Raw genomic sequence first — 230,686 nt, forward strand, 5'->3', positions numbered from 1 at the left:
GGCTTCGCCGGTGCCACCGCCGACGCATTCACCCTGTTCGAGCGCTTTGAAGGGCAGCTGGAGAAACACCAGGGCCACCTGATCCGTGCCGCCGTCGAGCTGGCCAAGGAATGGCGTACCGACCGTTCCCTGAGCCGCCTGGAAGCCATGCTGGCCGTGGCCAACAAGGATGCCTCGCTGATCATCACCGGCAACGGCGACGTGGTCGAACCCGAAGATGGCCTGATCGCCATGGGTTCCGGTGGTGCCTACGCCCAGGCTGCCGCCCGCGCACTGCTGAACAAGACCGACCTCTCGGCCCGTGAAATCGCCGAGACCGCCCTGAACATCGCCGGCGACATCTGCGTGTTCACCAACCATAACCTGACCATCGAGGAGCAGGACCTGGCCGACTGACTCAGCTGTTCTGGCGCCCCATCCCGGTGATGGGGCTTTTCCACGCTGACTCATCTGCCCAAGGACCCAATTGATCATGTCCATGACCCCCCGCGAGATCGTCCACGAACTCAACCGCCACATCATCGGCCAGGACGACGCCAAGCGCGCCGTGGCCATTGCCCTGCGCAACCGCTGGCGGCGGATGCAGCTGCCGGCTGAGCTGCGCGCCGAAGTGACGCCGAAGAACATCCTGATGATCGGCCCGACCGGTGTCGGCAAGACCGAAATCGCCCGCCGCCTGGCCAAGCTGGCCAACGCCCCGTTCCTCAAGGTCGAAGCCACCAAGTTCACCGAAGTCGGCTACGTCGGCCGTGACGTCGAGTCGATCATCCGCGACCTGGCCGATGCCGCACTGAAGATGCTGCGCGAGCAGGAGATCATCCGCGTGCGCCACCGCGCCGAAGACGCCGCCGAAGACCGTATCCTCGATGCCCTGCTGCCGCAGGCGAGGGTGACCAGCTTCAACGAGGAAGCCGCGCAGACCAGTAGCGACTCCAACACCCGCCAGCTTTTCCGCAAGCGCCTGCGCGAAGGCCAGCTGGATGACAAGGAAATCGAGATCGAAGTCGCCGATGCCGTAGGTGTCGAAATTGCCGCGCCGCCCGGCATGGAAGAAATGACCAACCAGCTGCAAAGTCTGTTCGCCAACATGGGCAAGGGCAAGCGCAAGGCGCGCAAGCTGAAGGTCAAAGAAGCGCTGAAGATGGTCCGCGATGAAGAAGCGGGCCGCCTGGTCAACGAGGAAGAGCTCAAGGCCAAGGCCCTGGAGGCGGTCGAGCAGCACGGTATCGTGTTCATCGACGAAATCGACAAGGTCGCCAAGCGCGGTAATGTCGGCGGTGCCGATGTGTCCCGTGAAGGCGTGCAGCGCGACCTGCTGCCGCTGATCGAAGGCTGCACCGTCAACACCAAGCTGGGTATGGTCAAGACCGACCACATCCTGTTCATTGCCTCGGGCGCGTTCCACCTGAGCAAGCCCAGCGACCTGGTACCCGAGCTGCAAGGCCGCCTGCCGATCCGTGTAGAGCTCAAGGCACTGACCCCGGAAGACTTCGAGCGTATTTTGCGCGAGCCGCACGCTTCGCTGACCGAGCAGTACCAGGCGCTGCTGAAAACCGAAGGCCTGAACATCGAGTTCGTCGCCGACGGCATCAAGCGCCTGGCCGAAATTGCCTATCAGGTCAACGAGAAAACCGAGAACATCGGTGCCCGTCGCCTGCATACCCTGCTGGAGCGCCTGCTTGAAGAGGTGTCGTTCAGTGCCGGTGACCTGGCCAGCGCCCATGACGAAACGCCGATCCAGATCGACGCGGCCTATGTGAACAGCCACCTGGGTGAGCTGGCGCAGAACGAAGACCTGTCGCGTTACATCCTGTAAGCGGCAAGCTGCAAGCGACGAGCTGTTCGACGTCGCTTGCAGCACCGCAAAACATGGCCGTTACATGTCTTGGCCATCTCCTCTTGCAGCTTGAGGCTCGAAGCTTGAAGCTTGAGTCTTGTCGCCAAGAAGAGATTCAGCCCATGGCCCGCATGCCCACCGCCATCAACCTGCACAAAGCCTCGAAAACCCTCAGCCTTACCTATGCGCCCGGTGAGGTCTACACCCTGCCCGCCGAGTTCCTGCGCGTGCACTCCCCCTCCGCCGAGGTCCAGGGCCACGGCAACCCCATTCTGCAAGTCGGCAAGCTCAACGTCGGCCTCAGCGGCATCGAGCCAGCCGGCCAATATGCACTGAAACTGACCTTCGACGACGGCCATGACAGCGGCCTGTTCACCTGGGAATACCTGGAACAGCTGTGCCTGCGCCAAAACGAGCTGTGGGCCGAATACCTCGACGAGCTGCACAAGGCCGGCAAGTCCCGCGACCCGGCTGAGTCGGTCGTCAAATTCATGCTCTAGCGCAAGGGCTGCAAGGTTTAGAGCGCATTTTCTAGATCCATCTGTTTGAATGGCTGACAGACGGCCCAGTGACGGGCTGTCTTGCGCATTACATGAAAGTCGGGTAACCAATGTGAGTGGCAAGTTCCCTGCATCACGCTGCAGGTATACAGAACCCCGCAGCACCGCTGTTCCTTATCACTGGTCACCCGAGTAGCAGTACCGGGCTCAGGGCTGTGCCCCCGTCACAGCAACCGGTACTCGTCTCAGGACAACGGAGCGTCGTAGATGAGTAACAAGAACAACGATGAGCTGCAGCGGCAGGCCTCGGAAAACACCCTGGGGCTGAACCCGATCATCGGCATTCGCCGCAAAGACCTGTTGAGTTCGGCACGCACCGTATTGCGCCAGGCCGTGCGCCAACCGCTGCACAGCGCAAAGCATGTGGCCCATTTTGGCCTGGAACTGAAAAACGTCCTGCTGGGCAAATCCAGCCTGGCCCCGGGTAGCGACGACCGACGCTTCAACGACCCGGCCTGGAGCAGCAACCCGCTGTACCGCCGCTAACTGCAGACGTATCTGGCCTGGCGCAACGAACTGCAGGACTGGATCGGCAGCAGTGACCTGTCACCTCAGGACATCAGCCGCGGCCAGTTCGTCATCAACCTGATGACCGAAGCCATGGCGCCGACCAACACCTTGTCCAACCCGGCGGCGGTCAAGCGCTTCTTCGAGACCGGTGGCAAGAGCCTGCTCGACGGCTTGTCCAACCTGGCCAAGGACATGGTCAACAACGGCGGCATGCCTAGCCAGGTGAACATGGACGCCTTCGAGGTGGGCAAGAACCTGGGCACCAGCGAAGGCGCGGTGGTGTACCGCAATGATGTGCTGGAACTGATCCAGTACAGCCCGATCACCGAACAGGTGCACGCCCGGCCACTGCTGGTGGTGCCGCCGCAGATCAACAAGTTCTACGTATTCGACCTGAGCCCGGAAAAGAGCCTGGCTCGTTTTTGCCTGCGCTCGCAGCAGCAAACCTTCATCATCAGCTGGCGCAACCCGACCAAGGCCCAGCGTGAATGGGGCTTGTCCACCTACATCGACGCACTCAAGGAAGCCGTCGACGCCGTATTGGCGATTACCGGCAGCAAGGACCTGAACATGCTCGGTGCCTGCTCTGGCGGCATCACCTGCACGGCACTGGTAGGGCACTACGCAGCCCTCGGCGAGCACAAGATCAATGCCCTGACCCTGCTGGTCAGCGTGCTGGACACTACGATAGATACCCAGGTGGCGCTGTTCGTCGACGAGCAGACCCTGGAAGCCGCCAAGCGCCACTCCTACCAGGCCGGTGTGCTGGAAGGCAGCGAGATGGCCAAGGTGTTCGCCTGGATGCGCCCCAACGACCTGATCTGGAACTACTGGGTGAACAACTACCTGCTCGGCAACGAGCCGCCGGTGTTCGACATCCTGTTCTGGAACAACGACACCACGCGCCTGCCCGCCGCCTTCCATGGCGACCTGATCGAAATGTTCAAGACCAACCCGCTGACGCGCCCCAACGCCCTGGAAGTGTGCGGCACCCCCATCGATCTGAAAAACGTGCAGTGCGACATTTTCAGCGTGGCGGGTACCGCTGACCACATTACCCCGTGGCAGTCGTGCTACCGCTCGGCCCACCTGTTCGGGGGCAAGATCGAGTTCGTGCTGTCCAACAGCGGGCATATCCAGAGCATTCTCAACCCGCCGGGCAACCCCAAGGCACGCTTCATGACCGGTGACGACCGCCCGGGTGATCCGCTGGCCTGGCAGGAAAATGCCACCAAGCATGCCGACTCCTGGTGGCTGCACTGGCAAGGCTGGCTGGCCGAGCGCGCAGGCGAACTGAAAAAAGCGCCGACCCGCCTGGGCAACCGTGCCTATGCTGCGGGCGAGGCGGCCCCAGGCACCTACGTTCACGAGCGTTGAGTGGCAGCGCCGTGGCGGCCCTCAGGGCGCCACGGTGTTCATTTCACCCAAGAGTCACGCGCATGACGCAACCGTATATCTTCCGGACCGTCGAGCTGGACAACCAGTCCATCCGCACCGCCGTCCGCCCCGGCAAGCCGCACTTGACGCCGCTGCTGATCTTCAATGGCATCGGCGCCAACCTGGAGCTGGTATTCCCGTTCATCGAAGCACTGGACCCGGACCTGGAAGTGATCGCTTTCGACGTACCCGGTGTCGGCGGCTCGTCCACCCCGCGCCACCCGTATCGCTTCCCCGGGCTGGCCAAGCTGACGGCACGGATGCTCGATTACCTCGATTACGGCCAGGTCAATGTGATTGGGGTGTCCTGGGGCGGCGCCCTGGCCCAGCAGTTCGCCCACGACTACCCCGAACGCTGCAGGAAGCTGATACTCGCCGCCACTGCCGCCGGTGCCGTGATGGTACCCGGCAAGCCCAAGGTGCTGTGGATGATGGCCAGCCCCAGGCGCTATGTGCAGCCGTCCCATGTCTTGCGCATTGCCCCGCTGATCTACGGCGGCGGTTTTCGCCGGGACCCAGAGCTGGCCATGCACCACGCAGCCAAGGTGCGCTCCGGCGGCAAGATGGGCTACTACTGGCAGCTGTTCGCCGGCCTGGGCTGGACCAGCATTCACTGGCTGCACAAGATCCAGCAGCCGACCCTGGTACTGGCGGGCGACGACGACCCGCTGATCCCGCTGGTTAACATGCGCCTGCTGGCCTGGCGGATTCCCAACGCCGAGCTACATATTATCGACGACGGCCATTTGTTCCTGATTACCCGAGCCGAGGCTGTCGCGCCAATCATCATGAAGTTCCTGCAGCAAGAACGTCAGCGCGCCGTGATGCACCCGCGCCCGGCCTCGGGAGGGTAAGCGCCAGCACCGCGAAAGGGGCTAAAACGCGCAATGGGTCAGACAAGGGAGTGTTGCCATGACAGACAAACCGGCCAAAGGATCGCAAACGCTCCCTGCCGGCAGAATGACCGTGCAGCATGCCATGCTCGGCCTGCGCGGCCGCGACCTGCTGGCCACGCTACGCAATGTCGGCCGCCACGGGCTGCGCCACCCGTTGCATACCGCCCATCACCTGCTGGCCCTTGGCGGGCAACTGGGGCGGGTGATGCTGGGCGATTCACCGCTTCAACCCAACCCGCGTGACAACCGGTTCAGCGACCCTGCATGGAGCCTGAACCCGTTCTACCGCCGAGGCCTGCAAGCCTACCTGGCCTGGCAGCAGCAGACCCGCCAGTGGATCGACGAAAGCCAGCTGCATGACGATGACCGGGCCCGCGCCCACGTTCTGTTCAACCTGCTCAACGATGCGCTGGCCCCCAGCAACTCGCTGCTCAACCCGCTGGCCGTGAAGGAACTGTTCAACACCGGTGGCCAGAGCCTGGTGCGCGGCCTGGCCCACCTGCTCGAAGACCTGCGCCACAACGATGGCCTGCCGCGCCAGGTCGATGAGCGGGCCTTCGACGTGGGCCGCAACCTGGCCGCCACCCCTGGGGCCGTGGTATTTCGCAACGAGCTGCTGGAGCTGATCCAGTACCGGCCGATGAGTGAAAAACAGCACAGCCGCCCGCTGTTGGTGGTGCCGCCGCAGATCAACAAGTTCTATATCTTCGACCTGAGCACGAACAACAGCTTCGTCCAGTACATGCTCAAGAACAACTTGCAGGTGTTCATGGTCAGCTGGCGCAACCCAGACCCGCGCCACCGTGAATGGGGCCTGTCCAGCTACGTGCAGGCGCTGGAAGAAGCCCTGGATGCCTGCCGCCGCATCAGCGGCAACCGCGACCCCAACCTCATGGGCGCTTGCGCCGGCGGCCTGACCATGGCCGCCTTGCAAGGCCACCTGCAAGCCAGGAACCAGTTGCGCCGGGTGCGCAGTGCCACCTACCTGGTCAGCCTGCTGGACAGCAAGTTCGACAGCCCGGCCAGCCTGTTCGCCGACGAGCAGACCCTGCAGGCAGCCAAACGCCGCTCTCACCAGCGCGGCGTGCTGGACGGCGCCGAAGTGGCGCGGGTGTTTGCCTGGATGCGCCCCAACGACCTGATCTGGAACTACTGGGTCAACAACTACCTGCTCGGCAAGACACCGCCTGCGTTCGACATTCTCTACTGGAACGCCGACAGCACGCGCCTGCCTGCCGCATTGCATGGCGACCTGCTGGATTTCTTCAAGCTCAACCCGTTGACCTACCCGGCCGGGCTGGAGGTCTGCGGCACGCCAATCGACCTGCAACAGGTCAGCGTGGACAGTTTTACCGTCGCCGGCAGCAACGACCACATCACCCCCTGGGACGCGGTGTACCGGTCGGCCTTGCTGCTGGGCGGTGAGCGCCGCTTCGTGCTGGCCAACAGCGGGCATATCCAGAGCATCATCAACCCGCCAGGCAACCCCAAGGCCTATTACCTGACCAACCCCGGCCTGAGCAGTGACCCGCGCGCCTGGTTCCACGAGGCTACGCGCAGCGAGGGTAGCTGGTGGCCGTTGTGGCTGGCGTGGATCACCCAGCGCTCCGGGCCGCTCAAGGCGCCACGCAACGACCTGGGCAACGCCACCCACCCGCCCTTGGCCCCTGCGCCCGGCACCTATGTGCTGACCCGATGAGCAGACCGACCGGATGAAAACCCGCGATCGTATCCTTGAGTGCGCCCTGCAGCTGTTCAACCAGCAGGGCGAGCCGAACGTATCGACCCTGGAGATTGCCAACGAGCTGGGTATCAGCCCGGGCAACCTCTACTACCACTTCCACGGCAAGGAGCCCCTGGTACTGGGGTTGTTCGAGCGCTTCGAAGAAGCGCTGATGCCGCTGCTGGACCCGCCGCTGGAAGTGCGCCTGGATGCCGAGGACTACTGGCTGTTCCTGCACCTGATCGTCGAGCACATGGCGCAGTACCGGTTTCTGTTCCAGGACCTGTCGAACCTGACCGGGCGCCTGCCCAAGCTGGCCCGCGGCATGCGCAGCCTGATCAACGCCCTGAAGCGCACGCTGGCGGCACTGCTGGCCAGCCTCAAGGGCCAGGGCCTGGTACAGAGTGACACCCAGGCCTTGGGGCAACTGGTGGAACAGATCACCCTGACGCTGCTGTTCTCGCTGGATTACCAGCGGGTGCTGGGGCGCGCAGGGGATGTGGGAATCGTGGTGTACCAGGTGATGATGCTGGTGGCGCCGCACCTGCAGGCTCAGGCCCGGGGGGCAGCCGAGCAGTTGGCGATGAAGTATCTGGAGGACTAGCCCTGCAGGGGCTGTGCTGCCGCCGCCAACGCATTCGCGGGTGAACCCGCGCCTACAGGGTTGTGCTGAACCTGTAGGCGCGGGGCCACCCGCGAAGAGGGCGTTGCGGTATCAGATCAGGGTACCGGTCCCGTTGGCCGCCGACGGCGTGTTGCTGGCCGGGGCTGCAGCCGGGGCCGGGGCGTCGGTTGCGGCAGGTGCGGCGCTGGCCGCCGGCTTGGCCGGTGCTTTCTTCGCTGCAGGCTTCCTGGCTGCTGCCGGTTTGGCTGCCGCAGGCCTGGCGGCGGGTTTCGCTGCTGCCGCCTTGCTTGCAGGTTTGGCAGCCGCAGGTTTTGCCGCGGCCGCCTTGGCTGCAGGTTTCGCCGCAGCGGTTTTGGCTGCGGGTTTGGCCGCTGCCGCCTTGGCCAGTGGCTTGGCTGCCGCCTTGCTGGCTGCCGGCTTGGCTGCGGCCCCTCGCGACGAAACCGGCGCCACCGAGGCACCGGTCAGCTTCTCGATCTGCTTGGTCAGGCTGTCTACCTGTTGGTGCAGGGCCTTGATTTCGTTGCGGCTTGGTACACCCAGGCGCGAGATGGCGCTGTTCAGGCGTTTATCGAAAGCCTCTTCGAGTTCGCTCCACTTGCCCAGCGCCCGGTCCTTCACGCCGGACACCCGCGAAGTGGTCGAAGACTTGGCGCTTTCGGCCACATCTTCGGCGCTCTTCTTGGCCTGCTTTTCGGCCTTCTCGCCATCTTTCACCAGCGAGTCGAAAAGCTTGGGGCCGTCCTGGTCGATCTTCGAATAGATACCCAGCCCCGCCAGCCAGATCTTGCGGGAGTACTTTTCGATCCCGCCGACCCAGGAGCTGCCTGCTTTGTCGGTATTCTTCTTGCCAGCCATCCTGCTCTCCTTATGGTTTGTGCGCGACGCGCTCAAGCAGCTCGTGCAGCTGTTCAAGCTTGATCGACAGCGCCTCAACGTCATGTTTAGACGGTATGCCAAGGCGATTCAAGGCGCGCCCTACCCGTGCGTCGAAAGCTTTTTCGATCTTGTCGAGTTGAATTTCAACCTTGCCACGTACGCGGCTCACTTCCTGGGCGGCGTCATCGATCTGCTGGTTGGCGGCGTCCAGCTCTTTATCAATGCGCTTCTTGCCCCGCTTCTCGACACCTTCGCCGGCCTTGACCAGCGCCTGGAAATAGTCGGCGCCTTCGTGGCCGACACGCGCATAGGCGCCGATGCCCGCCAGCCAGATCTTGCGTGCGTAACCCCGCACCTCACCCAGCGTGCCCGGCGCGTCCGCCTTTTTCTTCACATTCACTTTGGCCATGCTCTGTACCTCATGCTCATGAGTGGAGGAGGAACCGCCCATGGAGGGTGGGCTTGAGCATAAGGTAGAGGCAGGAATTAGAATCTTCACCCTAAGATCGGCGCACTGCTTTATCTACCACAGACGCAGCAGCCCGCTGCTCCAGCATTCGGCTCCCATCAACCGGAGCCTCCTGCCATGCCATCGTCATCGCCCCTCTCGTTCAGGCAGCTTGTAGCCACCCAGTTCGCCAATCGCCCGCGCTTGCGCGAAGTCATGGGGGGCGGAGCCTGACGGCTACTACCTCCCCAGCCGCGAACGCAGCCGTGGCCCTTGGCTGAAACGCTGGAACGGTGAATGGATGCCAACACGGAAACCTTCGTCGGTGTCTACCTGAAGCGGGTGGAACCCTACGACCAGGCACTCGAGGCATTCCTGAAGTCGCTCGATGAGCACCCCGGCGCTTCGCTCGACAATTTGCCGGAGCACCTGCAGGAGCGCCTGCGCGCCCTGCAGGCGCTTCGCCAGGAGACGCGCGCCAACCTCGATGTGTTGGCACTCACCTATGAGAAACAGGCCACGCTGATCAGGGAGCAGATACAACTCTACACCCGCATGGGCGAACCGAAGTACCTCAGGTTCGACCCGCAAGCCACCGCTTCATTCGCGCGAGGCCAATGGTGGGAGCAGTTGCTGCAAACTGACCTGCAGCAGTTCCGCCGCCTGCTCGACATGAATGACTACGAGGTGCTCAAGACCCAGTCCCGTCGCCTGGTGCAATTGCCGTTCGGCCAGGAACAGGCAGAGCTGTACCTGGACTTCAGCAAGCACATCGAAGCCGCACTGGCTGTGCACAGGCGCATCCTCAGTGTCAGCCAACGCCTGGACCATAATCTTGCCGAGGCCATGCAAGACGGGCAGATCCAGTTCCCCGGCAAACGCAAGAAGCTCGACGGCATCATCAGCACCCGGCAGTACTCGACCCTCATTACCCGGGCCAGATCATCAGTGACCCGCATCAACTCGTCGTCCGCAGGGACCGGCTCAGCGCAGACGATTTCGAAAGTACCCTGCTCGCCCAGCAAACCCTGCGCAGCAAGCATTTTCACGAAGCACTGCTGAGCCACGACAGCCTGGCTGCCGCCGGCCTGACGCCCGAACAGCAGAAGGCGCCCCTGGAGAGCGCCCTTCGCGAATACAAGCTGGCCCTGAGCAATACCCAGTACTTGCTTTCACGCAACATGCCTGCGGTGGACAGCAGCCAACTCGAGGCCTACATCGTTGAGCTCAGTATACTGATAAGCCTGGGCGAGGATGACATGGCCAACCTGGCGGCCGCGACCGATCGCCAGGATGCAGTACCCGAGCAACCACTGACCCACAGGGCGCGCAAACAGCTCAAGCCCAATGACTTTCTGGATGTGTACGACATCTATCGCCTGCAGCCCAGGCAGATATCGCCTGCAGCCCAGGCAGATATCGCCTGCAGCCCAGGCAGAAGCTCTGGGAGGCGCACTTCCACTACACCACCGCCAACGCCAATGCCCGGCGCTTTGCCAAAGGCCATTTGAAGTTTCCGGAGGCCATGGGCCGCGACGAGCGCTTGCAACGGGGTGACCTGCGCCTGGACCAGATCGAAGACCTGATCCCGTTCCCCGCCAGCTGAATAAAACGGGCGTCAGGCCAGTGCCTTGTCCAGCGCCCGCTCGATCTCGCCCTTGATGGTGCCGCTCATCATCGACAGCATCATGCCCAGTTTCAGCTCCACGCGGATGCTGTCTTCGCCGATCTGCACGCTACCCTTGGCACCGCTGCGCGCCACATCGACCCGGTCACCGTTCCAGGTGGCCTGGAGGTCGTACTCGCGGCTGAGCTTGTCGACCAGCGCCTGGGCCTTGGCACGGGCGGCGTCACGGCCGAGGGAGTGTTTGCGTTCGACGCTGATCTGGGTCATGCGGGTGTTCCTGAAGATGTAGACATAATCGGCATTATGCCCGCCCCCGGCCACAGGCACACCCTGCCAAGACAAATCCGCCCGTTCGCCCTAGAATGGCGGTAATTTTTTCCGGTGAAGCGATATGAACGACCAGCGCAAAGGCGACCACGCCGAACCCACCACCCATTTCGGCTACCAGGACGTCCCTGAAAGCCAGAAAGCCAAGAAAGTTGCCGAGGTATTCCATTCGGTAGCTGCCAAGTACGACCTGATGAACGACGTGCTCTCCGGCGGCATGCACCGCCTGTGGAAGCGCTTCACCATCGAGCTCTCGGGTGTGCGCAGCGGCAACCGCGTGCTGGACATCGCCGGTGGTACCGGCGACCTTGCCGCCAAGTTCTCGCGCCTGGTCGGCCCGACCGGGCAAGTGGTACTGGCCGACATCAACGACTCGATGCTCAAGGTTGGCCGTGACCGCCTGCTGGACCGCGGTGTGGCCGGCAACATCGAATTCGTGCAGGCCGACGCGGAAAAGCTGCCGTTCCCGGACAACCACTTCGATTGCGTGACCATCGCCTTCGGCCTGCGCAACGTCACCCACAAGGATGCAGCCATCCGCTCGATGCTGCGTGTACTCAAGCCCGGCGGCCGCTTGCTGATCCTGGAGTTCTCCAAGCCGACCAACAAGCTCATGTCCAAGGCCTACGATGCCTACTCGTTCGCCTTCATGCCACTGGCCGGCAAGCTGATCACCAACGACTCCGAAAGCTACCGTTACCTCGCCGAGTCGATCCGCATGCACCCCGACCAGGAAACCCTGAAAAGCATGATGGTCGAGGCCGGCTTCGACCGCGTCACCTACCACAACATGACCAGCGGCATTGTTGCCGTGCACCGGGGAATCAAGCCCTGATGCTGCTGGCCGGGCTGCTCGCCAGTGTCGAACAGGGCCTGAACCGCGTCCTGCGCATGGACAGCACGGCCCTGCCGCGGCTGGGCGCGCTGGCGGGCAAGGTCATCGAGATAGACTGCCGCCAACCGGCCTTGCAGGTGTTCATCCTGCCCGATGAAGAGGGCCTGATGCTCGCCGCCCACTGGGAAGGCGAGGTCGACTGCAGCCTGCGCGCCCCGGCCGGCAGCCTGGCGCAACTGGCCATGGCCAAGGACAAGACTGGCGTGTTGCACAGCCCGCAGGTCGAGCTGCACGGCGACAGCGCCGTGCTGCTCGACCTGTTCGGTGTGCTGCAGGACCTGGAACTGGACTGGGAGCACGAGTTGCAACGCTGGCTCGGCCCGGTGGCCACGGCCATGCTGGCCGGCCACATCCGCCTGCGCGCACGCTGGACCCGCCAGGGCCTGGCGCGCTTCAGCCAGAATTTGTCCGAGTACCTGGCCGAAGAGTCGCGCACGCTGGTCGGCAAGCGCGAAGCCGAGGCTGCCTTCAGCGAACTCGATGCCCTGAAACTCGACACCGAACGCCTTGAGGCGCGCCTCAAGCGCCTTTCCCGATCCCTTGATTCCAGCGATAACGCATGAAGCTGCTCGCCGTCCGCCGCCTTTTCCGCATTCAGCGTGTGGTCATCCGCTACCGCCTGGATGACCTGCTGTTCGATCAACCCCTGCTGCCCTGGTGGCTGGCCAGCCTGCGCCTGCTGATGCCGTGGCGCTGGCTGCCACGCAAGCCGTCCGAGCTCAACCGTGGCGCACGTCTGCGCCTGGCGCTGCAGGACCTGGGGCCGATCTTCATCAAGTTCGGCCAGTTGCTGTCCACCCGCCGCGACCTGCTGCCCCCCGACATCGCCGACGAGCTGATGCTGCTGCAGGACCGCGTGCCGCCATTCGACCCGAAACACGCCGTGGCGTTGATCGAAGCGCAACTGGGTGCCAAGGTGGGCGAGCTGTTCAGCCGCTTCGACGTCGAGCCGCTGGCCTCGGCCTCGGTCGCCCAGGTGCATGCCGCGCGCCTGAAAACGGGCGAAGAGGTGGTGGTCAAGGTGGTCCGCCCCGGCCTCAAGCCGGTCATCGCCCAGGACCTGGCCTGGCTGTTCCTGATTGCCAAGGCCGCCGAGCGCGCCTCGGCCGATGCGCGCCGCCTGCACCCGGTGGACATCGTCGGCGACTACGAAAAAACCATCTACGACGAGCTCGACCTGTTGCGTGAAGCGGCCAATGCCAGCCAGCTGCGGCGTAACTTCGAAGGGTCCGAGCTGATGTACGTGCCCCAGGTGTACTGGGACCTGTGCCGCCCCAAGGTGCTGGTCATGGAGCGCATCTATGGCGTGCCCGTGACCGACATGGCTACCCTGGCCGACCAGCGCACCGACATGAAGCTGCTGGCCGAACGGGGTGTGGAGGTGTTCTTCACCCAGGTGTTCCGCGACAGTTTCTTCCATGCCGACATGCACCCGGGCAACATCTTCGTCAGCACGGTCAAACCGTGGAGCCCGCAGTACATCGCCATCGACTGCGGGATCGTCGGCAGCCTCACCGCCGAAGACCAGGACTACCTGGCGCGCAACCTGTTTGCCTTCTTCAAGCGCGACTACCGGCGTGTGGCCGAGCTGCACATCGATTCAGGCTGGGTCCCGGCGCATACCAAGGTCAACGAATTCGAAGCCGCGATCCGCACCGTGTGCGAACCGATCTTCGAAAAACCGTTAAAGGATATTTCCTTCGGCCAGGTGCTGATGCGCCTGTTCCAGACCGCACGGCGCTTCAACATGGAAGTGCAGCCGCAGTTGGTGCTGCTGCAAAAAACCTTGCTCAACATCGAAGGCCTCGGCCGCCAGCTGTACCCCGACCTGGACCTGTGGAGTACCGCCAAGCCCTACCTGGAACGCTGGATGCGCGAGCGCTACAGCCCCAAGGCCATGTTCGGCAACCTGCACAGCCAGGTCGAGCAGTTGCCGCACCTGGCCGGTATGACCCGCGACCTGCTCGAACGCCTGTCGCAACCGCATTTGCATGACCCGCAACTGCCAGAGTGCCGCAAGGGCGACCGCTGGGCGCTGCGCCTGCTCGGGGCCGGCCTGCTGGGCGGGGGCGCGGTACTGGCCGCGGGTGCTGCCGAGGCCGCCAGCCTGGCCGCGCCTGCAGCCTGGCCCGCCTGGCTGATGCTGGCCGCCGGCCTTTACCTGATCGTGCGCCAATAGCCAGCCGCGCCTGTGGCTGGCACACTAGCGCAAATGGCCCGGTACAGGAGCGGGCTCGCTTTGGAGTCGACGATGAAAGACTGGCTGGACGAGATCAAGTGGAACAGCGATGGCCTGGTGCCAGCGATCGCCCAGGACCACAAGACCGGACGGGTGCTGATGATGGCCTGGATGAACCGCGAATCGCTGGCGCTCACGGCCGCCGAGCAACGCGCCATCTACTGGTCGCGCTCGCGTGGCAAGCTGTGGCGCAAGGGCGAAGAGTCCGGGCATGTGCAGAAGCTGCATGAACTGCGCTTGGACTGCGACGCCGACGTCATCATCCTGATGGTCGAGCAACTGGGCCATATCGCCTGCCATACCGGCCGCGAAAGCTGCTTCTATCGCGTCTACGAAGACGGCCAGTGGAAAATCGTCGACCCGGTCCTCAAGGACCCGGATGCCATCTACAGCGCAGGACACTGACATGAGCGACACCCTCAACCGCCTGGCCGCCGTGCTTGAAGAACGCAAGCAAGCGGCGCCCGACAGCTCCTATGTGGCCAGCCTGTACCACAAGGGCCTGAACAAGATCCTTGAAAAGCTCGGCGAAGAGTCGGTCGAGACCATCATCGCCGCCAAGGACGCCGCGCACAGCAAGGATTACAGCGATGTCATCTACGAAACCGCCGACCTGTGGTTTCATAGCCTGGTGATGCTCAGCGCGCTGGGCCAGCATCCGCAAGCGGTGCTGGACGAGCTGGAGCGCCGCTTCGGGCTGTCCGGGCATGATGAGAAGGCTGCGCGAACGCCTTCTGCCTGATGCATTTGCGGGGGGCGCCGGGCGCCCCTGAAGCTTCACTGACATTTTTCAGGAGTACGAAATGGGTATCTTTGACTGGAAACACTGGATCGTCCTGCTGGTGGTCGTGGTGCTGGTATTCGGCACCAAGAAGCTGAAGAACTTCGGCAGTGACCTGGGCGAGTCGATCAAGGGCTTCCGCAAGGCCATGAACGATGAAGAGCACAAGCCGGCCGAGCAAACCCCGCCGCCTGCCCAGCCTGTGCCGCCAGTGCAGAACACCGCCCAGCCACAGCCAGGCCACACCATCGAGGGCCAGGCACAGCCGGTCCAAGAGCCACAGCGGAAAGACTGACCCATGTTCGGCATCAGTTTCAGCGAGCTGCTGCTCGTCGGCCTGGTCGCCCTGCTGGTGCTCGGCCCCGAGCGCCTGCCAGGCGCCGCCCGCACCGCAGGTTTGTGGATCGGGCGGCTCAAGCGCAGCTTCAACAGCATCAAGATGGAAGTGGAGCGTGAAATCGGCGCCGACGACATCCGCCGCCAGCTGCACAACGAGCACATCCTGCAGATGGAAGAGGAAGCCAAGCGCATCCTCAACCCGCTGACGCCACCGGCACAGCCGCCCGTGACCACCGCCACCGTGCAGCCACCCGCCGGGGTCGCAGCCAGGCCAGTGGAAACACCGGCCACCCCGGGCACAACCACTGAACCGCCTCAACCGCCGCGAGCCCCATGAGCGAGAATCCGGAACACGACCAGCCAATGCCGCTGGTTTCGCACCTGACCGAACTGCGCACCCGCCTGCTGCGCTGCGTTGCGGTCATTTTCCTGATCTTTGCCGGGCTGTTCTCCTTCGCCCAGCAGATCTACACCCTGGTCTCCGCCCCCCTGCGTGATCACTTGCCGGCCAATGCAACGATGATCGCCACCGACGTGGCCTCGCCGTTCCTCACGCCGTTCAAGCTGACCATGATCGTGTCGCTGTTCCTGGCCATCCCCTTCATCCTCCAGCAGATCTGGGGCTTCATCGCGCCGGGGCTGTACCGCCACGAAAAGCGCATCGCGATCCCGCTGCTGGTGTCGAGCATCCTGCTGTTCTATGCCGGTATGGCGTTCGCCTATTTCCTGGTGTTCCCGCTGATGTTCAAGTTCTTCGCGGCAGCCACCCCGGCAGGCGTGGCCATGATGACCGACATCGCCAACTACCTCGATTTCGTGATGACGTTGTTCTTCGCCTTTGGCGTGGCCTTCGAGATCCCGGTGGCGGTGGTGCTGCTGGTGTGGATCGGCGTGGTCGACGTGAAGTACCTGAAGAAGATCCGCCCTTACGTGATCATCGGCTGCTTCGTGGTCGGCATGATCCTCACGCCACCGGACATCTTCTCGCAGACCCTGCTGGCCGTACCCATGTGGTTGTTGTTCGAAGTCGGCGTGCTGTGCGGCAGCCTGGTGCGCAAGCGCAGTGCCCACGACGAAACTGCCGACGATTCCAACGACCAGCCGCCAGCGACTCAACCGTGAACCTGCTGCTGCTTGAACAGGCCGACTTCGTTTCGGCCGACCGCGTGGTGCTGGCTGACCGGCGCTTCACCCACATGCAGGAAATCCACCGCGTGGCGGTCGGCGACCAGCTGCGCGTGGGCCGCGTCAACGGCTTGATGGGCAAGGCCACGGTGCTGCGCCTGGCACCGCACCAGGCCGAGCTGGAGGTGGCCTTCGACCAGCAACCGCCGGCCAAACTGCCGCTGACCCTGGTGCTGGCTGTACCCCGCCCGAAGATGCTGCGCCGGCTGTTCCAGACCGTGGCTACCCTGGGTGTACCGCGGTTGATCCTGCTGAACAGCTACAAGGTCGAGAAAAGCTTCTGGCAAACGCCGTTCCTGCAGCCGGAAAGCATTCGGGACAACCTGATCCTCGGCCTGGAACAGGCCCGCGACACGGTACTGCCCGAGGTGATCATCGAGAAGCGCTTCAAGCCGTTCGTCGAAGACCGCCTGCCCGCGATCGCTGCTGGTACCCTGGGCCTGGTCGGTCACCCCGGCCCGTACCCTGCCTGCCCGCGCGCCGTGGACCAGCCCGTGACCCTGGCCATCGGCCCCGAAGGTGGCTGGATTCCTTACGAAATCGACCTGCTGGGCAAGGCAGGCCTGGCGCCCGTGCAACTGGGTGAGCGCATTCTGCGCGTGGAGACGGCCGTCACTGCGCTGCTTTCGCGCATTTTCTGACGCAAACGCCACGTAATCGCCCATCAAGTTTCCCTTTCCCGGGCCGATGGCCTTGGCAACACAACAAAGTTTCGTGCTGCCAAGCCGACCGGGAGTCTACATGTATCAATGGTTAGCCCAATCGCTGGGCAATATGAGCGTGAACCGCAAACTGGGAATGGGTTTCGGCCTGGTCCTGCTCTTGACCGTGGCCATCACCCTGACCGGCTGGCACGGCATGGACAGCATCATCGGCCGTGGCGACAAGCTGGGGAACATCTCGGTCATTCAGCAGCACACTCAGGAACTGCGTATCGCCCGCCAGCGTTATCAACGCGAGCGTGATGAGGCCTCGATCGCAGACGTGGAAAAAGCCCTGGCTACGCTGGACCGCCAGGTACAAGTGATGCTCGGCCAGATCGAGCAGCCCGCCGACCACCAGCGCCTGGAGCAGCAGCGCGAGGCCGTGCGCGGCTACCAGCAGGCCTTGGGCGAGCTGAAACAGGCCGGCCAACGCCGCGAAGCAAGCCGCGCAGTGCTCGGCGATAGCGCCGACAAGGCCGTCGAACTGCTGAGCCGGGTGCAACAGCGCCTGCGCCAGGGCGGCGACATAAGCCAATACCAGTCGGCCGTGGAGGTCAACGCCCTGCTGCAGCAAGCCCGCTTCCAGGTACGCGGTTATACCTACAGCGGCAATGCCGAGTACCAGCAAACCGCCTTCAAAGCCATCGACCAGGCCTTGCTCGAACTGCGCGCGCTGCCGGCCAAGGTGCCGGCCGACTATGCCGCCAGCCTGGACGACGCTGCCACTGCCATGGGCGGCTACCGGGATGCGGTCAGCCAGTTCGGCGCTGCCCAGACGGCCAGCGATCAAGCCTTGCAACGCATGGTCGAGTTCGGCGCAGCGCTGCTGCAGACCAGCGAGGCGATGACCACCTCCCAGACCGCCGTACGGGATAGCGCTGCCGCCCAGGCCAAGACCCTGCTGCTGATCGCCACCGTGCTGGCGCTGGCCCTTGGCCTGCTGGCAGCCTGGGCGATTACCCGGCAGATCGTCGTGCCCTTGCGCCAGACCCTGAGCGCCGCCGAGCGGGTAGCCAGCGGCGACCTCAGCCACAACCTGCCGGTAGACCGCCGTGACGAGCTGGGCCAGTTGCAAGCCAGCATGCAGCGCATGACCCAAGGCTTGCGCGAGCTGATCGGTGGCATCGGCGATGGGGTAACGCAGATCGCCAGTGCGGCCGAGCAACTGTCGGCGGTGACCGAGCAGACCAGCGCCGGGGTCAACAACCAGAAGGTCGAGACCGATCAGGTGGCGACTGCCATGAACCAGATGACCGCGACCGTGCACGACGTGGCACGCAACGCCGAGCAAGCCTCGGAAGCAGCCTTGATGGCCGACCAGCAGGCCCGTGAAGGTGACCGGGTGGTGGGCGAAGCGGTGGCGCAGATCGAGCGCCTGGCCGGCGAAGTGATCAACTCCAGCGAAGCGATGAACCAGCTCAAGGCCGAGAGCGACAAGATCGGCAGCGTGCTCGACGTGATCAAGTCGGTGGCTCAACAGACCAACTTGCTGGCGCTCAACGCAGCGATCGAGGCTGCCCGTGCAGGCGAAGCCGGGCGCGGCTTTGCCGTGGTGGCCGACGAAGTGCGCAGCCTGGCCCAGCGCACCCAGCAGTCGACCGAAGAAATCGAAGAACTGATTGCCGGCTTGCAAAGCGGAACCCAGCGGGTGGCCAGCGTGATGGACAGCAGCCGCCAACTGACTGACAGCAGCGTCGAGCTGACCCGCCGCGCCGGCAGCTCCCTGGAAACCATCACCCGTACCGTGTCGTCGATCCAGGCGATGAACCAGCAGATCGCCACCGCGGCAGAAGAGCAAACGGCCGTGGCCGAAGAGATCAACCGCAGCGTGATGAATGTGCGGGACATTTCCGACCAGACCTCGGCGGCCAGTGAGGAGACGGCCAGCTCCAGCGTGGAGCTGGCGCGGCTGGGCACCCATTTGCAAGGGTTGGTGGGGCGCTTCAGGCTCTGATCGGGTGTGCCTGGCCTCTTCGCGTCGGTTCGGCGCGGAGCGGCCAGGCACAGGCGACACATTTCCTACTAGCCGCAGCGAAATTTCCTACCTGATTATCAGGTCAAGTCCTACAGCTCCGCTGCCGATGGGCAAAGGTGTCATGCCGGCAATACGCCTGCATGCCCTCCCCCTTTCGCACGGAGACTCACCATGCTCGGCTACCTCAACCGCAAGCTCGGCAACATCAGCGTGGCTGCCAAGCTGGCCCTCGGCTTCGCTGTGGTCCTGCTGCTTACCCTGGCCACCACCATCAGCGGCTGGCGTGCGTTGGACGACGCCATCGTCCGCTCGCAACAGCTCAGCGAAATCGGCCGGATCAACGACCTGACCAAAGACCTGCGCGCAGAGCGCATCACCTTCCGCGTGCTCAACGACGACGCCAGCAAGGCCACTATCGGCAGCATCCTCGACCAGCTCAACAGCATGCTCAGCACCCTGCAGCAGCGCAGCAACGTCGATGAGTCGCGCCAGATGCTGACCGAAAAGCTGACCCTGCTGCAGCGCCTGCGCGATGACTTCACCGAGTTGCAGCGCACCGTCGCCAACCGGGTGGCCTTGCGCCAGGCAATGCAGGAGCAGGAGCAGAAGCTCAACGATGCCATCGACGAGCTGCAGACCCAGGCGTTGCTGAACATGCCGGCCCACAGCCAGCAAAATGGTGCCCTGGCGCAAATGGACACCCTCAGCCGGCAAGTGGACGGTGCCAACCAGCAAAGCCTGGTACCCGCCTACACGTTCGCCCCGGTCGAGGACTTTGCCAAAGTCGGCGACAGCGCCCTGGACGCAGCCCAGGCCAGCCTCGAGCAACTGCTCAAAGGCCTGGCGCCGCTTGGCCTGCCACGCGCTGTCAGCGAGCATCCCGGTGTCGAGCTGGCCAAATACCGCGCCAGCCTGGACCAATACCGGCGCGCCGCCGTGCGGGTCGAGCAATTGCAGAACAACATGGAGCGAATGGGCAACGAGTTGCGCGCGCTCAGCTTGGAACTGGGTAAACGCAAGGTCGAGCAACGTGACCGCGAAGCCTTGGCCGCCCGCTCGCTGCTGACCAGCGTTGCGTTGCTGGCACTGGTAGCGGGGGCCCTGGCTGCCTGGCTGATCACCCTGCAGATCACCCAACCCTTGCGCCAGACCCTGGCGGTGGCGGCGCGCATCGCCAAGGGCGACCTGAGCCAGGTCGACACCGTGCAGCGCCGTGACGAAATGGGCCAGTTGCAGACCAGCATGCGGGAGATGACCTTGAGCCTGCGCGAACTGATCGGGGGCATCGACCAGGGCGTCGGCCAGCTGTCGCAGGCGGCATCGCAGCTGGCGACCAGCAGCGAAGACACCAAGCTGCGCATCAACCAGCAGCGCGAGGAAACCGACCAGGTTGCCACCGCCATGAACCAGATGAGCGCCACGGTTCAGGAAGTGGCGCAAAACGCCGAGCAGGCCTCGCAGGCCGCCACCAGCGCCGACCAGCAGGCCCAGGTGGGCGACCAGGTGGTGGCCGAAGCCATCGGCCGCATCGAGCAATTGGCCGGGCAGATGGACCATTGCCTGGCGGCCATGCATCACCTGGCGGGCGAAAGCCAGCGGATTGGCAGCATTCTCGATGTCATCAAGTCGGTCTCCGAGCAGACCAACCTGCTGGCCCTGAACGCTGCCATCGAAGCGGCACGGGCCGGTGAAGCCGGGCGCGGTTTCGCCGTGGTGGCCGATGAGGTACGCGGCCTGGCCCAGCGCACCTCCACCGCAACCGAAGAGATCGGCCAGTTGATCGACAGCCTGCACAGCGGCACCGACGAGGTCACCCGCTTGCTGGACAACAGCAAGCAGCTGACCGAACAAAGTGTGGAGCTGAGCCGCAGGGCCGGCGATGCCTTGGGCCAGATCACCAACACGGTGTCGAACATCCAGGGCATGAACCAGCAGATCGCCACGGCCAGCGAAGAACAGAGCGTGGTGGCCGAGCAGATCAACCGGAGCGTGCTGAATGTGCGGGATGTGTCGGACCAGACCAGTGCGGCCAGTGAGCAGACAGCGATGTCGAGCGGCGAGCTGGAACAGCTGGGGCAGCAGCTGCGGGGGATGGTCGGGCGGTTCAATATCTGAGGGCCGCGACGCGGACATCGCAGTGGATGGCACCGGCATTGCCGGTGTTCGCGGCTAAAGCCGCTCCTACACCGACCACGTTGCGTGTAGGAGCGGCTTTAGCGGCGAAGAGGCCGGTGCAGGTTAACGCACCTGGCGCAGGAAGGCCTGCGCGCGGGGGTCTTTCGGCGCGGCAAAGAACGCGGCCGGGGCCGAGTCTTCCAGCAATTTGCCGTGATCGAAGAACAGCACCCGGTCGGCCACTTCGCGGGCAAAGCCCATTTCGTGGGTGACGCAGACCATAGTCATGCCTTCCTGGGCCAGGGTCTTCATCACGTCCAGCACCTCGCCGACCATTTCAGGGTCCAACGCAGAAGTCGGTTCATCGAACAGCATGACCTTGGGCTCCATGCACAAGGCGCGGGCAATCGCTACACGCTGCTGCTGACCGCCGGAAAGCCGTGACGGGTATTCGTTGGCCTTCTGTGCAATGCCCACCTTCTCCAGCAACGCCCGCGCCTTGGCCTCACGGTCCGCCTTGTTGCGCTTGCGCACCACCTTCTGCGCCAGGCACAGGTTTTCCAGCACGGTCATGTGCGGGAACAGGTTGAAATGCTGGAACACCATGCCGACTTCGCGGCGGTAGGCGTTGATGTCGGTCTTCGGGTCAGCCAGTTGCAGGCCGTCGATGGCGACATGGCCCTGGTCGAAGTGCTCCAGCCCGTTAAGGCAACGCAGGAAGGTGGACTTGCCCGAGCCCGACGGGCCCAGTACCACCACCACTTCGCCCTTGGCCACCTGGGTGGTGACGTTATCCACAGCCCGGACCACCTGGCCGCGGGTGTCGAATATTTTCAGCAGGTCACGGACTTCAATCACTTTGCGCAAGCCTCCGCTCGAGCCGGCTGGCAATGTGCGACAGCGGCAGGTTGATCAGCAGGTACAGGCCTGCCACACAGAACCAGATCTCGAAGGTGGAGAACGAGGTGGTAATGGCCTCGCGGCCGCTCTTGGTCAATTCGGTAATGGCGATCACCGACACCAGCGAGGTGTCCTTGACCAGGCTGATGAACTGGCCGGCCAAGGGCGGCAGTACGCGTTTGAAAGCCTGGGGCAGGATCACGTGGCGCATCGACTGGCCGGCGTTCAGGCCCAGCGAGCGCGCAGCTTCGTTCTGGCCTTTGGCGATCGACTGCACCCCGGCCCGCACGATTTCTGCCACGTAGGCGCCCGTGAACAACGCCAGTGCAGCCACCCCGGCAAATTCGCGGGACAGGTTGAGCACCGTACCGATGAAGAAGTAGAAGATGAATATCTGCACCAGCAACGGGGTGCCACGCACCAGTTCGACGTACACCGTCGACAGGTCGCGCAGGGTCGGGTTGGTCGACAACCGGCACAGGCCGGCGAACAGGCCGATCACCAGGCCCAAGGCGCCGGACACGACCGAGATCCATAGCGTGGTCCACAGGCCCCAGGCCAGCGGCCCGGCGGCCCAGTGGCGGGTCACACCGATCTGGTCGCCCTCGGCAACATCGTCGCCGCGGCTCAGTTGCAGGCTGTCCGCGTCCACATCCAGCACCTGCTCGGCGCCGCTTTCGTCCTTCAGCGTCACGCGGGCGTTATCGCCGGAAATGACGATTCCCTGCACGGTGCCGTAATCGGCTGCACGCTGGGTTTCCTCGGCCTTGTAGGCGAAGTACTGCGGAACGCGGTTCCAGCGCCACTCGTAGGAAATCATCGAGGTGGCCATGTACAGGCTGAACGCCAGGCCCACCAGGACCAGCGCGGTCAGCCCGTGCCAGGGCCACTGGGCTTTCTTGTGTTTGATCACGTGGGTACTCCAGAAAGCGTCAAGCCGCAAGCTCCAAGCTGCAAGCACAAGCGGACCGTACACCGACCCGCTTGTTCTTGCAGCTTGAAGCTTGCGGCTTGAAGCCAGCTTTTATTCCATTTCCTTCAGCCAGTCCTTGTTCTTGAACCACTTGTCGTGAATACGATCGTAGGTCCCGTCGTGCTTGATCTGGTGCAGGAAATTGTTGATGAAGTTGATGCTGTCGTAGTCGCCTTTCTTCAGGCCGAAGGCCAGCGGCTCGTAGGTGAAGGGTTCTTCGAGGAACAACAGCTTGCCGGCACCGGCCTTGTCCACCGCCACCACGTTATAGGGCGCGTCGTAGACAAAAGCGTCAGCCTTGCCGTTGACCACATCCATCACGGCTTCCTGCTCGTTGTCATAGCCATGGTACTTGGCTTTGCCGATCAGCTTCTTGGAAACCATTTCGCCGGTGGTGCCAAGCTTGGAGGTGAGGCGGTACTTCTCGTTGTTCAGGTCCTTGTACGACTTGATCTCGCCTGCCAGTTCCTTGCGGATCAGCAGGGTCTGGCCAACCACGATGAAGGGTTCGCTGAAGTTCAGGCGCAGGTTGCGTTCCTGGGTAAGGGTCATGCCGCTGCCGATCATGTCGAACTTGCCGGTCAACAGCGCCGGGATGATGCCGTCGTAAGCGGTGGACACCGCCTCGAACTTGACGCCCATCGACTTGGCCATGGCTTTGAGGATATCGACCTCGAAGCCGATGATCTCGCCACGCTTGTTGGTCATCTGGAACGGCATGTAGGTCGGGTCCATGCCCACCCGCAAGGTGCCGCGCTTGACCGCATCATCGATGGCGCCGGCCTGCGCCGCTGTCACGGCGACCAGGGCGGTGACACCGACCAGCAGTCGCGAAAGGTATTTCTTGATCATCACCAAGTCCCCTAGCAAGAAAAGTAGCGAATCTTATTGTGTTGGCACGGCCGTACCGGCCGATGCTTCGTATCGGAGAGGGATGCTAACGCATGCCGGCCCGGGGACCTAGCACTGGGGGGGACTTTGTTGGCCAAAATCAGGGGTGGGCCCTTGAAGCTTCGCGGGCACGCCACACATCGATCCACGCCGCATTGTGCTCGGCCCATACCTGCTCGTGCAGGCGGCTCAAGGCGACCGGGTCGCTGAGCAACGCCAGGCGGGTATTGAGGTCCAGCCCTTTCGGCCCGACCTCGATGGCCTTGGCCACGCGCTCGGCACGCAGCGCCTCGATCGGCGCCGCCTGCCCGTGGCGGGCCGTGGCCATGGCGCAGGCCAGGGCGTTCTGCCGCGGGTCGACCACAGCACGCACGAAACCGTCATGCAGGGCATGCCAGCGGTTTTCGTGGGTGTACTGGTCGGTTGCCAGCAGCTCCTGCGGCGTCGCGTATTCCTCGGGGATCAGGAACAGCTTCTCGTCCTTGGCCGCCAGCCCCAGACGGGTGCGGCTGGAAATGACCGATACCGGAATCGACAGCATCAGCGAACCGACGATCGGCGCCAGCCACCACAGGAAGCTTGGGTTCAGCCATGCCACCAGCCCGGCCCAGGCGATGCCCAGCAGCGTCTGCGGGCCATGCCGACGCACCGCTTCGCTCCACGGTGTGGAGTCGTCGTCGCGCTGCGGCGAGTTCCAGGTCGCCGCCCAACCGAGGAACGCGGCCAGGACGAAGCGGGTATGGAAGATCATGCGCACAGGCGCCAGCAGCATGGAGAACAGCATCTCCATCAGCATCGACAAGGTGACCTTGATTCGCCCGCCGAACTCGACGGCGCCCTTGGCCCAGATCAGGATGACGCTGAGCAGCTTGGGCAGGAACAGCAGCACGATGGTGGTGGAGAACAGCGCCACGGCCTTTTCCGGGTGCCACTGTGGCCACAGCGGGTACAGCTGGTACGGCTCGATGAAGTACTGCGGCTCCATCAGCGTGTTGGTCGCCAGCAGCGCGGTCGACAGCACCAGGAACAGGAACCACAACGGTGCCGACAGGTACGACATGACCCCTGTGAGAAACACCGCACGGTGCACCGGGTGCATGCCCTTGACCAGGAACAGGCGGAAGTTCATCAGGTTGCCGTGGCACCAGCGACGGTCACGCTTGAGCTCGTCAAGCAGGTTCGGCGGTAGCTCTTCGTAACTGCCCGGCAAGTCGTAGGCGATCCACACGCCCCAGCCGGCACGGCGCATCAACGCCGCTTCGACGAAGTCGTGGGACAGGATGGCGCCGGCGAAGGCGCCCTTGCCCGGCAACGGCGCCAAGGCGCAGTGCTCGATGAACGGCTTCATGCGGATGATCGCGTTGTGGCCCCAGTAGTGCGACTCGCCCAGTTGCCAGAAATGTAGCCCGGCAGTGAACAGCGGGCCGTACACGCGGGTGGCGAACTGCTGCATGCGCGCATACAGGGTGTCCATGCCCGAGGCTTTCGGCCCGGTCTGGATGATACCGGCGTCCGGGTTGGCCTCCATCAGGCGCACCAGGCTGCTCAGGCATTCGCCACTCATGACACTGTCGGCGTCGAGCACGACCATGTACTTGTACTCGCCACCCCAGCGACGGCAGAAGTCGTCGAGGTTGCCGCTCTTGCGCTTCACGCGCCGCCGGCGGCGGCGGTAGAAGATCCGGCCAAAGCCTTTGGTTTCACGGCACACGTCCAGCCAGGCCTGCTGTTCGGCCACGGCGATGTCGGTGTCGTTGGTGTCGCTGAGCACGAAGAAGTCGAAACGGTCGAGGTTGCCACTGGCGGCCACCGATTCGAACGTCGCCCGCAGGCCGGCGAATACCCGCGGCACGTCCTCGTTGCAGATCGGCATCACCAGCGCGGTACGCGCCTCGGGCGCAATCGGCTCGTTGCCGGCGCTGCTGCCGGAGATCTTGTACTTGTCGCGCCCGGTGAGCAGCTCCAGGAAGCCCATCAGCGCGGTCCAGAAGCCCGCCGACACCCAGCAGAACAGGATGCCGAAGAGGATCAGGATGGAAGTCTGCAAGGCATAGGGCCATACCTGCACCACCGTATCCCACAACGGCTGGTTGAGCACTTCGTCTAGGTCGACGAACGACCAGCCCTGGTACGGCAGGATGCTCTTCATGTACCAGCCGGCAACGATGGTCTGACCGATCATCAGGGCCAGCAGGATATAACGGCGGATCGACCCGACGGTGCGCCAGCGCGCTGCCGGCAGCTCGCGCTTGGGCGGCTGCGGCGCATTGGGGCGGCCGGTCATGCGGCGCCACATGCGGACCAACAGGTTGGTGCGCCACGGCTCCGGCACGACCTTGGTACGCTTGATAGGCGGGGCAATCTTCAGGCACAGGCGGCCGCTGCCGTCGACGCCGAGCATTTCGGCCTCTTCCAGCTCCGCGGCGCTGCCTACGGTAAGGCGCGGACCCACCGAGGCCTGCACGGCCTCGGCAGGGCTGGCGGCCGGGTTGGCCGCCAGGCGTTGGTGCAGCTCACTGAACGAGGTGCAGCTGGCCAGTTCTGCCCGCTGCTCGTCGCCAAGTGGTAGGTGGGCCAGGTACTCGCCAAGCGATTCCGGCCTTGCGCTTGAGTTACTCATCGGCAGGCAACTGATAGCTCCAGGTCTCGGTCAGCACCTTCTCGGTGGTGGCCGGGGCCCCGTTGGTGGGCGCCGCGTCGGCGGCAGGTTGTTCGGCCTTGGCGGCCTTGTCCGCTTTGTCGGCCTTGGCAGGCTTGGCGGCGGCCTTGTCTTGCTTGGCGTCCTGGGCAGGCTTGGCCGGTTCGGCTGGCACATCACGCACCAGCGCGGCACGCATTTCGGTCGACTTGTTGGCCTCTTTGACCTTCAGCCGCAGGGTCAGGCGCCAGCCCTTGGTCTCTGGGTTATAGCGCAGGTTGTTCTCGACCACATCGGCGTTGTCGCCCACGCTGACCTGGCTGCGCAGCGGAGTGTCCTCAGGCAGGGCAGCCAGCGCCGGGCCGGCGAAGTCGACCACGAAGGCCACGCTGCCGTCTGGCTGGCGGATCAGGTTGGACTGCTTGACGTCACCCGTGGAGCGCAGGGTCTGCTTGACCCAGCCCAGGTCAGGGGCCTGGAACTTGGGTTCGTCGATGGTGAAGTGCAGACGGTAGTCGTACTCGAACGGCTTGCCGGGTTCAGGCAGCTTTTCCGGGCTCCAGAACGCCACGATATTGTCGTTGGTCTCGTCGGCAGTCGGGATTTCGACCAGGTCGACGGTGCCCTTGCCCCAGTCACCCTTCGGCTCGATCCAGGCGCTTGGGCGCTTCTGGTAGTTGTCGTCGAGGTCTTCGTAGTCGCTGAAGGCACGCTGACGCTGCATCAGGCCGAAACCGCGTGGGCTTTCCACGCTGAAGTTGCTGACCGACAGGTGTTTCGGGTTGTTCAGCGGGCGCCAGATCCACTCGCCGTTGCCAGCGTGGATGGACAGGCCTTCGGAGTCATGCAGGGCCGGCCGGTAGTTGAGCACTTTGGACGGCTGGTTAGGGCCGAACAGGTACATGCTGGTCAGCGGGGCAATGCCCAGGCGGCTGACCTGATCACGCAGGAACACGCGGGACTGCACGTCGACCACGGTGTCGGTGCCTGGGCGCAGGATCAGTTTGTAGGCGCCGGTGGAACGCGGCGAGTCCAGCAGGGCGTAGATCACCAAATGCTTGTCAGCCGGCTTGGGCTTCTCGACCCAGAACTCGGTAAAGCGCGGGAACTCCTCGCCCGACGGCAGCGCGGTGTCGATGGCCAGGCCACGGGCCGACAGGCCGTATACATGGCCCTTGCCGACTACGCGGAAGTAGCTGGCACCCAGCAGGGTCATGATTTCGTCCTGCTTGTCTGCCTTGTTGATCGGGTACAGCACACGGAAACCGGCGTACCCCAGGTTCTTGGTGGTATCCGGGTCGTGTGGCACGTCACCGAACTCGAAACGGCTCGGGTCGTACTTGATTTCCTCGACCTTGGTCGCGGTGACTTCGTTGATTTTCACCGGTGTGTCGAAGTGCATGCCCTGGTGGTAGAAGGACAGCTTGAACGGAGTCTTGTCCTTGGCCCACTCGGCCTTTTCCTGCAGGAAGTGGATCTTCTGGTAGTCCGCGAACTTCATGTCGCGGAACACTGCCGGCAGGTTGCTTTTCGGTGCCTCGTACTTCTGGCCGGCCAGATCCTTTGCCTTGGCTGCAACATCGTCAAGATTGAATGCCCACAGCTGGCCCGCGCTCATCAGGCCAACCAGGGCCATGCTGGCCATCAGGGCCTTGCGCAACCGGATGCCGGGGATTCTTGATGCTTTTTGGGGACTAACAATCACGAGCAACCCTCGCCGAAAACAGATCATGAAACCAACGGCCAGCGACAAATGCCGGGTTGGCGAGCACTGTTCGGACCCCGAGAGGGCGTAATGATTCCCCAAACGGTTCCAGACAATGCTCGAGTCAGAGTGAAACGAACCTGCGAACGCAGGTCCATGCAGCGCGCGATTATCCAGCAGGTCGCGTGACAACGCATCAGGCTGGAACAACTATTTATCGTACAAAACCCCTTGTTTTCCTGTGAACAAGGGGTTTATTGACCTCAAATTTGTAACATAAATGTCACGGGGCCATCATTTACCAAGTGCACCTGCATATCTGCGCCAAATCGGCCGCTGGCCACAGGGGCGTATTGGCTGTTGGCCTGCTGCAAAAGATAGTCGAACAATTCGGCCCCGAGCGCCGGCGGCGCAGCCGTCGAGAAGCTCGGGCGCAGGCCGTTGCGGGTGTCTGCCGCCAAGGTGAACTGCGACACCAGCAGCAAGCCGCCGCCCACATCCTTGAGCGACTTGTTCATCTTGCCCTGCTCGTCGCTGAACACCCGGTAGTTCAACAGCTTGTGCAAAAGCTTATCGGCGTGCTCGCGGGAATCTTCAGGCTCTACGGCAACCAGCACCAGCAACCCCTGGTCGATGGCACCCACCACCTCGCCCGCGACTTCTACCCGCGCCCCACGCACCCGTTGCAGCAGGCCCCTCATGCTTCTTCCAGCGGCAGGTCGAGCAAGCGGCGTGCCATTTGGTCGGCGGCACGGACCAGTGCATCGGTAATGCCAGGCTCGGAGGCCGCATGGCCAGCGTCACGGATCACCTTCAGCTCGCTGTTCGGCCAGGCCTGGTGCAGGGCCCAGGCGTTGTCCAGCGGGCAGATCACATCGTAGCGGCCGTGCACGATCACTGCCGGCAAATGGGCGATTTTCGGCAGGTCGCGGATCAGCTGGTCCGGCTCGAGGAACGCGTTGTTCATGAAGAAGTGACATTCGATACGGGCAATCGACAGGGCCCGCTGCGGCTCGGAGAAGCGGTCGACCACCAGCGGATTGGGGCGCAGGGTGGCGGTGCGACCTTCCCAGGTGGACCAGGCCTTGGCGGCGTGCATCTGGGCGATCTGGTCATTGCCGGTAAGGCGCTTGTGGAAGGCCGCCACCAGGTCTCCACGCTCCTGCGCGGGGATCGGCGCAATGTAGTCCTGCCAGTAGTCGGGGAACAGGCGACTGGCGCCCTCCTGGTAGAACCACTGGATTTCCTGGGGCCGGCACAGGAATATGCCGCGCAGGATCAGGCCATGCACCCGCTCGGGGTGGGTCTGGGCGTAAGCCAGGGCCAGGGTGGAGCCCCACGAGCCACCGAACAGCACCCATTTATCGATACCCAGGTGCTCGCGGATACGCTCCATGTCTTTGACCAGGTGCCACGTGGTGTTGTTCTCCAGGCTGGCATGGGGCGTGGAGCGGCCACAGCCGCGCTGGTCGAAGGTGATGATGCGATACAGGTTGGGGTCAAAATAGCAGCGGCTCTGGGCGTCGCAACCAGCGCCAGGGCCACCGTGGATGAACACCACGGGCAAACCTTCCGGCGAGCCGCTTTCGTCGACATACAACACATGCGGCGCTTCCACGGCCAGATCGTGCCGGGCGTAGGGTTTGATCTGCGGGTAGAGGGTCTGCATCGCGCACTCCGTGTGAGGATATATTCGGCCGTTGGCCATCATAAACCTGAATTGCGCTTAGAGCATGTACCTAAGCGAGATCATCTTATGTGCAGGGCGCAGGCGAGCCTCCCTAGCATCGGGGAACACCCTCGAAGTGAGACTCCCCATGATCGACGCCACCAAACCTGCAGCCTGCGAGCCCGACTTCTACCACCAGTTGGTCAGCAGCAAGCTACCCGCCTGGGTGGTCGACGCCCGGCCAGAGCAGCGCCGCCAGCTGCGTCAGGCGGCCAGCCAGCGCGACCCCAGGCTGGAACGCGCATGCCTGGCACACCCAACGGTGGCCAAGGCCCTGGTGCAAACCTATGGCCAACACGTGCAAGCCGAAGCGAACCTGAGTGCCCTCCTGGCAACCCTGCCTGACCTGCAGCGCTATGCCACCGAGCTGCTGTCCACCGCGGTCAGCCAGCGCTTGGGCACCACACTCGATGTCGAGCGTACCTACCTGATGAACCTGAACAGGGCGGCCGCCCTTACCGAGGCGCTCTCCAGCCCTGGCGGCGATCCTTTCGTCACTTCGTCCCGCGCGCTGAAGCTGGCAACCCAACCCCTGCTGCATTGTGCCTTGCAGAACTTCGAGGCCTTCGAGGCCCAGCCGGACGGCTTGCGCGCCGGCGGCCACGCCTCGGCCATTCTCGATAGCAACGACGTTGGCCTGGCCTCCCAGGCGGTGCCACTGCCCATCGTCGCGGAAGCGTTCGCGGCCCTGGCACGCGAGCTGGATATCGGCGGCAAGTATCAACGGCTGCTCGACGCGCTCGACCCACCGGGCGAGCAGCCCAACGCGCCGGCCATTGCCGGCGTGTTCAAGGCTGCCGAGCGCTCCACATTCGAGTTGCAGGTTCACTACGCCTGCCTGCTGGGCCGGATCGACACGGCCCTCCATGCAACCTTGCTCAAGCTCGCCACTGAGCCAAAGGTTGAGCACGATGGCCGCCCGGTCCTGTGTGCGGGCATCGAGTTGCTGCATGTTCCGCTGACCGGGGCCATGGCGATTGGCCTCGACGCACGCCGGCCGGTGGGCGCCGGCCGATTCCCACCAGGGCCAGTGTACCCGTATGCGGGCTGGGTGGTGCTTTACCTGCCCGGCATGCCCGAGCCGTTGACCCAGCACGCCAGCAGGGCCGATGCCGAAGCGTTCCTGCGTGAACAGCTGCCTGCCTTCCGCCGCCCGGAATGCCAGCGCCTGCTACCCGATCGGCACAAGCGCCACTTCCTGGAGCGCATCGCCAACGCGCAGGTGCGTCTGCACGTGCAGCCCTTCACCCGCCCGTGCCTGGACGAGCTGGCCTGCCAGCGGCAGAAGCGGCTGAGGGATGACGGGCTGTTCCATGCGGTGCCGACAGCCATGCAAAACGGCAAGACCGCGCAACGCCACCTTGACTACTTCAAGGCCCTGGCCTTCGTCAGCCTGAACGTTGCCGCCCTGTTCATCCCCCCGCTTGGCGCCGCGATGCTTGGGGTAACGGCCCTGCAGCTGGCCAATGAAACGTTCGAGGGCATCGACAGCTGGCTTGACGGTGATCGCCAGCAGGCATTCGACTACTTGATGGACGTGATCGACAACGTCGCCATCATGGCCGCGCTCGCGGCAGCCGGCGGGGGGCAGGCTACGCCGGTGGTCGAGCGGATCCCCGTGGAGACGCCATCATTCATCGAAGAACTGCAGCCAATCGACCTGGCCGACGGCGAGCGCCGCCTGTGGCATGCGGACCTGGCGCCCTTTGCCCACGACCGGGTATTGCCGGGTGGGCTGGAGCCAGACGAATCCGGCCTGCTTCACTACGGCGGCAAAACCTGGCTGCCCGTGGAAAACCGGGTCTACTCGGTGACCCCCGCTGCCACGGGTTACCGCCTTGAACACCCGACCCGCCCGGCAGGCTACCAGCCCAAAGCGCTGCACAATGGTGCAGGGGCATGGTTGCTGGAGTCCGAGCAGCCGCAAAGCTGGGACGGCGCACGCCTGCTGCGCCGCCTGGGGCACCTGAGCGGGTCTTTCGATGAAGCGACGTTGCAGCGAATCCTGCACGTCTGCGATATCCACGAAGACACGCTGCGCCACTGCCTGGCCCACAACCGGCGGCTGCCCGCACTGCTGGAAGACACCCTGCAGCGGTTCAAGCTGGATGCCCACATCCGCCAGCTGCCAGACCAAAGCGCCTGGCCTGCAGCGTTCACCACGGCGTACGCGCGCATCGCTAGCCCCCTGCCGGCCAACGGCGAGGTGATCCGCCGGGTCTACCCCAGCCTGCCAGCGCCGATCATCGATGAGCTGGTGCGCAACGCAAGTGCCATTGACCTGCAAGCCCTTGGTGCCGGCAAGGTGCCCCTGCACCTGGCCGAGGAAATACGCGCCTACCAACAACACGTGCGCCTTGCCCGCGCTTATGAGGGCCTGTACCTGGCCGGCGCGCAAAGCTGGGACAGCGACCGGCTGATCATGCAAACCCTGCCCCACCTGCCGGGCTGGCCAGCAGACACGCGGCTGCGCCTGTTGCAGCGCAGTCACTGGCCCGACCAGGACCATGCCATCGGCGCGCAGGGCAGCAGCCCCTGGGCGACCATCACCCACTCGCCAGCCGGCTACATCGTTCACGCGCAGGGCGAGCCCGGGGCGGTGGTGCGTCGCTACCCGCAGCTCTTCAGCGCGCTGCATGCAGCCTTGCCCGACGCCATGCAAGGCCTGGGCGTCACCAGCGGCGAGGCCCTTCAGCACCTGCTGCAACAGAGCCCGTTGTTACCCCGCCCGGCCTTACGCGATGCGTTGGGCATGCAACCGCCCCGGCCCGGCTATCGCTCGCCGATGCGCCTTGCCGATGGCCGCGTTGGCTACCGTTTGAGCAGCGGTGATGACCAAAGCCAGGGCAGCATGCGCCAGCACCTGCTGAGCACGCTGAGGGCCACCGGCATTCCGGAACGCACCGGCAGGCCGGCCGAGCAGGTGCTGATGTCGCTTGCCGCCAACGGCCGCAGCCGGCTGCAGATCCTCGAATACCTGACCACGCTGATGGAGCAACGCAACGCCTTGCAACGCAGCCTGGACGACTGGAGCGAAGCCATTTCACCGGCCTCCGACCAGGCGGCCCGCACCTATGACACCCTGCGTGAAGCGATCATGCAGCACTGGTACGACACCGCCCTGGAGGATGATGCCGCGCTCGGTGCCGAGCTGCGCGTGCAAGGCGTACCGCTGACCGACATCCCGCTGACCCTGCCCGATTTCTTCTACCGCCGCGTGCGCAGCCTGCACCTGCTCGACCTGCCAAGCGGCACCCTGGCAGGTTGGGGCCAGAGCGAGCGGCTGATGCAACGCTTGCTGCGGCTGATGCCCGGGCTGGAAGCACTGGAAATCAGCAGGCCGTACAACCCCAGGGCAACCCCCTCGCTACTGCTGCCCAGCGTGCCGACCATTGCCTCGACCCTGCCGAACCTGCGCAGGCTGGCCATGACCAACCAGAACCTGGCGTTCAGCAACAGCCACCTTGGCGAGCTGGCAGGCCATGCACGGCTTGCCCATCTGGACCTCAGTGGCAACCGGCTGCAGCAAGGCATCGACAGGGCCAGCTTCCACTGGTTTACCCTGGATTACCTGGGCTTGAACCGGATGCAACTGAGCCAATGGCCCACCGGTATCGACAGCGAAACCCTGAGCCGTATCGGGCACCTGTCGTTACAGGACAACAACCTGACGTCACTGCCCGCGTTCCTGCTGGGGGAAACGCCGCTGCAACGCGCGCCGGTGATTTCGCTGCAAGGCAACCCCATCAATGAAACGCACCTGCAACGCCTGCTGCTGAACGAACGCCCGGAAACCGCCCAGGTCACCGTGGATCAGCCCCCGGCGCTGAACCAACGGCTGGAACGCCTCCGCAGCGAGCGGCAACTCATGCGCGATGCGATCGATGGCTGGGTCCATGCCTCGAGTTCGAGCAACCCGTTGACCCAGGCGGCCCTGACCGACCGGCAGCGTATGGCAGCAGCGATAAACGCATTCTGGGAGCGCCAGGAGCAGGGCCAGCAATACCTTCGCCTGCAACTGGAGGACGTTGCCATCGAACACTTCCCGCGTCGCCTCCCGGCGTTCTTCGGCGAGCGTGTGCATGCCATGACCCTGACCCGCCTCAGTGGCACCTCAGCACAACTCAGCGAACTGCTTGCCCGCTTTCCGAACATCACCCGCCTGACCATCGATGCTCACCAAGGTGCTACGCCTGCACTGGCATCGGCCTTGCCGCGCCTGCCGCGCCTGACCTACCTGGAGTTTCGCAACATGGGCCTGGAGGTCGACCGGGCCATGCTGGAAACCTTTGCCGAGCTTGAGCACCTGACCTCGCTCGACCTGTCTGGCAACCGGGTCGGCAACATCACCCAGGTGCCTGCGCGGTTGTCCGCCAACCTGACGTCCCTCGAACTGACCAACATGAACCTGCACGCGTGGCCAGACTGGTGCGACGCGCTGCTACCCCTGGAGTTGCTGGACCTCAGCTCGAACAACATCACCCAACTGCCCGAGCACATCCTCTCCAACCTGAACAACGCCATGCCGATTTCGTCGATTTCGTTGTTCGACAACCCCTTGCCCGACGCCACCATCCTGCGCGTGCGGGCCTACTCGGATAGCCAGCGCAGTTACTCGTTCGCCCTGGACATTCCAGACAACCTGATGCTGGTCAACTCGTCCAGTGAAGGCTCGCTCGACCATCCGCACTTCCCGTTGCAGGGCGACGACACCCCCAGGCTCGAAGACTGGCTGCTGGGTGACGAGGCTCAGAACGAAGCCTTGCGCAGCTGCTGGCAACAGCTGGAGGGCAGCGACCTGTTGCGGCTAGCAGGCCGTTTGCACAATGCCGCGCCGTTCGTCGACCCTACCACCCGGGGCGACTTCTGTGCGCGGGTGCGCCTGATGCTGGTGGCAGCCGCAGCCAACCAGGATGAACGGCCGATCATGGAAAGCATTGCCGCAGCGGCGCTGCCCGACCCAGAGACGGGCTCGCAGACGTGCCACGACGGCGCACTTCAGGAGTTCAACAACATCGAACTGTACCTCATGGCCAACCGCCTGCTGATCGACGCTGGCGATACCCTGCACAGCCTGCACCAGCGCCTGTTACGGCTGTTCCGCGTGGACCAGCTGGAAAAGCTTGCCGCCACGCGCACCGGTTCGGGCGACCTGGTCTCGGTGCGCCTGGCCTACCGTCGCGAGCTGGCCAGGGAGCTGGACCTGCCGATCGCCGACAGCATGCGTTTTCGCGGGGCCGCAAACCTGGCCCGTGGCGAGCTGTCGCGGGTACTGGAAAGCGTGCGCCAGAGCGAACACAGTGAAGTGTTCATCGATTACCTGCTGGCCAATAGCAGCTGGGCCCAGCGCCTGCGCGGCGAACATGCGCCGCGCTTCGCGCAGATAGAGGCCCGTTACCGCCAGCGGGTACTGGAGCTGTCCGGCAGCGAGCACCCGCTGCACGAGGAAGTCGCTCTGCAGCAGGGCCTTTGGGAGGACAAGCAGCAGGAAGAGCTGGCGCTGCTGCGCGAACTCACCCTCACCTTCGTGGGTAATAGCTGAGCCAACCCACGCGACGGCGCGCCGCTCATTACTTGCCGTAATGCTCCCGGCCCCACGCCAATGCGGCCTGGAGCAACGCCTTCAACACCTCGCGCGTCGGCTGGGCGCGGTCTTCGCGGTAGGTAAACGGCTCCTGCTCTTCCATGTAGGTGCTTTGCGCCAGCTCCAGCTGTACGGCATGGATGTCATGCGCCGGGTCGCCGTAATGCCGGGTGATGTGGCCGCCTTTGAAACGCCCGTTAAGCACATGGCTGTAACCCTGGGCTTGGCTGCACACCTGCACCAGCCGCTCGGCCAGGTCCGGGTCGCAACTGGCGCCATTGAACGTGCCCAGGTTGAAGTCCGGCAGCCTGCCATCGAACAGGTGCGGGATCAGCGAACGAATCGAGTGGGCATCCCACAGCAGCGCGTAGCCGTGGATTTCCCGCAGGCGCGCCAGCTCGTTGCGGATCGTTTGGTGATAAGGCTGCCAGATCGTCGCCAGGCAGGCCTCGCGCGCTTCGGCAGTGGGCTCCAGCCCCTGCTTGAACAAAGGCACGCCATCGAACAGCGTGGCCGGATACAAGCCGGTTGTAGCACCGGCATATAACGGTTTGTCGTCAGCCGGGCGGTTCAAGTCGATGACGAACCGCGAATACTGCGCGGCGACCACGCTGGCCCCCAGTTCCCGGGCAAAGTCGTAAAGACGTGGTATGTGCCAATCCGTGTCGGGCAGGCTGCGCGCTTGGTCGACCAGGCCCTGGTCCACGGCCGGGGTGAGCTTGAGGCCGGCGTGGGGCATGCTGATCAGCAACGGCAAATGCCCTTGGTGGAAACTCAATACCTTGTCCATCTAGCCTCCCTCAATTGGTAATTTCATGGCCACTGCGCACCACGCGCTTGGGCAGGTCGCCGCCGAGCCAGTACGCCAGGTCGGCGGGGCGCTCGACCTGCCAGGCGACGAAATCGGCCACCTTGCCAACTTCCAGCGAGCCGTGGCTGTCACCCAGGCCCAGCGCGGTGGCGGCATGCACCGTGACGCCGGCCAGGGCTTCTTCCGGCGTCATACGGAAGCACGTGCAGCCCATGTTCAGCATCAACCGCAGCGACAACCCGGGCGAGGTACCCGGGTTGAGGTCGCTGGCAAGGGCGATCTTCACCCCATGGCGGCGCAAGGCGTCCATCGGCGGCAGTTGGGTTTCGCGCAAAAAATAGAAAGCGCCCGGCAGCAGCACCGCGACCGTGCCCGCCTTGGCCATGGCGATGGCGTCTTCTTCAGTCATGAATTCCAGGTGGTCGGCCGACAGCGCCTGGTAACGCGCAGCCAGGCTGGAGCCGTGTAGCGAAGACAACTGTTCGGCGTGCAGCTTGACCGGCACCCCCAACGCCCGCGCCTTGATGAACACCCGCTCGACCTGGGCCGGGGTGAACGCCAGGTGCTCGCAGAAGGCGTCCACTGCGTCCACCAGGCCTTCGCCGACCAGGCTTGGCAGCAGTTCGTCGCAGATGTGCGTGATGTAGTCGTCCGCCCGGCCGGCGTATTCCGGTGGCAAGGCGTGGGCAGCCAGGCAGGTGGCCCGCACCGTCAGTGGCAGGGCATCCGCCAGCCGCCTGGCCACGCGCAGCATCTTGCGTTCGTTGGCCAGGTCCAGGCCGTAGCCGGACTTGACCTCGAGGGTTGTCACGCCGTCGCGCATCAAGGCTTGAACCCGCTGGCGCGCACTGGCGAACAGCTCATCCTCGCTGGCCGCACGGGTGGCCCGCACGGTGCTGGCAATGCCCCCGCCCTGGGCGGCGATTTCGGCATAGCTGACGCCTTGCAGGCGCTGTTCGAACTCGCCACTGCGGTTGCCACCGAATACCGCGTGGGTATGGCAATCGATCAGCCCGGGGGTGACCCAGGCGCCGCCCAGGTCCACCGTGCGCTCGGCCTCGACCGGGCCCAGCCCGGCCCGCGGGCCGATCCATTCGATCAGCCCGGCGTGGGTGACGATGGCCGCATCTTCGATAAGCGAATAGCGGCCTTCGGCCATGGTTGCCGCATGGCAGTGCTGCCAGAGGGTTCTCATGCACAATCTCCTGTACTAGCGGTGTAGCTCGGCCGGCTCTGCAACTGGCTGGCCCTGCCCTGCCCGCGGCTTGCACCACAGCAGGTAGGACGCCACCAGGAACACCACCCAGACCACCCCGACGACCAACGCCGCCTGGGTGTCCGGGAAGTAACCGAGCACGCCAAAGATGAACACCATGAAGGCAATGGCCATGGCCGGGCCATAGGGCCAGAACGGTACCGGGAACTTCAGCTGGGCGACCTCTTCACGGCGCAGGCTCCGGCGCATGGCCACCTGGGTAACCAGGATCATCAGCCACACCCAGACGGTGGCGAAGGTGGCGATCGAGGCGATCAGCAGGAACACGTTCTCGGGGATAAGGTAGTTGAGCAGCACGCCCACCAGCAGTGCCGCCCCCATCACGACCACGGTCATCCACGGCACGCCGTGCCTGGACAACTTGCTGAAGCCGCGCGGCGCATGGCCTTGCTGGGCCAGGCCATACATCATGCGGCCGGCACCGAAGATGTCGCTGTTGATGGCCGAAATCGCCGCCGAGATCACCACCACGTTCAGCACCGCGGCCGCCGAACCGATACCCAGGTTGCTGAAGATCTGCACGAACGGGCTGCCCTGGCTACCGATCTGCGGCCATGGGTACAGGCACATCAGCACGAACAAGGTGAGCACATAGAACAGCAGGATGCGCAGCGGCACCGCGTTGATCGCCTTGGGGATCACGCGCTGTGGGTCTTTGGCCTCACCGGCCGTGACACCGATGATCTCGATGCCGCCAAAGGCGAACATCACCACGGCGAACGAGGCGATCAGGCCACCGACGCCATTGGGCATGAAGCCGCCATGGTCGAACAGGTTGCTCACGCCAATGGCATGCCCGCTGCCCACCTGGCTGAAGCCGAAGGCCATGATGCCCAGGCCGGCCAGGATCATCGCCACGATGGCGCCGACCTTGAGCAACGACAGCCAGAACTCCATTTCGCCAAAGACCTTGACGTTGCACAGGTTCAGGCCGCCAATCAGGAACACGATGCCCAGCACCCAGATCCAGCGGGCGACCTCGGGGAACCAGAACCCCATGTAGATGCCGAAGGCGGTCACGTCGGCAATGGCGACGATGACCATCTCGAAGGCGTAGGTCCAGCCGAGGATGAAGCCGGCCATGGGGCCGAGGTAGGTGGTGGCGTAGTGGCCGAACGAGCCGGCCACCGGGTTGTGCACGGCCATTTCGCCGAGGGCGCGCATGACCATGAACACGGCGGCGCCGCCGATCAGGTAGGCCAGCAACACGGCCGGGCCGGCCATCTGGATGGCCGAGGCAGAGCCGTAGAACAGCCCGGTGCCGATGGCCGAACCGAGGGCCATGAAACGGATGTGGCGGGCGCTTAGCCCACGCTTGAGACCTTGAGCTTGTTGCATGTCACGTCCTTGAATTGTTTTTGTGGTCGTGAGGTCGAGAGGGGGCTGCCTTGCAGCCAGATCGCCGGCAAGCCAGCCCCCTCACTGTGGGAGCCGGCTTGCCGGCGAGTGGGCCGCATGGCGGCCCCAGGGGCATTACAGGCTTGGCAGCACACCGGCCGGCAGCAAACCGGTCAGGCTCCCCTTGGCCAGCAGTTCCACGGCCTTCTCGATGTCTGGCGCAAAGAAACGGTCACGGTCATAGTGCGGCACTTCGCTGCGCAGCGCCTGGCGCGCCTGCTCCAGCTTGGTGGAGGTCTTCAGGCCTTTGCGCAGGTCGAGGCCCTGGCAGGCACCCAGCCATTCGATGGCCAGGACGCCTCGGGTATTCTCGGCCATTTCCCACAGGCGCTTGCCGGCAGCCGGGGCCATCGAAACGTGGTCTTCCTGGTTCGCCGAGGTGGGCAGGCTGTCGACGCTGTGCGGGTGGGACAGGGCCTTGTTCTCGCTGGCCAGCGCAGCAGCGGTCACCTGGGCAATCATGAAGCCGGAGTTGACCCCGCCGTTTTCCACCAGGAACGGCGGCAGCTGGGACATGTGCTTGTCCATCATCAGCGAGATGCGGCGCTCGCTGAGCGAGCCGATTTCGGCGATGGCCAGGGCAATGTTGTCGGCGGCCATGGCCACCGGCTCGGCGTGGAAGTTGCCGCCGGAAATCACGTCCCCTTCGGCAGCGAACACCAGCGGGTTGTCGGATACGGCGTTGGCTTCGACCCCCAGCACTTCGGCGGCCTGGCGCAACTGGGTCAGGCACGCACCCATGACCTGCGGCTGGCAGCGCAACGAATACGGGTCCTGCACCTTGTCGCAGTTCTTGTGCGACAGCGACACTTCGCTGGCGTCGCCCAGCAGGTCGCGGAAGCACGCCGCGGTGTCGATCTGGCCGCGCTGGCCCCGCACTTCGTGGATACGCGCATCGAATGGCGAACGCGAACCCAGCGCGGCTTCGACGCTCAGGCCACCGCAGGCAATGGCAGCGGCGTACAGGTCTTCACCCTGGAACAGGCCGCGCAGCGCATAGGCGGTGGAAGCCTGCGTGCCGTTGAGCAGGGCCAGGCCCTCCTTGGCGGCCAGGGTCAATGGCTCGAGGCCGGCCACCGCCAAGGCTTCGGTCGCTGACAGCCACTGACCCTTGTAGCGTGCCTTGCCTTCGCCCAGCAGCACCAGCGACATATGCGCCAAGGGGGCGAGGTCACCGGAAGCCCCGACCGACCCTTTCAGCGGGATGTGCGGGTAGACTTCGGCATTGACCAGGGCGATCAGCGCGTCGATGACCTTGCGGCGAATGCCGGAGAACCCGCGGCTGAGGCTGTTGATCTTCAGCACCATGATCAGCCGCACCAGGTCGTCATCCAGCGGCGCACCGACACCGGCAGCGTGGGACAGCACCAGCGAGCGTTGCAGGTTTTCCAGGTCGTGGCTGGCGATACGGGTCGACGCCAGCAGGCCAAAGCCGGTGTTGATCCCGTAGGCGGTGCGGTCTTCGGCAATGATCTGCTCAACGCAGGCCACACTGGCGTCAATGGCGGGCGCGGCGCTGGCATCCAGCTGCAAGCGCACGGGCGCGGCGTGAATGGCGCGCAGCTGGGCCAGGGTCAGGGTGCCTGGCTTGAGGGTGAATTCGGTCACTTTGCTACTCCAATCGCTTGGAGCCACAGGCCCGTCTGTGGTGCCTGTGCGCTCCTTCTTGTTGTTCAGTATCACCCCTGGCGGGGTGCGAGCCAAAGCCGGGGGTCAGCCCGTAATCATCGGCAGGTCCAGGCCCTGCTCCCTGGCGCAGTCGATGGCGATGTCGTAGCCGGCATCGGCGTGGCGCATGACACCGGTCCCCGGGTCGTTGGTCAGCACGCGGGCGATACGCTCGGCGGCTTCATCGGTACCGTCGCAAACGATGACCATGCCCGAGTGCTGCGAGAAGCCCATGCCTACGCCGCCACCGTGGTGCAGCGAGACCCAGGTGGCGCCGCCCGCGGTATTGAGCAAGGCGTTGAGCAGCGGCCAGTCGGAGACAGCGTCCGAGCCATCGCGCATGGCTTCGGTTTCGCGGTTGGGGCTGGCCACCGACCCGGAGTCCAGGTGGTCGCGGCCAATCACTACCGGCGCCGACAGCTCGCCGCTGCGGACCATTTCGTTGAACGCCAGGCCCAGCTTGGCACGCAGCCCCAGGCCAACCCAGCAGATACGCGCCGGCAAGCCCTGGAAGCTGATGCGCTCGCGGGCCATGTCCAGCCAGCGGTGCAGGTGGGCGTCGTCGGGGATCAGCTCCTTGACCTTGGCGTCGGTCTTGTAGATGTCGTCGGCCTCACCGGACAGCGCCGCCCAGCGGAACGGGCCAACGCCGCGGCAGAACAACGGGCGGATGTAAGCGGGTACGAAACCTGGGAAGTCGAAGGCGTTCGCGACGCCTTCTTCCTTGGCCATCTGGCGGATGTTGTTGCCGTAGTCGAACGTCGGGATGCCCTGCTTCTGGAAGTCGAGCATGGCCTGCACGTGCACGGCCATCGACTGCTTGGCGGCCTTGACCACTGCCGCAGGTTCGGTCTGCGCGCGGTCGCGGTACTGTTCCCAGGTCCAGCCGGCGGGCAGGTAACCGTTGAGTGGGTCGTGGGCGCTGGTCTGGTCGGTGACCATGTCCGGGCGCACGCCGCGCTTGACCAGTTCGGGCAGGATTTCCGCGGCGTTGCCGTGCAGGGCGATGGAGATTGCCTGGCCTTCGGCGGTGTACCTGGCGATGCGTGCCAGGGCGTCGTCGAGGTCGGTGGCCTGTTCATCCACGTAGCGGGTACGCAGACGGAAATCGATGCGGCTCTGCTGACATTCGATGTTCAGCGAGCAGGCGCCCGCCAGCGTCGCGGCCAGAGGCTGCGCACCGCCCATGCCGCCCAGACCGGCGGTTAACACCCAGCGCCCTTTCAGGCTGCCCTGATAGTGCTGGCGACCGGCTTCGACGAAGGTTTCATAGGTGCCCTGCACAATGCCCTGGCTACCGATGTAGATCCAGCTGCCGGCGGTCATCTGGCCGTACATCGCCAGCCCTTTGGCATCCAGCTCGTTGAAGTGCTCCCAACTGGCCCAGTGCGGCACCAGGTTGGAGTTGGCGATCAATACACGCGGGGCGTTGCTGTGGGTCTTGAACACCCCGACCGGCTTGCCCGATTGCACCAGCAGGGTTTCGTCGTCTTCCAGGCGGGTCAGGGTTTCGACGATCTTGTCGTAGCATGCCCAGTTGCGCGCGGCGCGGCCGATGCCCCCATAAACCACCAGCTCCTTCGGGTTCTCCGCGACCTGCGGGTCGAGGTTGTTCATCAGCATGCGCAGTGGCGCTTCGGTCAGCCAGCTTTTGGCGGTGAGCTTGTTGCCACGTGGGGCACGGATTTCAACGTCACGGTATTTATTGTTGTCGGTCACGGGAAGGGTCCTCTGCGGTCGAGCGCGGGCGGGTATGTCGTGGATAATATACAAACACACCTTTACTTGTATGTACAAGCATGGACAACCAAAATAATCGGAACGGTCCGTTGAATGGATCGGACAACAAAGGGGCCGCTGCGCGACCCAATCGCCGGCAAGCCAGCTCCCACAGGTGAACCTAGCCTTCGAGACTTGTGGCATACCTGTGGGAGATTCTATGGTTTCTGGCAAGGGTAGCCGCTGCATCTTCAGTGCCTGTGGGATCGAGCGCCGCCCGCGCGGCGCATCGCGAGCTGCGCTCGCTCCTACGTTTGTTTCGGGCCAGTAACCCCTGTGCCAGATGCGCGCGGCCGCCTTGTTTGTACGGCGCAATATTGAGGCATGCGCCAAGGCGTTCGCGCGCAAATCCCACAGGAATAATTGGCCCGAAACAAACGTAGGAGCGAGCGCAGCTCGCGATGCGCCGCGCGGGCGGCGCTCGCTCTAACAGGCGCTGCATACCTTGTGGCAAACACCTGTCAGCCCTGATGCGATCCCCGTGGGAGCTGGCTTGCCGGCGATTGGGCTGCAACGCAGCCCCGGCTATCTCAAGTTGGAATGAGTTCGATCAGGCAGCACCGCCCCTGCACATCCAGCTCCAGCAACGCTTCGTTGTCCTCCAGCCGCAGGCAGTCATACAACCCCAGCCGTTGCGCCTCACGCCCAGCCAAGGCCACCTCGACCTGATTACAGGCCGCAAACAGCAACACCGTCGACGCCGAGGTGTACATTCGCTGGGTACCGTCCAGCCACTGCAACCGCGCCCGGTAACGCTGCGGCGCATAGATCAGGTTGAAATCCCGAATCGCACCGCCCAGCAACCTGCAACTGACCTGGCTCTCGCCACTGAAGGCAAATGCATCGCAGGCCAGCAATGGCCGGCTGGCCTGGCCGTCCACCACCAGGCGCATGCCGTCGCCCTGCAGCACAGTGATGATCCGCTGGTAACCGGCAAACGTGGAAAAGCCGCCCGAGTCCTCGATATCGGCGATCGACAGGCGCCAGCCGAAGCCGTCCAGGCCTTCGCCGCTGTCGCGGGTGATTTCTTCAGTGAAACCGCCACCGTTCTTCCATGGCATGCGCGGGTAATCCTGCGCGCGCAACACCTGCAACTGGCTCATTTGCTGAAACGCCCCTCCAGGCGATGACGGGATCCGGGGTGGATCAACCGCGCGGCAGTCACCGGCTGGCGGCCCGACCAGGTGCGGCGCCGAATCAGCAGGCAAGGCTCGCCCCGCTCGATCTGCAACAGCCGGCATTCCTCCGGCTCGGCGAGGATCGCCTCGACCACGTGCTCGCCTTCGGTCAACGGCGCCACCTGGGACAGGTAGGCGTAGGGCGTCTGCCGGGTGAAATCCTGCTTGAGGTAGTCGGGGGCGATCGCCGCATTGACGTAACGGTCCTCGATCTGCACCGGCACGCCGTTCTCGAAATGCACGATCAGCGAATGAAACACCCGCTGGCCCTCGCGCATGTCCAGGGCCAAGGCGCGCTCCGAGCCGGCCGCTTCCTCGGTGAGGGTGATGACCTGACACGTATGCTTGTGGCCACGGGCGGCAATTTCGTCGGCGATGTTGTTCACCTCGAACAGCGCCGACCGACCTTTGGGCTCAGCCACGAAAGTGCCCACCCCTTGCATGCGCACCAGCAGGCCTTCGGCCGTGAGTTCACGCAGGGCGCGGTTGATGGTCATGCGGCTGAAGCCGAGCTCGTTGACCAGCTCGCTCTCCGAGGGGACCCGGTGATGCGGCGGCCAGCTGCCGTTGTCGATCTGCTGGACGATCATCTGTTTGACCCGCGCATACAGCGGCGCCGGGCCCTCGCCCATCTGGGCAACCAGCGCGGAGACAGGAGGTGTCGGCACGGCGTTGGATCCTTGTGCGAATTTAATGGGCTGTAGCTTGCCGCAGTTTACCCGGCAGGCAAACGCCTGTATATGTATATACAAGCTAACAATTACAGGATTCGCACCATGCCCGCCTACTTCGCCGAACGTGCCCTGCTGCCCAGCGGCTGGGCCCGCCATGTCCGCATCGAGGTCGCCGGCGATGGCTACGTGGCCAGTATCGAGCCAGGGGCTGCGCCCGAGGGTGCCGAACGGCTCGCCGGGCCCTTGGTCCCCGGCATGCCCAACCTGCACTCGCATGCCTTTCAGCGCGCCATGGCGGGGCTGGCCGAGGTTGCTGGCAACCCCAACGACAGCTTCTGGACCTGGCGCGACCTGATGTACCGGCTGGTCGGCCAGATCAGCCCAGAACAACTGCAGGTCATTGCCCGGCAGCTGTACATCGAGATGCTCAAGGCCGGCTACACCGCGGTCGCCGAGTTTCACTATGTGCACCATGACCAGGCCGGCAAGCCCTACGCCGACCCCGCCGAGTTATCCCGCCGCATCAGTGCGGCCGCCGCTGACAGTGGTATCGGCCTGACCTTGTTGCCGGTGCTGTACAGCCATGCCGGGTTCGGTGGCCTGGCGCCGAACCACGGCCAGCGGCGCTTCATCAATACCACCGACCAATACCTGCAACTGCAGGCGCAGCTGGCCCCCGCGCTGGCCACACAGCCCGCGCAGCGCCTGGGCCTGTGCTTCCACTCGCTACGGGCGGTGGCGCCAGCGCAGCTCGCCGAAGTGCTGGCGGCCAGTGACACGCAAGCACCGGTGCATATCCATATCGCCGAGCAGCAGAAGGAAGTCGACGACTGCCTGGCTTGGAGCGGCCTGCGGCCCCTGCAGTGGCTGTATGAGCATGTCGACGTCGACCGGCGCTGGTGCCTGGTACACGCCACCCACGCAGCTCCCGACGAGGTCGCAGCCATGGCCCGCAGCGGCGCGGTGGCAGGCCTGTGCCTGACCACTGAAGCCAACCTGGGCGACGGGATTTTCCCGGCCGTGGAGTTCCTGGCCCAGGGCGGGCGCATGGGCATTGGTTCAGACAGCCATGTATCGCTGAGCGTGGTCGAGGAATTACGCTGGCTGGAATATGGCCAGCGGCTGCGTGACCAGCGCCGCAACCGCCTGTATCGGGGTGATCAGCCAATGGTCGGGCGCACCCTGTATGACGCCGCGCTGGCGGGCGGCGCCCAGGCGCTGGGGCAGCCAATCGGCGCGCTGGCCGTGGGCAAACGTGCCGACTGGCTGGTGCTCGACGGGCAGGACCCTTACCTGGCGATTGCCGAGGATGATGCCATCCTCAACCGCTGGCTGTTTGCCGGCGGCGATCGCCAGGTGCGCGATGTGATGGTGAATGGGCAGTGGGTAGTGCGCCAGGGGCGGCATGCACAGGAGGAACAAAGCCGGGTGGCATTTGCCGAGGTACTGCGGCAGTTGCTGGGGTAATGCAGGGCCATCACCAAGCTTGAGAACTGTGTAGTACCTGTGGGAGCGGGCGTGTCGAGGCGTCGAACCGCCGCGAACAATACACCGCGGTGGCTGGCACCGGCTACGCCGGTGTTCGCGGCGGTTCGACGCCTCGACACGCCCGCTCCCACAAGGACCCTACTAAATCAGTAAGTTATGTAGTGTTCTATGAGAGATGGCTTGCCGGCGATAAGGCCGGCAATGCTGCCATCAATGCATCTTGACGATCTGCTGGTCGGAAGCGCGCCAGATCAAGCGGCTGGTGTCATAGCCCTGCTGACGGGCCTTGGCCAGCAGGCTCTCGCGCTGCCAGGCCGGCAGGGTCGGCGTGCGTGACAGGATCCACAGGTACTTGCGGTCCGGGCTGCCAACGATGGCGGTGCGGTAGTGTTCGTCAACGTACAGAATCCAGTATTCACCCCGCGCCACGCCCGGCACCAGCTTGGTGAACCAGTTATCGAACTCGACCCACAATTTATCGGTATGGCCCGGCTCCTGGATATTGGCATGCCCCTCAGCGCGCAACCATTCGTCACCCATGGTGCGGCAACGGTTGAGTACCCCGTAGCTGCCATCGGGCTTGAGGTTGTAATGGGCCTCGGACTGTTCGCAGCCCTCCTGGAAGCGCATGGGCAGGCGTGCCAGCTCGTACCATTTGCCCTGGTAACGCTTGAGGTCTACGTTGCCGGCGGTTTTCGGCGCCAGCGGGTCATGCACAGAGCCTGCGCAACCGCCCAGCAGCACCGCCAGGCATACCGCCATCAGCAGGTACACACGCCTCATTTGAGGCCCTGCCCTGAGTACATCAACACTTTGTCAGCCGCATACTGCACGCTGATGAAGCTCTTCTCGTCCCCCCAGGTGCAGCTGCTCATGCCCAACGCGCCGGAACATTCGGTCGGCGTGCCGAGCAGCTGCTCGACCTCGGCCTTGCTCATACCGGCCTTGATCTTGGAATAGTTTTCCTGGTTGATCTTGCTGCAGGCAGTCAGCACGACGCACAGCGACAACAGGGCGAGGGAACGCAACGACATTGAAGGACACTCCTGGGAAAATGAGACAGGCGAGTGGCCTGCAGTGACCTTCGACGTGAAAATCCCTCCTTTGTTCCCTGCCCTGCCCCCTGTACCCCTACACCATTGGTCGGATGGCCACTACTGTGCGATTAATCACAAAGCATTAGTTAACGGCCAATAAAAAAGCCGCCCCTTGTAGGGGCGGCCTTGTGTGGCGATGGCCTGCGCAGCAGGGCCCTGCAATCTCAGAACCTGGACCCGGGCTCCAGCAGGAAGTCCATCTCTTCGCTGGTGCTCGGGCGATCCAGCACCAGGTTGCGGTGCGGGAAGCGACCGAACCGGGCGATCACCCGCTGGTGCTGCTCGGCGTAGTCGAGGAAGCCTTCGAACAACCGGCGGCTGGCCTCGGGCTGTTCGCCCAGCAGCACCTGAAAGCGCTCGACGCACAGGTTTTGCCAGTCCAGCACCTCGGCGTGCTCCAGCACCACCAGCACGAATACCCGCTGGATCGGCAGCAGCTGGTAGTCCCAGCCCTTCTGCAGGCCCTGCATGGCCACCACCTGGGCACGCCGGTCACCCTCGAAGGCGCGCGGCGTGTCGCGGTAGATCATGCGTGGCAGCTGGTCGAGCAGCAGCAGCAGGCCCAACCAGCCCTGCGGGCTTTGCTGCCACTCGTCGAGCCCGCCGGCCAGGGCGTGCTCCACCAGTTCACCGAACTGCGCATGGGCCTCGGCATCGTGGTGCTTGCCGAACCACAGCGTGCTCTTCTCGTCAGCCACGGCCTGGGCACTGGTGCCCCAACCGAACCACCATTCCAGCAACGGCTGCCAAGGTGCGAGCATGACTTACTCCTTGTGGTAGGCGGTAACGCGCTCGACCTCTTCTTTCGAGCCAAGAATGACCGACACACGCTGGTGCAGGCTTTCTGGCTTGATGTCGAGGATGCGATCGTAACCATTGGTAGAAGCGCCACCGGCCTGTTCGATGATGAACGACATCGGGTTGGCTTCGTACATCAGGCGCAGCTTGCCCGGCTTGCTTGGCTCGCGGGCGTCACGTGGGTACATGAACAGGCCGCCACGGGTCAGGATGCGGTGCACGTCGGCCACCATCGAGGCGATCCAGCGCATGTTGTAGTTCTTTTTCAGCGGGCCGGTCTCGCCTGCCAGCAACTCGCCGACGTAGCGCTGCACCGGGGCTTCCCAGTGACGCTGGTTGGACATGTTGATGGCGAACTCGGCGGTGGTTTCCGGCACGCGGATGTTCTCGTGGGTAAGCACGAAGCTGCCCAGCTCGCGGTCCAGGGTGAAGCCCTTCACGCCGTTGCCCAGGGTGAGGATGAGCATGGTCTGCGGGCCGTAGATGGCGTAGCCGGCAGCCACCTGCTGGGTGCCTGGCTGCAGGAAGGCGTTTTCGTTCAGGGTTTCGTTCTGGCTCAGGTACTCGTTAGGGCAACGCAGTACCGAGAAGATGGTGCCGACCGACACGTTGACGTCGATGTTCGACGAACCGTCCAGTGGGTCGAAGACCAGCAGGTAGGCGCCTTTGGGGTACTTGCCCGGAATCTGGTAGGCGTTGTCCATTTCTTCCGAGGCCATGCCGGCAAGGTGGCCGCCCCACTCGTTGGCCTCCAGCAGGATATCGTTGGAAATCACGTCCAGTTTCTTCTGGACTTCGCCCTGCACGTTTTCCGTGCCCATGCTGCCCAGCACACCGCCGAGGGCGCCCTTGGACACGTGATGGCTGATTTCCTTGCACGCACGCGCCACCACTTCGATCAGGAAGCGCAGATCGGCAGGGGTATTGTTGCTGCGGGTCTGCTCAATCAGATAGCGACTCAGGGTAACGCGGGACATGTATGGCTCCGAAAGGATGGGGGAGATGAAAAACCCCCGCAGTTTACAGGGAGAGTTGCAGGCTAGCGAGTGATGAGACTCGCCACGGCACTCTGACGGCACAATAGGTCGGTAGTTCAGCGTGTGCCAGGCCGGTGGTCGGCGCCCGCCTTCTTCACGAGCGAGCCCGTGAAGCAGGCGGTGCAGGCACCTTCAATCCAGCGCCTTCCAGATCTGCGTAGCATATTCGCGAATGGTCCGGTCCGACGAGAACCAGCCCATCCGCGCCGTGTTCAGCACCGCCATGCGCCACCATTGCTCCGGCGTGTGCCACAAGTCCTCGACGCGCTGCTGGGCATCCCAGTAGGCATCGAAATCGGCACATACCAGGAAGCGGTCATACGCCACCAGCCCATCGATCAAGCCGGTGTAGCGCGAAGGGTCGTCCGGCGAGAACACACCGCTGCGAATCGCCTGCAGTACGTCGTTGAGGCGGTTGGACGCAGCAATCGCCGCCGTGGCGCCAAAATCACCCGCCCGCTTGCGCGCCTCGACCTGCTGGGCGGTCAGGCCGAATATGAACATGTTGTGGGCACCGACCTGCTCGCACATTTCCACGTTGGCCCCATCCAGGGTACCGATGGTCAGTGCGCCGTTCAGGCCGAACTTCATGTTGCTGGTACCCGAGGCTTCGTAACCGGCCGTGGAAATCTGCTCGGAGAGGTCCGCAGCCGGAATGATGCTCTCGGCCAGGCTGACGTTGTAGTTGGGCAGGAACACCACCTTCAACTGGCCACGCACGGTCGGGTCGTTGTTCACCACCCGGGCGATGTCGTTGGTCAGCTTGATGATCAGCTTGGCCTGGTGGTAGCTGGCCGCCGCCTTGCCGGCGAAAATCTTCACCCGCGGCACCCAATTGGTGCCAGGGTCGTTGCGCATGGCCTGGTACAGGGCCACGGTATGCAGCAGGTTGAGCAACTGGCGCTTGTACTCGTGAATACGCTTGACCTGCACGTCGAACAGCGCTTCGGGGTTGACCGTTACGCCAACGCGGTCCTGGATGATGCTGGCCAGGGCACGCTTGCTGTGCAGGCGCTGAGCCGCGAACTGCTTGCGGAAACCCGCCTTGTCGGCGAACGGCACCAAACCGGCCAGGCGCCCCTCCGGGTCGTCCTTGAGCTCCGGCCCCAGCGCCTCCACCAGCATGTCGGTGAGTTGCGGGTTGGACTGGTACAACCAGCGGCGGAAGGTAATGCCGTTGGTCTTGTTGTTGATACGCTGCGGATACAACTTGTGCAGTTCGGCGAACACCGTGCTCTTCATCAGCTGGCTGTGCAACGCCGAAACGCCGTTGACGCTGTGCGAGCCGAGGAATGCCAGGTTGCCCATGCGAACTCGGCGGCCGTTGTCTTCCTCGATCAGCGACACCGCCCGCAGCACGTCGAAGTCGTGCAGGCCTTTGGCACGCAGGCTGTCGATATGGTACGCGTTGATCAGGTAGATGATCTGCATGTGCCGCGGCAGCATGCGCTCCATCAACGCCACCGGCCAGGTTTCCAGCGCTTCGGGCAACAGGGTGTGGTTGGTGTAGGCCAAGGTGCCGACGGTCAGCTCCCAGGCCTTGTCCCATGGGATTTCGTGCTGGTCCACCAGCAAGCGCATCAGCTCCGCCACGGCAATGGACGGGTGCGTGTCGTTGAGCTGGATGGCGGCCGCATCGGGCAGGTTGAGCAGCGAGGCATGCTGGTTCAGGTGGCGGCGCAGCAAGTCCTGCAGTGATGCCGATACGAAGAAATACTCCTGGCGCAGGCGCAGTTCCTGCCCGGCCTCGGTACTGTCCGCCGGGTACAGCACCCGCGAAATGCTCTCGGCACGTGCCACCTCGGCCACTGCGCCCAGGTGGTCACCGGCGTTGAAACGCTCCAGGTGCAGCTCTTCCAGCGCCCGTGCCCGCCACAGGCGCAGAGTGTTGACGCTCGAACCCCGCCAGCCGACCACCGGCGTGTCGTACGCTACCGCACGCACGGTCTCGCCAGGTGACCACACCTGGCGTTGGTTGCCATGGTTGTCGTGCACCGTTTCGACGCTACCGCCAAAGCTGATCGGGTAGATCACTTCGGCCCGCTCGAACTCCCACGGGTTGCCGAAGTCCAGCCAGTTCTCGGTCTGCTCCTGCTGCCAACCATCGACCAGTGCCTGGCGGAACAAGCCATGCTCGTAGCGGATACCGTAGCCATGGGCGGCAATGCCCAGGGTCGACATGCTTTCCATGAAGCAGGCGGCTAGACGCCCCAGGCCACCGTTGCCCAGTGCGGCATCGGGCTCCAGCAGGCGGATGCGCTCCAGGTCCACGTCCAGGTCTTGCAGGGCCTCTCGGGCGATGTCCAGCAAGCCCAGGTTGCTCAGGCTGTCGTAGAGCAGGCGGCCAATCAGAAACTCCAGGGAAAGGTAGTAGACCCGTTTCTGGCTACGCCGGTAGGCCTGGCGGGTGTGGTCCATCCAGTGGTCGACCATGTGATCGCGCGCGGCCAGGGCGATGGCTTCGAACCAGTCATGGTCGAAGGCGTGCTCCGGGTCCTTGCCAACCGCATAGGTCAGCTTGTTCAGTACGGCAGCGCGAAAATCCGCGACTTCGGCGTCACGAGCTTCAGGTTCCTGGGACATGGGGCATCCTCGGGCAAGTTGACGAAAGCGGAGGGAGAATGTTCAGACTAGACCCTTCGACAGGGAGAGACAGTTACGGTTCGCAGTTTTCATGCCGACTTGGTGATTCCGGCAAAAGGTTGTTCATAAATTGAACAATTCCGGTATCATCGCGCGCCCCAAGACCGTGATCCGCCCCTGATAAAGATGAAAACGACCCTGATCGCCGCAGCCGAAGTCGACCGCCTGGAGACCTGGCAGCGCTACACCAGCAACATGTGCCATGGCTGCCATTCGACCTGCTGCACCCTGCCGGTAGAGGTGAAGATCAAGGATCTGATCCGCATCGGCGTAGTCGATGAATTCGAGAAAGACGAACCGCCGAAGAACGTGGCCAAGCGTTTGCAGAAAGAAGGCATCATCGAGCGCTTCAACCAGAAGTCAGGCATCTTCACCCTGACCCGGATGAGCAACGACGACTGCATGTATCTGGATCGCAAAAGCCGCCTGTGCACCATTTATGACAAGCGCCCGGACACCTGCCGCAACCACCCCAAGGTTGGCCCCCGGCCGGGGTATTGTGCGTACAAGCCCAAGGTGGTCGGGCGCTAAGCGTTAGCCGTCAAGGGCCTCTTCGCGGGCTTGCCCGCGAAAAGGGCCAACGCAAATTCTGCAAGCATAAAAAAACGCCCCCGGCCTTTCGACCGGGGGCGCTTTTATTCAGCCTGAGCTAACTCAGTTCTTGGCTTTCTTGGCAGCGCGGGTACGCTCGCCTTCGTCCAGGATCTTCTTGCGCAGACGGATCGACTTAGGCGTGACTTCGCACAGCTCGTCGTCCTGGATGAATTCCAGGGCCTGTTCCAGGGTGTGGCGAACTGGCGGTACCAGGGCGATAACTTCGTCTTTGCCCGAAGCACGCATGTTGTCCAGCTTCTTGCCCTTGGTCGGGTTCACGCCCAGGTCGTTGTCACGGCTGTTCAGGCCGATGATCTGACCGTTGTAGATCTCCTGGCCGTGTTCAACGAACAGCTTGCCGCGAGCCTGCAGGGTTTCCAGCGAGTAGGTCAGTGCCTTGCCGGTTTCGACCGACACCAGAACACCGTTCAGGCGGCCAGACATCTGGCCCGACTTCATGGTGTCGTAGCGGTCGAAGATCGAGGTCAGGATGCCTGCACCGTTGGTCAGGGTCAGGAACTGGTTACGGAAGCCGATCAGACCACGGGCTGGAATGTTGTATTCCAGGCGAACACGGCCCTTGCCATCCGGCACCATGTTGGTCAGGTCACCCTTACGCAGGCCCATCTCTTCCATGACCTTGCCCTGGGATTCTTCAGGGATGTCGATGGTGACGTTCTCGAACGGTTCCTGCTTCACGCCGTCGACTTCGCGGATGATCACTTCAGGGCGGCCAACAGCCATCTCGAAGCCTTCACGACGCATGGTTTCGATCAGTACCGACAGGTGCAGCTCGCCACGGCCCGATACCTTGAACTTGTCAGGGGAATCGGTTTCCTGAACGCGCAGGGCCACGTTGTACAGCAGCTCCTTGTCCAGACGGTCCTTGATGTTGCGGCTGGTCACGAACTTGCCTTCTTTACCGCAGAATGGCGAGTCGTTGACCTGGAAGGTCATGGAAACGGTTGGCTCGTCAACGGTCAGCGGCTTCATCGCCTCTACCGCGTCTGGGGCGCACAGGGTGTCGGAGATGAACAGCTCGTCGAAACCGCTGATGCAGACGATGTCGCCAGCCTGAGCTTCTTCGACGTCGACGCGGTGCAGGCCGTGGTGGCCCATCAGTTTCAGGATACGGCCGTTACGCTTCTTGCCGTTGGTGTCGATGGCGACAACCGGGGTGTTCGGCTTGACGCGACCACGGGCGATACGACCAACGCCGATAACACCGAGGAAGCTGTTGTAGTCCAGTGCGGAGATCTGCATCTGGAACGGGCCGTCACGGTCAACAGACGGTGCTGGTACGTTGTCGACGATCGACTGGTACAGCGCAGTCATGTCTTCGCCCATGGCGGTGTGGTCCAGACCGGCGATGCCGTTCAGGGCCGAGGCGTAGACGACTTTGAAGTCCAGCTGTTCATCGGTGGCACCGAGGTTGTCGAACAGGTCGAAGATCTGGTCCAGAACCCAGTCCGGACGCGCGCCCGGGCGGTCGACCTTGTTGATCACGACGATGGGCTTCAGGCCGGCTTCGAAGGCCTTCTTGGTCACGAAGCGGGTTTGCGGCATCGGGCCGTCCTGGGCGTCGACCAGCAGCAGCACCGAGTCGACCATCGACATTACACGCTCGACCTCGCCACCGAAGTCGGCGTGGCCGGGGGTGTCGACGATGTTGATGTGGTAGCCGTTCCAGTTGATGGCGGTGTTCTTCGCCAGAATGGTAATACCGCGCTCTTTTTCCTGGTCGTTGGAGTCCATGACGCGCTCGTCGTTGAGCTCGTTACGCTCCAGGGTGCCGGACTGACGCAGGAGTTTGTCGACCAGGGTGGTTTTACCATGGTCAACGTGGGCGATGATGGCGATGTTACGCAGATTTTCGATCACAAGTGTATCTCGATCAGAGGATTCGGTTGCCGCCCAGTGTAGGCGGCGAATATGTACTGTTTAAGGCTCAGCGGGCCCGGCGGTCGGGAGGGCGATGGCGGATACTGCCGCCATACAGCCCCGGCGTCTTATGTCGGACGATAAACACGCACATTGGCATGTCCCTCACTGAGCAGGTGGTGTGCGTGCAAACGGCTCATCACACCCTTGTCGCAATACAGCAAGTACTGGCGCGTGGGGTCCAGGTGCTTGAACTTGCTGTTGATGGCATAGAACGGCATGGCCTGGACCTCGATACCTTCCAGTACCAGAGGCTGATCTTCCTGGGCGTCGGGGTGACGAATGTCGATGACGATCTGGCCTGGCAGCGCCTCGGCCACTTCCTCGATTTCGATGTCCTTGCCCAATTCATCAATCACGTGGTCGATGGAAATGAACTTGGCGCGCTCCAGGGCGCGCTCCAGCACGGCCATGTCGAACTGCTTTTCTTCGTGCTCCATGCGGTGGCGCTTGGCATGGGTGGTCGGGTTCACCGAGATCACGCCACAGTATTCCGGCATGTGCTTGGCGAAGTCGGCGGTGCCGATTTCGGTGGCCTGGTCGATGATGTCCTGCTTGTGCGTGGCCAGCAGCGGGCGCAGCACCAGCTTGTCGGTGGCCGAGTCGATGATCGACAGGTTCGGCAAGGTCTGGCTCGATACCTGGGAAATCGCCTCGCCGGTCACCAATGCGTCGATCTGCAGGCGGTCGGCCATATGCGCGGCGCCGCGCAGCATCATGCGCTTGAGGGTCACGCCCATGTAGCTGTTGTCGACCTTGTTGAGGATTTCGCCAACCACTTCCTCGAACGGCACGCTGATGAACAGCACGCGCTGGCTGCTGCCGTACTTCTTCCACAGGTAATGGGCCACTTCCATCACGCCCAGCTCGTGGGCACGGCCGCCAAGGTTGAAGAAGCAGAAATGGGTCATCAGGCCACGGCGCATCATCTGGTAGGCCGCCACGGTGGAGTCGAAGCCACCGGACATCAGCACCAGGGTCTGCTCCAGCGCACCGAGCGGGTAACCGCCAATGCCATTGTGCTGGTTGTGGATCACGTACAGGCGCTGGTTGCGGATTTCGATGCGCACCATCACCTCGGGGTTCTTCAGCGCGATGCCGGCAGCGCCGCATTGCTGGCGCAGCTGGCTGCCGACGTAACGGTCGACGTCCATCGAGGTGAAGTCATGGTGACCACCGCGCTTGCAGCGCACGGCGAAGTGCTTGCCGGCCAGCAGGTGGCCAAAATGGTGCTTGCACTTGGCGACGATATCGTCGAAGTCACCCAGCGGGTATTCCTCTACCTGCAGGAAATGGGTAATACCCGGGGTGCAGGTGAGGCGCTCGATCATCTCGCGCTGGACTTTCTCGTCTTCGACGCGGGTAACCACTTCGAGGTTGTCCCACACACCATCCACCGCAAGCTCAGGGTCGAGGTCCTTGAGCACGTTGCGGATATTCTTGCCGAGCTGGCGGATGAAGCGCTTGCGCACCGGCCGGCTCTTGATGGTGATTTCTGGGAAGACTTTGACGATGAGTTTCATTGGTTAACAGCGCGCGCAGGGCCTGCCGAAAATGAGGGGCGCGAATTATATCGGAAATTGCTCAGGATTTGACCAACTTTTGATCAGAAGCTTTGAGATAAATGTCAGCGCAGGATTTTTTGGTGCCCGTGAGACCGAGCGCCGCGCGGGCGGCGCTCGATCTCACAGGCGATGAAGCCCTCAAAGAAAGCACACCCTCCAGGTCGTGCACCATACCGGTGCACGAATATCAAAATCCGCATCTAAAAAGTGCACACTCCAAGCCGAGCCCCCCGCAAAATGCCTGCAAACGCCCCCTTTTATCCCGCCCTCGCCATTTTCGGGCACTGGCATGCAATTTGCTCCCTTGTGAGGCAGGTAAGCTTGGCCGACTATCCGCGCCCGGCAACACCCTTTTTCCAGGGCAGCGGCCCACCGCGCTCTAGACCATCCGGAGGACAACATGTCGAAGTCGGTTCAACTCATCAAAGATCATGACGTCAAGTGGATTGATCTGCGTTTCACGGACACCAAAGGTACTCAGCACCACGTGACCATGCCGGCGCGCGATGCGCTGGACGAAGACTTCTTCGAAGTCGGCAAGATGTTCGACGGTTCCTCCATCGCTGGCTGGAAAGGCATCGAAGCTTCCGACATGATCCTGATGCCGGTTGACGAAACCGCCGTTCTGGACCCGTTCACCGAAGAACCAACCCTGATCATCACCTGCGACATCGTCGACCCGTCGAGCATGCAGGGCTACGACCGCGACCCACGTGCCATCGCCAAGCGTGCCGAAGAGTACCTGAAGAGCACCGGCATCGGTGACACTGTCTTCGCCGGCCCGGAGCCAGAGTTCTTCATCTTCGACGAAGTCAAGTTCCAGTCGGACATCTCCGGCTCGATGTTCAAGATCTTCTCCGAGCAAGGCTCGTGGATGACCGGCGCTGACGTGGAAGGCGGCAACAAAGGCCACCGCCCAGGCGTGAAAGGCGGCTACTTCCCGGTTCCGCCGTTCGACCACGACCACGAAATCCGTACTGCCATGTGCAACGCACTGGAAGAAATGGGCCAGACCGTCGAAGTTCACCACCACGAAGTGGCAACTGCCGGCCAGAACGAAATCGGTGTCAAGTTCAACACCCTGGTGAAGAAGGCTGACGAAGTCCAGGCGCTGAAGTACGTTGTGCACAACGTTGCCGACGCCTACGGCCGTACCGCTACCTTCATGCCGAAGCCACTGTACGGCGACAACGGTTCGGGCATGCACGTGCACATGTCGATCTGGAAAGACGGCAAGAACACCTTCTCCGGCGAAGGCTATGCCGGCCTGTCCGACACCGCCCTGTATTTCATCGGCGGTATCATCAAGCACGGTAAGGCCCTGAACGGCTTCACCAACCCGTCGACCAACTCGTACAAGCGTCTGGTTCCAGGTTTCGAAGCCCCGGTGATGCTGGCCTACTCGGCGCGCAACCGTTCCGCTTCGATCCGTATTCCTTACGTTGGCAGCCCTAAAGCCCGCCGTATCGAAGCCCGCTTCCCGGACCCATCGGCCAACCCGTACCTGGCCTTCGCAGCACTGCTGATGGCTGGCCTGGACGGTATCCAGAACAAGATCCACCCAGGCGACGCGGCCGACAAGAACCTGTACGACCTGCCGCCAGAAGAAGCCAAGAACATCCCGCAAGTGTGCGGCAGCCTGAAAGAAGCTCTGGAAGAGCTGGATAAAGGCCGTGCGTTCCTCACCAAGGGCGGCGTGTTCTCCGACGACTTCATCGACGCCTTCATCGAGCTCAAGAGCGAAGAAGAAATCAAGGTCCGCACCTTCGTGCACCCGCTGGAATACGAGCTGTACTACAGCTGCTGATCTGATCGGCGCCCGGCGCCGGTGAGCTGATCAAACGGCCTCCCTCGGGAGGCCGTTTTCGTTTCTGCCGTCACTATTTTCGGAAGCGTCCTACCCCCGAGGATCAGGCAACACCGCCACACTCGGGCCTTCACCCTATGCTCTGGAGGTCTGTCATGCGTCATTTCCCCTTCGCCGCAGTGGCTGTATTGGCCCTGACCGGTTGCACCGCAGAAGCACCGCCGGATACGGCGTTATCCGCGCTGCTCGACAACATCGAACGTCGCCTGGCCCTGGCTGAAGCCGTGGCGCTGCACAAGTGGGACACTGGCCAGCCCGTGCAGGCAACGCTGCGCGAGCAACAAGTGCTGGCGAATGTCCGTGCTGCCGCACCTGGCCACGGACTGGCACCACAACGCGCCGAGGCGTTTTTCGCCGACCAGATGGAAGCCAACAAGTTGCTGCAATACACCCTGCTGTCCGACTGGCACCGCGAGGGCGCGGCGCCGCACACGCAACGCCGCGACTTGCAGACTGACATCCGCCCGCAACTGGATGACCTGCAGGGCACACTCCTGCAAAAGCTGGCAGCCTTCGACCGTGAGCCCGCGGCAGGCTGCAGCACACGGCTGGCCAAGGAACTGGCCGGCCGTTCCGCGCCCCAGCCACTGCACCAGGCCTTGGTTCGCGCCACCGGTCAATTGTGCGATAAATCCTGAAAGCTCTATGCTCCTTATTGGTGCATTCTTGCGGGCGACGCCCTTGAATGCACCCCAAAAAAGGTCACAAGAAACGTTAAACCAGAACATTCTGGTGCGAATCTGCGCGATTTCGGGTGCTCATCGGACAATTCCGCTTCTTTTCGGAGCTTTGGTTTGTTTCTTGCATTTTATGCACTGAAACTGGAATCAGCGGATTCACTGCGCCCCGGGTTCTGGCTGCACCCTGCCAGACAAGCGCCAAAAGAGGTCAACGACGCCTTATGACCATCAGCGATGCACAGCACCGTCTGCTTCTGGACAACCTGACCACCGCCACGCTATTGCTCAACGGTGAGCTGCGCCTGGAATACATGAACCCAGCTGCAGAAATGTTGCTGGCGGTCAGTGGCCAGCGCAGTCACGGGCAGTTCATCAGCGAACTGTTCACTGAATCGACCGAGGCGCTCAGCTCGTTGCGCCAGGCGGTCGAGCAGGCGCACCCGTTTACCAAACGCGAAGCACAACTGACGTCCCTGACCGGGCAGACGATCACGGTCGACTACGCGGTAACGCCAATCCTGCACCAGGGCCAGACCCTGCTGCTGCTGGAGGTGCACCCGCGCGACCGGCTGCTGCGCATCACCAAGGAAGAGGCGCAACTGAGCAAACAGGAAACCACCAAGATGCTGGTGCGGGGCCTGGCTCACGAAATCAAGAACCCCCTCGGGGGCATCCGCGGCGCCGCCCAGCTGCTGGCCCGCGAGCTGCCCGAAGACGGCCTGCGCGACTACACCAATGTGATCATCGAAGAGGCCGACCGCCTGCGCAACCTGGTCGACCGCATGCTGGGCTCGAACAAGCTGCCCTCGCTGGCCATGACCAACATCCATGAAGTACTGGAGCGGGTCTGCAGCCTGGTCGAAGCCGAAAGCCAGGGCTGCATCACATTGGTGCGCGACTACGACCCAAGCCTGCCGGATGTCCTGATCGACCGCGAACAGATGATCCAGGCCGTGCTCAATATCGTGCGCAACGCCATGCAGGCGATCAGTTCGCAGAACGAACTGCGCCTGGGCCGCATCACCTTGCGCAGCCGCGCCTTGCGCCAGTTCACCATCGGCCACGTGCGCCATCGCCTGGTGGCCCGGGTGGAGATCATCGACAACGGCCCGGGCATCCCGCTGGAACTGCAAGACACCCTCTTCTATCCCATGGTCAGCGGTCGCCCGGACGGTACCGGGCTCGGCCTGGCCATTACCCAGAACATCATCAGCCAGCACCAGGGCCTGATCGAGTGTGAAAGCCACGCAGGCCATACCGCCTTCTCGATCTACCTGCCTCTGGAACAAGGAGCCACCGCCTCATGAGCCGAAGTGAAACCGTATGGATCGTCGACGATGATCGCTCCATCCGCTGGGTCCTGGAAAAAGCCCTGCAACAGGAAGGCATGACCACCCAGAGCTTCGATAGCGCAGACGGTGTCATGGGCCGCCTGGCCCGCCAGCAGCCGGACGTGATCATTTCCGACATCCGCATGCCGGGGGCCAGCGGCCTCGACCTGCTGGCGCAGATTCGCGAGCAGCACCCACGCCTGCCGGTCATCATCATGACCGCCCATTCCGACCTGGACAGCGCCGTGGCATCGTACCAAGGCGGTGCTTTCGAGTACCTGCCCAAGCCGTTCGACGTGGACGAGGCGGTTTCGCTGGTCAAGCGGGCCAACCAGCACGCCCAGGAGCAGCAAGGGCTGGACGTGCCACAAAGCCTGGCGCGCACACCGGAGATCATCGGTGAAGCCCCGGCGATGCAGGAGGTGTTCCGCGCCATTGGCCGCCTCAGCCACTCCAACATCACCGTGCTGATCAATGGCGAGTCCGGTACCGGCAAAGAACTGGTAGCCCACGCCCTGCACCGCCACAGCCCGCGCGCAGCGGCACCGTTCATTGCCCTGAACATGGCCGCCATCCCCAAGGACCTGATGGAGTCCGAGCTGTTCGGCCACGAAAAAGGCGCTTTCACTGGCGCCGCCAACCTGCGCCGGGGCCGCTTCGAGCAGGCCGATGGCGGCACCCTGTTCCTCGACGAGATCGGCGACATGCCCGCCGAAACCCAGACTCGCCTGCTGCGGGTGCTGGCAGATGGCGAGTTCTACCGGGTCGGCGGCCACGTGCCGGTCAAGGTAGACGTGCGTATCATCGCCGCTACTCACCAGAACCTCGAGTCACTGGTGCAGGCTGGCAAGTTCCGCGAAGACTTGTTCCACCGCCTGAACGTGATTCGCATCCATATCCCGAGGTTGGCTGACCGGCGCGAAGACATCCCCGCACTCGCCCGCCATTTCCTTGCCCGTGCCGCTCAAGAGCTGGCGGTCGAGCCGAAGGTGCTCAAGCCGGAAACCGAGGAGTTCATCCGCAACCTGCCATGGCCGGGCAACGTGCGGCAGATGGAGAACACCTGCCGCTGGATCACCGTCATGGCCTCCAGCCGCGAGGTACTGATTGGTGACTTGCCGCCGGAGTTGCTGAACCTGCCCCAGGACGCTGCCCCCGTGACCAACTGGGAGCAGGCGCTGCGCCAGTGGGCTGACCAGGCACTGGCGCGTGGGCAATCCAACCTGCTGGACAGCGCGGTGCCAAGCTTTGAGCGGATCATGATCGAGACCGCCCTCAAGCACACCGCCGGCCGGCGCCGCGATGCGGCGCTGTTGCTGGGCTGGGGCCGCAACACCCTGACCCGCAAGATCAAGGAACTAGGGATGAATGTGGCGGGTGGCGATGACGAGGAAGGTGACGAGCACTGAGCGCTAGGTTAACCCTCGAGATCTTTAGGGCTGCTGCGCAGCCCTTTCGCGACACAAGGCCGCTCCTACACGGACCATCTCTGCTTCCGGGCTGGTGGGTTACCTGCAGGAGCAACTGTCTTTCTCAAAATTTGAAAAGCTTGCGCTCCTACATCGATTGATGATGCCGGCCCGGCTCCGCAGGACTGCCGGCCACCCCCGCCCATTGTAAGCGGCCTTGTGCCGCGACAGGGCCGCAAAGCGGCCCCAGCTGTTTCAGCCTTCCGATGCACCGTTCCTGTGCCCGCTGCACCTCGCCAAGGCACAAACCCCCTCAAAAACCGGCCGAATCCCCCTCAAAGCCCAGTATTTCCGGGTTTTGCAAAATTGGCACGCCCCCTGCAATAGCTAATACATACCCAGTTTCGGGGGCCCTGGTACAGGCAGGCCGGGTGAACCCCTCTTTTATTAGCAACACCGCCGTTTTTGGGGACCTCGGTACAGGCAGGCCGGGCCATCCCCCCTTTACACGCAGTACGCCGTAGCCCTTTTGGGGACCCTGGTACAGGCAGGCCGGGATATCCCCTCTTTTATTCCTGCAGGCTCACCTGCAGCCGCCAGCGCCCAGCGTCTTCTGCACCGGCCCATTGGCCGTGCAGGGGGCGCGCGGCCACCACCGTCAGCAACAACCCTTCCTGGCTGTTCTGCAGCCGCCAGCTTACCGGTTTGCCGTTCAGGCTCAATTGGCCCTGCCGGGCCGTGCCCTGGGCCTGGAACAGCACAGCCACCGTGCCTTGGACGTTCTCGGCATGCAGCTTGGGTTCTTCGTTGAACCACAGCGCCAGCCCATTCGACAACACCTCTACCTGCTGCAACTGGCGCTCTACAGGGGCGGTCAGGCGGCCGATCATCAGCCCCACCATTACCCCGACGATCGCCAGCGACAGCAGCATGCGCGGCAACGCCTTCGAACGCACATCCGGTTCGGGGGTAGAATGCCCGTCATCCTCTTGCTTGGAGCCGTGCATGTTTCACGTCATCCTTTTTCAACCAGAAATTCCGCCGAATACCGGCAATATCATTCGCCTGTGCGCCAACAGCGGCTGCCACCTGCACCTGATCGAACCCATCAGCTTCGAACTGGATGACAAGCGCCTGCGCCGCGCGGGGCTGGATTACCACGAGTATGCCACGCTCAAGCGCCACCAGAGCCTGGCCGAATGCCTGGAAAGCCTGGGCAACCCACGGCTGTTCGCCTTTACCACCAAAGGCTCGCACCCGTTCCACGAGGTCGCGTACCAGCCGGGTGACGCGTTCCTGTTCGGGCCGGAGAGCCGCGGGCTGCCGGCAGAAGTCCTCGACAGCCTGCCCGCCGAGCAACGCCTGCGCCTGCCCATGCGCCCAGGCTGCCGCAGCCTGAACCTGTCCAACACGGTGGCGGTGACGGTGTATGAGGCCTGGCGGCAGAACGGGTTTGCCGGGAGCTGATGTGTAAGCCTGCACTGGCCCTATCGCCGGCAAGCCGGCTCCCCCAGGGACCACGTGCGGCTTCCCACACAGCCAACAAAAAAGCGCCCCTAGAGGCGCTTTTCCGATACCGGCAGCAGTTACTGAACGGTTGGCGCTTCGCCGGCTTCCTGCATGCGCTGCATTTCTTGCGCGTACAGGGCGTCGAAGTTGACCGGCGACAGCATCAGCGCCGGGAACGAACCACGGGTTACCAGGCTGTCCAGGGTCTCGCGGGCATACGGGAACAGGATGTTCGGGCAGAACGCACCCAGCGTGTGGCTCATAGAAGCAGCATCGAGGTTGGCGATGAGGAAGATACCCGCCTGCTGCACTTCAGCGATGAACGCGACTTCGTCGCCGTTCTTCACGGTGACCGACAGGGTCAGCACCACCTCATGGAAGTCGCCTTCCAGGGCCTTTTGCTTGGTGTTCAGGTCCAGGGCAACGCTCGGCTCCCAGGTCTGACGGAAGATCTGCGGGCTTTTCGGGGCCTCGAACGACAGGTCGCGCACATAGATACGCTGCAGGGAGAACTGAGGGCTGTTGTCTTCAGCAGCAGCGCCGTTGGTCTGTTGGTCAGTCATGGCAGATCCTTATCCTAATGTTTTCGAATGCAGTGCAAATCAGGCCGCCAGCAACGCGTCGAGCTTGCCGGCGCGTTCCAGGGCATAGAGGTCATCGCATCCACCGACATGGGTACTGCCGATCCAGATCTGCGGCACCGACGTGCGGCCGGCTTTCTGGGCCATCTCGGCGCGCAGTTGCGGTTTGCCGTCGACCTTGATTTCCTCGAATGCCACGCCCTTGCTCTCGAGCAGGTACTTGGCACGCATGCAGTAGGGGCAGTAGTCGCTGGAATAAACGATGACGGGCTTCATATCACTTCACCAGGGGCAGGTTATCGGCTTTCCAGCTGGAAACGCCACCGCTCAGCTTGGCGGCGTTGTAACCGGCCTTGAGCAGATCGCGGCAAATGCTGCCGGACTGCTGGCCCATCGCGTCGACGACGATCAGGGTCTTCTCTTTGTGCTTGTCCAGCTCGGCCATGCGGTTGGCCAGCTTGTCCTGCGGAATGTTCACCGCACCCACGATGTGACCGGCGGAGTACTCCTTGGCCGGGCGGATATCGATCACCAGCGCCTTGTCGGCATTGACCAGGGCAGTCAGCTGACCGTTGCTCAGGCTCTGCCCGCCACGGCGGATTTCATTGATGAGCAGCAGGGCCAGCAGAATGAAGAAGATCGCAACCAGGATGTAGTGATCTGTCGCGAATTGAATCAGGTGAGCAACCATCAGCGGTGTTCCAGGCGATTGAAAATGCCGGCCAGTATACACAGCACCTTGGTACCACCAAAGCCCGACGGGCCGGCCACCAGACCAGCTTCATGTTGCCAGCGCACGCGCGCCGGTCGGGGGATGGGACGATTATTCGCCGCACGTGGCGTATTTGCCCTAAAATGCGTTTCTTTATCATCTTTGAACAACCGTGAGTTTGATTGATGACGAGTACGCCCAAACCCCTGGTCCTGATCATCCTGGATGGCTTCGGCCACAGCGAAAGCCCTGAATACAACGCCATCTATGCCGCTAACACGCCGGTCTACGACCGCCTGCGCGCCAGCCAGCCGCATGGCCTCATTTCCGGCTCGGGCATGGATGTCGGCCTGCCGGACGGGCAGATGGGCAACTCCGAAGTCGGTCACATGAACCTGGGCGCGGGCCGCGTCGTCTATCAGGACTTCACCCGGGTGACCAAGGCCATCCGCGACGGTGAGTTCTTCCAAAACCCGGTGCTCACCGGTGCGGTGGACAAGGCTGCCGGTGCCGGCAAAGCCGTGCACATCCTTGGCCTGCTGTCCGATGGCGGCGTGCACAGCCACCAGGACCACATCGTTGCCATGGCCGAACTGGCCGCGCAGCGCGGCGCGGAAAAAATCTATCTGCACGCCTTCCTCGATGGCCGTGACACCCCGCCACGTAGCGCGCAGTCGTCCATCGAGCTGCTCGACGCCACCTTCGCCAAGCTGGGCAAGGGCCGCATCGCCAGCCTGATCGGCCGCTACTACGCCATGGACCGCGACAACCGCTGGGACCGCGTTAGCGCCGCCTACAACCTGATCGTCGACAGCAGCGCCGAATACACCGCTGACACCGCCGTGGCAGGCCTGCAAGCGGCCTACGCCCGTGACGAGAGCGACGAGTTCGTCAAGGCCACGCGCATTGGCGCAGCAGTCAAGGTCGAAGACGGCGATGCCGTGATCTTCATGAACTTCCGCGCCGACCGCGCTCGCGAGCTGTCGCGCGCCTTCGTCGAGCCGGATTTCACCGAATTCGCCCGTGCGCGCCTGCCAGAAATGGCGGCCTACATCGGCCTGACCCAGTATTCGGCGAAAATCCCGGCACCCGCTGCCTTTGCTCCGTCCAGCCTGAACAATGTACTGGGCGAGTACCTGGCAAAGCACGGCAAGACCCAACTGCGTATCGCCGAAACCGAAAAATACGCCCACGTCACCTTCTTCTTCTCCGGTGGCCGCGAAGAGCCATTCGAAGGCGAAGAGCGCATCCTGATCCCATCGCCGAAGGTCGCCACCTACGACCTGCAGCCGGAAATGAGCGCACCGCAAGTGACCGACCGCATTGTCGAAGCCATCGAGCAACAGCGCTTCGACGTGATCGTGGTCAACTACGCCAACGGTGACATGGTCGGCCACACCGGCGTGTTCGAAGCAGCAGTCAAGGCTGTCGAAGCGCTGGACAACTGCGTTGGCCGCATTGTCGAGGCGCTGGACAAGGTCGGTGGCGAGGCGCTGATCACCGCCGACCACGGGAACGTCGAGCAGATGGAAGACGAGTCCACCGGCCAGGCCCACACCGCACACACCACCGAGCCGGTGCCGTTCATCTATGTCGGCAAGCGCAACGTGAAAGTGCGTGATGGCGGCGTGCTGGCCGATGTTGCGCCGACCATGTTGAAGCTGCTGGGGCTGGAGAAGCCTGCCGAAATGACCGGCACTTCGATTCTGGTAGACGCCTGAATCTGCGTATTGGGGCCGCTTTGCGGCCCATCGCGACGCAAGGCCGCTCCTACAGGGCCCCGATAACACCTGAATTCCAGACAAACGCCTCGCGACACTGGCAGCGAGGCGTTTTTTTTGCCCGCCCAGGCGGGCATACTAGGCCAGTCTCCATCCTTGGTACGCCAAACCCCATGCTTCGCGCCCTGATCCTCCTAGCCTTGTCATGCCTGCTCAGCCCGGCCTTCGCCGATGAGCGCGCACAGACCCAGCAGCAACTGGACGCCACCCGCCAGGACATTGCCGAGCTCAAGAAAACACTGGGCAAGCTCCAGGAAGAAAAAGCCGGTGTGCAAAAGGACCTGAAAGCCACCGAGACCGACATCGGCAACCTCGAAAAGCAGGTGGAGGCACTGCAGCAAGCGCTAAAAAAGACCGAGGGCGAGCTGGAGCGCCTTGAAACCGAGAAAAAAAAACTCCAGACCGCCCGCGTTGAACAGCAACGGCTGATCGCCATTCAGGCCCGCTCGGCCTACCAGAACAACGGTCGCGAGGAATACCTCAAGCTGCTGCTCAACCAGCAGAACCCAGAGCAATTCGCCCGCACCCTGACCTACTACGACTACATGAGCAAGGCGCGCCTGGAGCAGCTGCGCACCTTCAACGAAACCCTCCGCCAGCTGGCCAGTGTCGAGCAGCAGATGTCTGCCCAGCAGCAACAGTTGCTGGCCCAGCGCGCCGACCTTGACAGCCGCCGCCAGGCCCTGGAGAGCGAACGCGGCAAGCGCCAGCAGGTATTGGCCAAGCTCAACAGCGACATGAAAGACCGCGACCAGAAGCTCCAGGCCCGTCAGCAGGACCAGGCCGACCTGGCCAAAGTCCTCAAGACCATCGAGGAAACCCTGGCACGCCAGGCCCGCGAGGCTGAAGAGGCACGCAAGAAAGCCTTGCTGGCGCAGCAGGAAGCGGAAAAACGCCGGCAGCAAGAGGCCCTGGCCGCCGCTGCGCGCAACCAGGCGCGCGAGCCTGAAGCGCCGGTAGAGCCGCCGAAAAAGGCTCGTACCACCCTCGGGCCGATGGTTTCCAGCGACGGAGCCAACTACGGCGGAGCATTTTCTGCAGCACGGGGCAAACTTCCTTGGCCAGTCAATGGTCGATTGCTGGCACGCTTCGGCGATGCACGCGGCAACGATGCCCGGGCCAAATGGGACGGTGTGATGATCAGCGCCAACCCCGGCACACAAGTGCGCGCCGTGCACGGCGGGCGTGTGGTGTTCGCCGACTGGTTGCGCGGCGCCGGGCTTCTGGTCATTCTCGATCATGGCAACGGTTACCTGAGCCTGTACGGCCATAACCAGAGCCTGCTGAAAAGTGCCGGTGACATCGTCAAGGCCGGTGAAGCCATATCCACCGTCGGCGACAGCGGTGGCCAGGACGCGGCAGGCTTGTACTTCGCCATCCGCCAGCAGGGCCGGCCTACCGACCCTTCGCAGTGGTGCCGGGGTTAGTCAACTTTCTACGGCGCGGCCCAAACGCTGCACCGATGCTCCGCAGGGAGCGCTTACAGGATCAGGAGTCCGTTCGACATGCTGCACTCGCCTCGTCTCACCCAGTTGGCCCTGTCCATCGCCCTGGCGGTCGGCGCGCCCCTGGCCACTGCCGCGGAGCCGGCCAAGGCGGCAGCTGTGCCGGCCACCGAGGTCACTGCCAAGGCGCCACTGCCACTGGAAGAGCTGCGCACCTTCGCCGAAGTCATGGACCGCATCAAAGCGGCCTATGTCGAGCCGGTGGACGACAAGACCCTGCTGGAGAATGCCATCAAGGGCATGCTCAGCAACCTCGACCCACACTCGGCCTACCTGGGCCCCGAGGACTTCCAGGAACTGCAGGAAAGCACCAGCGGCGAGTTCGGCGGGCTGGGTATCGAAGTGGGCCAGGAAGACGGCTTCATCAAGGTGGTCTCGCCGATCGATGACACCCCGGCCTCGCGTGCAGGCGTCCAGGCCGGCGACCTGATCGTCAAGATCAACGGCGCCCCGACCCGCGGCCAGACCATGACCGAAGCGGTGGACAAGATGCGCGGCAAGGTTGGCGACAAAATCACCCTGACCCTGGTCCGCGACGGCGGTAACCCCTTCGACGTGACCCTGGCCCGCGCGGTGATCCAGGTCAAGAGCGTGAAGAGCCAACTGCTGGAAAACGACTACGGCTATATCCGCATCACCCAGTTCCAGGTCAAGACCGGCGACGAGGTGGGCAAAGCCCTGGCCAAGCTGCGCAAGGACAACGGCAAGAAACTGCGCGGGGTGGTGCTCGACCTGCGCAACAACCCGGGTGGCGTGCTGCAATCGGCCGTGGAAGTGGCCGACCACTTCCTCACCAAGGGCCTGATCGTCTACACCAAGGGCCGCATCGCCAATTCCGAACTGCGCTTCTCGGCCGACCCGGCCGACGCCAGCGAAGGGGTGCCACTGGTGGTGCTGATCAACGGCGGCAGCGCCTCGGCTTCGGAAATTGTAGCGGGCGCACTGCAAGACCAGAAGCGCGCCGTGCTGATGGGCACCGACAGCTTCGGCAAAGGCTCGGTACAAACCGTGCTGCCATTGGCCAATGACCGCGCCCTGAAGCTGACCACCGCACTGTACTTCACCCCCAATGGCCGTTCGATCCAGGCCCAGGGTATCGTCCCCGACATCGAAGTACGTCAGGCCAAGCTCACTGCCGAGGTCGACACCGACAACTTCAAGGAAGCCGACCTGCAGGGCCACCTGGGCAACGGTAACGGCGGCGCCGACCGCCCGACCGGCAGCAGCAAGCGCAAGGAGCGCCCACAGGACGACGACTTCCAACTGAGCCAGGCACTGAGCCTGCTCAAAGGCCTCAACATCACCTCGGGCAAATGATCCAGCCCGTGCGGTACCTGCTGTGCCTGGTGTTCTGCCTGTTGGCCGGGGTCGCGCAAGCGGCGCCGGCCGGCAAGGCCTACATGAGCATCATCATCGACGACCTTGGCCAGAGCCCCGAGCGAGACAGCCGCACCTTGGCCCTACCCGGCCCGGTGACCATGGCCATCATGCCCGACACCCCGCATGCAACCGACTTCGCCCGCCAAGCGCACAAGGCTGGCAAAACGGTGATCCTGCACATGCCAATGGACCCGGCCACCGGGCCCTATGCCTGGCACCCCGGCATCGCCGGCGAAGAGCTGGCCCGGCGCCTGGACAGCGCGCTGCTCAAGGTGCCTTACGCGGCCGGCATCAACAACCATATGGGCAGCCGCATGACGGCCCAGCGCGAACCCATGGCCTGGCTGATGGGCGAATTGCAACGTCGCCATCTGTTCTTCGTCGACAGCCGCACCAGTGCCGCCACCGTCGCGGCTGCAGAAGCACAGGCGCAAGGCCTGGCGCATGTCTCGCGGGATGTGTTTCTCGATGACGTGCGCACCACCGAAGCCATTGCCGGGCAGTTGCAACAAGGCGTGGCCCTGGCGCACAAGCAAGGCTCGGCAGTGCTGATCGGCCACCCTTACCCGCAAACGCTGGAGGTGCTGGCCCGCGAACTGCCCCGCCTGAAAAGCCAGGGCATCACGCTGCTGGGCCTGCCACAGATGATTGCCGAGCGCAGCAACCAGGCCATGCCGGCACATGGCCGGCAGGGCCGCTACAGCAACCGATGACCCGAACCTACTGTGCTGCTGGACGATCGAAAGGAATGATCCCCGTGGCTTGCTGTAGTGTCAGCTTGCCGCGGTAAAGCTGCTGCCCTGTATCCCTGGCAACCTGGCTGCTCAGGTAACGCTGGGCCCACACCTTCAGGTGCCCCGAAGTAAAATCCCGGGCGTAGGCAGCCTGCGACCGCAAATGGAAATGCACAGCCCAGAGTTTACGGTTGTTTGACAAGAGCTGGACCAGGTACTCATCGAAAGCGCTACCGTCCGCCATGACATGCCGCTTGAGGTATACGACCTTGATCGCCTTCAAATCGTAAAGAAAGCGCAGGGCTTCGGCAGTGGGGCGGCTGGTGTGGGTGTACAGGGTGGTAAGTTGCACCTCCTTCTCTGCACGCAGCGCATTCACTTCCTGTTCCAAGGTCTTGATCAGCGCATCGTCGCCACCGGCATCGCGCACTACGCTCACTGCCTCGGTCAGTTTGTTCAGCTGAAGATCGTATATCCTGGCCACCAGCGACCCGCTGATATCGATCTCGACATAGGCCTTGGCTGAGGCTCGATGGGCATTGCTCTTATTCAGTAGAGACTGCACCCAACTAGCGAGATCGGCTAGGGGGGCTTCGTCGGATAACGATGGCTGCTGGACCTCGCGCCACTCGCCATCTACTTGTTCAAAGGTGGCCAATACCTTATCGCTGATCTTCTCACGCACCTCGAGCAAGGATTGCCCTTCGATAAGGTTGCCGATCATCAGTTGCCCCTGGCCATTACGCACCAACCGCTGCGGCACGCGGGACGCCGGATAAGGCCTACGCCCGGCCGGTAGAAGGGGGTGATCCTGCTCATCATACGCTATGCCCAGACGTACGTTCACATCGAGCTTGAGTTTGCTGATGTGCTCCCGATAGCGCTCGATCATGGCCGGTTCGATCAACGCCCCACCCTCTCGGCGAACGCGATCGCTGTTGACCAGCGCAGCACTGTATTCGTCCCAGGCTTCGTGCAGGATGACGATCCTGTCCTGCGCCGGCAGGTTGGAGAAGGCCAGCTCGCCGTGGGCTTCGGCCGCGTTGCGCAGGCTTGAGCTGACCAGGGCAGCTCTGTAGCCTGCAATGACGTCTGGCCGGTCGCTTTCCAGGTGCAGCGCCAGCTCGGCCAGATTCACCACCTGGTGGAAACGCAGTTGAACTGTACTGACGCTGCGCTTGGCAATTATGTCTGCGACGGTGCCTTTGGCGTTGCCCCCCCAATCCTTTACCTCGAAATCTTCCGGCGTTTCGGTCAACAATTGATCCAGCTGCTCACTCCCGACCAACATGCGATCCTGCACGTCGATCACGACTTGCTGTTTGACGCGCAACTTCTCATACAAATCCGCGAATTCACGGACTGGCCGCCCATCCAGCGCGTTTTGCATCTCCACAAGCTCGGGGTAATTCGCAAGGCTCCAGAGCTCGGTGAAAGTAATCTCGGCATCGTTGATAGCGCTGTTGCGAACAACTTTATCGTGCTCGGCAAGCACCCCGTCCCAGCCCCCCTTTTCCCGCTCACGGGCAAATTTGTCTTCTCGCATGGTCGCGTGCAGCGCCAGTATTTCAATATCGGCGCCGACCGCAGCTTCCAGCTCCTTCAGCATCCGGTTCATCTGTGTGAAGTGGTCCTGCTCGAACGTAATCTTGCGCTTATCGTAAAGCGCGAGCGTTGTGCGCAACTGCGACTTACCCGCTTCGTCTTCGGCGGGCAACGCGGCCAGCCTTTCGGATGCGGTGGCCCGAAGCTCCCTGAGTTTCAGCAGTTTTTCGCGCAATTCGTCCACAGCCTTGGCAAAAGGCCCGGCTTGCTTTCTGGCCTCCCGGGCGCGACTGTCAAGGCCCTCTATCTTTTGGTGCATGTCGCGAAACCGATCCCTCAGCCACTTTTGTGTACGCTCTCGCCCCATGCCACCCCGCAGACCAAGCGCCGTGTCCACACGCCACACGCCGTCGACGAAACGCAGCCAGGGCCCCGCGGCTCCGCCACCATCGACCACCCGTACACCCTCTGGCAACCGCTCCACGCGGTAGGTATCACTGGCCAGGGCTACATAATGATCGCCGTCGATCAGGTACAAGCCCGTCGCCGTACCTTGGTTCAAGGGCTGCACGCCCGCAAGCGAGACCGGTGCACGCATGGCCCTGAGTGCTTCGCGCTGTTCGCGCGGCAACCAGTTGAAGCCACTCTGACCTCGCCATGAAAAATCGAGCCAGCGGCTCGGCAGCGCTTGGCCAGGCGCAGGCGTTTCCTCGATAGGCGCGATTGCAATTTCGGCAAATGCGCCGCGCTGCGCCTCAGGCCCCTCGACCTCCGCCGCACCGGGCAATGCATAGGAGGGAAAGGCTTTGGCGGGTTGCCTGGCATGCAGCAACACCATGCCCAGGTTCAATATCAGGTCAACCGTTGCCGCCGACCGATCAAACTCATTGCCACGTTCCAAGGCCTCAATGTCTTGCTGCAACGCGTTCAGCAATTGCACCAACCAGGCCACCGAGGCCACAGGCCCGCGAAGCGCCAAGGTCACGACATCGAACAACAGCCATGCCCCCTCGCACAATGTCTGCCAGCGGCTCTCGGCGTTGGACACAGACTGTTCATCAGCGAGCGTCAGCAGCAGGTCCCGATTGGCTGTATAAAGTTTCTCGTCAATGTTGCTGCGCCAGAATTCGATCGCCAGCCTGGCAGGTTCCGGACGCTCAGGCAGCGCATAGGGGTCGATGCCGATGACGCTGATGTGCGGTTCGCGGAAACCACCATGGTCGTAGACAGGCCTGACGCTGGGCTGCATCCAGTCGAGAATACTCTCCTGCAAAATCTCTGATTCACGCACGTGTTCGAGCAAAGCCGAGAGGCTGGCATATTCACGCAGCGTGTCTTTGGCGAACAAGGGCCGGTACAGCAACACCAGCGAGGGTTCCGCGCAAAACAGGATGTACATGCAGCGTACCGGGTCCGTGACCCTGGACGCTGCGCTACGCCTGAACGCCAGCGGAAACAGGATCATGCGCGGCGCGTCGGGGTCGACGTGCCCCGCACAATAGTCGACCACGCATTGCAGGCCTGGCTCTTTGATCTTGCCGTCCATCTTGGCAGTGAGTGCAGCGGCCAGCAGTGCTGCACGCCATTCCCGCCCCAGGCGCGTGACACGGTCCGCGCGCTTGGCCGGATCGTCCAGTTGCGCCGCGACATAGGCAGGATAATGGCTACCGATATCCACTTTGGTTACGAGGGCTCTGGCGGCGTCGGCATCGAGCCATGCCGGTGCCTCGCCCCCGCCACGCAGGTAAATGCGCTCGATTGCCGCCCCCTTGAGCGACGCGAGGTTGCCAATGGCAAATTCGGTGAGCGTCTTGCTCCCGACGAAGGCCAATGGCTCGCCGCCGCCGGTGCCTGTGCCCGCCCCACCAGGGATCCCACGGGCCAGGTAAAGGTCGAATACAAGATCGTCCGGCGAGCTGTCTGCCCCGTGATCCTCGCGGATCTGCCTGGTCAGCCGTTGACGGGCGTAATCGGTCAGCGACTGAACGCCATCCAGTGCTGAGACCCCACCCGAGTCGAGCTGGTAAAGCGCGAGCTGCAGCAAGGCAGCGCTGCAGGCAAAACTGTCCTGCGCACTGGCCATCAACCCAGGGGGAGGTTGCACTGCCGGGGTTTCATCCGGGTACCCCACGAACCAGGAAGAAGGGTCGCCAAGCTGGTCAAAACGCTGTTCAAGGGCCGGAACATCCTGGATATCGGCATAACGCGCAAGCTCGACCCTGGCGAGCACCGTATCGAGCAGCAGCGAGACCTGCTGGGCAAACACATTGCCGGTGGCGGGATAGCGTTGCCAACTCATCCGTTCGAAGGCGTAGCGTTGCGCCAGTTCGTCACGCAAGGCCAGGCCGAACGCGTGCAACGACTCGAAACTGCGTACTATCCCCGAAGGTGCGCACCACAGGATGACCTGACGCTCATCCCACTCGGCGGCTATCAGCATCTGGCATTGCAGTTGATCGTATTGCATGGAGGCACTGGTCAGCCGGGTCTGCACGAAGTACACCGCGGGCTGCTCATCACCGCCGTGCAGCAGGCCGCGGATACAGGCTTGCTCCTGCGGGTCCAGTCCCTGCCAGGGCAAGCTGCGCAGTAGCGCGAGCTTGAGCAGCAACTGCAACCATTCGTCGCGACTCACCCCGGCGCTGCCCTTGCCTCGCCAGAACTCGAGCTGGGCCTCGCAGAAGTGTCGTGGCAAGTCCTCAACCAGCTGGTTCAGGGCAGCTGACAAGTCTGGCAACTGCCGGGTGTCGAACTCGCTCGACGAGCCGGAGAAACGATGGATGCCCGTCAGCCCGAGGTTGTAATGGCGCCCATCCGCCAGTGGCTCCAGGCTCAACGCCTGAGGGTCGAGCAAGGCTTCCAGAACCCGGTCCACAAAGGGTGCCGTGGTCCAGTACGTGGTAGAGGGATCCGGGCTGTCCAGCATCAAGGGGTCAGCATTGGTGAGTGCAGGCTTGGCGTAGGCCAACCACGGCAGGTTCGACAGCAGCACGCGCAGTAGCTGCGCACTGGCGACCTGGCGCAGGGTCGGCCGGCCGTCAAACTGCCCGGCCACGGCCTGGCGGAAATCGAAGGGGGGTATCTTGTAACTCGTCATGCTGGGTGCCTCCGCTGAAAAAAACGCAGGCTGCGGTATTCAGGTGCGATACCCGCGCTACATATTGCTCAAAAAAAAGGCCTTGCACGGTGGGCAAGGCCTTTTCTTCATCGCAGCAGCGTCAGCTGTACACTCGCCCCAGCAACTGGCGATGGCTTTCGAACTGGTCCAGCACGTCACGCACGATCTGCTCGGGCGCAAAGCCCATCAGGTCGTACTCCTGGCTGCCGTCGTGCAGGTAAACCTCGGCACGGTAGAAGCGTTGACGGACTTCCGGCTCGCCTTCCACCGGCGCCTCGCTCGGTGCCGCCAGGTAGCCGTCCAGGCTCACTTCGTAGACGAACGGGTTACCCTCTTCCATCATCACCCGCAAGCCCATCATGTCGCGCGCCTGGCCAACACGGGACTCCACGTCGAAGCCCAGGGTCTGCAACTGGGCAGCAGCCTCCTTGAGGGCCGGGCTGACCTGCTTGTCCATGAAGCGCTGCACCACGGCCTGGGTCGGCTGCAGCTCCAGCTGGGTCAGCCGCTCACTGAACCCACGTCGGCCACGGGCAGCCAGTTCGGCGCGCTCCTGCTCTACCGCCACGTCCTGTTTCATGGCCTTGTACAGGCCGAACATGAACAGCACCAGCACCACCGAGAACGGCAGGCCCGCCAGCACGACCATGGTTTGCATGGCCTCGAAATTACCGGCGAACAGCAAACCGATGGTCACCAGGGTGATCACCACCGACCAGAACACCACCATCCAGTGCGGGGCATCCTCGTCGACCTTGCCGCCTTTGCAGGACAGGTTGGCCATCATCACCGCACCGGAATCGGCCGGGGTCAGGAACAGCACGAAGCCGACGAACACCGCCACCCCGATCACGAGCTTGGCTGCCGGGAAGTATTCCAGCAGTTGGTAGATCGACATCGAAGGTTGTTCCAGCGCAGTCTTGCCCAGCTCGACCGCGCCCTGGTTGATCACCAGGTCCAGCGCCGTGTTACCGAAAATCGACAACCAGGCCAAGGTGAAGCCCAGCGGGATCAGCAGCACACCCATGACCAGCTGGCGCACGGTGCGGCCTTTGGAAATACGGGCGATGAACATGCCTACGAACGGGCCCCAGGAGATCCACCAGGCCCAGTAGAACACGGTCCAGAGGCCCAACCAGCGTTCGGACTTGCCAGCCTCGCCCTCATACACGTACAGGTCGAAGGTTTTCAGCACGATCCCGTTGAGGTAATCGCCTACGTTCTGCACGAAGCCGTTCAGCAGGTGCAGGGTTTCGCCGCCCAGCAGGACGAAGATCAGCAAGCCGCTGAACAGCATGATGTTCAGGTTGGACAGGCGGCGAATGCCGTTTTCCACACCCGAAACCGCCGCCACGGTAGCCACGCCAGCCATCACCAGGATCACCACCAGCAGGTTGGTCTTGCTGTGGTCCATGCCGAACAGGTACTCCAGCCCGGACGACACCTGCATGGCACCGATGCCCAGGTTGGTGACCAGGCCCAACAGGGTGACGAACATGCCGAAGATGTCCACGGCATTGCCGGCGGCACCCTTGACCCAACGTTCGCCGACCAGGGGGTACAACGCCGAGCGCAGCGCCAGCGGCTGGTTATGCCGGTAGGCGAAGTAGCCCACGGCCAGGCCGACCAGCGCATAGATCGCCCAGCCATGCAGGCCCCAGTGCAGGAAGGTCAGCTGCAGTCCCTGGCGCGCGGCTTCCAGGCTTGCCGGGGTGCCCTCCGGTGGGTTGAAGTAGTGGTCCAGCGGTTCGGAGGCGCCAAAGTACAGCAGCGAAATACCGATGCCCGAGGAGAACAGCATGCCGGCCCAGGCGCCATAGCTGAAGTCGGGCTGGTCGTCCTTGCCGCCGAGCTTGAGGCTGCCGTAATCGGAGAAGGCCAGGTAGACGACGAACAGCAGGTAACCGCAGATCACCAGCATGTAGTACCAGCCAAAGGTGCGCGTCAGCCACTTCTGGGCCACGCCCAGCACCTGGCCGGCAGTTTCGGGTACAGCGATCAGCAAGGCAGTCAGAACAAGGATCATCAGCGCCGAGGTGAAGAACACCACGCGGTTGACCCGTACCCTCTCGGCGGGGGGCTTGGTAAGTGAGGCAGAACTCATTGCACGAATGCTCCGGGCAGTGCGGCTGTGGAGGCTAATCATTCTTTCCCGAGCAATTGGTGGAATATCCCCACTGCATCAGGTGTTATAAAAGCACCCTGGAAACCGTGATCCCGAATCGATACGTTGCAAAAAACAGACAGGTGGTCTGCTGCAAATGCCACGCTTTACCCGCTGGGTGCGCGCATTCGTCACAGATCACCCCGCCCGCTCCAAGGGCCCGCCGCAGGGCCGGGGCCACATGGCAGAATCTGCATTTCGCATCGCTGATGCCCGTCAACGCCTTGTATTACGGGGGTTACGCGATTTCCTGGGGTGTCAATTCGTGCCTGCTCGACGACCTGAAAGACTGTCAATGGCACAAATTGTCGCAGAGCTTATTCTTTATTGATTGAACGTTCAATCAAAACAAAATAGACTGGTCTTCGCCGAGTCAGCCGCCTGTCGCCTGCTCGCAGGCCTGAGGAGATAGCAAGATGCCCAAGGTCGGTATGCAACCCATCCGCCGCCAGCAGTTGATCGAAGCCACGTTGCAGGCTGTCGACCAGGTCGGCCTGGGGGACGCCAGCATTGCGCTGATTGCCCGTTTGGCCGGGGTGTCGAACGGCATCATCAGTCACTACTTTCGGGACAAGAACGGCCTGATAGCAGCGACGATGGGTTACATCATGAATATGCTCAACGAAGGCGTTCGAGCACGTCGCCAGGCCCTGACGGACGACAGCCCGCGCGCTCACCTGAAAGTGATCATCGAGGGCAACTTCGATGCCAGCCAGGTGAACGGCCCGGCGATGAAAACCTGGTTGGCCTTTTGGGCTTCCAGCATGCACCAGCCCGATTTGCACAGGTTGCAACGGATCAACGACCACCGTTTGTACTCCAACCTGTGTTGCCAGTTTCGCCGTGCCTTGCCGCTTTACCATGCGCGCAAGGCCGCCCGTGGCCTGGCAGCCCTGATCGACGGTCTGTGGCTGCGCGGTGCCTTGTCGGGCGATGCATTCGACACTGGCCAGGCAGTACGGATTGCTTACGAATACATGGATCTACAACTGGCTAAGCAGCACACCCTGGGCACCAACGACCCGGCTGCTGAACAAGCGCGCACGGCCCTTGCCCACCCGGCAGGAGCGTGACGCAAAGCCAAACCACACACTGCACTTGCGAGGACACTATGGCCCGTTTCGGAACGCAAAAACTCTACATTGATGGCGCTTACGTCGACGCTGGCAGCGATGCCACTTTCGAAGCCATCAACCCGGCTACCGGCGAAGTCCTTGCCCACGTGCAGCGTGCGACCGAGGCTGACGTCGAGAAAGCCGTCGAAAGCGCCGAGCGTGGCCAGAAAGTCTGGGCTGCGATGACCGCCATGCAGCGCTCGCGCATCCTGCGCCGCGCCGTCGACATCCTGCGCGAGCGCAACGACGAGCTGGCCATGCTGGAAACCTTGGACACCGGCAAGTCGTACTCGGAAACCCGCTACGTCGACATCGTCACCGGCGCCGATGTGCTGGAGTACTACGCAGGCCTGGTACCGGCCATCGAGGGCGAGCAGATCCCGCTGCGTGAATCGTCCTTCGTCTACACCCGCCGCGAGCCGCTGGGCGTGACCGTAGGTATCGGTGCCTGGAACTACCCGATCCAGATCGCCCTGTGGAAATCCGCCCCGGCCCTGGCCGCTGGCAACGCGATGATCTTCAAGCCATCGGAAGTCACGTCGCTGACCACCCTCAAACTGGCCGAGATCTACACCGAAGCCGGCCTGCCCAATGGCGTGTTCAACGTGCTGACCGGCAGCGGCCGTGAAGTCGGTACCTGGCTGACCGAGCACCCCCGCATCGAAAAGGTTTCCTTCACCGGCGGCACCACCACCGGCAAGAAGGTCATGGCCAGCGCCTCGAGCTCGTCGCTCAAGGAAGTCACCATGGAACTGGGCGGCAAGTCGCCGCTGATCATCTGCGCCGATGCCGACCTGGACAAGGCCGCCGACATCGCCATGATGGCCAACTTCTACAGCTCGGGCCAGGTATGCACCAACGGTACCCGCGTGTTCATCCCAGCTGAAATGAAGGCTGCCTTCGAAGCCAAGATCGCCGAGCGCGTTGCGCGCATCCGCGTTGGCAACCCGGAAGACGAAAACACCAACTTCGGCCCGCTGGTCAGCTTCCAGCACATGGAAAGCGTGCTGGGCTACATCGCCAAGGGCAAAGAGGAAGGTGCCCGCCTGCTGTGCGGCGGCGAGCGTCTGACCACCGGTGAGTTCGCCAAAGGCGCCTTCGTGGCCCCGACCGTGTTCACCGACTGCAGCGACGACATGACCATCGTCAAGGAAGAGATCTTCGGCCCGGTGATGAGCATCCTCACCTATGAAACCGAGGAAGAAGTGATCCGCCGCGCCAACGACACCGACTACGGCCTGGCCGCCGGTGTCTGCACCAACGACATCACCCGCGCCCACCGCATCATCCACAAGCTCGAAGCCGGTATCTGCTGGATCAACGCCTGGGGTGAATCGCCGGCCGAGATGCCGGTCGGTGGCTACAAGCAGTCGGGCGTAGGCCGTGAAAACGGCGTCAGCTCGCTGGCCCAATACACCCGTATCAAGTCGGTTCAGGTCGAACTGGGCGGCTACAACTCGGTCTTCTGACCGACAGTTGCAAGCCGCAAGCTTCAAGCTGCAAGAAAGAGCCGGTCGGCGTCAGACCGCCGGCCCTTGCAGATACCATCCATTCGCAAGCTTCGCCCAGCTGCTTTTTCTTGCAGCTTGTAGCTAGAAACTTGCCGCTGCATTTCGGAGAAATGCCATGGAATACGATTACATCATCGTCGGTGCCGGCTCCGCCGGTAACACACTGGCCACCCGCCTGACCGAAGATGCCGGCGTCACCGTACTGCTGCTGGAAGCCGGCGGCCCCGACTACCGCTTCGACTTCCGCACCCAGATGCCAGCAGCCCTGGCCTTCCCGCTGCAAGGCCGCCGCTACAACTGGGCCTACGAGACCGACCCGGAGCCGTTCATGGACGGCCGCCGCATGGAGTGCGGCCGCGGCAAGGGCCTGGGTGGTTCGTCGCTGATCAACGGCATGTGCTACATCCGCGGCAACGCCATGGACTTCGACGGCTGGGCAGAACTGCCAGGCCTGGAAGACTGGACCTACCTCGACTGCCTGCCTTACTTCCGCAAGGCCGAAACCCGCGACATCGGCCCCAACGACTACCACGGCGGTGACGGCCCGCTCAGCGTCGCCACGCCCAAAGCAGGCAACAACCCGCTGTTCAACGCCATGGTCGAAGCCGGTGTTCAGGCCGGTTACCCGCGTACCGAAGACCTCAACGGCTACCAGCAGGAAGGCTTTGGCCCGATGGACCGTTCGGTGACCAAGAACGGCCGCCGCTCCAGCACCGCCCGTGGCTACCTGGACCAGGCCAAGAAACGCCCGAACCTGACCATCGTGACCCACGCCCTCAGCGACCGCGTGCTGTTCGAAGGCAAGCGCGCGGTTGGCGTCACCTACCTGGTGGGCGACAGCGAAGAGCGCGTAGAAGCCCGTGCCCGCAAGGAAGTGATCGTCAGCTCCGGCGCCATCGCTTCGCCGCAGCTGCTGCAGCGCTCCGGCGTCGGCCCGCGTGCCCTGCTGGAAAGCCTCGACATTCCGGTGGTGCACGACCTGCCGGGCGTGGGTGAAAACCTGCAGGACCACCTGGAGCTTTACCTGCAGTACGCCTGCACCCAGCCGGTGTCGCTGTACCCGTCGCTGCTGTGGTGGAACCAGCCGGCCATTGGTGCCGAGTGGCTGTTCAACGGCACCGGCATCGGCGCCAGCAACCAGTTCGAGGCTGGCGGTTTCATTCGCAGCCGCCCTGAATTCAAGTGGCCGAACATCCAGTACCACTTCCTGCCGGTGGCGATCAATTACAACGGTTCCAATGGCGTGAAGGAGCATGGCTTCCAGGCGCACATGGGTTCGATGCGCTCCCCGTCCCGCGGCCGCATCCAGGCCAAGTCGAAAGACCCGCGCCAGCACCCGAGCATCCTGTTCAACTACATGTCCTCCGAGCAGGACTGGCAGGAATTCCGTGACGGCATCCGCCTGACCCGCGAAATCATGGCCCAGCCGGCACTGGACCCGTACCGCGGCCGCGAAATCAGCCCCGGCGCGCATGTGCAAACCGATGAAGAGCTGGACAAGTTCATCCGCGAGCACGCCGAAACCGCCTTCCACCCGTCCTGCTCGTGCAAAATGGGCACCGACGACATGGCGGTGGTCGATGGCGAAGGCCGTGTGCACGGCATGCAGGGCCTGCGCGTAGTGGATGCCTCGATCATGCCGTTGATCATCACCGGCAACCTCAACGCCACCACGATCATGATCGCGGAGAAAATCTCGGACAAGATCCGTGGTCGCAAGCCGTTGCCACGCAGCACCGCCAAGTACTACGTGGCTGGTGATGCCCCGGTCAAAGGCAAGCCGATGCGTGAAGTGAAGCAGGCGTAAGTCTGCACCGGCCGCATCGCCGGCAAGCCGCCTGCCAGAGGTTGAGCACCGGCAACATGACAAAAGGCACCCACCGCGGTGCCTTTTGCACATCTGCAGAAACGCTTTACATGCTGCCAATTCATCAGGTTAGAATCGATTGGCACGCGACTTGCCAGTCATTCCCCTTTCCAGCGTTATCCCGGAGTACCTGCCTTTGGATGCCAGCACCATCAACAGCCTGTTCCTGATCGGCGCATTACTGGTGGGCGCGAGTATTCTGGTCAGTTCGCTGTCGTCGCGCCTGGGCATCCCTATTCTGGTCATCATTCTCGCCGTGGGCATGGTCGCTGGTGTCGATGGTGGCGGCATCATCTTCAACAACTACCCGACCGCCTACCTGGTGGGCAACCTCGCCCTGGCGGTGATCCTGCTCGACGGCGGCCTGCGCACACGGGTGGCGAGCTTTCGCGTAGCGCTATGGCCGGCACTGTCGCTGGCCACGGTCGGGGTCATGATCACCACCGCCCTGACCGGCCTTGTTGCTGCCTGGCTGTTCAACCTGAGCCTGATCCAGGGCTTGCTGATCGGCGCCATCGTCGGCTCCACCGACGCCGCAGCGGTGTTTTCGCTGCTGGGCGGCAAGGGCCTGAACGAACGGGTTACCGCCACCCTGGAGATCGAGTCGGGCAGCAACGACCCGATGGCGGTCTTCCTGACAGTTACGCTGATCGACATGATTGCCAGCGGCCAGACCGGCCTGCACTGGAGCCTGCTCACCCACCTGCTGCGCGAGTTCGGCATCGGCGGGTTGCTGGGCCTGGGCGGCGGCTGGCTGATGCTGCAAATGGTCAACCGGATCAACCTGGCCGGTGGCCTCTACCCCATTCTGGTGGTGGCCGGTGGCCTGGTGGTGTTCTCGCTGACCAACGCCCTGCACGGCAGCGGCTTCCTGGCTGTGTACCTGTGCGGCCTGGTGCTGGGCAACAAGCCGATTCGCAGCCGCCATGGCATCCTGCACATGCTCGACGGCATGGCCTGGCTGGCGCAGATCGGCATGTTCCTGGTACTGGGGCTGCTGGTGACACCGCACGACCTGCTGCCCATTGCCCTGCCGGCACTGGGCCTGGCGTTGTGGATGATCCTGGTGGCGCGGCCTCTGTCGGTGGTGGCGGCATTGCTGCCGTTCAAGGCCTTCCACGGCCGCGAAAAAGGCTTCATCTCGTGGGTTGGCCTGCGCGGCGCGGTGCCGATCATTCTCGCGGTGTTCCCGCTGATGGCCGGCCTGCCGGACGCCCAGCTGTTCTTCAACCTGGCTTTCTTCATCGTGCTGGTGTCGCTGCTGGTGCAAGGCACCAGCCTGCCGTGGATGGCCAAGCTGCTGAAGGTGACTGTACCACCGGATCCGGCACCCATCTCCCGCTCTGCGCTGGAGGTGCACATCACCAGCGAGTGGGAAATGTTCGTCTACCGCCTGGGCAAGGAGAAGTGGTGCATCGGCGCCGCCCTGCGCGAGCTGAAGATGCCGGAAGGCACACGCATCGCCGCCCTGTTCCGCGGCGAGCAGTTGCTGCACCCCTCTGGCAGCACCGTGCTGGAGGTCGACGACATGCTCTGCGTGATCGGCCACGAACACAACCTGCCGGCGCTGGGCAAACTGTTCAGCCAGGCGCCGCAGCGTGGCCTGGACCTGCGCTTCTTCGGCGACTTCGTTCTCGAAGGCGATGCCGAACTGGGTGCGGTGGCCGCACTGTATGGCCTGAAACTCGATGGCCTGGACGCGAAAATGCCGCTGGCGCAGTTCATCCGACAGAAGGTCGGAGGCGCTCCAGTAGTAGGTGACCAGGTGGAATGGCACGGCACGATCTGGACCGTGGCGACCATGGTCGGGAACAAGATCCAGAAAGTGGGCGTCAGATTCCCCGAAGGAACGCGACCCGGACCAGGATTGTTCCTCTAAACTTCGTTTCTGCCGGATCCACAAGTAGTCTGCCTATGTCCCTGCGCGCATACCTTCGCACAGCCCTGCTCGGGCTGTGCCTGTCCCTTTCCTTCGCGGCCACCGCGGCAGAGCCGCCAACGGCTGCCAGCATTCAGAACAGCCTCGACAAGATTGCCGAGCGCAAGCTGCCCGAGGCCGACCAGAAGGCCTTGCAGCAGGTGCTGGAACAGACCCTGAGCCTGCTGGCCAGCAAGGACGACAACGAGAAGAAGCTGGCCGCCCTCAAGCAGCAACTCAGTGCCGCACCCAAGGAAACCGACGACAGCCAGAAAGAGCTGGCCCGGCTCAAGCAAACCAAGGTTCAGCCGGTTGCCCAGCGCTATGCCAACCTCAACGTGCAGCAGCTCGAACAGATGCTCAGCGAGCGCAACACCCAGCAGGGCGAGCTGCAGAAGTCGCTGTCCGACGCCAACAGCCTGATCATCAACTCGCAGACCCGCCCCGAACGTGCCCAGGCCGAAATCAGCAGCAACCAGACCCGCGCCCAGCAGATCAACACCATCCTCAAGACCGGCAAGGACGGTGGCAAGTCGATCAACGCCGACCAGCGCAACCAGCTGAACGCAGAACTGGCTTCGCTCAACGCGCTGACCCTGCTGCGCCGCCAGGAACTGGCCGGCAACAGCGTGCTGCAGGACCTTGGCAACGCCCGCCATGACCTGCTGATCGAGCGTGCCGCGCGCCTTGAGCAGGAAATCCAGGACCTGCAGACGCTGATCAACGACAAGCGCCTGGCCCAGTCCCAGGAAACGGTCACCCAGCAATCGATCGAGGCGCAGAAGGCGGGCGGCAGCAGCCTGCTGGCCACCGAAAGCGCAGCTAACCTGAAGCTGTCCGACTACCTGCTCAAAAGCACCGACCGCCTCAATGAGCTGACCCAGCAGAACCTGCGCACCAAGCAGCAACTGGACAGCCTGACCCAGGCCGACCAGGCGCTGGACGAGCAGATCAACGTGCTCAAGGGTAGCCTGCTGCTGTCCAAGATCCTCTACAAACAGAAACAGACCCTGCCACACCTGAAACTCGACCGTGACCTGGCCGACCAGATCGCCGACACCCGCCTGTACCAGTTCGAGGTCAGCCAGCAGCGCGAGGTGATGAGCAACCCGGTGACCTATGTCGACAAGCTGCTGGCAGCCCAACCGCAGGAACAGGTAACCCCGCAGCTGCGCAAGGCCCTGCTGGAGCTGGCGATCACCCGCAGCGACCTGCTGGAGCGGCTGAACCGCGAGCTTTCGGCGCTGCTCAACGAATCGATCACCCTGCAGCTCAACCAGAAACAATTGCTGGGCACTGCCCAGAGCCTGCGCACCACCCTCGACGAACAGATGTTCTGGATCCCCAGCAACAAGCCCCTGGACTGGGACTGGCTGCGCACCGTGCCGCAACGGCTGGCCGACCAGGTCGCCAACCTGCCGTGGGCCTCCAGCCTGAGCGAGCTGACCGACGGCCTCAGCCACCGGCCGCTGCTGTTCCTGCCGCTGTTGCTGGTGATCGGCGCTCTGTTGTGGCGGCGCAAGTACCTGTACCAACGGCTGGGCAAGGTGCACCAGGACATTGGCCATTTCCGCCGCGACAGCCAGTGGCATACGCCACAGGCGATTCTTATCAATATCCTGCTGGCGATGCCGGTCAGCCTTGTCCTGGCGTTGTGCAGCTATGCCCTGCAAATCGACGCCCGCGGGCAGAACGCCAACCTTGGCGCGGCCCTGTGGCAACTGGCCCAGGCGTGGCTGGTGTTCTATACCGCCTACCGCATCCTTGCACCCGGCGGCGTGGCGGAAGTGCATTTCCGCTGGTACAAACCCCAGGTCGAGTTCCTGCGGGGCTGGGTACGCCGCCTGGGCACCGTGGTGCTGGCCCTGGTCGGGGTAGTGGCGGTGGCCGAGCACCAGCCGTCGGCGCTGGCCGACGATGTACTGGGTATTGGCGTGGTGCTGGCCTGCTATGCGCTGATGGCCTGGCTGCTCAGCCGCCTGCTGCTCAGCAGCCCGGCGCACCGTGACACTTCGCTGTTCCGCAAGGCGGTCGGCGTGGCGTTCACTGCGCTGCCTATCGCCCTGTTCGTCGCGGTGTGCTTCGGCTACTACTACACCGCCCTGAAACTCACCGACCGGCTGATCTACACCCTCTACCTGCTGCTGTTCTGGCTGGTGATCGAGGCCGCCTTCGTGCGCGGCCTGTCGGTTGCGGCCCGCCGCCTGGCCTACCAACGGGCACTGAGCAAGCGCGCGGCGGCCAAGGAAGGGCTGGACGGCGAAGTGGTCGTCGAAGAGCCGACCCTGGACATCGAGCAGGTCAACCAGCAATCGCTGCGCCTGATCCGCCTGGCCCTGCTGGGCGGTTTCATCGCTGGCCTGTACTGGGTATGGGCCGACCTGCTCTCGGTGTTCGCCTACCTCAACAACTTCGTGCTGTACGAATACACCAGCGGCACCGGCGCCGCTGCCAGCATGGTGCCCATCAGCCTGGGCGACCTGTTGGGGGCACTGGTGATCGTCGGCATTACCTTCGCCCTGGCCGGCAACCTGCCAGGCCTGCTGGAGGTGCTGGTGCTGTCACGCCTGAACCTTGCCCAGGGCAGCGCCTACGCCACCACCACCCTGTTGTCGTACACCATCGTCGGCGTGGGTATCGTCAGCACCCTGTCGACCCTGGGGGTCAGCTGGGACAAGCTGCAATGGCTGGTGGCGGCGCTGTCGGTGGGCCTGGGCTTCGGCATGCAGGAAATCTTCGCCAACTTCATTTCCGGCATCATGATCCTGTTCGAGCGCCCGGTACGCATCGGCGACACCATCACCATCGGCAACCTGTCGGGCACGGTGAGTAAGATCCGCATCCGCGCCACCACCATCACCGACTTCGACCGCAAGGACATCATCGTCCCCAACAAGACCTTCATCACCGGCCAACTGATCAACTGGTCGCTGACCGACACGGTCACCCGGGTCACGCTGAAGCTGGGCATCGACTATGGCTCCGACCTCGACCTGGTGCGCGAGCTGCTGCTCAGGGGCGCGCATGAAAACCCACGGGTGCTCAAGGACCCGGAACCGATCGTGTACTTCCTCAACTTCGGCGAAAGCTCGCTGGACCACGAACTGCGCATGCACGTGCGCGACCTGGGTGACCGCAACCCGACGCTGGATGAACTCAACCGCTTCATCAGCCGCGAGTTCAAGGCGCACGACATCAAGATCTCGGTACGCCAGGTCGAGGTGTTCCTGATGGACGCAGCCGGCGGCAAGCAGCAGCTGATACCGATGGAGCAGCCCAAACCCGATGGCACCCAACCTGTGTGAGTGGACGCCATAGGGCATGAACGCCCAGAATGCCTGCGAGGGCTTGGCCCTCGATCGCCGGCAAGCCAGCCCCCACAGCTGGGCCCCGCAAAGCGGCCCCAATGGCACCGACTTCCAGGAGCAGCCCGTGAAAGCCCTCGACCAACTCACTTTCGACAACCGCTTCGCCCGCCTGGGCGATGCGTTTTCTACCCAGGTGCTGCCCGAGCCCATCGCCGAGCCCCGCCTGGTGGTGGCGAGCGAGTCGGCCATGGCGCTGCTGGACCTCGACCCGGCCCAGGCCGAACTGCCTCTGTTCGCCGAACTGTTCAGCGGCCACAAGCTGTGGGACCAGGCCGACCCAAGGGCGATGGTGTACTCCGGCCACCAATTCGGCTCGTACAACCCGCGCCTGGGCGATGGCCGCGGCCTGTTGCTGGCCGAGGTCCTGAACGACGCCAATCAGCACTGGGACCTGCACCTCAAGGGGGCCGGCCAGACGCCGTACTCGCGCATGGGCGACGGCCGCGCCGTGCTGCGCTCATCGATCCGCGAGTTCCTCGCCTCCGAAGCCCTGCACGCCCTGCACATTCCCACTAGCCGCGCGCTGTGCGTCATCGGCTCGAGCACCCCGGTATGGCGCGAAACACGTGAAAGCGCGGCCATGCTCACCCGCGTGGCGCAGAGCCACGTACGCTTCGGTCATTTCGAGTATTTCTACTATACCAAGCAGCCTGAGCAGCAGCGGGTGCTGCTCGACCACGTCTTGCAACAGCACTACGCCGAGTGCGGCACCGCCGAGCAACCTTACCTGGCGATGTTCCGCACCATCGTCGAGCGCAACGCCGACCTGATCGCCCGCTGGCAGGCCTATGGCTTCTGCCACGGGGTCATGAATACCGACAACATGTCGATCCTCGGCATTACCTTCGACTTCGGCCCGTACGCCTTCCTCGACGACTTCGACGCCAATTTCATCTGCAACCACTCCGACGACCGTGGTCGTTACAGCTACGCCAACCAGGTGCCCATCGCCCACTGGAACCTCAGCGCGCTGGCCCAGGCGCTGACCACGGTGGTCGAGGTGGAGCCGTTGAAGCAGGCGTTGAGCCTGTTCCTGCCACTGTACCAGGCCCATTACCTGGACCTGATGCGCAGGCGCCTGGGCCTGACCACGGCCGAGGATGACGACATGGCGCTGGTCGAGCGCCTGCTGCAGTGCATGCAGCGCGGTGGTGTGGACTACAACCTGTTCTTCCGCCGGCTGGGCGAGCAACCGGTGGCCGAAGCGTTGAAGGTGGTACGCAATGACTTCATCGACCTGGCCGGCTTCGATGCCTGGGGCGCCGAATACCTGGCCCGCTGCGAGCGTGAAGCCGGTAATGCCGAGGGGCGCCGCGAACGCATGCATGCAGTGAACCCGTTGTACGTGCTGCGCAACTACCTGGCGCAGAAAGCCATCGAGGCAGCTGAAGCGGGGGATTACAGTGAAGTGCGGCGGCTGCACCAGGTACTGAGCAACCCCTTTGAGGAGCAACCCGGGATGCAGGCCTACGCCGAGCGCCCACCGGAATGGGGCAAGCACCTGGAAATCAGCTGCTCTTCCTGATTGGCGCTTGACCCCTGTGGGAGAGGCCTTGTGTCGCGATGGGCTGCCAAGCAGCCCCAATAACCTCGAGGAACCAACATGTCCGAACCACTGGTCATCCCCTGCCCCCACTGCAACGGCCTCAACCGCTTGCCTGCCGAGCGCCTGGGCGACGCGCCGAAATGCGGCCGCTGCAAACAGCAGGTCCTGCTGAGCGCCCCTTTCGAACTCACCGAAGCCAGCTACGCCAGCCAAATCAAAGGCGACCTACCGCTGCTGGTGGATGTCTGGGCCGACTGGTGCGGCCCGTGCAAATCGTTCGCCCCCACCTTCGAACAAGCCGCCCGCCAACTGGCCGGCCGCTGCCGCCTGGCCAAGCTCGACAGCGAAGCCAACCGCAACCTGGCCGGGCAACTGGGCATCCGCTCGATCCCCAGCCTGCTGCTGTTCAAGAACGGCCGCGAAGTCAGCCGTCAGGCCGGGGCGTTTCCACTCCAGGCGTTGTTGGAGTGGGTGCGCAGCCAGGGGGTTTAGTTTTTAAGCGCTTGCCAGCAGCGACTCATAGGGAATGCGAAGGCCATCATGCAGGCGCTTGATCATGGAAAGGCTCAGCCCGCGCTTCCCGCTCAGTACTTCCGAAACTCGCCCGCTTGGACCGATGTACGGTTCAAGATCTCTTGGCGTGAGCCCCTGCTGATCCATACAAAACTTGATAGCCTCGATGGGATTGGCGGGGTGAATGGGATAGTGCCTGTTCTCGTACACTTCGATCAGTGTCACAAGCACTTCCATTTCATCAGCCTCAGGCGTGCCCGCTTTAGACTGAAAAATGGCTTCAAGGCGCTGGAATGCTGCTCGAAGATCGTCCTCGTTACGAATCGGCTTAATATTCACAGATTGTCTCCACGTCAATCTCGTCATAGCGCTTGTGCGTACCGACGAACTTCACCCAGGCGATACCGGCGCGGTACTGCATCTCAACCACAAGCCGGTACTTGTTACCCCCAATAAGGAAGCGGGCTAGATACCTACTCGCTGCGCTCCAGCAAATCATGCAACTCGACAAACTGCTGTGTCAGCTTGTGCCTGGGCTCCAGGTGAATCAGCGGCAGGCTGGCGTGGTGCGATTCACGCATCTTCACCGAGCTGCCAAGGTACACCGGCAGCACCGGCAGCCCTTCGGCCAGCAGTTCGTCGAGCATCTGCTGCGGCAGGCTGGCACGCGACTGGAACTGGTTGACCACGATGCCTTCGACTACGAGGTCTTCGTTATGGTCTTCCTTGAGGTCTTCAATTTCGGCCAGCAGGCCATACAGGGCCTGGCGCGAAAAGCTGTCGCAGTCGAAGGGAATCAGCACACGGTCAGCCGCGATCAGCGCCGAAACTGCATAAAAATTAAGCGCCGGCGGGGTGTCGATATAGATCCGCTCGTAATCCTCGTCTAGCTCATCGAGCAGCTTACGCAGCTTGTTGATCTTGTGCTTGGCCTCGAGCTTGGGCTGCAGGTCGGCCAGTTCAGGCGTTGCAGTCACCACATGCAGGTTGTCGAACGGGGTTTCATAGATATCCACCTTGTTCTTCTTGCTGAATGGCCCGCTGGACAGGCTCTGCTTGAAGAAATCGGCGATACCCATGGGGATATCCTCACCCGTCAGCCCGGTGAGGTACTGTGTCGAGTTGGCCTGGGCATCCAGGTCGACCAGCAGGGTCCGGTAGCCTTCATTGGCACTGACCGCCGCCAGGTTGCAGGCGATGCTCGACTTGCCCACGCCACCTTTCTGATTGAACACCACGCGCCGCATGGTTGACCTCCGTGTTTCAACGAATGCCCGAGTATGTGGCGGTGTCGCCGCCATGGCCAGTGCTATTCGCCTGAAGCAGCTGCGCAAACGCCTTGGCCATGGCCGACCCGCCGCCTTCGCGCTGCACCAGCCACACCGCGGTCATCGCCCCCTCGTCGAGCAAGGTGCGGTACACCACCCCTTCGATACGCATGCGCTGGAACGAGGCCGGCAGCACCGACACCCCCAACCCCGCCGACACCAGGCCGATGATGGTCATCGCCTCCCCTGCCTCCTGGGCAAAATGCGGGCTGAACCCGGCCTGCCGCGCCAGGCTCAGCAACTGCGCATGCAAGCCGCTGCCATAGCTGCGCGGGAAGAACACGAACGGCTCATGGGCCAGCGCCGCCATGTGCACGCCTTGCCCGCTGGCTTCGGCCAGCGGGTGTGAGGCATTGATCACCGCCACCAGTGGCTCGCGGAACAGCTCGGTGGCCAGCAACCCTTCCGGCAGCGGCATTGGCCGCATCAGGCCGATTTCGATGGACTCATCGAACACCCCTTCGGCAACATCGCGGCTGCTCATTTCCTTGAGGTTCAGGTGCACTGCGGGGAAGCGCTGGCGAAAGGCATGAATGGCCTTGGGGATCTTCGATGTGAACGGGGCCGAGGAGGTAAAGCCGATCTTCATCTCGCCCAATTCACCCAGTTGTGCACGCCGCGCCACATCCGCCGCCTTCTCCACCTGCGCCAGCACCTGACGCGCCTCGCCCAGGAACAGCCGGCCTGCCTCGCTCAGCTCGACCCGGCGGTTGGTGCGCTCGAACAAGCGCGCCCCCAGCTCCTGTTCCAGCGCCTGGATCTGCTGGCTCAGCGGCGGTTGCGAAATGCCCAGTTGCTGGGCGGCGCGGCCGAAGTGCAGCTCTTCTGCCACGGCAATGAAATAACGCAGATGGCGCAGTTCCATGGTTCGCTCCAAACAAGTCGCACAACGTCTTAAATAGGTCGAACAATATATTGGATCTAATCATTAGCCAGCTATATGCTTTTTTCATTGCACCAGAGGTACCCGCCGTGAAAACTGCTGTAGCCGCGCAGCCCATCCAGCTCGAACCTGCCACCTTGACCGACATGTGGATCGAAAAAGGCACCCCCGCCTTCATGAAGACCGTGCTGGCCCTGTTCAGCGGCGGCTTCGCTACCTTCGCCCTGCTGTATTGCGTACAGCCGATGATGCCGTTGCTGTCTAAAGAATTCGCCATCAACGCCGCACAGAGCAGCCTGGTGCTGTCGGTGTCGACCGCGATGCTGGCGTTCGGCCTGCTTGTCACCGGTCCGATCTCGGACCGCATCGGCCGTAAGCCGGTGATGGTGTTCGCCCTGGTGTGCGCCGCGCTCTCCACCCTGGCCAGCGCGGTGATGCCGAGCTGGGAACTGGTGCTGGCCACCCGCGCACTGGTCGGCCTGTCGCTGAGCGGCCTGGCAGCAGTGGCCATGACCTACCTGAGCGAAGAGATCCACCCCCAGCACATTGGCCTGGCCATGGGTTTGTACATCGGCGGCAACGCCATTGGCGGCATGAGCGGGCGGCTGATCACTGGCGTGTTGATCGACTTCGTCAGCTGGCACACAGCCATGCTGACCATCGGCGGCCTGGCCCTGGGCGCCGCCCTGGTGTTCTGGAAGGTGCTGCCGGAGTCACGCAATTTCCGCCCGCAGACGATGAGCCCGCGCAGCCTGCTGGACGGGTTCGTCATGCATTTCAAGGATGCCGGCCTGCCCTGGCTGTTTCTGGAGGCCTTCCTGCTGATGGGTGCCTTCGTCACCCTGTTCAACTACATCGGCTACCGCCTGCTGGCCGAGCCCTATCACATGAACCAGGCACTGGTCGGCTTGCTGTCGGTGGTGTACCTGTCCGGCATCTACAGCTCGGCGCAGGTCGGCGCCTTGGCGGACAAGCTGGGCCGACGCAAAGTGTTCTGGGCCAGCATCGTGGTCATGGCGTGTGGTTTGCTGATGACCCTGGCCAGCCCACTGGCCATGGTGATCGTGGGCATGCTGGTGTTCACCTTCGGCTTCTTTGGCGCGCACTCGGTGGCCAGTAGCTGGATCGGCCGGCGGGCGCTGAAGGCCAAAGGGCAGGCGTCGTCGCTGTACCTGTTCAGCTATTACGCCGGCTCGAGCGTGGCCGGTACGGCGGGCGGGGTGTTCTGGCACCAATGGGGCTGGAATGGCATCGGCCTGTTCATAGGCAGCTTGCTGGCAGTGGCGTTGCTGGTGGCGCTACACCTGAGCAAGTTGCCACCGAAGTCGGGGTGAGGCATTCGCGGGCACGCCCGCGAACTGGCCCGGGAATCAGTTGATGATTTCGACGATATCCACATCCACTTCACGGCTCATCAGGTGTTTCTCCACCTCACCGGTCAGCTTGACCTTGGTCTTGTCGTTGAATGGCGTCGGTGGCAGGTCTTCATCATCGATTTCCACGGTGATGGTGCCGGTGTTGTCCTTGAATTCGTATTTGTCGTCGTTGTTGATCTTCTTGGTGACGAAGCCCTGCAGCACCACCGGCGTGTCATCGGCGGCATCGTTCGCAGCGGCCACGGTGGTTACCGCTTGTGCACCCGGGCCGGTATAGCCGGCAGCCAGGGCAGCAGTGCTGAACAGCGGGGCGAGGATCAGGGCAAGGTAACGGGTTTTCATGGAGGCAGGTCCTGTTTCGGTTTGGATGGGAACAGCCTACCGAAGCTGGCTGAATCCAATCTTAATCGCCCCAGGCTTCGTCCAGTTCCAGCGCCAGCTGCACCTGCAACTGCGCGCCAGTCACCTGTAGCTGCACACTGCGCAGCTGTGCGCCGTCACGTTCCAGCGTGTGCAGCCAGCTCAGCACTGCCGTGGGCTGGCCTTCGAGGCTGACATCGAGCTGATTGGCCCGAGCCTGCAGCCCGACAACGCGCAAACCGGCGGCCAAGGCACGCTCATTGAGCGCGGCGGGCGTCAGTGCCCGCACCGCTTCGCGCCCCCCGACCGGCGCTGACGCCACCTGCTGCAACTGCCCGGCCAGCTCCAGCGCCTGCCCATGGGCAAGCTCGGCCTGCAGCATGCGCTGCTTACCAGGCAGCCAAGCCAGTTGCCAGAGCGCCAGCATGGCCACCCCCCATAGCGTGGCCCTGATCAGTGCCCGCCGCGTGGCGGGTAGGGTTTGCCATTGGCGAACAAGAGCCTGCTCAAACCTGTGCTTCATCAAGTCCCGCTCCAGGTCAGGGTTGCCCGCACCCCTTGGGCAGTCTGCCGGGCCTGGTCCATCAGCACGGCAGGGGCCAGCAAACGCAAGCGCTCGAGGTCATCGAACCCCAGGGCCAGCACATCCATACGCCACCCTTGCGCCGGGCTGAACGCGGCCCGTTCAAGGGTAATGTTCCCGGTTTCCACCAGCGGCTGCGCGACGGCCGCCAGGCCTTCCATGCGGGTGGTCGTACGAGGGCCGGCCTGCAACGCCCTGACGCGCACCGCCAGGTCACCGGTGACGGGCTGCCCGGGCGCCCACCGCTGGAATGCCTGAACGTTTTCGGCATGCTGTTGAGCCACGCGCTGCAACAGCCCCTCGACACGCCAATGATCGGCCACGCACAGCATGGCGAAGCCCAGCAGCACTGCGCCCGCCAACGCCGACCAGGGTAACGCCAGGCGCTGACGGCGGAATGGCCCCTGGCGCAGGTCCAGCGCCTTGGCTCGCCCTTGCAGCAAGGTCTGGAAGGCATTGTCGACCCTGTGGTTGACCAGCGGTTGCCCGCCATCGGCAGCAGCGGCCTGCCAGGCCATCGGCGGCAATTGCCGCGCCACGATTTCGGCTGCCTGGGGCGTGGCGACCAGCCACGGCCCACCTCCGCCGCCCACTAGCCAGCGCCCGTCAAGCCACAGTGCACTGGGCTGCTCGCCACCCAGCAGGTCGGCATCGGCATGGATCGCGACCGGGTCGATACCCAGCGTTTGCAACAGGGTCAAAACATTGCGCAGCACCTGACGCTCTACCACCAGCGCACGGCGGTGCCCTTGCATATCAGCTGCGGCAAAAACCAGGTGCACCGATTCCAGCGCCGCTGCCAACTGCTCTTCGGCGGCGTAGGCCAATGCTTCAGGCTTCGGCCGCTTGCCTGGCACGGGGCCGATTTCGCAACTGCCGAGCATTTCCATCGGCAAGACAAGGATCACAGGGCCGGCCAGGGTCGCCCCGAGCGCGTCCAGACGCGTCTTGCGCACGCTGCCATCGCCTGCTCGCAGCCACACCGGCCACTGCGCATCGGCCGCCGCAACACCCGCGGGCAATAGGTACAGCCAGGTTTCACTCATCTGCTCTTCGCTCCCGCATTGCAGTAAATACACGCCGCACCACACGAACCTGGTGCGTGTTCAAATCGATCTCCAGGTCGCTGTACAGGTACATGCGCCTCCCCGCCTGCTGTGCCTGCACCTCAAGGCGAAACCAGCGGCTGGTCACGGCAAGCCCGCGCCTGTTCACGCCCACGCCTTCCAATTGCGCAGAGGCCAGAAAACGCTCCACCGTCGGGTAGCCCGCCTCGGGGCGTTGTCGTATGAGGTCGGCGGCCACCGCTGGCGACAACTCCGCCAGTGCTGCCAACAGGCGTGCCGGGGCCGTGTTGATGTTGAGCCGCGCCTCCTTGGGCAACACCACTACCCAAGGCTGCAAACGCGCCATCACCTCGGCAGTGACGCCCGGCAGGGCCCGCAACTGGGTAGGGTCCAGCAGCGGCTGGCCCGCCAGCGCCTCCAAGGCCGCCGGCGCCACCTGCAGTGCATGGCACAGGCGCTGCCAACGCTCGAGCAGCAAGGGGTCGGGGGTTTTACCTGCGGTCAGGGCGCCGAGGTTGAAGCGCCCTGCAAGGTCCTCCAGCTGTAGTTGCACCCGGCCTTCGCCCAAGGTCAACACACGGGGTTGGCCCCAGCCCTGCCGCCCGTGGGTCACCTGGAGGATCTCCCCTACCTCACCCCGCAGGCTCGCAAGCGCCTGTTGTTCGCCGGCTTGCGCCAGGCGCAACAGGCGCGTGGCTTCGAGCTGCTGGGCAACACTGCCAAGCAGCAGGCGATGGCTGTGCAACATGCCGGCTACCAATAACGTCAGCAGCGCCATCACCAGCAGCACGGTAATCAGCGCCAGCCCCTTCTGCCGTTGACGCTTCACTGGCTGGCCCCGCCAAGCGGCAGTACCCGCCGAATCTGCGCCAAGCGCCGGGTGGACAGGGTCACCTCCAGCGCCTGCGGTGGCAGGGCCCGGCGCTGGGCCATTGGCCAATGCGCCTGCCAGCCGCTACCGGGTACATGCAGGCGCCACTGCAGTTCGCCCACACCTTCGAGCAAACGCTGCGGGCGCGGCTGGCCCTGCCCCTGGGTGCGCCGCTGGCGCCACAGCACGCCGTCGGCGAGCCAGTATTCGACCACCCTCAGTTCGCTGCGCTTGAGCGCCTGGTGGTCGGGTTCGCGGGTCAGCCAATGGGCCCGGTCGCCGTTCAACAGGATGCCGTAACCGCCCTTGCCCAGGCTCGCCGGCAGATACCCTTGCAAGGCATCGCGCTGGATCAGGCTCATGGCCCTGCCCAACGCATGCAACTGCTCGGCCTGGGCCTGGCGCGCACGCTCGGCCCGCATGACCACATCCAGCGCACGCGCACTGCCCACCGCCAACAAGGCAAAGAGGGCCATGGCCAGCAGCAGTTCGATCAAGGTGAAACCGTGCTGGCGGGGCCTAGCGTGACGCATCGCTGCCCCCCTGCCACCCGGTGGCCTGGTGCAACACCTGGCGATCGGCCGCAAGGCCCACGCGCACCTCGACCTCCAGCAGGCCAGCCCCGCCCAGCCGTCGGCGGCTTTCCTGCAGCGTCCAGCGACGCTGGCCGAACATCACCTCCACACTGCGCTGGCCGGGCGCCAGGGCCGGTTGCAGGCGCATTTCCAGCAGGTGGTTGTCGGCGACCCAGCTGGCAAAAAGACGCTCCTGCAACCCCTGCGACTGCACCAGTATGCGCTGGCTGGCCGTGCTCACCGCCACGGCCAGCACCGCGAAGATCGCCAGCGCCACCAACACCTCGAGCAGGGTGAAGCCGCGTTCAGGGCTGGAACTGCGGGGCATTGAGGCCATCGCTCGACAGGGAGACCAGGCGCACGGTGTCGGCCTCGAAATACAGGGAAAACGGCGTGTGCTCGTCATTGCCGTACATCACCAGTTGCGGCGCCTTACCAGGCACGGCGGGTGGCACTGGCAGCCCATCGATCTGCAGGCGCAGGTCCAGGCCAATATCGCGCTGCTGGCCCGCGGGCTCCCAGCTGTCACCGCGGGCCTTCAGCAGCTGATAGCCTTGCGGGTCGATTCGGATACCCAGCGCCACGCCCTCCAGCACAGCCTGTTGCCGTGCGTGTTGCACCAGTTGCAAAAACAGGTTGGCCTCCTGGCTGGCCAGGCGCTGCGGGTCGCGCCCGATACCGAGCCCCGCCATGCCCATGACGATGCTCAGCAGCAGCAGGACCAGCAACAGTTCCAGCAGTGTGAAACCTTGCGCGCGGGGCCGTTTCATTCAGACCAGTTGCCGATATCGGCATCCATCTGTTCGCCGCCCGGCTGCCCGTCGGCACCCAGCGAATAAAGGTCATACCCCTGGTTCGAACGGCTGCCCGGGTTCGCGTACTGGTAAGGCGAGCCCCAAGGGTCGGTAGGCGTACGCTTCAGATAGCCCTGGGCACTCCAGTTGCGCGGCAATGGCGCCACGCTGGGGCGTGTGACCAAGGCGTCCAGGCCCTGTGCGGACGTTGGATAACGGCCGTTGTCCAGCCGATAGATTTCCAGCGCGGTGGCGATCGACTGCAGGTCGGTGCGGGCCGCGGTCAGCTTGGCATGGTCGGGACGGCTCATCACGTTGGGCAGTACCAGCGCGCCAAGCACGCCCAGGATGATGACCACCACCATGATTTCGATGAGTGTGAAGCCACGTTGCGCGTGGCGTGTAGCACGAAGGGACATGTCAGTTGACCAGTTGGTTGAGGTTGAGGATCGGCAGCAGGATGGCCAGCACGATGAACAGCACGATGCCCCCCATCACCAGCAGCATCAGGGGTTCGCAGAGGCTCACCAGCAGCGCGATACGCCCTGCCAGTTGCCTGGCCTGGAGGTCTGCGGCACGTTCAAGCATGGTGTCCAGTTCACCGGCGCGTTCGCCGCTGGCGATCATGTGCAGCATGAGCGGTGGCAGGGTGTCGCTGCGTGTCAGGCAACTGGCCAAGGCGCTGCCCTCGGCCAGCTCGCGGGCGGCCTGCAGCAGACGCTCGCGCAGGGTGAGGTTGCCGATCACCGCCGTAGCGATGTTCATCGCTTCTACCAAGGCCACGCCGCTGCGCCCCAGGATCGCCAGGGTGCTGATGAACCGCGCCGCCTCGCTGGCCCGCGCGAATTCGCCATAACCTGGCAGGCGCAGTGCCAAGGCATGCCACCGGCTACGCCATGGCGGTTGTTGCAGGGCCCACGCGCCCAGAGCAATGCCGGCCAGCAGCAGCGTGAGCGCTGCCAGGCCGTACTGGTTGGCGGCATCGCTCAGGGCAATCAGCACTTGCGTGGCCAACGGCAGGCGCGCCTGGTCGCGGGAGAATGCCTGCACCACATCAGGCACGACATAGCCCAGCAGAAACCCCACCACCAGCAACGAGACGGCCAGCAGAATCACCGGGTAGACCATGGCCAGCTGCACTTTCTGCCGCAAGGCTTGCTCGTCCTCGCCATGCGCGGCCAAACGTTCTAGCACGTCCGCCAAGCGCCCGGAGCGCTCCGCAGCGGCCACGGTGGCCCGGTAGATGACCGGGAACGCCCGCGGGTAATGGGCCAGCGCCTGGGCCAGGGCATGGCCTTCGGCAACCCGCTCTGCCACGCCGCGCAACACCTGCCGCTCCTGGCGCCGGGTGCCTTGCTCGGCAACCGCCTGCAAGGCTTCGGTCAACGGCAGCCCGGCCTGCAGCAGGGTCGCCAGCTGGCGGGTCAGCAGCGAACGCCGGGCCAGGCTCAAACCGCTGCGGTTCAGCACGCCCGCCAGCAGTGACCGCGGCACGGGGCGCAGTTTCAGCACCTGCCAGCCTTGCTCGCGCAAGGTTTGCCGAGCCTGACGCGCCCCTGGGGCTTCCAGCGTACCGCGCTGGCGGGCGCCCTTGGCATCCTGGGCCTGATAGCGAAACAGCGGCATGTCAGTCCTGCCCGGTTACGCGCAGCAGTTCTGCCACGCTGGTCTGCCCTTGGCAGACACGCTGAACACCGTGCTGGAACAGGCTCGGCGTGTCCTGGCGAATCAATTCATGCATGGCGGCCTGGGATGCCTGGGTGTGGATCGCCTGAGCCAGTGCGGGCTTGACCACCACCATCTCGTGCAAGGCCAGGCGTCCACTGTAGCCCGCCTGGCATTCACTGCAGCCCTGCGCCTGGTAAAGCTGCGCGGGCAGCCCGGCAGGGTTGCCCAAGGCGCTGGCCATGGCCTGGTCCACCTCGCAGGCCACCTTGCAGTGCGGGCAGAGCCGGCGTACCAAGCGCTGGGCCATCACCCCGGCCAGCGACGAAGCCAGCAGGCAAGTATCGATGCCCATGTCGGCAAGCCGCGTGATTGCGCCCAGCGCGCTGTTGGTGTGCAGGGTGGAAAGGACCAGGTGGCCCGTCAGCGACGCCTGCACCGCGATGTTGGCGGTTTCCTTGTCGCGGATTTCGCCCACCATGACCACGTCCGGGTCCTGACGCAGAATGGCGCGCAGGCCACTGGCGAAGGTCATGTCGACCTTGGGGTTGACCTGGGTTTGCCCGATGCCGGCCAGGTGGTACTCGATCGGGTCCTCCACGGTGAGGATATTGCGCGACTCCTGGTTCAGGTGCGCAAGCGCGGTGTACAAGGTGGTGGTCTTGCCCGAGCCGGTTGGGCCGGTGACCAGGAAAATGCCGTGTGGCTTTTCCAGCATGCTCATGAAGCCAGCACGCACAGCCGCCGGCATCTGCATGTGGTCGATGTCCAGGCGCACGGCCTGCTTGTCCAGCAACCGCAGCACCACCCGCTCGCCATGGGTGGCAGGCAAAGTCGATACGCGCACGTCGACTTCATGGCCAGCCAGGCGCAGGCTGATACGACCGTCCTGGGGCACGCGCTTCTCGGCGATGTCCAGGCGCGCCATGACCTTGATACGCGAAACCAGCAGGGCAGAAAGCTCCCGTGGGGGTGACAGCACTTCGCGCATGACGCCGTCGATGCGCATGCGCACGCGCAGCTGATGCTCGAAGGTTTCCAGGTGGATATCCGAGGCCCGCGAGCGCACCGCTTCGCTGAACAGGGCATTGAGCAGGCGGATGATCGGCGCATCGTCTTGCTGTTCGAGCAGGTCGCTGGTTTGCGGCAAGGCCTCGGCCAGCCGTGGCAGGTCGATTTCCTGGTCCAGGCTCTGAACGATCGATTGCGCGGCATCCTCACCCAGGCCGTAGCAACTGGCCAGGCGCTCGGCGAAGTCGGCTTCGCTCACCTGGCGCAGCGGCCAGGTATTGCCCAGCAAGCGGCAGGCTTCGGCCAGGGCGGCCAGGGACGCGCCTTCTCGCATCATCAGCACCGGCTCGGGCGCCTGGCGGTCGAGCAGGATCCCGTGACGCCGGGCGAAGCCGAATGGCAGCTCAGGACTCACGGCTGTGGCACTTGCGCGCTTGGCAAGCGACGCGGCTCGAACAGGCGCTGGGCATCAGCCGGCAAGGGCGAATCATCGGCGGCGCGCACCCCGTCGTAGGCCCTGCGCCCTACCTCGACCCGCTCCGCCTGGCTACGCAGAATGGTCGGGCGCAGGAAGACCATCAGGTTGGTTTTCTCCTGAATGTCGCTGCGCCAGCGGAACAGACCGCCAAGCCACGGAATGCGGCTGAGCAACGGTACCCCACGCTCGACCTGGCGCATGCTGTCCTTGATCAGGCCGCCAATCACGATGATCTCGCCGTCGGAGGCCAAGATGGTGCTCTTGAGCGTACGCTTGTTGGTGATCAGGTCGTTCTCGGCCGTGCTCGGCGCGATTTCGGAGCTTTCCTGCTCGACCTCCAGGCGCAAGCTTTGCCCCTCATTGATGTGCGGGCGCACCTTCAGGCTGATACCGATATCCTTGCGTTCGACCGTGGTGAACGGGTTCTCCGAACCACTGCCGGGGGTAACGTAGGAGCCGGTCTTGAAGGCGACGTTCTGCCCCACCAGGATATGCGCCTCCTGGTTGTCCAGGGTCAACAGGCTTGGCGTGGACAACAGGTTGCTGCGGCTGCTGCTGGCCAAGGCCGATATCAGCGCGGCAAAACGGTCCGTGCCAATGGCCAGGGCAGCACCACCCGGCAGCTTGGCCTCCTTGCCCAGCAGGTCGGCCAGCCCGGTGCCACTTTCGCTGAACGTGACCCCGCCGTTGAGCCCGCCGGTGCCCACGCCCCACTGCACACCCAACGCTTCATCGATGCTGCCGCTGACTTCGACGATTGCCGCATGGATGAGGACCTGCGCCCGTGGCTGGTCCAATTGCTGGATGATCTGCTCGACGCTGCCCAGTGTCTGCGGCTCGCCCAGCAGCACCAGCGCATTCTGGTCGGCATCGGCCTTGACCACGGCGTCGCCAGTGAGGTTGGCGCCGAAGTCACGGGTGCCCGGCGCGCCATCCAGGCGCTTGCCCACCTCACCCAGCACGTCGGCAAGCTGCTCGGCGTTACTGTGCTGCAAGCGCACCACACGCCAGTTCTGCGCGGTGGCGGGTGCCGCCACATCCAGCGAACGGGTCAGTTGTGCCAGGCGCTGCCTGGACTTGGCCGGGCCGAGGATCAGCAGGCGGCTACCGTTGGCGTCGGCCACCACCTGCGCACCGCTGTCCGGCCCCCCGGCGGCCGCTTCGACCACGGCGAACACGGCCTCGGTCTGGGCGTTATGCAGGGTCACCAGCTCATAGTCGTGCCGCTGGCCGCTGTCCAGCTGCAAGACCAGGCTCTCCAAGCGTTCAAGGTTGGCTGCAGAGTCGGTCACCACCAAGGCGTTGGCCGAGCTGGAGGGGCCAATGTAGCCGCTGCTGGACACCAACGGCCGCAACAGGCCGGCCAGGTCGGCAGCGACGCTGCCCGACAAGGTAAAGACGCGCGTGGTGAACGCGGCCGGTATGGCCTCCACCTGTTGGTTGGCCCAGGCCTTGGCTTCGCTGGCCGGCAGCACCAGCAAACGGTCGCCGTCGTTCACGGCGGCAAAGCCCTGGGCATTGAGCACCGAGTAGAACAGCCGGCGTATGCCTTCACGATCCAGGGCTTCGTTGGAGAGCACCGTGATGCGCCCCTGCACACGGGGGTCGAGGATGATGGTCTGGTCGAGGATTTCCCCCACCTCACGCACCACCTCGCGTACGTCGGCATCGCTCATCGCCAGTTGCCAGGTGGGCATTTCAGCCAGCGCCAGGGAACAGCACAGGGTCAAACAGGCGCCGAACGAGGCGCCTTGCAAATATCGCTTGAAAGTCATTGCACCTCCCGCAACAGGCGGGATGAAGGATCAGAAACCGGGCGCGGGCGAGGGGCCGCCCCCATGGGCAGAAAAACGCTGGGGCCAGGGGTAGCCAACGCCACGACTTCCTCGCGGCCGTCGACCCACAGCACGGTGGAGCGCACATCGATACGGCGCAGCACACCGTGGCCCGCAATCCGCTCACCGACCCGGTAGACAGCCTCGCCCCCAGCGCTTTTCACCAACGCCCGCGCCCCGCCCTGGCTGGATACGAAGCAGGCCTTGAGCGTGATGTCCGCCCGGCTAGACCGCTGGCGCTCAGGCTGAAAGCCGAATGCCAAGGCCAGGGCGGTCGTCGAGAACGGTTGCTCCGGGGCGGCTGCCGTGGCCAGCGCCGAGGCCGGCAGCAGCGGGGGCGCAGTTAACGGATACAGCCGTTCCCGCGCTATCAGCCCGGCAAGCGTTACCAGCACCAGCGCCAGCCAGATCACATGCGACGAGCGCTTCATCCGAATCAGGGCAGCATGCGCCGCAGTACACGGCGCCCGGCCAGCTCATGCAGCACCACGGCGCCAATGTGCACCGACACGCCCAGGGCCAGCAGCAGGCACGCGCAGATGTGGACCTTGAACCACAGGCCGTGCCAGAACGGTTCGCTCAACAGCGGCGCGAGGGTGAACCAGCCGAACACGTCGATGGGCCGGTCCATCATCAATACGCCGGACAGCAGCACGATCGCGGTGGTCCAGTACAAACCTTCATGGACAAGATGGGCGATCCGCTCACCCCTGGCTGCACCCTCCAGGCTGCCGGGTTTGAACAGGGTCCGCCGCAGCAGCAAGCGCAGCAGGAATATCGGGATGAACAGGGTGGTCATGGCCACGTTGACGAACGCAACCAAGTGAAACGTGGTCGGGGTGACGTTCAGGTGCGCCACGTAGAAGCCGCTGAGCAGTACCCAAATGATGACCAAGGCAGAGACCCAGTGCAGGAGGATCTGCTGCCAGGCATATTTTCGTGCTTGCATAAACAGTACTCGAAGGGCCTGGCCCCCCGTCGAGGGGCCAGGTGTGCTGCATTACTTCTCGGTCCAAGCCATGTTCCAGTGAGAGCCGGTACCTGGCTCGAACTGGGCGGCATTGGCGGAGTACTGCACGCAGTAACCCTAGTTCGGGAAGGGCTGGCACTCGTAGACCTTGCCATTCTTGGGCTGCAGTACCTTGGTGCCGGCCTGGTAGCTCGACAGCGACTCCGGGAAGACAAAGTCGTACGACCCGTCACCCGACGCCTTGAGCTGGACCGTGCGCTCATCCTGCAGCAGCTCGCGCTCGCGCTTGTCCACGCCGACGACCTTGAGGGTGTGCTCACCTGGCACGCTGGCGACGTTCAAGGCGAACGGCGCGCTGCCGTTGACCAGTTGCCGTGCGTAGGCGACCTGCTTGTTGCTGGCGTCGAACAGCCGCGCCGATACGGTCAAGGCCTTGTTGGTCATGACGGTAAAGTCCACGCTACCCTGGCCATCAGCGATGGTGTACTCAGGTTTGACATCATGCAGGTGCAGGGTGGCGGGCTCACCGGCAGCGGCCTTGAAGTCGAGGATGTAGTTGGTCAGGCCACTTTCGGCTTTGGCGAAGATGCTGTTGGAGCCCTGGACAGGCTCGATGTTGCCGTCGGCATCCATGTGCCCGGCACGGACCAGCGTCTGGGTTTCGTTGATCTGCCTGGCGAGCTTGTAAGCCCAGTTGGCAGCGATACCTTCTTCGGCGTTGTCAATGGTGACGCTCACATGGTGCGACGGACGCTCGCCATTGGCATCGAATGCGCGGGCCGTCACCTGGTCGCCCACTTCAAGGTCTCGGCTGGCGCTGATCTCGGCCAGGCGCGGCCATTCGGGCGCAGGCCCGCCGTCAAGTTGAATATCGACGTCAGCCACGCTATGGAAGGCCTTGTCGGTATCCCCCACTTTCCAGACACCCAGGATCACGTGCTGGCCTGCACGGTCGGCTGGCAAGGTGCAGCTATGCTTGGGGTTGGTGCCAGTGCCGCTGGCGGGCACCTGGTTGTTGCCATCGACTACACAGAACGGCGCGTCGTCGAACGAGGCGCGGCTCAGTGCGGTATTGGGGTTCCAGTCGGCTTTGGTGATGAAGTATTCCCACGTGGTTACCGGGTGCGGCGCCTGGTAATGCCAGTCGAACTGAATGTTCCGGTCAACGATGGGGGTCAGATGCCAGCGGTTGGCCGACTGCTCGTCGAGGGCACCGAAATCGCCACGGACACCACCGCTGGCAATTTTCCCGTCAACAGGGCCGGCCGCCGGGAAACGCCCAATGGCCTCACCGACCGACCACGGTTCGTACTGAGCGCCGCCACAGTTGCTGTTCAGGTTCTTGTGGTTGGCATGGCACAGCGCTGCCCGTGAAGGCGGGTCAGCCAGATGGCCGTGTGCCTGGGCAACCTGAACCTGCAAACCTGCACCTGCCATAGCCATCCACACACCGGTGGCAACAACGCTTCTGCGCAGGGTTTTTCTTGTATTCATCACGAACTCCGAAGGTTGAATGCAAAAGGGCACATTCACGCGCGGCGAATGTGCCCTCTGCTCAAGGGAGGTCGGACATTAGAAGAAACATCTGTGCCTATATGTAGGAATACGGCTGAACGTTCGGCACATTTTCGGAAATGCACGGCAGCGGCAGGCACAGGCTCCCCAAACCCTGGTTCGGGGAGCCTGGAAACTCAAACGTGGTATTGCGCCGACAGCTCGTGCACCGCGTTGATGAACACGCCTGCGTGCGCCGGGTCGACTTCCGGGGTGATGCCGTGGCCCAGGTTGAACACGTGGCCGTTGCCGTGGCCGTAGCTGGCCAGGATGCGCGCCACTTCCTGGCGGATGGCCTCTGGCTTGGCGTACAGCACGGTCGGGTCCATGTTGCCCTGCAAGGCCACCTTGTCGCCCACACGGCGACGGGCGTCGCCAATGTCACAGGTCCAGTCCAGGCCCAGAGCATCGGCACCGGCCTCGGCGATGCTTTCAAGCCACAGGCCACCGTTCTTGGTGAACAGGATGACCGGCACCTTGCGCCCTTCATGCTCGCGGATCAGGCCGCTGACGATCTTGCGCATGTAGGCGAGGGAGAACTCCTGGTAGGCCGCCGCTGACAGGTTGCCGCCCCAGGTGTCGAAGATCTGCACGGCCTGGGCACCGGCAAGGATCTGCCCGTTGAGGTAGCTGGTCACCGACTGGGCCAGCTTGTCCAGCAGCAGGTGCAGCGCTTGCGGGTTGTCATAGGCCATGGCCTTGGTCTTGCGGAAGTCCTTCGACGACCCGCCTTCGACCATGTAGGTGGCCAGGGTCCAGGGGCTACCGGAAAAACCGATGAGCGGAACGCGGCCGTTGAGTTCGCGGCGGATGGTGCTGACCGCATCCATCACGTAGCCCAGGTCTTTTTGCGGGTCGGGAACCGGCAGGGCTTCGATATCGGCCGGGGTACTAACGACCTTCCTGAAACGCGGGCCTTCGCCGGTTTCGAAGTACAGGCCCAGGCCCATGGCATCGGGGATGGTGAGGATGTCGGAGAACAGGATCGCCGCGTCCAGCGGGTAGCGGTCCAGCGGCTGCAAGGTAACCTCGCAGGCGAACTGCGGGTTCATGCACAGGCTCATGAAATCGCCTGCCTTGGCACGGCTGGCGCGGTACTCCGGCAGGTAGCGCCCGGCCTGGCGCATCATCCACACCGGGGTAACGTCTACGGGTTGCTTGAGCAGTGCACGCAGGAAACGATCGTTCTTCAGGGCAGTCATGTCGGCATCCGGAAAAATAGTGCGGGCATTTTCTCAGACGCCAGCGCAAAAGGCACGGCCATGGCCATGCGTTTTGTCTATTGGATGCCACAGATCAAGCGTTTTTGTATACAAAAGCTTCGCGGGCACGCCCGCTCCTACAGGTTCTGCGCCGAACCCTGTGGCAGCGGGCGTGCCCGCGAACAGGTCGAGAATCAGACTTCCAGGTAGTCCAGGATACCCTCAGCAGCAGTGCGCCCTTCGAAGATCGCCGTCACCACCAGGTCCGAACCGCGCACCATGTCGCCACCGGCAAACACTTTCGGGTTGCTGGTCTGGTGCTTGAACTTGCCCTTCTCCGGCGCCACCACACGGCCCTGGCTGTCCAGCTGGATGTCATGCTGCTCGAACCATGGCGCCGGGCTTGGGCGGAAGCCAAAGGCGATCACCACGGCATCGGCCGGCAGGATTTCCTCGGAACCCGGAATCGGCTCGGGGCTGCGACGGCCACGGGCATCCGGCTCGCCCAGGCGGGTTTCGACCACCTTCACACCCTCGACCTTGTCCTCGCCGACAATGGCGATGGGTTGGCGGTTGTAGAGGAACTTCACGCCTTCTTCCTTGGCGTTCTTCACCTCTTTGCGCGAACCCGGCATGTTGGCTTCGTCACGGCGATAGGCGCAGGTCACCGCCTTGGCACCCTGGCGGATCGAGGTACGGTTGCAGTCCATGGCAGTGTCGCCACCGCCCAGCACCACAACCTTCTTGCCCTGCATGTCGATGAAGTCTTCAGGCGACTTCTCGAAGCCCAGGTTGCGGTTGACGTTGGCAATCAGGAAGTCCAGCGCGTCATGTACGCCCGGCAGGTCCTCACCCGGGAAGCCACCCTTCATGTAGGTGTAGGTACCCATGCCCATGAACACTGCGTCGTACTCGGCGAGCAGTTGTTCCATGGTCACGTCCTTGCCCACCTCGGTATTGAGGCGGAACTCGATACCCATGCCGGTGAACACTTCGCGGCGGTTGCTGAGCACGCTCTTTTCCAGCTTGAACTCGGGAATACCGAAGGTCAGCAGGCCACCGATTTCCGGGTTCTTGTCGAATACCACCGGGGTAACCCCGGCGCGCACCAGCACGTCGGCGCAGCCCAGGCCAGCAGGGCCTGCGCCAATGATGGCGACGCGCTTGCCGGTGGGCTTGACCTTGGACATGTCCGGGCGCCAGCCCATGGCAAAGGCGGTATCGGTGATGTACTTCTCCACCGAGCCGATGGTCACCGCGCCAAAGCCGTCGTTCAGGGTGCAGGCACCCTCGCACAGGCGGTCTTGCGGGCACACCCGGCCGCACACTTCGGGCAGGGTGTTGGTCTGGTGCGACAGCTCCGCTGCCGCCAGGATGTTGCCCTCGGAAACCAGCTTCAACCAGTTGGGGATGAAGTTGTGCACCGGGCACTTCCATTCGCAGTACGGGTTACCGCAGCCCAGGCAACGGTGCGCCTGCTCCACGGACTGCTGCGGCTTGAACGGCTCGTAGATTTCCACGAACTCTTTCTTGCGCTGGCGCAGCAGCTTTTTCTTCGGGTCCTTGCGGCCCACTTCGATGAACTGGAAGTCGTTGTTCAGACGTTCAGCCATTTTTCAAAACCTCTTTACAGCAGCTGCAAGCTACACGCTGCAAACTGCAAGACGATCACTTAAGCCGGGCAAACCTCGTGCTGCTTCTGCGTGCAGCTTGAGGCTTGCCACTTGCAGCTGTTGTTACTGCGGGTTGGCGCGAGTGCTGGACAGCAGTTGCTTCAGGTTGGCTGCCTTGGGCTTGACCAGCCAGAAGCGCCGCACGTAGTCGTCCAGGTTCTCCGAGAGCTCACGCCCCCACTCGCTGCCGGTCTCCTCCACATACTCGGCAAGGACCCGCGCCAGATGGCTGCGGTAAGCTTCCATGGCTTCCCCACTGATACGCTGGATTTCCACCAGCTCGTGGTTGAGCTTGTCGACGAAGCTGTTGTCCATGTCGAGCACGTAGGCGAAGCCGCCAGTCATGCCAGAACCGAAGTTGTAACCGGTGTTGCCCAGCACGCAGACAAAGCCGCCGGTCATGTATTCACAGCAGTGATCGCCGGTACCCTCGACAACAGCGTGGGCGCCGGAGTTACGGACAGCGAAGCGCTCGCCGGCAGTACCGGCGGCAAACAGTTTGCCGCCAGTGGCACCGTACAGGCAGGTGTTGCCGAGGATGGCGCTGTCCTGGGTGGCGAACGGGCTGCCAGCAGGCGGCACGATGGTGAGCTTGCCACCGGTCATGCCCTTGCCGACGTAGTCGTTGGCGTCACCTTCCAGGTGCAGGTTCAGGCCACCGGCGTTCCACACACCGAAGCTCTGGCCCGCGGTCCCTTTGAAGCGGAACGTGATCGGCGCCGCGGCCATGCCCTGGTTGCCGTGCAGGCGGGCGATCTCGCCCGATACACGCGCGCCGATGGAACGGTCGCAGTTGCAGATGTCGAGGCTGAACTCGCCACCGGCCTGGTCACGAATGGCCGGCATGGCCATTTCCACCATCTTCTCGGCCAGGTGGCCTTCGTCGAACGGCGGGTTCCTGTCGACTTCGCAGAACTGTGGCTTGTCTGCCGGAATGTGCGAGCTGCCCAGCAGCGGCGACAGGTCCAGGTACCGCTGACGCTCGGTGTCGCCTGGCAGCACGTCGAGCAGGTCGGTACGGCCGATCAGTTCGCCGAGGCTGCGCACGCCCAGCTTGGCCAGCCACTCACGGGTTTCTTCGGCGACGAAGGTGAAGAAATTGATCACCATGTCGACGGTGCCGATGTAGTGGTCCTTGCGCAGCTTGTCATTCTGCGTGGCTACGCCGGTCGCGCAGTTGTTCAGGTGGCAGATGCGCAGGTACTTGCAGCCCAGGGCGATCATGGGCGCGGTGCCAAAGCCGAAGCTTTCGGCGCCGAGGATGGCAGCCTTGATCACGTCCAGGCCGGTTTTCAGGCCACCGTCGGTCTGTACCCGCACCTTGCCGCGCAGGTCGTTGCCGCGCAGGGTCTGGTGGGTTTCGGCCAGGCCCAGTTCCCACGGTGCGCCGGCGTACTTGATCGAGGTCAGCGGCGACGCACCGGTACCACCGTCATAGCCGGAAATGGTGATCAGGTCGGCATAAGCCTTGGCCACACCGGCGGCAATGGTGCCCACGCCGGCCTCCGCCACCAGCTTGACCGACACCAGGGCCTGCGGGTTGACCTGCTTGAGGTCGTAGATCAGCTGGGCCAGGTCTTCGATCGAGTAAATGTCGTGGTGCGGTGGCGGCGAGATCAAGGTCACGCCCGGTACCGCATAGCGCAGCTTGGCGATCAGGCCATTGACCTTGCCACCTGGCAGCTGGCCGCCCTCGCCGGGCTTGGCGCCCTGGGCCACCTTGATCTGCAGCACTTCGGCGTTCACCAGGTATTCCGGGGTCACACCAAAGCGGCCGGTGGCCACCTGCTTGATCTTCGAGCTGCGGATGGTGCCGTAGCGCGACGGGTCTTCGCCACCCTCACCGGAGTTGGAGCGCGCGCCCAGGCGGTTCATCGCCTCGGCCAAAGCTTCGTGCGCTTCCGGCGACAGGGCGCCAAGGGAAATACCGGCGGAGTCGAAGCGCTTGAGGATGGCCTCCAGCGGCTCGACCTGTTCCAGCGCCAACGGCTGGTCGGCCACCTTGACCTTCAGCAGGTCGCGGATCATCGACACCGGGCGCTGGTCGACCAGCGTGGTGTATTCCTTGAACTTGGCGTAGTCACCCTGCTGCACTGCAGCCTGCAGCGTGTTGACCACGTCCGGGTTGTAGGCGTGGTACTCGCCACCGTGCACGAACTTCAGCAGGCCGCCTTGCTGGATCGGCTTGCGCGCGCTCCAGGCTTCGGCTGCCAGCAGCTTCTGGTCGCTTTCCAGGTCTTCGAAGCGTGCACCCTTGATGCGGCTGGACACCCCCTTGAAGCTCAGGCCGACCACTTCTTCGGACAGGCCGATGGCTTCGAACAGCTGCGCACCCCGGTACGAGGCGATGGTGGAGATGCCCATCTTCGACAGGATCTTCAGCAAGCCTTTGGAAATGCCTTTGCGGTAGTACTTGAACACCTCGTCCAGGTCGCCCAGCACTTCACCGGTACGAATCAGGTCGGCGAGCACTTCGTAGGACAGGTACGGGTAGACGGCCGACGCACCGAAGCCCAGCAGCACGGCGAAGTGATGCGGGTCGCGGGCTGTGGCGGTTTCCACCAGGATGTTGCTGTCGCAACGCAGGCCCTGCTCGGTCAGGCGGTGGTGTACGGCACCCACAGCCAGCGAAGCATGCACAGGCAGCTTGCCCGGGGCAATGTAGCGGTCGCTCAGCACCAGCTGGGTCTTGCCCGCGCGCACGGCTTCTTCAGCCTGGTCGGCAATGTTGCGGATCGCCGCTTCCAGGCCGACGCTCTGCTCATAGTTGAGGTCGATCAGCTGACGCTCGAAGCCTGCACGCTCCAGGTTCATCAGCGAACGCCACTTGGCCGGGGAAATGACTGGCGAGCTGAGGATCACCCGCGAGGCGTGCTCCGGGGACTCCTGGAAGATGTTGCGCTCAGCGCCGAGGCAGATTTCCAGCGACATCACGATCGCTTCGCGCAGCGGGTCGATCGGTGGGTTGGTCACCTGGGCGAACTGTTGGCGGAAGAAGTCGTATGGCGAACGCACACGTTGCGACAGCACAGCCATCGGCGTGTCGTCACCCATCGAGCCAACGGCCTCCTGGCCCTGCTCACCCAACGGGCGCAGCACCTGGTCACGCTCTTCGAAGGTGACCTGGAACATTTTCATGTATTGCTTGAGCTGGTCAGCGTCGTAGCTGGCCACGCCCTGGTCGTCGGTCAGCGTCGCCTGGATACGCGTGGCGTGCTGACGCAGCCAACGCTTGTACGGGTGGCGCGACTTCAGGCGGTCGTCGATGGCATCGGTATCGAGGATCTGCCCGGTTTCGGTGTCCACGGCAAGGATCTGGCCCGGGCCCACGCGGCCCTTGGCCAATACTTCCTCAGGCTGGTAGCCCCACACGCCGATTTCAGAGGCGATGGTGATGTAGCCATTGGTGGTGGTCACCCAGCGCGCCGGGCGCAGGCCGTTACGGTCGAGCAGGCACACCGCATGGCGGCCTTCGGTCATGACGATACCGGCCGGACCGTCCCACGGCTCCATGTGCATGGAGTTGTATTCGTAGAACGCGCGCAGGTCGGCGTCCATGGTCTCGACGTTCTGCCAGGCTGGCGGTACCAGCATGCGCACGCCGCGGAACAGGTCGATACCGCCGGTGACCATCAGCTCCAGCATGTTGTCCATGCTCGAGGAGTCCGAACCGACGCGGTTGACCAGCGGGCCAAGCTCTGCGAGGTCGGGGATCAGGTCGTTGGCGAACTTGGTGCGACGGGCCATGGCCCAGTTGCGGTTACCGGTAATGGTGTTGATCTCGCCGTTGTGAGCGAGGAAGCGGAACGGCTGCGCCAGCGGCCACTTCGGCAGGGTGTTGGTCGAGAAGCGCTGGTGGAACACGCAGATCGCCGTTTGCAGGCGCTCGTCACCCAGGTCCGGGTAAAACGCCGCGAGATCGCGCGGCATCATCAGGCCTTTGTAGATGATGGTCTTGTGCGAGAAGCTGCAGATGTAGTGGTCGGCGTCATCGGCGTTGGCAACCGACGAACGGCGCCGGGCGCTGAACAGCTTGATGGCGAATTCCTGGTCGCTCAGGCCCTCACCGCCGATGAACACCTGCTCGATCTGCGGCAGGCGCTCCATGGCCAGGCGGCCGAGAACGCTGGTGTCGATCGGCACCTTGCGCCAGCCAACCAGCTTCAGCCCGGCAGCGATGATCTCGCGATCCATGTTGGCACGTGCAGCTTCGGCTTTGACCGGGTCCTGGTTGAAGAACACCATGCCAACGGCGTACTGCTTGGGCAACTCGACGGCAAAATGCTCCTGGGCCATGGCGCGCAGGAACTGATCGGGCTTCTGAATCAGCAGACCGCAACCGTCACCGGTCTTGCCGTCGGCGTTGATGCCACCGCGGTGGGTCATGCAAGTCAGTGCCTGCATGGCGGTTTGCAGAAGGTGGTGGCTCGCCTCGCCCGTCATATGGGCGATCAGGCCAAAACCACAGTTGTCCTTGAATTCTTCGGGATGGTACAGACCTGTTTTCATAGACACATTCTCACCAGGTTCACCTCTCAACGGAGGCAAATCTCTTTTTTAACAACCACTTACCATCCACGCCGATCAAACGCCAGCTTTTTTGCGGTGGCCATGGAAAACCATTGTTGCACAGCGACAGCGATGCTCACAAATTTTCATGTCTCACCATTGAAAATTTATGTCGCCATTTTGAATGTTTTTGCGTCATGCGCCGTGATAGACGCTTGACTCGAGTCTGAAGCGTTTCAGCCATGACTGCAACTCGGGGCTTGTGGCCGGCAGTCTGGGACAGAAAAGCCTGCCGCGCTCGGGCGCAGCAGGCTAGTCGAAAGCTAGAATTCGCTTAGCAACAGGGCAGCGGGGTGGTGCCGCCCGGCAGGTATCAGCGGGCCGAGGCCAGCTCTTGTTGGACGCTGGCGACGGTACGTGGCCAAGGTTTACCAGCCTGGACCTTCGCTGGCAAGTTCTTGATTGCCGCAACCGCAGCATCGCGGCTGGCGAAACTGCCGTAAGTGACCACATACAGCGGCTTGCCTTGCAGGTCTTTCTTGAAGTAGCGATAGTCGCCACCCTGGGCTTTCACGTACGCCTGCGCCGAGGCCTCGGAGCTGGTGCCGAGGATCTGCACCACGTAATTGCCCGGTTTCTGCCCGGCGTACCAGCTGCTGTTGCCAGTGCCGCCAGCGGCTGGCTTTTCAGCAGGCTTGGCGGCCGGCTTGGCCACGGCGACCTGGGTCGGTGCCGGGGCCGGCTTGGCCGTCGCAACCGGCTTGGCAGGCTGGGTTGCGACCGGTTTTTGCGCAGGCGCAACCTGCTGCACGGGTTGCGCAGGCGTCGGCGCGGGGCCCGCCGCTACGCCTTGCGGCGGGGCGATGGTGGTCACGGTCGGCGGCGGGTTGCCAGGCTGCAGGGCGGTATCGCCAGCCGGGCTGCCTTCTTCCCCCTCACCCATGCCTGCGGCCTGGGCCAGCGGCTCGCGCATCACCGGCTGTGACTGCCCTCCCAATGGCAGCGGCACCGGCTGGGACGAGCCAGAGAACTCGATGTTGGCGCCCTGCTTGCCGTCGCTAAGCGGTAACTGAGCCTGGGCAGCCGGTGCGTCGGCCGGCGCTTTTTCGCCTTTCTTGGGCATCAACACGGCAGCTGCAACGGCAACCACGACCACGGCAGACAACGCGAGCACATGTTTTTTTGGCATCTTGAACCCCATGGATGGTCGCTTGGCCGTCGTCCGGCTGGCGATCATGGCTTCGATCAAAGTGTCACGGGCGACCTGGTTGATGTTGCCAGGCCAGCCGTCGGAGTTTTCATGGATATCGACGATCTGTTCACGGCTGAACACCTCGATGCCCCGGCCTGCGCCTTCCAGGCGCTGCTCCAGGTATTCGCGGGTTTCCTCTTCACTGTAGGGGGCCAGCTCGATGATGTGGAAGCGTTCTTCCTCGACATTGAGCTCGTCCAACCCTGCAATCAGCGAAGGCTCACCAAACAGGAACACGTGCGGGCGCCCTTCCGGCACCCCCGCCGCCAATTCCAGCAACGCTTGGAGTGCCGACTCGTCGAGTTGTTCCGCATCGTCCACCAGCAAGTACACTTCCTGCCCGGTGAGTGCCAGTTGCACCACCTTGGACAGGATCGCCTGCATCTCCGGCTGGGCCACGTCCAGGTTCTGCGCGACCTGGCCCAATACACTGGCAGCATCGCTGGCACCACGGGCGGACACCACGACGCTCTGCACCGCCTGCTTGTTGGTACTGGCCACCAGCGCCTGGCGCAGCAGGGTCTTGCCGCTACCCTGCGGGCCGGTGACGACCAGCATCAGTTGGCTGTAGCGAGCCAGGTGGTGCAGCTGGCCGAGCACAGGCTTGCGCTGGGCAGGGAAAAACTTGAAGCCGGGCACCCGCGGTGCGAACGGATCGTGGCTCAACTGGTAATGGTCGAGAAAGGCCTCATCGGCATGCAAACTGGTCATTGCGCTGTCACAACCTCAAAGCTGGGCCACGATCGCGCGGTAATCCGCCGACAGCGTGGCCTGTAGAGTCTCTTTCGGATAGTCGTCGGTGACCACGGCCTCGCCCATCTGGCGCAGCAGCACCAGACGCAGACGCCCGTCGAGCACCTTCTTGTCGACCGCCATGTGCTCCATGAAATGCGCCGGGGTCATTTCCTGTGGTGGCACCACCGGCAAACCTGCGTCCTGCAGCAGGCGGATTCCGCGATCGCGCTCGGCCTGGTCGAGCCAGCCAAGGCGCATGGACATTTCCAGGGCCATGACCGTGCCCGCCGCCACGGCTTCGCCGTGCAGCCACACGCCATAGCCCATGTGGGTTTCGATGGCATGCCCGAAGGTATGCCCCAAGTTCAGCGTGGCCCGCACGCCAGACTCGCGTTCGTCGGCGCCCACCACTGCGGCCTTGGCCGCACACGAGCGGCGAATGGCTTCGGTCAGGGCTGCCGAGTCGAGGGTACGCAGGGCCTGCATATTGTCTTCGAGCCAGGCGAGGAAGGGCTTGTCACAGATCAGCCCGTACTTGATCACTTCGGCCAGGCCTGCCGAAAGCTCGCGCGCCGGCAAGGTCTTCAGGCTGGTGGTATCAATCAGCACCGCGTTGGGCTGGTAGAAGGCGCCGACCATGTTCTTGCCCAGCGGGTGATTGATGCCGGTCTTGCCGCCTACCGAGGAGTCGACCTGGGACAACAGGGTGGTCGGCACCTGGATGAAGTCCACGCCCCGCTGATAGCATGCAGCGGCAAAGCCGGCCATGTCACCGACCACCCCGCCGCCCAGGGCGACCACGGTGGTACGGCGGTCATGCCGCGCCGTCAGCAGGCCATCGAAGATCAGTTGCAGGGTTTCCCAGTTCTTGTGGGCTTCGCCATCGGGCAGTACCACTGGCAGCACCGAGTAGGCCCCCAGGGTCTTGGCCAGGCGGTCGAGATACAGCGGCGCGACGGTCTCGTTGGAGACGATGGCAACCTGCCGGCCGGCAATGTGCGGCGCCAGCAGCTCGGGCTGGTCCAGCAGGCCTTCGCCAATGTAGATCGGGTAGCTACGCTCGCCCAGGTCGACCTTCAGTGTCTGCATGTATCCCCACAATGTTCTTGGGCGCGGTGCCGTTCTGGCGACCTGCGCGGTAACGTTGAACCTCGCCTCGGCGCTGGTGGCCGAGAATAGTCCCGGGTTAACGGGGCGGCAACTGCTGCAAGCGCTCGAGGATGTCGATCACCACCATGCGTGGTGGCCGCTCGTCGGTTTCTACGACCAGGTCGGCGATCTCGCGGTAGAGCGGGTCGCGGGTTTCCAGCAGGTTCCGCAAGGTGGCCTCGGGGTTGGCGGTGCGCAGCAGCGGGCGATTGCGGTCGCGCGCCGTGCGGCCGACCTGCTGTTCGACCGAGGCGTGCAGGTAGATTACCCGGCCGCCCTGGTGCAGCGCCTGGCGGTTGGCTTCGCGCATGACGGCACCGCCACCGGTGGCCAGGACCACGCCGTCGAGGCCACACAGCTCGGCAATCATCGCTTGCTCGCGATCACGGAAACCCGGCTCGCCTTCCTTGTCGAAAATCCACGGGATGTTGGCGCCGCAACGCAGTTCGATTTCCTTGTCGGAATCCTTGAACAGCAGGCGCAGCTCTTTGGCCAATAGGCGGCCGATGGTGCTTTTACCAGCACCCATGGGCCCCACAAGTATCAAATTTCGCACAGAATCAACGACTCACAGCAATCGCCTGGTCACTCATGATACGCGGAGTCAGGAAGACCAGCAGCTCGGATTTTTTCTCTTGTAATGCATCGCGTCGAAACAGCCGCCCAACATACGGCAGATCACCCAAAAATGGCACCTTGTCGACCACATTGTTTTGCGAAGTCGAGTACACGCCGCCAATCACGATCGTTTCGCCGTCGGCCACGCGAACCTTGGCATTCACCTCGTTCTTGCGGATCGGCGGCACGTTGTTCAAGGCATTGACGTAATCCGGTTCGTCCTTGGTCACCCTGACAGCCATGATTACCTTGTTGTCCGGGGTAATTTGCGGGGTCACCTCCAACGACAGCGAGGCCTCGCGGAACGACACCGAGGTGGCGCCGCTCTTGGTGGTTTCCTGGTAGGGCACCTCGGTGCCCTTGAGGATCCTGGCCGTTTCCTTGTCGGCCGTGACCACCTTGGGTTGCGAAATGATCTCGCCATTGCCGCTTTTTTCCATGGCGCTGAGCTCAAGGTCCAGCAGCACATCCCCGCGCAGCAGGCCAAGGCCGATGCTGCTGCCAGCCCGCTCGACACCCAGGTCGACGAACAGCGACTTGCCCGGCAGCGGGTTGTCGCCATACAAAGGGCTGCCCCAGCGCACCCCAAGGGCTTTCTCGTAATCGACGTTGGCCTCGACGATGCGCGCCTCGATCGCCACCTGACGCACCGGCACATCCAGCTGCGCCACCAGTTGCCGCAGTTCATCGAGGCGTTCGGCCGGCAGGTAGGCCACCAGGGTATTGGTGCGCTCATCGACACTCAGGCTGCCCCAACCGGCGAGCAGGCTTTCGTCGGCCAGGCTGGTCTTGAGCAGTTCCGCAAGTTCGGCAGCCTTGGCATGGTGAACAGGCAACAGCTCCCGGCGCATGGGCTGCAACTGCGCCTCCAGCACCTGCCCCGCACGCGCTTCGGCAGTTTGCGCAGCCAGCGTGGCCGCCGGCGCCACCAGCAGCACATTGCCCTCCTGGCGCCGGGCGAGGCTTTTGCTGCGCAAGACCAGGTCCAGCGCCTGATCCCACGGCACATCCTGCAAGCGCAGGGTGACATTGCCCTGCACGTCGTCACTGGCGACCAGGTTGACGCCGGCATAGTCGGCGAGTACCTGCAAAACCGAGCGAATCTCGACATCCTGAAAGTGCAGCGACAGCGGTTCACCCTGGTAAGGCGTCGCGGTCGCCAGAGGCATGGGCAGCAGGGCCGCCAGCAGGTAGATCATCCTCGTTCTCATTCTGATCCGGGGCCTCCTTGCCCAGGCGTTTTGCGAGGGTGATGAACGCCGTGCGTTCATGCCACACCCCCGCCATGAACAACCGTTCGCGCACTTCGACCTGGCGCGGGCCGATATGCATCACTATCCCTTGATCACGCCCTACCCGGTCCCCAAGGCGGACGCGGTAGAGCCTGCCGGCCGCCCGCAGCAGCGCTTGATGTTCCTGCCCACGCGTCAGGCTGCCGACCATTTCCAACTGGGCCAGGGGCGCGCGGGTCAAACCACCCGACAGGTGCGTTGCCAACGCGGCGAACGGATCCATGGCCGGTGCCCGCGTTGCCGGCCTGGCAGGCAGCCGCGCAAGCATGGCGACTGCCGCCCCGGCAACCGGCGCGTGATAGGCATCGACCCGCAGTTGCAAACGCAGCAGGCCTGGTTCGCCACCGCCGGCTGCCAGGCGCATGCTGCGACCGTGCATGACACGCGCCTGCCCCAACCACTCGTCCAGCCAGCCCCGCAAGGCTGGGTAGCTGCCCACCACCTGCAACTCCAGTGGCACTACGCTGAAGCCCTGCCGCTGCTGCTGCTCGTGCACATCGAGGCGCTCGACGAGCAGGCCGTGCTCGCGCCCCGAACCCGACAGACGGTCTAGCAGGTCGCTCATGCTTTCGCCGGCAGCCAGCTGCCATTGTGCCTTTTGCAAGCGCTGCCCATCGCTCGCCAGCTGTGCCCGCACCCCCTGCAACTCGGCAATCTGCGCCTGCGTGGCAGCCTGCTGCCGGCTCAGCTCGGCGCGCTTGCCCTCTTCTTCACCCTGCTGCTGCAACATGCCCGGCAGGCGAATCGCGCAGCCCAGGCCGAACAGCAGCACCGCCAGTGCCACAGGTGCCAGCCGCCGGAAGCGGCTGGAGCGCTCGGCTGCGCCAAGCCATGCGAGCAGTTGCACCCTGGTCACGACCAGAACGCCGCCACGCGCGCAGCCAGCAAGAATTCATCGCCGCCTGGCTGGCTCTTGATGTGTTTGAGCTCCAGGTCCAGCAGCACGCCGGAACGCTCCAGGTCGCGCATGAACTGGGCCAGTACGGCGCCGGAGGTGGCGAGCCCGGTCAACTCCAGGCGGCCGTTTTCCAGGCTGAGGCCCAGCAGCTGCATGCCCAATGGCAGTGCCCTTTCGAGGTCGGCGAATACGCCAGGCAGAACCCCTTGCTGAGCCTGCAGGCCCTCCAGCACCGCCAGGCGGCCGAGCAGTGCGGCATGCTGGGCACGCACGTCAGCCAGTGGCTGAGCCTCCAGGCCCAGGGTTTCCAGGGCTGCCTGGCGCTGGGCGTTGGCCAACGCTTGTTGCTGGCCGCGCTGGCGTGCCTGTTGGTCGACCAGCGTCACGGCGCACAATGCCAGCAAGGCGCCAGCCACCAGATGGCTGCGAAACCGGCGCATGGCCGCCTGGCGCTGGCGTTCGCGCCACGGCAGAAGGTTCAGCCGCATCATGGTCGCGCCCCTCCAAGCGCCAGGGCACTCGCCAGCAGCATCGGCCCATCGACCTGGGCAAGCCCGGCCAGCGCAGGCAGTTCTTGGCACGGCAGCGCCAGGCTTTGGCCCAAGGCCTGCAGCCAGCCCGGCTGCAGCGTCGAGCAGTTGCTGACCCACAACCTGGCAGGCAAAAGCCCTTCGGCGAGCAGCGCAGGCAGCCGCTCGGGCAGTTGCGCGGCCATGTCCCCGTCAGCTGCCCGCAGCTCCCGGCGCTGCAGCGCCCCGCCAGGCGCCCAGGCATGAACAGTCGCCCGGTGGGGCTCGATACGCAGCAACGCCGCCCCAGCCTGCTCACCCGCAGGCAGCATGCGGCGCAGGGCAATGTTGTCGACCTCGACCGCCTCCAGCTGCAGCCCCGCCTGCTGCACCAGCGCTTCGAGGGGTGCCAGTGCACTCTGCCGACACACTGCAACCAGCACCTCGCTGCAGGCTGGCTGAACACCTGAAGCCCCCAGGACCTGGAAGTCCAGGGCCAGGTCTTCCAGCGGGAACGGAAACAACCGTTCGGCATCCGCCAGCAACTGCGCTTCCAGTTGCTCCTCACCGGGCCCCACTGGCAGGTGGCACAGCTTGCAGATGACCTGGCTGGCGGGCAGCGCCAGGGCTAGCCGGCGCTCGCCGAGGCCGCTGCGCCGATGGGCGCGCTGCAATGCCGCCGAGACCTGCTCGGGCGCTGCTGCCCAGTCATTGCCTGCCCCGAGCTGCAGCGGCTCATGGGCCCAACCCAGCACCCGCCAGCCGCGTTTGCGCTGTTGCAGTTGCACCAGATGAATGGCGTGAGCGGTAATTTCCACCCCTACCAGTGAACCGGCATCCTTGCCGAAGCGTCCAAGCATTGCGAATTCCTTGCTGTATGTCGCGCCCCCGCGGCAACACTGGGCCGGGGCCACCCGTCAGGGCGACGGGCTGCCTGGCCGGTGGCCCGGAAAGGCGAAAAAATGCGTATAATGCCCAGCGTTTTTTGGTCCGCCGGACCTGCGTGCAATCCACTTTCAACCTGGACACCGAAAAGCCTTGATACGTCTGCTGAAGTTCTTCTGGTGGTCTTCCGTCGCAGTCATTTGCGCGCTCGTACTCGGTGTGAGCGGTGCGTTTCTGTATCTTAGTCCCAACCTGCCCTCGGTCGATTCGCTCAGAAGCATCCAGTTGCAGATCCCCCTCAAGGTGTACAGCAGCGATGGCAAGCTGATTGCCGAATTTGGCGAAATGCGCCGTTCGCCGATCCGTTTCGCAGACATTCCCCCACAGTTCATTCAGGCATTGCTGTCAGCCGAGGACGACAATTTCCTCAACCACTACGGCGTGGACCCCAGCAGCCTGATGCGCGCGGCCACCCAGCTGGTGAAAACCGGGCACATTCAGACCGGCGGCAGCACCATCACCATGCAGGTGGCCAAGAACTTCTTCCTGACCAGCGAGCGCAGCTTCTCGCGCAAGACCAACGAAATTCTGTTGGCCCTGCAGATCGAGCGGGAGCTGACCAAGGACGAGATTCTTGAGCTGTACGTGAACAAGATCTACCTCGGCAACCGCGCCTACGGTATCGACGCCGCGGCCCAGGTCTACTACGGCAAGTCGATCCGTGACGTGAGCCTGGCACAGATGGCGATGATCGCCGGCCTGCCCAAGGCGCCCTCGCGCTTCAACCCCCTGGCCAACCCGGTGCGCGCCAAAGAGCGCCGCGACTGGATCCTGGGCCGCATGTACAAGCTGGGCAAGATTGACCAGGCCAGCTACCAGGCCGCCTTGGACGAGCCACTCAACGCCAGCTATCACGTGCCGACGCCCGAGGTGAATGCACCGTACGTCGCGGAAATGGCTCGCGCGGAAATGGTTGGCCGCTACGGCAGCGAGGCTTACACCGAAGGCTTCCGCGTTACCACCACCGTGCCCAGCGACATGCAGGAAATGGCCAACAAGGCCATCCTCAATGGCCTGTCCGATTATGACGAGCGCCACGGCTACCGCGGCCCTGAAGCCCGCTTCCCGGGGCGCACCGAGGCTGCCTGGCGCCAGGAACTGGGCAAGCAACGCACCTTGGGCGGGCTGGAGCCCGGCATCGTCACCCGGGTCGAAAAAACCGGCCTTGCGGTGCTGACCCGTGACGGCCAGCAGGTGCATGTGGCCTGGGACACCATGAAATGGGCGCGCCCGTTCATCAACAGCAACGCCCAGGGCCGCACCCCGCAATCGCCCGCCGATGTCGCCCAGGTCGGTGACCTGGTGCGCCTGCAACGCCTGGACGATGGCACCTTCAAGTTCAGCCAGGTGCCGGGGGCACAGAGTGCACTGGTCACCCTCGACCCTAACAGCGGCGCCATCCGCGCCTTGGTCGGCGGTTTCTCGTTCGAGCAGAGCAACTACAACCGGGCGATGCAGGCCAAACGCCAACCGGGCTCAAGCTTCAAGCCGTTCATCTACAGCGCTGCACTGGACAGTGGCTATACCGCCGCCAGCCTGGTCAACGACGCGCCGATCGTATTCGTCGACGAATCGGTCGATAAGGTGTGGCGACCGAAGAACGATACCAACACGTTCCTCGGCCCGATCCGCATGCGCGAAGCGCTGTACAAGTCGCGCAACCTGGTTTCGATCCGCTTGCTGCAGGCCATGGGCGTGGACCGCACCATCGACTACATCGCCAAGTTCGGCTTCAACAAGCAGGACCTGCCGCGCAACCTGTCGCTGGCCCTGGGTACCGCCACCCTGACGCCGATGGAAATCGCTACAGGCTGGAGCACCTTTGCCAACGGTGGCTACAAGATTGCCCCCTACCTGATCGACCGTATCGAGAGCCGCAGTGGCGAAACGCTGTTCACCGCCAACCCGGCTCGCGTACCCCAAGGTACTGAAGACCAGGCCGGCCTGGCCGCCCCCGAGCAGCCGATCAGCACCGCCAGCATGCCCGGCGAGGCACCGGCGGCCCCCGGCCAAACCCCTGCGGCAGCGCAGCCACCAGCGGTTGCCGAGCGCATCATCGACGGGCGTACCACCTATATTCTCACCAGCATGCTGCAGGACGTGATCAAGCGCGGCACCGGCCGCCGGGCGCTGGCTTTGGGCCGCACCGACCTGGCAGGCAAGACCGGTACCACCAACGAGTCCAAGGACGCCTGGTTCTCTGGCTACAACGCCGACTACGTGACCACCGTGTGGGTTGGCTTCGACCAGCCGGAAACCCTGGGCCACCGGGAGTACGGCGGCACGGCGGCGCTGCCGATCTGGATGAGCTTCATGGGTGCGGCACTCAAGAACAAGCCTGCACATGCGCCGGCCGAGCCAGAAGGCATTCTCAGCCTGCGCGTAGACCCCGTCAGCGGCCGGGCAGCTTCGCCGGGCACACCCAATGCCTACTTCGAGCTGTTCAAGGCCGAGGATTCGCCGCCATCGGTGGACGAACTGGGCAATGGGGCCGTGCCGGGCAGCCCATTGCCAGCGGATGAAGCGACACCGATGGACCTGTTCTGAGGCAATCCGGGGCAGGTGCACGGCGGCGTTCGACCCTACGGGCGCCGACACTGTCGGCCCCTGCCCCTCACCTGCCGGCCCCGACGCATTCCCACCGCGCATAAAAAAGCCCCGGCTCGAAAGAGCCGGGGCTTTTTACACCGCTACAACAGCAATCAGCCGTTGAACACGTCATCCACGCTCTTGAGCGGGTAGTGCTTTGGATACGGCAGGGTAGCAACGCCGGACTCGATGGCAGCCTTGGCCACGGCGTCGGAAACGACGGTGATCAGGCGGGCATCCAGGGGCTTCGGAATGATGTACTCACGGCCGAACTCCAGCGCTTGCACGCCGTAGGCATCGCACACTTCCTTGGGTACCGGCAGCTTGGCCAGGTCTTTCAGGGCGATGGCCGCAGCGATTTTCATTTCTTCGTTGATGCGCTTGGCGCGTACGTCCAGGGCACCACGGAAGATGAACGGGAAGCCCAGTACGTTGTTGACCTGGTTCGGGTAGTCCGAACGGCCGGTGGCCATGATCACGTCGCTGCGGGTGGCGTGAGCCAGCGCTGGCGAAATTTCCGGATCAGGGTTGGAGCAGGCGAACACGATCGGGTTGGCCGCCATCGACTTCAGGCCTTCCGCGCTCAGCAGGTTCGGGCCGGAAAGGCCAACGAACACGTCGGCACCCTCCAGGGCGTCGGCCAGGGTGCGCTTGTCGGTCGCGTGGGCGAACTGGGCCTTGTACTGGTTCAGGTCGTCACGGCCAGCGTGGATTACGCCGCTGCGGTCGATCATGTAGATGTTCTCGACCTTGGCACCCATGCTCACCAGCAACTTCATGCAGGAGATGGCAGCTGCACCGGCACCCAGGCACACGATCTTGGCTTCTTCGAGCTTCTTGCCGGCGATTTCCAGGGCGTTGATCATGCCGGCCGCAGTAACGATGGCGGTACCGTGCTGGTCATCGTGGAACACCGGAATGTCGCACTGTTCGATCAGCGTGCGTTCGATCTCGAAGCACTCTGGCGCCTTGATATCTTCGAGGTTGATGCCACCGAAGGTGATCGAGATGCGGCGAACGGTGTCGATGAATGCTTGCGGGCTTTCCGATTCGACTTCGATGTCGAATACGTCGATACCTGCGAAACGCTTGAACAGAACGCCCTTGCCTTCCATGACCGGCTTGGAAGCCAGTGGGCCGAGGTCACCCAGACCGAGGATGGCAGTGCCATCGGAAATCACCGCAACCAGGTTGCCTTTGCCGGTGTATTTGTATGCCAGCTCTGGATCCCGGCCAATTTCACGCACCGGCTCGGCAACACCTGGGCTGTAGGCCAGGGCGAGGTCACGGGCAGTGGCAGTTGGCTTGGAAAGTTCGACGCTCAGTTTCCCCGGGCGAGGTTGAGCGTGATATTCGAGAGCGGCAGTTTTCAGGTCTGACATGGTGGGCATTCCGCTATTTACTGTTCTGACGGACCGCCGAGGATACGCAAAGAGCCGGGTAGTCACAAGACTGGTCGGTCACTTGTGTCAAGGCCTTTAGCCTACGACTTTCCGCTAAAACCCACGGGGGCATACGGCTAACAGTGTGTACAATCCAATAGCGAACTGTCTACATTTTTTAGCCAGAAGTACGCGCCAGCATGCTCGGGTCGGTCAGTGGCAATACCCAGCGCCGCTGCCCTGGCTTGAGGCCGCCCTTGCGGGAACGGTCCACCACCCAGCCACGCACCTCGACCTGGCGCCCTTTGAGGTTAGCGAAGAAACTGGCCGGGAAGTTACGCTGCAGACGAGCGGAGACCTGCACCACCACGGCACGGTCAAGGTTCAACCAGACACCACCACGGTTGCGTTCGATGCTCATGATTCGGCCACTGAGCACAGCAAAACCAGGCTGCCTGATGGCGTCTGCCGGCACCACGGGCGACTGCCGCCAAAGGCCGGCGCCGGCCTGGCGTGCGGCCTGCTCGGCGCGTTGCTGGCAGCCACTGAGGCGCACATTGGGGGCGACGGCCACCCGGTAGCCCAAGCCTTCACTGAGCAATTGTGCTTCGAGATTGTCGCCATTACGGCCATAAATGTGCGCCAGTGTGCGCCCATACTTGTCTTTGGCTTGCACACCGGGAACCAGCCCTACACGCCCGTCACTGGCCTTGACCAACGCCTGCAGGCGCCGCTTGGCAGCTTCGGCATAGGGCTCGCTGCCACGCCCCTTGCGACCGATCTCCGGGGTGTTGATGCCGATCAGCCGCACACTGCGGCCATCCACCAGACGCACGGTGTCGCCGTCGACCACCTGCCGCACCCGAACCTGCTCGGGTTTGCCCGGCAGCGGGCAGAAGGCCAGGGCGGGCAAATGCCAGATCGCACCCACAAAAAAGGCGCCCACGAGGGGCGCCTTTTTCAGCAACAATGCGAAGCCCGAAGGACTCGCCATGCGCATGATTACTTCTTGGTACCGAACATACCGAAGCGGTCGGCGAACTTCTGTACGCGGCCACCGGTGTCCAGGACTTTCTGCTTACCGGTGTAGAACGGGTGGCACAGGTTGCAAACGTCGATCGACAGGGTGCTGCCCAGGGTCGAACGGGTTTCGAACTTGTTACCGCAGCTGCAGGTGACTGCAACAGCTTCGTAGTTCGGGTGGATACCTTCTTTCATGGTCACTTCCTCGAGCTGCGTGCCGCCACCCAACACCAATTGTTGAATACCGCACGTAATTAGGCGGCGAATAATACCAGAGCACACCGTCAGTGCAAGATGTCGCTTGCACCGACCGTCGTCTGCTAGGCTCGCCAGTTCTTGTAATGCCCTCCGAGACTTTCTGCGTGTCCGACGTCATCCTGCGCCTTGCCCTGCCCTCGCCGTTGCGGCGCCTGTTCGACTACAAGGCGCCAGCGAGCATGGCGCGCTTGGCCCTGGCCCCGGGCATGCGCATTCGCGTGCCCTTTGGCCGCCGCGAAATGATCGGCGTACTGGTCGAAGTGTGCGCGCAGAGCGAGGTGCCCGCCGACAAGCTGAAGCCGGCCAGCGCCTTGCTCGACCCGGTCTCCCCGATTCCGCCTTCGCTGTTCAAGCTGTGCCTGTGGACCGCGCAGTACTACCAGCACAGCCTGGGTGACACCTTGAGCTGGGCCTTGCCCACGCTACTGCGCCAGGGCGAGCCCGCAGAAATGCGCCAGGAGCGCTTCTGGCACATTGCCCCCGACGCCCGCCTGGACGACCCGCGCATCGCCCGGGCACCGCGCCAGCGCGATGCCCTCAAGACCCTGGCGCAGCACCCGCACGGGGTGGCGCACAGCCTGCTGGCCAAGCTCAACCTGAACAAGGACAGCCTCGACCTGCTCCTGGCCAAGGAACTGGTGCAGATCGAAGTCCGCCGCCAGAAGCCGGGCTTGCGCCACGAACACTGGCTGGCACAGCCGGAGCTGCCGCTCAATGACGAGCAACGCGATGCCTTCGAGGCGGTGTGCGAGGGCTTCGGCGGTTTTGCGGCCTTCCTGCTGGCCGGCGTGACCGGCAGCGGCAAGACCGAGGTCTACCTGCAGCTGATCCGCGAAACCCTCGAGGCCGGCAAGCAGGCGCTGGTACTGATCCCGGAGATCAACCTCGGCCCGCAAACCCTGGCGCGCTTCGAGCAACGCTTCAACGCCCGGATTGCCTTGCTGCATTCGGCGGTGAATGACCGCGACCGCCTGGACGCCTGGCTGGCGGCACGCGATGGCGAAGCCGACATTATCATCGGCACCCGTTCGGCCCTGTTCACGCCCATGAAAAACCCTGGCCTGATCATCATCGACGAAGAACACGACGGCTCTTATAAACAGCAGGAGGGCCTGCGCTACCATGCCCGCGACCTGGCGCTGGTGCGGGCGCACCAGGAGAACATTCCGATCCTGCTCGGCTCCGCCACGCCCTCGCTGGAAACCTTGCACAACGCCCTCACCGGCCGCTACCGCCTGTTGCGCATGAATCAGCGCGCGGGCGGCGCACGCCCACCGCGCATGCTGCGCCTGGATGTCAAAAGCCTGCCGCTGGACAGTGGCATCAGCGGCCCGCTGCAGCAGGCCATCCGCCTGACACTGGAAGCCGGCCAGCAAGTGCTGGTGTTCCTCAACCGCCGCGGCTTCGCCCCTACGCTGCTGTGCCACGATTGCGGCTGGCTGTCGGAATGCCCGCGCTGCGACGCGCGCATGACCGTGCACCAGCGCTCCGGGGTGTTGCGCTGCCACCACTGCGGCTATGACGAACGCCTGCCACACCAGTGCCCGCAGTGCGACCACGTCGACCTGCGCCCAGTCGGTGCGGGCACCGAACGCGCCGAAGAACGCCTGAAAGTGCTGTTCCCGGACTACCCGATTCTGCGTGTGGACCGCGACAGCACGGCGCGCAAGGACGCCATGCACCAGCTGTTCAGTACCATCCAGAAAGGCCAGCCGAGCATCCTTGTCGGTACCCAGATGCTTGCCAAAGGGCACCATTTCCCGCGGGTAACCCTGGTGGCCATCCTCGACGCCGACGGGGGGCTTTTCTCGGGCGACTTCCGCGCCAGCGAGCGCATGGCGCAACTGATCGTGCAGGTCGCCGGGCGCGCCGGGCGTGCCGAGGAACCGGGCAAGGTCATCATCCAGACCCACCTGGCCGATCACCCGCTGCTGGTGCAACTGACCGAACAAGGCTACTTCGCCTTTGCCGAACAGGCCCTGGACGAACGCCGTGCCGCCGGGCTGCCGCCCTACTCGCACCTGGCCTTGCTGCGCGCAGAAGCGCACAAGCCGGGGCAGGCTGAAGGTTTCCTGGACGAGGCCTGCGCCGCCGCCGAGCGCCTGGTCGCCGAACAGCGGCTGCCAGGCATCGAGCTGCTGGGCCCGGTTCCGGCCCCCATGGAGCGGCGCGCCGGGCGTTTCCGCGCGCAGTTGTTGATACAGGCCAACACCCGGGCGCCTTTGCATCGACTGATCAGTGCCTGGTTGCTAGTGTTGGAGCAGATGCCGAGCGGGCGCCAGGTCCGCTGGTCGCTGGATGTCGACCCGGTCGACCTTTATTGAGCTGCAAGCTGCAAGCTGCAAGCTGCAAGCTGCAAGCTGCAAGCTGCAAGCTGCAAGCTGCAAGCTGCAAGCTGCAAGCTGCAAGCAAGAGCGGAACGGAGTCAGGCGGCGCCACCAAGCTTTTTCTTGCTACTTGCTACTTGCGACTTGCTACTCGCGCCTTCCAACGTGAAGCCCAAAGGTTGGCAACCCGCTCCCAGGCACGGATAATGCCCAGTTTTTCCACCTGCGCATCCAAGCGCTGCACCGCGCTTGCGGTCGAAAAGAGACCCCCATGAAAGACACCATTCGCCAGCTGATCCAGCAAGCCCTCACCCAACTCGTCACCGACGGTGTGCTGCCTGAAGGGCTGTCGCCGGCGATCCAGGTGGAAAACGCCCGGGACAAGACCCACGGCGACTTCGCCAGCAATATCGCGATGATGCTGGCCAAGCCGGCCGGCATGAAGCCGCGCGACCTGGCGGAAAAACTGATCAACGCCCTGCCGGCCAGCGCCGATATCAGCAAGGTCGAGATCGCAGGCCCTGGCTTCCTCAATTTCTTCCAGAATACCGACGCCCTGGCCAACCGCCTGGACGCTGCCCTGGCCGACGCCCACCTCGGCGCGCGCAAGGCCGGCCCGGCGCAAAAAGTGGTGGTCGACCTGTCGGCCCCCAACCTGGCCAAAGAGATGCACGTCGGCCACCTGCGCTCGACCATCATCGGTGACAGCGTGGCGCGGGTGCTGGAGTTCCTGGGCGACACCGTCATTCGCCAGAACCACGTAGGCGACTGGGGCACCCAGTTCGGCATGTTGATGGCCTACCTGCAGGAAAACCCGATCACCAGCGATGAGCTGTCGGACCTGGAAAACTTCTACCGCGCGGCCAAGCAGCGTTTCGACGAGTCCGAGGCATTCGCCACCCGTGCCCGCGGCCTGGTGGTCAAGCTGCAGGCCGGTGACCCGGAATGCCTGGCCCTGTGGACACGCTTCAAGGACATTTCGCTGTCGCACTGCCAAAAGACGTATGAACTGCTCAACGTCAAGCTGACCATGGCGGACGTGATGGGTGAAAGCGCCTACAACGACGACCTGGCCAATGTCGTGGCCGACCTCAAGGCCAAGGGCCTGCTGGTCGAAGACCAGGGCGCCCAGTGCGTGTTCCTCGACGAGTTCAAGAACAGCGACGGCGACCCGCTGCCAGTGATCGTGCAGAAGGCCGACGGCGGTTACCTGTACGCCACCACCGACCTGGCCGCCGTGCGCTACCGCAGTAACGTGCTCAAGGCCGACCGTGCCCTGTACTTCGTCGACCAGCGCCAGGCCCTGCACTTCAACCAGGTGTTCGAAGTGGCCCGCCGCGCAGGCTTCGTCGGCCACCCGATGCAAATGGAGCACATGGGCTTCGGCACCATGAACGGCGCCGATGGCCGCCCGTTCAAAACCCGCGACGGCGGCACCGTGAAGCTGATCGACCTGCTGACCGAGGCCAAGGAAAGGGCCTACGCGCTGGTCAAGGAAAAGAACCCGAGCCTGGCCGACGACGAACTGCGCCGCATCGGCGAAGTGGTGGGTATTGGCGCGGTGAAATACGCCGACCTGTCCAAACACCGCACCAGCGACTACAGCTTCAACTTCGAGCTGATGCTCAACTTCGAAGGCAATACCGCGCCTTACCTGCTGTACGCCTATACCCGTGTAGCTGGCGTGTTCCGCAAGCTGGGCAAGCGCTTTGACCAAGCCGATGGCAAGATCGTGCTGCAGGCCGCCCACGAGCAGGACCTGGCCGCACGCCTGGCGCAGTTTAGCGAAACCCTGAACAGCGTTGCCGAGAAAGGCACACCGCACGTACTGTGCAGCTACCTGTACGACCTCGCCGGCCTGTTCTCCAGCTTCTACGAGAACTGCCCGATCCTCGCCGCTGAAACTCCCGAGCAGCAACAGAGCCGCCTGCGCCTGGCCGCCCTGACTGGCCGCACCCTCAAACAAGGTCTGGAACTGCTCGGCCTGGAAACCCTGGAGCGCATGTAAGTTGGCTGCCAAGAAAAAACCCGCACCCAAACGCGGCGCCAGCCGCCAGACAGCGCCAGCCAAACAGCCGATTCCCGGCTGGGTATGGCTGGCGGTCGGCCTGACCGTTGGCGCGTTCATCGTGTTCCTGATGAAGCTCGAACCCGGCGGCGATGACATCAAGCGGGCCAAACCCGAGCAGCAGAAGGCCGACAAAGTGGCCGAAGCCAGCAAGCCTGCGCAGGCCACACCGCAACAGCCGGTGAAACCGAAGTACGACTTCTACACCTTGCTGCCGGAGTCGGAAGTCATCGTGCCGCCAGAGGCCGTACCGGAGAAAACACCCCCGGTCCCGGCCCAGCCGGTCACACCGGTTACCCCCGCTGAAGCGGCGAAAATCGACACGGCGCGGGCCCAGGCAGCACTGCTTGGCCAAACCCCGCCTCCGGCCCCGCCAGTGATCAAGCCGGCAGCGACCACCCAGTACTTCCTGCAGGCGGGCTCGTTCCGCAAACAGGCCGACGCCGACAAGGTGCGGGCCCAGATCATTCTGCTGGGGCAGTCAGTGAAGGTGGAGTCGGGTACGGTCAAGGAAGAAACCTGGTACCGCGTGATGGTCGGCCCGTTCAGCAACCGCGAACAGCTGACCGGTGCGCAGAAACAGTTGGCCGGCGCTGGTTTTGCCAACCTGTTGCTGCAACAGCGCCAGACCCGCCAGTAACCTTTGAACGGGGCGCTGTGCGCCCCCGTCAGACTTGAGCCGCCCCGGTGCAGCGGCCTTGCCTAGCGACAGGGCTGCAAAGCAGCCCTTGCCCTCTCAGCCCCGCCCCGCGTTGCGCTCGGACACCTGGCTATTGAGTGTCCAGAAGTCGTACAGCACCCCTACCAGGAACAGGCCACCGGTCAGGAAGTAGATGATCGCGGTCACCCACTTGCCCTGATACAGCCGGTGCAGGCCGAACACGCCGAGGAACGTCAGCAGGACCCAGGCGATGTTGTAGTCGATGCGCCCAGACTGGAACCTCAGGTCCGCCTCGCGGTCCATGGCCGGGATCAGAAACAGGTCGATCAGCCAGCCGATACCCAGCAGGCCGAAGGTGAAGAACCAGAGGGTGCCGGTTATCGGCTTGCCGTAGTAGAAACGATGCGACCCGGTGAAGCCGAAAATCCACAGCAGGTAGCCGATGGTCTTGCTGTGCGTGTCGTGGTAGGGCGTTCCCTGTTGATAACTGTTCATGCCTAGCCCTCGTGGGTTATGGAAAAATTTTCTAAGAAAATATGTGACTTTTTTGTCACAGGCCGACGTATGGCACCCTGCCAATCGACCAACGGATCATAAATTGATCAAAAAGCTGTTATAAAGTTGCGCGCCCAACACATAACTATTCATAAGAGCTTCATCTATGCCGCCTTTACTCAAGACATGGCTGACCCTCTGCCTATTATTGCCCCTGGCCGCCCACGCCACCAATCGTGAGCAACGTCTTCCCAATGGCTTCACCGGCTACACCAGCAATGCCGCCGTGAGGCATGCAGCGGTCAAGCAGACTGCGCCCCATGCTCGCACTGTCAGCGCCGCCAGCACGCGCGGTAGCAAGGTGGCCGCGATGTCGCCCAAGCAGAGCAGCGATGTGCTCAGCCGCGCGGTCAATGTACTCGGTACCCCCTACGTTTGGGGTGGCAGCAGCCCGAAAAAGGGCTTTGACTGCAGTGGCCTGGTCAAATACGCCTTCAACGACGTGGCCAACGTAGACCTGCCACGCACCTCCAATGCCATGGCCCAGGGCCATGGGGTGAAAGTGGCCAAGGGCGAGTTGAAGCCAGGGGACCTGATCTTCTTCAACATCAAAAGCCGGCGGGTGAACCACGTGGCCATCTATCTGGGCAACGACCGTTTCATCCACGCGCCACGCCGCGGCAAGCGGGTAAGCATCGACAACCTGAGCAAGCCTTACTGGCAGAAGCATTACGTGGTCGCCAAACGGGTGCTGCCGAAAGAGCAGCAGCTGAGCCTGGCCAAGCGCTAGGCTTTTTCCACCTGCAATGGCCCGATCGCCGGCAAGCCAGCTCCCCCACAAATCTGTAGAACTGTGGTGAACCTGTGGGAGATCACACAGCCCTACGGGCTGCGCTGTCGCACAGAGAACTCGATTCGTAACCGCGACGCGGCCTGTGTGGGAGCGGGCGTGCCCGCGAAGCAGGCGACGCGGTGGCAGGCACCGGCTACGCCGGTGTTCGCGGGCACGCCCGCTCCCACAAAGATCCCGCTAAATCAATAAGTTATGTACTGTTCTATGAGAGCTGGCTTGCTGGCGAGAGAGCCTGTAGAGGCACTATCAATCGTCAACCAGGCCTTTCTCTCGTAACCCACGCAGTGCCCCCTCCATCGTCCGCATCCCTTGCGCACCACCCGCCTGCATCACCGAACACAACTGCGCCATCCGCCCCTCGCGCACCAGGTTGCGCACCGCCGGCGTCGCCACCAACACTTCCCGCGCTGCAACCCGCCCACCGCCCACGCGGCGTACCAGCACCTGCGCCACCACCATTTGCAACGACTCCGCCAGCATCGCCCGCACCAACGGCTTTTCATCGGCTGCAAATACCTCCACCAGCCGCTCGATGCTGCTGGCCGCCGAGCGCGCATGTACCGTCGCCAGCACTAGGTGCCCGGTCTCGGCCGCTTGCAAGGCCAGGCGAATGGTCTGCAGGTCGCGCAACTCGCCGATCATGATCACGTCCGGGTCCTGGCGCAGCGCGCTGCGTAGCCCCTGGGCAAAGCCGCTGCTGTGGCGGCCGACCTCGCGCTGGTTGACCAGGCTACGCTGGCTGCTGTGGATAACTTCAACAGGGTCTTCCAGGGTAATGATGTGCAGCGCCTTTTCGCGGTTCAGCTGGTCCAGCAACGTTGCCAGTGTGCTGGACTTGCCACTGCCGGTCGGCCCAGCCACCAGCACCAGACCATCGCGGTACTGGACCACCGCCTGAAACACATCGGTCAGCGCTAGCTCATCCAGCGTGGCAATACGCCCTGGGATCAGGCGGAAGGTCGCCGCAGGCCCATTCAGCTGGCGAAACAGGTTCACGCGAAAGCGCCCTAGGGCAGGCAGCGCCAGCGCCAGGTCCAGTTCAGCCCCTTGCGCCCACTGCTCGCGCTGCGTGTCATCGAGCAGGGTTGCCATGCCCGCGACCAAGGCGCCCGCGGCGAGCGGCGGCATGGCCATGCGCTGCAGCTCACCGTCCAGGCGCAGCATGGGTGTCTGGCCGGCCGCCAGGTGCAGGTCCGAAGCCTGCACCGCCACGGCCCGTGCCAACAGGTCGGTCACATCCATGAGACTCCCCAAAGGCTTTCAAGTAGGTAGAATGCCGCAAACCCAACACTAGCCGGCCACCCTCCATGTCCACCCTAGCAGACAACCTTTCCGCGATTTCCGCCCGTATCGCCAGTGCTGCACAGGCAGCCGGGCGTGAGCCGGCCAGCGTCCAACTGCTGGCCGTGAGCAAGACCAAGCCAGCCGCAGCGATCCGCGAGCTGTACGCCGCTGGCGTGTGCGATTTCGGGGAAAATTACCTACAGGAAGCCCTGACAAAGCAGCAGGCACTCGGCGACTTGCCCTTGATCTGGCACTTCATTGGCCCCATTCAATCGAACAAGACCAAAGCCATTGCCGAGCATTTCGACTGGGTGCATTCCGTGGACCGCCTGAAAATCGCCCAACGCCTTTCAGAACAGCGCCCTGCCGGGCTGGCACCGCTGAACATCTGCCTGCAGGTGAACGTCAGTGGCGAAGACAGCAAGTCCGGCTGCGCCGCCGCCGAACTGCCGGCCTTGGCCAAGGCCGTGGCGGCCCTGCCCAACCTGCGCCTGCGCGGGCTGATGGCGATCCCCGAACCCACCGACGACCGCGCCGCTCAGGAGGCCGCCTTCGCCAGCCTGCGTAACCTGCTGGAACAGCAGCACCTGGGGCTGGACACCTTGTCCATGGGCATGAGCCACGACCTGGAAGCGGCCATTGCACAAGGTGCGACCTGGGTACGCATCGGTACCGCCCTGTTCGGCGCCCGCGCCCCACTCAACCCCGGCCAGGGCTGATTGCATGCTTTACTCACTCTTTTCCACAAGGACCTGACATGAGCAAGACTCGTATTGCCTTTATCGGCGCCGGCAACATGGCCGCCAGCCTGATCGGAGGTCTGCGTGCCCAGGGCCTGGACGCCTCGCAGATTCGCGCCAGCGATCCGGGCGCCGAGACCCGCAGCCGCATCCAGGCCGAACACGGCATCCAAACCTTTGAGGACAATGCCCAGGCCATCGACGGCGCCGACGTGATCGTGCTGGCGGTCAAGCCGCAGGTCATGAAAGCGGTTTGCCAGGCCCTGCAACCCAGCCTGCGTGATGGCCAACTCATCGTTTCCATCGCTGCCGGCATCACCTGCGCCAGCCTGCAAAGCTGGGTGGGCGCGCGCCCCGTGGTGCGCTGCATGCCCAATACCCCCGCGCTCCTGCGCCAGGGCGTGAGCGGCCTGTACGCCACCGCCGAGGTGTCGGCCGCACAGCGCCAGCAGGCCGAGCAACTGCTGTCGGCGGTAGGCACGGCCCTGTGGCTTGAGCAGGAACAGCAACTGGACGCCGTGACCGCGGTTTCCGGCAGTGGCCCGGCCTACTTCTTCCTGCTGATCGAGGCCATGACTGCCGCAGGCGAAAAGCTTGGGCTGCCGCGTGAAACCGCCTCGCAACTGACCCTGCACACGGCCTTGGGCGCTGCACGCATGGCGGTCGCCAGCGATGTAGACGCCGCCGAACTGCGCCGCCGTGTCACCTCGCCCGCCGGCACCACTGAAGCGGCGATCAAGTCGTTCCAGGCCAGCGGCTTCGAGGCGATCGTCGAGCAGGCCCTGCAGGCTGCCGCGACACGCTCCGCCGAACTGGCCGAACAACTGGGCAAATAAGGAGTTATCGATGAATGCATTCTCCGGCGCCGCGATTTTCGTGGTGCAAACCTTGGTCAGCCTGTACCTGGTGATCGTGTTGCTGCGCTTCGTACTGCAGCTGGTCAAGGCCGATTTCTACAACCCGCTGTGCCAGTTCGCGGTGCGCGCCACCCAGCCGCTGCTCAAGCCGATCCGCCGCATCATCCCCAGCATTGGCGGCCTGGACACCTCGTCGCTGCTGCTGTCGGTGCTGATCCAGGCGCTGCTGATGGCCTTTGTGCTGATGGTCACCTATGGCACCTTCGGTGACGTCTTGCACCTGCTGATGTGGGCGATCATCGGCATTGCCTCGCTGTTCCTGAAGATCTTCTGGGTGGCGATGATCGTGATGGTGATCGTTTCCTGGGTTGCGCCCAACAGCCACAACCCCGCCGCCGAACTGGCCTACCAGATCAGCGAGCCGGTGCTGGCCCCCTTCCGCCGTATCGTGCCCAACCTGGGCGGCATGGACATTTCGCCGATCTTCGCCTTCCTGGCGATTCAGGTGATCCAGTCGTTCGTCATGCCGCCGCTGGCTGCCTATGCCGGCATGCCCCAGGAGCTGTGGCGCATGATCTGACCCCGCATGCACCCAGCGGCAAGCCTTTGCTTGCCGCTGGGGGTAGCGCTCTTTAGACTTACGCCTCCGTCAAGCGTGAGCAGGGTCGATGTCCACTGTCTTTCCCGAAGATTCCGTCGGTCTGGTAGTACCGCAAACCGCCCGGTTCGATGAACCGCTGGCGCTGGCCTGCGGCCGCTCCCTGGCCAGTTACGAGCTGGTCTACGAGACCTACGGCACCCTCAATGCCAGCGCGAGCAATGCCGTGCTGATCTGCCATGCGCTGTCTGGCCACCACCATGCCGCCGGCTATCATGCTGCCACCGACCGTAAACCGGGTTGGTGGGACAGCTGCATCGGCCCTGGCAAGCCCATCGATACCAACCGTTTCTTCGTGGTCAGCCTGAACAACCTCGGCGGTTGCAACGGCAGCACCGGCCCCAGCAGCGTCAACCCGGCCACTGGCAAACCCTACGGCGCCGAGTTTCCGGTACTGACGGTGGAAGACTGGGTGCACAGCCAGGCGCGCCTGGCCGATCGCCTGGGCATCCAGCAGTGGGCAGCCATCGTTGGCGGCAGCCTGGGTGGCATGCAGGCGCTGCAGTGGACCATGACCTACCCGGAGCGCGTGCGCCACTGCGTCGACATCGCCTCGGCACCGAAACTGTCGGCGCAGAATATCGCCTTCAACGAAGTGGCACGCCAGGCCATCCTCACCGACCCCGAGTTCCACGGCGGTTCGTTCCAGGACCAGGGCGTGATCCCCAAGCGGGGCTTGATGCTGGCGCGCATGGTCGGCCACATCACCTACCTGTCCGATGACTCGATGGGTGAAAAATTCGGCCGCGAGCTCAAGAGCGACAAGCTCAACTATGACTTTCACAGCGTCGAGTTCCAGGTCGAGAGCTACCTGCGCTACCAGGGCGAGGAGTTTTCCGGGCGGTTCGATGCCAACACCTACCTGCTGATGACCAAGGCGCTGGACTACTTCGACCCGGCTGCCGCCCACGGCGGCGACCTGGCAGCCACCCTGGCCAACGTCAAGGCGGACTACTGCATCATGTCGTTCACCACCGACTGGCGCTTCTCTCCGGCCCGTTCGCGGGAGATCGTCGACGCCCTGATGGCAGCGCGCAAGAACGTCTGCTACCTGGAGATCGACTCACCTTATGGGCACGATGCCTTCTTGATCCCCACACCTCGCTACATGCAGGGTTTCTCGAACTACATGAACCGCATTGCCATCTGAGGACAGCATGAGAGCCGATCTGGAAATCATCCACGACTGGATCCCCGCCGGCAGCCGGGTACTCGACCTGGGCTGCGGCAGCGGCGAACTGCTGGCCTCGCTGCGTGACCGCAAGCAGGTCACCGGCTATGGCCTGGAGATCGACCCCGACAATATCGCCGCCTGCGTGGCCAAGGGTGTGAACGTCATCGAGCAAGACTTGGACAAAGGCCTGGGCAACTTCGCCAGCAACAGTTTCGACGTGGTGATCATGACGCAGGCCCTGCAGGCCGTGGAGTACCCCGATCGCATCCTCGACGAGATGCTGCGCGTGGGCCGCCAGTGCATCATCACCTTCCCCAACTTCGGGCACTGGCGTTGCCGCTGGTACCTGGCGACCAAAGGCCGCATGCCGGTATCGGACTTCATGCCCTATACCTGGTACAACACACCGAACATTCACTTCTGCACGTTCGCCGACTTTGAAGAGCTGGTGCATGAGCGCCGGGCCAAGGTGCTCGACCGCCTGGCAGTCGACCACCTGCACCGCAATGGGTGGGGTGGCCGGCTTTGGCCTAATCTTCTGGGTGAGATCGGCATCTACCGCGTCAGCAGCCCGAGCTTGCAAGAGCACCAGCTCGCGGTCTGACACACACACCGGGAGGAAGCGCCCATGCGTCGCCCCGTGCGCAGCAGCCCGCTAGGGTTCAAGCAGATTATCGAAACCGGCGGCATCAGCAACTCCCTCAGTTTCAACCAGGAAGTGTTCCCAGGCGAATGATGAATTTCCAGCAACTCGTATTGGCCAGCCACAACGCCGGCAAACTCAAGGAACTCCAGGCCATGCTCGGCCACTCGGTGCAACTGCGCTCGATTGGCGAATTCAGCCAGGTAGAGCCGGAAGAAACCGGCTTGTCGTTCGTCGAGAACGCCATCCTCAAGGCGCGCAACGCTGCACGTATTTCCGGCCTGCCGGCCTTGGCCGACGATTCCGGCCTGGCCGTGGACTTCCTCGGCGGTGCGCCGGGTATCTACTCGGCGCGCTATGCCGATGGCAAGGGTGACGCGGCAAACAATGCCAAGCTGCTCGACGCGCTGAAAGACGTGCCAGAAGCCGAGCGCGGTGCACAGTTCGTCTGTGTGCTGGCACTGGTACGCCACGCGGATGACCCGCTCCCGATCCTCTGCGAGGGCCTGTGGCAAGGGCGCATTCTGTTCCAGGCCAGTGGCGAGCATGGCTTTGGCTATGACCCACTGTTCTGGGTGCCCGAACGCAACTGCTCCAGCGCCGACCTAGCACCTGTGGACAAGAACCAGCTCAGCCACCGCGCCCGCGCCATGGCCCTGCTGCGCCAACGCCTGGGCCTGGCATGATCGCAACGCTGGCTACCCCTGGCGCGGCGGGCTTTACCAGCCTGCCGCCGCTGGCGCTGTACATCCACATTCCGTGGTGCGTGCGCAAATGCCCTTACTGTGACTTCAACTCCCACGCGGCCGGCCCTGAGCTGCCGGAAGACGCCTACGTCGCGGCGCTGTTGACCGACCTGGACCAGGAGCTGGCGGCGGTGCAAGGCAGGCCGATCAGCTCGATCTTCTTCGGTGGCGGTACGCCCAGCCTGTTCAGTGCAGGCGCCCTGGGCCGCCTGCTGCGCGGCGTGGAGCAGCGCATACCGTTCGCAGCGGACATCGAGATCACCCTGGAGGCCAACCCGGGCACCTTCGAGCAGGACAAGTTCAAGGCCTACCGGCAAACCGGCATCAACCGCCTGTCCATTGGCGTGCAGAGCTTCCAGCCGGCCAAGCTGCAGGCCCTGGGGCGCATCCACAATGGTGACGAAGCCGTCCGGGCAGCCGGCATGGCGCGCGCGGCCGGGTTCGACAACTTCAACATGGACCTCATGCACGGCCTGCCCGACCAGTCCCTGGAAGACGCCCTGGGCGACCTGCGCCAAGCCATGGACCTGGGGCCCACGCACCTGTCGTGGTACCAACTGACCGTCGAACCCAACACGGTATTCTGGAACCAGCCGCCGGAGCTGCCCGAGGACGACATTCTCTGGGACATCCAGGAAGCCGGCCAGGCGCTGATGGCCGAGCATGGTTTTCGCCAGTACGAGGTCTCGGCCTATGCTCAGGCCGGCCGCGCTGCGCGGCATAACCTCAACTACTGGCGTTTTGGCGACTTCATCGGCATCGGCGCCGGCGCCCACGGCAAACTGACCTTCGCTGACGGCCGTATCCTGCGCACCTGGAAGACTCGCTTGCCCAAGGACTACCTGAACCTGGCCAAACCGTACAAAGCCGGTGAGAAGCTGCTGCCAGTCGACGAGTTGCCGTTCGAGTTCCTGATGAACGCCCTGCGCCTGACCGATGGCGTGGAAGCCCAGCTGTTCACCCAGCGCACCGGCTTGCCGCTGGAGCAGTTGCGCGAAGCCCGTCGCGCAGCCGAACAAAAGGGCCTTTTGCAGGTCGAATCGGATCGACTGGTGGCCACGCCAAGGGGCCAGCTATTCCTCAATGACCTGCTGCAGTATTTCTTGACCTAAGGATGACCCATGGATCTGGTACTTGATCTGCTCGCGACGGTTTCCCGCTGGAGCCGCGGCAACCTGTCAGAAATTTCGCTGGCCTTGGTAGGCTGCCTGCTGGTGCTGTTCGGCAGCGACGTCAAAGGCTGGGCCGAACAACGACTGGGCAGCCTGGGTGGCGCCCTACGCGTACCGTTCATGGCGGTGATGGTGATGGTCGGCAGCGGCGCGGCACTGATCTATGCCACACCCTGGGTGGTGAAGGGGCTGAGCCAGTTCAACAACTACGCACTGGCGCCGGTGTTGCTGGTGGTCGTGGTGCTGATTGGCGTGGTGGCCGACCGGCGCGGCTGAGACACAGCCTGGGGCTGAACGCTTGTGGGACATTCTGTTTTGCCCAGTTTCTGGAAGCATGCGCGATCACTGTAGGAGCGGGTTTACCCGCGAAGAGGTCGGCACTGCCAGCAGAAGGCTTGAGATAGCAGGGGCTGCTTTGCAGCCCATCGCGACACAAGGCCGCTCCTACACCGATCGCGCTAGTTGATCAGCGCAGGAAACAAGCGGGGCGCAGATTCCAAAAGCTGCCCCGGCAAACCAGGGCAGCCCTACCACTTGACTAGCCTTTAACGGGCGTCATCGAAGTGGTCGCGCATGAAGTCCCGAACGGTCTTGAGCAAGATCAAAATCCGGGCGAGCCTCCAGACACGGCTCAGCGCATCAAGCAATCGCTTCATGTGCATTGGCCTCCGTGTTGGCGGGCCAATCTTCCAGCATCTAACCGGTACTTCGATGCCTTCGAAAGCTGTGTAGAGCGTTCAGTGAAGTGGCCAGGTTAATGGCCCTTCGAAGAAGTCACCGGCACGGTTCTCAGGCCATGTCGAAGGGGCCGGAAAGCAGAATTCTTCTCCTACCCGACCCATCACTGAATGGACTCTCACAGGAGCAGCTAGATGATACCCGGTCTACTTGACCGAGACTGTTAACTGCTTCGACACACTTGATGCCGGGTATTTCCGCACATTGACCCTGCTTCTGAAGGTGCCTATGATCACCTGACTGTGTAGAGCTTTCAGTGAAGCCTTGAAGCGAAGGATACTCAGTCCTTTTGCTCACACAAAAAACCGCTCATCTCAGAGCGGTTTTTTTTGGCCTGCATTTCTACAGGCCTCAGCGTACCGAAAGGCCGATTCAGCCGATCAGTCCACCTTCTCGAACTTCAAATCCCACACCCCATGCCCCAGCCGCTCGCCGCGGCGTTCAAACTTGGTGATCGGGCGCTCTTCGGGGCGTGGCACGTAGGTACCGTCTGCTGCGCGGTTGCGGTAGCCCGGCGCAGCACTCATCACTTCCAGCATGTACTCGGCATACGGCTCCCAGTCGGTGGCCATGTGGAACACGCCACCGGGCTTGAGCTTGCGCCGCACCAGCTCGGCGAACTCCAGCTGCACGATACGGCGCTTGTGGTGGCGCGCCTTGTGCCAAGGGTCGGGGAAGAACAGCATCAGGCGGTCGAGGCTGTTGTCGGCCACGCAGCGGTTCAACACTTCGATGGCATCGCAGTCATACACCCGCAGGTTCTTCAAACCCTGGGTCAGCACACCATTGAGCAGCGCACCAACACCGGGGCGGTGTACTTCCACACCAATGAAGTCCTGCTCCGGCGCGGCGGCGGCCATTTCCAGCAGGGAATGCCCCATACCGAAGCCGATCTCCAGGGTACGCGGCGCGCAACGGCCGAATACCTGGTCGTAGTCCACCGGGCTGTCGGCCAACGGCAGGATGTACAGCGGGCCGCCTTGGTCCAGGCCGCGTTGCTGGCCTTCGGTCATGCGCCCTGCACGCATCACGAAACTCTTGATGCGGCGGTGTGGGCGCTGGTCGCCGTCGGCGGCGATCGGCGTATCTTGCGAATCAGTCATCTGGGGCTCTTACTTGATCAGACCATCCAGCGGCGAAGAGGCGCTGGCATAGAGTTTTTTCGGCATCCGGCCGGCCAGGTAGGCCATGCGACCGGCGACGATGGCGTGCTTCATGGCTTCGGCCATCAACACCGGCTGCTGGGCGTGGGCAATGGCCGAGTTCATCAGCACCGCCTCGCAGCCCATTTCCATGGCGATGGTGGCGTCGGAAGCGGTGCCCACTCCGGCATCGACCAGCACCGGGACTTTCGATTCTTCCAGGATGATCTGCAGGTTGTACGGGTTGCAGATACCCAGGCCCGTGCCGATCAGGCCGGCCAACGGCATCACCGCGATGCAGCCCGCCTCAGCCAGCTGGCGGGCAATGATCGGGTCATCGCTGGTGTAGACCATCACGTCGAAACCATCCTTGACCAGCACTTCGGCGGCCTTGAGGGTTTCGATCACGTTGGGGAACAGGGTCTTCTGGTCCGCCAGCACTTCGAGCTTGACCAAGGTCCGCGACTCGTGGGACTTGTAGCCTTGCAGCAGCTCACGGGCCAGGCGGGAGGTACGCACGGCCTCGGTGGCGTCGAAGCAGCCTGCGGTATTGGGCAGGATGGTGTACTTGTCGGGCGACAACACGTCGAGCAGGTTCGGCTCACCCGCATTCTGGCCAAGGTTGGTCCGGCGCACGGCCACGGTGACGATCTCGGCACCCGAGGCCTCGGTGGCCAGGCGGGTCTCTTCCATGTCACGGTATTTGCCGGTGCCGACCAGCAGGCGAGACTGGAACGTGCGCCCGGCCAGAATGAAGGGCTTGTCGCTGCGAACGTTGCTCATCGTTGTTCCTCGGGAAAAGGTTGCAGGGCTTGCTTGTGAACCACCAGGCTGCTGTCAGCCGCCACCGATCGCGTGGACCACTTCGACCTGGTCGCCGTCGTTCAGCAGGGTGCTCTCGTGCTGGCTACGCGGCACGATATCCAGGTTCAGTTCCACGGCAATGCGGCGCCCACTGAGCTCCAGGCGCGTCAGCAGGGCTGCAACGCTCTCGCCGGCAGGCAGTTCGTAAGGTTCACCGTTCAGTTGAATGCGCATGCGCACGGCCACCATTATTCTTTGGGGCCCGCATTCTAGCGCCGAACCGCCCCGCAACCCAAGGGCGGTGCGCGCCATTAGTCGCGATTGTGGACCAGCTGGTCAGCCCAGCCGCCAGGCCGCCAACCCCAGGCATAGCCAGCCGGCCAGGAAGCACAGGCCGCCGATCGGGGTGATGATGCCCAGCTTGGTCAGGCCGCTGAGGGCCAGCAGGTACAGGCTGCCGGAGAACAGCACGATACCCACCGCAAACAGCCCACCGGCCCAGCCCACCAGGCGCCCGGGCAGGTGCGCCGAGAGCACGGCAACCGCAAGAATCGCCAGCGCATGCACCAGTTGGTAGGTCACGCCGGTGTGGAACACCGCCAGGTAGTCGGCCGTCAGCCGGTTTTTCAGGCCGTGGGCGGCGAAGGCACCCAGTGCGACTCCGGTAAAGCCGAAAAAGGCGGCAAGCATCAGGAAGCTGCGAAGCATGGGACGACTCCTTGGATCGGGTCTGTATAATGGCCCCTTCCACCCGTACGGCCAAGCCATCGTCATGCTGCCATCCCTTATTCGCCGCCTCTTCCGTGCCCTGCTCTGGTTCGCTGCCTGCAGCATCGTGCTGGTGCTGGTGTTCCGCTGGGTGCCCCCGCCCGGCACGGCGCTGATGGTCGAGCGCAAGGTGCAATCCTGGGTCAATGGCGACCCCATCGACCTGCAGCGCGAATGGGAGCCGTGGCAGAACATCTCCGATGAACTCAAGGTCGCGGTCATTGCCGGCGAAGACCAGAAGTTCGCCAGCCACTGGGGCTTCGACATCCCGGCTATCCAGGCTGCGCTGGCCTACAACGAGCGCGGCGGCAGCATTCGTGGCGCCAGCACCCTGACCCAGCAAGTGGCCAAGAACCTGTTCCTGTGGTCGGGGCGCAGCTGGTTCCGCAAAGGGCTGGAAGCCTGGTTCACGGCACTGATCGAACTGCTCTGGTCCAAGGAACGCATTCTCGAGGTTTACCTGAACAGCGCCGAGTGGGGCAAAGGCGTATTCGGCGCCCAGGCGGCGGCGCGCTATCACTTTGGTGTCGATGCCAGCCAGCTCACCCGCCAGCAGGCAGCGCAACTGGCCGCAGTATTGCCCAGCCCGATCAAGTGGAGTGCCAGCCGGCCGAGCGCCTACGTGGCAAGCCGTGCCGGGTGGATTCGCCGGCAAATGAGCCAGCTGGGTGGCCCCAGCTACCTGATGCAGCTCGACTCATCCAGAAAGCTTTGAATGCAGTGCCGGCACAAATGAAAAAGCCGCTCGCTCCGTCGGAGCCAGCGGCTTTTCTGTGCAACAAAGGCCCGATCAGGCTGCGATCAGTGCCTTGACCTTGTTCATCGCATTCTTCTCCAGCTGGCGAATCCGCTCAGCCGAAACGCTGTACTTGTCTGCCAGCTCATGCAGGGTGGCCTTCTCTTCAGCCAACCAGCGCTGGTAGAGAATGTCGCGGCTGCGCTCGTCCAGCCCTTGCAGCGCTTCGTGCAGGTTGCTGGTGGAGTTGTCGCTCCAGTCGGCATCCTCCAGTTGCACCGCCGGGTCGTACCGGTGGTCTTCCAGGTAATGCGCAGGGGACTGGAACGCGCTGTCGTCGTCAGCTTCCGCTGCCGGGTCGAACGCCATGTCCTGCCCGCTGAGGCGGCTTTCCATCTCGCGCACTTCACGCGGCTCGACGCCAAGGCTCTCCGCCACGCGATGCACTTCGTCGTTGTTCAACCAGGCCAGGCGCTTCTTCTGGCTGCGCAGGTTGAAGAACAGCTTGCGCTGGGCCTTGGTGGTAGCCACCTTGACGATGCGCCAGTTGCGCAGGATGAACTCGTGGATCTCGGCCTTGATCCAGTGCACGGCGAACGACACCAGGCGCACGCCCATTTCAGGGTTGAAGCGTTTGACGGCCTTCATCAGGCCAACGTTGCCTTCCTGAATCAGGTCGGCCTGGGCCAGCCCATAGCCAGCATAGCTACGGGCGATATGTACGACGAAACGCAGGTGGGCCATCACCATTTGACGAGCGGCCTCGACATCCTGCTGATAATAGAGACGCTCGCCCAGATCACGCTCCTGCTCGACCGTCAGCAGCGGGATGCTGTTGACCGTGTGCACATAGGCTTCCAGGTTTGCACCGGGTACCAAGGCATAGGCAGGTTGCAACGATGTGGTCATTCAAGAACCTCCGACTTACTAGACTCGCGCTTTTTGGGCGCTGCCAACATTGACCTGGAACGACGGTACAAGTTCCATCGTGAACAAAATGTCAATGCTGGCCTGTAAAAACTATCGCGGTGCCAGCTCGTTCAAGTGGCGGGCGACTGCAATCCATGCACCGATATACCCCAACAACACCGCTCCGATCAAGAGCGACAGACCATCGGACCCCGGCACTCCGCCCAGGGCGAAGTCACTGCCGTATAGCCCGGAAAGCCCTACCACCGCCTCGTTCAGCCAGTTCAGGCCAAACGCCAGGATCCCCCACGCCAGCAGCCCTGCACCCAGGCCATACAATGCGCCCATGTACAGGAAAGGCCGGCGTACGTAGGCGTCGGTGCCGCCGACCAGCTTGATCACTTCGATCTCGATGCGGCGGTTTTCGATATGTAGACGAATTGTGTTACCGATTACTAACAGCAGTGCAGAAATAAGCATCACCGCCAGACCGAAGACGAACCGGTCACCCAGCTTGAGGATCGCCGCCAGCCGCTCGACCCAGACCAGGTCCAGTTGCGCCACATCCACCCGCGGCAGCTCCGCAAGGCGCTGACGCAAGGCTTCAAGGGCGGGCTTGTCGACCTCGGTCGGGGTGACTACCACCACACCAGGCAGCGGGTTTTCCGGCAGCTCGCGCAAGGCCTCGCCCAGACCGGACTGCTGCTGGAATTCCTCCAGCGCCTGCTCGCGGCTGACATACTGCGCGTCTGCCACGCCGGGCATGCCCTTGATCTCGTCACGCAGCGCCTCGCCATCACGGCTGCCGGCATCCAGCTTGAGGTACAGCGAAATCTGCGCCGCGCGCTGCCACGAACCGCCCAGTTGCTCGACGTTCTTCAGCAACAACGACAGGCCCATCGGCATGCTCAGCGCGACGGCCATCACCAGGCAGGTGAAGAAGCTGCCGATCGGCTGCTTGCCCAGCCGGCGCAGGCTGTCAGCCAGGCTGGCACGGTGGCTTTCCAGCCAGGCGTGCAACAACGTGCGGAAATCCGGGCCGTCATCGTCTTCGCCGCGTTTTTTCTTCGCCGGCTGCGGGTCGGCTGGCTTCGGCGCAACGCGCTCGGAAACCTTTGGCGTACGTGTAGTGCTCATTGCCCGGCCTCCCCATCGCCGATCAAGCGGCCGCGCTGCAAGGTCAGCATGCGGTGACGCATGCGCGCAATCAGTGCCAGGTCGTGGCTGGCGATCAAAACCGTAGTACCCAGGCGGTTGATGTCCTCGAATACCCCCATGATTTCTGCGGCCAGCCGCGGGTCGAGGTTACCGGTGGGTTCATCGGCCAGCAGCAGCGCAGGCTGGTGGACGATTGCCCGGGCAATGCCGACCCGCTGCTGCTGCCCGGTGGACAGGTCAGCCGGGAACAGCTCGCCCTTGTCGGCCAGCGACACGCGCTCCAGGGCGGAATCGACGCGCTTGGCGATCTCGGCCTTGGACAAGCCCAGAATCTGCAGCGGCAGGGCAATGTTGTTGAACACCGTGCGGTCGAACAACAGTTGGTGGTTCTGGAACACCACGCCGATCTGCCGGCGCAGGAACGGGATCTGGGCGTTGCTGATCTGGCCCAGGTCCTGCCCGGCCAGCATCAGCTTGCCGCTGGTCGGGCGCTCCATGGCCAGCAGCAGGCGCAGCAAGGTGCTCTTGCCGGCGCCCGAGTGGCCGGTGACGAACAGGAACTCGCCCCGGCGCGCCCGGAAACTCAGCTCATGCAACCCGACATGACCATTGGGATAGCGCTTGGCAACCTGTTCGAATCGGATCATGGTCAGTCTCGCTCGGCGAACAGAGCCTTGACGAAAGGCTCCGCTTCGAAGGTGCGCAGGTCGTCGATGCCTTCGCCGACACCGATGAAGCGGATCGGCAACTTGAACTGCTTGGCCAGGGCGAAGATCACCCCGCCCTTGGCGGTGCCATCGAGCTTGGTCAGGGCCAGGCCGGTCAATTCGACACTCTGGTTGAAGTACTTGGCCTGGCTGATGGCGTTCTGCCCGGTACCGGCGTCGAGCACCAGCAGCACCTCGTGCGGCGCCTCGGCGTCGAGCTTGCCGATGACCCGGCGCACCTTCTTCAGCTCCTCCATCAGGTTGTCCTTGGTGTGCAGGCGGCCGGCGGTGTCGGCGATCAGCACATCCACACCGCGGGCCTTGGCGGCCTGCACGGCGTCGAAAATGACCGATGCGGAGTCGGCACCGGTGTGCTGGGCGATGACCGGAATCTGGTTACGCTCACCCCACACCTGCAACTGCTCGACCGCTGCGGCGCGGAAGGTATCGCCGGCGGCCAGCATCACCTTCTTGCCTTCCTGTTGCAGTTTTTTCGCCAGTTTGCCGATGGTGGTGGTCTTGCCGGCGCCGTTCACGCCTACCACCAGGATCACGTAGGGCTTGTTCTGCGCCTGCACTTTCAGTGGCTGCTCGACCGGACGCAGCAATGCCGCCAGCTCTTCCTGCAGCGACTTGTACAGGGCGTCGGCATCGGCCAGTTGCTTGCGGGCGACTTTCTGGGTCAGGTTCTGGACGATGGTCGACGTGGCTTCCACGCCCACGTCGGCGGTCAGCAGGCGCGTTTCGATCTCGTCGAGCAAGTCGTCGTCGATGACTTTCTTGCCCAGGAACAGGCTGGCCATCCCCTCGCCAATGGAGGCACTGGTCTTCGACAGGCCCTGCTTGAGGCGGGCAAAGAAGCCAGGCTTGGCCTGTTCGGCCGGCGCTGCCGCTGGCTCTGGCGCGACCTCGACGGCTGTGGCAGCCACGGCCGGCGGGGCAACCACCTCAGGTGCAGGGCGCTCGGGGATCGCCGGTGGCGCCTTGGGTTCCAGGTCCGGCACCAGCGCTACCGGCTCTTCGGCCACCGGCAGTACCAGGTTGCTGACCGGCGCAGGCTCGGTACGGGCGACGTCCACCACAGCCGCTGGCACCGGCGCAGGGGCAACGGGTTGCGGCGCGGGCGCTACCGGCGGCGGGGAAACCAGCGGCTCGGGTTCAGCGGCCGGCGACGGCTGCACAGCGACCGGCGCCGGCGCTTCGGCTGCCGGGGCAGGCGCGGGCGCCTCAGGCTGCGGCGCTTCAGCAGCGGGGGCCTCGACCGGAGCGGCTACAGGTTGCTCGACAGCGGGGGCTTCACTGGCGGGAACGCCAGCGTCCACAGGTTGTTGCGGCTTCTTGCGAAACCAGCTGAACAGGCCTTTCTTTTCACCAGCCTCGGCCGGCGCTTTCTTGTCGTCGTTGGAACCAAACATGGAAGACGGCTATCTCAGGGTAGCGATGCGCCAGCTACGGCGGATCGGGAATTCTCTCTACGCAGAACAGACTATCTTGAAGCCGGCTGGTTCATGCGCAATGTTTTGTCTTAGTGTCCTGTGGGCCAGAACGGCGACAGGCATGGTCGCCAGGCAACCGGATCAGTATCCTAGCACCTCCTGGCCCGTCGACGCTAAACCCAGCGGGCCGCCGAACAGGTTAAACACCGTATGAATGCTCTAGCCCGCCGCGCCGCTGGCCTGTTGCTCGGCACGCTCTGCCTGCCGCTCGCGGCCTTCGCCGCCGATGTGCAACCCACCCACGAATTCATCCTCGACAACGGCCTCAAGGTCGTGGTGCGCGAAGACCACCGCGCCCCGGTGGTGGTCTCGCAGATCTGGTACAAGGTCGGTTCCAGCTACGAAACCCCGGGCCAGACCGGCCTGTCGCACGCCCTGGAGCACATGATGTTCAAGGGGAGCGCCAAGCTCGGCCCCGGCGAAGCTTCACGCGTGCTGCGCGACCTGGGCGCCGAAGAGAACGCCTTCACCAGCGACGACTACACCGCCTACTACCAGGTGCTGGCGCGTGACCGCCTGCCCGTAGCCCTGGAACTGGAGGCCGACCGCCTGGCCAGCCTGCGCCTGCCAGCCGACGAATTCAGCAAGGAAATCGAGGTCATCAAGGAAGAGCGCCGCCTGCGTACCGACGATCAGCCCACTGCAAAGGCCTTCGAGCTGTTCCGCGCCATGGCCTACCCTGCCAGCGGCTACCATACCCCGACCATCGGCTGGATGGCCGACCTGGAGCGCATGAAGGTCGAGGAACTGCGCCACTGGTACGAGTCCTGGTATGCCCCCAACAATGCCACGCTGGTAGTGGTCGGCGATGTCACCCCCGACGAGGTCAAAGGCCTGGCCCAGAAGTACTTCGGCAGCATTCCGAAGCGCACCGTGCCACCGGCCAAGCTGCCACTTGAGCTCGCAGAACCCGGCCAGCGCCAGCTGACCCTGCACGTGCGCACGCAACTGCCAAGCCTGATCTACGGGTTCAACGTGCCCGGCCTGGCCACGACCAAGGACCCCCGCACCGTACACGCCCTGCGCCTGATCTCGGCGCTGCTCGACGGCGGCTACAGCGCCCGCATGCCGGCGCGCCTGGAGCGTGGCCAGGAGCTGGTTGCCGGTGCTTCGTCCAGCTACAACGCCTTTACCCGTGGCGACAGCCTGTTCCTTATTTCGGCCACGCCGAACGTTCAGAAGCAGAAAACCCTGGCCGACGTCGAGAAGGGCGTGTGGCAACTGCTCGACGAACTGAAGACCACCCCGCCCAGCGCCGAAGAACTGGAGCGCGTTCGCGCCCAGGTTATCGCCGGCCTGGTCTATGACCGCGACTCCATCAGCAGCCAGGCCACCACCATCGGCCAACTGGAAACCGTCGGCCTGTCCTGGAAGCTGATCGACAGCGAACTGGACGAGCTCAAGCGCGTTACCCCGCAGGACATCCAGAACGCCGCGCGCACCTATTTCACCCGCGAACGCCTGAGCGTTGCCCATGTACTGCCCGAGGAGTCCGCTCATGAGTGATCGTCGCGCACCACGCCCAACCCTGTTGGCCACCGGTATCCGCGCCCTGGCGCTGGCAGCGGTGCTGGCTGCCCCGGCCCTGGCCGACAACGCCGCCAAAGCCGACAACACCGCGGCCCGGCCGGCCAACACCCTGCAGTCGCTGGCCGAGCTGGACGGCAAGGCGCCGAGCCGGCGCCAGCTGAACATCCAGCACTGGAACACCGCCGAAGGGGCACGGGTGCTGTTCGTCGAGGCGCGCGAGCTGCCGATGTTCGACCTGCGCGTAACCTTTGCCGCCGGCAGCAGCCAGGACGGCGGCACGCCAGGCCTGGCTGCATTGACCAACGCCATGCTCAACGAAGGCGTGGCCGGCAAGGACGTGACCGCCATCGCCGAAGGCTTCGAGAGCCTGGGTGCAGACTTTGGCAACGGCTCCTACCGTGACATGGCCGTGGCCTCGCTGCGCAGCCTCAGCGCCAAGGACAAGCGCGAGCCGGCGCTCAAGCTGTTCACCGAGGTCGCCGGCAAGCCGAGCTTCCCTGAAGACGCGCTCAAGCGCATCAAGAACCAGATGCTGGCCGGCTTCGAGTACGAGAAGCAGAACCCTGGCAAAATCGCTGGCAAAGCGCTGTTCACCAACCTCTATGGCGACCACCCCTACGCCCACCCCAGCGATGGCACTGCCGAAAGCATCAACGGCATCGGCCTGGCCCAACTGCGCGCCTTCCATGCCAAGGCCTACACCGGTGGCAACGCCGTGATCGCCCTGGTCGGCGACCTCAGCCGCACCGAAGCCGAAGCCATCGCCGCCCAGGTGTCCGCCGGGCTACCCAAAGGCCCGGCGCTGCCCGCGCCGGCGCAGCCGGCCGAAGCCAAGCCCGGCCTGACCCACATCGATTTCCCGTCCAAGCAGACCCACCTGATGCTGGCCGAGCTTGGCATCGACCGCCAGGACCCGGACTGGCCTGCACTGTCGCTGGGTAACCAGATCCTCGGCGGCGGTGCTTTCGGTACCCGGCTGATGAGCGAAGTGCGGGAAAAACGCGGCCTGACGTACGGCGTTTACTCGGTATTCAGCCCGATGCAGGTGCGCGGCCCGTTCATGATCAACCTGCAAACCCGTGCCGAACTCAGCGAGGGCACGCTCAAGCTGGTGCAGGGCATTCTCGCCGATTACCTCAAGACCGGCCCCACCCAGCAGGAGCTGGACGATGCCAAGCGCGAACTGGCCGGCAGCTTCCCGTTGTCCAATGCCAGCAATGCCAGCATCGTCGGCCAGCTGGGCGCCATCGGCTTCTACAACTTGCCGCTGACCTGGCTGGAGGACTTCATGCAGCAGTCCCAGGCCCTCACTGTCGAGCAGGTCAAGGCCGCCATGAACAAACACCTGTCAGCCGATAAACTGGTGATCGTCACCGTTGGCCCGAAAGTGCCACAGAAACCGCTGCCAGCACCCACTGACAAGCCCTCCGAGCAGCCGCTCGGGGTACCGGAGCACTAATGCCAAGATCCACCCCTCCCGCCCGCCCGCAAACCGGGCAAAGCAAGGGCCAGGGCCACCTGCGCATCATCGCCGGCGAGTGGCGCAGCCGTCGCCTGGCGGTGCCGGATGGTGAAGGCCTGCGGCCAACGCCCGACCGTGTGCGCGAAACTGTCTTCAACTGGCTGGCGCCCTACATCGAGGGCGCTCGGGTACTGGACGCCTTCACCGGCAGTGGCGCCCTCGTGCTCGAAGCCCTGTCCCGCGGCGCCGAAGACGCCGTGGCACTGGACAGCAACCCGGCGGCCATCGCCAACCTGAAAAACAACCTGGAAATCCTCCGCTGCCCGCGCGGGCAAATCCTGCAAACCGATGCCCTGCGCTACTTGCAGCACCCGGCCAAGCAGCAGTTCGACGTGGTGTTCCTCGACCCGCCATTCCACCAGGACCTGCTGGCCAACACCTGCAACCTGCTGGAGCAGCACCAGTGGCTCAGCGAGCAAGCCTGGGTCTACACCGAGAGCGAAGCCGCGCCGTCGGCCCTGCAACTGCCCGGCAACTGGCGCCTGCATCGCGAGAAAAAAACCGGCCAGGTGTATTACGCGCTGTGGCAGCGGGGCTAACTATGTAGCGCTGCCTAGGGTGCCATTTCGCTGAAGCTGTTGCGGTTCACACAACCGGAGCACTTCAGCGATGACTTCACCTGCGCCCGTCACCCTCGACCAGGTCTCGGCAGGACTGGCATCTGTGGCTTCAGCCGCCCCCTTGCCACTGCAGCACTTCACCCTGAACAACGGTTTGTCCGTCTACCTGCGGCCAGACCACACCAGCCAGCTGGCCGCCGTGCAACTCTGGTATCACGTGGGTTCCAGCCATGAGCCCGCGGGCCACAGCAACCTGTCCCACCTCCTGGAACACCTGATTTTCGAAGGCAGCAGCAAACTTGCCGCCGGCCAATACTCGCGAGTGATCGCCCGCCTGGGCGGCAACGCCAATGCCAGCACCCATGAAGAGGCGACGGCGTATGAGATAACGCTGCCGGTCGCTCGCCTGTCAGTCGCGTTGGAGATCATGGCCGATGCCATGAACAGCGCGACCTTCGGCCAGGCAGAACTGGACCGGGAAAAGAAAGCCGTCGAGGACGAAAGGCGCCTCAAGTTCGACAACCACCCAGACCAACAGGCGTACGACCTTCACCTGGCGCTGGCCCATGGCGGCAATGCCTACGGGCAACCGAGCTTCGGTTCCCAGGCCGACCTTGCCGATATAGGACTGGAAACGCTGCGAACCTGGTATGCAACCTGGTACCGGCCCAACAACGCCACGCTGGTGGTGGTTGGCGGCATCGACCTGGCAACCCTGCGCACCCAGGTAGAGCAGTACTTCGCCAGCCTGCCGAGCGCGCCAGTGCCGAAGCGCCCCGCACCACGGCAAGACCAGCCGTTGCAGGCGCGCACGCAAACCGTGAGCCTGCCCGGGTTACGCGAAGGGCTGTTCATGTCGTTCAACGTTCCGAGCAGGGCTACCGCAGCGGATGCAGCCACCGCCCCTGCCCTCGAGTTGATCCGCGAGGTGCTGGCCGAGGGGTTCAGCGCCAGGCTCTACAGTGACCTGGTGCGCGACAAACGCCTGCTCACCGGCATCAGCATTACCTATCAGCCCTTGTTGCAGGGTGACACGCTGCTGACCCTGTCAGCGTACGTGAACAGCATGAACAGCACGCCAGAACAGGCTGCACACGCTGTTTGCCAGCACCTCGAAGCACTGCGCAACACTGCGGTGCCCACTGCTGAGCTTGAACGCGCGAAATTGCGCATGCTTGCCCGCCGCCTGTTCACTGACAGCCAGGTGGCCCAAGCCGAGCGAATCGGCGAGGCCGCCGCTGCCGGCATCGCCGTCGCGGCCGTGGACCAAGACATCCAGATCATCCGCGACCTCGACAGCCAACAGGTGCAGCAAGTGGCACTTGCCTACCTGGGGCGCGAACGGTTGACCACCAGCTACCTTCAGCCAGGAGCGACAGCATGATCCAGGTACCCTCCCCGCCCCCCTTACCGCTGACGTGCAACGGCCCGGCTGACGACACCGCCTTGGCGGCCATGGCCAACCTGCACTCGGCACAGGGTATCGACCTTGGCCACATTCCAGACCTGCAGGCCCACCCTGAGCACTGGCGAACGGCAGAAGGCACCCGCGTCAGCTTCCTCGCACGCCATGACCGGCCCATGTTCGACCTGGCATTACGCTTTCGCGCAGGCAGCGTACTCGACGGCGCCCACCCTGGGCTTGCGGCACTTGTGCTGTACAGCCTCGACCAAGGCACCGGGCAACTCGACGCCACGCGGTTCGCCGAGGATATGGCCGGTTTCGGCGCCATCCTGGGCAGGAGGATCAGCGACGACAGCGCCCTTGTCACCCTGCGCGCCCTGAGCCTGCCGGCACTGCGCGACAGCGCGATGCAACTGCTGACCGAGATGCTGGCCCGCCCGGCATTGCGCGCGGGCGATGTGGCCAAAATCGGCGAACGGCTCGTATTCAGCCAGGCCAGGTATGGCAACCATCCGCTGCTGCGGATTACCAAGGCGGCCACCGCGCATATCTTCAGCGGCCACCCCTACGCGGCCACCCTGACAGCGCAGACTATCGCCAGCATTGGCGATGACCAGATCCGGGCGTTCCACCAACAGGCGTATTCGGCCAACAACCTCGACATCGGCCTGGTGGGCAACCTGGCCCGCGAGGAAGCACGGCAGCTTGTCGACGACCTGGTCCGGGCCCTGCCGCAAGGCTGGGCGGCGCAACGCACGCCATCGGTTCCCGACTACCAGGCATTGGACCTGAATCTCGCTACGGCCAGCAGTACCACCCAGGCAACGCTCACCCTTGCAACGAACGTATCGGCCCAGGATCCGGTGTTCCCGGCCCTGTATCTGCTCAACGCAATCCTGGGCAGTAGCTACGAGTCGCGCCTTACCCAGGAATTGCGCACCCTGCGCAACCTCACCTACGCCATCTCCTGCGACCTGAGGCCGCTGGATGCCGCCAGCCAGTTGCAGATCCACTGGGATATCGCCCCCCAGTACCGGGATGCCTCTGGCGCGCTGGTGTCGGCGATTCTGGCATGCCTGCGTGAACACGGCCCCAGCCAGGCCGAATGCGACATGGCGGTGAACCAGATCGCCGGTAAACTGCACGACAGCCTGGCAGACCGCGCGAGAATGGCCCAGGCCTTGGCCACCTACAGCCACCAAGGCTTGGCGCCAGACCACCTGGGCACCTTCCTCGGTAAACTGTCGGCGCTTACGCCTGCCAATCTGCGTGAAGCGGCGCAAGTCTGGTTGCAGGCCCCACAGGTATTCGTCACCAGCGGCCCGGTTACCGAGCAATTGCCATTACCCAAACCGACCGCGCTCGACCAATAGCGCAGGTACAAAGGCGCTGTTTCGTGGCACTCTAGGCCGGCACATCACGAGTCGCCCAGCATGCCTAGCTTCAGCGCCCCTTTCCGTCCGGCCATCGGCCTGTCCAACCCGCATCTGCAAACATTGTGGGGCCCCCTGTGGCGCAAGCTGCCAGCGCTTGCGCGCAACCGGGAGCGCCTGTGGCTGGCTGATGGCGACTTCATCGACCTGGACTGGCATGGCCCGCACCAGCCGCAGGCGCCGCTGGTACTGGTGTTGCACGGGCTGACCGGTTCCTCTGACTCACCCTATGTGAAGGGCTTGCAGCAAACCCTGCAAGCGCGGGGCTGGGCCAGCGTGGCGGTGAACTGGCGCGGCTGCTCGGGCGAACCCAACCTGTTGCCCCGAAGCTATCACTCCGGCGCCAGCGAAGACCTGGCGGAAATCATCGGCCACCTGCGCGCCCAGCGCCCACTGGCACCGCTGTATGCGGTGGGTTATTCGCTGGGCGGCAATGTGTTGTTGAAATACCTGGGTGAAAGCGGCGTCGCCAGCCAGCTGGAGGCTGCGGTAGCGGTCTCGGTACCGTTTCGTCTGGACCACTGCGCAGACCGCATCGGCCAGGGATTTTCCAAGGTGTACCAGGCGCACTTCATGCGCGAAATGCTGGCGTATGTACAACTCAAGCAGCGGCACTTCCATGCCCAGGGCCAGCATGACCGGTTGGCCGAACTCGACCGCCTGGGCCAGCTGAGTAACTTGCGCACGTTCTGGGAGTTCGACGGCAAGGTCACGGCACCCTTGAACGGTTTTCGCGATGTACACGACTACTATCGCCGCTCGTCGAGCCACTTCTTTCTTGGCCAGAACCGCACGCCAACGCTGATCATTCAGTCCAGTGACGACCCGTTCGTGTCCAGCCACAGCTTGCCAACCGCGCGGGAACTGGCCCCCCAGACCCGTTTCGAGCTGCACCGCCGCGGCGGCCATGTGGGCTTTGTCGATGGCAGCCTGCGCAGGCCCGGGTACTACCTGGAACGGCGGATTCCGCAGTGGCTGGTGGAGGGCCAGTAACATCCCTCCATGCCCTGCTCCCGGAAGACGTACCTATTCGCCGGTGGCCACCCCATGCTCCGGATCAGTGATCCACTCACTCCACGACCCGGCATACAGCTTGCCCAACGGGTAGCCTGCCAGCGCCAGTGCAAACAGGTTGTGACATGCCGTCACCCCCGAACCGCAGTAAGACACCACGTGCTCCGGTGCCCGCCCGGCCAGCTTTTCGGCAAAGCGCTGCCTGAGCTGATCGGCCGGCAAAAAGCGCCCGTCAGGCCCCAGGTTGTCAGTAAACGCCGCGCACTGCGCGCCGGGGATATGCCCTGCCACCGGGTCGATGGGCTCCACCTCGCCGCGAAAACGCGGCAACGCCCGCGCATCGATCAGGGTCAGGTCTGCATTGCCCAGGCGCTTGGCCAGGTGGTCGGCATCGATCAGCAGCGCGGGGTCTGGCTTGCCGCTGAACGTGCCTTGGCGCTTGGGTGCAGGGTCCAGGCTCAGAGGCAGGTGCGCTGCATGCCAGGCCTTCAGGCCACCGTCGAGGATCGCCACGCCGCTGCGCTTGCCCAACCAGACCAGCAGCCACCAGGCACGGGCAGCAAAGGCGCCGGGGCCGTCGTCGTACAGCACCACTTCGCTGTCGTTGTCCACACCCCACTCACGCAAGCGCTCGACCAGCCGCTGCGCATCGGGCAACGGGTGGCGCCCGGTACGCCCCTTGCTCACCGGCCCGCTGAGATCGCGGTCCAGGTCGGCAAAATGCGCACCGGCTATGTGCCCTTGCGCATAGCTGCGTTGGCCATAGTCGACATCTTCAAGGGCAAAGCGGCAGTCGAGGATCACCGATTTGGGCGAGCCCAGACGCTCGGCCAATTGTTGCGGGGTGATCAATTGCGCAAGGGGCATGACAATCTCCTGATCAATGGCATAAAGCAATGACACTGGCGCCCCGGGCTACAGCTCCAGGGCCTGGTTGAACGGTACCTGAAATTCCTGGCACAGCGCGTCCACCGCGTGGCGGGCACTGTCGGTGACGAAACCCAGCTCCAGCACCAGTACCTGGTAGACGCCGCGCATGAAGGCTTCTTCACCCAGGTGCGCGGAGTGCTCGCGGGTGGTGCTGAGAAAACGTACCCACGAGGTCAGCACGATCCAGGCGTTGATGGTCAGCGATTCGATCTGCGCCGGCGCCATGGCCAGGATGCCTGCCTCGACGAAGCCGCGATAGATCGCCTGGCCCTGGCGCAGGCAGCGCTCGGAGAAGCGCCGGTAGCGGGCGGCCAGTTCGGCATCGCTGTCCAGCTAATGCTCCAGGTCGCGGTGCAGGAAGCGGTAGTTCCACATCGCCGCCAATAGCGCCTTGAGGTAGAACCGCTTGTCCTCCACGGTCGCCGCACGCCCCTGCGGCGGGCGCAGGAAACTGTCCACCAGCTCTTCGTACTGGCTGAACAACACCGCGATGATCGCCTGCTTGTTAGGGAAGTGGTAATACAGGTTGCCGGGCGAAATTTCCATGTGTGCGGCAATGTGGTTGGTACTGACGCATCTCTCGCCCTGCTGGTTGAACAGCTCCAGGCTGTTCTGCACGATGCGCTCTCGGGTCTTCATGCGCGGGGCCATGCTCAAGCTCCCAGTCTGCAGGCGTTGATAAAGGTTCATCTTACGGCGATTCACCCGGCTGATACACCGGTCTCTGCAAGGGTAATACTCGCGCCAACGCAGAAATTAGAGTATAGACTCTAGAAACTTCAAGCTCAGCCAGGAGACCGCCGTGACCTCGCCCATCGCCTTGCCTGCCGTGCATGCCGACCACGCCCTGGAGGCGACATTCAGCGCCCAGCGCCAGGCGTTCGACGGCAACCCTCTGCCGCCGGCAACACAACGGCGGCAGTGGCTGAAAAGCTTGCGCGAGGCCCTGCTGGCCAACCAGCAGCAGCTGATCGCAGCAATCGATGCCGACTTCAGCGGGCGCAGCGCCGATGAAACGTTGCTGGCCGAGCTTCTGCCCTCGGTGCAGGGCATACGCCATGCCGAGCGCCACCTGCAACGCTGGATGCGCCCTTCCAGGCGGGCCGTGGGGCTGGCATTCCAGCCGGCCAGCGCGCGGGTGCTTTACCAGCCGCTAGGCGTCGTCGGCATCATCGTGCCGTGGAATTACCCGCTGTTTCTCGCCATCGGCCCGCTCACCTGTGCCCTGGCCGCTGGCAACCGGGTCATGCTCAAGCTCAGCGAGGCTACCCCGGCTACTGGCCAGGCCTTGCAGGCCCTGCTGCAACAGGTGTTTCCCGAGGACCTGGTCAGTGTGGTGCTTGGCGAGATCGAGGTCGGCCAGGCGTTCGCTCGCCTGCCGTTCGATCACTTGCTGTTCACCGGGGCCACCAGCATAGGCCGCCAGGTCATGCTGGCGGCCGCGCAAAACCTGACGCCGGTGACCCTGGAGTTGGGCGGCAAATCCCCGGCCATCGTGTCGGCCAGCGTACCGCTGGAAACAGCCGCCGAGCGCATCGCCTTCGGCAAGACGCTCAACGCCGGCCAGACCTGCGTCGCCCCCGACTACGTGCTGGTGCCGCGCGAGCGCCTGAATGCTTTCGCCGATGCCTACGGCACCGCCGTGCGGCGCATGTACCCTCGCATTGCCGACAACCCTGACTACAGCGCCATCATCAACCCCCGGCAACTGGCACGCCTTGAGCACCTGCTGCAGGACGCGCGCGGCAAAGGTGCGCAGGTGACCGACCTGTACGCCCACGAGACACGCCAAGGGCGGCGCCTGCCGCCACACGTGCTGACCAAGGTGAACGACACCATGCAGGTCATGCAGGACGAAATATTCGGCCCGCTGCTGCCGCTGGTGCCCTACGACACGCTCGATGACGCGCTGGCCTACATCAACCAGCGCCCGCGGCCCTTGGCGCTGTACTACTTCGGCTACGACCGTGGCGAACAGCAACAGGTGTTGCAGCACAGCCATTCCGGCGGGGTATGCCTGAACGACACCTTGCTGCATGTGGCTCAGGACGACCTGCCGTTCGGTGGCATAGGCCCCTCGGGCATGGGGCACTACCACGGCCACGAAGGCTTCCTGACCTTCAGCAAGGCCAAGGCGGTACTGGCCAAGCAACGCTTCAACGCCGCACGGCTGATTTACCCGCCTTACGGCAAAGCCCTGCAGCGCCTGGTCTACAAGTTGTTCATCCGCTGAGGCCCGGGCCATGCACCGTCGTGACCTGCTGCGTTTCAGCGTTGCCGCGAGCACCTTCCTGGCCGGTGCCAGCCTGGTGGGCTGCAGCGCACAAACGGCCGCGCCGGGGTTTCAGGCGCTGCGCCACGATGACCTGCCACTGCTGCGCGCGCTGATACCGGTGGTGCTCAGCGGCACGCTGGCCACCGATACGCTGGTACTGCGCAGCCTCGATTACAAGCTGGCAGCGCTGTCGCCGGAGATGCTCAAACTTACCCGGCAATTGTTCGACGTGCTCAGCCTGCCGCTGACCCGCGGCCCACTGACCGGCATCTGGGGGGCCTGGGCCCAGGCCGCGCCCGCCCAGGTCGAGGCTTTCCTGCAGCGCTGGCAGGGCAGCTCGCTGAACCTGCTGCGCATGGGGCATGCCTCACTGCTGCAACTGCTGCAAATGGCCTGGTACGAGCGCCCCGAGTCCTGGGCCACCTGCGGCTACCCCGGCCCACCGAAAATCTGAACACGACAAGAGCATCGCCAATGCCTGTGCCTGACCCGTTTCGCCAAGGCCTCGACCGCGGCTGGATCACCCACGACGCCTCACGCCTGGAACATGACCTGCAACTGCACGCCGACATCGTCGTGATCGGCAGCGGTGCCGGCGGCGCCACCAGCGCACAGCGGCTCAGCGCCGCGGGCTTCAAGGTCTTGCTGATCGAAGAAGGCCCGTTGAAGACCAGCAGCGACTTCAAGCTGCTGGAGCACGAAGCCTATGCCAGCCTCTATCAGGAGGGCCTGGGGCGCATGAGCAAGGATGGCGCCATTACCATCCTGCAAGGCCGCGCCGTAGGCGGCACCACGCTGGTGAACTGGACGTCGAGTTTTCGCACCCCGCCGCAGACCCTGGCGCACTGGGCCTCGGCCCATGGCGTACAAGGGCTCGGCGAAGATGAGCTGCGCCCTTGGTTCGAGCGCATGGAACTGGAGCTGGGTATCACACCCTGGGCCATGCCACCGAATGCCAACAACGACGTGCTGCGCCGTGGCTGCGAACAACTGGGTTATCGCTGGGCAGTCATCCCGCGCAACGTGCGCGGCTGCTGGAACCTGGGTTACTGCGGCATGGGTTGCCCGGTGAATGCCAAGCAATCGATGCTGGTGACGCGCATTCCCGCCACCCTCGAACAGGGCGGCGAGCTGCTTTACCTGGCCCGGGCCGAGCGCTTCAGCCACAACGGCGAGCGCATCCAACACCTGACCTGCCAGGCCCTGGATACGCAAGGCATCCACCCGACAGGTCGGCAAGTGACAGTACACGCGCGCCATTACATCCTGGCAGGCGGCGGCATCAACAGCCCGGCCCTGCTGCTGCGCTCCAATGCCCCCGACCCGCATGGCCGCTTGGGCAAACGCACCTTCCTGCACCTGGTCAACTTCAGCGCCGCACGCTTCAACGAGCGCATCGACCCCTACTACGGCGCGCCGCAGTCGATCTACAGCGACCATTTCCAGTGGCAGCACGGCACGGAGGGGCCGGTGGGCTACAAGCTCGAAGTACCGCCGCTGCACCCGGCCCTGGCCAGCACCCTGCTGGGTGGCCATGGCCAGGACAATGCCCGGCGCATGGCCGAACTACCCAATACCCATGTCATGCTGGCCTTGCTGCGCGACGGGTTTCACCCGCAAAGCCAGGGCGGGAGCGTTGAACTGCGCGGCGACGGCTCCCCCGTGCTCGATTATCCGGTCACCGACTACCTGCGTGACGGCTTGCGGCGCGCCTACCGCAGCATGGCGCAGGTCCAGTTCGCCGCCGGCGCGGCCGAGGTAACCCCGGTGCACAGCGATGCCAGCGCCGCTGCCAGCCTGGAACAGGCCTTGGCCATGATCGACCGCCTACCGTTGGAGCCTTTCCGTACGCGCCTGGGCAGCGCCCATGTGATGGGTGGTTGCGCCATGGGCGAAGACCCGCGCCAGGCGGTGTGCGACAGCCTAGGCCGCCATCACCAGCTGGAAAACCTGTCGGTTCACGACGGCTCGCTGTTCCCCACCAGCATCGGCGCCAACCCGCAACTGTCGGTGTATGCCATCAGCGCCAGGCTCAGCGAAGCGTTGGCTAGCCGCCTGGCACACAACGCATGACAACGAATACACGCCCTGTCTATAGTGCCATCAGCCGGCCGCATGACTTGGCCGGGGCGCCGTCGCTGCGCTACCATCCGACTCCCCAACGCACTCCAGCCAGGATGACGCGATGAACCGAGTGTTGTACCCGGGTACTTTCGACCCCATTACCAAAGGCCACGGCGACCTGGTCGAGCGCGCTTCGCGCCTGTTCGACCACGTGATCATCGCAGTGGCGGCCAGCCCGAAGAAAAACCCGCTGTTCCCGCTGGAGCAACGTGTCGCGCTCGCCCGTGAGGTCACCAAGCACCTGCCCAATGTCGAAGTCATCGGCTTCTCTTCGCTGCTGGCGCATTTCGCCAAGGAACAGGGCGCCAATGTGTTGCTGCGCGGCCTGCGTGCGGTTTCCGACTTCGAATACGAGTTCCAGTTGGCGAACATGAACCGGCAACTGGCACCCGATGTGGAGAGCCTGTTCCTGACGCCGTCAGAGCGCTATTCGTTCATTTCCTCGACCCTGGTCCGGGAAATCGCCGCATTGGGCGGTGATATCAGCAAATTCGTCCACCCTGCGGTGGCCGAGGCACTGACCGAGCGTTTCAAGAAGCAAGCCTGACCGCCTGATTGTCGCGCCCGCGTGCACTGCGGGCGCGAATGCGGCACAATTGTGCCCATTGCGTTGAACATGCCCGGGCGCTGAGCCCCGGCCGGAGTCCCCATGTCCCTGATCATTACCGACGATTGCATCAATTGCGACGTCTGCGAACCCGAGTGCCCGAACGAGGCCATCTCCCAAGGCGAAGAGATCTACGTGATCGACCCCAACCTGTGCACCCAGTGCGTGGGTCATTACGACGAGCCGCAGTGCCAGCAGGTCTGCCCGGTCGATTGCATCCCGCTGGATGAGGCGCACCCGGAAACCGAAGAGCAATTGATGGCCAAGTACCGGCGTATTACCGGCAAGGCCTGAACCCCCAGCCCTGCGCGGTTTCTGTAGGAGCGGCCTTGCGTCGCGATGGGCCGCACAGCGGCCCCGGCGGTTTCCGCGCTAAAGCCGAAGTTTCTGTGCAGACGCTGAAATTTTGAGGGCGCTTCGCACCCCATCGCGACACAAGGCCGCTCCTACAGAACGGTAATCACCTGTAGCCTCAGCGCTGGCAGCGTGGGCAGAACACGCTCGCACGCTGCCCCAGCTTCACTTCGCGCAGCTCCGTACCGCATACCTTGCACGGCTGCCCGGCCCGCCCGTACACGAACAGGGTCTGCTGGAAGTACCCCGGCTGCCCGTCACCGCCGATGAAATCGCGCAAGGTGGTACCGCCCTGCTCGATCGCCGCCGCCAGTACCCGCTTGATCTCGATCGCCAGCTTCAGGTAACGCGCCCGGGAAATCCCCCCTGCCGCACGGCGTGGATCGATGCCGGCAGCGAATAGCGCCTCGCTGGCGTAGATGTTGCCCACCCCCACCACCACCGCGTTATCCATGATGAACGGCTTGACCGCCATCGAGCGCCCACGGGACAGCTGGAACAGCCGCTCGCCGTCGAACAGGTCGGTCAGCGGCTCCGGCCCCAGGCGCAGCAGCAGCTCGTGGCGCAACGGGTCCTGGCTCCAGAGCATGGCACCAAAACGGCGAGGGTCTGTGTAGCGCAGCATCAGCCCCGACTCCAGCTCGATATCGACATGCTCATGCTTGGCCGCCGGCAAGCCCTGCTCGACCAGGCGCAAGTTGCCCGACATGCCCAGGTGGCTGATCAAGGTGCCGACTTCGGCATTGATCAGCAGGTACTTGGCGCGCCGTTCGACAGTGACGATGCGCTGCCCCGACAGGCGCACGTCGAGGTCTTCGGGAATGGGCCAGCGCAAGCGCCGATCACGCACCACTACGCGGCTGACGCGCTGGCCTTCCAGGTGCGGCGCAATACCGCGCCGGGTGGTTTCTACTTCGGGTAATTCCGGCATGTGTCAGTGCCCGCCCAACTCACGAATGTTCTGCTTGAGGTTTTCGAAATCGTAATCCGACAGGCCAATGTAATCGAGCACCAGCGGGCCGACCACACGCCATTCGTGGTCGACTGCCTGGTTGCCCAGCACTCGGTAGGAGGCACAGATATGCTCGGCCATCTTCAGCACCGCCAGCAGGTTTTTCAGCTGGCTCTGGGTGTTGCGCGCGGTGTCGTCGCGGAACACTGCCAGGGCATTGTGGTGGTTGGCGATGGCGGCAGTGAGGTGCTCCGGCAGGCGCCAGGACTTGGCGGTGAAGTAGCCGACCACCGAATGGTTGGTATTGAAGGCGCGGTTTTCGGTATCCACCACCCGCGTTTCGCCGCCGGCCTTGGCATAGGCTTCTTCCAGCACCTCCATGTAGTTGGGGAAGCGCTTTAGCATCAACGGCACGCCACAGTCGTGGAACAGGCCCAGGGTGTAGGCCTCGTCCGCGGCCTGGATACCGGTGCGCTTGGCCAGGGTCAGGCAGGTCATCGCCACGTCCTGGGCGGTATCCCAGAAGCGGTTGAGGGTAACGATGGTCTCGTCGCTCATCTCGCCTTTGATCGACTGGGCATTGATCAGGTTGATGATCGAACGGCTGCCCAGCAGGTTCACCGCACGCTGGATCGAACCGATCTTGTTGGACAGGCCAAAATGCGGCGAATTGACCAGCTTGAGCAAGGCGCCGGACAGGCCTGGGTCCTGGGAAATCAACTTGGCGATGGTTTCCAGGTCCGGGTCAGGCATGTACTGCTCGAACTGCAGGTCAACCATGATCTGCGGTTGCGGCGGGATGGTGATGCCTTGCAAGGCTTGCTGGATCTGTTCGGCGCTGAGTTCTTGGGACATACGTGCACACTCGTTTAGGACGGTGGATTCTAACCCAGTTGGCCGTGCCGGCGCTTTGTCGTACCTCGAACCGAAGTGCCGGCCAACAGGGTATAATCCCGCTCTTTTTTCCCGGAGCGACGTCATGTCCCTGCCCAGCCTTCGCCTCAAAGCCAATGCCGACCGCCGCCTGCGCGCCGGCCACCTGTGGGTCTACAGCAACGAAGTCGATGTCAGCGCGACCCCACTGCAAGGCTTCCAGGCCGGCCAGCAGGCCATTCTCGAGGCGGCCAACGGCAAACCGTTGGGCATCGTCGCACTCAGCCCGAACAATCTGATCTGCGCACGCCTGCTGTCGCGCGACATCAAGCTGCCGCTGGACAAGTCGCTGCTGGTGCACCGCCTCAATGTCGCCCTGTCGCTGCGCGAGCGCCTGTTCGACCAGCCGTGCTACCGCCTGGTCTATGGCGATTCCGACCTGCTGCCAGGGCTGGTGGTCGACCGCTTCTTCGACATCCTCGTGGTTCAGCTGGCCTCGGCCACCATGGAAGCGCACAAGGACGACGTGATCGCTGCCCTGGTGCAAGTACTCAAACCAAGCGGCATTCTGTTCAAGAACGATTCCGCCGCCCGTGACGCCGAAGGCTTGCAGCGCTATGTGGAGACCGTCTACGGCGAGGTGCCGGACTGGGTGCCGCTGGAAGAGAACGGCGTCAAGTTCGAAGCCCCGGTGCGTGAAGGCCAGAAGACCGGCTGGTTCTACGACCACCGCATGAACCGTGCGCGCCTGGCGCCGTACGTCAAGGGCAAGCGTGTGCTCGACCTGTTCAGCTACATCGGTGGCTGGGGCGTGCAGGCAGGTGCTTTCGGCGCCAGCGAAGTGTTCTGCGTCGATGCCTCGGGCTTTGCCCTGGATGGCGTGGAGCGTAACGCGGCGCTGAACGGCATCGGCGAAAAGCTGACCTGCATCGAAGGCGATGTGTTCGAAGCCCTGCGCGAACTGAAGGCTGCCGAAGAACGCTTCGACGTGATCATTGCCGACCCACCCGCGTTCATCAAGCGCAAGAAAGACCTGAAGAACGGCGAGGCGGCCTACCGCCGGCTGAACGAACAGGCCATGCGCATGCTGAGCAAGGACGGCATCCTGGTCAGCGCCTCGTGCTCCATGCACCTGCCCGAGGACGACCTGCACAACATTCTGCTGACCAGCGCCCGCCACCTGGACCGCAACCTGCAGCTGCTCGAGCGCGGCGGCCAGGGCCCCGACCACCCGGTGCACCCGGCCATTGCCGAAACCCGCTACATCAAGAGCATCACCTGCCGGTTGCTGCCAAACAGCTGATATCTGCCAAAATGGGCCGCCGCGCGGCCCTTTCCTGCTGCAATCTCCCCGCCAGCCATCCACATCTGCATTCCTTCGCCGCGCCAGGGGTGTAGAATCGGCCTATTCATCGCCAGTCATCCCCGGCGGGTTTATGAGCTCTGGTCAAGCCCGCGGCGATCCCGCGCAGTCTTCGGCCTCATCCGTGCCAGTGGCAACCGGCCTGCGGTACAAAGGACAAGAGAAGCTCACTCCCCTTTTTGTGACCTGATTAAGCCGCCAGGAGTGTTTCATGCCTGATTATCGTTCCAAGACTTCCACCCAGGGCCGCAACATGGCCGGCGCCCGTGCCCTGTGGCGCGCCACCGGCATGAAGGACGAAGACTTCAAGAAACCGATCATCGCCATCGCCAACTCGTTCACCCAGTTCGTCCCGGGCCACGTGCACCTGAAGGACTTGGGCCAGCTGGTCGCCCGCGAAATCGAACGCGCCGGTGGCGTGGCCAAGGAATTCAACACCATCGCGGTCGACGACGGCATCGCCATGGGCCACGACGGCATGCTGTACTCGCTGCCCAGCCGCGAGATCATTGCCGACGCCGTGGAATACATGGTCAACGCCCACTGCGCCGATGCCATCGTGTGCATCTCCAACTGCGACAAGATCACCCCCGGCATGCTGATGGCCGCCCTGCGCCTGAACATCCCGGTGATCTTCGTCTCGGGCGGCCCGATGGAAGCCGGCAAGACCAAGCTGGCCAGCCACGGCCTGGACCTGGTCGACGCCATGGTCATCGCCGCCGACTCCAGCGCATCCGACGAGAAAGTCGCCGAGTACGAGCGTAGCGCCTGCCCGACCTGCGGTTCGTGCTCCGGCATGTTCACCGCCAACTCGATGAACTGCCTGACCGAAGCCCTGGGCCTGGCCCTGCCGGGCAACGGCTCGACCCTGGCCACCCACTCGGACCGCGAGCAGCTGTTCCTGACGGCCGGGCGCACCATCGTCGAACTGTGCAAACGCTACTACGGCGAAAACGACGAGTCGGTACTGCCACGCAGCATCGCCAACTTCAAGGCGTTCGAGAACGCCATGATGCTCGACATCGCCATGGGCGGCTCGACCAATACCATCCTGCACCTGCTGGCCGCGGCCCAGGAAGGCGAGGTGGCCTTCGACCTGCGCGACATCGACCGCCTGTCGCGCAAAGTGCCGCAGCTGTGCAAAGTGGCGCCCAACATCCAGAAGTACCACATGGAAGACGTGCACCGCGCTGGCGGCATCTTCAGCATCCTCGGCTCGCTGGCGCGTGGCGGCCTGCTGCACACCGACCTGCCGACCGTGCACAGCCGCAGCATGGAAGAAGCCATCGCCAAATGGGACATCACCCAGACTGACGACGAAGCCGTGCACACCTTCTTCAAGGCCGGCCCAGCCGGGATCCCGACCCAGACCGCGTTCAGCCAGTCGACCCGCTGGGAAACCCTGGATGACGACCGCGAGAACGGCTGCATCCGCAGCTTCGAGCACGCCTATTCGCAAGAAGGCGGCCTGGCCGTGCTCTACGGCAACATCGCGCTCGATGGTTGCGTGGTGAAGACCGCCGGTGTCGACGAGTCGATCCACGTATTCGAGGGTACCGCGAAGATCTTCGAAAGCCAGGACAGTGCCGTGCGCGGCATCCTCGCCGACGAAGTGAAGGCCGGCGATATCGTGATCATCCGCTACGAAGGCCCGAAAGGCGGCCCGGGCATGCAGGAAATGCTTTACCCGACCTCGTACCTGAAGTCCAAAGGCCTGGGCAAGGCCTGCGCCCTGCTGACCGACGGCCGCTTCTCGGGTGGCACCTCGGGCCTTTCCATCGGCCACGCTTCGCCGGAGGCTGCTGCAGGCGGCGCCATCGGCCTGGTGCGCGACGGTGACAAGGTACTGATCGACATTCCCAACCGTTCGATCAACCTGCTGGTCAGTGATGAAGAGCTGGCTGCGCGCCGAGTAGAGCAGGACAAGAAAGGCTGGAAACCGGCTGAAGTCCGCCCGCGCAAGGTGACCACCGCACTGAAGGCTTATGCGTTGCTGGCAACCAGTGCCGACAAGGGGGCTGTGCGTAACAAGGCGATGCTCGAAGGGCTGTAAGGCTTCGAAAGCATGAAAGGAAAACCGGCGCACTGTGCGCCGGTTTTTTTATGCCTGCACCGGCCTCTTCGCGGGCTCGCCCGCTCCCACAGGGACCGCACAGCATCTGAAAGTCATGCAATGCAAGTGGGAGCGAGCGAGCCCGCGAAAAGGCCGGCCCACTCTACACAAGCCTTACTGGATCTGCTCCGGCGTCACGATCACCCAGTTCTTGTCCGCCGTCACCGGCAACCCTTCCTTGGCCTGCGCCGCCGCCTGCTTGGCAATCATGCCGTTCAACTGGTCCATGTACTTGGCCTTGCGGTTGATCCACAGGTGGATACCGCCCTTGCCGACGTCTACCCCATGAAACTGCATGTAGCCATCACTGGTTGGCGTGTCGCCGCCCACCAGCACCGGCTTCTTCCACTCATCGATGTAAGTCAGGATCGCCGCCTGCTTGCCCGCCATCCAGGTGGCCGGGGTCCACAGGTACGGGGTCAGTTCCAGCCCTTCGTTGGCTTTGGCGTCGTAGTGCCCGGCACTGATCTGCTTGCGCGCGGTAGTCAACTGGCCATTGGCGCGGTCCTTGAGCAGCAGGCTCACGCCAATCACATTCTGCGGCTTCACGTTGTAGCCGTATTTGGGGTCCGAAGCGACCATGCGCACCAACTCTTCAGAGGCGGCCGAAACCACATAGACCTCAATGCCGTTTTCCATCAGCTTGTTGTACAGCTCGGCCTGGCCCTTGAATACCTTCGGCGGCTGCACGTCGATCGCCTTCACCTGGTCGCCATCGTAATAGGTGCTGGGAATCGGCTGGGTCGAAGCCATCAGTTCGTCCACCTGCACCTTCAACTCCTTGAGGGTGAAGCCGGAAAACACCTGGGCGACCCACGGGTAGCACACCATGTCGTCGATTTCGCACAACCGGTAGTAGTAGCTGAACAGGCTTTCCTTGTGCTCGGCGGTGTCCTTGAACGGTATCAGCTTCAGCGACGGGTCAAGCTTGTCACGGCTCAGCAAGCCTTTGTTTTCCATGAACGGCAGCAAGGCTTCTTCCAGGTCATAGCGGTAACTGGTGTTGTCCATGTCGAACACAGCATAGTTACCTTTGTTGGCATTGGCAGCGATCATGCTGTCGAGCTGCCTGGCTGCATCGGCAGGCCAGTGCTTGAGCTCGGTGGCGAAGGTTTCGATACTGAACAGCAGGGACAAGCCAATAGCGGCAGCTTTCACGGCGACTTTCATGTACGAATCTCCTGAAATGATCTGCCAACGCTAGTGCAACCCGGCCGATGGGCGGCAGTCCACACCGACCTTGAGGCAGCAGTAAACGCCGTGTTCATTGCAATTTGCGACATGGCGTTATTCCATAAACGACTATGCACATTCCATTTGGGTATAAAGTCGTTTGTTTTCAGGCTGTTAGCATTTCCGTTCGCAATCGCTCACAGAGGCGATGCCACCCTTTGCTTTCTCTGCTGGAGCTTCAATGAATCTGCCGCTGTCACTCAACCTGCTGGCATTCCTGGCCCTGTTGCTGGGTCTGGCACAAACCCGCCGCACCGACTGGAGCCTGGCCAAGAAGGGCTTGCTGGGCCTGGCGCTGGGGGTACTCTTCGGCCTGGCCCTGCACACCGTGTATGGCGCCGGTCACCCGGTGCTCAAGGCCACCATCGCCTGGCTTGACCTGGTCGGCAATGGCTATGTGGGCCTGTTGCAGATGATCGTCATGCCGCTGATCTTCGCCTCGATCCTCAGTGCCGTCGCGCGCCTGCACAACGCCTCGTCGCTGGGCCGTATCAGCGTGCTGAGCATCGGCACCCTGCTGCTGACCACGGCCATTGCCGCGTTGATCGGCATCGTGCTGACCAACCTGTTCGGCCTCAGCGCCGAGGGCCTGGTGGCCGGCGCCCAGGAAAGCGCTCGCATGCAGGTCATCCACAGCGACTACGCAGGCAAGGTCGCCGACCTCAATATCCCCCAGTTGCTGTTGTCGTTCATTCCCAGCAACCCGGTAGGCGACCTGGCGCGGGCCAAGCCGACGTCGATCATCAGCGTGGTGATTTTTGCCGTGTTCGTCGGCCTGGCGGCCCTGCAACTGATCAAGGACGACGCCGAGCAAGGCGCACGTGCGCTGTCGGCCATCGACACCCTGCAAGCCTGGGTCATGCGCCTGGTGCGGGTGGTGATGAAACTGACCCCATATGGCGTGCTGGCCCTGATGACCAAGGTGGTAGCCAGTTCGAACATGGAAGACATCCTCAAGCTGGGCAGCTTCGTGGTGGTGTCCTACCTGGGCCTGGCGCTGATGTTCGTGGTTCACGGCATCATCCTCGCCGCCACCGGCGTCAGCCCGCTGCGTTTCTTCCGCAAGGTGTGGCCGGTACTCACCTTCGCCTTCACCAGCCGCTCCAGCGCAGCCAGCATTCCGCTGAACATCGAAGCGCAAACCCGCCGCCTGGGCGTGCCGCAGTCGATTGCCAGCTTCAGCGCCTCGTTCGGCACCACCATCGGCCAGAACGGCTGTGCGGGGCTCTACCCCGCCATGCTGGCGGTCATGGTCGCGCCTGCGGTAGGCATCGATACCTTCGACCCGCTGTGGATCGCCACCCTGGTGGCCATCGTCACGCTGAGTTCGGCAGGGGTTGCCGGCGTGGGCGGCGGCGCCACCTTCGCCGCGCTGATCGTGTTGCCGGCCATGGGCTTGCCGGTGGAACTGGTGGCGTTGCTGATTTCGGTCGAGCCGCTGATCGACATGGGCCGTACAGCGTTGAACGTGAATGGCTCGATGACTGCCGGGGTGGTCACCAGCCAGTTGCTGAAAGAGACCGACAAGGACGTGCTGGCCGACGATGAACATGCCGAGCTGAGCCATACCTGACAGATTGCCGGGGCCCACAGGGATTGCATCAGGGCTGACAGGTGTTTGCCACAAGATATGCGGCGCCTGTGAGATCGAGCGCCGCCCGCGCGGCGCATCGCGAGCTGCGCTCGCTCCTACGTTTGTTTCGGGCCAATTATGCCTGTGGGATTTGTGCGCGAACGCCTTGGCGCATGCCTCATTATCGCGCGGTACAAACAAGGCGGTCGCGCGCACCTGGCACAGGGGTTACTGGCCCGAAACAAACGTAGATACTCTGTTGGCGGTCAAGCTTTTCTGAGGTGTTCAGAGCTGAAAAGCTTGGCCGTATCAAATGGCTCATCTCCGCTCATGCACGCCCAGATGCCTGTCAGGTACTTGCGCATGACAGCGGCGATCGCTTGCATTTTTTTCTTGCCCCTGCTGATCAGCGACTCATAAAAAGCCTTCGCATAAGGATCGCAGCGCACCGCCGTCAGCGCAGGCATGTACATGGCTGCCCGTAAATAGGCATTCCCGCTTTTGCCGAGCCGACCAGGTTTATCAATGCTTGTTCCAGACTGTGTCTGTCGAACATCAAGGCCAGCATGACGAGCGACCTGAGAGGACTTGAGCGTTTCGGGCAGCGTGGTCAGCTCAGCCAGGGCGGCCAGCGCCGAGACCTCTCCAATCCCAGGGCCTGCGAGGAGTTGCTCGTACTGTCGAGTTAGCCTTGGACATTGGGCGATTAACTCGCGCCCTGCCTTACGAAAGCGCTCGATTCGATTACTTAGTGAAGCAATCTCTTCTTCTTGATCCTCGATCAACATCGAGGCAGTCGTGGCGGTCGCCTGCAATGCATGCAGCTCGTTCTTCGCCCTGATACGGTGTCCCACCAAACGATTGATGTGCCGGCCAAGGCCTCTGAGTTCAAGCTGTACAGTGCTTGGAGGTGTCCACAAACGCGGGGTCATACGCTCCCCGTACTCGGACAGCAGCTGAGCATCTATTGCGTCAGTCTTGCTGTTCACCAGCATCAGTTTGGCGAAGTTGTGGAAGCTCTTGGGGTTGATCACGGAAACAGGTAGGTCAGCAGCGTGCAGCTCAATGGCCAAGTCCAGGTAATAGATCCCGGTCGCCTCCATCACGATCGACGTAGGCTTGAGCGCCTGCAGCTTTTTCACCGCAGCCTTGCGACCGGCAGGGGTTTGAGCGATATCCCACTGACCGGCAGTGCGGCCATCTTTACGCACCCCAACGACCGAAGTCCGTGAGCCGATATCGAGGCCAACCCAGACACTCATTCTTCCCTCTCCCAAGCGAATTAGGTAACAATGGCCTCCGGTTCCCCGACCTCGAACTTCATGCCGCTGCAACCTTGTAATGCGAAGTCCGACTTGTCGGCTTCTCGATACTCTTCGTGGTGGGCAATGAGGCGGGGGGCCTCTCTACGTACAAGGTCAGGGGCAAACCCTGCCTTCAGGAGCGATCGGCCTCCCCGGAAGTGCTTCTTCAGCCTGACGAGAATAACTTCTCCCGCCAGGCCAGTCACAACATACAAGGAGCGAGCGCAGCTCGCGATGCGCCGCGCGGGCGGCGCTCGATCTCACAGGCACTGCATATCTTGTGGCGACCACCTGTCAGCCCTGATGCAATCCCTGTGGGAGCTGGCTTGCCCGCGATGGGCCGCCAAGCGGCCCCCAGAAATCTCAAACCCTGTCCCAAACCTCGAAGTGATACCCAGGCTTGCCTTCTTCACCCTGTGCCTCGCTCGACACCAGCTTCCACTGCCCCTGGTCGAACTCGGGAAACCAGGCATCCCCTTCCGGCGCCAATTCCACCCGCGTCAGGTACATCCGGCTGACCAGCCCTTTCTCCAGCGCCTGCCCATAGAGCTGCGCCCCGCCAATCAGCATCAGCTCATCGACGCCTTTTTCGCGCGCCCACTGTTCGGCCCGCACCAGCGCCTGCTCCAGCGAGCCGAAGACTTCGGCGCCTTGCAGCTGCAGCCCAGGCTGCCGGCTGACCACGATATTCAACCGCCCGGGCAGCGGCCGGCCCAGTGAGTCCCAGGTCTTGCGCCCCATGATGATCGGCTTGCCCAGGGTGGTGGCCTTGAAGTACTTGAAGTCCCCCGGCAGATGCCAGGGCATGGAGTTGTCGATGCCGATCACACGGTTCTCGGCGTGAGCCGCGATCAGGCTGAGGGGGAGTGATGTATTCATGCCAGCGAGGATAGCACCGGGCGTGTGGGTTATGCTTCTGCCCTGACCTGTGCAATGGAAGACCTTGTGACCGCACCGACTCCACTGGACAAACGCTGGCTGACCGAAGCGGTCCGCCTGCGCGAGGAACACGCCGGCCTGCTGGAAGACCAGGCCGCCAACCGTCATGCGCGCCAGCGCGGCGGCGACTTGGCGGCGCGCATCGAAAGCCGGGCGCTGTTCCTGGCCGAACGCGACGGCATGGCCACGGCCCTGCGCCACTGGAAACAGGGCGCGCGCCTGGCGGTGCTGGCCCTGCTGCTGCTAGCCGTGCTCAGCGGCGCCGGCCTGGCCCTGGCGGCGCTTGGCGACGGCCAGCGCCCGGTCAACGTCTTCTGGGCGTTGGGCAGCCTGTTGGGGCTGAACCTGCTGACGCTGCTGGGCTGGGCCATTGGTTTTGCCCTCAGTGGCGAACACGGGGCGGGGTTGGGCCGTTTGTGGCTATGGCTGAGTGAGCGCTTCGCCCGCGATGCCAAGGCCGCGCACCTGGGCCCGGCACTGCTGGTACTGCTGCAGCGCCAGCGCCTCAACCGCTGGCTGCTAGGCCTGCTGGTACACAGCCTGTGGCTGCTGGCGATGCTCTGCGCGCTGGGCATGCTGCTGGCTCTACTGGCCACCCGTCGCTATGGCTTCGTGTGGGAAACCACCCTGCTCGCCGCCGACCCGTTCATCCAACTCACCCAGGCGCTGGGCGCGCTGCCTTCGCTGCTGGGCTTTGCCGTGCCCGACGAGGCCATGATCCGCGCAAGTGGCGACAGCCAGCCGGCCCTCGACGTGGCGCGCCAGGCCTGGGCCAGCTGGCTGCTCGGCGTGGTGCTGGTATATGGCCTGTTGCCCCGCGCTCTGCTGGCCGGGTTGTGCCTGTGGCGCTGGCGCCAGGGCCGCCAGCGCCTGACCCTGGACCTGAGCCTGCCGGGTTACGCCCAACTGCGCGAAGCGCTGATGCCGCGCAGCGAGCGCATCGGCGTGCAGGACGCGGCCCCCGAGGCGTTGCCAGGGTTCGCCGCCGAGCAGTTGCAAAGCGCCAGCAGCGGCGCCCTGCTGGTGGGCCTGGAACTGGACGACCAGCAGCCCTGGCCACCCCGCCTGCCCCCAAGCGTGACCGATGCCGGCGTGCTCGACAGCCGCGAGTCGCGCAACCGCCTGCTCGAGCAACTCAGCCGCTTTCCGCCGGCACGCCTGGCCATCGCCTGTGACCCGCGCCGCTCGCCCGACCGCGGCAGCCTGGCGCTGCTCGCCGACCTGGCACGCAATGCTGGCGCCACAAGGGTCTGGCTGCTGCAGGCAGCACCCGGCCAGGCGCTGGACGCTCGGCGCCTGGGCGACTGGCATGAAGCCCTCGAGCGGCTGGGCCTGCCCTATGCCGACACCTCACCGCTGACCTGGCTGGAGCATGGCCATGACTGAGCCGCTGAAATTGGCCGTGGTCGGCCACACCAACGTTGGCAAGACCTCGCTGCTGCGCACCCTGACCCGCGACGTGGGCTTCGGCGAGGTGTCCCACCGCCCCAGCACCACTCGCCATGTCGAAGGCGCGCGGCTGTCGGTGGACGGCGAACCGTTACTGGAGCTTTACGACACGCCAGGGTTGGAGGACGCCATCGCCTTGCTCGACTACCTGGAGCGGCTGGAGCGCCCGGGCGAGCGCCTGGACGGCCCTGCCCGCCTCGAGCGGTTCCTGCAAGGCAGCGAAGCGCGCCAGCGTTTCGAGCAGGAAGCCAAGGTGCTGCGCCAGTTGCTGGCCAGCGACGCCGGCTTGTATGTGATCGATGCCCGCGAGCCAGTGCTGGCCAAGTACCGCGACGAACTGGAGGTGCTGGCCAGTTGCGGCAAGCCACTGTTGCCGGTGCTCAACTTTGTCGCCAGCCACCAGCACCGCGAGGCGCAATGGCGCGAAGCCCTTGCCCGGCTTGGCCTTCACGCGTTGGTACGGTTCGACAGCGTAGCCCCACCCGAGGACGGCGAACGCCGCCTGTACGAAAGCCTGGCCCTGCTGCTGGAAAGCGCCCGCCCGGCCTTGCAACGGCTGATCGACGACCAGCAGGCCCAACGCCTGGCCCGCCAGCACAGCGGCAAGCGCCTGATTGCCGAACTGCTGCTGGACTGCGCTGCCTGCCGGCGCAGCGTCGATGCCGAACCGGCGGCCGAAGCCCGGGCCATCGAAGCGCTGCGCCAGGATATTCGTCAGCGTGAGCAACGGTGTGTCGAAGCCCTGCTCAAGCTGTATGCCTTCCGCCGCGACGATGCCCACGCCAGCGACCTACCGCTGCTGGATGGGCGCTGGGGCGATGACCTGTTCAACCCCGAAACCTTGAAGCTGCTGGGCGTACGCCTGGGCAGCGGCGTAGCCGCCGGCGCAGCGGCAGGTGCCGGAGTCGACTTGCTGGTTGGCGGGCTTACCCTGGGGGCAGCGGCCCTGGCCGGGGCGCTGGCCGGCGGTGTGTTGCAGACGGCGCGCAACTATGGCGCGCGCTTGCTGGGCAAACTCAAGGGCAAGCGCGAGTTGACCGTGGACGATACGGTGTTGCGCTTGCTGGCCTTGCGTCAGCAGCAGTTGATGGTGGCCCTGGACAGCCGCGGGCATGCAGCGCAGGACAGCATCAGGCTGGGTGAGCTGGATGAAAAGGCCTGGCGTGAGGGCAAGCTGCCAGAGGCACTGGTCAGGGCGCGGGCGCATCCACAGTGGTCCACCCTAAACCCGGGGGCGAAGCTGAACCAGGCCGAGCGCCAAGAACAGCTGGAGGCGCTGGTGTCTCAGTTTTGAACGGGCGGCGAGCCTGAACCGCCCCATACGCACCAGGCAGGCCTTTATTTGCGCAGCAGGCGCAAACCGTTGAACACCACCAGAAGGCTCACGCCCATGTCGGCAAATACCGCCATCCACAGGGTGGCCATGCCGGCAAAGGTGATCGCCAGGAATATGCCCTTGATGCCCAGCGCCAGAACGATGTTCTGCAGCAGGATCGCCCCGCTTTGCCGCGACAACCGAACGAAGGCCGGGATTTTCCGCAAGTCATCGTCCATCAGCGCCACATCGGCGGTTTCGATGGCGGTATCGGTGCCGGCCGCGGCCATGGCGAAACCGATCTCGGCACGGGCCAGTGCCGGCGCATCGTTGATGCCGTCACCGACCATACCCACCCGGTGGCCCTGGGCGTACAAGGCTTCAATGCTTTGCAGTTTGTCGGCCGGCAGCAGGTTGCCCTCGGCGCGGTCGATGCCTACCACGGCGGCAATGGCCTGGGCGGTGTGCGGGTTGTCACCGGTCAGCATCACCGTCTTGATGCCCAGCTCATGCAGTTCGGCAATCGCCTGACGGCTGCTTTCCTTGACCGTGTCGGCCACTGCAAACAGCGCCAGCGGGCCGCTGGGGTCGAGTAGCAGGACCACTGTCTTGCCCTGGCGCTCCAGCCCATCCAGGCGGGCCTCCAACTCGGGCGAACACAGCCCCAGTTCCTCGACCAGGCGGTGATTGCCCAAGTGGTAGACCTGGCCGTCGATGGTGCCACGCACGCCCCGCCCGGCCAGGGCGACAAAGTCGTCGACCTCGCTCAAGGCCAGGCCTTGCTGCCTGCCGAACTGGGCGATGGCTCGCGACACCGGGTGGTCCGAACGCTCGCCCAGGCTGGCGGCCAAGGCCTGGGCGCGGCCTTCGAACAGCGGCGCCAGCACCTCGGCGTCGGTCTGGGCAGGTTTGCCATGGGTGATGGTGCCGGTCTTGTCCAGGGCCAGGAAGTCCAGGTGGCGGCCGCCTTCCAGGTAGATGCCCCCCTTGACCAGCATACCCTTGCGCGCAGCGGCGGCCAGGCCGCTGACGATGGTCACCGGGGTGGAGATCACCAGGGCGCACGGGCACGCCACCACCAGCAGCACCAAGGCGCGGTACACCCAGTCGAACCAGGCACCGGCCATGAACAGCGGCGGCACCACCGCCACGGCCAAGGCGATGGCGAACACCACCGGGGTGTAGATGCGCGAGAAGCGGTCGACGAAGCGCTGGGTCGGCGCCCGTGCCCCTTGCGCCTGCTCCACAGCCTTGATGATCCGGGCCAGGGTCGACTGCCCGGCAGCAGCGGTCACGCGAAACTCCAGCGCCCCTGCCTGGTTGATGGTGCCGGCAAACAACTTGTCGCCGACCGCCTTCTCCACGGGCAGGCTTTCGCCGGTGATCGGCGCCTGATCGACGCTGGATTGCCCGCTGGTCACTTCACCGTCCAGGCCAATGCGCTCGCCAGGGCGCACCCGCACCTGTGCACCGATGGCTACCTCACGCACTGGCACTTCACGCCACTGGCCATCGGCTTGCTGCACCGTCGCCATGTCCGGCGTCAGTTGCATCAGGCCGCTGATGGCATTGCGCGCACGGTCCAGCGAGCGGGCTTCGATCAGCTCGGCGATGGTGAACAGCACCATCACCATGGCTGCCTCCGGCCACTGCCCGATCAATACCGCACCCGTGACGGCGATGCTCATCAGTGCGTTGATGTTGAGGTTGCGGTTTTTCAGGGCGATCCAGCCCTTTTTGTAGGTGCCCAGACCGCAGCCGAGTATGGCTGCGAGTGCCAGCGCGGCCACCACCCACTCCGGCGCAAGCGCAGAAAAGTGCACGATTTCCGCGGCGATTGCCGCAGTACCCGCCAACGCCAGCGGCCACCAACGGGTTTTCGCCGGTGCCGATGCGCTGGCGCTGCCGTCGTCATCGGCGCCCAGCGGCTCGGCTTTCATGCCCAGGCTGTCGATAGCCCGCTCGATTTCGGCGGTACCACCCAGGGTGTGGCGCACGCCAAGCACGCGGTTGATCAGGTTGAATTCCAATTGCTCGACGCCAGCCAGCTTGCCGAGCTTGTCCTGGATCAAGGTCTGCTCGGTGGGGCAGTCCATGGCATCGATGCGGAAGCGGCTGAGGCGCGCGTGGCCACTGGCCTGCTCGCTCAACTGCACCAGCGCCGGCGCAGCTTCGGCACTGCAGCAGCTGTGCTCATGGGCATGATCGTGGTGATGACCGTGCTTGTGTTCGTGGCTGACAGGCTGGTTCATGGGGGGTCCTTAAAGTGAGCCTGTTGCCAAGTGAACACCCTGTAGCCACTATAGGGTCAAGCCATTAGCGGGGAATTTGGTAATGAAGATCGGTGAACTGGCCAAAGCCACTGACTGCGCGGTGGAAACCATCCGCTACTACGAGCGGGAAAACCTGCTGCCCGCACCTGCGCGCAGCGACGGCAACTACCGCCTCTACACCCAGGCGCATGTCGAGCGGCTGACGTTCATCCGCAATTGCCGCACGCTGGACATGACCCTCGATGAAATCCGCAGCCTGCTAAGCCTGCGCGACAGCCCGGCTGACGCGTGCGGCAGCGTCAACGCGCTGATCGACGAGCATATCGAGCATGTGCAGGCGCGCATCGACGGGCTGGTAGCGTTGCAGGCGCAGTTGATAGAACTGCGCCGGCGCTGCAGCGCACAGGGGGCAGAATGCGCGATCTTGCAGCAACTGGAGACGAATGGTGCGGTAACGGTGCCGGAAACCGAGCATTCGCACGTGGGCCGCAGCCACGGGCATTGAGGAACACGATCTCCCGTAGGAGCGGCTTCAGCCGCGAACACCGGCAAAGCCGGTGCCAGCCACCGCGTCGCCTGCTTCGCGGGCGCGCGCTCTCCCACAGGTTAGGGTGCTGGCTTCAAGCTCACGCTGCTGATGTAGGAGCGGCCTTGTGTCGCGAAAGGGGCGCAAAGCGCCCCCCGGCCATCCCAGGACCTACACCGCCATCGGCGCTGTCATCGGCGCATGATGCTCATAGCCTTCCAGCCAGAAATCACTCGGCTCGATCTTCTCCAGCCACTCGGGTTCGTACTTGCCCGTTTCGGCAAACGCCGGCACCCGGTCACTGATCACCAGCTTCGGCGCTTCCAGCGGCTCGCGCTTGAGCTGCTCGTTGAGCATGTCCAGGTGGTTTTCATACACGTGGGCATCGCCGATAAAGTAGGTGAACCAGCGCGGGGTGTACCCGGTCAGGCGGCCGAACAGGGCCAGCAGCGCCGCACCTTCGGTAAGGTTGAACGGTGTCCCCAGGCCCAGGTCGTTGGAACGGATGTAGAGCGTCAGGGAAATTTCCCTGGTCTCGACATTCGGATGGAACTGGTACAGCAGGTGGCACGGCGGCAGCGCCATCTCGTCGAGCTGCGCGCAGTTCCAGCCGTGGAACAGGATGCGCCGGCTGCCCGGGTCGTTGGCGATGGTGTCCAGGCACTGGCGCACCTGATCGATAGCCTTGTACAGGATGACGAAGGCGACACCGTCTTCCTCGTCCTGGGCGATACGGCGGAAGCCCGCCTGCTCGGCCATGGCGATAGCGGCAGGGTTGCCCAGCGGGATGCGCTTGTAGCCAGGCCACTGGCGCCACTGCACGCCATAGATTTCACCCAGGTCATCATGGCCCTGGCGGAACGGGTTGGCCAACCACTGGGCGTTTTCGTTGGCATTCTGGTCCCACACCTTGCAGCCCAGCTCGCGGAACTCACCGGCGTTCTTCACGCCACGCAGAAAGCCGACCATCTCGCCGATCGCCGACTTGAACGCCAGCTTGCGCGTGGTAATGGCCGGGAAGCCCTTCTGCAGGTCGAAACGCAGCATTGCACCCGGCAGGCTGATGGTGCGGATGCCGGTGCGGTTGCCCTGCAGCGTGCCGTTTTCGATAACGTCGCGGACCAGGTCCAGATACTGTTTCATGGCTTACCTGTAGCAGATACGGCAGGGGGATCGCCCCTGCCGTGGGATTAATCAGGCGGGATTCGCCGTGGGCTTGCGATTATAAGCCCACCAGATCAGGCCGAGGCCAGCGAGGATCATCGGCACGCAGAGAATCTGACCCATGGTCAGCCAGCCCCACGCCAGATAGCCCAGCTGGGCGTCCGGTACGCGAACGAACTCGACGATGAAACGGAAAATGCCGTAGAACAGCGCGAACATGCCGGACACGGCCATGGTCGGCCGCGGCTTGCGCGAGAACAGCCAGAGGATCACGAACAGAGCCACGCCTTCCAGCGCAAATTGATAGAGCTGCGACGGGTGGCGCGGCAGTTGCGCGGGGTCGCTGAAGGGCGGGAAGATCATCGCCCACGGCACGTCGGTCGGCTTGCCCCACAATTCGGCGTTGATGAAGTTGCCGATACGCCCGGCGCCCAGGCCGATCGGCACCAGCGGCGCGACGAAGTCCATCAGCTCGAAGAACGACTTGTTGTTGCGCTTGCCGAACCACAGGGCTGCCAGCATCACCCCAATGAAGCCGCCGTGGAACGACATGCCACCCTTCCACACCTCGAAGATCAAGGTCGGGTTGGCCAGGTAGGCGTGCAGGTCGTAGAACAGCACGTAGCCCAGGCGGCCACCGACGATTACCCCCATCGACAGCCAGAACACCAGGTCGGAGAGCTTTTCACGGGTCCAGGTCGGGTCGAAACGGTTCAGCCGACGCGAGGCCAGCAACCAGGCGCCACCGATGCCGATCAGGTACATCAGGCCGTACCAGTGAATTTTCAGCGGGCCAATGGCCACGGCCACGGGGTCTATCTGCGGGTAAGGCAGCATGGAACTTCCTCTCGATTCAAATCAAAAAGCTGAGGCCAACACAGAACAGCAGGGCTGCGAACAGGCGTTTCAACAGGCGCGGCGACAGCTTGTGCGCCAGGCGCGCGCCAAAGCGGGCGAAAAACATGCTGGTCACGGCAATGCCGACCAGCGCCGGCAGGTACACGTAACCCAGGCTGTGGGGCGGCAAGTGCTGCTCATGCCAACCTAGCAGCATGAAGCTCAAGGCACTGGCCATGGCGATCGGCAGGCCGCAGGCAGAAGATGTGGCCACTGCCTGTTGCATGGGCAGGCTGCGCGAGGTCAGGAAAGGGACGGTCAGCGAGCCACCCCCAATGCCGAAAATGGCCGAGGCCCAACCGATCACCCCACCCGCGCCAACCAGCACAGGCTTGCCAGGCACACCATGGCTGGCCTTGGGCTTGAGGTCCAGGGCCATTTGCGCGGCGATGACCAGTGCGAAGACACCAATGATCTTCTGCAGGAGCGGGCCCTGGATCAGCGAGGCGGTCTTGGCGCCGACCCCGGCCCCCAGGAGGATGCCCAGGGTCATCCAGGCGAATATCGGCCATTGCACCGCACCCTTGCGGTGGTGTTCGAGCACGGCATTGATCGAGGTGAACACGATGGTCGCCAACGACGTACCCACCGCCAGGTGGGTCAGTACCGAGGCGTCAAAACCCTGCAGGGTGAAGCTGAACACCAGCACCGGCACGATGATGATGCCGCCGCCCACGCCGAACAGCCCCGCCAGCACGCCGGCACAGGCGCCCAATAGCAGATAGAGCACGAATTCCATTCGGCATCCCCGAGAAATCAATCAGGCATGGTAACGGAAGCCGGGTTCGAGGCTCTAGTGAAGTCTGTGTCAGGATGGATCCTGCCCGCAGCTGTGGGTACAGTGGCAGAAAACACAGAGGCCTGACCGATGTGCCTGATCGTATTCGCCTGGCGGCCGGGGCACGCCCTGCCGCTGATCGTCGCGGCCAACCGCGACGAATTCTACGCCCGCCCTGCCCAGGCCCTGGCGGCCTGGGAGGATGCGCCCGGGGTGCATGCCGGGCGGGACCTGGAGGCCGGTGGCACCTGGCTGGGCGTGGGCCCACAGGGGCGCTTTGCGGCGCTGACCAATATCCGTGACCCGCGGCAGGCGCAGGGGCCCCGCTCGCGCGGCGAGCTGGTGGCGGGGTATCTACGGGGTGAGCTGGGGGTTGAGGCTTACCTGGACGAGGTGGCCAGCCGTAGCGGGCAGTATTCGGGGTTCAACCTGCTGGTGGGTGATGGGCGCCAGCTGGGTTACCTGCATGGCCCAGACGTGGCGCCGCGCCTGCTGGAAGCCGGGGTGTACGGGCTGTCCAATGCCGGGCTGGATACCCCATGGCCAAAGCTGGTGAAGGCGCGAAGCGGGCTGCAGAGGTTGCTGGAAACGCCGGAGCCACCACAGTTGCTGGCGCTGCTGGCCGATGGCGAGCCTGCAGCTGACGGGGAGCTACCGGACACCGGCGTGGGCATGGCGACCGAGAAGCTGCTGTCGAGTGTGTTTATTGCCAGCCAGAGTTATGGGACACGCGCGAGTACTGTGCTGATTGTGGATGATCAGGGCAGAAGGCGCCTGATCGAGCGCAGTTTCGGGCCGTTTGGTGGGCACTTGGGGGAGGTTGAGCTGTCGGTCTGAACAGCGCCTTTCGTGGGAGCGGGCGTGCCCGCGAAGAGGCCCGAACAGGCAACCCCCCCCCTTACAGGGTTTTATTGGCCCCAGGCCCGATCATCCGCGCCAGCCCCAGGTTTTTCAGCGCCAGCTGCAACGAGCTGTGGATAACTTGCGGGTTGTCGTGGCTCAAGGCTTCGACGAGCAGCTCCTTGGCCTTGCCCATGTTCACCTGGCGCAGCATCCACTTCACCTTGGGCAGGTTGGTGGCGTTCATCGACAGGCTGTCGAAGCCCATCGCCATCAACAGGATCGCTGCCGCGGGGTCACCCGCCATCTCGCCGCAGATGCTGACCGGTTTGCCCTCGCCATGGGCATCACGCACCACGGTATTCAGCGCCTGCAGCACCGCCGGGTGCAAGTAGTCGTACAGGTCGGCGACCCGTGGGTTGTTGCGGTCCACGGCCAGCAGGTACTGGGTGAGGTCGTTGGAACCGACCGACAGGAAATCCACCTGCCGCGCCAGCTCCTTGGTCTGGTACACCGCCGCAGGGATCTCCACCATGACGCCAACCGGCGGCATCGGCACGTCGGTGCCTTCGTCGCGCACCTCGCCCCAGGCCCGGTGAATCAGGTGCAGCGCCTCTTCCAGCTCGTGAATACCGGAAATCATCGGCAGCAGGATGCGCAGGTTGTTCAGGCCCTCGCTGGCTTTGAGCATGGCGCGGGTCTGCACCAGGAAGATTTCCGGGTGGTCGAGGGTCACACGGATGCCGCGCCAGCCGAGGAACGGGTTGTCTTCTTTGATCGGGAAATACGACAGCGCCTTGTCGCCACCAATGTCGAGGGTGCGCATGGTCACCGGCAGTGGGTGGAAGGCCGCCAATTGCTCACGGTAGATGGCCAGCTGCTCTTTTTCGCTGGGGAAGCGCTGGTTGATCATGAACGGCACTTCGGTGCGGTACAGGCCCACCCCTTCGGCACCGCGTTGCTGGGCCCGAGCCACATCGGCCAGCAGGCCGGTATTGACCCACAACGGCATGCGGTGGCCGTCAGGGGTGATGCAGGGCAGCTCGCGCAGGGCATCCAGGCCCTGGGCCAACTGGCGCTCTTCCTCGACCACGTCGCTGTACTGCTTGCGCAGCACTTCGCTCGGGTTGGTGAACACCTCGCCCTTGTAACCGTCGACGATCAGCTCGATGCCGTCGACCTTGGAGTAAGGCAGGTCGACCAGGCCCATTACCGTGGGGATACCCATGGCACGGGCCAGGATGGCAACGTGGGAGTTGCCCGACCCCAAGACCGACACCAGGCCAACCAGCTTGCCTTCCGGCACTTCGCCGAGCATTGCCGGGGTCAGCTCTTCACTGACCAGGATGGTGTTGTCGGCGTAGACCAGCGACTGCGAGCGGGCCTCTTGCAGGTAGGCCAGCAAACGCCGGCCCAGGTCCTTCACGTCGGAGGCACGCTCGCGCAGGTAGTCGTCGTCCATCAGCTCGAAACGGTTGACGTGCTCGCCGACCACCTGGCGCAGGGCGCCCTGGGCCCACTGGCCGGTCTTGATGACCGCGGTCACCTCGCCGCCCAGCGCTGCGTCTTCGAGCATCATCAGGTACACATCGAAAAGAGCGCGCTCTTCCGGGCGCAGCTGCGTCGCCAGTTTGGCCGACAGCTTGCGCATGTCTTCGCGCACGCCTTCAAGGGCGTTTTCGAACAGCTTGAGCTCGGCGTCGATGTCATCGACGGCCTTGTCGGGCACCACTTCGAGGTCGGCAGGCGGCAACATGACCACGGCACGCCCTACGGCAGCGCCTGGCGAGCCAGGCACGCCGACGAAACGCGCTTCCTGGATGCCCTTGCCCTGCCGGCCCAGGCCACGGATCGAGCCGGTGGCCTCGGCGTGGGCGATAACCCCGGCAAGCTGGGCGCTCATGGTGACCAGGAACGCTTCTTCGCCCTCGTCGAACTGGCGGCGCTCCTTCTGCTGGATGACCAGCACCCCGACCACGCGGCGGTGGTGAATGATCGGTGCCCCGAGGAACGAGGCGAATCGCTCTTCGCCAGTTTCGGCAAAGTAGCGGTAACGCGGGTGGTCGGCGGCGTTTTCCAGGTTCAGCGGCTCTTCGCGGGTACCGACCAGGCCGACCAGGCCTTCGTTGGGCGCCATGCTGACCTTGCCGATGGAGCGTTTGTTCAGGCCTTCGGTGGCCATCAGCACGAAGCGATTGGTTTCCGGGTCAAGCAGGTACACCGAGCAGACCTGGCTGCCCATGGCCTCCTTGACGCGCAAGACAATGATCCCCAACGCCGACTTGAGATCTTTGGCGGAGTTTACTTCCTGGACGATCTTGCGCAGCGTATTGAGCATGGCTCGGGGTCGAACTCCGTCGTCAGTCGCGCGTCAGAAGACGCGGTGCTAGCTCTTTCAGGGCGCGCCGGTATACCTCGCGCTTGAATGTCACAACCTGGCCCAGCGGGTACCAATAGCTCACCCAACGCCAGCCGTCGAACTCCGGCTTGCCGGTGAGGTCCATTCTTACCCGTTGTTCGTTGCTGACCAGGCGCAGCAGGAACCACTTCTGCTTCTGGCCGATGCACAGCGGCTGGCTGTGGGTCCGCACCAGGCGCTGCGGTAAACGATAACGCAACCAGCCACGGGTGCAGGCAAGAATTTCCACATCATCGCGTTCAAGGCCAACTTCTTCGTTCAGCTCGCGGTACAGGGCATCTTCCGGCGTTTCGTCAGGGTTGATTCCACCCTGGGGAAATTGCCAGGCATCCTGGTTGATCCGTCGAGCCCATAGCACCTGCCCGGCATCATTCGTGAGAATGATCCCGACATTGGGGCGAAAACCATCCGGGTCGATCACGGCAGCAACCTCGCAAACGCATGTCACCGCATTGTTCCACAAAGCTTGCGAGCGCAGCAACGCGCCCGCCACGCTTATGTGCCGCGGCGTGAAAACTCCTTGTTCGGTGAAGGCAAGGTGATGCAGGCAAGCGTTGGCCGCTGCTGCGTCAGACTGGCTTGGCGCCCATCAGCCCGGCGATGGACAGCAGGCAGACGCCACTGAACACCGCCAGCGCCAAGGTGAAGCGCAACCCTACCGGCTCGGCCTTGCGCAGACGGTTCAGCCGCACCAGCAGCCACCACACGGCAAACGCACCAAGCGTATAGATGACGCTGGACGCCAGCACCCAGGTCTGCCCCAGCGGCCAACCGACCAGGTGCACCAGCCACCAGCCGGTGAACGGCATGCTTACCAGGCACAGCACCATTACCAGCCACACGAACACCAGCGGCCGGCGCAGCAGCTTGGCATAGGCCTGCGCATCGCCCTGGCGGCGGGCGCGCACGGTCCACACCGCCAGGCCCAGGGCACCCAGCAGCAGGAGTGCAGTGGCGATGATGTGCAGTGTTTTCAGGGTGGTCAGATGTTCCATGTGTGCGTTGTCCTTGAGCAGGCCTTAGGCCCAGCTTAGCTGCTCAGCCCAGGAACAGCTTGTAAGCCGGATTCTCGGTTTCGTCCCAGTAGGGGTAACCAATCTTGGCCAGTGCCGCTGGCACCAGGTGGCGCTCGTCTTCTGGCACCTGCAGGCCCGCCACCACACGCCCGTCTGCCGCGCCGTGGTTACGGTAGTGGAACATCGAGATATTCCAGCGCCCACCCAGCTTGTCGAGGAAATTGAACAGCGCCCCCGGCCGTTCCGGGAACTCGAAGCGCAGCACCATTTCATCGCTGGCACCGGCCGAGTGGCCGCCGACCATATGACGAATGTGCAACTTGGCCAGCTCGTTGTCGGTCAGGTCCGTTACCGGGAAGCCCTGCTCGCTCAAATGCTGCACCAGGGCTGCGCGCGGGTCGATTTCCGGGTGGGTCTGCACGCCCACGAAGATATGCGCCTCGTCCGAGGTGTGCTTGCGGTAGTTGAACTCGGTGATCTGGCGTTTGCCAATCGCCTGGCAGAACGCCTTGAAGCTGCCCGGGCGTTCAGGAATGGTAACGGCGATGATCGCCTCGCGCTTTTCACCCAGTTCGGCACGCTCGGCCACATGGCGCAAGCGGTCGAAATTGACATTGGCGCCGGAGTCGATTGCCACCAGGGTCTGGCCGGTCACGCCGTACAGTTCGACATAACGCTTGATGCCCGCCACACCCAACGCGCCGGCAGGCTCGGTGATCGAGCGGGTATCGTCGTAGATATCCTTGATTGCGGCACAGATTTCATCGGTGCTGACCGTGACCACTTCATCCACATGGTGGCGGCAGATATCGAAGGTGTGCTGGCCGATCTGCGCCACCGCCACGCCGTCGGCGAACAGCCCGACCTGCGGCAGCACCACGCGCTCACCCGCGGCCATGGCCGCCTGCAGGCAGTTGGAGTCATCCGGTTCTACACCAATGACCTTGATTTCCGGGCGCAGGTACTTCACGTAGGCGGCAATACCGGCGATCAGGCCACCGCCGCCCACCGGCACGAAGATCGCGTCCAGCTGGCCAGGGTGCTGGCGCAGGATTTCCATGGCCACGGTGCCCTGCCCGGCGATGGTGTGCGGGTCATCGTAAGGGTGGACATAGACCAGGCCCTTTTCATCGACCAGCTTCAGCGAATAAGCCAGCGCCTCGGGGAACGAGTCGCCATGCAGCACCACCTTGCCGCCACGCGAGCGCACGCCTTCGACCTTGATCTCCGGGGTGGTCTTGGGCATCACGATGGTGGCCTTGATGCCCATTTCGCGCGCGGCCAGGGCCAGGCCCTGGGCGTGGTTGCCGGCCGAGGCAGTGACCACGCCGCGCGCCAGTTCTTCCGGGGTCAGCTGGGCCAGCTTGTTGTACGCCCCGCGGATCTTGAACGAGAACACCGGCTGCAGGTCTTCGCGCTTGAGCAGAATCTGGTTGCCCAGGCGCTTGCTCAGTTGCCCGGCGCTCTGCAACGGGGTTTCGACGGCAACGTCATAGACGCGCGAGGTGAGGATCTTCTTGACGTACTGTTCGAGCATCGGGAAAGCATCACTGGGCCGCGGGACAAGGGCTGGAAGTCTACCCCAGCGCTACGTCGGGCGACCACAGCAAAGCCGTGCGAGCCGTTATACTAGGCAACTTTGAAACCGCCCTGCCCCTTCCGGAGCCCGCATGACCCAGGACCAACTCAAACAGGCCGTCGCCCAGGCCGCTGTCGACTTCATTCTGCCCAAGCTGGATGACAAGAGCGTCGTCGGCGTCGGTACCGGTTCGACCGCCAACTTCTTCATCGATGCCCTGGCTCAGCACAAGACCGCCTTCGACGGTGCCGTCGCCAGCTCCGAGGCCACGGCCCAGCGCCTGAAGGGGCATGGTATTGCGGTGTACGAACTGAACAGCGTCAGCGAGCTGGAGTTCTACGTGGACGGCGCCGATGAAAGCGACGCACACCTGAACCTGATCAAGGGCGGCGGCGCAGCCCTGACCCGTGAGAAGATCGTTGCAGCAGTGGCCAAGACCTTCATCTGCATCGCCGATGCCAGCAAGCTGGTGCCGGTGCTGGGCGCGTTCCCACTGCCGGTCGAGGTGATCCCGATGGCCCGCAGCCACGTGGCCCGCCAACTGGTCAAGCTGGGCGGCGACCCGGTGTACCGCGAGGGTGTGGTGACCGACAACGGCAATGTGATCCTCGATGTGTACAACCTGCAGATCACCAACCCGGTGGAGCTGGAAGCACAGATCAACGCCATTGTTGGCGTGGTGACCAACGGCCTGTTCGCGGCGCGGCCGGCGGACCTGCTGTTGCTGGGTACTGCCGAAGGTGTGAAGACCCTGACGGCCAATTAAACCGCTTCGCGGGTAAACCCGCTCCTACAGCGATCGCCACTGGCCTGGAGCTGGCGAGCTATCTGTGGGAGATTCTATGGTTCCTGGCAAGGGTAGCCGCTGCATCTTCAGTGCCTGTGAGATTGAGCGCCGCCCGCGCGGCGCATCGCGAGCTGCGCTCGCTCCTACGTTTGTTTCGGGCCAGTAACCCCTGTGCCAGATGCGCGCGGCCGCCTTGTTCGTACGACGCGATTTTGAGGCATGCGCCAAGGCGTTCGCGCGCAAATCCCACAGGAATAATTGGCCCGAAACAAACGTAGGAGCGAGCGCAGCTCGCGATGCGCCGCGCGGGCGGCGCTCGCTCTAACAGGCGCTGCATACCTTGTGGCAAACACCTGCCAGCCCTGATGCGATCCCCGTGCGGGTTTACCCGCGAAGGGCCCTGACAGACGATCAGTCAGCCGGCTGCTTGAACATATAGAACAGGTTCGGCTCACTGACCAGATAAAGGGTTCCCGCCTCGTCCATCGCAATCCCCTCCGCCTGCGGTACGGTCGCCTGCAAGCCCTGGTAGCCCTTGCGCAGCGACAGGGTACTCAGCGGCCTGCCCTCGATATCCAGCTCCAGCAACAGCCGCGACTCGTCGGACAATGCCAGCAGGTGCCCACTGCGCTCATCGAACTGCAAGCTCGACAAGTCCCGCACGAACAACCGTGAATCGCGCTTGCGGTCCTGTACTACATGCACGGCATAGGGCCTTTCCGGGTTGTCATGCGGGAAGCCATGGACCTCGTAGATCAGCATCGGGTCGCGTTCCTTGGCCACGAACAGGCGCTTGCCCGCTGAGTCGTAGGCCAGGCCTTCGAAGCCTTTGTTGCCGTTCAGGCCAATGCCCAGGCTGAGCTGCTCGGCATCGCCGGCATCGAGGAACAACGTGTCGTCGTCCAGGCGCACCCGGATCAGCCGTTGCTGACGCTCGTCGGAAATCACATAGCTGTTTGGCCCGACATACTCCACGGCCTCCGGGTCGCCGAAGCCCGTCAGCGGCACGCGGCGCAGGATGCGCCCGTCCAGCGACAGCTCGATCAACTCCGAACGGGCGTTGGTGACGGTAAACAGGGTCTTGCGGTCAGGGTCGTAGGTCAGCGCCGATATATCGTCGTTCAACCCTTCGATAGGCTGCGCTTCCAGCACCACCCGGTAGCGCTCCAGGCCCATGCTCTGCTCGGCGGGCTGCCACCAGGTCTTGAGGTTGAACCAGGCGCGCTCGTAAAGGCGGAACTCATGCCCGGCCCAGCCGAGCAGGCACAGGCAGACAACGGCTATTACAAGGGATAGACGAACAAAACCACGCATACGGGCAGACTCGGCACAAGGATGGCGAATCTAACCATGAATGACTGAAATAAAGCTTAATGCCAGCATCCGAAAAAGCGGATTGTTGGCTCAGGGTTTTCTGAAGCGATAGAACAATGCCGGTTCACTGACCATGTACAGGTTGCCCTGGTCGTCCATCGCCACCCCCTCGGCCCGCGGGATGGTGCCCTGCAGGCCATTGAACCCGCCGAGCAAAGTCATGAAGCTGACCTGCTGCCCCTGCTGGTCCAGCTCCAGCAGCATGTTGGAGTCGGCCGACAATACCAACAGGTGGCCTGTACGCGGGTCGACACCCAGCGCCGAGAGGTTGCGCAAGTCGAGCTGATCGCTTGGCAGCGGCTGCTTGTCGCCCTTGAGCTGGCTGCGGCCATCGGTGTTCCAGGTGTACAGCTTGGGCGGGCGCTCCTCGCCGATGACCAGGCGCTGGTGCAGCGGGTCCCAGGCGACAGCCTCGAAGCCTTTGTTGCTTTTCACCGACTGCCCCAGGTCATAGCTTTTGAAGTCGGCGTGGTTGAGCACCGCCGTGTGCCCGTCCACCTTGACCAGGGTCAGGTCATGCAGGCGCTCGTCGGTGATGGCCAGGTAACCGTCTTCCAGCACGGCAACGCCTTCCGGGTTGTTCCAGCCGTTGAGCGGGATCTTGCGCAGCACATCGCCGTCCAGGCTCAGTTCGACCAGGAACGGGTTCTTGCCCATGACCGCGAACAGCGTCCGGGTCTGCGGGTTGAACGCCACGTCCGACGCTTCGTCATCGTCCATGCCCGGCAGCGGCTTGGCATCGATGTCTACCTGGTAATCCGGCAGCCATACGCTTTCGCTGCGCTCGGCCCGGCTTTCGAAGCCTTCCTTCAGCCACAGCGCACCACGGTCATCCCAGTGCATCGCCATGGCCACGCCGTAGCCAATCACCGCCGCCACCGCCAGGCCAAAGGGCCAGCGCAGGTAGAAACGACGCTTGGGGGTTGCCGGGGCGTTGGGGTGGGATGGCATGCAGGGGTCCTGGAGCAGTGGGCGTAGATGCGCGCATTATCCGCATTGGGTGTGAAAAAAACGCCAAATCCTGCCTGGACGCGCATTCTTTGTGGGAGCGGCCTTGTGTCGCGAAAGGGGTACCAAGCGCCCCCGGGATTCATGCGTCAAGCACCTATTGCCGGGGCCGCTCTGCGGCCCTTTCGCGACGCAAGGCCGCTCCCACAGGGCTCAGAGCACCCGGCTTTCGAAGCGGCTGACACCCGGCAGCTCCAGCACCAGCTCGTCACCGACATTGAACGGCCCCACGCCCGCCGGGGTGCCGGTGAGGATCACATCCCCCGCCAGCAGCGAAAAATGCGCGGCCATGTGCTGAATCATCGGCACGATCGGGTTGAGCATCATTGCGCTGTTGCCGTCCTGGCGTACTTCGCCGTTCACCGTCAGCCGTACCGGGATGTCGGTCACGTCCGGGAAGCTGGCAGCCGAGACGAACGGCGGCAGTACGCAGGCACCGTCGAAGCTCTTGGCCAGCTCCCATGGCAGGCCTTTTTCCTTCAGTTTGGCCTGCACGTCGCGCAGGGTCAGGTCCAGGGCCGGGGCGTAGCCGGATATGGCGTCCAGCACCTCTTCCTCGCTGGGGTGCGTGGACAGTGACTTGCCCAGCAACACGGCGATTTCTGCCTCGTAATGCACCGAACCGCGCTCGGTCGGGATCTTGAAGCCGCCTTGCGCGGCGACCACGCAACTGCCGGGCTTGATGAACAGCAGCGGTTCGCTGGGGATCGGGTTGTCCAGTTCCTTGGCGTGTTCGGCATAGTTACGGCCAATGCACACCACCTTGCCCAATGGGAAGTGGATGCGCGTGCCGTCTACATACTGGTGCTGGTAACTCATGGCCGACTCCTTTGCATGCTGCTTTTTATTCAGGAGCGAAGATCTTACCCGGATTCATGATGCCGTTAGGGTCAAACACGGCCTTAATCGCCTTCATGCAGGCAATTTCTTCGGCCGAGCGGCTGTAGCCCAGGTAGTCGCGCTTGGTCATGCCTACGCCGTGCTCGGCAGAGATCGAGCCGTTGTAGCGTTCGACGATCTCGAACACCCACTTGTTGACCTTGGCGCACGAGGCAAAGAACGCGTCTTTGTCCATGTGCTCAGGCTTGAGGATGTTCAGGTGCAGGTTGCCATCGCCGATATGGCCGTACCACACCACTTCGTAATCCGGGTAATGCTCGGCCACGATGGCATCGATATCGCGCAGAAACGCCGGTACTTTCGAGACCGTGACTGAAATATCGTTCTTGTACGGGGTCCAGTGCGAGATGGTTTCCGACAGGTACTCACGCAGCTTCCACAGGTTTTTCAGCTGGGTTTCGCTCTGGCTCATCACCCCGTCCAGTACCCAGCCCTGCTCGACGCAATGCTCGAAGGTGGCCAGTGCCTGGTTGGCGACTGCCTCGGTGCTGGCCTCGAACTCCAGCAGCGCATAAAAGGGGCAGTCGGTGGCGAATGGCGCCGGCACATCACCACGCGCAAGGATCCTGGCCAGGCCCTTGTCCGAGAAAAATTCGAAGGCCGTGAGGTCGAGCCCGCCCTGGAAGGCGTGCAGCACCGGCATGATCGAGTCGAAGTCCGGCGTGCCCAGCACCATGGCGGTGAGGTTGCGCGGGGCGCGGTCCAGGCGCATGGTGGCCTCCACCACGAAACCCAGCGTGCCTTCGGCGCCAATGAACAGCTGGCGCAGGTCATAACCGGTGGCGTTCTTGATCAGGTCCTTGTTCAGCTGCAGCATCTCGCCCTTGCCCGTCACCACCTTCAGCCCGGCCACCCAGTTGCGGGTCATGCCGTAGCGGATCACCTTGATGCCGCCGGCATTGGTGCCGATGTTGCCGCCTATCTGGCTGGAACCGCTGGAAGCGAAGTCTACCGGGTAATACAGGCCCTGCGCTTCGGCGTAGCTTTGCAACTGGCGGGTGACCACCCCGGGCTGGCAAACCACCGTGCGGTCGAAGGCATTGAAGTCGAGAATCCGGTTCATGTTGTCGAAGGCCACCACGACTTCGCCATTGGCCGCAACGGCCCCCGCGGAGAGCCCGGTGCGCCCACCCGACGGCACCAGCGCCACCCTGTGCGCATTGGCCCAGCGGACAATGGCCTGCACCTGCTCGATGGTCTTGGGCAGCACGATGGCGCTGGGCGCCGGTGCATAGTGCTTGGTCCAGTCCTTGCCATAGGCGTCGAGGGATGCCGGGTCGGTCAGGACCTTGCCAGGGTCGACAAGGGTCATCAGTTCTTCAATTGCAGCGGGGTGGGTCATCGCTGGAACTCTCGACTTATTCATAGTCACCCTGAGCACTCTTCACCTGTCGGGATAAGCTCAGATTGTGTCGCGTATGCTAGCATAGCGCTCCCGCTGTTCATGCTAAGGCCGCCCTCGCGGCTGGCATCACCCCTCGCCATTTTTTCTCCGGGATACAGGTTTACGCAGATGAGCAAGACTTCTCTCGACAAGAGCAAGATCCGGTTCCTTCTTCTTGAAGGTGTGCACCAGAACGCGGTCGATACCCTCAAGGCCGCCGGCTACACCAACATCGAATACCTCACTGGTTCGTTGCCGGAAGCCGAGCTGAAGGAAAAGATCGCCGATGCCCACTTCATTGGCATCCGTTCGCGCACCCAGCTCACCGAAGAGATCTTCGACTGCGCCAAGAAACTGGTCGCCGTTGGCTGCTTCTGCATCGGCACCAACCAGGTAGACCTGGAAGCTGCCCGCGAGCGCGGTATCGCCGTGTTCAACGCGCCCTACTCCAACACCCGCTCGGTCGCCGAGCTGGTACTGGCCGAAGCGATCCTGCTGCTGCGTGGCATCCCAGAGAAAAACGCCTCCTGCCACCGTGGCGGCTGGATCAAGAGCGCAGCCAACTCGTTCGAGATTCGCGGCAAGAAACTCGGCATCGTCGGCTACGGCTCGATCGGTACCCAGCTGTCGGTCCTGGCCGAAAACCTGGGCATGCAGGTCTACTTCTACGACCCGCTGACCAAGCTGCCACTGGGCAACGCCGTACAGGTCACCAGCCTGCACGAACTGCTGGGCCTGGCCGACATCGTCTCGCTGCACGTGCCTGAGCTGCCCTCCACCCAGTGGATGATCGGCGAGAAGGAAATCCGCTCGATGAAGAAGGGCGCGATCCTGATCAACGCCGCCCGTGGCACCGTGGTCGAGCTGGACCACCTGGCCGCCGCCATCAAGGACAAGCACCTGATCGGCGCTGCCATCGACGTGTTCCCGGTCGAGCCACGCTCCAACGACGAAGAGTTCGAGAGCCCGCTGCGCGGCCTGGACAACGTGATCCTCACCCCGCACATCGGTGGTTCCACTGCCGAAGCCCAGGCCAACATCGGCCTGGAAGTGGCCGAGAAGCTGGTCAAGTACAGCGATAACGGTACTTCGGTGTCTTCGGTCAACTTCCCTGAGGTGGCACTGCCAGCGCACCCAGGCAAGCACCGCCTGCTGCACATTCACGAAAACATCCCGGGCGTACTCAGCGAGATCAACAAGGTATTCGCCGAGAACGGTATCAACATCTCCGGTCAGTTCCTGCAGACCAACGAGAAAGTCGGTTACGTGGTAATCGACGTAGACGCCGAGTACTCCGACCTGGCGCAAGAAAAACTCCAACAGGTCAAAGGCACCATCCGTTCCCGCGTACTGTTCTGAGTTTGCTTGCTGCATGAAAAAGGGAGGCCCTGGTGGCCTCCCTTTTTTTTGCCGGTGGGAGCGGGCGAGCCCGCGAAAAAACCAACACTTATTTCACGTCGACAGTAATCTTCTGCGACTCGACGCTCGGCTTGAACGGCACGTGATACTGGTCACCCAGCACCAGTTGCAGGGTGTGCTTGCCCGGGGTCAGGGTAATGCTGGTTTCGGTCTGTGCCTTGCCGAAATGCAGCACCTGCGGCCCGGCTGGCAGTGGGGTGCCGGCCTCTGGCATCAGGCTGGTCGGCAGCGGCATGTCGGCGACGGGCTCTTTGTCCACATCCACCAGCAAGTGGTGGTGGCCGGTGTGCGGGGTCTGGTCACCGGCAGGCTTCAGGCCCATGCCTTCAATGCCGAACTTGACGGTAAAGGTCTTGTCGACGGTGGCACCATCGGTGGGGGAAACGATGAAGACCTTGGCATCCTTGGGCGGCTCCTGGCTCTTCAGGGCGTCTGCGGCACTGGCCAACACCGACGCTCCCATCAGCAAACCGGCAACGGCAGCACGCGAAAATAGGCTGTTCATTCACTTCTCCTGTGATTCACTCATTGACCGCAGCTTGCCATCCAACAGCGGCGGTAGTTCACCTTAGTTGAAATATGCGCCAAGGTGTTCACGTTGCCTGACAGAAAAATTTGAGTCAGGGTTAAACATTGCCGAGGCGCCAAGGTCTTAGGCTGCGTTCGATCATGGCGAGGAATAAAGCCATGACGAAAGTTACTCACCTGTAAAAGAAAAAGGGGCCTTCAATGCGTTCGACCATAGGGGTACTGCTGGCAGTACTGATCAGTCCATTGGCCCAGGCGGAGCTTATCGACGAAATCGCCGACCGGGGCGAACTGCGCATTGCCGTACAAGCCGACAACCCGCCTTATGCGTTCAAGCAAGACGAGCGGCTGAGCGGTTTCGATGTGGAGTTTGGCCAGGACCTGGCCCGCGAACTCGACCTGCGTGCCGAATTTGTCGAGGCGCCTGCGGACGAGGTACTGCCAGGTGTGGAAAGCGGCAAGTATGATGTCGCGCTGACCCCAGCGAGCGAAGCACTCAAGAGTGACGGCCCGCTTGACGCGAGCCTGCCGTTTGGCGAGAAGAAGCTGGTGATCCCGTTCCAGAAGGACAACCCGGCGTTTGAAAGTGCCGTTAACAATGCGCTGCAGCGGTTGAAGGACAGTGGCCGCACGGCCGAGCTCGAACAGAAGTGGTTCAAGGGTGTGCAGGAGACTGCGGCCGGGCAATGAGGTTTGTGCGGTTTGTGCCGCCCTCATCGCCGGCAAGCCGGCTCCCACACTCACTCCACAGCCGGCGCAGGGCTACCCCAAGGCCCGCTGCGCCTGGTCCAGCTCCAGCTCACTGAACACCTGCACCCCCGCCCGCCGCAGCAGCGCCGCTGTGACCCCTTCCCCGGCCACCTTCACGCCACTGAACGTGCCGTCATAGGTCAAGCGGTTGCCACATGAAGGGCTGCCCGACTTCAATACCGCCACACCAATGCCATGCCGCCGCACCAGTACGAGCGCCAACTGCGCGCCGGCCAGGAACTGCGCACTGACATCTTCGCCCATGACAGTGATCACCTGTGTGCTGCCGTCGAGCACCTGCCCACCTTGCCCGCCTGGTATCTCCGCGGGTGGCCGAGGGGTCGGCAACCCGCCGGCGACTTCCGGGCACAACGGCACCACGCGGCCTTCGGCCTGCCACTGCTGCAACAAGTGCGGGTGGCCGCTGGTGCGACCGTCATAGCGCACCGGCTGCCCCAGCAGGCAAGCGCTGACCAGCACCCTGGGCAAATCAGAACGGGTCATTGCCACGCCGCCGGAACCAGCCCGTCAACGACAAGCGCTCGCGCCCGGCGGGCAGCACTTCGTGAGGCACCTCACCCGACAGGAACACCACCAGGCAACCTGCCAGCGGCTCGACCAGGGGCTCGGCACCGTCGGCCAGGAACATGCGCAGCTGCCCGCCATCCTGCGGCTGCCAGTCTTCGTTCAGGTAAAACACTGCGGAAACCATGCGCCGATCATCGTCACGAAAGCGGTCCAGATGCCGGCGATAGAATGCCCCGGGTGGGTACAGGGCAAAATGGCACTCGAAATCCTGCAGGCCGAGAAACAGGCCCTGGTTGATGGCCAGCCGTAACTGGTCCATGGCCGCCAGGTACTGGTCGCAAGCCTCGGCCTGGCCAGGGTCGATCCACTGGATCTGGTCGCCGCGAATGGTTTCGCGTACTTCCTGGGCATCACCGCGCCCCACCCCGGCCGGGTTGAGTTCACCTTCGGCATAACGGCGCCGGCACTCGACCGCCAACGCGCGCGCAAGGTCGACAGGCAGAAACAGCGCCTGTTGGGACCAGCCATGGGTGGCCAGATCGTCAACGACGGCCGCGAGCATCGGGTTTTCGGGGGAAGTATGCATGGCGCGCATCATATCCATTCGCCCTGGCGGCGCACAGCGCCACTTGGCCGAGAAACACGCACATATCTCGACAAACCGGCGCCGGGCCAAGGACAATGGTCGCCTGCCGACAGGAGTCCTGAATGCGCCGTCTGTTTTCCCTGATTCTGCTGATGATCTGCACCACGCCTGTCTGGGCAGATAACCTGGATCAACTGTACAAGGCTGCCGGCTGGCCCGACCAGCGCGCCCACTTCAACGATGCCCTCACCGCCGCCCAGGCGCGCTACCGCAACAGTTTACCGCCCGCCGTGTACCAGGCGCTGGTCGACAACAGCAACCAGCGCTTCCAGGCCCAGGCGGTAGACCGTCGTGCCCAGGCAAAGCTGCGCGCCAGCCTGGCCAACCCGGCACCGGCCCTGGCGTTCTTCCAGTCGCCGCTGGGGCGCAAGGTGGTAGCCGCCGAGCTCAAGGCCACGCGCAAGGATGAACTGGCCAGAAACGCCAAGGGCTTGCCGAAAATGCAGGCCAGCGATGACCGCCTGCTGATCATTGGCCACCTGGCTCAGGCCTTGCCAGCACGCGAAGCTGGCGCTGAAGTCAGCCTGGCCATCGCCGGCGTGGCGGCCGACAGCCTCAGCTCGATGATCCCCGGCCTGTTCGGCGGCGGCCAGGCGCAAGGCCTGCTCGACGGTCAGCGCCAGCGACTCATGGGGCAAATTGGCGAAGACCTCAACAATACGTTGCTGTACGTGTACCGCGACCTGTCCGACGCCGAGCTGGAAGAGTTCGCCACCTTTGCCGAGTCGCCCGACGGCAAGGCCTACTACCAGGCGGCACTGGCCGCGGTGCGTGCCGGCCTGGCGGTGGGCCAGAGCAGCAACGAGCTGAGGTGATCAGCCCAGGCGCTGGTCGATGAAATCGAAGTAGCGCTGGCGAATGCCTGGCAGCTCGTTGGCCAGGTGGTGACGCGCGTCGGGCAGCATCAGGATCTGCGGCTCAGCGAACTTGGCCTTCAGCACCTCCAGGTTGTATGGCCAATCCACCGTGCCGTCGGCCTCTCCCTGTACGATCAATGGCCGCCGTGTACTTTTGGGCGCAGCCTCGATGCGTTTGACCCAGGCGATCAGGGCACCCACCCAGGCAGTGGGCAGCCGGCGCGGTTGCAGGGGGTCGGCCTGGAGAAACGGCAGGAAGGCAGGGTCGTTGGTATTCTCACTGAAGCGCCGCTCGATACCATTGACGAAATGGCGCAGCACGCGATAGCTGAACTTGGACCAACGCCAGGCACATGGCCGCACCAGTGGCGCCAGCAGAATGACCTGGCCATCCACAGGGCTATGGGCACCTTGGTGCAGCAAATGGTCCACCGCGATCGCCCCACCCGTGCTCTGCCCGCACAAATGCCATGGCTGCGGCAGCTGCAACGCACGCGCCTGTTCGAACAGCGCCTGCAGCACCTGCTGGTACACCGCGAAGTCGCTGATGCTCGCCCGCTCGCCGCTGGACAGCCCATGGCCGGGCAGGTCGCAGCTGATGACCGCGAAACCTTGCCCGAGCGCCCACTCGATCACATGCCGATAGAGGCCCATGTGGTCGTAATAGCCATGCAGCAGGAACAGCGTCGCGCTTGGCTGCTCGGGTAGCCAAGCCTGCCCGACCAACTCGAACCCCGCGGCCTGGAAACCGCCCAGCCAGCTGTGGGCCGACAGGTTCAGGCCATAGAAACGCTGGTAATCCTGCGCTTGAGTCGACAGCGGATGGCGCGCGGTGAACGGCGCCAGGCTGGCACGCAGGCGGTCGGGCTGAAAGTCAGGGGGCATCGGGTACATCCACAGTGAAGCAAGTATTGATCTGGGATATTCAGCTCTGGCCGGCATCGTGGCAAGCTTCGGCCATGCATTACCTCTACTGGCCCTATCGCCGGCAAGCCAGCTCCCACAGGGATATCACCAGGCCTCAGGCCGTTGACAACCTGTGAGGGCTGCTTTGCGGGCGACAGGGCCAGTGAACCCACCACAAAAATACCAGCAGATATCCATGCAAACCCGCCTCGCCAAACCTGCCCTGATGAGCCTCGCACTGCTGCTCTGCGCCGCCACCCTTTGGCAGGTCTACACCACCTTCCAGGCCCGCTACCTGCGCCCGTTCGACAACCAGGCCACGCTGTTCGACGGCAGCCAGTTGCAGCTCCCCGCCGAGCTGGCCGGCCCGGGCCCGATCCGCGTGGTGCACTTCTGGGACCCGGCCTGCCCGTGCAACGTCGGCAACCAGCAACACCTAGGCGACCTGGTCAGCCAGTTCGCCGAACAGGGCGTGGCCTTCCACGTGCTGCAAAAGCCCGGCAGCCATGGCCAATTGCCGGCCAACCTTGCCGGGCTGCTACCGCTGGGCAGCCTGCCCGGTAGCGAACACCTGCCCGCCACGCCGGGCGTGGCCATCTGGGATCGGCGAGGTCGCCTGGCCTATTTCGGCCCCTACAGCGAAGGCGCTGTCTGCAATGCCAGCAACAGCTTCATCGAACCTATTCTCAAGGCACTGCTCGACGGCCGCCAGGTCAGTGCCTCCAATACCCTGGCGGTTGGCTGCTATTGCCCTTGGGCAGGCTGACGCACCCGTGCAGGGTTACCCACCACCGTGGCACCGGCCGGCACATCCCGGGTCACCACGCTACCGGCTCCGACCACCGCGTTATCGCCAATGGTCACACCCGGCAGAATGATCGCCGCACCGCCGATCCACACATTGTTGCCAATGGTCACGGGGCGCCCGCTTTCCAGCCCGCTGCGCCGCACGTCGGGGTCCAGCGGGTGGTCGGCGGCGTAGATCTGCACATTGGGGCCGATCTGGCAGTCATCGCCGATAGACACCGGCACCACGTCGAGCATCACGCAGTTGAAATTGATGAAGGTGTTGCGGCCGACGCGGATGTTGTAGCCATAGTCGCAGTAGAAGGGTGGGCGGATCACGGTGCCCTCGCCCACATGGCAAAAATGCTCGCGCAGCAAGCCATGACGGGCGTCGTTAAGCAGTTCCACGCTGTTATTGTAGCGGTGCATCCAGTGCTTGCTGGCGATCTGCTCGGCCTGCAATTCAGGGCAGCCAGCGTGGTAGAGCTGGCCGGTAAGCATCTTCTGTTTTTCGCTGAGTGCCATGGAAACTCCTTCCTGGGGCAGTGCTCGTTCGCGCATCCACCCAAGGTCGGACCCTTTTTTTTCGTAGATTGCTCAAGGAGTCTGCATGAAGCGCAGCCTGACCCTACTGGCCGTGGTTGTTGCCGTGGCCGCTGGCGCTGGTTACTGGTATGCACAGGGCAAGCTGCCACAGCGTGAAGGCGAAGTGGCGATGGCCGGCCTGCAGGCGCCGGTCAGCGTGCGCTACGACAGACGCGGGGTGCCACACCTGCAAGCGCAGAACGAGGCGGACCTGTACCGTGCGCTGGGCTATGTGCATGCCCAGGACCGGCTGTTTCAAATGGAGATCATGCGCCGCCTGGCACGTGGCGAACTGGCCGAGGTGCTGGGCGACAAGCTGCTGCCCACCGACACGCTGTTCCGCAGCCTGCGCATACGCGAGCAAGCCGCCCTGATGGCCAGGCGCCAGGACCCGCAATCGCCGGCCGCCCTGGCTTTGCAAGCCTACCTCGACGGGGTCAACCGCTGGCAGGCCAGCCACCCCAAGCCGGTGGAGTTCGACCTCCTCGGTATCACCCCACGCCCGTTCACCGCCGAAGACACCCTGAGTATCGCCGGCTACCTGGCGTACAGTTTTGCCGCAGCGTTTCGCACCGAACCGGCGCTGACCTACATCCGCGACCAGTTGGGCCCTGACTACCTGAACATTTTTGACCTGGGCTGGCAGCCCGAGGGGGCCCTGGGCAAACCGCTGGCGGCGGCCGACTGGCGCAGCCTCGAAGGCCTGGCCCGGCTCAGCCACGAAGCACTGGGCGATGCCGGCATTCCGCAGTTCGAGGGCAGCAATGCCTGGGCCGTCGCCGGTAGCCGCACACGCAGTGGCAGGCCGTTGCTGGCAGGCGACCCGCACATCAGTTTTGCAGTACCGGCGGTGTGGTACGAGGCCGAACTGTCGGCACCCGGCTTCAACCTGTACGGCTACTTCCAGGCGCTCAACCCGTTCGCCCTGCTCGGCCACAACCGCGACTTCGGCTGGAGCCTGACCATGTTCCAGAACGATGATGTCGACCTGATCGCCGAACGCACCAACCCGGCCGACAGCAACCAGGTCATGGTCGATGGCCGGTGGCACACGCTGGAAACCACCCAGCAGCAGATTGCGGTAAAGGGTGAAGCGCCAGTTACCCTCAACCTGCGTCGCTCGCCCCATGGCCCCATCGTCAACGATGTACTGGGCAATATCGCCGGCACCACGCCAGTAGCCCTGTGGTGGGCGTTTCTCGAAACCGAAAACCCGATCCTCGAGGGTTTCTACCAGCTCAACCGCGCCGACTCCCTGGGCAAGATGCGCGAAGCCACAGCCAAGGTCCATGCGCCGGGGCTGAACTTCGTCTGGGCCAACGCCCGCGGTGATATCGGCTGGTGGGCGGCAGCGAAGTTGCCGATACGCCCAGCCGGCGTCGACCCGGCGTTCATCCTCGACGGCGCCAGCAGCCAGGCCGACAAGCTCGGTTTCTACCCCTTCAGCGCCAACCCGCAGCAGGAGAACCCGGCCCGCGGCTATATTGTCTCGGCCAATTACCAGCCACCGGCGGCGGTGCCGATACCGGGGTACTACAACCTGCCCGATCGTGGCCGCCAGCTCGATCGCCAGCTGGCCAACCCTGAGGTGAAGTGGGACACCCAGAACAGCCAGGCGCTACAGCTGGACACCACCAGCGGCTATGGCCCGCGCACGCTGGCCCCGCTGCTGGCGACCCTGCGCGCCATAGCCGAAGGTGATGAGGAAAAGGAACTGGTGGAACAACTGGCCGCCTGGGCGGGCGATTACCCGCTGGACTCGACCAGCGCCACCCTGTTCAACCAGTTCCTTTACGAGCTGGCCTACTCGGCCCTGCATGATGAACTGGGCGATACCTGGTTCCCGGTACTGATCAGTACCCGCGCCATCGACGCGGCCTTGCCACGGCTGGCGGCGGATGCCGATTCGCCCTGGTGGAATACCCGGGGTGGCAGCCAGCGCACCGACCGGACCCAAGTGGTGCGTACGGCATGGCACAACAGCCTGAAGCACCTGCGCGACACCCTGGGCGACGACCCGGCGCGCTGGCAGTGGGGCAAGGCCCATACCTTGACCCACAACCACCCCCTGGGGGTGAAAAAGCCGCTGAACCTGCTGTTCAACGTTGGGCCATTCGCCGCCCCCGGTACACATGAAGTACCGAACAACCTGTCGGCGAAAATCGGCCCGGCGCCATGGCCGGTCACCTACGGCCCCTCGACGCGGCGGCTGATCGACTTTGCCGATGCCGGGCAGGCGCTGACCAGCAACCCGGTCGGGCAGAGTGGCGTGACCTTCGACCGGCATTACGCAGACCAGGCCGAGGGGTATGTGCAAGGGCAGTATCAGAAGGCGCAGATGGGGGTGATTCCGGCGCAGAGCACGCTCAGGCTGGTGCCGGCGCAGTGATTGCTCTGGTTGGTATGTCGCTTTGAGATTGCCGGGGCTGCTTTGCAGCCCATCGCGACACAAGGCCGCTCTTACAAGATGGCGCTTTGGTAGGGGCGCTGCGGCCGGAAGCAAAAACGCCGACACATGGGCGTCGGCGTTTTTTCGATGACTGCTGGCGGATCAGAACGCCGGCAGTACGGCGCCCTGGTACTTCTCGGCGATGAACGCCTTCACTTGCGGGCTGGTCAGGGCCTTGGCCAGTTTCTGCATGGCATCACTGTCCTTGTTGTCCGGGCGCGCGACCAGGAAGTTCACGTACGGCGAGTCGGCACCTTCGATCACCAGCGCATCCTTGGCCGGGTTCAAGCCGGCTTCGAGGGCGTAGTTGGTGTTGATCATGTCCAGGTCCACCTGGTCCAGCACGCGTGGCAGCATGGCCGACTCAAGCTCGCGGAACTTCAGGTTCTTCGGGTTCTCGGCAATGTCCTTGGGGGTGGCCAGGGCGTTCTTCGGGTCCTTCAGGGTGATCAGGCCGGCCTTCTGCAGCAGGATCAGAGCACGCCCGCTGTTGCTCCCTTCGTTCGGAATGGCAACGGTGGCGCCCTCTTTCAGCTCGCTCAGGCTCTTGACCTTCTTCGAATAGCCACCGAACGGCTCGACGTGCACGCCCACCACGGTTACCAGGTGGGTGCCCTTGCCTTCGTTGAAGCTCTTCAGGTAAGGCAGCGTCTGGAAGTAGTTGGCGTCCAGGCGCTTCTGGTCCACCTGCACGTTTGGCTGCACGTAGTCGGTGAAGACCTTGATCTGCAGGTCCACCCCTTCTTTGGCCAGGGTAGGCTTGATCAGCTCGAGGATTTCGGCGTGCGGTACCGGGGTAGCGGCAACCACCAGTTTCTCGGCAGCGGCGGCCAGGCCGGAAAACGCCAGGGCGGCGGCCAGGGCGGTGGTCAGCAGGGTCTTCTTCATGGTGGTCCTTATTCTGAATCTGGGCCATCGGCGATGGCGAATCGGCTGCCCAACCGCTTCACCAGTGGGCGTGAGGCGGACAATACCTAGAATTTTTATTCCGTAACAATATCTTTTATTTCGCCAGTTATTCCAAAAAATACAGTCACTACGGGTTTTGCTTATGAGCCATGGCTAGCCAGCGGTCTTGGCAGGTCGAGGTCATGGGGCAACAGCTCGTCGCTATCATTTACCAGCAAGGCAAAGTGAATGACATTCTCCAGCTCGCGGGTATTGCCCGGCCACGGGTGGGCTTCCAGCACCTGCTGCGCGGCCTCGCTCACCAGGGGCACCGGGCGCTGCAGCCGGGCACTGTAGATACCCACGAAATACTCGGCCAACGGCAGGATATCGCCTGGCCGCTCGCGCAATGGCGGCAGCTCCAGCGCGCCTTCATGCAGGTAGTGGTAGAGCCGCTCGTGGAAGCGACCGGCACGCACCACCCGAGCCAGGTCGATACTGCTGGCGGCTACCAGCCGTACATCCACCGGCTGTGGCTGTTGCGCCCCAACACGCATCACCTCACGGTTCTCCAGCGCTGCCAGCAGCTTGCCCTGGATGGCCAGCGGCAAGTCGGCGATTTCGTCCAGGTAAAGCGTGCCGCCGTTGGCCGAGCCAAACCAGCCGGCGCGGCTGCTGGCCGTACCGCCATGGCTGCCAGCGCTATAGCCGAACAACTCGGCGTCGGCATAGGTCGGGCTGATGGCCGCGCAGTTGACCGACACGAACAGCCCGCTACGGTCGCTGGTACGGTGGATTTGCCGCGCCAGCAGCTCCTTGCCGGTACCGGTCTCGCCACGAATCAGCACCGGCAAGGGTTGCGGCGCCAGGAGCTCAAGCTCATCGCGCAGCCGCTGCGAGCGTGGGTCGATGAACACCAATGCCTTGGCACGGATGCTCAAGGGGCTTTTGTCCAGTTCAGGAAAGGTCAGCAGCGGCTGGCTAAACGGGTTTTGAAAAGTCATGAAAAAACTCCCGCCCCAGGCCTGAGGTGGCCGGGCGTACAGGGGCCAATCAGGCGCGGCGCAGTGCGCGCTGCTCGACCCGGCTTTGCAAGCGATACAAGTAGGCGAAGCCTTGTTCCCAGCGCTCATGCCCGGACTTGACGTTGATGTGCCCGGCGTTGCTCAGCAACCCCGCTTCGGCACCCCAGGCCTGGGCCAGGTATAACGCCCGCGGCACGCTCACGGCAGGGTCGTTGTCCGAGCTGACAACCTGGCTGGGAAATGGCAAAACCCCGAGCGGAATCGGCGCAAAGTTGCGCAGCGCCGGCGCACAGCCGGGCCGCTCGACGTCCGCAGGCGCCACCAGCAACGCCCCCCTCACCCGCCGCAGCAACGCCGGGCTGGCCTGCGCGGCCCAATGGGCGACGGTGATGCAGCCTAGGCTATGGGCGATCAGGATGACTGGCGAGGGCTCGGCGGCAATCGCCTGTTCCAGCGCCTGCACCCAGTCCTGGTGTTGCGGGGTCAACCAGTCATGCTGCTCGACCCGCGCGCTGTTGGGCAGGGTGCGCTGCCAGTGGCTTTGCCAGTGGTTGTCTGGCGATCCTTGCCAGCCCGGCACAATCAGGTATCGAATCGACTCATTGCGCATGGGGACGCCTCCAGTAAGTTTGCGTGCTTGGAGGCCAGTATAAGGACAGGGTTATGTTCGTAAAGGAATAAGAAGCTATTTATTAATAACCAAAATTGCAGGCACGGCCTTGCGTCGCGACGGGCGGCAATGCAGCCCCGGCAATCTCACAGGCACAAAAAAGCCCGGGACCAACCCCGGGCTTTGCATCAGCCACCGCGACTCAGATATCCGCCACCTTCTGCCAAACCTTCGGCCGGAAGAACAGCGTCTCCCCACGCGCCAGGCCGGTCAGGCTATCGTGGTCCTTGACCACTTCGGCTTCGATCAACTCGCTCTGCCCTTCCACCTTCAGGGTCACCCGGGTGGTCGCGCCCAACGGCCGAATGTCGCGCACTTCGGCCGCATGGTGGCCTTCGGTTTCATGGCGCGACAAAGACACCTCGTGCGGCCGGAACAGCACATGGTGCCCTTCGCTCAATGCCAGGCGGTTGGAGTCACCGAGGAAGTGGTAGACGAAATCGTTGGCCGGTTGCTCATACACCTCGCCCGGCGAACCGATCTGCTCGATCACGCCTTTGTTCATCACCACGATGCGGTCTGCCACCTCCATGGCTTCTTCCTGGTCGTGGGTGACGAATACCGAGGTCAGGTTGATGTCCTCGTGCAGCCGCGCCAGCCAGCGGCGCAGCTCTTTGCGCACCTTGGCATCCAGCGCACCGAACGGCTCATCCAGCAGCAGCACCTTGGGCTCCACCGCCAGTGCCCGGGCCAGGGCGATGCGCTGGCGCTGGCCACCCGACAACTGCTCAGGGTAGCGGTCGGACAACCAGTCCAGTTGCACCATGTTCAGCAGCTCATGCACTTTCTCGGCAATCCTGCTTTCGCTGGGCCGCTCGCCTTTGGGCTTCATGCGCAGGCCGAACGCCACGTTGTCGAACACGCTCATGTGGCGGAACAGTGCGTAGTGCTGGAACACGAACCCCACGTTGCGGTCGCGCACGTCGCGGCCCGACACGTCCTCGCCATGGAACACGATGTTGCCCTGGTCCGGGGTTTCCAGGCCGGCGATGATGCGCAGCAAGGTGGTCTTGCCGCAGCCGGAAGGGCCGAGCAAGGCCACCAGCTCGCCGCTGTTGATGTCCAGGGTGATGTTGTCCAGGGCCTGGAAGCTGTTGAAGCGTTTGCTGACGTTACGAACTTCGATCGACATGAGTCATTCCTCCGCGGCGCCGTGGCGCAGGCGGTTAATACGGTTCTCGCTCCACTGCTTGAGCAGCAGGATGAAGAGCGCCAGGATCAGCAACAGGCTGGCCACGCTGAAGGCTGCGACGTGGTTGTACTCGTTGTAGAGAATTTCCACGTGCAGCGGCAGGGTGTTGGTCACGCCACGAATGTGGCCGGACACCACCGACACCGCGCCAAACTCGCCCATGGCCCGCGCAGTACACAGCACCACGCCGTAGATCAGCCCCCACTTGATGTTCGGCAGGGTCACGTGCCAGAACATCTGCCAGCCGTTGGCGCCGAGCAGCCGCGCGGCCTCCTCCTCTTGCGTGCCCTGCTCCTGCATCAGCGGGATCAGCTCACGGGCCACGAACGGTACGGTGACGAAAATGGTCGCCAGGACGATGCCCGGCAGGGCGAAGACGATCTGGATATCGTGGTCTTGCAGCCACGGCCCGAACAGGCCCTGCGCGCCGAACATCAGCACGTAGACCAGGCCGGCGATCACCGGCGACACCGAGAACGGCAGGTCGATCAGGGTGACCAGGATGCTCTTGCCGCGGAAGGTGTACTTGCTCACGCACCAGGCGGCGCTTACCCCGAACACCAGGTTCAGCGGCACCGAGATGGCCACGGCGAGCAGGGTCAGTTTCAGCGCCGACAAGGCGTCGGGTTCGAGGATCGCCTCGAAGAAGGTGCCAAAACCGTTCTTCAGCGCCTGCGATACCACAATGACCAGGGGCAGCAGCAAAAACAGCACGAACACCAGCCAACCAAGGCCGATCAGGATACGCCGCGAAGTGGCGCTGCCACGGCGGGCGGCGTTGGCGGCCGCGCTTGCACTCAGGGATGAACTGGACATGCCGGCCTCCTTCAAGGGGTTTCGATACGGCGCTGCAGCAGGTTGATCAGCAGCAGCAGGATGAAGGAAACCACCAGCATCAGCACGCCAATGGCGGTGGCCCCGGTGTAGTCGTACTGGTCGAGCTTGACCATGATCAGCAGCGGCAGGATCTCGGTCTTCATTGGCATGTTGCCAGCAATGAAAATCACCGAACCGTACTCGCCCACGCCACGGGCGAAGGCCAGGGCAAAGCCGGTCAGCCAGGCGGGCAGCAGGGCCGGCGCCAGGATGTGGCGGAACACCTGCAGCGGCTTGGCACCCAGGCAGGCCGCAGCCTCTTCCACTTCACGCGGGATGTCGGCCAGAACCGGCTGCACGGTGCGTACCACGAACGGCAGGGTGACGAACGTCAGCGCCAGGGTGATGCCCAGTGGGGTGTAGGCGATCTTGAAGCCCAGGTCGGTGGCGAACTGACCGACCCAGCCCTGGGGGGCGTAAAGCGCGGTCAGAGCGATACCGGCAACGGCCGTGGGCAGGGCGAACGGCAGGTCGATCATCGCATCGATGACCTTGCGCCCCGGGAAGGTGTAGCGCACCAGCACCCAGGCCAGCAGGGTGCCAATCACACCATTGATGATGGCCGCGAACAGGGCAGTGCCGAAACTCAGTTTGAGCGCGGCGATTACCCGCGGCGCACTGATGATGTTCCAGAACTGCTCGAAGGTCAGCTGCGAGGCATGGATGAACATGGCCGCCAGCGGTATCAGCACGATCAGGCTGAGGTACACCAAGGTGTAGCCCAGCGTCAGCCCGAAGCCGGGTATGACGGGGGAAATGCGACGTGACATAAATATCCCTGGTTGAATGCACTCGGCCCAGTATCGATCCGGGGTCGGTACAGGCATTTGAATCCTGGGCTGCGTTGCAGCCCATCGCCGGCAAGCCAGCTCCCACAGAACAATACATAACTCATTGATTTAGCGAGGTCCTTGTGGGAGCGGGCATGCCCGCGAACACCGGCGTAGCCGGTGCCAGCCACCGCGTTGGATTCTTCGCGGGCACGCCCGCTCCCACAGAGACCGCGTCGCCATTACTGTGCCTGATAGATCTGGTCGAACACACCGCCATCATTGAAGAATTTCGGTTGTGCAGTCTTCCAGCCACCAAAGTCCTTGTCGATGGTCACCAGGTCCAGTTTCGGGAACTGCTTGCCAAACTCGGCAGCGACCTTTTCATCACGCGGGCGGTAGAAGTTCTCGGCGGCAATTTTCTGCCCAGCCGGGCTGTACAGGTGCTTGAGGTATTCGGTGGCAATCGCGGTATTGCCTTTCTTCTCGGCGTTCTTGTCCACCACCGCCACCGGCGGCTCGGCGAGAATCGACAGCGACGGCACGACGATCTCGAACTTGTCGGCACCGCCGTCTTCCTTCAGTGCCAGGAACGCTTCGTTTTCCCAGGCCAACAACACGTCGCCCTGGCCATTGTTGACGAAGGTGATGGTAGAACCGCGCGCGCCGGTATCCAGCACCGGTACGTGCTTGAACAGTTCCTGCACATAGGCCTTGGCCTTGTCTTCACTGCCGCCGGCCTTCAGGCCGTAAGCCCAGGCGGCAAGGAAGTTCCAGCGTGCGCCGCCAGATGTTTTCGGGTTGGGGGTAATCACCGACACGTCGTTCTTGATCAGGTCGCCCCAGTCCTTGATGCCTTTCGGGTTGCCCTTGCGCACCAGGAACACGATGGTCGAGGTATAGGGGGTGCTGGCGTCCGGCAGGCGGGTTTGCCAGTTCTCCGGCAAGGTCTTGCCCAGCTTGGCGATTTCGTCGATATCACCGGCCAGCGCCAGGGTCACCACGTCAGCGCGCAGACCGTCGATCACCGCCCGGCCCTGCTTGCCCGAGCCGCCGTGGGATTGCTGGATCTTCACCGTGTCGCCCGGGTGGGCCTGCTGCCAATGCTGGATGAACTCGGCGTTGTATTGCTGGTACAGCTCACGGGTGGGGTCGTATGACACGTTCAGCAGTTCGTAATCCTTGGCGATGGCGGAACCGGCAAAAACGGCACTGGCCAGGGCGGCGAGCGCATAACGGCGGATGGACATGGTGAAGCTCCCGATGGCATTTGTTCTAGTTTTGAAAGGGGGTGGGCTCAGCCGGCCTTGTTGCCCGGCTGTTGCAGGCGGAACTTCTCCTTGCGCTCGATCTGCACGACCTGGGCGTTATGCACCGTGATCTCCACCGCGCCAAAGCGCAGGTCGCGCAGGGCGTTCTGGATCTCCCGCAAAAGGCTGGCTTCGTCCTGACCATCGATATTACGCAGCGGTGCACTCATGCTCGTTCTCCTTGGCGTGAGATGCCGGGCGGGGATTTGAAGGGGTATTGCCTGGCTTGAGGGCAATAGTAGCGAGGGGCTTTTATTCTTAAAAATACTATTTAAGAATTTTTATATAACCGTTTTATTTTTCTGGTTCGAGGGCCCTATCGCCGGCAAGCCGGCTCCCACAGGCGTGTCACTGCCTCTCAGTTTTGTGAGGCCCCTGTGGGAGCTGGCTTGCCGGCGATAGAGCCTTGAGCCTTCAGTTTTGCTTCTGTGGCTCGCGGATTTTGTACCAGGCCACGTACAAGGCCGGCAGGAACAGCAGCGTCAGCAGCGTTGCACTGATGATGCCGCCAATCATGGCGTAGGCCATCGGCCCCCAGAACACTTCACGTGCAATCGGGATCATGCCCAGGCTCGCTGCGGCTGCCGTCAGCAGGATCGGCCGGCGACGGTGGTTGGTGGCCTCCACCACCGCGTCCCAAGGGGCATAGCCCTGCGCCTCGAACTCATCGATCTGGGTAACCAGAATCACCGAGTTGCGGATGATGATACCGGCGAGCGCCAGGATGCCGAGAATCGCCACGAAGCCCATCGGCGTACCGGTAGGCACCAGCGCCAGCACCACGCCGATCAGCCCCAGTGGCGCCACGCTGATTACCAGGAACAGCTTCTGCACGCTGTGCAGCTGGATCATCAGGAACGTGGCCATGAGGAACAGCATCAGCGGGATGACCTTGGCGATCGGCCCTTGGGCCTTGCCACTCTCCTCCACGGTACCGCCCGTGGCCACTTCGTAGCCTACCGGCAGTTTGCTGGCGAACTCGTCGATTTTCGGCTTCAGTTGCGCCACCAGGTCGGTCGGTTGAATGTCGCCGTTGACCGAGGCCTTGATGGTGATGGTTGGCTTGCGGTCACGCCGCCATACCAGCGGCTGCTCCAGCTCGTAGCGCACGGTGGCAAACGACAGCAGCGGAATCGAGGTGCCGTTGGAGGTCAGGATCTGCAGGTTCTGCAGGGTATCGGGCGAACCACGCTCGCTGTCCTCGGCACGCGCGACCACGTCGATCAGGTAGATGCTGTCGTTGACCTGGGTGATCTGCACACCGCTGACGATGCTGTTCATCACGTTGGCCACATCTTCCGACGACAGCCCCAGCTGCCGCGCCTTGTCCTGGGCAATGTCCACGCGCAGTACTTTGCCAGGCTCGTTCCAGTCGTAGATCATCTCGCCTATGTTGCGGTTCTGGTTGAGCAAGGTCGCCAGGTCGATGGCGTGCTTGCGCACCTCGTCGATACTGGTGCCGCTGACGCGGTACTGGATCGGCCGCCCCACCGGTGGGCCCATTTCCAGCGATTGCACGTTGGTGCCGATGCCGACGAACTCTTCATGCAGGATTTTCTGCAAGCGCTCGATCATGCCCTGGCGCTCTTCCAGGCCCTTGCTGACAATCACCAGCTGGGCGTAATACGGGTTTTGCAACTGCTGGTCGAGCGGCAGGTAGAACCGCACGGCGCCCTGGCCGATGTAGGTGCTCCAGTGCACCAGGTCCGGGTCGTCCTTGAGGCGCGCCTCGAAGCGGTCGACTACCTTGCGCGTCTCCTCGATAGAAGCGTTCTGCGGCAGGTTCAGGTCGACCAGGATCTCCGGGCGGTCCGACGCGGGAAAGAACTGGTTCTGCACGAAGCGCATGCTGAACAGCGCCAGGGCAAATAGCAGGATGGTACCGATGATGGTCAGCCAGCGATGGCGCATGCACCACAGCAGCCCACCCTCGAACGCCCTGGCCACGCGCCCAGGCTTGGCTTCGTGAGCCTTGACCTTGCTGCTGCTCAGGATGTGCACCCCCAGCACCGGGGCGAAGAACACCGCCACCACCCAGGACACCAGCAAGGCCACGGCGATTACCGCGAACAGGGTGAAGGTGTACTCGCCTGCAGAACTGGCGTTAAGGCCGATCGGCACGAAGCCGGCCACCGTGACCAGGGTACCGGTAAGCATCGGGAAGGCCGTGGAGGTGTAGGCGAACGTGGCCGCCTGCTCCTTGCTGTCGCCCATTTCCAGCCGGGTGACCATGACCTCCACGGTGATCATCGCATCGTCCACCAGCAAGCCCAGGGCAATGATCAGCGCGCCCAGCGAAATCCGCTGCATGGTGATACCGCTGTATTCCATGAACACGAACACCATCGCCAGCACCAAGGGTATCGAGCAGGCCACCACCAGCCCCGCGCGCATGCCTAGGCTGACAAAGCTTACCGCCAGCACGATCACCACCGCTTCGAACAGCGCGCTGGTGAAGCCGCCAACCGCCTTCTTGACGACCACGGCCTGGTCCGACACGGTGTGCACGCCAACGCCTATCGGCAGGTCCTGGGTCACCTGGTCCATGCGTTTTTTCAGTGCGGCGCCGAACGCCTGCACGTTGCCGCCGGCCTTCATGCCAATGGCCAGACCAATGGCGGTCTGGCCGTTGTAGCGGAACATCGGTGAAGGCGGGTCGACATAACCGCGCTCGATAGCGGCAATATCGGCCAGGCGGAAGAAGCGGTCATTGATCTTCAGGTTGACGGTTTGCAGGTCCTTTTCCGAGGCAAACTGCCCGGAGGTTCGCACCGAGATGCGCTCTGGTCCGGCCTCTATCACCCCCGCCGGGGTGACCGCGTTCTGCGCTTGCAGGGCCTGCATCACCTGGCGCTGGTCAATGCCCAGGGCGGCCAGCTTGCGGGTGGAGAAGTTCAGGTACAGCACTTCATCCTGGGTGCCGATGAACTCGATCTTGCCGATATTGGGTACATCGCGCACTTCTGCACGGGCCTGCTCCACATAGTCACGCAGCTGGCGCAGGGTAAGGCCGTCGGCGGTGAAGGCATAGATCGAACCGAACACATCGCCGAACTCGTCGTTGAACCCAGGCCCCTGGATGCCAGCAGGGAACTGGCCACGGATGTCCTGGATCTTCTTGCGCACCTGGTACCAGATTTGCGGGATATCCTCGGCCTTGGTGGTATCACGCAGGTACACGTAGACCGTGGATTCACCCGGCCGGGTATAGCTCTTGGTGTAGTCGAGCGAGTCGAGTTCTTCGAGCTTCTTCTCGATACGGTCGGTGACCTGGTACAGGGTCTCGTCCTGGGTCGCACCGGGCCAGCGGGTCTGGATGACCATGGTCTTGATGGTGAACGACGGGTCTTCTTCACGGCCCAGGTTGAAGTAGGAAAAAATCCCCATCAACAGGGCGACGAACATCAGGTACCAGACGAACGATTGATGCTTGAGTGCCCAGTCGGACAGGTTGAAGCTTCCTTTCATTGCGCATCCTCGTCGAAAGCGACCTTCTGGCCAGGCTTGAGGCTGTTCACGCCCGCAGTCACCACACGTTCACCAGGCTGCACGCCAGAGGCCACGACGATGCTGTCGGAAGTACGGTCGATCAGGGTCACGTCACGGGTGCCGACCGTTTTCTGCCGGGTGTCGATGACCCACACCTGGGTCTTGCCGTCGCGTTCGAGCAAGGCACTCAAGGGCAGCTCGCTGCGCGGCGACACTTGCGAGGTCAGCGTCACACTGACCGCGGTGCCCAGGTGGAAGGCTGCCGGGGTGTTTGCCAAGGTCAGGCGCGCACGGCGGGTACGGGTCGTGGGGTCGGCCTGCGGCTCCAGCTCGCGCAGGGTAGCGGTGGTGTTGATGGTCGGGTCGAGTTGCGAAGCGACGGTGAATGTCAGCCCTTTGCCCAGTTGCTCTGCCAGGCTGATCGGCAAGTCGATCACCGCCTCCTTCACATCAGGCCGGGCCAGGGTCACCACGGCCTGCCCGGCGGTGACCGTCTGCCCGGCCTCGGCCTGCCAGGCCGTGATGACCGCTGCATGGTCGCTACGCAGGGTGCTGTAGCCGAGCTGGTCACGGGCCTGGCTGACAGAGGCGCGCGCCTGCTCCAGCGTCGCGCTGGTGGTTTTCAGGTTGGTCTGGGCGACATCCAGCTGCGCCTGGGCACCCACCCCACGGTCGTACAGCTGTTGCTGGCGACGGGCATCGGCCTGGGCATTGATCCATTGCGCCTGCACCCTGGCCAGGTCGCCTTCGGCGGCACGCAGTTGGTTCTGCTGGTCGGTGGGGTCGAGGGTGGCCAAGGTATCGCCCGGTTTGACCTGGGCTCCCACGTCCAGCCAACGCCGGGCAATGCGCCCGGCTACGCGGAAGCCCAAGGTGCTCTCGAAGCGTGCCTCGATATTGCCAGCGAAGCGGCCCAGTTGCGTCTGCACCTGCGGCTCGACCTTCACCGACAGCACCGGCCGGATCGGCTCTGGGGCTTGCTCGTCACCCTCGCAGGCAGCCAGCAGCATGCCGGCTGACAGTATCAGCAGCAGCCTTGTCATAGCTCACCCCCTGGGCGTTTGGCATCCACCTTCTCCACCTGCATGCCGGGGTGCAACAGCTGGCTGCCGTTGACCACCACGGTTTCGCCCGCCTGCAAGCCGCTGGCGATGACCACCTTGCCAGTCAGGTAGCGGCCGACTTCGACCTTGCGCAGTTCGACCTTGTCACCCTCACCCACTACCCACACGGCAGGTGCGTGCAGGGCCTTGGTCAAGGCCGACCACGGCAGCTCGATGCTCGGCCGCCCCACGGTACTGGTGCTGGCCGTCACCGGCGCGCCCAGCTGCATTTCGGCGGGTACATCCTTCAGGGCCACCTTGACCTGTACCGTGCCGCTTTGCGCCGACACGGTGGGCGTGATTTCGCGGATCACGCCGCGCGCCTGGACCTTGGGGTCGTCCAGCAGGCGGACGAGTATCTCGGCGTTGCCGGGCGGTGCCACCAGCAAGGATTCGTACACATTGAACACGGCATCGCGGTCGCCATCGACGGCCAGGCTGAAGATCGGCATGGTCGCCTGCACCACCTGGCCTACTTCGGCCTGCCGCGCGGTGATCACCCCGGCGGCCTCGGAGACCAGCGCGGTGTAGCCGAGTTGTTCATTGGCACTGGCCAGTTGCGCCTGGGCCGCCTTGAGCGCGCTCTGGTTGCTGCGCAGCGCCGCTTCGGCGGCATCGTATTCGCTTTTGCTGGTGTAGCCCTTGGGCAGCAGTTTTTGCTGGCGCACGAAGGCCGCGCGGGTCTGGGTGACCCGCGCCTGCGCGGCAAACACCTCGGCCTTGGCCGAATTCACGTTGTTCTGCAGGTCTTTCGGGTCCAGGCGTGCGAGCACCTGGTTGGCCTTGACGTGGTCACCCACATCGACGCTGCGCGAAATGATCTTGCCCCCCACACGGAACGACAGGTCCGTCTGCACCCGCGCCTGTACATCGCCGGTCAGGGTGACCCTGGCGGCGAAATCGGTGGGTTGAACCTGCTGCACGCCCACCCGCGGCAATGTTTCAGGCACCTCTTCCTTGCTACACCCGGCGAGCATGCACAGCAGCCCCAGGCAAACGACCGACAGCGGACGTATCAACGTCATGCAGGCTCCTTGCTTGCGCACAAATGGTTTGTGGGATGCGACTGTCAGCGTAGTTCAGGGTTCGATAAACATCACTGACGGGGGTCAGTTCGGCAGTTTCGGCGCTTGCGCCGGCCTCTTCGCGGGCACGCCCGCTCCCACAGGTACAGCGCAGGCCCTGAGACTCGCGCTGTACCTGTAAGAGCGGGCGTGCCCGCGAAAGGGCCGGCACAGCCAAGCACATGCTTCAGTTATATCCGGAAACCACCAACCACCCGGCCACCCCGCTTCAGCCACTACTTTCAAAGGGAGGTTCAACTTCAAGGAAGATCACAATGCCGTTAGCCGAATCCCATCTGCTGCGCCGTGGGCGCTTTTCCGAGCCAGGCAGGCTTTACATGCTGACCACCATCACGCAACAGCGAAAGCCACTTTTCCACGACTTTCACCATGCCCGGCTGGTGGTCAAACATCTGCGGATCTCAAATGATATTCAGGACTGCCGTTCATTGGCCTGGGTAGTGATGCCGGACCATCTGCATTGGTTGATCGAACTGAAGGAAGTGGCATTGGCGACACTGATGCGCAAATTCAAATCACGCACAGCCATTGCCTTGCGCAAGGCAGGTGTCAGGCACAAGCCGATATGGCAACCGGGGTATCACGACCATGAACTGCGGCGGGAAGGAAATGTGGTGCATGTGGCCCGGTACATCGTTGCCAATCCCTTGAGGGCAGGCTTGGTCCGGAGTGTCAGGGATTATCCACACTGGGATGCGGTATGGCTTTGAATCGGTGCTGGGGCCTTCGCGGGCTCGCCCGCTCCTACAGGTACAGCGCAGGCCCTGAGGCTTGCGCTGTACCTGTAGGAGCGGGCGTGCCCGCGAAAGGGCCGGTACAGGTCAGACCTGAACTGAGGCCTTATTAAGGCCAAGCTCAATGTCATCAATGAGGGCTTTGGCAAAGCCACTGAGAATTCTTGCTGCACTACCCGCCAGCCGATCATTTTCCATCTCGGCTTCGGTTGTCAGGTGATTGATACAGCCGAGCATGACGGAGAGTTCGGAGAACGCATGATTGAAGGGAATGTTGGCCTGTACGCGGAAAAGCTCCATGCAGGTTTCTTTACCGACAGTGCTGCTGTAGCTCGGATGGGCAGAATCAAGGTCGTGCTTGGTCATGGTTGGAATCCAATGTCGTTAATTGGACCACCAACTCGTCTTTCTCACGGACAAGGGGTGGCAGCCGTACGCGGGGTGAGAAACCGAGGACATTGAACCCGGCCAGGCCGAAGCCTGCCCACGTAGGCTGCCATGACTGGAAGCCCGTTCAACATCGTTCGGGTTCTCACACCCGATCACCATGAATGGCGACCCTACGACGTTAGCCCTGGGGCATTTGCCCTACAACAGAGCAGCTTCCACGCGGCTCGTAGGATAATTCCCAAGCAGCGCCGATTGAAGCTTTGGGCTCAGGTTGATGAAAAGTCGTACGCCATCAGGGCCTCTTCGCGGGCTTGCCCGCTCCCACAGGTACAGCGCAGCCCCTGGGACTTGCGCTGTACCTGTAGGAGCGGGCGTGCCCGCGAAAGGGCCGGCACAGCCAAGCACATGCTTCAGTTATATCCGGAAACCACCAACTACCCGGTCACCCCGCTTCAGCCACTACTTTCAAAGGGAGGTTCAACTTCAAGGAAGATCACAATGCCGTTAGCCGAATCCCATCTGCTGCGCCGTGGGCGCTTTTCCGAGCCAGGCAGGCTCTACATGCTGACCACCATCACGCAACAGCGAAAGCCACTTTTCCTCGACTTTCACCATGCCCGGCTGGTGGTCAGACACCTGCGGGTATCCGATGGCATCAAGGACTGCCGGTCATTGGCCTGGGTAGTAATGCCCGACCATCTGCATTGGCTAATCGAGTTGAAGGAAGTGGCATTGGCGACACTGATGCGCAAGTTCAAATCACGCACAGCCATTGCCTTGCGCAAGGCAGGTGTCAGGCACAAGCCGATATGGCAACCGGGGTATCACGACCATGCACTGCGGCGGGAAGAGAATGTGGTGCATGTGGCCCGGTACATCGTTGCCAATCCCTTGAGGGCAGGCTTGGTCCGGAGTGTCAGGGATTATCCACACTGGGATGCGGTATGGCTTTGAATCGGTGCTGGGGCCTTCGCGGGCTCGCCCGCTCCCACAGGTACAGCGCAGGCCTTGAGACTTGCGCTGTACCTGTAGGAGCGGGCAAGCCCGCGAAAAGGCCGGATCAGGCCGAAGCCGCCACTTGCGTCGGGCGCTTGACCTGCGGCTGTGAAGCGTTCGCTGCTGCACCCTCTTCAATCGCCTGCTGAATCGCCCGGCGGCGGTTCTCTTCGGCACGGCGGCTGAAGAACCAGACAAAGAAGGTCACCAGCGACACCGACAGCAGAATCAGGCTGGCCACGGCGTTGATCTCGGGTTTCACACCCAGGCGCACCGCCGAGAACACTTCCATCGGCAAGGTGGTCGAGCCAGGCCCGGAAACGAAGCTGGCCAATACCAGGTCGTCCAGCGACAGCGCGAACGACATCATGCCGCCCGCCGCCAGCGATGGCGCGATCATCGGGATGGTGATCAGGAAGAACACCTTCCAAGGCTTGGCACCCAGGTCCATCGCCGCTTCCTCGATCGACAAGTCCAGCTCACGCAGGCGCGCCGACACCACCACCGCCACATACGCGGCGCAGAACGTGGTATGGGCGATCCAGATGGTGACGATGCCACGCTCCTGCGGCCAGCCGATCATTTGCGCCATGGCCACGAACAGCAGCAACAGCGACAGGCCGGTGATCACCTCGGGCATTACCAACGGTGCGGTGACCAGGCCGCCGAACAGCGTGCGGCCCTTGAAGCGGGTGACGCGGGTCAGCACGAACGCGGCCAGGGTACCCAGCGCCACCGCTGCCACCGCCGTGTAGCAGGCAATTTCCAGCGAGCGCATCACCGAACCCATCAGTTGGGTGTTGTCGAGCAGGCCGACATACCACTTCACCGACCAGCCGCCCCACACCGTCACCAGCTTGGAGGCGTTGAACGAGTAGATCACCAGGATCAGCATCGGCAGGTAGATGAACAGCAAGCCCAGCACCAGCATCAGCTTGGAGAAACTGAAGCGTTTCATGCGCGGCCCTCCATCTCTTTGGCCTGGCTACGGTTGAACAGCAGGATGGGCACGATCAGGATCGCCAGCATCACTACCGCCAGGGCAGAGGCCACCGGCCAGTCACGGTTGTTGAAGAACTCTTGCCACAGCACCTTGCCGATCATCAGGGTTTCCGGGCCGCCGAGCAGCTCGGGGATGACGAACTCGCCCACCACCGGGATGAACACCAGCATGCAGCCGGCGATGATGCCGTTCTTCGACAGCGGCACGGTGATCTTCCAGAAGCTGTTGAAGGTACTCGAACCCAGGTCCGAAGCGGCCTCCAGCAGCGACGGGTCGTGCTTTACCAGGTTGGCGAACAGCGGCAGGATCATGAACGGCAGGTACGAATAGACCACGCCGATGTACACCGCCAGGTTGGTGTTGAGGATCTGCAACGGCTGGTCGATCAGCCCCGTCCACATCAGGAAGCCATTGAGCAGCCCGTTGTTGCTGAGAATGCCCATCCAGGCGTAGACGCGGATCAGGATCGCCGTCCAGGTCGGCATCATGATCAGCAACAGCAGGACCGTCTGCGTTTCCTTCTTGGCGTTGGCAATGGCGTAGGCCATCGGGTAGCCGATCAGCAGGCACAGCAGGGTGCTGAAGAACGCCATTTTCAGCGAACCCAGGTAGGCGGAAATATACAGCTCATCCTCGGTGAGCAAGCCGTAGTTGGCCAGGTTCAGGACCAGCTGGATCTTGTCTTCGACGTATGTGTAGATCTCGGTGTAGGGCGGGATCGCCACGTCGGCTTCGGCGAAGCTGATCTTCAGCACGATGAAGAACGGCAGCATGAAGAACAGGAACAGCCAGATGAACGGCACGCCGATCACCAGGTGCCGCCCCTCCGGGGTTATGCGCTGGAAGGCTCGCTTGAGCTTGCGCAGTTTCATGACCGCAGTACCACGCCGCTGTCGTCTTCCCACCACACATACACTTCATCGCCCCAGGTCGGCCGCGCGCCTTGGCGCTCGGCGTTGGCGACGAACGACTGGACCACCTTGCCGCTGGGCAGCTCGACGTAGAACACCGAGTGGCCACCCAGGTAGGCGATATCGTGCACCTTGCCACGCGACCAGTTGTGCTCGAACTCCGGCTGCTTGGTGGTCACCAGCAGTTTCTCCGGGCGCAGGGCATAGGTGATGTGCTTGTCTTCCACCGAGGTGGTGATGCCGTGGCCAACGTAGATCTTGCGCTCCAGTTCCGGGCTGGCAATGATCGCGTAGCCCTCGGCGTCATCGACCACATCGCCTTCGAACAGGTTGACGTTGCCGATGAACTCGCACACCAGGCGGCTGGTAGGCGTTTCGTAGATATCGACCGGCGAACCGATCTGGGCAATCCAGCCCAGGTGCATGATGGCGATGCGCTGGGCCATGGTCATGGCCTCTTCCTGGTCGTGGGTCACCATCACGCAGGTCACCCCCACGCGCTCGATGATCTCGACCAGTTCCAGCTGCATCTGCGAGCGCAGTTTCTTGTCCAGCGCGCCCATTGGCTCGTCAAGCAGCAGCAGCTTCGGGCGCTTGGCCAGCGAGCGGGCCAGGGCCACGCGCTGGCGCTGGCCGCCAGACAGCTGGTGCGGCTTGCGCTTGGCGTACTGGGTCATGTGCACCAGCTTGAGCATCTCGGCCACGCGGGCGTCGATCTCGGCCTTGGGCATTTTGTCCTGCTGCAGGCCGAAGGCGATGTTCTGCGCCACGCTCATGTGCGGGAACAAGGCGTACGACTGGAACATCATGTTGATCGGCCGCTCGTACGGCGGCATGTCGGTGATGTCGACGCCATCGAGGTAGATCCGCCCTTCGGTCGGGCGTTCGAAGCCTGCCAGCATGCGCAGCAAGGTGGACTTGCCGGAACCGGAGCCACCGAGCAGGGCGAAGATCTCGCCCTTGCGGATTTCCAGGGACACATCGTCCACAGCTACGGTTTCGTCGAATTTTTTCGTGACCCGGTCGATCTTGACCAGCACCTGCTTGGGTTGCTGGCCACCCTCGAGGGCTTTTTTATAGGCACCGGAGGCAACTGCCATGAGTGAAACTCCCAACAAGATTTTTGTGCCCGCGCGGCCTGCCTGGCAGGCGCCGGCGCGGGTCTGGATTGTTACTTGCCCGACTTGACCTTGGTCCAGCTGCGGGTCATCAGCCGTTGCACCTTGGGCGGCAACTCTGAATTGACGAACATCTTGTCCAGCACTTCCTGCGGTGGGTAAACCGCGGCGTCAGTCCTCACGGCCTGGTCCATCAGGTCGCCAGCCTTGGGGTTCGGGTTGGCGTAACCGACGTAATCACTGACCTGGGCGATAACCTCAGGTTTCAGCAAATAGTTGATGAAGGCATGCGCCTCTTTGACGTTCTTGGCGTCCTTGGGAATCGCCAGTACATCGAACCAGAGGTTGCCGCCTTCCTTGGGAATGGCGTAAGCCAGGTTCACGCCCTTCTTCGCTTCTTCAGCGCGGGCCTTGGCCTGGAACACATCACCCGAGAAACCCGCCGCGACGCAGATGTCGCCATTGGCCAGGTCGGTGATGTACTTGGACGAATGGAAGTAGGTCACGTAAGGGCGCACGGCCAGCAGCTTCTGTTCGGCCTTGGCGTAATCCTTGGGGTTGGTACTGTTGGGGTTCAGGCCCATGTAGTTGAGCACCGCCGGGAGCATTTCGTCCGCCGAGTCGAGGAAGGCTACCCCGCACTTGGACAGCTTCTTCATGTTCTCGGGCTCGAACAGCACGGCCCACGAGTCGATGGTGTCCACGCCTAGCGCGGCTTTCACTTTGTCGACGTTGTAGCCGATGCCGTTGGTGCCCCACAGGTAGGGCACCGCGTACTGGTTGCCCGGGTCGTTCTTTTCCAGGCGCTTCATCAGCGCCGGGTCCAGGTTCGAATAGTTGGGCAGCAGGCTCTTGTCGAGCTTCTGGAACGCGCCCGCCTTGATCTGCTTGCCGAGGAAATGGTTGGACGGAACGACCACGTCGTAGCCGGTATTACCGGCCAGCAGCTTGCCTTCCAGAGTTTCGTTGGAGTCGAACACATCCTGCACGGGCTTGATGCCCGTGGCTTTCTCGAAGTCCGCGAGTGTGGTCGGGCCGATGTAGTCGGACCAGTTATAGAAGTGCACCGTTGGCGCCGCTTGGACGCTGCATGCCAGCGTCAGGCCCGCGCCGGCCAGCAAGGCCTTGCGGAATACAGAAATAGACAAGTGGGTGGTCCTCACAATCAGTGCCTGGGTAGCGACAATGCTGCCGCACACGCAAAACCGGCGCGCAACTTACCTTCGCAGCTTCGATGCCGCAATGAACAATTGCCTTCCAAAGCCTCTGGGCCGGCATTTACCGGCCCGGAGGTACTGCCACCGGGCTTATTTGCCCGATTTGATCTTGGTCCAGCTGCGGGTGATCACACGCTGTACCGAAGCATCAGGCGCGGCGATCGCGTACAGCTTTTTCTTCACGTCGGCAGGCGGGTAGATGCTCGGGTCGCTGGTGATGTCTTTGTCGACCAACGGGGTCGCGGCCTGGTTACCGTTCGGGAAGCGCACGGCGTTGGTGATTTCAGCCATGATTTCCGGCTGCATCAGGAAGTTCATGAACTGGTAGGCAGCGTCTTTATGCTCGGCATCCTTGGGGATGGCGACCATGTCGTAGAAGGTACCGGCGCCTTCTTTCGGAATCACGTAGTCCACTTTGACCTTGTCGCCGGCTTCATGGGCACGGGCCTTGGACTGCTCCAGGTCACCCGAGTAGCCAACGGCCACGCAGATGTTGCCGTTGGCCATGTCGCCAATGTACTTGGACGAGTGGAAGTAGGTGATCGAAGGGCGGATCTTGAGGAACAGGTCCTCGGCAGCCTTCAGGTCATCCTTCTTGGTGCTGTCGGTCGGCAGGTCCAGGTAGTGCAGCGCGGCCGGCAGCATTTCGGTCGGCGCGTCGAGGAAGCTCACGCCGCAGCTTTTGAGCTTGGCGATGTTCTCTGGCTTGAACACCACGTCCCACGAGTCGATTTTGTCCACACCCAGCGCGGCCTTGACCTTCTCCGGGTTGTAGCCGATGCCGATCGAGCCCCACATGTACGGGAAGGCGTGCTTGTTGCCCTTGTCACTGGCATCGCCCACGGCCTTGAGCAGGTCGGGGTCGAGGTTTTTCCAGTTCGGCAGCTTGGAGCGGTCCAGCTCTTCGTACACACCAGCCTTGATCTGCTTGGCCAGGAAGTTGTTGGACGGCACCACGATGTCGTAGCCCGACTTGCCGGCCAGCAGCTTGGCCTCGAGGGTTTCGTTGCTGTCGAAGACATCGTACTTGACCTTGATGCCTGTCTGTTTCTCGAACTTGGCGATGGTGTCCGGAGCGATGTAGTCCGACCAGTTGTAGACGTTCAACACCTTGTCTTCAGCCTGAACAGCGGAGGCCATGGCGCCCATCAGGGCGGCGGCCAGCAACGTCTTGCCCATTTTCTTCATGCGTAATGCTCCAGAATTTTTGTTTAGCCTTCCGTTCAGCTGCCAGAACCCACGGTGCAGAGCGTGCGGCGACTGAAACAGTCGCTAGTCTGGCAAGTTACCGGGCCCTGTATCAAGGAAAGCAGGGCCTGGTAACGACTTAATGTCACTTCGCTAGCCTAGCAAACGCTCACCGAATCGCTTCGAGTGTCAGGTCCAGGCATTTGCGCGCCTTTTCTACCAGCTCATCAATCTCTGCATGGCTGATCACCAGCGGCGGCGCGATGATCATGGTGTCACCCACAGCGCGCATGATCAGGCCGTTTTCGAAACAGAAGTTGCGGCAGATCATGCCCACACCCTTGCCTTCGTAACGGCTGCGGGTGGCCTTGTCCTTGACCAGCTCGATCGCGCCGAGCAGGCCCAGGCCGCGTACCTCGCCCACCAGCGGGTGGTCCTGCAGCTCACGCAAACGCTTTTGCAAATACGGTGCCGCTTCCGTGCGCGCCTTCTCGACGATGTGCTCGTCGCGCAGGATGCGCAGGTTTTCCAGGCCTACGGCGGCGGCCACCGGGTGGCCCGAATAGGTGAAACCGTGGTTGAACTCACCCCCTTCGCTGATGACCTTGGCCACGGTGTCCCGCACGATCACCCCGCCCATGGGGATGTACCCGGAGGTCAGGCCCTTGGCGATGGTCATCAGGTCGGGCTGCAGCCCGTAGTAGTCGGAACCGAACCACTCGCCGGTCCGGCCAAAACCGCAGATCACTTCGTCGGCGACGAACAGGATGTCGTAACGAGCCAGAATCTCCTTCACCTTCGGCCAGTAGGTCTCAGGCGGGATGATCACGCCGCCGGCCCCCTGGATGGGCTCGGCGATGAACGCAGCAACGTTGTCCTCGCCGACCTCCAGAATTTTCTGCTCCAGCTGTTCGGCAGCCCACACCCCGAATTCGTCCGCCGTCATGTCGCCGCCTTCGCCGAACCAGTACGGCTGCGGGATGTGCACGATGCCCGGAATCGGCAGGCCACCCTGCTCGTGCATGCCGCTCATGCCACCCAGGCTCGCGCCGGCGACGGTCGAACCGTGGTAACCGTTGATGCGGCTGATGATGGTCTGCTTCTGCGGCTTGCCCTGCAGCGCCCAGTAATGGCGGACCATACGCAGCACCGTGTCGTTGCCTTCGGAGCCGGAGCCGGTGAAGAACACATGGGTCATGCCTTGCGGCGCCACCTCGGTGATCGCCTTGGCCAGCTCCAGCGCCGGCGGGTGGGCGGTCTGGAAGAACAGGTTGTAGTACGGCAGTTCACGCATCTGCTTCTCTGCCGCCTGCACCAGCTCTTCGCGGCCATAGCCAACGGCCACGCACCACAGGCCGGCCATGCCATCGAGAATCTTGTGCCCCTCGCTGTCCCACAAATGCACACCCTGGGCCTTGGTGATGATGCGTGGCCCCTTCTCTTTCAGCTGCTTGTAGTCACTGAAAGGTGCCAGGTGATGCTCCCCGCTCAGGGCTTGCCATTCACGGGTTTGCGGGTTGTTGACGCTCATGGGCTTCTCCGTAGTTCGGCCGCCGCGCACCTGCGGCGCCAGGGTTGATCAGACAGCAAACAGCAGGAACTCACGCTCCCAGGAGCTGATTACACGTTTGAAGTTCTCGTGCTCGGCGCGCTTGGTGGCGACATAGCCGGTAATGAATTTCTTGCCCAGGTACTGCACCAGCGCACGGCTGTTCTCCATGCGCTCCAGGGCATCTTCGATGGTCAGCGGCAGGCGCAGGTTGCGCCGTTCGTAACCACGGCCCTGCACCGGCGCACTGGCTTCGATACCTTCGACCATGCCGATGTAGCCACACAGCAGGCTGGCGGCGATGGCCAGGTAGGGGTTGGCGTCAGCGCCCGGCAGGCGGTTCTCGACCCGGCGGCTCTGCGGGCCGGCATCCGGTACACGCAAACCGACGGTGCGGTTTTCTTCGCCCCACTCCACGTTGACCGGCGCCGATGTGTCGGGCAGGAAGCGGCGGAAGGAATTGACGTTGGGGGCGAACAGCGGCAGCGCCTCGGGGATGAACTTCTGCAAGCCGCCAATGTGGTGCAGGAACAGTTCGCTCATGCTGCCATCTGCATTGCTGAAGATGTTCTTGCCCGTGGCCACGTCGACCACGCTCTGGTGCAGGTGCATGGCACTGCCCGGCTCGCCGGTCATCGGCTTGGCCATGAAGGTGGCCGCCACGTTGTGCTTGAGCGCTGCTTCGCGCATGGTGCGCTTGAACACCAGGATCTGGTCAGCCAGGTGCAGGGCGTCGCCATGACGGAAGTTGATTTCCATCTGCGCCGTGCCGTCTTCGTGGATCAGCGTGTCGAGGTCCAGTTGCTGCAGCTCGCACCAGTCGTACACGTCTTCGAACAACGGGTCGAATTCGTTCGCCGCTTCGATCGAGAACGACTGTCGGCCGGTTTCCGGGCGACCGGAACGGCCTACCGGCGGCTGCAGCGGGAAGTCCGGGTCTTCACTGCGCTTGGTGAGGTAAAACTCCATTTCCGGCGCGACGATCGGCTGCCAGCCTTTGTCGGCGTAGAGCTTGAGCACTTTTTTCAGCACGTTGCGCGGCGACAGTTCGACCGGGTTGCCCTTCTTGTCGTAGGTGTCGTGGATCACCTGCGCGGTGGGCTCGATGGCCCACGGCACGAGGAACACGGCGTTTTCGTCAGGGCGGCAGATCATGTCGATGTCGGCCGGGTCGAGCAATTCGTAATAGATGTCGTCGTCGACGTAGTCGCCGGTCACGGTCTGCAGCAGCACGCTCTCGGGCAGGCGCATGCCCTTTTCGGCAATGAATTTGTTGGTAGGCGAAATCTTGCCGCGCGTGATGCCGGTCAGGTCACTGATCATGCATTCGACTTCGGTGATCTTGTGCTCTTTCAACCAATCGGTGAGCTGGTCGAGGTTGTTACTCATAAATACCTCAGGAGGTAAGGTGGTCCGCAACTTGATTCTGGATGGAGAAGATTGCTAAAGCAAAAACCCCCGCGCAGAGCCACAGTGGATACACTGAAATCAGCTGTGTCCGAAATGAGTTCAAAAGGCAGGAAGATGAAACGAAGGGCGGCAAGCCGCTGCGAGGGCAGGTCCGGGAACGCCAAACGTCAATTATTGCGGCCAGGGCGGCAGCAACAGCGACGCAGCTTGCATGAACGGCGGAGGTACCCGATGGCACTGCGCACGCAGTGCTTTCAGGTCGCGGCAAGCGGACCATGTGACCCTCGTATTATTGTGTTCTGGGTTGAGACCGAGCTTAGCCTTGTTCATTTTTTTACACAACACCCGCGTAAAAAATAAAACACGGCACGCTTGAGATAGCTCTTTACCGGGGAAATAGCGGATAATGCCATGCCCCGATTTGCAGCAAATCTGCCGTAGATGGGCCATTTCAGGGCATCATGGGGTTGGCTTGACATCAGTATGGCTTTTCGGTTGACTGGTCTTGCAAGCCCCCCTTGATTGATATTTTTAACAACAAAGGTGTTGCATCATGTCGGTACCCCCGCGTGCCGTTCAGCTTAACGAAGCGAACGCGTTCCTTAAGGAACATCCTGAGGTTCTCTACGTTGACCTTCTGATTGCAGATATGAATGGTGTGGTGCGCGGCAAGCGCATAGAGCGCACCAGCCTCCACAAGGTTTACGAGAAAGGCATCAACTTGCCGGCCTCCCTCTTCGCCCTCGACATCAACGGTTCCACCGTCGAAAGCACTGGCCTGGGCCTGGATATCGGCGATGCCGACCGCATCTGCTATCCGATCCCAGACACACTCTGTAACGAACCGTGGCAAAAGCGCCCCACTGCCCAGCTGCTGATGACCATGCACGAGCTGGAAGGCGAGCCGTTCTTCGCCGACCCGCGCGAAGTGCTGCGCCAGGTGGTGAGCAAGTTCACCGACATGGGCCTGACCATCTGCGCCGCGTTCGAGCTGGAGTTCTACCTGATCGACCAGGAGAACGTGAACGGCCGCCCACAGCCACCGCGCTCGCCAATCTCGGGCAAACGCCCGCAGTCGACCCAGGTGTACCTGATCGACGACCTCGACGAATATGCCGACTGCCTGCAGGACATCCTCGAAGGCGCAAAGGAACAAGGCATCCCGGCCGACGCCATCGTCAAGGAAAGCGCCCCGGCGCAGTTCGAAGTCAACCTGCACCACGTGCCAGACCCGCTCAAGGCCTGCGACTACGCGGTACTGCTCAAGCGCTTGATCAAGAACATTGCGTACGACCATGAAATGGACACCACCTTCATGGCCAAGCCCTACCCGGGCCAGGCAGGCAACGGCCTGCATGTACACATTTCCGTGCTGGACAAAGATGGCAACAACATCTTCACCAGCGAGGATCCCGAGCAGAACGCCGCGCTACGTCACGCTGTCGGCGGTGTGCTCGAGACCCTGCCAGCGTCCATGGCGTTCCTCTGCCCGAACGTCAACTCCTACCGCCGCTTCGGTGCGCAGTTCTACGTACCGAACGCGCCAAGCTGGGGCCTGGACAACCGTACCGTGGCATTGCGCGTACCGACCGGCTCGGCCGATGCTGTGCGCATCGAGCACCGCGTAGCCGGTGCCGACGCCAACCCGTACCTGATGATGGCTGCCGTGCTGGCGGGCGTGCACCATGGCCTGACCAACCAGATCGAGCCAGGCGCGCCGATCGAAGGCAACTCGTACGAGCAACTTGAGCAGAGCTTGCCGAACAACCTGCGCGATGCCTTGCGTGAGCTGGACGACAGCGAGATTCTGAACAAGTACATCGATCCGAAGTACATCGACATCTTCGTCGCGTGCAAGGAAAGCGAGCTGGAGGAGTTCGAACACTCGATCTCCGACCTCGAGTACAACTGGTACCTGCATACCGTGTAAACAAAACGCCGCCGCCAAGATGTTCTGTACACGCTGAGATTGCCGGGGCCGCTTTGCGGCCCTATCGCCGGCAAGCCAGCTCCCACAGGGATCGCCTTAGGGCTGACAGGTGTTTGCCACAAGGTATGGCAGCGCCTGTTAGAGCGAGCGCCGCCCGCGCGGCGCAATCGCGAGCTGCGCTCGCTCCTACGTTTGTTTCGGGCCAATTATTCCTGTGGGATTCGCGCGCGAACGCCTTGGTGCATGCCTCAATATCGCGCCGTACAAACAAGGCGGCCGCGTGCGCCTGTCACAGGCGTTACTGGCCCGAAACAAACGTAGGAGCGAGCGCAGCTCGCGATTGCGCCGCGCGGGCGGCGCTCGATCTCACAGGCGCTGAAGATGCTCCGGCTACCCTTGCCAGGAACCATAGAATCTCCCACAGGTACTGCACAACCTTCAGGGCTGGCGCTTTCCCTGTGGGAGCCGGCTTGCCGGCGATAGGGCCGGTACAGATTTACAAAGACTTCTCGAAAATCTTCGAATTACGCTGGTAGTTGTACAGCGATGCCCGCGCTGCCGGCAGCCGCTCCACGCCACTCGGCGCAAAGCCACGTTCGCGGAACCAGTGCGCCGTGCGCGTGGTAAGCACGAACAGGGTACTCAAGCCCATTTGCCGCGCACGGCTCTCGATACGCTCCAGCAATTCGTCGCCCCGCCCACCATGGCGGTACTCCGGGTTGACCGCGAGGCACGCCAGCTCGCCGGCCTCGGAATCGGCAATCGGGTACAGCGCCGCACAGGCGATGATCATGCCTTCGCGCTCGACCACACTGAATTGCTCGATCTCACGCTCCAGCACCTCGCGCGAGCGACGCACCAGGATGCCCTGCTCCTCCAGCGGGCTGATCAGGTCGAGCAAGCCACCGACGTCTTCGATGGTCGCCTCGCGCACCACCTCGAACTGCTCCTGCGATACCAGCGTGCCGCCCCCGCCGCGGGTGAACAGCTCGGTCAGCAGGGCGCCGTCTTCGGCATAACTGACGATGTGGCTACGCGCGACGCCGCCCTTGCAGGCTTCAGCCGCAGCATCCAGCAACTCGCCCTGGTAATCGCTGCCCAGGCGCTGCAGGTGCGGGGCCACCTGTTGTGGGCGCAGCTCGCGTATCAGCTTGCCGTCTGCGTCCAGCAAACCTGGCTCGGCGCCGAACAGCAGCAGCTTGTCGGCACCCAGGTCGATGGCCGCGCGGGTAGCTACGTCCTCGCAGGCCAGGTTGAAGATCTCCCCGGTGGGTGAGTAACCCAAGGGCGACAACAGCACGATGGAGCGCTCGTCGAGCAGGCGGCTGATGCCCTTGCGGTCGACCCGGCGCACTTCGCCGGTATGGTGGTAGTCCACCCCTTCGAGCACACCGATCGGCCGTGCGGTGACCAGGTTGCCGGACGCCACGCGCAGGCGAGAGCCCTGCATCGGCGAGGCCGCGATGTCCATCGACAGGCGCGCCTCGATGGCCAGGCGCAGGGCGCCGACGGCGTCGATCACGCAGTCCAGGGTGGCGGCATCGGTGATGCGCAGGCCGCGGTGGTAATGCGGCGTCAGGCCGCGCTCAGCCAGACGGCTTTCGATCTGCGGGCGCGAGCCGTGCACCAGTACCAGGCGCACGCCAAGGCTGTGCAGCAGGACCAGGTCGTGGACGATATTGCCGAAGTTGGGGTGCTCTACCCCATCGCCAGGCAGCATGACCACGAAGGTGCAGTCGCGATGGGCATTGATGTACGGGGAGGCATGACGCAGCCAGTTGACGTAATCGGGCATGACAGGGCCTGTGGATAAGTGGACGGAGAACGGCGATACACGGGGCGTTCAGGATCATCGTCGGAACAGGCTTGCGGTCACGCGCGGTCTCCTCTAGGCAGGAACGAATCAGTACGATTGACGTTTAGTGCAGGCAATAGTGCCGGATCAGGTCACGCAATAGACGCACGGTAGGCTCGATTCGTGACATTTCAAGGTATTCGCCAGGCTGGTGGGCGCAGGCGATGTCGCCGGGGCCCAACACGATGGTCTGGCAACCCAGCTGCTGAAGATAAGGTGCTTCGGTGCCGAACGCCACCGCTTCGGCGCGATGGCCGGTCAGGCGTTCGGCTACCTGCACCAGCTCGGCATCGGCCGCCTGCTCGAACGGCGGCACCTCCGGGAACAGCGGTGCGTAGTCGATACGGACCTCGTGGCGCTCGGCCAGCGGCTGCAGTTTCTCGCGGATGGCCGACCGCAACTGCTCGGCATCCATGCCCGGCAAAGGCCTAAGGTCGAACTCCAGTGCGCACTGGCCGCAGATACGGTTTGGGTTGTCGCCGCCGTGGATGCAGCCAAAGTTCATGGTCGGGGTGGGCACGCTGAACTGTGGGTTGCGGTAGGTTTGCTGCCATTGCTGGCGCAGGCCCATCAGCTCGCCCATGACCGCGTGCATGGCTTCCATGGCGCTGTGGCCCAGGCTTGGGTCCGAGGAATGGCCGCTGCGCCCCAGGATATCGATGCGCTCCATTAGGATGCCCTTGTGCATGCGGATCGGCCGCAGCCCGGTCGGTTCGCCGATCACCGCCGCTCGCCCCAACGGCTGGCCGGCCTCGGCCAGGGCGCGGGCACCAGACATGGAGCTTTCTTCGTCACAGGTGGCGAGGATCAGCAGGGGCTGCTTGAAATCGTGCTCCAGCAGCGGAATGACGGCTTCGATGATCAGGGCGAAGAACCCTTTCATGTCGCAGCTACCCAGGCCAACCCAGCGCCCGTCGGTTTCTGTCAGCTTCAGCGGGTCACTGCGCCACAGTTGTTCGTCGTAGGGCACGGTGTCGCTGTGCCCCGCCAGCACAAGGCCGCCCGGGCCGGTGCCGCGGCTGGCCAGCAGGTTGAACTTGCCGGGGGTAACCTGCTGAATGTCACACTGGAACCCCAGGTCGCCCAGCCAACCGGCCAGCAGCTCGATGACCTGGCGGTTGGACTGGTCCAGCGCTGGCTGGGTGCAACTGACCGAAGGCGCGGCGATCAAGGCGGCAAACTGGTCTTTCAGCGTCGGCAACGGCATGCGCGTACTCCTGGGAAGCGTTGCCCATCATAACAATGCCTATCGTTCCCAAGGCAAGCGTGTGGGTTTCTTCGCGGGCGAGCCCGCGAAGAAACCACCGCGACCCGACAGAGCGCGGCCGACTGCTGTAAACTCCTTGCCAACCACGCCCCCTCCTTCGAGTCTGTGATGCACAAAGAAACCGAACTCAAGCTACGCGCCAGCCGCGAGACCCTTGCCGCCCTGCGCGAGCACCCTCTGCTGAAAAAGCGCAACAAGTCCGGCTGGCAGACCCGCGAACTGACCAACCAGTACTTCGACACTGCCGAGCGTGAGCTGTCTGCTGCCCGCGTGGCCCTGCGCCTGCGTCGCGATGGCGATGTGGTCATCCAGACCCTCAAGTGCCGCGGCCAAAGCGTAGCGGGCCTGTCGGAGCGCAATGAGTACGAGTGGAACCTGGACAAGCCCAAGCTGGACCTGAAAAAGCTCGATGCCACCTGCTGGCCCGAACAACTGGCCGGCCTGGACAAAAAGACCATCAAGCCACTGTTCACCACGGACTTCACCCGCGAGTTCGCCGAAATCGCCTGGGGCCGTGGCAAAAGCAAGGTGGTGATCGAGGCCGCGCTGGACCAAGGCTTCGTGGTCGCCGGCAAGCGCAAGGAAGCCATCTGCGAGCTGGAACTGGAGCTGCGCGAAGGTGAGCCGCAGGCACTGCTGGAACTGGCCGCCGAGCTGGCCGCCAGCCTGCCGTTGATGCCGTGCGACATCAGCAAGGCCGAGCGCGGCTACCGCCTGCTGGAGCCAGACAGCTATGAGCTGGGCCTGCCAGGGGCCGAGCTGGACGCGGAAATGGCCGTGGACGACGCCTACGCCGCCTTGGCCTGGCAACTGCTGGGCAGCAGCCAGCGCCTGGCCGAGCAGTACCGCCACAATGGCCACTGGCGCCTGTTGCAGGACTGGGTCGAGTGCCTGAGCGAACTGCGTGCGTTGACCGCCAGCCTGGGCCAGGCCGCACCGCGTGCCGCTACCCGTGAACTGCGCAGCAGCCTCGACGCCCTGCTGGAAGACTGGCGCCCGCTGGTGCAGGCCGGTAACGACGACGAAGACATCCGCCGCGCCGCGCCCGAGCAGTTTGCCGAAGAGCTGGAAGACGTGCGCTGGGGCCAGTTCTCCCTGGAAACCTCACGCTGGCTGCTGGCCCGCACCTGGACAGTGGAACGCAAGGGCCGTGGCGAACGCCAGGGCAAGGCGCAGCTGGCCAGCTGGATGGGCCATTTGCTGGGTGAAGAAGGCCGTGCACTGAAGCTGCCGCTGTACACCCAGCGCCCCGAAGACCTGGCTGAGCAGCTGCCGCGGATCGAACAATTGCTGGCCTGGCTGCACCACGCCCGCCAGGTGCTGGAAGCACCGCAGATGGACCGCCTGTATGGCGACCTGAAGAAGCTGCACGAGCTGGCCGAACTGCCGATCAGCGATGAAGTGCTGGAAGCACGCATCGACCAGGCTCGGGCAGTCGACCAGAGCCGTGGCTGGAAGCATCTGCTCAAGGCCTGATGCGGCCCTGTAGGAGCGGCCTTGCGTCGCGAAAGGGGTGCGAAGCGCCCCCGGGATCTGCGCTTCAAGCAGATACTGCCGGGGCCGCTTTGCGGCCCTTTCGCGACGCAAGGCCGCTCCTACAAGGGACCACGTCAGCGGGTCCGCAGCGGCAGGCTTGTAGTGGACTTGATCTCTGAAAGCGCCACAATCGAGTTCACTTCCTGAATCCCCGGCACGTTCGACAGCTTTTCGAAGAAGAACCGCTCATAGGCCTCGATATCCGAGGTAACGATGCGCAGCAAAAAATCCACCGCGCCCATCAGCACATAGCATTCCAGCACCTCCGGGAAGCCGCGAATGGCCTCGGTGAATTCGGTAAAGTTGGAGCGCCCGTGGGCATTGAGCTTCACCTCGGCGAATATCTGGGTGTTCAAGCCGATCTTCTTGCGGTCGAGCAAGGTCACCTGCCCACGAATCACCCCCTCGTCCTTCAAACGCTGGATACGCCGCCAGCACGGCGACTGTGACAGCCCCACACGCTCGGCAATCTGCGCGCTGGAAAGCGAAGCGTCCTCTTGCAGCAGTTCAAGAATGCGCCGATCGTAGGCGTCCAGCTCGCTATGCATTGCTGTTTCTCCATAGTGGGTGCTGACGAATTGCTCAATTCGGTAGCCAAGCAAAATGGTCAAATCATAGCGAATAAAGGCTGCCTTATGCCTGTCAGTTAAGCGTTACTGGGGCTGCTTTGCAGCCCTTCGCGGGCACGCCCGCTCCCACACGTTAGGCGCTGAACTCAAGAAATGCGCGATCCCCTGTGGGAGCGGGCGTGCCCGCGAAGGGTCGCAAAGCGGCCCCAAATTACTTAACTGACTGGCATTGGCCTATAGCCTCGCGGAATGCCTCTACACCGTACGTGTAAAACCCCGAAACCCTTCCCCCGTGATGCCAGCGCCCCGCCCGGCTAGCCTGATCGGCACATTCCCGATCAGGCACGGACGCCCAGCATGCATAGCCCCCACACAATGACCCTCGACCTTGAACACGTGCTCGCCGCCCTGGTCGCCGACCAGCACCTGCACGCCAACGACGCCGAGCACGTGCTCGACAACGCCGCCGCCCACCCCGCTTGCCATCCGCTCGAACAGATCGCCGCCTGCAGCCTGGAACACCGCCAACAGCCTGGCCAGCAGCTGGACCTTGAGCACCTTTGCCAATGGCTGGCCCGCAAGGTCGGCCAGCCTTACCTGCGCATCGACCCCATGCAGCTCGACCTGCCCCAGGTCAGCGGCCTGATCGCACCGGCCTTCGCCCAGCGCCACGGCATCCTCATCGTCGCAGCCGACGCCCTCGGCGTTACCGTCGCCAGTGCCGAGCCCTACCAGAACGACTGGCAGGCCGACCTGGCCCGCAGCCTGGGCCGGCCGATTCGCCGGGTGCTGGCCAGCCCGTTGCAGATCCGCCAGGCAGGGCAGTCGTTCGAGCACCTCGCCCAGTCGGTAAAAGGCGCGCAATACCAGCAGGCCGCCGGCCTGGGCGAACTCGAGCAACTGCTGGAACTGGGCAAGCGCCAGGCCGAAGCCAGCGCCGACGACGCGCACATCGTGCACATCGTCGACTGGTTGCTGCAGTACGCTATCGAACAACGTGCCAGCGACATTCACCTGGAACCCCGCCGCGATCAGGGCCAGTTGCGCTACCGCATCGACGGCCTGCTGCATAACGTGTACGCCTTTCCTGCCGGCGTAACCTTGGCACTGGTCAGCCGCCTCAAGCACCTGGGGCGCATGGATGTGGCGCAAAAGCGCCGGCCGCAGGACGGCCGCCTGCACAGCCGCCTGCCCGGCGGCGGTGAGGTCGAGCTACGGCTGTCGACCCTGCCAACCGCCTACGGCGAAAAGCTGGTGCTGCGCCTGTTCGACCCGCAGCAACTGCACGAGGGCTTCGACCGCCTCGGCCTGCAAGGCCAGCAACTGGCCCAGTGGCAGCGCCTGCTGGGCAAGCGCCAGGGCATCATCCTGGTGACGGGCCCCACCGGCTCCGGCAAGACCAGCACGCTGTATACCAGCCTCAAGCTATTGGCCACGCCACAGGTCAACCTGTGCACCATCGAAGACCCCATCGAGCGCCTGGAGCCGGCGTTCAACCAGTTGCAGGTGCAGCCCGCCCTGGACCTTGGTTTTGCCGCCGGGGTACGCGCCCTGCTGCGTCAGGACCCGGACATCATCATGATCGGCGAAATTCGCGACCGCGAAACGGCCCTGGTGGCTGTACAGGCCGCACTGACCGGGCATTTGGTGCTGTCTACCCTGCACACCAACGATGCCTGCGCGGCCATCACCCGCCTGCAGGAACTGGGCGTGGCCGACTACCTGATCAAGGCGACGCTGGTCGGCGTCATGGCCCAGCGCCTGGTACGCACCCTGTGCCCGGACTGCCAAGCGAATACCTGCGCCCACTGCCGTACCTGCCGAGGCACCGGCTTTCATGGCCGCACCGGTTTATTTGAACTGCTCGAGCCCAGCGACCAGCTGCGCGCGCTGATCGGCCGGGATGCCGACCTGACCATTCTGCGGCAACAGGCCCGGGCCGATGGCCTGGTGGACCTTCGCCGTTGTGGCGAGGCCAAGGTGACCACTGGGCAGACCTGCATGCATGAGGTGCTGCGCGTCTGCGGCTGACGAAAAGCCCCGGCATTCAGGAACTTGCCCCATTGGAAAAGATCCAACGGCGCATCTTCAACCCCCACCCTTCGAGGTGTTTCAACATGCGTCTCAAAACTGCCGTTGCCGCCGCTGCCCTGCTCTCGCTGCCTATGGGCTCGGCCATGGCTGATACCTTTTGG

At 63.5% G+C, this 230,686-nt stretch carries 198 protein-coding genes and 7 pseudogenes (2 of these 205 running past the window's edge); 87 read left to right on the forward strand and 118 right to left on the reverse strand.

What is annotated here, in order from left to right; all coding sequences use genetic code 11:
- The 7 genes and pseudogenes from hslV to AACG97_RS25935 form a co-directional block, all read left to right on the forward strand.
- Positions 1 to 396, forward strand: partial view of an ATP-dependent protease subunit HslV gene (gene hslV, locus AACG97_RS25905; protein ID WP_009682353.1) — the 3' portion only. The gene continues 135 nt to the left of window position 1, outside the view; the window shows 396 of its 531 coding nt (coding positions 136-531); its start codon lies beyond the left edge, outside the window; the stop codon is at positions 394 to 396.
- Between the two features lie 76 nt (positions 397 to 472).
- Positions 473 to 1,816 carry an ATP-dependent protease ATPase subunit HslU gene (gene hslU, locus AACG97_RS25910; RefSeq protein WP_009682354.1) on the forward strand — a complete coding sequence of 448 codons (1,344 nt, stop codon included), beginning with the start codon at positions 473 to 475 and terminating at the stop codon, positions 1,814 to 1,816.
- Between the two features lie 143 nt (positions 1,817 to 1,959).
- Entirely contained in the window at positions 1,960 to 2,337 is a 378-nt protein-coding gene (locus tag AACG97_RS25915; RefSeq protein WP_009682355.1) for a gamma-butyrobetaine hydroxylase-like domain-containing protein, read from the forward strand.
- A gap of 267 nt (positions 2,338 to 2,604) precedes the next feature.
- A pseudogene (phaC, locus tag AACG97_RS25920) lies at positions 2,605 to 4,284 on the forward strand (class II poly(R)-hydroxyalkanoic acid synthase).
- A gap of 62 nt (positions 4,285 to 4,346) precedes the next feature.
- Complete coding sequence (gene phaZ / locus AACG97_RS25925; protein WP_029886363.1) at positions 4,347 to 5,198, forward strand: poly(3-hydroxyalkanoate) depolymerase; 852 nt, start codon at positions 4,347 to 4,349, stop codon at positions 5,196 to 5,198.
- 58 nt (positions 5,199 to 5,256) lie between these two features.
- Positions 5,257 to 6,939: a class II poly(R)-hydroxyalkanoic acid synthase gene (gene phaC / locus AACG97_RS25930; RefSeq protein ID WP_197885965.1), complete on the forward strand. Its 1,683-nt coding sequence runs from the start codon at positions 5,257 to 5,259 to the stop codon at positions 6,937 to 6,939.
- 13 nt (positions 6,940 to 6,952) lie between these two features.
- On the forward strand, positions 6,953 to 7,567 hold the full coding sequence (locus AACG97_RS25935) for a TetR/AcrR family transcriptional regulator (protein WP_047150172.1): 615 nt from the start codon (positions 6,953 to 6,955) through the stop codon (positions 7,565 to 7,567).
- Between the two features lie 111 nt (positions 7,568 to 7,678).
- On the opposite strand, the gene AACG97_RS25940 is transcribed toward AACG97_RS25935, so the two are convergent.
- Together AACG97_RS25940 and AACG97_RS25945 are read right to left on the reverse strand one after the other, a co-directional pair.
- Positions 7,679 to 8,446, reverse strand: coding sequence for a phasin family protein (locus AACG97_RS25940; RefSeq protein WP_197885964.1), 768 nt, complete (start codon positions 8,444 to 8,446; stop codon positions 7,679 to 7,681).
- Positions 8,447 to 8,456: 10 nt separating this feature from the next.
- Positions 8,457 to 8,876: a phasin family protein gene (locus AACG97_RS25945; RefSeq protein ID WP_009682364.1), complete on the reverse strand. Its 420-nt coding sequence runs from the start codon at positions 8,874 to 8,876 to the stop codon at positions 8,457 to 8,459.
- 336 nt (positions 8,877 to 9,212) lie between these two features.
- Here AACG97_RS25945 and AACG97_RS25950 point away from each other — a divergent pair, with 336 nt between their 5' ends.
- Together AACG97_RS25950 and AACG97_RS25955 are read left to right on the forward strand one after the other, a co-directional pair.
- The gene (locus tag AACG97_RS25950; protein ID WP_225786362.1) at positions 9,213 to 9,977 is read left to right on the forward strand and encodes a hypothetical protein; all 765 of its coding nucleotides are present in this window, start codon (positions 9,213 to 9,215) and stop codon (positions 9,975 to 9,977) included.
- Between the two features lie 104 nt (positions 9,978 to 10,081).
- On the forward strand, positions 10,082 to 10,426 hold the full coding sequence (locus AACG97_RS25955) for a hypothetical protein (RefSeq protein ID WP_225786361.1): 345 nt from the start codon (positions 10,082 to 10,084) through the stop codon (positions 10,424 to 10,426).
- Between the two features lie 107 nt (positions 10,427 to 10,533).
- On the opposite strand, the gene AACG97_RS25960 is transcribed toward AACG97_RS25955, so the two are convergent.
- On the reverse strand, positions 10,534 to 10,809 hold the full coding sequence (locus tag AACG97_RS25960) for a polyhydroxyalkanoic acid system family protein (protein ID WP_009682366.1): 276 nt from the start codon (positions 10,807 to 10,809) through the stop codon (positions 10,534 to 10,536).
- Between the two features lie 124 nt (positions 10,810 to 10,933).
- Between AACG97_RS25960 and ubiE the strand changes: the two genes are divergently transcribed.
- From ubiE to AACG97_RS28210, 13 genes and pseudogenes are all read left to right on the forward strand, one after another.
- Complete coding sequence (gene ubiE, locus AACG97_RS25965; RefSeq protein ID WP_009682367.1) at positions 10,934 to 11,704, forward strand: bifunctional demethylmenaquinone methyltransferase/2-methoxy-6-polyprenyl-1,4-benzoquinol methylase UbiE; 771 nt, start codon at positions 10,934 to 10,936, stop codon at positions 11,702 to 11,704.
- Positions 11,704 to 12,327, forward strand: a complete 624-nt coding sequence (locus AACG97_RS25970; protein WP_009682368.1) for a ubiquinone biosynthesis accessory factor UbiJ — start codon at positions 11,704 to 11,706, stop codon at positions 12,325 to 12,327. The genes ubiE and AACG97_RS25970 overlap by 1 nt, the downstream gene beginning before the upstream one ends.
- Entirely contained in the window at positions 12,324 to 13,943 is a 1,620-nt protein-coding gene (gene ubiB, locus AACG97_RS25975) for a ubiquinone biosynthesis regulatory protein kinase UbiB (protein WP_197885962.1), read from the forward strand. The genes AACG97_RS25970 and ubiB overlap by 4 nt, the downstream gene beginning before the upstream one ends.
- Positions 13,944 to 14,015: 72 nt before the next feature.
- Positions 14,016 to 14,408, forward strand: coding sequence for a phosphoribosyl-AMP cyclohydrolase (gene hisI, locus AACG97_RS25980; RefSeq protein ID WP_003249284.1), 393 nt, complete (start codon positions 14,016 to 14,018; stop codon positions 14,406 to 14,408).
- A gap of 1 nt (position 14,409) precedes the next feature.
- Positions 14,410 to 14,745, forward strand: a complete 336-nt coding sequence (locus AACG97_RS25985; RefSeq protein WP_009684306.1) for a phosphoribosyl-ATP diphosphatase — start codon at positions 14,410 to 14,412, stop codon at positions 14,743 to 14,745.
- Positions 14,746 to 14,806: 61 nt separating this feature from the next.
- Positions 14,807 to 15,079, forward strand: coding sequence for a twin-arginine translocase TatA/TatE family subunit (locus AACG97_RS25990; RefSeq protein ID WP_029886370.1), 273 nt, complete (start codon positions 14,807 to 14,809; stop codon positions 15,077 to 15,079).
- A 3-nt stretch (positions 15,080 to 15,082) separates the two neighbouring features.
- Positions 15,083 to 15,460, forward strand: coding sequence for a Sec-independent protein translocase protein TatB (tatB, locus tag AACG97_RS25995; protein WP_009684305.1), 378 nt, complete (start codon positions 15,083 to 15,085; stop codon positions 15,458 to 15,460).
- On the forward strand, positions 15,457 to 16,245 hold the full coding sequence (gene tatC / locus AACG97_RS26000; protein WP_009684304.1) for a twin-arginine translocase subunit TatC: 789 nt from the start codon (positions 15,457 to 15,459) through the stop codon (positions 16,243 to 16,245). The genes tatB and tatC overlap by 4 nt, the downstream gene beginning before the upstream one ends.
- Positions 16,242 to 16,949, forward strand: a complete 708-nt coding sequence (locus AACG97_RS26005) for a 16S rRNA (uracil(1498)-N(3))-methyltransferase (protein WP_009684303.1) — start codon at positions 16,242 to 16,244, stop codon at positions 16,947 to 16,949. The genes tatC and AACG97_RS26005 overlap by 4 nt, the downstream gene beginning before the upstream one ends.
- A 217-nt stretch (positions 16,950 to 17,166) precedes the next feature.
- Positions 17,167 to 18,111 (forward strand): annotated as a pseudogene (locus AACG97_RS28195) (methyl-accepting chemotaxis protein); the annotation flags it as partial.
- 141 nt (positions 18,112 to 18,252) lie between these two features.
- A complete protein-coding gene (locus tag AACG97_RS28200) occupies positions 18,253 to 18,966 on the forward strand; it encodes a methyl-accepting chemotaxis protein (RefSeq protein ID WP_404940681.1) in 714 nt (237 codons plus the stop codon).
- Between the two features lie 192 nt (positions 18,967 to 19,158).
- Positions 19,159 to 20,247 (forward strand): annotated as a pseudogene (locus AACG97_RS28205) (methyl-accepting chemotaxis protein); the annotation flags it as partial.
- Between the two features lie 141 nt (positions 20,248 to 20,388).
- On the forward strand, positions 20,389 to 21,102 hold the full coding sequence (locus tag AACG97_RS28210; protein WP_425595024.1) for a methyl-accepting chemotaxis protein: 714 nt from the start codon (positions 20,389 to 20,391) through the stop codon (positions 21,100 to 21,102).
- Positions 21,103 to 21,225: 123 nt separating this feature from the next.
- Here AACG97_RS28210 and AACG97_RS26020 read toward each other — a convergent pair whose 3' ends face one another.
- The 7 genes from AACG97_RS26020 to pip form a co-directional block, all read right to left on the reverse strand.
- The gene (locus AACG97_RS26020; protein WP_009684300.1) at positions 21,226 to 21,960 is read right to left on the reverse strand and encodes an amino acid ABC transporter ATP-binding protein; all 735 of its coding nucleotides are present in this window, start codon (positions 21,958 to 21,960) and stop codon (positions 21,226 to 21,228) included.
- Positions 21,953 to 22,915, reverse strand: a complete 963-nt coding sequence (locus AACG97_RS26025) for an amino acid ABC transporter permease (protein WP_009684299.1) — start codon at positions 22,913 to 22,915, stop codon at positions 21,953 to 21,955. The genes AACG97_RS26020 and AACG97_RS26025 overlap by 8 nt, the downstream gene beginning before the upstream one ends.
- A 111-nt stretch (positions 22,916 to 23,026) precedes the next feature.
- Positions 23,027 to 23,824 (reverse strand): transporter substrate-binding domain-containing protein, encoded by a 798-nt coding sequence (locus tag AACG97_RS26030; RefSeq protein WP_033690660.1) that lies wholly within the window; start codon positions 23,822 to 23,824, stop codon positions 23,027 to 23,029.
- 142 nt (positions 23,825 to 23,966) lie between these two features.
- On the reverse strand, positions 23,967 to 26,486 hold the full coding sequence (gene mdoH / locus AACG97_RS26035) for a glucans biosynthesis glucosyltransferase MdoH (protein WP_445261812.1): 2,520 nt from the start codon (positions 26,484 to 26,486) through the stop codon (positions 23,967 to 23,969).
- Positions 26,479 to 28,209 (reverse strand): glucan biosynthesis protein G, encoded by a 1,731-nt coding sequence (locus tag AACG97_RS26040; RefSeq protein WP_202981962.1) that lies wholly within the window; start codon positions 28,207 to 28,209, stop codon positions 26,479 to 26,481. Before AACG97_RS26040 ends, mdoH begins: the two co-directional genes overlap by 8 nt.
- Before the next feature lie 263 nt (positions 28,210 to 28,472).
- Positions 28,473 to 28,910, reverse strand: a complete 438-nt coding sequence (gene dtd / locus AACG97_RS26045) for a D-aminoacyl-tRNA deacylase (RefSeq protein ID WP_009684267.1) — start codon at positions 28,908 to 28,910, stop codon at positions 28,473 to 28,475.
- The gene (pip, locus tag AACG97_RS26050) at positions 28,907 to 29,878 is read right to left on the reverse strand and encodes a prolyl aminopeptidase (RefSeq protein ID WP_009684268.1); all 972 of its coding nucleotides are present in this window, start codon (positions 29,876 to 29,878) and stop codon (positions 28,907 to 28,909) included. Before pip ends, dtd begins: the two co-directional genes overlap by 4 nt.
- 148 nt (positions 29,879 to 30,026) lie before the next feature.
- Here pip and AACG97_RS26055 point away from each other — a divergent pair, with 148 nt between their 5' ends.
- Positions 30,027 to 35,480, forward strand: a complete 5,454-nt coding sequence (locus tag AACG97_RS26055) for a dermonecrotic toxin domain-containing protein (RefSeq protein WP_232554988.1) — start codon at positions 30,027 to 30,029, stop codon at positions 35,478 to 35,480.
- Between the two features lie 28 nt (positions 35,481 to 35,508).
- On the opposite strand, the gene hutG is transcribed toward AACG97_RS26055, so the two are convergent.
- The 7 genes from hutG to hutC form a co-directional block, all read right to left on the reverse strand.
- Positions 35,509 to 36,312 (reverse strand): N-formylglutamate deformylase, encoded by an 804-nt coding sequence (gene hutG, locus AACG97_RS26060; RefSeq protein ID WP_009684271.1) that lies wholly within the window; start codon positions 36,310 to 36,312, stop codon positions 35,509 to 35,511.
- Positions 36,313 to 36,322: 10 nt separating this feature from the next.
- Positions 36,323 to 37,528 carry an imidazolonepropionase gene (gene hutI / locus AACG97_RS26065; protein WP_029885411.1) on the reverse strand — a complete coding sequence of 402 codons (1,206 nt, stop codon included), beginning with the start codon at positions 37,526 to 37,528 and terminating at the stop codon, positions 36,323 to 36,325.
- A 15-nt stretch (positions 37,529 to 37,543) separates the two neighbouring features.
- Positions 37,544 to 38,947 (reverse strand): amino acid permease, encoded by a 1,404-nt coding sequence (locus AACG97_RS26070; RefSeq protein ID WP_125855078.1) that lies wholly within the window; start codon positions 38,945 to 38,947, stop codon positions 37,544 to 37,546.
- A 135-nt stretch (positions 38,948 to 39,082) separates the two neighbouring features.
- Positions 39,083 to 40,615: a histidine ammonia-lyase gene (gene hutH, locus AACG97_RS26075; RefSeq protein WP_225786360.1), complete on the reverse strand. Its 1,533-nt coding sequence runs from the start codon at positions 40,613 to 40,615 to the stop codon at positions 39,083 to 39,085.
- A 105-nt stretch (positions 40,616 to 40,720) separates the two neighbouring features.
- The gene (gene hutU, locus AACG97_RS26080) at positions 40,721 to 42,394 is read right to left on the reverse strand and encodes a urocanate hydratase (protein ID WP_338464251.1); all 1,674 of its coding nucleotides are present in this window, start codon (positions 42,392 to 42,394) and stop codon (positions 40,721 to 40,723) included.
- A gap of 590 nt (positions 42,395 to 42,984) precedes the next feature.
- Entirely contained in the window at positions 42,985 to 43,557 is a 573-nt protein-coding gene (locus AACG97_RS26085; RefSeq protein ID WP_197886691.1) for a HutD/Ves family protein, read from the reverse strand.
- The gene (gene hutC, locus AACG97_RS26090; protein ID WP_154211989.1) at positions 43,554 to 44,264 is read right to left on the reverse strand and encodes a histidine utilization repressor; all 711 of its coding nucleotides are present in this window, start codon (positions 44,262 to 44,264) and stop codon (positions 43,554 to 43,556) included. Before hutC ends, AACG97_RS26085 begins: the two co-directional genes overlap by 4 nt.
- A gap of 144 nt (positions 44,265 to 44,408) precedes the next feature.
- On the opposite strand from hutC, the gene AACG97_RS26095 reads away from it, so the two are divergent.
- Positions 44,409 to 45,773 (forward strand): formimidoylglutamate deiminase, encoded by a 1,365-nt coding sequence (locus AACG97_RS26095; RefSeq protein WP_110677587.1) that lies wholly within the window; start codon positions 44,409 to 44,411, stop codon positions 45,771 to 45,773.
- Between the two features lie 231 nt (positions 45,774 to 46,004).
- On the opposite strand, the gene AACG97_RS26100 is transcribed toward AACG97_RS26095, so the two are convergent.
- From AACG97_RS26100 to AACG97_RS26120, 5 genes are all read right to left on the reverse strand, one after another.
- Positions 46,005 to 46,577 carry a lipocalin family protein gene (locus AACG97_RS26100; protein ID WP_033690008.1) on the reverse strand — a complete coding sequence of 191 codons (573 nt, stop codon included), beginning with the start codon at positions 46,575 to 46,577 and terminating at the stop codon, positions 46,005 to 46,007.
- A complete protein-coding gene (gene bamE, locus AACG97_RS26105; RefSeq protein WP_009681214.1) occupies positions 46,574 to 46,828 on the reverse strand; it encodes an outer membrane protein assembly factor BamE domain-containing protein in 255 nt (84 codons plus the stop codon). Before bamE ends, AACG97_RS26100 begins: the two co-directional genes overlap by 4 nt.
- Positions 46,829 to 47,055: 227 nt before the next feature.
- Complete coding sequence (locus tag AACG97_RS26110; RefSeq protein WP_009681215.1) at positions 47,056 to 47,652, reverse strand: DUF924 family protein; 597 nt, start codon at positions 47,650 to 47,652, stop codon at positions 47,056 to 47,058.
- A 3-nt stretch (positions 47,653 to 47,655) separates the two neighbouring features.
- A complete protein-coding gene (locus tag AACG97_RS26115; protein ID WP_009681216.1) occupies positions 47,656 to 48,666 on the reverse strand; it encodes a class 1 fructose-bisphosphatase in 1,011 nt (336 codons plus the stop codon).
- A 192-nt stretch (positions 48,667 to 48,858) separates the two neighbouring features.
- Entirely contained in the window at positions 48,859 to 51,309 is a 2,451-nt protein-coding gene (locus AACG97_RS26120) for a glycogen/starch/alpha-glucan phosphorylase (protein WP_197886521.1), read from the reverse strand.
- A 186-nt stretch (positions 51,310 to 51,495) separates the two neighbouring features.
- Here AACG97_RS26120 and AACG97_RS26125 point away from each other — a divergent pair, with 186 nt between their 5' ends.
- Positions 51,496 to 51,900: a YkgJ family cysteine cluster protein gene (locus AACG97_RS26125; protein WP_003249225.1), complete on the forward strand. Its 405-nt coding sequence runs from the start codon at positions 51,496 to 51,498 to the stop codon at positions 51,898 to 51,900.
- A 123-nt stretch (positions 51,901 to 52,023) separates the two neighbouring features.
- On the opposite strand, the gene typA is transcribed toward AACG97_RS26125, so the two are convergent.
- Positions 52,024 to 53,844: a translational GTPase TypA gene (gene typA / locus AACG97_RS26130; protein WP_009681218.1), complete on the reverse strand. Its 1,821-nt coding sequence runs from the start codon at positions 53,842 to 53,844 to the stop codon at positions 52,024 to 52,026.
- Between the two features lie 128 nt (positions 53,845 to 53,972).
- Positions 53,973 to 55,427 carry a tRNA uracil 4-sulfurtransferase ThiI gene (thiI, locus tag AACG97_RS26135; RefSeq protein WP_009681219.1) on the reverse strand — a complete coding sequence of 485 codons (1,455 nt, stop codon included), beginning with the start codon at positions 55,425 to 55,427 and terminating at the stop codon, positions 53,973 to 53,975.
- Positions 55,428 to 55,869: 442 nt separating this feature from the next.
- On the opposite strand from thiI, the gene glnA reads away from it, so the two are divergent.
- The 4 genes from glnA (at position 55,870) to ntrC (ending at position 60,756) form a co-directional block, all read left to right on the forward strand.
- Positions 55,870 to 57,276 carry a type I glutamate--ammonia ligase gene (gene glnA / locus AACG97_RS26140; protein ID WP_009685006.1) on the forward strand — a complete coding sequence of 469 codons (1,407 nt, stop codon included), beginning with the start codon at positions 55,870 to 55,872 and terminating at the stop codon, positions 57,274 to 57,276.
- A 155-nt stretch (positions 57,277 to 57,431) separates the two neighbouring features.
- Positions 57,432 to 57,974 carry a chorismate mutase gene (locus AACG97_RS26145; protein ID WP_029887412.1) on the forward strand — a complete coding sequence of 181 codons (543 nt, stop codon included), beginning with the start codon at positions 57,432 to 57,434 and terminating at the stop codon, positions 57,972 to 57,974.
- A 263-nt stretch (positions 57,975 to 58,237) separates the two neighbouring features.
- Positions 58,238 to 59,323 carry a nitrogen regulation protein NR(II) gene (glnL, locus tag AACG97_RS26150; RefSeq protein ID WP_009685004.1) on the forward strand — a complete coding sequence of 362 codons (1,086 nt, stop codon included), beginning with the start codon at positions 58,238 to 58,240 and terminating at the stop codon, positions 59,321 to 59,323.
- The gene (gene ntrC, locus AACG97_RS26155) at positions 59,320 to 60,756 is read left to right on the forward strand and encodes a nitrogen regulation protein NR(I) (protein ID WP_009685003.1); all 1,437 of its coding nucleotides are present in this window, start codon (positions 59,320 to 59,322) and stop codon (positions 60,754 to 60,756) included. The genes glnL and ntrC overlap by 4 nt, the downstream gene beginning before the upstream one ends.
- Before the next feature lie 569 nt (positions 60,757 to 61,325).
- Here the strand turns inward: ntrC and AACG97_RS26160 are convergent.
- Positions 61,326 to 61,763, reverse strand: a complete 438-nt coding sequence (locus AACG97_RS26160; protein ID WP_009685002.1) for a hypothetical protein — start codon at positions 61,761 to 61,763, stop codon at positions 61,326 to 61,328.
- On the opposite strand from AACG97_RS26160, the gene trmL reads away from it, so the two are divergent.
- On the forward strand, positions 61,762 to 62,223 hold the full coding sequence (trmL, locus tag AACG97_RS26165; protein WP_009685001.1) for a tRNA (uridine(34)/cytosine(34)/5-carboxymethylaminomethyluridine(34)-2'-O)-methyltransferase TrmL: 462 nt from the start codon (positions 61,762 to 61,764) through the stop codon (positions 62,221 to 62,223). The two genes, AACG97_RS26160 and trmL, sit on opposite strands and share 2 nt — an antisense overlap.
- A gap of 119 nt (positions 62,224 to 62,342) precedes the next feature.
- Here trmL and secB read toward each other — a convergent pair whose 3' ends face one another.
- Genes secB through AACG97_RS26180 form a run of 3 tightly spaced genes read right to left on the reverse strand, consistent with a single transcriptional unit; the run spans position 62,343 to position 63,537 of the window.
- The gene (gene secB, locus AACG97_RS26170; RefSeq protein ID WP_009685000.1) at positions 62,343 to 62,828 is read right to left on the reverse strand and encodes a protein-export chaperone SecB; all 486 of its coding nucleotides are present in this window, start codon (positions 62,826 to 62,828) and stop codon (positions 62,343 to 62,345) included.
- 39 nt (positions 62,829 to 62,867) lie between these two features.
- On the reverse strand, positions 62,868 to 63,122 hold the full coding sequence (grxC, locus tag AACG97_RS26175; RefSeq protein WP_029886544.1) for a glutaredoxin 3: 255 nt from the start codon (positions 63,120 to 63,122) through the stop codon (positions 62,868 to 62,870).
- 1 nt (position 63,123) lies between these two features.
- Positions 63,124 to 63,537 carry a rhodanese-like domain-containing protein gene (locus AACG97_RS26180; protein ID WP_009684998.1) on the reverse strand — a complete coding sequence of 138 codons (414 nt, stop codon included), beginning with the start codon at positions 63,535 to 63,537 and terminating at the stop codon, positions 63,124 to 63,126.
- Between the two features lie 206 nt (positions 63,538 to 63,743).
- Between AACG97_RS26180 and gpmM the strand changes: the two genes are divergently transcribed.
- The 4 genes from gpmM (at position 63,744) to AACG97_RS26200 (ending at position 68,937) form a co-directional block, all read left to right on the forward strand.
- Entirely contained in the window at positions 63,744 to 65,279 is a 1,536-nt protein-coding gene (gpmM, locus tag AACG97_RS26185) for a 2,3-bisphosphoglycerate-independent phosphoglycerate mutase (protein WP_009684996.1), read from the forward strand.
- Positions 65,280 to 65,452: 173 nt separating this feature from the next.
- Positions 65,453 to 66,766: a murein hydrolase activator EnvC family protein gene (locus AACG97_RS26190; RefSeq protein WP_125854358.1), complete on the forward strand. Its 1,314-nt coding sequence runs from the start codon at positions 65,453 to 65,455 to the stop codon at positions 66,764 to 66,766.
- A 78-nt stretch (positions 66,767 to 66,844) separates the two neighbouring features.
- Positions 66,845 to 68,161, forward strand: coding sequence for a S41 family peptidase (locus tag AACG97_RS26195; RefSeq protein WP_009684994.1), 1,317 nt, complete (start codon positions 66,845 to 66,847; stop codon positions 68,159 to 68,161).
- Between the two features lie 8 nt (positions 68,162 to 68,169).
- Positions 68,170 to 68,937: a divergent polysaccharide deacetylase family protein gene (locus tag AACG97_RS26200; protein ID WP_054912237.1), complete on the forward strand. Its 768-nt coding sequence runs from the start codon at positions 68,170 to 68,172 to the stop codon at positions 68,935 to 68,937.
- A gap of 7 nt (positions 68,938 to 68,944) precedes the next feature.
- On the opposite strand, the gene AACG97_RS26205 is transcribed toward AACG97_RS26200, so the two are convergent.
- From AACG97_RS26205 to AACG97_RS26210, 3 genes and pseudogenes are all read right to left on the reverse strand, one after another.
- Positions 68,945 to 73,471, reverse strand: coding sequence for a dermonecrotic toxin domain-containing protein (locus AACG97_RS26205; RefSeq protein WP_338464258.1), 4,527 nt, complete (start codon positions 73,469 to 73,471; stop codon positions 68,945 to 68,947).
- A gap of 250 nt (positions 73,472 to 73,721) precedes the next feature.
- A complete protein-coding gene (locus AACG97_RS28215; RefSeq protein ID WP_370593771.1) occupies positions 73,722 to 74,078 on the reverse strand; it encodes a hypothetical protein in 357 nt (118 codons plus the stop codon).
- A gap of 52 nt (positions 74,079 to 74,130) precedes the next feature.
- Positions 74,131 to 75,668, reverse strand: a pseudogene (locus tag AACG97_RS26210) (BCCT family transporter).
- 533 nt (positions 75,669 to 76,201) lie between these two features.
- Between AACG97_RS26210 and betI the strand changes: the two are divergent.
- The 7 genes from betI to trxC all read left to right on the forward strand — a co-directional run bounded on the left by betI (position 76,202) and on the right by trxC (position 87,602).
- Complete coding sequence (gene betI / locus AACG97_RS26215; RefSeq protein ID WP_009684989.1) at positions 76,202 to 76,858, forward strand: transcriptional regulator BetI; 657 nt, start codon at positions 76,202 to 76,204, stop codon at positions 76,856 to 76,858.
- 38 nt (positions 76,859 to 76,896) lie between these two features.
- Positions 76,897 to 78,369: a betaine-aldehyde dehydrogenase gene (gene betB / locus AACG97_RS26220; protein WP_009684988.1), complete on the forward strand. Its 1,473-nt coding sequence runs from the start codon at positions 76,897 to 76,899 to the stop codon at positions 78,367 to 78,369.
- Positions 78,370 to 78,526: 157 nt separating this feature from the next.
- On the forward strand, positions 78,527 to 80,218 hold the full coding sequence (gene betA / locus AACG97_RS26225; protein WP_009684987.1) for a choline dehydrogenase: 1,692 nt from the start codon (positions 78,527 to 78,529) through the stop codon (positions 80,216 to 80,218).
- Positions 80,219 to 80,414: 196 nt separating this feature from the next.
- Positions 80,415 to 82,157: a potassium/proton antiporter gene (locus AACG97_RS26230; protein ID WP_047149596.1), complete on the forward strand. Its 1,743-nt coding sequence runs from the start codon at positions 80,415 to 80,417 to the stop codon at positions 82,155 to 82,157.
- A gap of 35 nt (positions 82,158 to 82,192) precedes the next feature.
- Positions 82,193 to 85,501, forward strand: coding sequence for a mechanosensitive channel MscK (gene mscK, locus AACG97_RS26235; RefSeq protein WP_009684984.1), 3,309 nt, complete (start codon positions 82,193 to 82,195; stop codon positions 85,499 to 85,501).
- A 127-nt stretch (positions 85,502 to 85,628) separates the two neighbouring features.
- Positions 85,629 to 87,089: a protein adenylyltransferase SelO gene (gene selO / locus AACG97_RS26240; protein WP_197885083.1), complete on the forward strand. Its 1,461-nt coding sequence runs from the start codon at positions 85,629 to 85,631 to the stop codon at positions 87,087 to 87,089.
- Positions 87,090 to 87,167: 78 nt separating this feature from the next.
- Positions 87,168 to 87,602: a thioredoxin TrxC gene (trxC, locus tag AACG97_RS26245; RefSeq protein ID WP_054904607.1), complete on the forward strand. Its 435-nt coding sequence runs from the start codon at positions 87,168 to 87,170 to the stop codon at positions 87,600 to 87,602.
- 3 nt (positions 87,603 to 87,605) lie between these two features.
- Here the strand turns inward: trxC and AACG97_RS26250 are convergent, their stop codons facing one another.
- From AACG97_RS26250 to AACG97_RS26265, 4 genes and pseudogenes are all read right to left on the reverse strand, one after another.
- Positions 87,606 to 87,962 carry a helix-turn-helix domain-containing protein gene (locus AACG97_RS26250; protein ID WP_197885067.1) on the reverse strand — a complete coding sequence of 119 codons (357 nt, stop codon included), beginning with the start codon at positions 87,960 to 87,962 and terminating at the stop codon, positions 87,606 to 87,608.
- Positions 87,952 to 88,083: pseudogene (locus AACG97_RS26255) on the reverse strand (type II toxin-antitoxin system HigB family toxin); the annotation flags it as partial. The pseudogene AACG97_RS26255 and the gene AACG97_RS26250, both read right to left, overlap by 11 nt.
- 13 nt (positions 88,084 to 88,096) lie before the next feature.
- Positions 88,097 to 88,870 (reverse strand): ParA family protein, encoded by a 774-nt coding sequence (locus tag AACG97_RS26260; RefSeq protein WP_009684980.1) that lies wholly within the window; start codon positions 88,868 to 88,870, stop codon positions 88,097 to 88,099.
- A 16-nt stretch (positions 88,871 to 88,886) separates the two neighbouring features.
- On the reverse strand, positions 88,887 to 89,816 hold the full coding sequence (locus AACG97_RS26265; RefSeq protein ID WP_047149597.1) for a LysR family transcriptional regulator: 930 nt from the start codon (positions 89,814 to 89,816) through the stop codon (positions 88,887 to 88,889).
- Positions 89,817 to 89,923: 107 nt separating this feature from the next.
- On the opposite strand from AACG97_RS26265, the gene AACG97_RS26270 reads away from it, so the two are divergent.
- Positions 89,924 to 91,168, forward strand: a complete 1,245-nt coding sequence (locus AACG97_RS26270) for an MFS transporter (protein ID WP_009684977.1) — start codon at positions 89,924 to 89,926, stop codon at positions 91,166 to 91,168.
- Between the two features lie 36 nt (positions 91,169 to 91,204).
- Here AACG97_RS26270 and AACG97_RS26275 read toward each other — a convergent pair whose 3' ends face one another.
- The 24 genes from AACG97_RS26275 to pilM all read right to left on the reverse strand — a co-directional run bounded on the left by AACG97_RS26275 (position 91,205) and on the right by pilM (position 117,670).
- Complete coding sequence (locus AACG97_RS26275) at positions 91,205 to 91,552, reverse strand: YgiW/YdeI family stress tolerance OB fold protein (protein WP_047149598.1); 348 nt, start codon at positions 91,550 to 91,552, stop codon at positions 91,205 to 91,207.
- Positions 91,553 to 91,613: 61 nt separating this feature from the next.
- On the reverse strand, positions 91,614 to 92,093 hold the full coding sequence (locus AACG97_RS26280) for a hypothetical protein (protein ID WP_047149599.1): 480 nt from the start codon (positions 92,091 to 92,093) through the stop codon (positions 91,614 to 91,616).
- Positions 92,093 to 93,199: a type II secretion system protein GspL gene (gspL, locus tag AACG97_RS26285; RefSeq protein WP_144189464.1), complete on the reverse strand. Its 1,107-nt coding sequence runs from the start codon at positions 93,197 to 93,199 to the stop codon at positions 92,093 to 92,095. The genes AACG97_RS26280 and gspL overlap by 1 nt, the downstream gene beginning before the upstream one ends.
- Positions 93,192 to 94,049, reverse strand: a complete 858-nt coding sequence (locus AACG97_RS26290; protein WP_197885069.1) for a type II secretion system minor pseudopilin — start codon at positions 94,047 to 94,049, stop codon at positions 93,192 to 93,194. The genes gspL and AACG97_RS26290 overlap by 8 nt, the downstream gene beginning before the upstream one ends.
- Positions 94,046 to 94,624, reverse strand: a complete 579-nt coding sequence (gspJ, locus tag AACG97_RS26295; protein WP_197885070.1) for a type II secretion system minor pseudopilin GspJ — start codon at positions 94,622 to 94,624, stop codon at positions 94,046 to 94,048. The genes AACG97_RS26290 and gspJ overlap by 4 nt, the downstream gene beginning before the upstream one ends.
- Positions 94,611 to 94,994, reverse strand: a complete 384-nt coding sequence (gspI, locus tag AACG97_RS26300; RefSeq protein ID WP_192441218.1) for a type II secretion system minor pseudopilin GspI — start codon at positions 94,992 to 94,994, stop codon at positions 94,611 to 94,613. Before gspI ends, gspJ begins: the two co-directional genes overlap by 14 nt.
- Positions 94,972 to 95,436, reverse strand: coding sequence for a type II secretion system minor pseudopilin GspH (gspH, locus tag AACG97_RS26305; RefSeq protein WP_054904614.1), 465 nt, complete (start codon positions 95,434 to 95,436; stop codon positions 94,972 to 94,974). The genes gspI and gspH overlap by 23 nt, the downstream gene beginning before the upstream one ends.
- Positions 95,433 to 95,879, reverse strand: coding sequence for a type II secretion system major pseudopilin GspG (gene gspG / locus AACG97_RS26310; RefSeq protein WP_197885071.1), 447 nt, complete (start codon positions 95,877 to 95,879; stop codon positions 95,433 to 95,435). The genes gspH and gspG overlap by 4 nt, the downstream gene beginning before the upstream one ends.
- 1 nt (position 95,880) lies before the next feature.
- A complete protein-coding gene (gene gspF, locus AACG97_RS26315; RefSeq protein WP_115294953.1) occupies positions 95,881 to 97,086 on the reverse strand; it encodes a type II secretion system inner membrane protein GspF in 1,206 nt (401 codons plus the stop codon).
- Between the two features lies 1 nt (position 97,087).
- Entirely contained in the window at positions 97,088 to 98,551 is a 1,464-nt protein-coding gene (gspE, locus tag AACG97_RS26320; protein WP_197885073.1) for a type II secretion system ATPase GspE, read from the reverse strand.
- Positions 98,548 to 100,389, reverse strand: coding sequence for a type II secretion system secretin GspD (gspD, locus tag AACG97_RS26325; RefSeq protein WP_197885074.1), 1,842 nt, complete (start codon positions 100,387 to 100,389; stop codon positions 98,548 to 98,550). Before gspD ends, gspE begins: the two co-directional genes overlap by 4 nt.
- Positions 100,386 to 100,880, reverse strand: a complete 495-nt coding sequence (locus tag AACG97_RS26330) for a type II secretion system protein N (RefSeq protein ID WP_225786204.1) — start codon at positions 100,878 to 100,880, stop codon at positions 100,386 to 100,388. Before AACG97_RS26330 ends, gspD begins: the two co-directional genes overlap by 4 nt.
- Before the next feature lie 5 nt (positions 100,881 to 100,885).
- A complete protein-coding gene (locus AACG97_RS26335) occupies positions 100,886 to 101,398 on the reverse strand; it encodes a cytochrome b (RefSeq protein WP_197885076.1) in 513 nt (170 codons plus the stop codon).
- 138 nt (positions 101,399 to 101,536) lie between these two features.
- The gene (locus tag AACG97_RS26340; RefSeq protein WP_225786203.1) at positions 101,537 to 102,913 is read right to left on the reverse strand and encodes a lytic polysaccharide monooxygenase; all 1,377 of its coding nucleotides are present in this window, start codon (positions 102,911 to 102,913) and stop codon (positions 101,537 to 101,539) included.
- Between the two features lie 197 nt (positions 102,914 to 103,110).
- Complete coding sequence (gene hemE, locus AACG97_RS26345; RefSeq protein WP_009684960.1) at positions 103,111 to 104,175, reverse strand: uroporphyrinogen decarboxylase; 1,065 nt, start codon at positions 104,173 to 104,175, stop codon at positions 103,111 to 103,113.
- Between the two features lie 194 nt (positions 104,176 to 104,369).
- Complete coding sequence (locus AACG97_RS26350) at positions 104,370 to 105,788, reverse strand: FAD-dependent oxidoreductase (protein WP_009684959.1); 1,419 nt, start codon at positions 105,786 to 105,788, stop codon at positions 104,370 to 104,372.
- Between the two features lie 123 nt (positions 105,789 to 105,911).
- Entirely contained in the window at positions 105,912 to 110,357 is a 4,446-nt protein-coding gene (gene gltB / locus AACG97_RS26355; protein WP_047149603.1) for a glutamate synthase large subunit, read from the reverse strand.
- Between the two features lie 373 nt (positions 110,358 to 110,730).
- Entirely contained in the window at positions 110,731 to 112,320 is a 1,590-nt protein-coding gene (locus AACG97_RS26360) for an SPOR domain-containing protein (protein WP_125854351.1), read from the reverse strand.
- A gap of 15 nt (positions 112,321 to 112,335) precedes the next feature.
- Positions 112,336 to 113,433, reverse strand: coding sequence for a 3-dehydroquinate synthase (gene aroB, locus AACG97_RS26365; protein WP_009684952.1), 1,098 nt, complete (start codon positions 113,431 to 113,433; stop codon positions 112,336 to 112,338).
- Between the two features lie 97 nt (positions 113,434 to 113,530).
- Positions 113,531 to 114,049, reverse strand: coding sequence for a shikimate kinase AroK (aroK, locus tag AACG97_RS26370; protein WP_009684951.1), 519 nt, complete (start codon positions 114,047 to 114,049; stop codon positions 113,531 to 113,533).
- Positions 114,050 to 114,053: 4 nt separating this feature from the next.
- Entirely contained in the window at positions 114,054 to 115,322 is a 1,269-nt protein-coding gene (locus tag AACG97_RS26375; RefSeq protein WP_050492206.1) for a type IV pilus secretin PilQ, read from the reverse strand.
- Complete coding sequence (locus AACG97_RS26380) at positions 115,246 to 116,244, reverse strand: pilus assembly protein PilP (RefSeq protein WP_225786212.1); 999 nt, start codon at positions 116,242 to 116,244, stop codon at positions 115,246 to 115,248. The genes AACG97_RS26375 and AACG97_RS26380 overlap by 77 nt, the downstream gene beginning before the upstream one ends.
- An 11-nt stretch (positions 116,245 to 116,255) precedes the next feature.
- A complete protein-coding gene (locus AACG97_RS26385; RefSeq protein ID WP_009684948.1) occupies positions 116,256 to 116,792 on the reverse strand; it encodes a PilN domain-containing protein in 537 nt (178 codons plus the stop codon).
- Positions 116,789 to 117,670 (reverse strand): type IV pilus biogenesis protein PilM, encoded by an 882-nt coding sequence (pilM, locus tag AACG97_RS26390; RefSeq protein ID WP_225786201.1) that lies wholly within the window; start codon positions 117,668 to 117,670, stop codon positions 116,789 to 116,791. The genes AACG97_RS26385 and pilM overlap by 4 nt, the downstream gene beginning before the upstream one ends.
- Positions 117,671 to 117,851: 181 nt before the next feature.
- On the opposite strand from pilM, the gene AACG97_RS26395 reads away from it, so the two are divergent.
- A complete protein-coding gene (locus AACG97_RS26395; protein WP_370593773.1) occupies positions 117,852 to 120,302 on the forward strand; it encodes a penicillin-binding protein 1A in 2,451 nt (816 codons plus the stop codon).
- A 155-nt stretch (positions 120,303 to 120,457) separates the two neighbouring features.
- Here the strand turns inward: AACG97_RS26395 and AACG97_RS26400 are convergent, their stop codons facing one another.
- From AACG97_RS26400 to rpmE, 3 genes are all read right to left on the reverse strand, one after another.
- Positions 120,458 to 121,726 (reverse strand): malic enzyme-like NAD(P)-binding protein, encoded by a 1,269-nt coding sequence (locus AACG97_RS26400; protein ID WP_009684943.1) that lies wholly within the window; start codon positions 121,724 to 121,726, stop codon positions 120,458 to 120,460.
- A 178-nt stretch (positions 121,727 to 121,904) separates the two neighbouring features.
- Positions 121,905 to 122,726, reverse strand: a complete 822-nt coding sequence (locus AACG97_RS26405) for a thermonuclease family protein (RefSeq protein ID WP_125854348.1) — start codon at positions 122,724 to 122,726, stop codon at positions 121,905 to 121,907.
- Between the two features lie 2 nt (positions 122,727 to 122,728).
- Positions 122,729 to 122,944 carry a 50S ribosomal protein L31 gene (gene rpmE / locus AACG97_RS26410; RefSeq protein ID WP_009684941.1) on the reverse strand — a complete coding sequence of 72 codons (216 nt, stop codon included), beginning with the start codon at positions 122,942 to 122,944 and terminating at the stop codon, positions 122,729 to 122,731.
- A gap of 167 nt (positions 122,945 to 123,111) precedes the next feature.
- Between rpmE and AACG97_RS26415 the strand changes: the two genes are divergently transcribed.
- From AACG97_RS26415 to AACG97_RS26425, 3 genes are all read left to right on the forward strand, one after another.
- Positions 123,112 to 125,331 carry a primosomal protein N' gene (locus tag AACG97_RS26415; RefSeq protein ID WP_115295388.1) on the forward strand — a complete coding sequence of 740 codons (2,220 nt, stop codon included), beginning with the start codon at positions 123,112 to 123,114 and terminating at the stop codon, positions 125,329 to 125,331.
- A 274-nt stretch (positions 125,332 to 125,605) separates the two neighbouring features.
- The gene (argS, locus tag AACG97_RS26420) at positions 125,606 to 127,342 is read left to right on the forward strand and encodes an arginine--tRNA ligase (RefSeq protein WP_115294969.1); all 1,737 of its coding nucleotides are present in this window, start codon (positions 125,606 to 125,608) and stop codon (positions 127,340 to 127,342) included.
- 1 nt (position 127,343) lies between these two features.
- Positions 127,344 to 128,042 carry an SPOR domain-containing protein gene (locus AACG97_RS26425; RefSeq protein WP_047149606.1) on the forward strand — a complete coding sequence of 233 codons (699 nt, stop codon included), beginning with the start codon at positions 127,344 to 127,346 and terminating at the stop codon, positions 128,040 to 128,042.
- Positions 128,043 to 128,138: 96 nt separating this feature from the next.
- Here the strand turns inward: AACG97_RS26425 and AACG97_RS26430 are convergent, their stop codons facing one another.
- The gene (locus tag AACG97_RS26430; RefSeq protein ID WP_009684937.1) at positions 128,139 to 128,558 is read right to left on the reverse strand and encodes an NINE protein; all 420 of its coding nucleotides are present in this window, start codon (positions 128,556 to 128,558) and stop codon (positions 128,139 to 128,141) included.
- A 166-nt stretch (positions 128,559 to 128,724) separates the two neighbouring features.
- On the opposite strand from AACG97_RS26430, the gene AACG97_RS26435 reads away from it, so the two are divergent.
- A complete protein-coding gene (locus AACG97_RS26435; RefSeq protein WP_009684936.1) occupies positions 128,725 to 129,348 on the forward strand; it encodes a C40 family peptidase in 624 nt (207 codons plus the stop codon).
- Between the two features lie 309 nt (positions 129,349 to 129,657).
- On the opposite strand, the gene AACG97_RS26440 is transcribed toward AACG97_RS26435, so the two are convergent.
- Positions 129,658 to 130,653 carry a type IV pilus twitching motility protein PilT gene (locus tag AACG97_RS26440; protein WP_125854346.1) on the reverse strand — a complete coding sequence of 332 codons (996 nt, stop codon included), beginning with the start codon at positions 130,651 to 130,653 and terminating at the stop codon, positions 129,658 to 129,660.
- Between the two features lie 65 nt (positions 130,654 to 130,718).
- On the opposite strand from AACG97_RS26440, the gene AACG97_RS26445 reads away from it, so the two are divergent.
- The 9 genes and pseudogenes from AACG97_RS26445 (at position 130,719) to AACG97_RS26480 (ending at position 136,961) form a co-directional block, all read left to right on the forward strand.
- On the forward strand, positions 130,719 to 131,414 hold the full coding sequence (locus AACG97_RS26445; RefSeq protein WP_009684933.1) for a YggS family pyridoxal phosphate-dependent enzyme: 696 nt from the start codon (positions 130,719 to 130,721) through the stop codon (positions 131,412 to 131,414).
- Positions 131,415 to 131,452: 38 nt separating this feature from the next.
- Positions 131,453 to 132,271 (forward strand): pyrroline-5-carboxylate reductase, encoded by an 819-nt coding sequence (gene proC, locus AACG97_RS26450; protein WP_047149608.1) that lies wholly within the window; start codon positions 131,453 to 131,455, stop codon positions 132,269 to 132,271.
- Between the two features lie 10 nt (positions 132,272 to 132,281).
- Positions 132,282 to 132,872, forward strand: coding sequence for a YggT family protein (locus AACG97_RS26455; protein WP_197885710.1), 591 nt, complete (start codon positions 132,282 to 132,284; stop codon positions 132,870 to 132,872).
- 88 nt (positions 132,873 to 132,960) lie between these two features.
- Positions 132,961 to 134,100, forward strand: a complete 1,140-nt coding sequence (gene metX, locus AACG97_RS26460) for a homoserine O-succinyltransferase MetX (protein ID WP_009684929.1) — start codon at positions 132,961 to 132,963, stop codon at positions 134,098 to 134,100.
- Positions 134,101 to 134,107: 7 nt separating this feature from the next.
- Positions 134,108 to 134,728: a methionine biosynthesis protein MetW gene (gene metW, locus AACG97_RS26465; RefSeq protein ID WP_009684928.1), complete on the forward strand. Its 621-nt coding sequence runs from the start codon at positions 134,108 to 134,110 to the stop codon at positions 134,726 to 134,728.
- A gap of 39 nt (positions 134,729 to 134,767) precedes the next feature.
- Positions 134,768 to 134,860: pseudogene (locus AACG97_RS28220) on the forward strand (DUF4426 domain-containing protein); the annotation flags it as partial.
- Entirely contained in the window at positions 134,857 to 135,453 is a 597-nt protein-coding gene (rdgB, locus tag AACG97_RS26470) for an RdgB/HAM1 family non-canonical purine NTP pyrophosphatase (RefSeq protein WP_033690803.1), read from the forward strand. The pseudogene AACG97_RS28220 and the gene rdgB, both read left to right, overlap by 4 nt.
- Entirely contained in the window at positions 135,450 to 136,625 is a 1,176-nt protein-coding gene (hemW, locus tag AACG97_RS26475; protein WP_009684925.1) for a radical SAM family heme chaperone HemW, read from the forward strand. Before rdgB ends, hemW begins: the two co-directional genes overlap by 4 nt.
- 9 nt (positions 136,626 to 136,634) lie before the next feature.
- Positions 136,635 to 136,961, forward strand: coding sequence for a DUF3392 family protein (locus AACG97_RS26480; RefSeq protein WP_009684924.1), 327 nt, complete (start codon positions 136,635 to 136,637; stop codon positions 136,959 to 136,961).
- A gap of 842 nt (positions 136,962 to 137,803) precedes the next feature.
- On the opposite strand, the gene trmB is transcribed toward AACG97_RS26480, so the two are convergent.
- The 4 genes from trmB to AACG97_RS26500 all read right to left on the reverse strand — a co-directional run bounded on the left by trmB (position 137,804) and on the right by AACG97_RS26500 (position 140,077).
- On the reverse strand, positions 137,804 to 138,526 hold the full coding sequence (trmB, locus tag AACG97_RS26485) for a tRNA (guanosine(46)-N7)-methyltransferase TrmB (RefSeq protein WP_009684922.1): 723 nt from the start codon (positions 138,524 to 138,526) through the stop codon (positions 137,804 to 137,806).
- A gap of 9 nt (positions 138,527 to 138,535) precedes the next feature.
- A complete protein-coding gene (locus tag AACG97_RS26490) occupies positions 138,536 to 139,348 on the reverse strand; it encodes a thiazole synthase (protein WP_197885708.1) in 813 nt (270 codons plus the stop codon).
- 54 nt (positions 139,349 to 139,402) lie between these two features.
- Complete coding sequence (thiS, locus tag AACG97_RS26495; RefSeq protein ID WP_009684920.1) at positions 139,403 to 139,603, reverse strand: sulfur carrier protein ThiS; 201 nt, start codon at positions 139,601 to 139,603, stop codon at positions 139,403 to 139,405.
- A 102-nt stretch (positions 139,604 to 139,705) separates the two neighbouring features.
- Positions 139,706 to 140,077 (reverse strand): DUF423 domain-containing protein, encoded by a 372-nt coding sequence (locus AACG97_RS26500; protein WP_009684919.1) that lies wholly within the window; start codon positions 140,075 to 140,077, stop codon positions 139,706 to 139,708.
- Positions 140,078 to 140,141: 64 nt separating this feature from the next.
- On the opposite strand from AACG97_RS26500, the gene mtgA reads away from it, so the two are divergent.
- Entirely contained in the window at positions 140,142 to 140,852 is a 711-nt protein-coding gene (gene mtgA, locus AACG97_RS26505; protein WP_029886165.1) for a monofunctional biosynthetic peptidoglycan transglycosylase, read from the forward strand.
- A gap of 75 nt (positions 140,853 to 140,927) precedes the next feature.
- Here mtgA and rpoH read toward each other — a convergent pair whose 3' ends face one another.
- The 4 genes from rpoH to ftsY all read right to left on the reverse strand — a co-directional run bounded on the left by rpoH (position 140,928) and on the right by ftsY (position 145,062).
- Positions 140,928 to 141,782, reverse strand: a complete 855-nt coding sequence (gene rpoH, locus AACG97_RS26510; protein WP_009684917.1) for an RNA polymerase sigma factor RpoH — start codon at positions 141,780 to 141,782, stop codon at positions 140,928 to 140,930.
- Positions 141,783 to 141,893: 111 nt separating this feature from the next.
- Positions 141,894 to 142,919, reverse strand: coding sequence for a permease-like cell division protein FtsX (ftsX, locus tag AACG97_RS26515; protein ID WP_029886166.1), 1,026 nt, complete (start codon positions 142,917 to 142,919; stop codon positions 141,894 to 141,896).
- A complete protein-coding gene (ftsE, locus tag AACG97_RS26520) occupies positions 142,916 to 143,587 on the reverse strand; it encodes a cell division ATP-binding protein FtsE (RefSeq protein ID WP_009684915.1) in 672 nt (223 codons plus the stop codon). Before ftsE ends, ftsX begins: the two co-directional genes overlap by 4 nt.
- Before the next feature lie 2 nt (positions 143,588 to 143,589).
- On the reverse strand, positions 143,590 to 145,062 hold the full coding sequence (gene ftsY, locus AACG97_RS26525; protein WP_029886167.1) for a signal recognition particle-docking protein FtsY: 1,473 nt from the start codon (positions 145,060 to 145,062) through the stop codon (positions 143,590 to 143,592).
- Positions 145,063 to 145,293: 231 nt separating this feature from the next.
- Here ftsY and AACG97_RS26530 point away from each other — a divergent pair, with 231 nt between their 5' ends.
- The 6 genes from AACG97_RS26530 (at position 145,294) to AACG97_RS26555 (ending at position 152,586) form a co-directional block, all read left to right on the forward strand.
- Positions 145,294 to 146,649 (forward strand): M16 family metallopeptidase, encoded by a 1,356-nt coding sequence (locus AACG97_RS26530; RefSeq protein ID WP_197885706.1) that lies wholly within the window; start codon positions 145,294 to 145,296, stop codon positions 146,647 to 146,649.
- Positions 146,642 to 148,132, forward strand: a complete 1,491-nt coding sequence (locus tag AACG97_RS26535; protein WP_029886169.1) for a M16 family metallopeptidase — start codon at positions 146,642 to 146,644, stop codon at positions 148,130 to 148,132. Before AACG97_RS26530 ends, AACG97_RS26535 begins: the two co-directional genes overlap by 8 nt.
- On the forward strand, positions 148,132 to 148,734 hold the full coding sequence (gene rsmD / locus AACG97_RS26540; protein WP_047149610.1) for a 16S rRNA (guanine(966)-N(2))-methyltransferase RsmD: 603 nt from the start codon (positions 148,132 to 148,134) through the stop codon (positions 148,732 to 148,734). The genes AACG97_RS26535 and rsmD overlap by 1 nt, the downstream gene beginning before the upstream one ends.
- Positions 148,735 to 148,804: 70 nt before the next feature.
- The gene (locus AACG97_RS26545) at positions 148,805 to 150,139 is read left to right on the forward strand and encodes a M16 family metallopeptidase (protein WP_197885705.1); all 1,335 of its coding nucleotides are present in this window, start codon (positions 148,805 to 148,807) and stop codon (positions 150,137 to 150,139) included.
- A complete protein-coding gene (locus tag AACG97_RS26550; RefSeq protein WP_197885704.1) occupies positions 150,136 to 151,533 on the forward strand; it encodes a M16 family metallopeptidase in 1,398 nt (465 codons plus the stop codon). The genes AACG97_RS26545 and AACG97_RS26550 overlap by 4 nt, the downstream gene beginning before the upstream one ends.
- Positions 151,534 to 151,593: 60 nt before the next feature.
- Positions 151,594 to 152,586 carry a hydrolase gene (locus AACG97_RS26555; protein ID WP_009683352.1) on the forward strand — a complete coding sequence of 331 codons (993 nt, stop codon included), beginning with the start codon at positions 151,594 to 151,596 and terminating at the stop codon, positions 152,584 to 152,586.
- Between the two features lie 33 nt (positions 152,587 to 152,619).
- Here AACG97_RS26555 and AACG97_RS26560 read toward each other — a convergent pair whose 3' ends face one another.
- Positions 152,620 to 153,474, reverse strand: a complete 855-nt coding sequence (locus AACG97_RS26560; RefSeq protein ID WP_064314825.1) for a sulfurtransferase — start codon at positions 153,472 to 153,474, stop codon at positions 152,620 to 152,622.
- A 48-nt stretch (positions 153,475 to 153,522) separates the two neighbouring features.
- Positions 153,523 to 154,188, reverse strand: a pseudogene (locus tag AACG97_RS26565) (TetR/AcrR family transcriptional regulator).
- Positions 154,189 to 154,339: 151 nt separating this feature from the next.
- Between AACG97_RS26565 and AACG97_RS26570 the strand changes: the two are divergent.
- From AACG97_RS26570 to AACG97_RS26590, 5 genes are all read left to right on the forward strand, one after another.
- On the forward strand, positions 154,340 to 155,770 hold the full coding sequence (locus tag AACG97_RS26570) for a coniferyl aldehyde dehydrogenase (protein ID WP_144189473.1): 1,431 nt from the start codon (positions 154,340 to 154,342) through the stop codon (positions 155,768 to 155,770).
- A 10-nt stretch (positions 155,771 to 155,780) separates the two neighbouring features.
- Positions 155,781 to 156,266, forward strand: a complete 486-nt coding sequence (locus AACG97_RS26575; protein ID WP_009683356.1) for a hypothetical protein — start codon at positions 155,781 to 155,783, stop codon at positions 156,264 to 156,266.
- A 20-nt stretch (positions 156,267 to 156,286) separates the two neighbouring features.
- Positions 156,287 to 157,885 (forward strand): GMC family oxidoreductase, encoded by a 1,599-nt coding sequence (locus tag AACG97_RS26580; RefSeq protein WP_009683357.1) that lies wholly within the window; start codon positions 156,287 to 156,289, stop codon positions 157,883 to 157,885.
- A gap of 112 nt (positions 157,886 to 157,997) precedes the next feature.
- Positions 157,998 to 158,483: a pantetheine-phosphate adenylyltransferase gene (coaD, locus tag AACG97_RS26585; protein ID WP_009683358.1), complete on the forward strand. Its 486-nt coding sequence runs from the start codon at positions 157,998 to 158,000 to the stop codon at positions 158,481 to 158,483.
- Positions 158,484 to 158,585: 102 nt separating this feature from the next.
- Positions 158,586 to 158,837, forward strand: coding sequence for a YfhL family 4Fe-4S dicluster ferredoxin (locus tag AACG97_RS26590; protein WP_009683359.1), 252 nt, complete (start codon positions 158,586 to 158,588; stop codon positions 158,835 to 158,837).
- A 178-nt stretch (positions 158,838 to 159,015) separates the two neighbouring features.
- Here AACG97_RS26590 and mutM read toward each other — a convergent pair whose 3' ends face one another.
- Both mutM and AACG97_RS26600 read right to left on the reverse strand, forming a co-directional pair.
- Positions 159,016 to 159,828 (reverse strand): bifunctional DNA-formamidopyrimidine glycosylase/DNA-(apurinic or apyrimidinic site) lyase, encoded by an 813-nt coding sequence (mutM, locus tag AACG97_RS26595; protein WP_009683360.1) that lies wholly within the window; start codon positions 159,826 to 159,828, stop codon positions 159,016 to 159,018.
- A 3-nt stretch (positions 159,829 to 159,831) separates the two neighbouring features.
- Entirely contained in the window at positions 159,832 to 160,650 is an 819-nt protein-coding gene (locus tag AACG97_RS26600) for an HDOD domain-containing protein (protein WP_175442610.1), read from the reverse strand.
- Positions 160,651 to 160,828: 178 nt separating this feature from the next.
- Here AACG97_RS26600 and AACG97_RS26605 point away from each other — a divergent pair, with 178 nt between their 5' ends.
- Both AACG97_RS26605 and ilvD read left to right on the forward strand, forming a co-directional pair.
- Entirely contained in the window at positions 160,829 to 162,025 is a 1,197-nt protein-coding gene (locus tag AACG97_RS26605; RefSeq protein ID WP_009683362.1) for a class I SAM-dependent rRNA methyltransferase, read from the forward strand.
- Positions 162,026 to 162,296: 271 nt separating this feature from the next.
- The gene (gene ilvD, locus AACG97_RS26610) at positions 162,297 to 164,138 is read left to right on the forward strand and encodes a dihydroxy-acid dehydratase (RefSeq protein WP_009683363.1); all 1,842 of its coding nucleotides are present in this window, start codon (positions 162,297 to 162,299) and stop codon (positions 164,136 to 164,138) included.
- 174 nt (positions 164,139 to 164,312) lie between these two features.
- Here the strand turns inward: ilvD and AACG97_RS26615 are convergent, their stop codons facing one another.
- Positions 164,313 to 165,368 (reverse strand): phosphorylcholine phosphatase, encoded by a 1,056-nt coding sequence (locus AACG97_RS26615; protein WP_009683364.1) that lies wholly within the window; start codon positions 165,366 to 165,368, stop codon positions 164,313 to 164,315.
- Between the two features lie 244 nt (positions 165,369 to 165,612).
- Between AACG97_RS26615 and AACG97_RS26620 the strand changes: the two genes are divergently transcribed.
- Positions 165,613 to 167,004 (forward strand): L-cystine transporter, encoded by a 1,392-nt coding sequence (locus AACG97_RS26620; protein ID WP_232555192.1) that lies wholly within the window; start codon positions 165,613 to 165,615, stop codon positions 167,002 to 167,004.
- A 266-nt stretch (positions 167,005 to 167,270) separates the two neighbouring features.
- On the opposite strand, the gene AACG97_RS26625 is transcribed toward AACG97_RS26620, so the two are convergent.
- Positions 167,271 to 168,266, reverse strand: coding sequence for an IS110 family transposase (locus AACG97_RS26625; protein WP_029887815.1), 996 nt, complete (start codon positions 168,264 to 168,266; stop codon positions 167,271 to 167,273).
- A gap of 405 nt (positions 168,267 to 168,671) precedes the next feature.
- Positions 168,672 to 169,187, reverse strand: a complete 516-nt coding sequence (locus tag AACG97_RS26630) for a dihydrofolate reductase (RefSeq protein WP_029887255.1) — start codon at positions 169,185 to 169,187, stop codon at positions 168,672 to 168,674.
- Between the two features lie 54 nt (positions 169,188 to 169,241).
- Between AACG97_RS26630 and AACG97_RS26635 the strand changes: the two genes are divergently transcribed.
- Both AACG97_RS26635 and AACG97_RS26640 read left to right on the forward strand, forming a co-directional pair.
- On the forward strand, positions 169,242 to 170,633 hold the full coding sequence (locus tag AACG97_RS26635) for a DUF2868 domain-containing protein (protein ID WP_009685090.1): 1,392 nt from the start codon (positions 169,242 to 169,244) through the stop codon (positions 170,631 to 170,633).
- Positions 170,626 to 171,990 (forward strand): GTPase/DUF3482 domain-containing protein, encoded by a 1,365-nt coding sequence (locus AACG97_RS26640; RefSeq protein ID WP_197886574.1) that lies wholly within the window; start codon positions 170,626 to 170,628, stop codon positions 171,988 to 171,990. Before AACG97_RS26635 ends, AACG97_RS26640 begins: the two co-directional genes overlap by 8 nt.
- Before the next feature lie 44 nt (positions 171,991 to 172,034).
- On the opposite strand, the gene AACG97_RS26645 is transcribed toward AACG97_RS26640, so the two are convergent.
- Positions 172,035 to 174,263: a heavy metal translocating P-type ATPase gene (locus AACG97_RS26645; protein WP_232555054.1), complete on the reverse strand. Its 2,229-nt coding sequence runs from the start codon at positions 174,261 to 174,263 to the stop codon at positions 172,035 to 172,037.
- Positions 174,264 to 174,345: 82 nt separating this feature from the next.
- On the opposite strand from AACG97_RS26645, the gene cadR reads away from it, so the two are divergent.
- Positions 174,346 to 174,789, forward strand: a complete 444-nt coding sequence (gene cadR / locus AACG97_RS26650) for a cadmium resistance transcriptional regulator CadR (RefSeq protein ID WP_029887259.1) — start codon at positions 174,346 to 174,348, stop codon at positions 174,787 to 174,789.
- 192 nt (positions 174,790 to 174,981) lie between these two features.
- Here cadR and AACG97_RS26655 read toward each other — a convergent pair whose 3' ends face one another.
- Genes AACG97_RS26655 through AACG97_RS26665 form a run of 3 tightly spaced genes read right to left on the reverse strand, consistent with a single transcriptional unit; the run spans position 174,982 to position 177,610 of the window.
- Positions 174,982 to 175,953 (reverse strand): thymidylate synthase, encoded by a 972-nt coding sequence (locus tag AACG97_RS26655; protein WP_029887260.1) that lies wholly within the window; start codon positions 175,951 to 175,953, stop codon positions 174,982 to 174,984.
- A gap of 51 nt (positions 175,954 to 176,004) precedes the next feature.
- Positions 176,005 to 176,811, reverse strand: coding sequence for a prolipoprotein diacylglyceryl transferase (gene lgt / locus AACG97_RS26660; RefSeq protein WP_009685084.1), 807 nt, complete (start codon positions 176,809 to 176,811; stop codon positions 176,005 to 176,007).
- Positions 176,812 to 176,827: 16 nt separating this feature from the next.
- Positions 176,828 to 177,610, reverse strand: coding sequence for a sulfite exporter TauE/SafE family protein (locus tag AACG97_RS26665; protein WP_054882076.1), 783 nt, complete (start codon positions 177,608 to 177,610; stop codon positions 176,828 to 176,830).
- Positions 177,611 to 177,739: 129 nt separating this feature from the next.
- On the opposite strand from AACG97_RS26665, the gene AACG97_RS26670 reads away from it, so the two are divergent.
- A complete protein-coding gene (locus AACG97_RS26670) occupies positions 177,740 to 178,486 on the forward strand; it encodes an NRDE family protein (RefSeq protein WP_054882075.1) in 747 nt (248 codons plus the stop codon).
- 61 nt (positions 178,487 to 178,547) lie between these two features.
- Here the strand turns inward: AACG97_RS26670 and ptsP are convergent, their stop codons facing one another.
- The 4 genes from ptsP to ilvA all read right to left on the reverse strand — a co-directional run bounded on the left by ptsP (position 178,548) and on the right by ilvA (position 183,461).
- Entirely contained in the window at positions 178,548 to 180,827 is a 2,280-nt protein-coding gene (gene ptsP / locus AACG97_RS26675) for a phosphoenolpyruvate--protein phosphotransferase (protein WP_009685081.1), read from the reverse strand.
- Positions 180,828 to 180,849: 22 nt separating this feature from the next.
- A complete protein-coding gene (locus tag AACG97_RS26680) occupies positions 180,850 to 181,329 on the reverse strand; it encodes an RNA pyrophosphohydrolase (RefSeq protein WP_003249017.1) in 480 nt (159 codons plus the stop codon).
- A 148-nt stretch (positions 181,330 to 181,477) separates the two neighbouring features.
- Positions 181,478 to 181,903 (reverse strand): DUF2269 domain-containing protein, encoded by a 426-nt coding sequence (locus AACG97_RS26685; RefSeq protein WP_009685080.1) that lies wholly within the window; start codon positions 181,901 to 181,903, stop codon positions 181,478 to 181,480.
- A 43-nt stretch (positions 181,904 to 181,946) separates the two neighbouring features.
- The gene (ilvA, locus tag AACG97_RS26690) at positions 181,947 to 183,461 is read right to left on the reverse strand and encodes a threonine ammonia-lyase, biosynthetic (RefSeq protein WP_197886608.1); all 1,515 of its coding nucleotides are present in this window, start codon (positions 183,459 to 183,461) and stop codon (positions 181,947 to 181,949) included.
- Between the two features lie 133 nt (positions 183,462 to 183,594).
- Between ilvA and rpiA the strand changes: the two genes are divergently transcribed.
- Entirely contained in the window at positions 183,595 to 184,269 is a 675-nt protein-coding gene (rpiA, locus tag AACG97_RS26695; protein WP_029887812.1) for a ribose-5-phosphate isomerase RpiA, read from the forward strand.
- A 432-nt stretch (positions 184,270 to 184,701) separates the two neighbouring features.
- Here the strand turns inward: rpiA and AACG97_RS26700 are convergent, their stop codons facing one another.
- The 4 genes from AACG97_RS26700 to AACG97_RS26715 form a co-directional block, all read right to left on the reverse strand.
- Complete coding sequence (locus AACG97_RS26700) at positions 184,702 to 185,604, reverse strand: SdiA-regulated domain-containing protein (RefSeq protein ID WP_115295019.1); 903 nt, start codon at positions 185,602 to 185,604, stop codon at positions 184,702 to 184,704.
- 90 nt (positions 185,605 to 185,694) lie between these two features.
- On the reverse strand, positions 185,695 to 186,615 hold the full coding sequence (locus AACG97_RS26705; RefSeq protein ID WP_197886402.1) for an SdiA-regulated domain-containing protein: 921 nt from the start codon (positions 186,613 to 186,615) through the stop codon (positions 185,695 to 185,697).
- Between the two features lie 210 nt (positions 186,616 to 186,825).
- A complete protein-coding gene (locus AACG97_RS26710) occupies positions 186,826 to 187,491 on the reverse strand; it encodes a fumarylacetoacetate hydrolase family protein (RefSeq protein ID WP_009683685.1) in 666 nt (221 codons plus the stop codon).
- Between the two features lie 25 nt (positions 187,492 to 187,516).
- Positions 187,517 to 188,914, reverse strand: coding sequence for an FAD-binding oxidoreductase (locus AACG97_RS26715; protein WP_197886401.1), 1,398 nt, complete (start codon positions 188,912 to 188,914; stop codon positions 187,517 to 187,519).
- Between the two features lie 171 nt (positions 188,915 to 189,085).
- Between AACG97_RS26715 and serA the strand changes: the two genes are divergently transcribed.
- Positions 189,086 to 190,315, forward strand: a complete 1,230-nt coding sequence (serA, locus tag AACG97_RS26720; protein ID WP_009683687.1) for a phosphoglycerate dehydrogenase — start codon at positions 189,086 to 189,088, stop codon at positions 190,313 to 190,315.
- Between the two features lie 88 nt (positions 190,316 to 190,403).
- Here serA and AACG97_RS26725 read toward each other — a convergent pair whose 3' ends face one another.
- Positions 190,404 to 190,880: a DUF4399 domain-containing protein gene (locus AACG97_RS26725; RefSeq protein ID WP_197886400.1), complete on the reverse strand. Its 477-nt coding sequence runs from the start codon at positions 190,878 to 190,880 to the stop codon at positions 190,404 to 190,406.
- 224 nt (positions 190,881 to 191,104) lie between these two features.
- Between AACG97_RS26725 and AACG97_RS26730 the strand changes: the two genes are divergently transcribed.
- Positions 191,105 to 191,593 carry a transporter substrate-binding domain-containing protein gene (locus AACG97_RS26730; protein ID WP_009683689.1) on the forward strand — a complete coding sequence of 163 codons (489 nt, stop codon included), beginning with the start codon at positions 191,105 to 191,107 and terminating at the stop codon, positions 191,591 to 191,593.
- 72 nt (positions 191,594 to 191,665) lie between these two features.
- Here the strand turns inward: AACG97_RS26730 and AACG97_RS26735 are convergent, their stop codons facing one another.
- Together AACG97_RS26735 and AACG97_RS26740 are read right to left on the reverse strand one after the other, a co-directional pair.
- A complete protein-coding gene (locus AACG97_RS26735; protein ID WP_009683690.1) occupies positions 191,666 to 192,157 on the reverse strand; it encodes a DUF523 domain-containing protein in 492 nt (163 codons plus the stop codon).
- Complete coding sequence (locus AACG97_RS26740) at positions 192,144 to 192,776, reverse strand: 2OG-Fe(II) oxygenase (RefSeq protein ID WP_054913349.1); 633 nt, start codon at positions 192,774 to 192,776, stop codon at positions 192,144 to 192,146. Before AACG97_RS26740 ends, AACG97_RS26735 begins: the two co-directional genes overlap by 14 nt.
- A gap of 113 nt (positions 192,777 to 192,889) precedes the next feature.
- Here AACG97_RS26740 and AACG97_RS26745 point away from each other — a divergent pair, with 113 nt between their 5' ends.
- Positions 192,890 to 193,642 carry a DUF2059 domain-containing protein gene (locus tag AACG97_RS26745; RefSeq protein ID WP_029887612.1) on the forward strand — a complete coding sequence of 251 codons (753 nt, stop codon included), beginning with the start codon at positions 192,890 to 192,892 and terminating at the stop codon, positions 193,640 to 193,642.
- Here AACG97_RS26745 and AACG97_RS26750 read toward each other — a convergent pair whose 3' ends face one another.
- A complete protein-coding gene (locus tag AACG97_RS26750; protein ID WP_197886398.1) occupies positions 193,643 to 194,569 on the reverse strand; it encodes an alpha/beta hydrolase in 927 nt (308 codons plus the stop codon). It lies immediately after the preceding gene.
- A gap of 217 nt (positions 194,570 to 194,786) precedes the next feature.
- Here AACG97_RS26750 and AACG97_RS26755 point away from each other — a divergent pair, with 217 nt between their 5' ends.
- Complete coding sequence (locus AACG97_RS26755; RefSeq protein WP_047150071.1) at positions 194,787 to 195,356, forward strand: DUF6436 domain-containing protein; 570 nt, start codon at positions 194,787 to 194,789, stop codon at positions 195,354 to 195,356.
- Here AACG97_RS26755 and AACG97_RS26760 read toward each other — a convergent pair.
- Positions 195,335 to 195,901: a sugar O-acetyltransferase gene (locus AACG97_RS26760; RefSeq protein ID WP_115295032.1), complete on the reverse strand. Its 567-nt coding sequence runs from the start codon at positions 195,899 to 195,901 to the stop codon at positions 195,335 to 195,337. The two genes, AACG97_RS26755 and AACG97_RS26760, sit on opposite strands and share 22 nt — an antisense overlap.
- Positions 195,902 to 195,986: 85 nt before the next feature.
- Between AACG97_RS26760 and AACG97_RS26765 the strand changes: the two genes are divergently transcribed.
- On the forward strand, positions 195,987 to 198,350 hold the full coding sequence (locus tag AACG97_RS26765) for a penicillin acylase family protein (protein WP_197886397.1): 2,364 nt from the start codon (positions 195,987 to 195,989) through the stop codon (positions 198,348 to 198,350).
- A gap of 162 nt (positions 198,351 to 198,512) precedes the next feature.
- Here the strand turns inward: AACG97_RS26765 and AACG97_RS26770 are convergent, their stop codons facing one another.
- The 11 genes from AACG97_RS26770 to AACG97_RS26820 all read right to left on the reverse strand — a co-directional run bounded on the left by AACG97_RS26770 (position 198,513) and on the right by AACG97_RS26820 (position 210,758).
- Positions 198,513 to 199,298, reverse strand: a complete 786-nt coding sequence (locus tag AACG97_RS26770) for a MetQ/NlpA family ABC transporter substrate-binding protein (RefSeq protein ID WP_029887965.1) — start codon at positions 199,296 to 199,298, stop codon at positions 198,513 to 198,515.
- A gap of 161 nt (positions 199,299 to 199,459) precedes the next feature.
- Entirely contained in the window at positions 199,460 to 200,302 is an 843-nt protein-coding gene (locus AACG97_RS26775) for a sigma 54-interacting transcriptional regulator (RefSeq protein WP_197886451.1), read from the reverse strand.
- Positions 200,303 to 200,351: 49 nt separating this feature from the next.
- The gene (locus AACG97_RS26780) at positions 200,352 to 200,933 is read right to left on the reverse strand and encodes an alpha/beta hydrolase (RefSeq protein ID WP_029887963.1); all 582 of its coding nucleotides are present in this window, start codon (positions 200,931 to 200,933) and stop codon (positions 200,352 to 200,354) included.
- A gap of 202 nt (positions 200,934 to 201,135) precedes the next feature.
- Positions 201,136 to 202,125 (reverse strand): sulfate/molybdate ABC transporter ATP-binding protein, encoded by a 990-nt coding sequence (locus AACG97_RS26785; RefSeq protein WP_009683702.1) that lies wholly within the window; start codon positions 202,123 to 202,125, stop codon positions 201,136 to 201,138.
- Between the two features lie 3 nt (positions 202,126 to 202,128).
- Positions 202,129 to 203,001: a sulfate ABC transporter permease subunit CysW gene (gene cysW, locus AACG97_RS26790; protein ID WP_009683703.1), complete on the reverse strand. Its 873-nt coding sequence runs from the start codon at positions 202,999 to 203,001 to the stop codon at positions 202,129 to 202,131.
- Positions 203,002 to 203,012: 11 nt separating this feature from the next.
- Positions 203,013 to 203,831: a sulfate ABC transporter permease subunit CysT gene (gene cysT, locus AACG97_RS26795; protein ID WP_009683704.1), complete on the reverse strand. Its 819-nt coding sequence runs from the start codon at positions 203,829 to 203,831 to the stop codon at positions 203,013 to 203,015.
- A gap of 242 nt (positions 203,832 to 204,073) precedes the next feature.
- Positions 204,074 to 205,081 carry a sulfate ABC transporter substrate-binding protein gene (locus tag AACG97_RS26800; protein WP_029887962.1) on the reverse strand — a complete coding sequence of 336 codons (1,008 nt, stop codon included), beginning with the start codon at positions 205,079 to 205,081 and terminating at the stop codon, positions 204,074 to 204,076.
- Between the two features lie 47 nt (positions 205,082 to 205,128).
- Positions 205,129 to 205,311 (reverse strand): sulfur starvation response protein OscA, encoded by a 183-nt coding sequence (gene oscA, locus AACG97_RS26805; RefSeq protein WP_009683706.1) that lies wholly within the window; start codon positions 205,309 to 205,311, stop codon positions 205,129 to 205,131.
- A 244-nt stretch (positions 205,312 to 205,555) separates the two neighbouring features.
- Positions 205,556 to 208,609 carry an efflux RND transporter permease subunit gene (locus AACG97_RS26810; protein ID WP_047150073.1) on the reverse strand — a complete coding sequence of 1,018 codons (3,054 nt, stop codon included), beginning with the start codon at positions 208,607 to 208,609 and terminating at the stop codon, positions 205,556 to 205,558.
- Positions 208,606 to 209,673, reverse strand: a complete 1,068-nt coding sequence (locus AACG97_RS26815) for an efflux RND transporter periplasmic adaptor subunit (RefSeq protein ID WP_029887457.1) — start codon at positions 209,671 to 209,673, stop codon at positions 208,606 to 208,608. Before AACG97_RS26815 ends, AACG97_RS26810 begins: the two co-directional genes overlap by 4 nt.
- Positions 209,670 to 210,758 (reverse strand): efflux RND transporter periplasmic adaptor subunit, encoded by a 1,089-nt coding sequence (locus AACG97_RS26820; protein WP_029887456.1) that lies wholly within the window; start codon positions 210,756 to 210,758, stop codon positions 209,670 to 209,672. The genes AACG97_RS26815 and AACG97_RS26820 overlap by 4 nt, the downstream gene beginning before the upstream one ends.
- A gap of 314 nt (positions 210,759 to 211,072) precedes the next feature.
- Here AACG97_RS26820 and AACG97_RS26825 point away from each other — a divergent pair, with 314 nt between their 5' ends.
- Positions 211,073 to 211,528: an REP-associated tyrosine transposase gene (locus AACG97_RS26825; protein WP_009683713.1), complete on the forward strand. Its 456-nt coding sequence runs from the start codon at positions 211,073 to 211,075 to the stop codon at positions 211,526 to 211,528.
- Between the two features lie 111 nt (positions 211,529 to 211,639).
- Here the strand turns inward: AACG97_RS26825 and AACG97_RS26830 are convergent, their stop codons facing one another.
- Positions 211,640 to 211,918 carry a DUF3077 domain-containing protein gene (locus tag AACG97_RS26830; protein WP_225786196.1) on the reverse strand — a complete coding sequence of 93 codons (279 nt, stop codon included), beginning with the start codon at positions 211,916 to 211,918 and terminating at the stop codon, positions 211,640 to 211,642.
- A 522-nt stretch (positions 211,919 to 212,440) separates the two neighbouring features.
- Between AACG97_RS26830 and AACG97_RS26835 the strand changes: the two genes are divergently transcribed.
- Positions 212,441 to 212,896, forward strand: coding sequence for an REP-associated tyrosine transposase (locus AACG97_RS26835; RefSeq protein WP_144189493.1), 456 nt, complete (start codon positions 212,441 to 212,443; stop codon positions 212,894 to 212,896).
- A gap of 106 nt (positions 212,897 to 213,002) precedes the next feature.
- Here AACG97_RS26835 and AACG97_RS26840 read toward each other — a convergent pair whose 3' ends face one another.
- The 7 genes from AACG97_RS26840 to AACG97_RS26870 all read right to left on the reverse strand — a co-directional run bounded on the left by AACG97_RS26840 (position 213,003) and on the right by AACG97_RS26870 (position 221,313).
- Complete coding sequence (locus AACG97_RS26840) at positions 213,003 to 213,896, reverse strand: ABC transporter permease subunit (protein ID WP_054905162.1); 894 nt, start codon at positions 213,894 to 213,896, stop codon at positions 213,003 to 213,005.
- A complete protein-coding gene (locus tag AACG97_RS26845) occupies positions 213,893 to 214,813 on the reverse strand; it encodes an ABC transporter permease subunit (RefSeq protein WP_009681714.1) in 921 nt (306 codons plus the stop codon). Before AACG97_RS26845 ends, AACG97_RS26840 begins: the two co-directional genes overlap by 4 nt.
- Complete coding sequence (gene potA / locus AACG97_RS26850; protein WP_009681715.1) at positions 214,810 to 215,952, reverse strand: polyamine ABC transporter ATP-binding protein; 1,143 nt, start codon at positions 215,950 to 215,952, stop codon at positions 214,810 to 214,812. The genes AACG97_RS26845 and potA overlap by 4 nt, the downstream gene beginning before the upstream one ends.
- A gap of 71 nt (positions 215,953 to 216,023) precedes the next feature.
- Positions 216,024 to 217,118 (reverse strand): polyamine ABC transporter substrate-binding protein, encoded by a 1,095-nt coding sequence (locus AACG97_RS26855; protein ID WP_009681716.1) that lies wholly within the window; start codon positions 217,116 to 217,118, stop codon positions 216,024 to 216,026.
- 159 nt (positions 217,119 to 217,277) lie between these two features.
- Positions 217,278 to 218,375 (reverse strand): polyamine ABC transporter substrate-binding protein, encoded by a 1,098-nt coding sequence (locus tag AACG97_RS26860; protein WP_232554998.1) that lies wholly within the window; start codon positions 218,373 to 218,375, stop codon positions 217,278 to 217,280.
- A gap of 169 nt (positions 218,376 to 218,544) precedes the next feature.
- Positions 218,545 to 219,906, reverse strand: coding sequence for an aspartate aminotransferase family protein (locus AACG97_RS26865; protein WP_054905163.1), 1,362 nt, complete (start codon positions 219,904 to 219,906; stop codon positions 218,545 to 218,547).
- 48 nt (positions 219,907 to 219,954) lie between these two features.
- Positions 219,955 to 221,313, reverse strand: coding sequence for a glutamine synthetase family protein (locus AACG97_RS26870; RefSeq protein WP_009681719.1), 1,359 nt, complete (start codon positions 221,311 to 221,313; stop codon positions 219,955 to 219,957).
- A 574-nt stretch (positions 221,314 to 221,887) separates the two neighbouring features.
- Between AACG97_RS26870 and AACG97_RS26875 the strand changes: the two genes are divergently transcribed.
- Positions 221,888 to 223,264, forward strand: coding sequence for a glutamine synthetase family protein (locus AACG97_RS26875; protein WP_009681720.1), 1,377 nt, complete (start codon positions 221,888 to 221,890; stop codon positions 223,262 to 223,264).
- Between the two features lie 496 nt (positions 223,265 to 223,760).
- Here AACG97_RS26875 and argA read toward each other — a convergent pair whose 3' ends face one another.
- Both argA and argE read right to left on the reverse strand, forming a co-directional pair.
- Positions 223,761 to 225,059 (reverse strand): amino-acid N-acetyltransferase, encoded by a 1,299-nt coding sequence (gene argA / locus AACG97_RS26880; protein ID WP_029888017.1) that lies wholly within the window; start codon positions 225,057 to 225,059, stop codon positions 223,761 to 223,763.
- Positions 225,060 to 225,183: 124 nt separating this feature from the next.
- Complete coding sequence (argE, locus tag AACG97_RS26885) at positions 225,184 to 226,326, reverse strand: acetylornithine deacetylase (RefSeq protein ID WP_115295046.1); 1,143 nt, start codon at positions 226,324 to 226,326, stop codon at positions 225,184 to 225,186.
- A gap of 168 nt (positions 226,327 to 226,494) precedes the next feature.
- Between argE and AACG97_RS26890 the strand changes: the two genes are divergently transcribed.
- Positions 226,495 to 227,862, forward strand: a complete 1,368-nt coding sequence (locus AACG97_RS26890; protein ID WP_029888015.1) for a CYTH domain-containing protein — start codon at positions 226,495 to 226,497, stop codon at positions 227,860 to 227,862.
- Positions 227,863 to 227,996: 134 nt separating this feature from the next.
- Here AACG97_RS26890 and AACG97_RS26895 read toward each other — a convergent pair whose 3' ends face one another.
- Positions 227,997 to 228,470 carry an Lrp/AsnC family transcriptional regulator gene (locus tag AACG97_RS26895; protein WP_009684126.1) on the reverse strand — a complete coding sequence of 158 codons (474 nt, stop codon included), beginning with the start codon at positions 228,468 to 228,470 and terminating at the stop codon, positions 227,997 to 227,999.
- Positions 228,471 to 228,848: 378 nt separating this feature from the next.
- Here AACG97_RS26895 and AACG97_RS26900 point away from each other — a divergent pair, with 378 nt between their 5' ends.
- Both AACG97_RS26900 and AACG97_RS26905 read left to right on the forward strand, forming a co-directional pair.
- Complete coding sequence (locus AACG97_RS26900) at positions 228,849 to 230,522, forward strand: GspE/PulE family protein (protein ID WP_029886239.1); 1,674 nt, start codon at positions 228,849 to 228,851, stop codon at positions 230,520 to 230,522.
- Positions 230,523 to 230,608: 86 nt separating this feature from the next.
- Positions 230,609 to 230,686, forward strand: the beginning of a protein-coding gene (locus AACG97_RS26905; protein ID WP_009684128.1) for a DUF2388 domain-containing protein. 237 nt of this gene lie beyond the right edge of the window; only the first 78 of its 315 coding nucleotides appear in the window; it begins with the start codon at positions 230,609 to 230,611; the stop codon falls past the right edge of the window.

The organism is Pseudomonas sp. Nvir (assembly GCF_963778085.1).
Taxonomy (GTDB): Bacteria; Pseudomonadota; Gammaproteobacteria; order Pseudomonadales; family Pseudomonadaceae; genus Aquipseudomonas; species Aquipseudomonas juntendi.

Coding starts and splice junctions, on each gene's coding strand:
- hslU (WP_009682354.1), top strand. CDS start 473: ATGTCCATGACCCCCCGCGAGATCGTCCACGAACTCAACCGCCACATC.
- AACG97_RS25915 (WP_009682355.1), top strand. CDS start 1,960: ATGGCCCGCATGCCCACCGCCATCAACCTGCACAAAGCCTCGAAAACC.
- phaZ (WP_029886363.1), top strand. CDS start 4,347: ATGACGCAACCGTATATCTTCCGGACCGTCGAGCTGGACAACCAGTCC.
- phaC (WP_197885965.1), top strand. CDS start 5,257: ATGACAGACAAACCGGCCAAAGGATCGCAAACGCTCCCTGCCGGCAGA.
- AACG97_RS25935 (WP_047150172.1), top strand. CDS start 6,953: ATGAAAACCCGCGATCGTATCCTTGAGTGCGCCCTGCAGCTGTTCAAC.
- AACG97_RS25940 (WP_197885964.1), bottom strand. CDS start 8,446: ATGGCTGGCAAGAAGAATACCGACAAAGCAGGCAGCTCCTGGGTCGGC.
- AACG97_RS25945 (WP_009682364.1), bottom strand. CDS start 8,876: ATGGCCAAAGTGAATGTGAAGAAAAAGGCGGACGCGCCGGGCACGCTG.
- AACG97_RS25950 (WP_225786362.1), top strand. CDS start 9,213: ATGGATGCCAACACGGAAACCTTCGTCGGTGTCTACCTGAAGCGGGTG.
- AACG97_RS25960 (WP_009682366.1), bottom strand. CDS start 10,809: ATGACCCAGATCAGCGTCGAACGCAAACACTCCCTCGGCCGTGACGCC.
- ubiE (WP_009682367.1), top strand. CDS start 10,934: ATGAACGACCAGCGCAAAGGCGACCACGCCGAACCCACCACCCATTTC.
- AACG97_RS25970 (WP_009682368.1), top strand. CDS start 11,704: ATGCTGCTGGCCGGGCTGCTCGCCAGTGTCGAACAGGGCCTGAACCGC.
- ubiB (WP_197885962.1), top strand. CDS start 12,324: ATGAAGCTGCTCGCCGTCCGCCGCCTTTTCCGCATTCAGCGTGTGGTC.
- hisI (WP_003249284.1), top strand. CDS start 14,016: ATGAAAGACTGGCTGGACGAGATCAAGTGGAACAGCGATGGCCTGGTG.
- AACG97_RS25985 (WP_009684306.1), top strand. CDS start 14,410: ATGAGCGACACCCTCAACCGCCTGGCCGCCGTGCTTGAAGAACGCAAG.
- AACG97_RS25990 (WP_029886370.1), top strand. CDS start 14,807: ATGGGTATCTTTGACTGGAAACACTGGATCGTCCTGCTGGTGGTCGTG.
- tatB (WP_009684305.1), top strand. CDS start 15,083: ATGTTCGGCATCAGTTTCAGCGAGCTGCTGCTCGTCGGCCTGGTCGCC.
- tatC (WP_009684304.1), top strand. CDS start 15,457: ATGAGCGAGAATCCGGAACACGACCAGCCAATGCCGCTGGTTTCGCAC.
- AACG97_RS28200 (WP_404940681.1), top strand. CDS start 18,253: ATGAACCAGATGACCGCGACCGTGCACGACGTGGCACGCAACGCCGAG.
- AACG97_RS28210 (WP_425595024.1), top strand. CDS start 20,389: ATGAACCAGATGAGCGCCACGGTTCAGGAAGTGGCGCAAAACGCCGAG.
- mdoH (WP_445261812.1), bottom strand. CDS start 26,486: ATGAGTAACTCAAGCGCAAGGCCGGAATCGCTTGGCGAGTACCTGGCC.
- dtd (WP_009684267.1), bottom strand. CDS start 28,910: ATGAGGGGCCTGCTGCAACGGGTGCGTGGGGCGCGGGTAGAAGTCGCG.
- pip (WP_009684268.1), bottom strand. CDS start 29,878: ATGCAGACCCTCTACCCGCAGATCAAACCCTACGCCCGGCACGATCTG.
- AACG97_RS26055 (WP_232554988.1), top strand. CDS start 30,027: ATGATCGACGCCACCAAACCTGCAGCCTGCGAGCCCGACTTCTACCAC.
- hutG (WP_009684271.1), bottom strand. CDS start 36,312: ATGGACAAGGTATTGAGTTTCCACCAAGGGCATTTGCCGTTGCTGATC.
- hutI (WP_029885411.1), bottom strand. CDS start 37,528: ATGAGAACCCTCTGGCAGCACTGCCATGCGGCAACCATGGCCGAAGGC.
- AACG97_RS26070 (WP_125855078.1), bottom strand. CDS start 38,947: ATGCAACAAGCTCAAGGTCTCAAGCGTGGGCTAAGCGCCCGCCACATC.
- AACG97_RS26085 (WP_197886691.1), bottom strand. CDS start 43,557: ATGAGCCAGTTGCAGGTGTTGCGCGCGCAGGATTACCCGCGCATGCCA.
- hutC (WP_154211989.1), bottom strand. CDS start 44,264: ATGGGCGAGGGCCCGGCGCCGCTGTATGCGCGGGTCAAACAGATGATC.
- AACG97_RS26095 (WP_110677587.1), top strand. CDS start 44,409: ATGCCCGCCTACTTCGCCGAACGTGCCCTGCTGCCCAGCGGCTGGGCC.
- AACG97_RS26100 (WP_033690008.1), bottom strand. CDS start 46,577: ATGAGGCGTGTGTACCTGCTGATGGCGGTATGCCTGGCGGTGCTGCTG.
- bamE (WP_009681214.1), bottom strand. CDS start 46,828: ATGTCGTTGCGTTCCCTCGCCCTGTTGTCGCTGTGCGTCGTGCTGACT.
- AACG97_RS26110 (WP_009681215.1), bottom strand. CDS start 47,652: ATGCTCGCACCTTGGCAGCCGTTGCTGGAATGGTGGTTCGGTTGGGGC.
- AACG97_RS26115 (WP_009681216.1), bottom strand. CDS start 48,666: ATGTCCCGCGTTACCCTGAGTCGCTATCTGATTGAGCAGACCCGCAGC.
- AACG97_RS26120 (WP_197886521.1), bottom strand. CDS start 51,309: ATGTCCCAGGAACCTGAAGCTCGTGACGCCGAAGTCGCGGATTTTCGC.
- AACG97_RS26125 (WP_003249225.1), top strand. CDS start 51,496: ATGAAAACGACCCTGATCGCCGCAGCCGAAGTCGACCGCCTGGAGACC.
- thiI (WP_009681219.1), bottom strand. CDS start 55,427: ATGAAACTCATCGTCAAAGTCTTCCCAGAAATCACCATCAAGAGCCGG.
- glnA (WP_009685006.1), top strand. CDS start 55,870: ATGTCGAAGTCGGTTCAACTCATCAAAGATCATGACGTCAAGTGGATT.
- AACG97_RS26145 (WP_029887412.1), top strand. CDS start 57,432: ATGCGTCATTTCCCCTTCGCCGCAGTGGCTGTATTGGCCCTGACCGGT.
- glnL (WP_009685004.1), top strand. CDS start 58,238: ATGACCATCAGCGATGCACAGCACCGTCTGCTTCTGGACAACCTGACC.
- ntrC (WP_009685003.1), top strand. CDS start 59,320: ATGAGCCGAAGTGAAACCGTATGGATCGTCGACGATGATCGCTCCATC.
- trmL (WP_009685001.1), top strand. CDS start 61,762: ATGTTTCACGTCATCCTTTTTCAACCAGAAATTCCGCCGAATACCGGC.
- AACG97_RS26160 (WP_009685002.1), bottom strand. CDS start 61,763: ATGCACGGCTCCAAGCAAGAGGATGACGGGCATTCTACCCCCGAACCG.
- secB (WP_009685000.1), bottom strand. CDS start 62,828: ATGACTGACCAACAGACCAACGGCGCTGCTGCTGAAGACAACAGCCCT.
- grxC (WP_029886544.1), bottom strand. CDS start 63,122: ATGAAGCCCGTCATCGTTTATTCCAGCGACTACTGCCCCTACTGCATG.
- AACG97_RS26180 (WP_009684998.1), bottom strand. CDS start 63,537: ATGGTTGCTCACCTGATTCAATTCGCGACAGATCACTACATCCTGGTT.
- gpmM (WP_009684996.1), top strand. CDS start 63,744: ATGACGAGTACGCCCAAACCCCTGGTCCTGATCATCCTGGATGGCTTC.
- AACG97_RS26190 (WP_125854358.1), top strand. CDS start 65,453: ATGCTTCGCGCCCTGATCCTCCTAGCCTTGTCATGCCTGCTCAGCCCG.
- AACG97_RS26195 (WP_009684994.1), top strand. CDS start 66,845: ATGCTGCACTCGCCTCGTCTCACCCAGTTGGCCCTGTCCATCGCCCTG.
- AACG97_RS28215 (WP_370593771.1), bottom strand. CDS start 74,078: ATGGACAAGCAGGTCAGCCCGGCCCTCAAGGAGGCTGCTGCCCAGTTG.
- betI (WP_009684989.1), top strand. CDS start 76,202: ATGCCCAAGGTCGGTATGCAACCCATCCGCCGCCAGCAGTTGATCGAA.
- betB (WP_009684988.1), top strand. CDS start 76,897: ATGGCCCGTTTCGGAACGCAAAAACTCTACATTGATGGCGCTTACGTC.
- betA (WP_009684987.1), top strand. CDS start 78,527: ATGGAATACGATTACATCATCGTCGGTGCCGGCTCCGCCGGTAACACA.
- mscK (WP_009684984.1), top strand. CDS start 82,193: ATGTCCCTGCGCGCATACCTTCGCACAGCCCTGCTCGGGCTGTGCCTG.
- trxC (WP_054904607.1), top strand. CDS start 87,168: ATGTCCGAACCACTGGTCATCCCCTGCCCCCACTGCAACGGCCTCAAC.
- AACG97_RS26260 (WP_009684980.1), bottom strand. CDS start 88,870: ATGCGGCGCGTGGTGTTCAATCAGAAAGGTGGCGTGGGCAAGTCGAGC.
- AACG97_RS26265 (WP_047149597.1), bottom strand. CDS start 89,816: ATGGAACTGCGCCATCTGCGTTATTTCATTGCCGTGGCAGAAGAGCTG.
- AACG97_RS26275 (WP_047149598.1), bottom strand. CDS start 91,552: ATGAAAACCCGTTACCTTGCCCTGATCCTCGCCCCGCTGTTCAGCACT.
- AACG97_RS26280 (WP_047149599.1), bottom strand. CDS start 92,093: ATGAAGCACAGGTTTGAGCAGGCTCTTGTTCGCCAATGGCAAACCCTA.
- gspL (WP_144189464.1), bottom strand. CDS start 93,199: ATGAGTGAAACCTGGCTGTACCTATTGCCCGCGGGTGTTGCGGCGGCC.
- gspJ (WP_197885070.1), bottom strand. CDS start 94,624: ATGCGTCACGCTAGGCCCCGCCAGCACGGTTTCACCTTGATCGAACTG.
- gspI (WP_192441218.1), bottom strand. CDS start 94,994: ATGCCCCGCAGTTCCAGCCCTGAACGCGGCTTCACCCTGCTCGAGGTG.
- gspH (WP_054904614.1), bottom strand. CDS start 95,436: ATGAAACGGCCCCGCGCGCAAGGTTTCACACTGCTGGAACTGTTGCTG.
- gspG (WP_197885071.1), bottom strand. CDS start 95,879: ATGTCCCTTCGTGCTACACGCCACGCGCAACGTGGCTTCACACTCATC.
- gspF (WP_115294953.1), bottom strand. CDS start 97,086: ATGCCGCTGTTTCGCTATCAGGCCCAGGATGCCAAGGGCGCCCGCCAG.
- gspD (WP_197885074.1), bottom strand. CDS start 100,389: ATGACTTTCAAGCGATATTTGCAAGGCGCCTCGTTCGGCGCCTGTTTG.
- AACG97_RS26330 (WP_225786204.1), bottom strand. CDS start 100,880: ATGAAGCGCTCGTCGCATGTGATCTGGCTGGCGCTGGTGCTGGTAACG.
- AACG97_RS26335 (WP_197885076.1), bottom strand. CDS start 101,398: ATGCAAGCACGAAAATATGCCTGGCAGCAGATCCTCCTGCACTGGGTC.
- AACG97_RS26340 (WP_225786203.1), bottom strand. CDS start 102,913: ATGAATACAAGAAAAACCCTGCGCAGAAGCGTTGTTGCCACCGGTGTG.
- hemE (WP_009684960.1), bottom strand. CDS start 104,175: ATGACTGCCCTGAAGAACGATCGTTTCCTGCGTGCACTGCTCAAGCAA.
- AACG97_RS26350 (WP_009684959.1), bottom strand. CDS start 105,788: ATGGCTGAACGTCTGAACAACGACTTCCAGTTCATCGAAGTGGGCCGC.
- gltB (WP_047149603.1), bottom strand. CDS start 110,357: ATGAAAACAGGTCTGTACCATCCCGAAGAATTCAAGGACAACTGTGGT.
- AACG97_RS26360 (WP_125854351.1), bottom strand. CDS start 112,320: ATGACCAGTTTGCATGCCGATGAGGCCTTTCTCGACCATTACCAGTTG.
- aroB (WP_009684952.1), bottom strand. CDS start 113,433: ATGCAGACACTGAAGGTCGACCTGGGCGAGCGTAGCTACCCGATCTAC.
- AACG97_RS26375 (WP_050492206.1), bottom strand. CDS start 115,322: ATGAGAACGAGGATGATCTACCTGCTGGCGGCCCTGCTGCCCATGCCT.
- AACG97_RS26385 (WP_009684948.1), bottom strand. CDS start 116,792: ATGATGCGGCTGAACCTTCTGCCGTGGCGCGAACGCCAGCGCCAGGCG.
- pilM (WP_225786201.1), bottom strand. CDS start 117,670: ATGCTTGGACGCTTCGGCAAGGATGCCGGTTCACTGGTAGGGGTGGAA.
- AACG97_RS26400 (WP_009684943.1), bottom strand. CDS start 121,726: ATGTCAGACCTGAAAACTGCCGCTCTCGAATATCACGCTCAACCTCGC.
- AACG97_RS26405 (WP_125854348.1), bottom strand. CDS start 122,726: ATGCGCATGGCGAGTCCTTCGGGCTTCGCATTGTTGCTGAAAAAGGCG.
- rpmE (WP_009684941.1), bottom strand. CDS start 122,944: ATGAAAGAAGGTATCCACCCGAACTACGAAGCTGTTGCAGTCACCTGC.
- argS (WP_115294969.1), top strand. CDS start 125,606: ATGAAAGACACCATTCGCCAGCTGATCCAGCAAGCCCTCACCCAACTC.
- AACG97_RS26430 (WP_009684937.1), bottom strand. CDS start 128,558: ATGAACAGTTATCAACAGGGAACGCCCTACCACGACACGCACAGCAAG.
- AACG97_RS26435 (WP_009684936.1), top strand. CDS start 128,725: ATGCCGCCTTTACTCAAGACATGGCTGACCCTCTGCCTATTATTGCCC.
- AACG97_RS26440 (WP_125854346.1), bottom strand. CDS start 130,653: ATGGATGTGACCGACCTGTTGGCACGGGCCGTGGCGGTGCAGGCTTCG.
- AACG97_RS26445 (WP_009684933.1), top strand. CDS start 130,719: ATGTCCACCCTAGCAGACAACCTTTCCGCGATTTCCGCCCGTATCGCC.
- proC (WP_047149608.1), top strand. CDS start 131,453: ATGAGCAAGACTCGTATTGCCTTTATCGGCGCCGGCAACATGGCCGCC.
- AACG97_RS26455 (WP_197885710.1), top strand. CDS start 132,282: ATGAATGCATTCTCCGGCGCCGCGATTTTCGTGGTGCAAACCTTGGTC.
- metX (WP_009684929.1), top strand. CDS start 132,961: ATGTCCACTGTCTTTCCCGAAGATTCCGTCGGTCTGGTAGTACCGCAA.
- metW (WP_009684928.1), top strand. CDS start 134,108: ATGAGAGCCGATCTGGAAATCATCCACGACTGGATCCCCGCCGGCAGC.
- rdgB (WP_033690803.1), top strand. CDS start 134,857: ATGATGAATTTCCAGCAACTCGTATTGGCCAGCCACAACGCCGGCAAA.
- hemW (WP_009684925.1), top strand. CDS start 135,450: ATGATCGCAACGCTGGCTACCCCTGGCGCGGCGGGCTTTACCAGCCTG.
- AACG97_RS26480 (WP_009684924.1), top strand. CDS start 136,635: ATGGATCTGGTACTTGATCTGCTCGCGACGGTTTCCCGCTGGAGCCGC.
- trmB (WP_009684922.1), bottom strand. CDS start 138,526: ATGACTGATTCGCAAGATACGCCGATCGCCGCCGACGGCGACCAGCGC.
- AACG97_RS26490 (WP_197885708.1), bottom strand. CDS start 139,348: ATGAGCAACGTTCGCAGCGACAAGCCCTTCATTCTGGCCGGGCGCACG.
- thiS (WP_009684920.1), bottom strand. CDS start 139,603: ATGCGCATTCAACTGAACGGTGAACCTTACGAACTGCCTGCCGGCGAG.
- AACG97_RS26500 (WP_009684919.1), bottom strand. CDS start 140,077: ATGCTTCGCAGCTTCCTGATGCTTGCCGCCTTTTTCGGCTTTACCGGA.
- mtgA (WP_029886165.1), top strand. CDS start 140,142: ATGCTGCCATCCCTTATTCGCCGCCTCTTCCGTGCCCTGCTCTGGTTC.
- rpoH (WP_009684917.1), bottom strand. CDS start 141,782: ATGACCACATCGTTGCAACCTGCCTATGCCTTGGTACCCGGTGCAAAC.
- ftsX (WP_029886166.1), bottom strand. CDS start 142,919: ATGAGCACTACACGTACGCCAAAGGTTTCCGAGCGCGTTGCGCCGAAG.
- ftsE (WP_009684915.1), bottom strand. CDS start 143,587: ATGATCCGATTCGAACAGGTTGCCAAGCGCTATCCCAATGGTCATGTC.
- ftsY (WP_029886167.1), bottom strand. CDS start 145,062: ATGTTTGGTTCCAACGACGACAAGAAAGCGCCGGCCGAGGCTGGTGAA.
- AACG97_RS26530 (WP_197885706.1), top strand. CDS start 145,294: ATGAATGCTCTAGCCCGCCGCGCCGCTGGCCTGTTGCTCGGCACGCTC.
- AACG97_RS26535 (WP_029886169.1), top strand. CDS start 146,642: ATGAGTGATCGTCGCGCACCACGCCCAACCCTGTTGGCCACCGGTATC.
- rsmD (WP_047149610.1), top strand. CDS start 148,132: ATGCCAAGATCCACCCCTCCCGCCCGCCCGCAAACCGGGCAAAGCAAG.
- AACG97_RS26545 (WP_197885705.1), top strand. CDS start 148,805: ATGACTTCACCTGCGCCCGTCACCCTCGACCAGGTCTCGGCAGGACTG.
- AACG97_RS26550 (WP_197885704.1), top strand. CDS start 150,136: ATGATCCAGGTACCCTCCCCGCCCCCCTTACCGCTGACGTGCAACGGC.
- AACG97_RS26555 (WP_009683352.1), top strand. CDS start 151,594: ATGCCTAGCTTCAGCGCCCCTTTCCGTCCGGCCATCGGCCTGTCCAAC.
- AACG97_RS26560 (WP_064314825.1), bottom strand. CDS start 153,474: ATGCCCCTTGCGCAATTGATCACCCCGCAACAATTGGCCGAGCGTCTG.
- AACG97_RS26575 (WP_009683356.1), top strand. CDS start 155,781: ATGCACCGTCGTGACCTGCTGCGTTTCAGCGTTGCCGCGAGCACCTTC.
- AACG97_RS26580 (WP_009683357.1), top strand. CDS start 156,287: ATGCCTGTGCCTGACCCGTTTCGCCAAGGCCTCGACCGCGGCTGGATC.
- coaD (WP_009683358.1), top strand. CDS start 157,998: ATGAACCGAGTGTTGTACCCGGGTACTTTCGACCCCATTACCAAAGGC.
- AACG97_RS26590 (WP_009683359.1), top strand. CDS start 158,586: ATGTCCCTGATCATTACCGACGATTGCATCAATTGCGACGTCTGCGAA.
- mutM (WP_009683360.1), bottom strand. CDS start 159,828: ATGCCGGAATTACCCGAAGTAGAAACCACCCGGCGCGGTATTGCGCCG.
- AACG97_RS26605 (WP_009683362.1), top strand. CDS start 160,829: ATGTCCCTGCCCAGCCTTCGCCTCAAAGCCAATGCCGACCGCCGCCTG.
- ilvD (WP_009683363.1), top strand. CDS start 162,297: ATGCCTGATTATCGTTCCAAGACTTCCACCCAGGGCCGCAACATGGCC.
- AACG97_RS26615 (WP_009683364.1), bottom strand. CDS start 165,368: ATGAAAGTCGCCGTGAAAGCTGCCGCTATTGGCTTGTCCCTGCTGTTC.
- AACG97_RS26620 (WP_232555192.1), top strand. CDS start 165,613: ATGAATCTGCCGCTGTCACTCAACCTGCTGGCATTCCTGGCCCTGTTG.
- AACG97_RS26625 (WP_029887815.1), bottom strand. CDS start 168,266: ATGAGTGTCTGGGTTGGCCTCGATATCGGCTCACGGACTTCGGTCGTT.
- AACG97_RS26630 (WP_029887255.1), bottom strand. CDS start 169,187: ATGAATACATCACTCCCCCTCAGCCTGATCGCGGCTCACGCCGAGAAC.
- AACG97_RS26635 (WP_009685090.1), top strand. CDS start 169,242: ATGGAAGACCTTGTGACCGCACCGACTCCACTGGACAAACGCTGGCTG.
- AACG97_RS26640 (WP_197886574.1), top strand. CDS start 170,626: ATGACTGAGCCGCTGAAATTGGCCGTGGTCGGCCACACCAACGTTGGC.
- AACG97_RS26645 (WP_232555054.1), bottom strand. CDS start 174,263: ATGAACCAGCCTGTCAGCCACGAACACAAGCACGGTCATCACCACGAT.
- cadR (WP_029887259.1), top strand. CDS start 174,346: ATGAAGATCGGTGAACTGGCCAAAGCCACTGACTGCGCGGTGGAAACC.
- AACG97_RS26655 (WP_029887260.1), bottom strand. CDS start 175,953: ATGAAACAGTATCTGGACCTGGTCCGCGACGTTATCGAAAACGGCACG.
- lgt (WP_009685084.1), bottom strand. CDS start 176,811: ATGCTGCCTTACCCGCAGATAGACCCCGTGGCCGTGGCCATTGGCCCG.
- AACG97_RS26665 (WP_054882076.1), bottom strand. CDS start 177,610: ATGGAATTCGTGCTCTATCTGCTATTGGGCGCCTGTGCCGGCGTGCTG.
- AACG97_RS26670 (WP_054882075.1), top strand. CDS start 177,740: ATGTGCCTGATCGTATTCGCCTGGCGGCCGGGGCACGCCCTGCCGCTG.
- ptsP (WP_009685081.1), bottom strand. CDS start 180,827: ATGCTCAATACGCTGCGCAAGATCGTCCAGGAAGTAAACTCCGCCAAA.
- AACG97_RS26685 (WP_009685080.1), bottom strand. CDS start 181,903: ATGGAACATCTGACCACCCTGAAAACACTGCACATCATCGCCACTGCA.
- ilvA (WP_197886608.1), bottom strand. CDS start 183,461: ATGCTCGAACAGTACGTCAAGAAGATCCTCACCTCGCGCGTCTATGAC.
- rpiA (WP_029887812.1), top strand. CDS start 183,595: ATGACCCAGGACCAACTCAAACAGGCCGTCGCCCAGGCCGCTGTCGAC.
- AACG97_RS26700 (WP_115295019.1), bottom strand. CDS start 185,604: ATGCGTGGTTTTGTTCGTCTATCCCTTGTAATAGCCGTTGTCTGCCTG.
- AACG97_RS26705 (WP_197886402.1), bottom strand. CDS start 186,615: ATGCCATCCCACCCCAACGCCCCGGCAACCCCCAAGCGTCGTTTCTAC.
- AACG97_RS26710 (WP_009683685.1), bottom strand. CDS start 187,491: ATGAGTTACCAGCACCAGTATGTAGACGGCACGCGCATCCACTTCCCA.
- AACG97_RS26715 (WP_197886401.1), bottom strand. CDS start 188,914: ATGACCCACCCCGCTGCAATTGAAGAACTGATGACCCTTGTCGACCCT.
- serA (WP_009683687.1), top strand. CDS start 189,086: ATGAGCAAGACTTCTCTCGACAAGAGCAAGATCCGGTTCCTTCTTCTT.
- AACG97_RS26725 (WP_197886400.1), bottom strand. CDS start 190,880: ATGAACAGCCTATTTTCGCGTGCTGCCGTTGCCGGTTTGCTGATGGGA.
- AACG97_RS26730 (WP_009683689.1), top strand. CDS start 191,105: ATGCGTTCGACCATAGGGGTACTGCTGGCAGTACTGATCAGTCCATTG.
- AACG97_RS26735 (WP_009683690.1), bottom strand. CDS start 192,157: ATGACCCGTTCTGATTTGCCCAGGGTGCTGGTCAGCGCTTGCCTGCTG.
- AACG97_RS26740 (WP_054913349.1), bottom strand. CDS start 192,776: ATGCGCGCCATGCATACTTCCCCCGAAAACCCGATGCTCGCGGCCGTC.
- AACG97_RS26745 (WP_029887612.1), top strand. CDS start 192,890: ATGCGCCGTCTGTTTTCCCTGATTCTGCTGATGATCTGCACCACGCCT.
- AACG97_RS26750 (WP_197886398.1), bottom strand. CDS start 194,569: ATGCCCCCTGACTTTCAGCCCGACCGCCTGCGTGCCAGCCTGGCGCCG.
- AACG97_RS26755 (WP_047150071.1), top strand. CDS start 194,787: ATGCAAACCCGCCTCGCCAAACCTGCCCTGATGAGCCTCGCACTGCTG.
- AACG97_RS26760 (WP_115295032.1), bottom strand. CDS start 195,901: ATGGCACTCAGCGAAAAACAGAAGATGCTTACCGGCCAGCTCTACCAC.
- AACG97_RS26765 (WP_197886397.1), top strand. CDS start 195,987: ATGAAGCGCAGCCTGACCCTACTGGCCGTGGTTGTTGCCGTGGCCGCT.
- AACG97_RS26770 (WP_029887965.1), bottom strand. CDS start 199,298: ATGAAGAAGACCCTGCTGACCACCGCCCTGGCCGCCGCCCTGGCGTTT.
- AACG97_RS26775 (WP_197886451.1), bottom strand. CDS start 200,302: ATGACTTTTCAAAACCCGTTTAGCCAGCCGCTGCTGACCTTTCCTGAA.
- AACG97_RS26780 (WP_029887963.1), bottom strand. CDS start 200,933: ATGCGCAATGAGTCGATTCGATACCTGATTGTGCCGGGCTGGCAAGGA.
- AACG97_RS26785 (WP_009683702.1), bottom strand. CDS start 202,125: ATGTCGATCGAAGTTCGTAACGTCAGCAAACGCTTCAACAGCTTCCAG.
- cysW (WP_009683703.1), bottom strand. CDS start 203,001: ATGTCCAGTTCATCCCTGAGTGCAAGCGCGGCCGCCAACGCCGCCCGC.
- cysT (WP_009683704.1), bottom strand. CDS start 203,831: ATGTCACGTCGCATTTCCCCCGTCATACCCGGCTTCGGGCTGACGCTG.
- AACG97_RS26800 (WP_029887962.1), bottom strand. CDS start 205,081: ATGTCCATCCGCCGTTATGCGCTCGCCGCCCTGGCCAGTGCCGTTTTT.
- oscA (WP_009683706.1), bottom strand. CDS start 205,311: ATGAGTGCACCGCTGCGTAATATCGATGGTCAGGACGAAGCCAGCCTT.
- AACG97_RS26810 (WP_047150073.1), bottom strand. CDS start 208,609: ATGAAAGGAAGCTTCAACCTGTCCGACTGGGCACTCAAGCATCAATCG.
- AACG97_RS26815 (WP_029887457.1), bottom strand. CDS start 209,673: ATGACAAGGCTGCTGCTGATACTGTCAGCCGGCATGCTGCTGGCTGCC.
- AACG97_RS26820 (WP_029887456.1), bottom strand. CDS start 210,758: ATGACGTTGATACGTCCGCTGTCGGTCGTTTGCCTGGGGCTGCTGTGC.
- AACG97_RS26825 (WP_009683713.1), top strand. CDS start 211,073: ATGCCGTTAGCCGAATCCCATCTGCTGCGCCGTGGGCGCTTTTCCGAG.
- AACG97_RS26830 (WP_225786196.1), bottom strand. CDS start 211,918: ATGACCAAGCACGACCTTGATTCTGCCCATCCGAGCTACAGCAGCACT.
- AACG97_RS26835 (WP_144189493.1), top strand. CDS start 212,441: ATGCCGTTAGCCGAATCCCATCTGCTGCGCCGTGGGCGCTTTTCCGAG.
- AACG97_RS26840 (WP_054905162.1), bottom strand. CDS start 213,896: ATGAAACGCTTCAGTTTCTCCAAGCTGATGCTGGTGCTGGGCTTGCTG.
- AACG97_RS26845 (WP_009681714.1), bottom strand. CDS start 214,813: ATGAAACTGCGCAAGCTCAAGCGAGCCTTCCAGCGCATAACCCCGGAG.
- potA (WP_009681715.1), bottom strand. CDS start 215,952: ATGGCAGTTGCCTCCGGTGCCTATAAAAAAGCCCTCGAGGGTGGCCAG.
- AACG97_RS26860 (WP_232554998.1), bottom strand. CDS start 218,375: ATGAAGAAAATGGGCAAGACGTTGCTGGCCGCCGCCCTGATGGGCGCC.
- AACG97_RS26865 (WP_054905163.1), bottom strand. CDS start 219,906: ATGAGCGTCAACAACCCGCAAACCCGTGAATGGCAAGCCCTGAGCGGG.
- AACG97_RS26870 (WP_009681719.1), bottom strand. CDS start 221,313: ATGAGTAACAACCTCGACCAGCTCACCGATTGGTTGAAAGAGCACAAG.
- AACG97_RS26875 (WP_009681720.1), top strand. CDS start 221,888: ATGTCGGTACCCCCGCGTGCCGTTCAGCTTAACGAAGCGAACGCGTTC.
- argA (WP_029888017.1), bottom strand. CDS start 225,059: ATGCCCGATTACGTCAACTGGCTGCGTCATGCCTCCCCGTACATCAAT.
- argE (WP_115295046.1), bottom strand. CDS start 226,326: ATGCCGTTGCCGACGCTGAAAGACCAGTTTGCCGCCTTGATCGCCGCG.
- AACG97_RS26890 (WP_029888015.1), top strand. CDS start 226,495: ATGCACAAAGAAACCGAACTCAAGCTACGCGCCAGCCGCGAGACCCTT.
- AACG97_RS26895 (WP_009684126.1), bottom strand. CDS start 228,470: ATGCATAGCGAGCTGGACGCCTACGATCGGCGCATTCTTGAACTGCTG.
- AACG97_RS26900 (WP_029886239.1), top strand. CDS start 228,849: ATGCATAGCCCCCACACAATGACCCTCGACCTTGAACACGTGCTCGCC.